207 protein-coding genes, 5 pseudogenes and 3 riboswitches (3 of these 215 only partly in view) are annotated in these 230,173 nt (G+C 71.3%); of the genes and pseudogenes, 107 read left to right on the forward strand and 105 right to left on the reverse strand.

All coding sequences use genetic code 11. The features are described from left to right. The 8 genes from OG417_RS36130 to OG417_RS36165 form a co-directional block, all read right to left on the reverse strand. Positions 1–28: the beginning of a hypothetical protein gene (locus OG417_RS36130; protein ID WP_329238612.1), read on the reverse strand. It extends 350 nt beyond the left edge of the window; only the first 28 of its 378 coding nucleotides appear in the window; the start codon lies at positions 26–28; its stop codon lies beyond the left edge, outside the window. 124 nt (positions 29–152) lie between these two features. Further along, positions 153–530, reverse strand: coding sequence for a 4-carboxymuconolactone decarboxylase (gene pcaC / locus OG417_RS36135; RefSeq protein WP_329238615.1), 378 nt, complete (start codon positions 528–530; stop codon positions 153–155). Beyond that, a complete protein-coding gene (gene pcaD / locus OG417_RS36140; protein ID WP_329238618.1) occupies positions 527–1,273 on the reverse strand; it encodes a 3-oxoadipate enol-lactonase in 747 nt (248 codons plus the stop codon). The genes pcaC and pcaD overlap by 4 nt, the downstream gene beginning before the upstream one ends. After that, positions 1,270–2,511 (reverse strand): 3-carboxy-cis,cis-muconate cycloisomerase, encoded by a 1,242-nt coding sequence (pcaB, locus tag OG417_RS36145; protein WP_329238619.1) that lies wholly within the window; start codon positions 2,509–2,511, stop codon positions 1,270–1,272. Before pcaB ends, pcaD begins: the two co-directional genes overlap by 4 nt. After that, positions 2,501–3,025 (reverse strand): protocatechuate 3,4-dioxygenase subunit alpha, encoded by a 525-nt coding sequence (gene pcaG, locus OG417_RS36150; RefSeq protein WP_329238620.1) that lies wholly within the window; start codon positions 3,023–3,025, stop codon positions 2,501–2,503. The genes pcaB and pcaG overlap by 11 nt, the downstream gene beginning before the upstream one ends. Then, positions 3,022–3,696, reverse strand: a complete 675-nt coding sequence (pcaH, locus tag OG417_RS36155) for a protocatechuate 3,4-dioxygenase subunit beta (protein ID WP_329238623.1) — start codon at positions 3,694–3,696, stop codon at positions 3,022–3,024. Before pcaH ends, pcaG begins: the two co-directional genes overlap by 4 nt. 53 nt (positions 3,697–3,749) lie before the next feature. Continuing rightward, entirely contained in the window at positions 3,750–4,397 is a 648-nt protein-coding gene (locus tag OG417_RS36160; RefSeq protein WP_329238626.1) for a CoA transferase subunit B, read from the reverse strand. 25 nt (positions 4,398–4,422) lie between these two features. Next, the gene (locus tag OG417_RS36165) at positions 4,423–5,193 is read right to left on the reverse strand and encodes a CoA transferase subunit A (RefSeq protein ID WP_329238629.1); all 771 of its coding nucleotides are present in this window, start codon (positions 5,191–5,193) and stop codon (positions 4,423–4,425) included. A 262-nt stretch (positions 5,194–5,455) separates the two neighbouring features. On the opposite strand from OG417_RS36165, the gene OG417_RS36170 reads away from it, so the two are divergent. Both OG417_RS36170 and hrpA read left to right on the forward strand, forming a co-directional pair. Beyond that, positions 5,456–6,421, forward strand: a complete 966-nt coding sequence (locus tag OG417_RS36170; protein ID WP_329238633.1) for a cation diffusion facilitator family transporter — start codon at positions 5,456–5,458, stop codon at positions 6,419–6,421. A gap of 82 nt (positions 6,422–6,503) precedes the next feature. Then, positions 6,504–10,370, forward strand: a complete 3,867-nt coding sequence (gene hrpA / locus OG417_RS36175) for an ATP-dependent RNA helicase HrpA (RefSeq protein ID WP_329238636.1) — start codon at positions 6,504–6,506, stop codon at positions 10,368–10,370. Positions 10,371–10,463: 93 nt separating this feature from the next. Here the strand turns inward: hrpA and OG417_RS36180 are convergent, their stop codons facing one another. Further along, a complete protein-coding gene (locus OG417_RS36180) occupies positions 10,464–11,912 on the reverse strand; it encodes a flavin-containing monooxygenase (protein ID WP_329238639.1) in 1,449 nt (482 codons plus the stop codon). A gap of 82 nt (positions 11,913–11,994) precedes the next feature. Between OG417_RS36180 and OG417_RS36185 the strand changes: the two genes are divergently transcribed. Then, on the forward strand, positions 11,995–12,588 hold the full coding sequence (locus OG417_RS36185) for a TetR/AcrR family transcriptional regulator (RefSeq protein ID WP_329238642.1): 594 nt from the start codon (positions 11,995–11,997) through the stop codon (positions 12,586–12,588). A gap of 164 nt (positions 12,589–12,752) precedes the next feature. Here OG417_RS36185 and OG417_RS54545 read toward each other — a convergent pair. Further along, positions 12,753–13,253: pseudogene (locus OG417_RS54545) on the reverse strand (outer membrane protein assembly factor BamB family protein); the annotation flags it as partial. A 386-nt stretch (positions 13,254–13,639) separates the two neighbouring features. On the opposite strand from OG417_RS54545, the gene OG417_RS36190 reads away from it, so the two are divergent. Next, on the forward strand, positions 13,640–15,556 hold the full coding sequence (locus OG417_RS36190) for an ABC transporter ATP-binding protein (RefSeq protein WP_329238646.1): 1,917 nt from the start codon (positions 13,640–13,642) through the stop codon (positions 15,554–15,556). 52 nt (positions 15,557–15,608) lie between these two features. On the opposite strand, the gene OG417_RS36195 is transcribed toward OG417_RS36190, so the two are convergent. The 3 genes from OG417_RS36195 to OG417_RS36205 form a co-directional block, all read right to left on the reverse strand. Then, a complete protein-coding gene (locus tag OG417_RS36195; RefSeq protein WP_329238649.1) occupies positions 15,609–16,070 on the reverse strand; it encodes a hypothetical protein in 462 nt (153 codons plus the stop codon). A gap of 253 nt (positions 16,071–16,323) precedes the next feature. Further along, on the reverse strand, positions 16,324–16,905 hold the full coding sequence (locus OG417_RS36200; RefSeq protein ID WP_442875594.1) for a TetR/AcrR family transcriptional regulator: 582 nt from the start codon (positions 16,903–16,905) through the stop codon (positions 16,324–16,326). After that, positions 16,868–18,415 (reverse strand): FAD-dependent monooxygenase, encoded by a 1,548-nt coding sequence (locus tag OG417_RS36205; protein WP_329238654.1) that lies wholly within the window; start codon positions 18,413–18,415, stop codon positions 16,868–16,870. Before OG417_RS36205 ends, OG417_RS36200 begins: the two co-directional genes overlap by 38 nt. An 87-nt stretch (positions 18,416–18,502) precedes the next feature. On the opposite strand from OG417_RS36205, the gene OG417_RS36210 reads away from it, so the two are divergent. After that, the gene (locus OG417_RS36210) at positions 18,503–19,147 is read left to right on the forward strand and encodes a TetR family transcriptional regulator (protein ID WP_329238657.1); all 645 of its coding nucleotides are present in this window, start codon (positions 18,503–18,505) and stop codon (positions 19,145–19,147) included. 71 nt (positions 19,148–19,218) lie between these two features. On the opposite strand, the gene OG417_RS36215 is transcribed toward OG417_RS36210, so the two are convergent. Together OG417_RS36215 and OG417_RS36220 are read right to left on the reverse strand one after the other, a co-directional pair. Beyond that, complete coding sequence (locus tag OG417_RS36215) at positions 19,219–19,830, reverse strand: TrmH family RNA methyltransferase (RefSeq protein WP_329238660.1); 612 nt, start codon at positions 19,828–19,830, stop codon at positions 19,219–19,221. 37 nt (positions 19,831–19,867) lie between these two features. Further along, on the reverse strand, positions 19,868–20,917 hold the full coding sequence (locus OG417_RS36220; RefSeq protein ID WP_329238663.1) for a hypothetical protein: 1,050 nt from the start codon (positions 20,915–20,917) through the stop codon (positions 19,868–19,870). 70 nt (positions 20,918–20,987) lie between these two features. On the opposite strand from OG417_RS36220, the gene OG417_RS36225 reads away from it, so the two are divergent. After that, on the forward strand, positions 20,988–21,581 hold the full coding sequence (locus tag OG417_RS36225) for a TetR/AcrR family transcriptional regulator (protein ID WP_329238666.1): 594 nt from the start codon (positions 20,988–20,990) through the stop codon (positions 21,579–21,581). A gap of 53 nt (positions 21,582–21,634) precedes the next feature. Here the strand turns inward: OG417_RS36225 and OG417_RS36230 are convergent, their stop codons facing one another. Continuing rightward, on the reverse strand, positions 21,635–22,633 hold the full coding sequence (locus tag OG417_RS36230; protein WP_329238670.1) for a cytochrome d ubiquinol oxidase subunit II: 999 nt from the start codon (positions 22,631–22,633) through the stop codon (positions 21,635–21,637). A 100-nt stretch (positions 22,634–22,733) separates the two neighbouring features. After that, positions 22,734–24,083, reverse strand: a complete 1,350-nt coding sequence (locus OG417_RS36235) for a cytochrome ubiquinol oxidase subunit I (protein WP_329238673.1) — start codon at positions 24,081–24,083, stop codon at positions 22,734–22,736. 64 nt (positions 24,084–24,147) lie between these two features. Here OG417_RS36235 and OG417_RS36240 point away from each other — a divergent pair, with 64 nt between their 5' ends. The 3 genes from OG417_RS36240 to OG417_RS36250 are packed head-to-tail and all read left to right on the forward strand — an operon-like array spanning position 24,148 to position 26,637. Further along, a complete protein-coding gene (locus OG417_RS36240; protein WP_329238676.1) occupies positions 24,148–25,317 on the forward strand; it encodes a winged helix DNA-binding domain-containing protein in 1,170 nt (389 codons plus the stop codon). 47 nt (positions 25,318–25,364) lie between these two features. Beyond that, on the forward strand, positions 25,365–25,604 hold the full coding sequence (locus tag OG417_RS36245) for a hypothetical protein (RefSeq protein ID WP_329238680.1): 240 nt from the start codon (positions 25,365–25,367) through the stop codon (positions 25,602–25,604). A 49-nt stretch (positions 25,605–25,653) separates the two neighbouring features. Beyond that, positions 25,654–26,637 carry a phosphotransferase family protein gene (locus OG417_RS36250; protein ID WP_329238683.1) on the forward strand — a complete coding sequence of 328 codons (984 nt, stop codon included), beginning with the start codon at positions 25,654–25,656 and terminating at the stop codon, positions 26,635–26,637. A gap of 12 nt (positions 26,638–26,649) precedes the next feature. Here OG417_RS36250 and OG417_RS36255 read toward each other — a convergent pair whose 3' ends face one another. Continuing rightward, positions 26,650–27,573 carry an NADP-dependent oxidoreductase gene (locus OG417_RS36255; RefSeq protein WP_329238686.1) on the reverse strand — a complete coding sequence of 308 codons (924 nt, stop codon included), beginning with the start codon at positions 27,571–27,573 and terminating at the stop codon, positions 26,650–26,652. Positions 27,574–27,730: 157 nt separating this feature from the next. On the opposite strand from OG417_RS36255, the gene OG417_RS36260 reads away from it, so the two are divergent. Continuing rightward, complete coding sequence (locus OG417_RS36260) at positions 27,731–28,594, forward strand: helix-turn-helix transcriptional regulator (RefSeq protein ID WP_329238688.1); 864 nt, start codon at positions 27,731–27,733, stop codon at positions 28,592–28,594. Positions 28,595–28,621: 27 nt separating this feature from the next. Here OG417_RS36260 and OG417_RS36265 read toward each other — a convergent pair whose 3' ends face one another. The 4 genes from OG417_RS36265 to OG417_RS36280 form a co-directional block, all read right to left on the reverse strand. Beyond that, on the reverse strand, positions 28,622–29,632 hold the full coding sequence (locus OG417_RS36265) for an ABC transporter permease (protein WP_329238691.1): 1,011 nt from the start codon (positions 29,630–29,632) through the stop codon (positions 28,622–28,624). Continuing rightward, positions 29,629–30,597: an ABC transporter permease gene (locus tag OG417_RS36270; protein ID WP_329238693.1), complete on the reverse strand. Its 969-nt coding sequence runs from the start codon at positions 30,595–30,597 to the stop codon at positions 29,629–29,631. Before OG417_RS36270 ends, OG417_RS36265 begins: the two co-directional genes overlap by 4 nt. A gap of 90 nt (positions 30,598–30,687) precedes the next feature. Beyond that, complete coding sequence (locus tag OG417_RS36275) at positions 30,688–32,226, reverse strand: sugar ABC transporter ATP-binding protein (RefSeq protein ID WP_329238696.1); 1,539 nt, start codon at positions 32,224–32,226, stop codon at positions 30,688–30,690. Positions 32,227–32,235: 9 nt separating this feature from the next. Beyond that, on the reverse strand, positions 32,236–33,300 hold the full coding sequence (locus OG417_RS36280) for an ABC transporter substrate-binding protein (RefSeq protein ID WP_329238699.1): 1,065 nt from the start codon (positions 33,298–33,300) through the stop codon (positions 32,236–32,238). A 189-nt stretch (positions 33,301–33,489) separates the two neighbouring features. Between OG417_RS36280 and OG417_RS36285 the strand changes: the two genes are divergently transcribed. Together OG417_RS36285 and OG417_RS36290 are read left to right on the forward strand one after the other, a co-directional pair. Further along, complete coding sequence (locus tag OG417_RS36285; RefSeq protein ID WP_329238702.1) at positions 33,490–36,012, forward strand: LamG-like jellyroll fold domain-containing protein; 2,523 nt, start codon at positions 33,490–33,492, stop codon at positions 36,010–36,012. A 51-nt stretch (positions 36,013–36,063) separates the two neighbouring features. Further along, the gene (locus tag OG417_RS36290; RefSeq protein ID WP_329238704.1) at positions 36,064–38,511 is read left to right on the forward strand and encodes a beta-L-arabinofuranosidase domain-containing protein; all 2,448 of its coding nucleotides are present in this window, start codon (positions 36,064–36,066) and stop codon (positions 38,509–38,511) included. A gap of 85 nt (positions 38,512–38,596) precedes the next feature. Here OG417_RS36290 and OG417_RS36295 read toward each other — a convergent pair whose 3' ends face one another. Together OG417_RS36295 and OG417_RS36300 are read right to left on the reverse strand one after the other, a co-directional pair. Next, positions 38,597–39,082 (reverse strand): carboxymuconolactone decarboxylase family protein, encoded by a 486-nt coding sequence (locus tag OG417_RS36295; protein WP_329238708.1) that lies wholly within the window; start codon positions 39,080–39,082, stop codon positions 38,597–38,599. A gap of 47 nt (positions 39,083–39,129) precedes the next feature. Beyond that, the gene (locus tag OG417_RS36300; RefSeq protein WP_329238711.1) at positions 39,130–39,612 is read right to left on the reverse strand and encodes a carboxymuconolactone decarboxylase family protein; all 483 of its coding nucleotides are present in this window, start codon (positions 39,610–39,612) and stop codon (positions 39,130–39,132) included. A 166-nt stretch (positions 39,613–39,778) separates the two neighbouring features. Here OG417_RS36300 and OG417_RS36305 point away from each other — a divergent pair, with 166 nt between their 5' ends. Next, positions 39,779–40,696, forward strand: a complete 918-nt coding sequence (locus tag OG417_RS36305) for an RNA polymerase sigma-70 factor (RefSeq protein WP_329238713.1) — start codon at positions 39,779–39,781, stop codon at positions 40,694–40,696. 12 nt (positions 40,697–40,708) lie between these two features. Here the strand turns inward: OG417_RS36305 and OG417_RS36310 are convergent, their stop codons facing one another. Beyond that, positions 40,709–41,725, reverse strand: coding sequence for an NAD(P)-dependent alcohol dehydrogenase (locus OG417_RS36310; protein WP_329238715.1), 1,017 nt, complete (start codon positions 41,723–41,725; stop codon positions 40,709–40,711). Positions 41,726–41,812: 87 nt separating this feature from the next. Between OG417_RS36310 and OG417_RS36315 the strand changes: the two genes are divergently transcribed. After that, positions 41,813–42,385, forward strand: coding sequence for a TetR family transcriptional regulator (locus OG417_RS36315; protein ID WP_329238718.1), 573 nt, complete (start codon positions 41,813–41,815; stop codon positions 42,383–42,385). 78 nt (positions 42,386–42,463) lie between these two features. On the opposite strand, the gene OG417_RS36320 is transcribed toward OG417_RS36315, so the two are convergent. Then, positions 42,464–43,987: a sugar ABC transporter ATP-binding protein gene (locus tag OG417_RS36320; RefSeq protein ID WP_329238720.1), complete on the reverse strand. Its 1,524-nt coding sequence runs from the start codon at positions 43,985–43,987 to the stop codon at positions 42,464–42,466. Positions 43,988–44,182: 195 nt separating this feature from the next. Between OG417_RS36320 and OG417_RS36325 the strand changes: the two genes are divergently transcribed. The 3 genes from OG417_RS36325 (at position 44,183) to OG417_RS36335 (ending at position 46,795) form a co-directional block, all read left to right on the forward strand. Further along, a complete protein-coding gene (locus OG417_RS36325; RefSeq protein ID WP_329238723.1) occupies positions 44,183–45,130 on the forward strand; it encodes a hypothetical protein in 948 nt (315 codons plus the stop codon). A 71-nt stretch (positions 45,131–45,201) separates the two neighbouring features. Beyond that, complete coding sequence (locus OG417_RS36330) at positions 45,202–45,840, forward strand: helix-turn-helix domain-containing protein (protein ID WP_329238724.1); 639 nt, start codon at positions 45,202–45,204, stop codon at positions 45,838–45,840. Positions 45,841–45,904: 64 nt separating this feature from the next. Further along, positions 45,905–46,795, forward strand: a complete 891-nt coding sequence (locus OG417_RS36335; protein ID WP_329238727.1) for a hypothetical protein — start codon at positions 45,905–45,907, stop codon at positions 46,793–46,795. Positions 46,796–46,842: 47 nt separating this feature from the next. Here the strand turns inward: OG417_RS36335 and OG417_RS36340 are convergent, their stop codons facing one another. Next, positions 46,843–47,727: an NmrA family NAD(P)-binding protein gene (locus OG417_RS36340; protein WP_329238730.1), complete on the reverse strand. Its 885-nt coding sequence runs from the start codon at positions 47,725–47,727 to the stop codon at positions 46,843–46,845. Between the two features lie 83 nt (positions 47,728–47,810). On the opposite strand from OG417_RS36340, the gene OG417_RS36345 reads away from it, so the two are divergent. Next, a complete protein-coding gene (locus OG417_RS36345; RefSeq protein WP_329238733.1) occupies positions 47,811–48,374 on the forward strand; it encodes a TetR/AcrR family transcriptional regulator in 564 nt (187 codons plus the stop codon). Positions 48,375–48,656: 282 nt separating this feature from the next. Here the strand turns inward: OG417_RS36345 and OG417_RS36350 are convergent, their stop codons facing one another. After that, positions 48,657–49,106, reverse strand: coding sequence for a MarR family winged helix-turn-helix transcriptional regulator (locus OG417_RS36350; RefSeq protein ID WP_329238736.1), 450 nt, complete (start codon positions 49,104–49,106; stop codon positions 48,657–48,659). A gap of 511 nt (positions 49,107–49,617) precedes the next feature. Between OG417_RS36350 and OG417_RS36355 the strand changes: the two genes are divergently transcribed. Next, positions 49,618–50,265, forward strand: coding sequence for a nitroreductase family protein (locus OG417_RS36355; protein ID WP_329238739.1), 648 nt, complete (start codon positions 49,618–49,620; stop codon positions 50,263–50,265). Between the two features lie 212 nt (positions 50,266–50,477). On the opposite strand, the gene OG417_RS36360 is transcribed toward OG417_RS36355, so the two are convergent. From OG417_RS36360 to OG417_RS36385, 6 genes are all read right to left on the reverse strand, one after another. Continuing rightward, positions 50,478–51,284: a DeoR/GlpR family DNA-binding transcription regulator gene (locus OG417_RS36360; protein ID WP_329238741.1), complete on the reverse strand. Its 807-nt coding sequence runs from the start codon at positions 51,282–51,284 to the stop codon at positions 50,478–50,480. Between the two features lie 73 nt (positions 51,285–51,357). Beyond that, on the reverse strand, positions 51,358–52,641 hold the full coding sequence (locus tag OG417_RS36365; protein WP_329238744.1) for an alkaline phosphatase family protein: 1,284 nt from the start codon (positions 52,639–52,641) through the stop codon (positions 51,358–51,360). 146 nt (positions 52,642–52,787) lie between these two features. Then, positions 52,788–53,564, reverse strand: a complete 777-nt coding sequence (locus OG417_RS36370) for an MBL fold metallo-hydrolase (RefSeq protein ID WP_329238747.1) — start codon at positions 53,562–53,564, stop codon at positions 52,788–52,790. Positions 53,565–53,675: 111 nt separating this feature from the next. Beyond that, positions 53,676–54,236 carry an ester cyclase gene (locus OG417_RS36375; protein WP_329238750.1) on the reverse strand — a complete coding sequence of 187 codons (561 nt, stop codon included), beginning with the start codon at positions 54,234–54,236 and terminating at the stop codon, positions 53,676–53,678. A gap of 101 nt (positions 54,237–54,337) precedes the next feature. Continuing rightward, complete coding sequence (locus tag OG417_RS36380; protein ID WP_329238752.1) at positions 54,338–55,000, reverse strand: HAD family hydrolase; 663 nt, start codon at positions 54,998–55,000, stop codon at positions 54,338–54,340. 69 nt (positions 55,001–55,069) lie between these two features. Beyond that, positions 55,070–55,582, reverse strand: coding sequence for a MarR family winged helix-turn-helix transcriptional regulator (locus OG417_RS36385; RefSeq protein WP_329238756.1), 513 nt, complete (start codon positions 55,580–55,582; stop codon positions 55,070–55,072). A gap of 85 nt (positions 55,583–55,667) precedes the next feature. Here OG417_RS36385 and OG417_RS36390 point away from each other — a divergent pair, with 85 nt between their 5' ends. From OG417_RS36390 to OG417_RS36405, 4 genes are all read left to right on the forward strand, one after another. After that, on the forward strand, positions 55,668–56,156 hold the full coding sequence (locus OG417_RS36390) for a cupin domain-containing protein (protein ID WP_329238759.1): 489 nt from the start codon (positions 55,668–55,670) through the stop codon (positions 56,154–56,156). After that, entirely contained in the window at positions 56,153–57,826 is a 1,674-nt protein-coding gene (locus OG417_RS36395) for an MFS transporter (protein ID WP_329238762.1), read from the forward strand. Before OG417_RS36390 ends, OG417_RS36395 begins: the two co-directional genes overlap by 4 nt. Positions 57,827–57,843: 17 nt before the next feature. Then, on the forward strand, positions 57,844–58,461 hold the full coding sequence (locus OG417_RS36400; RefSeq protein ID WP_329238765.1) for a hemerythrin domain-containing protein: 618 nt from the start codon (positions 57,844–57,846) through the stop codon (positions 58,459–58,461). A 139-nt stretch (positions 58,462–58,600) separates the two neighbouring features. Continuing rightward, entirely contained in the window at positions 58,601–59,689 is a 1,089-nt protein-coding gene (locus tag OG417_RS36405; RefSeq protein ID WP_329238768.1) for a baeRF2 domain-containing protein, read from the forward strand. A 67-nt stretch (positions 59,690–59,756) separates the two neighbouring features. Here the strand turns inward: OG417_RS36405 and OG417_RS36410 are convergent, their stop codons facing one another. The 5 genes from OG417_RS36410 to OG417_RS36430 form a co-directional block, all read right to left on the reverse strand. Then, positions 59,757–59,933, reverse strand: coding sequence for a DUF3099 domain-containing protein (locus OG417_RS36410; protein WP_329238770.1), 177 nt, complete (start codon positions 59,931–59,933; stop codon positions 59,757–59,759). After that, entirely contained in the window at positions 59,930–61,027 is a 1,098-nt protein-coding gene (locus OG417_RS36415) for a baeRF2 domain-containing protein (protein WP_329238774.1), read from the reverse strand. The genes OG417_RS36410 and OG417_RS36415 overlap by 4 nt, the downstream gene beginning before the upstream one ends. Before the next feature lie 33 nt (positions 61,028–61,060). Continuing rightward, a complete protein-coding gene (locus OG417_RS36420; protein WP_329238777.1) occupies positions 61,061–62,407 on the reverse strand; it encodes a vWA domain-containing protein in 1,347 nt (448 codons plus the stop codon). Then, on the reverse strand, positions 62,391–63,251 hold the full coding sequence (locus OG417_RS36425; protein WP_329238781.1) for an AAA family ATPase: 861 nt from the start codon (positions 63,249–63,251) through the stop codon (positions 62,391–62,393). The genes OG417_RS36420 and OG417_RS36425 overlap by 17 nt, the downstream gene beginning before the upstream one ends. An 81-nt stretch (positions 63,252–63,332) precedes the next feature. Next, a complete protein-coding gene (locus OG417_RS36430; protein WP_329238784.1) occupies positions 63,333–65,096 on the reverse strand; it encodes a serine/threonine-protein kinase in 1,764 nt (587 codons plus the stop codon). Between the two features lie 129 nt (positions 65,097–65,225). On the opposite strand from OG417_RS36430, the gene OG417_RS36435 reads away from it, so the two are divergent. Continuing rightward, positions 65,226–65,945 carry a Clp protease N-terminal domain-containing protein gene (locus OG417_RS36435; RefSeq protein WP_329238787.1) on the forward strand — a complete coding sequence of 240 codons (720 nt, stop codon included), beginning with the start codon at positions 65,226–65,228 and terminating at the stop codon, positions 65,943–65,945. A gap of 60 nt (positions 65,946–66,005) precedes the next feature. Beyond that, positions 66,006–67,127: a 5-methyltetrahydropteroyltriglutamate--homocysteine S-methyltransferase gene (locus tag OG417_RS36440; protein WP_329238790.1), complete on the forward strand. Its 1,122-nt coding sequence runs from the start codon at positions 66,006–66,008 to the stop codon at positions 67,125–67,127. 15 nt (positions 67,128–67,142) lie between these two features. Here OG417_RS36440 and OG417_RS36445 read toward each other — a convergent pair whose 3' ends face one another. Then, positions 67,143–67,727, reverse strand: coding sequence for a nucleosidase (locus OG417_RS36445; protein WP_329238793.1), 585 nt, complete (start codon positions 67,725–67,727; stop codon positions 67,143–67,145). Between the two features lie 430 nt (positions 67,728–68,157). Between OG417_RS36445 and OG417_RS36450 the strand changes: the two genes are divergently transcribed. After that, entirely contained in the window at positions 68,158–69,678 is a 1,521-nt protein-coding gene (locus OG417_RS36450) for a hypothetical protein (RefSeq protein ID WP_329238796.1), read from the forward strand. Between the two features lie 446 nt (positions 69,679–70,124). Then, positions 70,125–71,783 carry a protein kinase domain-containing protein gene (locus OG417_RS36455; RefSeq protein ID WP_329238798.1) on the forward strand — a complete coding sequence of 553 codons (1,659 nt, stop codon included), beginning with the start codon at positions 70,125–70,127 and terminating at the stop codon, positions 71,781–71,783. Between the two features lie 362 nt (positions 71,784–72,145). Here OG417_RS36455 and OG417_RS36460 read toward each other — a convergent pair whose 3' ends face one another. Next, positions 72,146–72,319: a hypothetical protein gene (locus OG417_RS36460; RefSeq protein WP_329238801.1), complete on the reverse strand. Its 174-nt coding sequence runs from the start codon at positions 72,317–72,319 to the stop codon at positions 72,146–72,148. A 73-nt stretch (positions 72,320–72,392) separates the two neighbouring features. Here OG417_RS36460 and OG417_RS36465 point away from each other — a divergent pair, with 73 nt between their 5' ends. From OG417_RS36465 to OG417_RS36480, 4 genes are all read left to right on the forward strand, one after another. Beyond that, a complete protein-coding gene (locus tag OG417_RS36465; RefSeq protein ID WP_329238803.1) occupies positions 72,393–72,851 on the forward strand; it encodes a MarR family winged helix-turn-helix transcriptional regulator in 459 nt (152 codons plus the stop codon). Beyond that, positions 72,848–74,269, forward strand: coding sequence for an MFS transporter (locus OG417_RS36470; RefSeq protein ID WP_329238807.1), 1,422 nt, complete (start codon positions 72,848–72,850; stop codon positions 74,267–74,269). The genes OG417_RS36465 and OG417_RS36470 overlap by 4 nt, the downstream gene beginning before the upstream one ends. 33 nt (positions 74,270–74,302) lie before the next feature. Beyond that, the gene (locus OG417_RS36475; RefSeq protein WP_227291938.1) at positions 74,303–74,596 is read left to right on the forward strand and encodes a DUF1330 domain-containing protein; all 294 of its coding nucleotides are present in this window, start codon (positions 74,303–74,305) and stop codon (positions 74,594–74,596) included. A 74-nt stretch (positions 74,597–74,670) separates the two neighbouring features. Continuing rightward, on the forward strand, positions 74,671–75,021 hold the full coding sequence (locus OG417_RS36480) for a hypothetical protein (protein WP_329263169.1): 351 nt from the start codon (positions 74,671–74,673) through the stop codon (positions 75,019–75,021). 126 nt (positions 75,022–75,147) lie between these two features. On the opposite strand, the gene OG417_RS36485 is transcribed toward OG417_RS36480, so the two are convergent. Together OG417_RS36485 and OG417_RS36490 are read right to left on the reverse strand one after the other, a co-directional pair. Then, on the reverse strand, positions 75,148–75,507 hold the full coding sequence (locus tag OG417_RS36485) for a MerR family DNA-binding transcriptional regulator (protein WP_329238810.1): 360 nt from the start codon (positions 75,505–75,507) through the stop codon (positions 75,148–75,150). 66 nt (positions 75,508–75,573) lie between these two features. After that, entirely contained in the window at positions 75,574–76,017 is a 444-nt protein-coding gene (locus tag OG417_RS36490) for an ATP-binding protein (RefSeq protein WP_329238811.1), read from the reverse strand. A gap of 232 nt (positions 76,018–76,249) precedes the next feature. On the opposite strand from OG417_RS36490, the gene OG417_RS36495 reads away from it, so the two are divergent. The 3 genes from OG417_RS36495 (at position 76,250) to OG417_RS36500 (ending at position 80,878) form a co-directional block, all read left to right on the forward strand. Beyond that, positions 76,250–77,140, forward strand: a complete 891-nt coding sequence (locus tag OG417_RS36495) for a helix-turn-helix domain-containing protein (RefSeq protein ID WP_329238814.1) — start codon at positions 76,250–76,252, stop codon at positions 77,138–77,140. Continuing rightward, a complete protein-coding gene (locus OG417_RS54550; protein ID WP_442875595.1) occupies positions 77,127–77,240 on the forward strand; it encodes a DUF397 domain-containing protein in 114 nt (37 codons plus the stop codon). Before OG417_RS36495 ends, OG417_RS54550 begins: the two co-directional genes overlap by 14 nt. Positions 77,241–77,341: 101 nt before the next feature. After that, positions 77,342–80,878, forward strand: coding sequence for a DEAD/DEAH box helicase (locus tag OG417_RS36500; protein WP_329238817.1), 3,537 nt, complete (start codon positions 77,342–77,344; stop codon positions 80,876–80,878). Positions 80,879–81,062: 184 nt separating this feature from the next. Here the strand turns inward: OG417_RS36500 and OG417_RS36505 are convergent, their stop codons facing one another. The 4 genes from OG417_RS36505 to OG417_RS36520 form a co-directional block, all read right to left on the reverse strand. Continuing rightward, positions 81,063–82,640 (reverse strand): HNH endonuclease signature motif containing protein, encoded by a 1,578-nt coding sequence (locus OG417_RS36505; RefSeq protein WP_329238819.1) that lies wholly within the window; start codon positions 82,638–82,640, stop codon positions 81,063–81,065. A gap of 234 nt (positions 82,641–82,874) precedes the next feature. Then, positions 82,875–84,926, reverse strand: coding sequence for a helicase-associated domain-containing protein (locus OG417_RS36510; RefSeq protein WP_329238824.1), 2,052 nt, complete (start codon positions 84,924–84,926; stop codon positions 82,875–82,877). Positions 84,927–85,010: 84 nt separating this feature from the next. Continuing rightward, positions 85,011–86,147, reverse strand: a complete 1,137-nt coding sequence (locus OG417_RS36515) for a helix-turn-helix domain-containing protein (RefSeq protein WP_329238827.1) — start codon at positions 86,145–86,147, stop codon at positions 85,011–85,013. 30 nt (positions 86,148–86,177) lie between these two features. Next, positions 86,178–86,900 carry a hypothetical protein gene (locus OG417_RS36520; RefSeq protein WP_329238830.1) on the reverse strand — a complete coding sequence of 241 codons (723 nt, stop codon included), beginning with the start codon at positions 86,898–86,900 and terminating at the stop codon, positions 86,178–86,180. Between the two features lie 130 nt (positions 86,901–87,030). Here OG417_RS36520 and OG417_RS36525 point away from each other — a divergent pair, with 130 nt between their 5' ends. After that, positions 87,031–87,429 carry a pyridoxamine 5'-phosphate oxidase family protein gene (locus OG417_RS36525; RefSeq protein WP_329238833.1) on the forward strand — a complete coding sequence of 133 codons (399 nt, stop codon included), beginning with the start codon at positions 87,031–87,033 and terminating at the stop codon, positions 87,427–87,429. 101 nt (positions 87,430–87,530) lie between these two features. Here OG417_RS36525 and OG417_RS36530 read toward each other — a convergent pair whose 3' ends face one another. Continuing rightward, positions 87,531–88,838 (reverse strand): hypothetical protein, encoded by a 1,308-nt coding sequence (locus OG417_RS36530; RefSeq protein ID WP_329238836.1) that lies wholly within the window; start codon positions 88,836–88,838, stop codon positions 87,531–87,533. Positions 88,839–89,050: 212 nt separating this feature from the next. On the opposite strand from OG417_RS36530, the gene OG417_RS36535 reads away from it, so the two are divergent. After that, positions 89,051–89,635: a GNAT family N-acetyltransferase gene (locus OG417_RS36535; RefSeq protein WP_329238839.1), complete on the forward strand. Its 585-nt coding sequence runs from the start codon at positions 89,051–89,053 to the stop codon at positions 89,633–89,635. Positions 89,636–89,651: 16 nt separating this feature from the next. Here OG417_RS36535 and OG417_RS36540 read toward each other — a convergent pair whose 3' ends face one another. The 7 genes from OG417_RS36540 to OG417_RS36570 form a co-directional block, all read right to left on the reverse strand. Further along, positions 89,652–91,082 (reverse strand): gamma-aminobutyraldehyde dehydrogenase, encoded by a 1,431-nt coding sequence (locus OG417_RS36540; protein WP_329238841.1) that lies wholly within the window; start codon positions 91,080–91,082, stop codon positions 89,652–89,654. Between the two features lie 39 nt (positions 91,083–91,121). Further along, on the reverse strand, positions 91,122–91,928 hold the full coding sequence (locus tag OG417_RS36545) for an ABC transporter permease (RefSeq protein ID WP_329238844.1): 807 nt from the start codon (positions 91,926–91,928) through the stop codon (positions 91,122–91,124). After that, positions 91,925–92,815, reverse strand: a complete 891-nt coding sequence (locus tag OG417_RS36550; RefSeq protein ID WP_329238847.1) for an ABC transporter permease — start codon at positions 92,813–92,815, stop codon at positions 91,925–91,927. The genes OG417_RS36545 and OG417_RS36550 overlap by 4 nt, the downstream gene beginning before the upstream one ends. A gap of 10 nt (positions 92,816–92,825) precedes the next feature. Continuing rightward, positions 92,826–94,028, reverse strand: a complete 1,203-nt coding sequence (locus OG417_RS36555) for an ABC transporter substrate-binding protein (protein ID WP_329238850.1) — start codon at positions 94,026–94,028, stop codon at positions 92,826–92,828. A gap of 103 nt (positions 94,029–94,131) precedes the next feature. After that, entirely contained in the window at positions 94,132–95,190 is a 1,059-nt protein-coding gene (locus tag OG417_RS36560) for an ABC transporter ATP-binding protein (RefSeq protein WP_329238853.1), read from the reverse strand. Positions 95,191–95,198: 8 nt separating this feature from the next. After that, positions 95,199–96,374: an ABC transporter substrate-binding protein gene (locus OG417_RS36565; protein ID WP_329238856.1), complete on the reverse strand. Its 1,176-nt coding sequence runs from the start codon at positions 96,372–96,374 to the stop codon at positions 95,199–95,201. A gap of 51 nt (positions 96,375–96,425) precedes the next feature. After that, a complete protein-coding gene (locus tag OG417_RS36570) occupies positions 96,426–97,256 on the reverse strand; it encodes a sirohydrochlorin chelatase (RefSeq protein WP_329238859.1) in 831 nt (276 codons plus the stop codon). Positions 97,257–97,668: 412 nt separating this feature from the next. Between OG417_RS36570 and OG417_RS36575 the strand changes: the two genes are divergently transcribed. The 15 genes from OG417_RS36575 (at position 97,669) to OG417_RS36645 (ending at position 117,815) form a co-directional block, all read left to right on the forward strand. After that, the gene (locus tag OG417_RS36575) at positions 97,669–100,452 is read left to right on the forward strand and encodes a sensor histidine kinase (RefSeq protein WP_329238862.1); all 2,784 of its coding nucleotides are present in this window, start codon (positions 97,669–97,671) and stop codon (positions 100,450–100,452) included. After that, the gene (locus OG417_RS36580) at positions 100,452–100,856 is read left to right on the forward strand and encodes a roadblock/LC7 domain-containing protein (RefSeq protein WP_285632749.1); all 405 of its coding nucleotides are present in this window, start codon (positions 100,452–100,454) and stop codon (positions 100,854–100,856) included. The genes OG417_RS36575 and OG417_RS36580 overlap by 1 nt, the downstream gene beginning before the upstream one ends. A 135-nt stretch (positions 100,857–100,991) precedes the next feature. After that, complete coding sequence (locus OG417_RS36585; RefSeq protein WP_329238865.1) at positions 100,992–101,354, forward strand: DUF742 domain-containing protein; 363 nt, start codon at positions 100,992–100,994, stop codon at positions 101,352–101,354. Then, entirely contained in the window at positions 101,335–101,949 is a 615-nt protein-coding gene (locus tag OG417_RS36590; protein WP_285632744.1) for a GTP-binding protein, read from the forward strand. The genes OG417_RS36585 and OG417_RS36590 overlap by 20 nt, the downstream gene beginning before the upstream one ends. Positions 101,950–102,217: 268 nt before the next feature. After that, positions 102,218–102,784 (forward strand): nucleotide exchange factor GrpE, encoded by a 567-nt coding sequence (locus OG417_RS36595; RefSeq protein ID WP_329238868.1) that lies wholly within the window; start codon positions 102,218–102,220, stop codon positions 102,782–102,784. A 1-nt stretch (position 102,785) separates the two neighbouring features. Beyond that, positions 102,786–104,369, forward strand: a complete 1,584-nt coding sequence (locus OG417_RS36600; protein WP_329238871.1) for an Hsp70 family protein — start codon at positions 102,786–102,788, stop codon at positions 104,367–104,369. 20 nt (positions 104,370–104,389) lie between these two features. Beyond that, on the forward strand, positions 104,390–107,119 hold the full coding sequence (locus OG417_RS36605) for a hypothetical protein (RefSeq protein WP_329238873.1): 2,730 nt from the start codon (positions 104,390–104,392) through the stop codon (positions 107,117–107,119). 67 nt (positions 107,120–107,186) lie between these two features. After that, positions 107,187–108,335 (forward strand): TRAFAC clade GTPase domain-containing protein, encoded by a 1,149-nt coding sequence (locus OG417_RS36610; RefSeq protein ID WP_329238876.1) that lies wholly within the window; start codon positions 107,187–107,189, stop codon positions 108,333–108,335. Next, the gene (locus OG417_RS36615) at positions 108,335–110,608 is read left to right on the forward strand and encodes a GAP1-N2 domain-containing protein (protein ID WP_329238879.1); all 2,274 of its coding nucleotides are present in this window, start codon (positions 108,335–108,337) and stop codon (positions 110,606–110,608) included. The genes OG417_RS36610 and OG417_RS36615 overlap by 1 nt, the downstream gene beginning before the upstream one ends. 4 nt (positions 110,609–110,612) lie before the next feature. Then, complete coding sequence (locus OG417_RS36620; protein ID WP_329238882.1) at positions 110,613–112,316, forward strand: TRAFAC clade GTPase domain-containing protein; 1,704 nt, start codon at positions 110,613–110,615, stop codon at positions 112,314–112,316. A 44-nt stretch (positions 112,317–112,360) separates the two neighbouring features. Further along, complete coding sequence (locus OG417_RS36625) at positions 112,361–113,290, forward strand: NADP-dependent oxidoreductase (RefSeq protein WP_329238885.1); 930 nt, start codon at positions 112,361–112,363, stop codon at positions 113,288–113,290. A 507-nt stretch (positions 113,291–113,797) separates the two neighbouring features. Further along, a riboswitch (cyclic di-AMP (ydaO/yuaA leader) is annotated at positions 113,798–113,946 on the forward strand. Next, positions 113,945–114,907, forward strand: coding sequence for a CHAP domain-containing protein (locus OG417_RS36630; protein ID WP_329238888.1), 963 nt, complete (start codon positions 113,945–113,947; stop codon positions 114,905–114,907). (Overlaps the previous riboswitch by 2 nt.) A gap of 340 nt (positions 114,908–115,247) precedes the next feature. Continuing rightward, positions 115,248–116,003 carry an SDR family NAD(P)-dependent oxidoreductase gene (locus tag OG417_RS36635; RefSeq protein ID WP_329238891.1) on the forward strand — a complete coding sequence of 252 codons (756 nt, stop codon included), beginning with the start codon at positions 115,248–115,250 and terminating at the stop codon, positions 116,001–116,003. A gap of 31 nt (positions 116,004–116,034) precedes the next feature. Beyond that, positions 116,035–116,403 (forward strand): MerR family transcriptional regulator, encoded by a 369-nt coding sequence (locus tag OG417_RS36640; protein ID WP_329238894.1) that lies wholly within the window; start codon positions 116,035–116,037, stop codon positions 116,401–116,403. A 243-nt stretch (positions 116,404–116,646) separates the two neighbouring features. Then, positions 116,647–116,802, forward strand: a riboswitch (cyclic di-AMP (ydaO/yuaA leader). 11 nt (positions 116,803–116,813) lie between these two features. Continuing rightward, complete coding sequence (locus OG417_RS36645) at positions 116,814–117,815, forward strand: C40 family peptidase (RefSeq protein ID WP_329238896.1); 1,002 nt, start codon at positions 116,814–116,816, stop codon at positions 117,813–117,815. Positions 117,816–117,907: 92 nt separating this feature from the next. Here OG417_RS36645 and OG417_RS36650 read toward each other — a convergent pair whose 3' ends face one another. After that, positions 117,908–119,239: a class II 3-deoxy-7-phosphoheptulonate synthase gene (locus OG417_RS36650; RefSeq protein WP_425550911.1), complete on the reverse strand. Its 1,332-nt coding sequence runs from the start codon at positions 119,237–119,239 to the stop codon at positions 117,908–117,910. Between the two features lie 168 nt (positions 119,240–119,407). Between OG417_RS36650 and OG417_RS36655 the strand changes: the two genes are divergently transcribed. The 3 genes from OG417_RS36655 to OG417_RS36665 all read left to right on the forward strand — a co-directional run bounded on the left by OG417_RS36655 (position 119,408) and on the right by OG417_RS36665 (position 123,457). Next, positions 119,408–120,094: a pyridoxine/pyridoxamine 5'-phosphate oxidase gene (locus OG417_RS36655; protein WP_329238902.1), complete on the forward strand. Its 687-nt coding sequence runs from the start codon at positions 119,408–119,410 to the stop codon at positions 120,092–120,094. 124 nt (positions 120,095–120,218) lie between these two features. Continuing rightward, on the forward strand, positions 120,219–121,547 hold the full coding sequence (locus tag OG417_RS36660; RefSeq protein ID WP_329238906.1) for a tetratricopeptide repeat protein: 1,329 nt from the start codon (positions 120,219–120,221) through the stop codon (positions 121,545–121,547). A 164-nt stretch (positions 121,548–121,711) separates the two neighbouring features. Further along, a complete protein-coding gene (locus OG417_RS36665) occupies positions 121,712–123,457 on the forward strand; it encodes a substrate-binding domain-containing protein (protein ID WP_329238909.1) in 1,746 nt (581 codons plus the stop codon). A 9-nt stretch (positions 123,458–123,466) separates the two neighbouring features. Here OG417_RS36665 and OG417_RS36670 read toward each other — a convergent pair whose 3' ends face one another. Further along, a complete protein-coding gene (locus OG417_RS36670; RefSeq protein WP_329238912.1) occupies positions 123,467–124,591 on the reverse strand; it encodes a DegT/DnrJ/EryC1/StrS family aminotransferase in 1,125 nt (374 codons plus the stop codon). A 100-nt stretch (positions 124,592–124,691) separates the two neighbouring features. On the opposite strand from OG417_RS36670, the gene OG417_RS36675 reads away from it, so the two are divergent. Continuing rightward, positions 124,692–125,429, forward strand: a complete 738-nt coding sequence (locus tag OG417_RS36675) for a M50 family metallopeptidase (RefSeq protein WP_329238915.1) — start codon at positions 124,692–124,694, stop codon at positions 125,427–125,429. Positions 125,430–125,432: 3 nt separating this feature from the next. Here OG417_RS36675 and OG417_RS36680 read toward each other — a convergent pair whose 3' ends face one another. From OG417_RS36680 to paaI, 4 genes are all read right to left on the reverse strand, one after another. Then, positions 125,433–126,053 (reverse strand): COG4315 family predicted lipoprotein, encoded by a 621-nt coding sequence (locus OG417_RS36680; protein ID WP_329238918.1) that lies wholly within the window; start codon positions 126,051–126,053, stop codon positions 125,433–125,435. A 121-nt stretch (positions 126,054–126,174) separates the two neighbouring features. Beyond that, positions 126,175–126,756: a COG4315 family predicted lipoprotein gene (locus tag OG417_RS36685; protein WP_329238920.1), complete on the reverse strand. Its 582-nt coding sequence runs from the start codon at positions 126,754–126,756 to the stop codon at positions 126,175–126,177. Positions 126,757–126,986: 230 nt separating this feature from the next. After that, on the reverse strand, positions 126,987–128,090 hold the full coding sequence (locus OG417_RS36690) for a hypothetical protein (protein WP_329238923.1): 1,104 nt from the start codon (positions 128,088–128,090) through the stop codon (positions 126,987–126,989). A 200-nt stretch (positions 128,091–128,290) separates the two neighbouring features. Continuing rightward, positions 128,291–128,671, reverse strand: a complete 381-nt coding sequence (gene paaI, locus OG417_RS36695; RefSeq protein WP_329262830.1) for a hydroxyphenylacetyl-CoA thioesterase PaaI — start codon at positions 128,669–128,671, stop codon at positions 128,291–128,293. A 114-nt stretch (positions 128,672–128,785) separates the two neighbouring features. Between paaI and OG417_RS54555 the strand changes: the two genes are divergently transcribed. The 5 genes from OG417_RS54555 to OG417_RS36715 all read left to right on the forward strand — a co-directional run bounded on the left by OG417_RS54555 (position 128,786) and on the right by OG417_RS36715 (position 134,383). Next, positions 128,786–128,869 carry a putative leader peptide gene (locus tag OG417_RS54555; protein WP_425550916.1) on the forward strand — a complete coding sequence of 28 codons (84 nt, stop codon included), beginning with the start codon at positions 128,786–128,788 and terminating at the stop codon, positions 128,867–128,869. Between the two features lie 146 nt (positions 128,870–129,015). Then, positions 129,016–130,719 (forward strand): ABC transporter substrate-binding protein, encoded by a 1,704-nt coding sequence (locus tag OG417_RS36700; RefSeq protein ID WP_329238926.1) that lies wholly within the window; start codon positions 129,016–129,018, stop codon positions 130,717–130,719. A 100-nt stretch (positions 130,720–130,819) separates the two neighbouring features. Next, positions 130,820–131,773: an ABC transporter permease gene (locus tag OG417_RS36705; protein ID WP_329238929.1), complete on the forward strand. Its 954-nt coding sequence runs from the start codon at positions 130,820–130,822 to the stop codon at positions 131,771–131,773. 7 nt (positions 131,774–131,780) lie between these two features. After that, positions 131,781–132,770 carry an ABC transporter permease gene (locus OG417_RS36710; protein ID WP_329238932.1) on the forward strand — a complete coding sequence of 330 codons (990 nt, stop codon included), beginning with the start codon at positions 131,781–131,783 and terminating at the stop codon, positions 132,768–132,770. After that, positions 132,767–134,383 carry an ABC transporter ATP-binding protein gene (locus tag OG417_RS36715; protein WP_329238935.1) on the forward strand — a complete coding sequence of 539 codons (1,617 nt, stop codon included), beginning with the start codon at positions 132,767–132,769 and terminating at the stop codon, positions 134,381–134,383. The genes OG417_RS36710 and OG417_RS36715 overlap by 4 nt, the downstream gene beginning before the upstream one ends. A 379-nt stretch (positions 134,384–134,762) precedes the next feature. Here OG417_RS36715 and OG417_RS36720 read toward each other — a convergent pair whose 3' ends face one another. Further along, the gene (locus tag OG417_RS36720) at positions 134,763–135,941 is read right to left on the reverse strand and encodes a homogentisate 1,2-dioxygenase (protein ID WP_329238937.1); all 1,179 of its coding nucleotides are present in this window, start codon (positions 135,939–135,941) and stop codon (positions 134,763–134,765) included. Positions 135,942–136,002: 61 nt separating this feature from the next. On the opposite strand from OG417_RS36720, the gene OG417_RS36725 reads away from it, so the two are divergent. From OG417_RS36725 to OG417_RS36735, 3 genes are read left to right on the forward strand one after another with little or no spacing between them, the layout of a single operon-like run. Continuing rightward, positions 136,003–136,518 carry a MarR family winged helix-turn-helix transcriptional regulator gene (locus tag OG417_RS36725; protein WP_442875596.1) on the forward strand — a complete coding sequence of 172 codons (516 nt, stop codon included), beginning with the start codon at positions 136,003–136,005 and terminating at the stop codon, positions 136,516–136,518. A gap of 10 nt (positions 136,519–136,528) precedes the next feature. After that, entirely contained in the window at positions 136,529–136,945 is a 417-nt protein-coding gene (locus OG417_RS36730; protein WP_329238939.1) for a hypothetical protein, read from the forward strand. A 58-nt stretch (positions 136,946–137,003) separates the two neighbouring features. Continuing rightward, the gene (locus OG417_RS36735; protein ID WP_329238942.1) at positions 137,004–138,443 is read left to right on the forward strand and encodes a flavin-containing monooxygenase; all 1,440 of its coding nucleotides are present in this window, start codon (positions 137,004–137,006) and stop codon (positions 138,441–138,443) included. 39 nt (positions 138,444–138,482) lie between these two features. Here the strand turns inward: OG417_RS36735 and OG417_RS36740 are convergent, their stop codons facing one another. After that, entirely contained in the window at positions 138,483–139,724 is a 1,242-nt protein-coding gene (locus tag OG417_RS36740; RefSeq protein WP_329238946.1) for a D-alanyl-D-alanine carboxypeptidase family protein, read from the reverse strand. Between the two features lie 125 nt (positions 139,725–139,849). Between OG417_RS36740 and OG417_RS36745 the strand changes: the two genes are divergently transcribed. The 8 genes from OG417_RS36745 to gap all read left to right on the forward strand — a co-directional run bounded on the left by OG417_RS36745 (position 139,850) and on the right by gap (position 150,543). After that, positions 139,850–140,584: an SDR family NAD(P)-dependent oxidoreductase gene (locus OG417_RS36745; protein ID WP_329238948.1), complete on the forward strand. Its 735-nt coding sequence runs from the start codon at positions 139,850–139,852 to the stop codon at positions 140,582–140,584. A gap of 132 nt (positions 140,585–140,716) precedes the next feature. Continuing rightward, entirely contained in the window at positions 140,717–141,502 is a 786-nt protein-coding gene (locus tag OG417_RS36750; RefSeq protein WP_329238951.1) for a serine protease, read from the forward strand. 63 nt (positions 141,503–141,565) lie between these two features. After that, entirely contained in the window at positions 141,566–142,129 is a 564-nt protein-coding gene (locus tag OG417_RS36755) for a TetR/AcrR family transcriptional regulator (protein ID WP_329238954.1), read from the forward strand. A 78-nt stretch (positions 142,130–142,207) separates the two neighbouring features. Next, positions 142,208–143,551: a carotenoid oxygenase family protein gene (locus tag OG417_RS36760; RefSeq protein ID WP_329238957.1), complete on the forward strand. Its 1,344-nt coding sequence runs from the start codon at positions 142,208–142,210 to the stop codon at positions 143,549–143,551. A gap of 98 nt (positions 143,552–143,649) precedes the next feature. After that, positions 143,650–145,068, forward strand: coding sequence for an MFS transporter (locus tag OG417_RS36765; RefSeq protein WP_329238960.1), 1,419 nt, complete (start codon positions 143,650–143,652; stop codon positions 145,066–145,068). A 55-nt stretch (positions 145,069–145,123) separates the two neighbouring features. Next, on the forward strand, positions 145,124–148,360 hold the full coding sequence (locus tag OG417_RS36770; protein ID WP_329238963.1) for a glucodextranase DOMON-like domain-containing protein: 3,237 nt from the start codon (positions 145,124–145,126) through the stop codon (positions 148,358–148,360). A gap of 36 nt (positions 148,361–148,396) precedes the next feature. After that, entirely contained in the window at positions 148,397–149,344 is a 948-nt protein-coding gene (locus tag OG417_RS36775; protein ID WP_329238966.1) for a GlxA family transcriptional regulator, read from the forward strand. A 191-nt stretch (positions 149,345–149,535) separates the two neighbouring features. Further along, the gene (gap, locus tag OG417_RS36780; RefSeq protein WP_329238969.1) at positions 149,536–150,543 is read left to right on the forward strand and encodes a type I glyceraldehyde-3-phosphate dehydrogenase; all 1,008 of its coding nucleotides are present in this window, start codon (positions 149,536–149,538) and stop codon (positions 150,541–150,543) included. Here gap and OG417_RS36785 read toward each other — a convergent pair. Next, positions 150,500–151,513, reverse strand: coding sequence for an Lrp/AsnC family transcriptional regulator (locus tag OG417_RS36785; protein WP_329238972.1), 1,014 nt, complete (start codon positions 151,511–151,513; stop codon positions 150,500–150,502). The two genes, gap and OG417_RS36785, sit on opposite strands and share 44 nt — an antisense overlap. A gap of 107 nt (positions 151,514–151,620) precedes the next feature. Between OG417_RS36785 and OG417_RS54560 the strand changes: the two are divergent. Together OG417_RS54560 and OG417_RS36790 are read left to right on the forward strand one after the other, a co-directional pair. Beyond that, a pseudogene (locus OG417_RS54560) lies at positions 151,621–152,169 on the forward strand (MFS transporter); the annotation flags it as partial. A gap of 127 nt (positions 152,170–152,296) precedes the next feature. Continuing rightward, positions 152,297–153,001: an MFS transporter gene (locus OG417_RS36790; RefSeq protein ID WP_329238974.1), complete on the forward strand. Its 705-nt coding sequence runs from the start codon at positions 152,297–152,299 to the stop codon at positions 152,999–153,001. Here the strand turns inward: OG417_RS36790 and OG417_RS36795 are convergent. From OG417_RS36795 to pdhA, 3 genes are all read right to left on the reverse strand, one after another. Next, positions 152,992–153,309 (reverse strand): GroES family chaperonin, encoded by a 318-nt coding sequence (locus OG417_RS36795; RefSeq protein WP_329238977.1) that lies wholly within the window; start codon positions 153,307–153,309, stop codon positions 152,992–152,994. The two genes, OG417_RS36790 and OG417_RS36795, sit on opposite strands and share 10 nt — an antisense overlap. Positions 153,310–153,372: 63 nt before the next feature. Next, positions 153,373–153,606: a hypothetical protein gene (locus OG417_RS36800; protein WP_329238980.1), complete on the reverse strand. Its 234-nt coding sequence runs from the start codon at positions 153,604–153,606 to the stop codon at positions 153,373–153,375. Positions 153,607–153,791: 185 nt separating this feature from the next. After that, entirely contained in the window at positions 153,792–154,850 is a 1,059-nt protein-coding gene (pdhA, locus tag OG417_RS36805) for a pyruvate dehydrogenase (acetyl-transferring) E1 component subunit alpha (RefSeq protein WP_329238984.1), read from the reverse strand. Between the two features lie 328 nt (positions 154,851–155,178). On the opposite strand from pdhA, the gene OG417_RS36810 reads away from it, so the two are divergent. Then, positions 155,179–156,576: a selenium-binding family protein gene (locus OG417_RS36810; protein ID WP_329238987.1), complete on the forward strand. Its 1,398-nt coding sequence runs from the start codon at positions 155,179–155,181 to the stop codon at positions 156,574–156,576. 13 nt (positions 156,577–156,589) lie between these two features. Further along, a complete protein-coding gene (locus tag OG417_RS36815; protein ID WP_329238990.1) occupies positions 156,590–157,231 on the forward strand; it encodes a hypothetical protein in 642 nt (213 codons plus the stop codon). Positions 157,232–157,277: 46 nt separating this feature from the next. On the opposite strand, the gene mgrA is transcribed toward OG417_RS36815, so the two are convergent. Then, positions 157,278–158,303 (reverse strand): L-glyceraldehyde 3-phosphate reductase, encoded by a 1,026-nt coding sequence (gene mgrA, locus OG417_RS36820; RefSeq protein ID WP_329238993.1) that lies wholly within the window; start codon positions 158,301–158,303, stop codon positions 157,278–157,280. Between the two features lie 47 nt (positions 158,304–158,350). Here mgrA and OG417_RS36825 point away from each other — a divergent pair, with 47 nt between their 5' ends. Then, positions 158,351–159,055, forward strand: a complete 705-nt coding sequence (locus OG417_RS36825) for a Uma2 family endonuclease (RefSeq protein ID WP_329238997.1) — start codon at positions 158,351–158,353, stop codon at positions 159,053–159,055. Between the two features lies 1 nt (position 159,056). On the opposite strand, the gene OG417_RS36830 is transcribed toward OG417_RS36825, so the two are convergent. Next, entirely contained in the window at positions 159,057–160,022 is a 966-nt protein-coding gene (locus OG417_RS36830) for a LacI family DNA-binding transcriptional regulator (protein WP_329239000.1), read from the reverse strand. A 77-nt stretch (positions 160,023–160,099) separates the two neighbouring features. On the opposite strand from OG417_RS36830, the gene OG417_RS36835 reads away from it, so the two are divergent. The 4 genes from OG417_RS36835 (at position 160,100) to OG417_RS36850 (ending at position 165,284) form a co-directional block, all read left to right on the forward strand. After that, on the forward strand, positions 160,100–161,299 hold the full coding sequence (locus OG417_RS36835; RefSeq protein ID WP_329239003.1) for an MFS transporter: 1,200 nt from the start codon (positions 160,100–160,102) through the stop codon (positions 161,297–161,299). Positions 161,300–161,444: 145 nt separating this feature from the next. Then, positions 161,445–163,208: a phosphomethylpyrimidine synthase ThiC gene (gene thiC / locus OG417_RS36840; protein WP_329262840.1), complete on the forward strand. Its 1,764-nt coding sequence runs from the start codon at positions 161,445–161,447 to the stop codon at positions 163,206–163,208. Positions 163,209–163,311: 103 nt separating this feature from the next. Beyond that, complete coding sequence (locus OG417_RS36845; RefSeq protein ID WP_329239006.1) at positions 163,312–163,749, forward strand: hypothetical protein; 438 nt, start codon at positions 163,312–163,314, stop codon at positions 163,747–163,749. A gap of 125 nt (positions 163,750–163,874) precedes the next feature. Beyond that, positions 163,875–165,284 carry a glycoside hydrolase family 47 protein gene (locus tag OG417_RS36850; RefSeq protein WP_329239009.1) on the forward strand — a complete coding sequence of 470 codons (1,410 nt, stop codon included), beginning with the start codon at positions 163,875–163,877 and terminating at the stop codon, positions 165,282–165,284. 264 nt (positions 165,285–165,548) lie between these two features. Here the strand turns inward: OG417_RS36850 and OG417_RS36855 are convergent, their stop codons facing one another. Next, positions 165,549–166,418 carry a hypothetical protein gene (locus OG417_RS36855; protein ID WP_329239012.1) on the reverse strand — a complete coding sequence of 290 codons (870 nt, stop codon included), beginning with the start codon at positions 166,416–166,418 and terminating at the stop codon, positions 165,549–165,551. A 513-nt stretch (positions 166,419–166,931) separates the two neighbouring features. On the opposite strand from OG417_RS36855, the gene OG417_RS36860 reads away from it, so the two are divergent. From OG417_RS36860 to OG417_RS36870, 3 genes and pseudogenes are all read left to right on the forward strand, one after another. Further along, the gene (locus tag OG417_RS36860; RefSeq protein WP_329239015.1) at positions 166,932–167,990 is read left to right on the forward strand and encodes a helix-turn-helix domain-containing protein; all 1,059 of its coding nucleotides are present in this window, start codon (positions 166,932–166,934) and stop codon (positions 167,988–167,990) included. An 80-nt stretch (positions 167,991–168,070) separates the two neighbouring features. Next, a pseudogene (locus OG417_RS36865) lies at positions 168,071–168,250 on the forward strand (glycoside hydrolase family 47 protein); the annotation flags it as partial. A gap of 13 nt (positions 168,251–168,263) precedes the next feature. Further along, positions 168,264–168,818 (forward strand): GNAT family N-acetyltransferase, encoded by a 555-nt coding sequence (locus OG417_RS36870; RefSeq protein ID WP_329239018.1) that lies wholly within the window; start codon positions 168,264–168,266, stop codon positions 168,816–168,818. Positions 168,819–169,014: 196 nt separating this feature from the next. On the opposite strand, the gene OG417_RS36875 is transcribed toward OG417_RS36870, so the two are convergent. Then, positions 169,015–169,488 carry an RrF2 family transcriptional regulator gene (locus tag OG417_RS36875; protein ID WP_329239021.1) on the reverse strand — a complete coding sequence of 158 codons (474 nt, stop codon included), beginning with the start codon at positions 169,486–169,488 and terminating at the stop codon, positions 169,015–169,017. Positions 169,489–169,571: 83 nt separating this feature from the next. On the opposite strand from OG417_RS36875, the gene OG417_RS36880 reads away from it, so the two are divergent. Beyond that, entirely contained in the window at positions 169,572–170,312 is a 741-nt protein-coding gene (locus OG417_RS36880) for an SDR family oxidoreductase (protein ID WP_329239025.1), read from the forward strand. A 370-nt stretch (positions 170,313–170,682) separates the two neighbouring features. Here OG417_RS36880 and OG417_RS36885 read toward each other — a convergent pair whose 3' ends face one another. Continuing rightward, entirely contained in the window at positions 170,683–171,225 is a 543-nt protein-coding gene (locus OG417_RS36885) for a DUF4352 domain-containing protein (RefSeq protein ID WP_329239028.1), read from the reverse strand. A gap of 483 nt (positions 171,226–171,708) precedes the next feature. Between OG417_RS36885 and OG417_RS36890 the strand changes: the two genes are divergently transcribed. Further along, positions 171,709–171,909: a hypothetical protein gene (locus tag OG417_RS36890; RefSeq protein ID WP_329239031.1), complete on the forward strand. Its 201-nt coding sequence runs from the start codon at positions 171,709–171,711 to the stop codon at positions 171,907–171,909. Between the two features lie 340 nt (positions 171,910–172,249). On the opposite strand, the gene OG417_RS36895 is transcribed toward OG417_RS36890, so the two are convergent. The 3 genes from OG417_RS36895 to OG417_RS36905 are packed head-to-tail and all read right to left on the reverse strand — an operon-like array spanning position 172,250 to position 177,630. Then, entirely contained in the window at positions 172,250–175,216 is a 2,967-nt protein-coding gene (locus OG417_RS36895) for an SMC family ATPase (RefSeq protein ID WP_329239034.1), read from the reverse strand. Then, on the reverse strand, positions 175,213–176,343 hold the full coding sequence (locus OG417_RS36900) for an exonuclease SbcCD subunit D (protein WP_329239037.1): 1,131 nt from the start codon (positions 176,341–176,343) through the stop codon (positions 175,213–175,215). The genes OG417_RS36895 and OG417_RS36900 overlap by 4 nt, the downstream gene beginning before the upstream one ends. Positions 176,344–176,382: 39 nt before the next feature. Beyond that, positions 176,383–177,630, reverse strand: a complete 1,248-nt coding sequence (locus OG417_RS36905; protein ID WP_329239040.1) for an MFS transporter — start codon at positions 177,628–177,630, stop codon at positions 176,383–176,385. A gap of 76 nt (positions 177,631–177,706) precedes the next feature. Here OG417_RS36905 and OG417_RS36910 point away from each other — a divergent pair, with 76 nt between their 5' ends. Then, a complete protein-coding gene (locus tag OG417_RS36910) occupies positions 177,707–178,297 on the forward strand; it encodes an ArsR/SmtB family transcription factor (protein ID WP_329239043.1) in 591 nt (196 codons plus the stop codon). Here the strand turns inward: OG417_RS36910 and murJ are convergent. Beyond that, on the reverse strand, positions 178,257–179,852 hold the full coding sequence (murJ, locus tag OG417_RS36915; protein WP_329239046.1) for a murein biosynthesis integral membrane protein MurJ: 1,596 nt from the start codon (positions 179,850–179,852) through the stop codon (positions 178,257–178,259). The genes OG417_RS36910 and murJ overlap by 41 nt on opposite strands. Positions 179,853–180,056: 204 nt before the next feature. On the opposite strand from murJ, the gene OG417_RS36920 reads away from it, so the two are divergent. Continuing rightward, positions 180,057–181,484 (forward strand): aldehyde dehydrogenase, encoded by a 1,428-nt coding sequence (locus OG417_RS36920; RefSeq protein ID WP_329239049.1) that lies wholly within the window; start codon positions 180,057–180,059, stop codon positions 181,482–181,484. 21 nt (positions 181,485–181,505) lie between these two features. Here the strand turns inward: OG417_RS36920 and OG417_RS36925 are convergent, their stop codons facing one another. Then, a complete protein-coding gene (locus OG417_RS36925; protein WP_329239052.1) occupies positions 181,506–182,387 on the reverse strand; it encodes a cation diffusion facilitator family transporter in 882 nt (293 codons plus the stop codon). Positions 182,388–182,636: 249 nt separating this feature from the next. Between OG417_RS36925 and OG417_RS36930 the strand changes: the two genes are divergently transcribed. Further along, positions 182,637–183,230 (forward strand): hypothetical protein, encoded by a 594-nt coding sequence (locus OG417_RS36930; RefSeq protein ID WP_329239055.1) that lies wholly within the window; start codon positions 182,637–182,639, stop codon positions 183,228–183,230. 192 nt (positions 183,231–183,422) lie between these two features. Here the strand turns inward: OG417_RS36930 and OG417_RS36935 are convergent, their stop codons facing one another. The 4 genes from OG417_RS36935 to OG417_RS36950 all read right to left on the reverse strand — a co-directional run bounded on the left by OG417_RS36935 (position 183,423) and on the right by OG417_RS36950 (position 186,039). Further along, positions 183,423–183,776: a hypothetical protein gene (locus OG417_RS36935; protein WP_329239058.1), complete on the reverse strand. Its 354-nt coding sequence runs from the start codon at positions 183,774–183,776 to the stop codon at positions 183,423–183,425. Between the two features lie 162 nt (positions 183,777–183,938). Continuing rightward, positions 183,939–185,351 (reverse strand): serine/threonine-protein kinase, encoded by a 1,413-nt coding sequence (locus OG417_RS36940; RefSeq protein WP_329239061.1) that lies wholly within the window; start codon positions 185,349–185,351, stop codon positions 183,939–183,941. A gap of 33 nt (positions 185,352–185,384) precedes the next feature. Next, complete coding sequence (locus tag OG417_RS36945; RefSeq protein WP_329239065.1) at positions 185,385–185,555, reverse strand: hypothetical protein; 171 nt, start codon at positions 185,553–185,555, stop codon at positions 185,385–185,387. A 214-nt stretch (positions 185,556–185,769) separates the two neighbouring features. After that, complete coding sequence (locus OG417_RS36950) at positions 185,770–186,039, reverse strand: hypothetical protein (RefSeq protein ID WP_329239069.1); 270 nt, start codon at positions 186,037–186,039, stop codon at positions 185,770–185,772. Positions 186,040–186,744: 705 nt separating this feature from the next. On the opposite strand from OG417_RS36950, the pseudogene OG417_RS36955 reads away from it, so the two are divergent. From OG417_RS36955 to OG417_RS36965, 3 genes and pseudogenes are all read left to right on the forward strand, one after another. Then, positions 186,745–186,936 (forward strand): annotated as a pseudogene (locus tag OG417_RS36955) (aldehyde dehydrogenase family protein); the annotation flags it as partial. 212 nt (positions 186,937–187,148) lie between these two features. Continuing rightward, positions 187,149–187,580 (forward strand): hypothetical protein, encoded by a 432-nt coding sequence (locus tag OG417_RS36960; protein WP_329239072.1) that lies wholly within the window; start codon positions 187,149–187,151, stop codon positions 187,578–187,580. 27 nt (positions 187,581–187,607) lie between these two features. Next, positions 187,608–188,750, forward strand: a complete 1,143-nt coding sequence (locus OG417_RS36965) for a hypothetical protein (RefSeq protein WP_329239075.1) — start codon at positions 187,608–187,610, stop codon at positions 188,748–188,750. Between the two features lie 102 nt (positions 188,751–188,852). Here the strand turns inward: OG417_RS36965 and OG417_RS36970 are convergent, their stop codons facing one another. Beyond that, positions 188,853–189,521, reverse strand: a complete 669-nt coding sequence (locus OG417_RS36970; protein ID WP_329239078.1) for a pentapeptide repeat-containing protein — start codon at positions 189,519–189,521, stop codon at positions 188,853–188,855. 9 nt (positions 189,522–189,530) lie between these two features. After that, positions 189,531–190,901 (reverse strand): HelD family protein, encoded by a 1,371-nt coding sequence (locus tag OG417_RS36975; protein WP_442875776.1) that lies wholly within the window; start codon positions 190,899–190,901, stop codon positions 189,531–189,533. A gap of 188 nt (positions 190,902–191,089) precedes the next feature. Between OG417_RS36975 and OG417_RS36980 the strand changes: the two genes are divergently transcribed. From OG417_RS36980 to OG417_RS36990, 3 genes are all read left to right on the forward strand, one after another. Further along, positions 191,090–191,263, forward strand: coding sequence for a hypothetical protein (locus OG417_RS36980; protein WP_329239085.1), 174 nt, complete (start codon positions 191,090–191,092; stop codon positions 191,261–191,263). 87 nt (positions 191,264–191,350) lie between these two features. Continuing rightward, a complete protein-coding gene (locus OG417_RS36985) occupies positions 191,351–192,004 on the forward strand; it encodes a TetR/AcrR family transcriptional regulator (RefSeq protein ID WP_329239088.1) in 654 nt (217 codons plus the stop codon). Positions 192,005–192,139: 135 nt separating this feature from the next. Further along, positions 192,140–192,955 carry an alpha/beta fold hydrolase gene (locus OG417_RS36990; protein WP_329239091.1) on the forward strand — a complete coding sequence of 272 codons (816 nt, stop codon included), beginning with the start codon at positions 192,140–192,142 and terminating at the stop codon, positions 192,953–192,955. Here OG417_RS36990 and OG417_RS36995 read toward each other — a convergent pair. Both OG417_RS36995 and OG417_RS37000 read right to left on the reverse strand, forming a co-directional pair. Continuing rightward, a complete protein-coding gene (locus tag OG417_RS36995) occupies positions 192,921–194,003 on the reverse strand; it encodes a DUF1648 domain-containing protein (RefSeq protein ID WP_329239094.1) in 1,083 nt (360 codons plus the stop codon). The genes OG417_RS36990 and OG417_RS36995 overlap by 35 nt on opposite strands. Continuing rightward, positions 194,000–194,407, reverse strand: a complete 408-nt coding sequence (locus OG417_RS37000) for a GntR family transcriptional regulator (RefSeq protein ID WP_329239097.1) — start codon at positions 194,405–194,407, stop codon at positions 194,000–194,002. Before OG417_RS37000 ends, OG417_RS36995 begins: the two co-directional genes overlap by 4 nt. A 151-nt stretch (positions 194,408–194,558) precedes the next feature. Between OG417_RS37000 and OG417_RS37005 the strand changes: the two genes are divergently transcribed. Then, entirely contained in the window at positions 194,559–195,524 is a 966-nt protein-coding gene (locus OG417_RS37005) for a Gfo/Idh/MocA family protein (protein ID WP_329239101.1), read from the forward strand. Here OG417_RS37005 and OG417_RS37010 read toward each other — a convergent pair. Together OG417_RS37010 and OG417_RS37015 are read right to left on the reverse strand one after the other, a co-directional pair. Then, the gene (locus OG417_RS37010) at positions 195,496–195,864 is read right to left on the reverse strand and encodes a hypothetical protein (protein ID WP_329239103.1); all 369 of its coding nucleotides are present in this window, start codon (positions 195,862–195,864) and stop codon (positions 195,496–195,498) included. The two genes, OG417_RS37005 and OG417_RS37010, sit on opposite strands and share 29 nt — an antisense overlap. A gap of 29 nt (positions 195,865–195,893) precedes the next feature. Continuing rightward, positions 195,894–196,472, reverse strand: a complete 579-nt coding sequence (locus OG417_RS37015) for an MFS transporter (protein WP_442875597.1) — start codon at positions 196,470–196,472, stop codon at positions 195,894–195,896. 14 nt (positions 196,473–196,486) lie between these two features. Between OG417_RS37015 and OG417_RS54565 the strand changes: the two genes are divergently transcribed. Further along, complete coding sequence (locus OG417_RS54565; RefSeq protein WP_442875777.1) at positions 196,487–196,918, forward strand: MarR family transcriptional regulator; 432 nt, start codon at positions 196,487–196,489, stop codon at positions 196,916–196,918. Here OG417_RS54565 and OG417_RS37020 read toward each other — a convergent pair. After that, positions 196,863–198,524, reverse strand: a complete 1,662-nt coding sequence (locus tag OG417_RS37020) for an APC family permease (protein ID WP_329239109.1) — start codon at positions 198,522–198,524, stop codon at positions 196,863–196,865. The two genes, OG417_RS54565 and OG417_RS37020, sit on opposite strands and share 56 nt — an antisense overlap. Before the next feature lie 259 nt (positions 198,525–198,783). Between OG417_RS37020 and OG417_RS37025 the strand changes: the two genes are divergently transcribed. The 3 genes from OG417_RS37025 to OG417_RS37035 are packed head-to-tail and all read left to right on the forward strand — an operon-like array spanning position 198,784 to position 200,769. After that, a complete protein-coding gene (locus OG417_RS37025; protein WP_329239111.1) occupies positions 198,784–199,386 on the forward strand; it encodes a GNAT family N-acetyltransferase in 603 nt (200 codons plus the stop codon). Positions 199,387–199,412: 26 nt separating this feature from the next. Then, positions 199,413–199,646, forward strand: a complete 234-nt coding sequence (locus OG417_RS37030) for an RNA polymerase sigma factor (protein WP_329239114.1) — start codon at positions 199,413–199,415, stop codon at positions 199,644–199,646. Beyond that, a complete protein-coding gene (locus tag OG417_RS37035) occupies positions 199,639–200,769 on the forward strand; it encodes a CU044_5270 family protein (protein WP_329239117.1) in 1,131 nt (376 codons plus the stop codon). Before OG417_RS37030 ends, OG417_RS37035 begins: the two co-directional genes overlap by 8 nt. A gap of 91 nt (positions 200,770–200,860) precedes the next feature. Here the strand turns inward: OG417_RS37035 and metH are convergent, their stop codons facing one another. Continuing rightward, positions 200,861–204,499 (reverse strand): methionine synthase, encoded by a 3,639-nt coding sequence (metH, locus tag OG417_RS37040; protein ID WP_329239120.1) that lies wholly within the window; start codon positions 204,497–204,499, stop codon positions 200,861–200,863. A gap of 17 nt (positions 204,500–204,516) precedes the next feature. Further along, positions 204,517–204,593, reverse strand: a riboswitch (S-adenosyl-L-homocysteine riboswitch). Positions 204,594–204,704: 111 nt separating this feature from the next. Here metH and OG417_RS37045 point away from each other — a divergent pair. Further along, on the forward strand, positions 204,705–206,402 hold the full coding sequence (locus tag OG417_RS37045; RefSeq protein ID WP_329239123.1) for an NAD-binding protein: 1,698 nt from the start codon (positions 204,705–204,707) through the stop codon (positions 206,400–206,402). A 26-nt stretch (positions 206,403–206,428) separates the two neighbouring features. Here OG417_RS37045 and OG417_RS37050 read toward each other — a convergent pair whose 3' ends face one another. Together OG417_RS37050 and pdxR are read right to left on the reverse strand one after the other, a co-directional pair. Further along, on the reverse strand, positions 206,429–207,877 hold the full coding sequence (locus OG417_RS37050) for a hypothetical protein (RefSeq protein WP_329239126.1): 1,449 nt from the start codon (positions 207,875–207,877) through the stop codon (positions 206,429–206,431). A gap of 152 nt (positions 207,878–208,029) precedes the next feature. Continuing rightward, positions 208,030–209,403, reverse strand: coding sequence for a MocR-like pyridoxine biosynthesis transcription factor PdxR (pdxR, locus tag OG417_RS37055; protein ID WP_329239128.1), 1,374 nt, complete (start codon positions 209,401–209,403; stop codon positions 208,030–208,032). A 47-nt stretch (positions 209,404–209,450) separates the two neighbouring features. Between pdxR and OG417_RS37060 the strand changes: the two genes are divergently transcribed. From OG417_RS37060 to OG417_RS37070, 3 genes are read left to right on the forward strand one after another with little or no spacing between them, the layout of a single operon-like run. Further along, positions 209,451–210,119 (forward strand): pyridoxamine 5'-phosphate oxidase family protein, encoded by a 669-nt coding sequence (locus OG417_RS37060; protein ID WP_329239130.1) that lies wholly within the window; start codon positions 209,451–209,453, stop codon positions 210,117–210,119. Next, a complete protein-coding gene (locus OG417_RS37065) occupies positions 210,116–210,757 on the forward strand; it encodes a DsbA family protein (protein ID WP_329239132.1) in 642 nt (213 codons plus the stop codon). The genes OG417_RS37060 and OG417_RS37065 overlap by 4 nt, the downstream gene beginning before the upstream one ends. A gap of 28 nt (positions 210,758–210,785) precedes the next feature. Then, positions 210,786–211,865 (forward strand): hypothetical protein, encoded by a 1,080-nt coding sequence (locus OG417_RS37070; RefSeq protein ID WP_329239135.1) that lies wholly within the window; start codon positions 210,786–210,788, stop codon positions 211,863–211,865. A 52-nt stretch (positions 211,866–211,917) separates the two neighbouring features. On the opposite strand, the gene OG417_RS37075 is transcribed toward OG417_RS37070, so the two are convergent. After that, positions 211,918–212,553 (reverse strand): TetR/AcrR family transcriptional regulator, encoded by a 636-nt coding sequence (locus tag OG417_RS37075; protein WP_329239138.1) that lies wholly within the window; start codon positions 212,551–212,553, stop codon positions 211,918–211,920. Positions 212,554–212,633: 80 nt separating this feature from the next. Here OG417_RS37075 and OG417_RS37080 point away from each other — a divergent pair, with 80 nt between their 5' ends. Continuing rightward, a complete protein-coding gene (locus OG417_RS37080) occupies positions 212,634–214,061 on the forward strand; it encodes an MFS transporter (RefSeq protein WP_329239141.1) in 1,428 nt (475 codons plus the stop codon). Then, positions 214,058–215,287 carry a flavin-containing monooxygenase gene (locus OG417_RS37085; RefSeq protein WP_329239144.1) on the forward strand — a complete coding sequence of 410 codons (1,230 nt, stop codon included), beginning with the start codon at positions 214,058–214,060 and terminating at the stop codon, positions 215,285–215,287. Before OG417_RS37080 ends, OG417_RS37085 begins: the two co-directional genes overlap by 4 nt. A gap of 5 nt (positions 215,288–215,292) precedes the next feature. On the opposite strand, the gene OG417_RS37090 is transcribed toward OG417_RS37085, so the two are convergent. Continuing rightward, positions 215,293–216,474, reverse strand: coding sequence for an IS110 family transposase (locus OG417_RS37090; RefSeq protein WP_329262846.1), 1,182 nt, complete (start codon positions 216,472–216,474; stop codon positions 215,293–215,295). Positions 216,475–216,573: 99 nt separating this feature from the next. On the opposite strand from OG417_RS37090, the gene OG417_RS37095 reads away from it, so the two are divergent. Beyond that, entirely contained in the window at positions 216,574–217,590 is a 1,017-nt protein-coding gene (locus tag OG417_RS37095) for a carboxymuconolactone decarboxylase family protein (protein ID WP_329239145.1), read from the forward strand. Positions 217,591–217,696: 106 nt separating this feature from the next. Here OG417_RS37095 and OG417_RS37100 read toward each other — a convergent pair whose 3' ends face one another. The 8 genes from OG417_RS37100 to OG417_RS37135 all read right to left on the reverse strand — a co-directional run bounded on the left by OG417_RS37100 (position 217,697) and on the right by OG417_RS37135 (position 225,458). Next, complete coding sequence (locus tag OG417_RS37100) at positions 217,697–218,542, reverse strand: alpha/beta fold hydrolase (protein ID WP_329239147.1); 846 nt, start codon at positions 218,540–218,542, stop codon at positions 217,697–217,699. 51 nt (positions 218,543–218,593) lie between these two features. Continuing rightward, entirely contained in the window at positions 218,594–219,379 is a 786-nt protein-coding gene (locus tag OG417_RS37105; protein WP_329239149.1) for an amino acid ABC transporter ATP-binding protein, read from the reverse strand. Positions 219,380–219,386: 7 nt separating this feature from the next. After that, on the reverse strand, positions 219,387–220,247 hold the full coding sequence (locus tag OG417_RS37110; RefSeq protein WP_329239151.1) for an amino acid ABC transporter permease: 861 nt from the start codon (positions 220,245–220,247) through the stop codon (positions 219,387–219,389). Position 220,248: 1 nt separating this feature from the next. After that, entirely contained in the window at positions 220,249–221,175 is a 927-nt protein-coding gene (locus OG417_RS37115) for an ABC transporter substrate-binding protein (RefSeq protein WP_329239153.1), read from the reverse strand. 16 nt (positions 221,176–221,191) lie between these two features. Further along, on the reverse strand, positions 221,192–222,367 hold the full coding sequence (locus OG417_RS37120) for an NAD(P)/FAD-dependent oxidoreductase (RefSeq protein WP_329239156.1): 1,176 nt from the start codon (positions 222,365–222,367) through the stop codon (positions 221,192–221,194). 8 nt (positions 222,368–222,375) lie between these two features. After that, complete coding sequence (solA, locus tag OG417_RS37125) at positions 222,376–223,518, reverse strand: N-methyl-L-tryptophan oxidase (protein WP_329239159.1); 1,143 nt, start codon at positions 223,516–223,518, stop codon at positions 222,376–222,378. Between the two features lie 71 nt (positions 223,519–223,589). After that, the gene (locus OG417_RS37130; RefSeq protein WP_329239162.1) at positions 223,590–224,321 is read right to left on the reverse strand and encodes a GntR family transcriptional regulator; all 732 of its coding nucleotides are present in this window, start codon (positions 224,319–224,321) and stop codon (positions 223,590–223,592) included. A 201-nt stretch (positions 224,322–224,522) separates the two neighbouring features. Continuing rightward, complete coding sequence (locus OG417_RS37135; RefSeq protein ID WP_329239164.1) at positions 224,523–225,458, reverse strand: DUF389 domain-containing protein; 936 nt, start codon at positions 225,456–225,458, stop codon at positions 224,523–224,525. A gap of 839 nt (positions 225,459–226,297) precedes the next feature. Between OG417_RS37135 and OG417_RS37140 the strand changes: the two are divergent. Further along, a pseudogene (locus OG417_RS37140) lies at positions 226,298–226,649 on the forward strand (transposase); the annotation flags it as partial. 54 nt (positions 226,650–226,703) lie between these two features. Here the strand turns inward: OG417_RS37140 and OG417_RS37145 are convergent. Beyond that, complete coding sequence (locus tag OG417_RS37145) at positions 226,704–227,267, reverse strand: DUF6817 domain-containing protein (RefSeq protein ID WP_329239167.1); 564 nt, start codon at positions 227,265–227,267, stop codon at positions 226,704–226,706. Positions 227,268–227,269: 2 nt separating this feature from the next. Further along, a complete protein-coding gene (locus OG417_RS37150) occupies positions 227,270–228,079 on the reverse strand; it encodes a hypothetical protein (protein ID WP_329239170.1) in 810 nt (269 codons plus the stop codon). Between the two features lie 147 nt (positions 228,080–228,226). Next, positions 228,227–230,173, reverse strand: partial view of an asparagine synthase (glutamine-hydrolyzing) gene (gene asnB / locus OG417_RS37155; protein WP_329239173.1) — the 3' portion only. 69 nt of this gene lie beyond the right edge of the window; only the last 1,947 of its 2,016 coding nucleotides appear in the window; its start codon lies beyond the right edge, outside the window; its stop codon occupies positions 228,227–228,229. Further along, a protein-coding gene (locus tag OG417_RS37160) for an SDR family oxidoreductase (protein WP_329239176.1) crosses the window boundary here: on the reverse strand, positions 230,139–230,173 show its 3' end. 778 nt of this gene lie beyond the right edge of the window; only the last 35 of its 813 coding nucleotides appear in the window; its start codon lies off the right edge, out of view; it ends in the stop codon at positions 230,139–230,141. Before OG417_RS37160 ends, asnB begins: the two co-directional genes overlap by 104 nt.

A 230,173-nucleotide genomic window follows, 5' to 3' on the forward strand; every position in this document is an offset into this window, starting at 1 on the left:
GCTGGATCTTGCGCTCGGCTTCGGCCATGAGCATGACCCTATCTCCCCTCTGTCGCGTCTCCCGGGGGGTTCCGGAGACTCGGTCAGACACCCCGGCGAGTACGGAGTGCGTCGGGGATATTACGGGGAGTAAAGGCGCGAAGGGAAATCGATCACTCACCTTCAGTGATCACGCCGTCCTCGATCAGGACGCGCTGGGCGACGGCGAAGGCGGCGTTGGCGGCGGGCACGCCGCAGTACACCGCGGTCTGCAGCAGCACCTCCTTGATCTCGTCGGCGCTGAGGCCGTTGCGCACCGCCGCGCGCACGTGCATCGCCAGCTCCTCCAGGTGGCCCCGCGCGACCAGGGCGGTCAGAGTGATGCAGCTGCGGGTGCGCCGGTCCAGCAGCGGCCGGGTCCAGATCTCCCCCCAGGCGTACCGGGTGATGAAGTCCTGGAAGTCGGCGGTGAACCCGGTCTTGCGCGCCTCGGCCCGGTCCACGTGAGCGTCGCCGAGCACCTCACGGCGCACCGTCATTCCGTCACTCATGGCGTCCTTTCGAGATGGCGGAGCATCGCGTGTGTCACCGGCTCCGGTCGTTCGAGGTTGGCGAGGTGGGCGGCGCCCGGGACGACGACGAGCCTCGCGCCGGGAATGCCCGTGGCGAGCGCCTCGGCGTGCGACAGCGGCGTGGCGACGTCCTCGGCCCCGGCGACGACCAGTGTCGGCGCGCTCACCTCACCGAGCCGGTCGCGCGCGTCGAAGGCGGCGAGCGCCTCACAGCAGGCCGCGTAGCCCTCCGCGTCGACGTGCGCGAGCATCGCCCGTGCGGCCGCGGTCCCGGCGTACGCCGGCGTGAACCACCGGCCGAGGAAGGTGTCCGCGAGCGGCTCCAGCCCGCCGGCGCGCACTTTCGCGGCCCGGTCGTGCCAGGCGGCGGGGTCGCCGAAGCGCGCCGACGTGCAGCACAGCACGAGGCTCGTGATCCGCTCGGGGTGCTCGACGCCCAGGGTGGTGCCGATCGCCCCGCCGAGCGAGACGCCGCCGTAGGCCACCTTCTCCAGGCCGAGCGCGTCGAGGAGGCCGGCCACCGCCGCGGCGAAGTCGCCGATCGTGCCGTGGATGACGCCGGAGCCGCCGTGGCCCGGCAGGTCGTAGCGGAGCACCCGCCAGGCTTCGGTCAGCGCGGCGAGCTGCGGCTCCCACAGGTCCATGGTCGTGCCGAGCGACGGTCCGAGAACGAGGACGGGCGCGTCGTCCGGCCCGTCGAACCGGTGCCGCAGCCGCGTCATGAGTCCGTCTCCCCGGTGTAGGCCGCGAGGGCGCGGTCGACGAGTTCGGCCGCCGGGCCGACGGCGCCGGCCGGGTCGATCCCGCCGGGGACCAGGTCGCGCAGCGGGCGGCCCTCGCGCAGGGCCGCGGCGACCGCGCGGTCGGCCTCGGCGCGGCCGACCGCGCGCGCCAGTGTCGCGGCGACGTGTTCGGACAGCAGCTCGTCGCGCAGGTTCGCCCGCATCCGGTCCGGGAAGACCTCCAGCCCGCCGGCGAGCTCGGCCGCGGTCTCGGCCGCGCCGCCGGTCAGCCGCAGGGCGTCGTTCAGCGGCAGCCATTCGGCGTGCCACTCCCCCGCGGGCCGCTCCAGCGCCGCCGCCTGCGAGGCGAACAGGACCTGCGCGTACGCCGGCACGCGCAGCGCGGCGGAGCGGATCATGGTGGCGAGCACCGGGTTGCGCTTGTGCGGCATGGCCGACGAGCCACCGCGGCCGGGCGCGGCCGGCTCGGCGACCTCGCCGATCTCGGTCTGGGCGAGCGTGACGACGTCGGTCGCGAGCTTGCCGAGCGCGCCCGCGACCAGGGCCAGCGCGGCGCCCAGCTCGGCGACCGGCGCGCGGAGCGTGTGCCAGGGCAGGACCGCCTCGGCCAGGCCGGTCTCCTCGGCGAACACCGGCAGCAGCTCGGTGGTGCCGTACGCCGCCATCGTCCCGGCGGCGCCGCCGAGCTGCGCGGGCAGGCGTACGCCCGCGAGCGCCTCGCGCGCCCGCGCGACCGCGGTCAGCCAGCCGGCCGCGCGCAGCCCGAAGGTCGTCGGCACGGCCTGCTGCCCGAACGTGCGGCCGGCCATCGGCGTCTCACGGTGCTCCCGGGCGAGCCCGGCCAGGGCGTCGGCGGTGCGCGCGAGGTCGGCCAGGATGATCCGCCGCGTACGGTCGGCGACCAGCATGGCGGCGGTGTCCATGATGTCCTGGCTCGTCGCTCCGCGGTGGACGTGTTCACCGGCGGACTCGCGCAGGTCGGCGACCAGCGGGACGACCGGGTTGCCGGCGCCGCGCGCCCGCACGGCCAGGTCGTCCAGGTCGACGTGCGCGGCGAGGATCGCCTCGGCGACACCCTCGGGGACCAGGCCGAGGCGCGCCTGGGCGCGGGCGAGGGCCGCCTCGGCGTCCAGCAGCGCGCGCAACCAGGCCTCGCCGGAGGTGGCCTTCTCCGCGGCGGTGCCGGCGGCGACCGGCGAGAGCAGGTCAGACGGCAAAGAAAACGGTCTCCTGTCCGCCCTGGAGATGGACGTCGAAACGGTAGGACCGCTCGTGCTCGCGAACGGCGACGAGCGTGTCGCGCCGCTCCGCCGGCACCCCGGCCAGGACCGGGTCGCCGGCGTTCCCCGGCTCACCGGGAAAGTAGATCCGGGTGATGACCGGCTTGAGCAGGCCGCGCGCGAACACGAGCAGGGCGATGTACGGGGTGGGCCCGCCCGGTTTCAGCGTGGAGAACCAGTAGTGCCCGGCGGCGTCGGTGCCGCAGCGGCCGAAGCCGGCGAAGTCGTGCCCGTCGCGGGCCAGCGCGCCGACCGCGCGCGGCACCTCGCCGTCGGGGCCGGCCTGCCAGATCTCCAGGAGGGCGTCGGGCAGCGGCTCGCCCGCGCCGTCGAAGACGGTGCCGTGGATCCGGATGGCGTCGGGGCGCCACTCGGGCACCACGCGCGGGCCGTCGCCGTACGGGAGGGCGTAGCCGAAGAACGGGCCGACGGTCTGCGAAGGCGTTGTCATGAGTCCTCCGTCGGGGTCGCGCCGAGGACGATGTCCCACTGGTAGCCCAGCGCCCACTCCGGGACGGTCGTGTCCATGTCGAGGCGGGAGATCAGGCGCTCCTTGGCCTTCTCGTCCGCGATCGAGCCGAAGATCGGGTCGAAGGCGAACAGCGGGTCGCCCGGGAAGTACATCTGGGTGACGAGCCGCTGGGTGAAGGCGGTGCCGAACACCGAGAAGTGGATGTGCGCGGGACGCCAGGCGTTGTGGTGGTTCCGCCAGGGGTAGGCGCCCGGCTTGATCGTGACGAACCGGTACCGCCCCTCGTCGTCGGTCAGGCAGCGGCCGGCGCCGGTGAAGTTGGGGTCGAGCGGCGCCGGGTGCTGGTCGCGCGCGTGGATGTAGCGGCCGGCGGCGTTGGCCTGCCAGACCTCCACCAGCGTGTTCGGCACCGGGCGCCCGGAGGAGTCGAGCACGCGGCCGGTGACGACGATGCGTTCGCCCAGCGGCTCACCGCGGTGCTGCCGGGTCAGGTCGTTGTCGAGGGTGCCGAGTTCGGCGTGGCCGAACACCGGGCTGGACAGCTCGATGGCGTCCGGCCCGTACGCGGGCATGACCAGCGGCTGCGACGGCGCCCGCAGCGCGGTGCTCTGGTACGCGGGGTGGAGGTAGGGAGGATGCGGATCGCTCACGGAGTCTCCTTCGTCGGTCCGGGGACGGGAAGCCGTCGGTTGTCGTGTCACCGTCACGACCCGCCGGCGCGGGCGGCGGCGAGCGGCGGATCGGTGCGTTCACGGATCTCCTGCTCGCTCACCCCCGGCGCGGTCTCGACGAGGACGAGCCCGTCCGGGGTGACGTCGATGACGCCCAGGTCCGTGATGATCCGCTGGACGCAGGCACGGCCGGTGAGCGGCAGGGTGCAGTCCTTGACGATCTTTGGGTTGCCGTCCCGGTCGGTGTGGCTCATGACGACGATCAGCCTGCGGGCGCCGTGGACGAGGTCCATCGCGCCGCCCATGCCCTTGATCATCTTTCCGGGGACCGCCCAGTTGGCGAGGTCGCCACGGGCCGAGACCTGCATCGCGCCGAGCACCGCGACGTCCACGTGTCCGCCGCGGATCATGCCGAACGACAGCGAGGAGTCGAAGTAGGACGCCCCGGGCCGTACGGTGACGGTCTCCTTGCCCGCGTTGATCAGGTCAGGGTCGACCTCGTCCTCGGCCGGGTACGGACCGACGCCCAGCACGCCGTTCTCCGAATGGATCACCACGTCGACCCCGGCCGGCAGGTACCCGGGGATCAGCGTCGGCAGCCCGATGCCCAGGTTGACGTACATCCCGTCCGCCAGTTCCTTCGCCGCACGCTCGGCGATCTGCTCCCTGGACCAGCTCACTGGTCGTTCACCCCCTCACTCCGGCTCACTGGTCGTTCGCCCCCCTCACCCGCGTCACCGTCCGCTTCTCGATGGGCTTGTCGGCGGCCTGCTCCGGGGTCAGGGCGACGACGCGCTGGACGAAGATGCCGGGCAGGTGGACCTCGTCCGGATCGAGGGCGTCGACGAGCTCCTCGACCTCGGCGACCGCGGTGCGCGCGGCCATCGCGCACAGGGGGTTGAAGTTACGCGTGGAGCGGTGGAAGACCAGGTTGCCGTGCCGGTCACCGCGAGCGGCGCGGACGAGCGCGAAGTCGGTGGTGATGCTCTCCTCCAGGACGTACTCCCGGCCGCCGAACTCGCGGACCTCCTTGGGCGGTGAGGCCACCGCGACCTCGCCGTCCGGGCCGTACCGCCAGGGCAGCCCGCCCTCGGCGACCATCGTGCCGACGCCGGCCGGGGTGTAGAAGGCGGGGATGCCGCAGCCGCCCGCGCGCAGCTTCTCCGACAGCGTTCCCTGCGGAATCAGCTCCAGCTCGATCTCCCCGCCGAGGTAACGGCGGGCGAGCTCCTTGTTCTCCCCGACGTACGACCCCCGCGCGCGGGTGATGCGGCCGGCGTCGAGGAGGCGTCCGAGGCCGAGGCCGATGGTCCCGCAGTTGTTCGAGACGATCGACAGCTCCGCGGCGCCCGTGGCGTACACCGCCTCGATCAGGGTGAGCGGCACGCCGCACAGCCCGAACCCGCCGACGGCGATCGACGCGCCGTCGCCGATGTCCGCGACCGCCTCCGCCGCCGAGGAGATCACCTTGTCCATGCCCACCACCCTGCCAAGCCGTCCGAGCCGCTCCTGCCCATTCTTCCGCTCAGCGGAAAAGACGTGATCGCGGCGGAGCGGTTCGCGAAGGACGTCCGTAACACGTCGCAGGTCCGGGCACCGACGCCCCCGGGATCGCGCCACCCCCTTGGTACCGTCGAATCGGTGGCGGGACTGAGGAGGACACACCCATGCAGCGGGCCGACGAGCCACGTGAGGCGACCGGCGGAAGCCGGCCCGCCGGGGACGCCCGGCCGACGCCGTGACCGGCGCACACGACCACGACGGCGGCGGCGGTCACGGGCACACCCACGGGGTGAGCGCCGACTCCGACAAGCGCCTGCTCACCGCCGCGCTCGCGCTGATCCTGGCGTTCATGGCCGGCGAGATCGTCGTCGGTGTCCTCGCCCGTTCGATCGCCCTGATCTCCGACGCGGCGCACATGCTCACCGACGCCGCCTCGATCGCCCTGGCGCTGGTGGCCATGCGCCTGGCGGCCCGGCCCCCGCGCGGCGGTTACACCTACGGCCTCACCCGCGCCGAGATCCTGTCCGCGCAGGCCAACGGGATCACCCTGCTGGTGCTGTCGGCGTGGCTGACCTACGAGGCGGTCCGGCGGCTGATCCACCCGCCGGAGGTGACCGGCGGGATGGTGCTCGGCACGGCCCTCGCCGGGGTGGTGATCAACCTGGGGGCGAGCTGGCTCATCGGCCGGGCCAACCGCGACAGCCTCAACGTCGAGGGCGTCTTCCAGCACATCGTGACCGACCTGTACGCCTTCATCGCCACCGCGGTCGCCGGGCTCGTCGTGATCCTGACCGGCTTCGGGCGGGCGGACGCGATCGCCTCGCTGATCGTCGTCGCCCTGATGGTCAAGGCCGGCGCCGGGCTCGTACGCGACTCGGGACGGATCTTCCTGGAGGCCGCGCCCGCCGGGCTCTCGCCGGAGCGGATCGGGCAGGCTTTGGCCCGCCGCCCTCACGTCGTCGAGGTGCACGACCTGCACATCTGGCAGATCACCTCGGGCATGCCCGCGGCCTCGGCCCACGTGCTCGTCGCCCTCGGCGAGGACTGCCATGCCGTACGCCACGACCTGGAGCACGTGCTGGAGCAGGACTACCAGATTCACCACACGACACTTCAGGTCGACCACGCGTCGGAGCAGCTCCTGACCATCGAGCGACGGCACTGCGACGACCCGCACGGCCCCGCCCACCGGAGAAATTGAGTGGCGGAGCGTCGCGCGATGGGGCACCGTGGAGGTCCCAGGTACCGGGCGGTCCGGACGCTTGCCTATTCTCTGCGGGTGTATGAGATCTTCGCTTTCTGACGTGCGGTCACGGCTGCCCGAGCTGATGCTCCGCGACCAGCATCGGCTGCGCCGCCGTCTCAACGACATCCGTGGCGAACGCGACGCGGCCGCGCGTGGGAACCTGCTCGACAGGGTCACCGCCGACCTCGAAGCCGCCGAGCTGCGGGTCGCGCTGCGCCGCGACGCGGTACCCGAGGTGACCTACCCCGAGGCCCTGCCGGTCAGCCGCCGCAAGGACGAGATTCGCGACGCGATCGAGAACAACCAGGTCGTGATCGTCGCCGGGGAGACCGGGTCGGGCAAGACGACGCAGCTCCCGAAGATCTGCCTCGAGCTCGGGCGGGGCGTCAAGGGGCAGATCGGGCACACCCAGCCACGCCGCCTGGCCGCGCGCACGGTCGCCGAGCGGATCGCCGAAGAACTGCACACCACGATCGGCGAGACCGTCGGCTACCAGGTGCGCTTCACCGACCATTCCAGCGACACGACGCTGGTCAAGGTCATGACCGACGGCATCCTGCTGAACGAACTGTCGCGCGACCGCATGCTCCGGCGCTACGACACGTTGATCATCGACGAGGCGCACGAACGCAGCCTCAACATCGACTTCATCCTCGGGTACATCAAGCGCCTGCTCCCCCGGCGGCCCGACCTCAAGGTGATCATCACGTCGGCCACCATCGACCCGGAGCGCTTCTCCCGGCACTTCGGGGACGCGCCGATCGTCGAGGTGTCGGGGCGCACGTACCCGGTGGAGGTGCGGTACCGGCCGGTCGAGGAGGACGACGACCCGACCCAGGCCATCCTCGACGCGGTGGACGAGCTCGCCCTCGAACCCCCGGGCGACGTACTGGTCTTCCTGTCCGGCGAGCGGGAGATCCGCGACACCGCCGACGCCCTGGACAAGCACGCCAGGGGAAAGAACGCCTGGGAGGTCCTGCCGCTGTACGCCCGGCTGTCGGCCGCCGAGCAGCACCGCGTTTTCCAACCGCACGCCGGGCGCCGGATCGTGCTGGCCACCAACGTCGCGGAGACGTCGCTGACGGTCCCGGGCATCAAGTACGTGATCGACCCGGGCACCGCGCGGATCTCCCGCTACAGCCACCGTACGAAGGTGCAGCGGCTGCCGATCGAACCCGTGTCGCAGGCCTCGGCCAACCAGCGCAAGGGCCGCTGCGGGCGCGTCTCGGAGGGCGTGTGCATCCGGCTCTACTCCGAGGAGGACTTCCTCGCGCGGCCGGAGTTCACCGACGCGGAGATCCTGCGGACCAACCTCGCCTCGGTCATCCTGCAGATGACCAGCCTGGGCATCGGCGACATCCTCGACTTCCCGTTCATCGACCCGCCCGACCGGCGCAACGTCAAGGACGGCGTCGCGCTGCTGGAGGAGCTCGGCGCCCTGTCGTCGGGGAAGCTGACGTCGCTGGGCCGCAAGCTCGCCCAGCTCCCGGTCGACCCGCGCCTGGCCCGGATGGTGCTGGAGGCCGACCGCAACGGCTGCGTACGCGAGGTCATGGTGATCGCCGCCGCGCTGTCCATCCAGGACCCGCGCGAACGGCCCGCCGACCGGCGGCAGGCGGCCGACGAGAAGCACGCGCGGTTCGCCGACAAGGAGTCGGACTTCCTCGCCTACCTCAACCTGTGGGAGTACCTCCGCGAGCGGCAGAAGGAGCTGTCGGGCAACCAGTTCCGCCGGCTGTGCAAGCAGGAGTTCCTGCACTACCTGCGCGTCCGTGAGTGGCAGGACATCTACGGCCAGCTCCGGCAGGTCGGCCGCGACCTCGGCGTCACCCTCAACACCGCGCCCGCGGACCCACGCCAGGTGCACGTCTCGCTGCTCGCCGGGCTGCTGTCGCACATCGGCCTGCTGGACGAGCCGAAGAAGGACGCCAGGAAGGACGGCCGGCGCGGCCCGCGCGAGTACGACGGCGCGCGCAGCGCCCGGTTCGCCCTCTTCCCGGCGTCCGCCCTGGCCAAGAAGCCGCCGCGCTGGGTGATGGCGGCCGAGCTGGTGGAGACCTCGCGGCTGTGGGCGCGCATCGCCGCCCGCATCGAGCCGGAGTGGGTCGAGCCGCTGGCCGGGCACCTGGTCAAGCGCACCTACAGCGAGCCGCACTGGGAGAAGAAACAGGGCGCCGTGATGGCCTACGAAAAGGTCACGCTGTACGGCGTGCCGATCGTGGCCGAGCGCAAGGTGAACTACGCGCGGATCGAGCCGGAGCTGTGCCGGGAGCTGTTCATCCGCAACGCGCTGGTCGAGGGCGACTGGGACTCCCACCACCGCTTCCTCCGCGACAACCGGCGGCTGCTGGAGGAGGCCGAGGAGCTCGAGCACCGGGCCCGGCGCCGCGACATCGTGGTGGACGACGAGACGCTGTTCGAGTTCTACGACGAACGCGTGCCCGCCTCGGTGGTGTCGGCACGGCACTTCGACTCGTGGTGGAAGAAGGCGCGGCGCGAGACGCCGGACCTGCTGCTGTTCTCCACGTCGATGCTGGTGAACGAGACCGCGGGCGCGGTCACCCGGGAGGACTACCCCGACTCCTGGCAGGCGGACGGGCATCGGCTGCCCCTCTCGTACCAGTTCGAGCCGGGTACGGAGGCCGACGGCGTGACGGTGCGGATCCCGCTGCCGGTGCTCAACCAGGTGGATGCCTCGGGCTTCGACTGGCAGATCCCCGGACTGCGCGAGGACCTGGTCACCGAGCTGATCCGTTCGCTGCCCAAGCGGCTGCGGGTCAACTTCGTCCCGGCGCCGGACGTGGCCCGCAAGGTGCTGGACCGCCTCGACCCGTCGTCGGGCCCGCTGCTGGAGTCGCTGTCGCGCGAGCTGCGCGCGATGACCGGCGTGGACGTCCCGGCCTCGGCGTGGGACCTGTCACGGGTGCCGGACCACCTGAAGATCACCTACCGGGTGGTGGACCGGCGCGACACGCTCGCCGAAGGCAAGGACCTGGACGAGCTGAAGCGCCGCCTCGCCCCGAAGGTGTCGGCCACGCTGGCGCGGGCGTCGGACGCGATCGAACGCCAGGGCCTGCGCACCTGGGACTTCGGCACGCTGCCCCGGGTGCACGAGCGCGGCCGGGTCAGGGCGTACCCGGCGCTGGCCGACGAGGGCGACAGCGTCGCGATCCGCACGTACGCGACCGAGGCGGAGCAGGCACGGTCGATGTGGCGCGGGACGCGGCGGCTGGTGCTGCTGAACTCCCCCTCGCCGGCGAAGGTGTTGCAGTCGAAACTGTCGAACCAGGCCAAACTGGTGCTGAGCACGACGCCGCACGGCAGCGTGGCCGCGCTGCTGGACGACTGCGCGGCCTGCGCCGCCGACAGACTGATCACCAGGGCCGGCGGTCCGGCGTGGGACGAGGCGGGTTTCACGCGCCTGAAAGACCACGTGCGCGCCGAGCTCTTCGACACGACGGCGATCGTGTTCAACCACGCCCAGCGCATCCTGGCCGAGTGGCAGGAGGTCGAGGCAAGGCTGAAGACCACGACGAGCCCGACGCTGGCCCCGTCGGTGAACGACATCCGCGCCCAGCTGGGCCGTCTGATCTTCCCCGGCTTCCTGACGGCGGCGGGCTTCCACCGCCTGCCGGACCTCCTGCGCTACCTGCGCGCGATCGTCCGCCGCCTGGACCGCCTGGCGGAGGACTTCCGCCGCGACGCCGAGAAGCTGCGCCAGATCCAGCAGCTGGAGGCACGGTACGTCCGCACCCGCGACGCCCACCCGGCCGAACCGAAGATCCGCGAGGTCCGCTGGATGCTGGAGGAGCTCCGGGTCAGCTTCTTCGCCCAACAGCTCGGCACCGCCTACCCGATCTCAGAGAAGCGCATCCTGAAAGCCCTGAACCAAGCGGCACCGTAAGTGGCGGGCGCAGGTACGCGTGTGTGAGGGTGCCCCTCATCACGCCAGGAGGAGTTGAGGGGCACCCTCGCACACGAGCCGGGGCTCCCGGCGTCAGCGGGACACCTCGTAGTCTCTCCGGCGGGCCTTCCGGGTGCGGGCCCAGTACTCGAAGGTGAAGCCCGGCCACAGTGTGCGGTTGACGCCCTTGTCGTCCAGGTACCAGCTCTTGCAGCCGCCCTCGTTCCACACCGCCTTGCGCAGGCGTCGCTGGAGGCCCCGGTTGAAGCGCCGCTGTGCCTCCGGGCGTACCTCGATGACGTCGGCCTTCTCCTCCGACAGCAGGCGCAGGCAGCTCAGCACGTGCTGGACCTGGGACTCGATCATGAAGACGACCGAGTTGTGGCCGAGCCCGGTGTTGGGGCCCAGGAGCATGAACAGGTTCGGGAAGCCGGCGATCGTGACGCCGTGGTGGGCCTCGATGCCGTCGGCCCAGGCCTCCTGGATCTTCACGCCGCCGCGGCCGACGATGCGCTGTTCGGCCAGGGCGTCGGTGACCCGGAAGCCGGTGCCGTAGATGATGACGTCCACGTCGTGCGCGGTGCCGTCGGCGGTGACCAGGCCGGTCTCGGTGATCTCGGTGATGTCGTCGGTGACGACGTCGACGTGCGGCCGGGACAGGGCCGGATAGTAGTCCGAGGACAGCAGGATGCGCTTGCAGCCGATCGTGTAGTCCGGGGTGACCTTGGCGCGCAGCTCGGGGTCGGGCACCTGGCGGGCGATGTGCACGCGGGCGACCTTCTCCTGCGGCGCCATGAGCTTGGGACTGATCGTGAAGCCGACCGCGCGGGCCTCCAGCACCCAGTAGATCGTGTCGCGGAAGGCCCGGGTCGCACCGGGAACGTGGCGGAACACCGCGCGGGCCCACGCCGGGAAGACGAAGTCGGGTTTCGGCTGGATCCACGGCGGGGTGCGCTGGAACACGCGCAGGCTCGCCGCGCGTTCGGCGACCTTCGGCACGAACTGGATGGCCGACGCGCCGGTGCCGATCACCGCGACCCGCTTGCCGGTCAGGTCGCAGCCGTGGTCCCACTGCGCGGAGTGGAACGCCGTGCCGGTGAAGCGCTCGGCCCCGGGAATGTCCGGCAGCGACGGGACGTGCAGCGCGCCGATGCCCGACACGACCGCCTTGGGGGTGAGCACGGAGCCGTCACCGAGGGCGACGCGCCAGTGGCGCGCCTCCTCGTCCCACTCCAGGGAGTCGACCGCCGCCCCGTACCGGATGTGCGGCGCCAGCCCGTACTTGTCGACACAGCGCCGCAGGTAGGCCCAGATCTCCTCCTGGGGAGCGAACATCCGCGACCAGCCGGGGTTCAGCTCGTACGAGAAGGAGTACATGTGGGAGGGCACGTCGCAGGCGCAGCCCGGGTAGCGGTTGTCGCGCCACGTGCCGCCGAGGTCGTCGTTCTTCTCCAGCACGACGAAGTCGTCGAATCCGGCCTTCTTCAGCTGGATCGCCATGCCGAGGCCGGCGAAGCCCGAGCCGATGATCGCGAGTTTCACGTGACCTCCCGTCCGTGTACCTACCGGCAGTAGGTTACCAACGGTAGGTTACCGGGGGTAGGTCCTGAGATACAGTTCACATGTGGAGACCAAACGTCGCCGCATGACGCGGGCCGAGCGGGAGCGGCAGATGCTCGACGTCGCCGAGGAGGTCTTCGCCACGCAGGGGTACGGCGCGGTGTCCATGGAGGAGATCGCGGTGCGCGTGGGGCTGTCCAAGCCGATGCTGTACGAGTACTTCGGCTCTAAGGAGGGCCTGCTGCTCGCCACCATCGCGCGGGCACGGCGCGAGCTGCGCGAGGCCACCGAGCGGGCGGCGACCGAGGGCGAGACCGCAGAGGACAAGCTCTACCACGGCTACCTCGCCTACTTCCGCTTCAACGAGGCGCACCGCCGCGCATGGCTGGTGCTGCTCCAGGAGCCGGTGCTGCTCGGCGGCGCGGCCGGAGAGATCGAGGCGACGCGCCGGCAGCAGACGGACCTGATCGTCGCGCAGATGGAGTGGCTCGTCCCGGACCGGCCGAGGCGCGACCTGGAGGCGTACGCGGAGATCATCGTCGGCGCCTGCGAACGCCTGGCCCTGTGGCGCATGCGCAACCCGGACGTCACCCCGGAAGAGGCGGCCCGCCAGATGATGGACGTGACCTGGAAGGGCCTGTCCGCGTACAGCGCCTGAGCCAGCCCATGGCCGAGGCGCCGTCCCGCGGCATGTTCGGGTGGTGAAGCACCGCCCGCGGGCTGCTGGCCCGCGTCGGGGTCGACGAGCAGCGTGCCGCCCGGCAGCGGAAGCTCGGCCGACAGTGGTCCGGGCACGTTGCCGGTGGTGAGTCCCGTCGCGGCGTCGATGGCCTGTAAACCGCCGCGGCCGGTCAGGCAGACGGTGTGCGCGGAACAGACGACGAGATTTCGGCCGGTCGCGGGGGCGCCGCGCACACGCGTCCTCCACACTGCCGCGCGGTCCAGATGCCTGAGGTCGTAGGCGGTCACGTGGTCGTCCTGGACCTCGAACAGCCGGCCGTCGAAGGCCGGCGCGGAGTCGGGGAACCGCGTCACCGGGCTCTGCGGCCCTCCGGTGAAGATGAGCCGGCCCGAGGTCATATCGATGCTGCTCACCTGAGCGTCGCCGTAGATGAGCAGCAGCCGGCCGGCCGTCCCCGACGGCAGGACCGGATCCGTGCCACCGCCGTAGACCAGACCGGGGTCGGTGGCCAGGTCGCCCGGAAGGATCTCGGGGACCGCGCCACGGGCCGACGCTCGCGTCCAGCGCTTCCGGCCCGTGCGCCGGTCGACGAGCCGGGTCGTGCCGGCCCGGTCGTCGGCGCACAGCACCGCATCCGACACCAGCCCCTTCGACGCGAAGATATGCCGGTCGCATGCGTCGTAGTTCCAGGCCCGCTAGGTCGCTTCTGCCTCTCTCCCACCGAAACGCCGAATATAGGCCCGACTGGTTCATAAATGGTTTACGTGCGGAGGGAAGCGACAAGACGCCCGCTCGCCGGCCGAGCCGGCCGAAAAGAGGCCCCCACGAAGTCCGATTACTCCTTGTTGCCCAATTATGGCGTTATGTCCGGATAGTGGCCGGGGAACAATCCAGCCATGATGATCGACGCGTTTGGCCTGGCCGACGTCACGTGACGATGCGCCGTCGGCGGCCGGTCAACCGGCCGCCCGGTCGTCCGCGACGCCCGCTGCATCTCCCGGACCAGGACGGCCCGGGACGTCCGCCGGTGGACGGGGCGACGCGGCGGCTCTTCCAGAAGCGCACCGGTCCGGAGGCGGCCGAGCACGGCGCCGAGATGAACCTGCCGCCCTGGCACACACACCTCGCCGCCCTGGCCTCCGCCGGACTCGGCGGGATGACCCGCCGCCTGCCCACGCTGATCGTCGCCGCCGCACGGCTCGCGTGGCGGGCCAGCCCGGCCGACGCGATCATCACCGTCACCCTGCACCTGCTGGCCGGCGTCTTCACCGCGTACGGCCTGCTCGCGACGACCGGGGTGCTCCGGGCGCTGTTCGCCGGCGGCGCGACGCCGGACCGCGTACGCGCGGCGCTGCCCTCGCTCATCCTGGTGGCGGGCGCGACCGCGCTGCGGGCCGCGCTGCAGGCGGGCGCGGGCTGGGCCCAGGCGCGCCTGAAGCCCCGGGTCGACCATCTCGTGGAGAAACGGTTGTTCGACCTGACCACGCGGGTCGACCTGCCGTCCTTCGACGACACCGAGTTCCACGACGCGATGCACCGGGCCCGCGACCGCGGGCTGATGGAGGCGGCGCCCGTGGTCGAGGCCACGATCGACGTCCTCAACGGGATCGTCGGCCTGGTCGCCGCCGCCGGAGCGCTCGGCGTGCTGCATCCGGTGCTGCTGCCCCTGCTGCTGATCACGGCGGTGCCCGACGGCTGGGCGGCGGCGCGCGCGGCTCGCATGCGCTACCTCGCGATCTTCGTGCTCTCGGCGGTACGCCGGCGCAAGTGGATCCTGGCCGACCTGATGGCCGACCGCGACTCGGCGGCGGAGATCCGCGCGTTCACCATGCGCCCGTTCCTCGCCCGCGAACACGACCGGCTCGCCATCCGCGAACGCGACATCCACGTCGAGCTGGCCCGGCGCCAGACCCTCGTACGGATCCTGGGCGACATGGCCGGCGGCGTCGCGACCGGGGCGGTGTACGTCGCGCTCGGCGTGCTGCTCGCCGTCGGCGCCGTGCCCCTCGCCGTGGCCGGCACCGCGGTGCTCGCGATCCGTACCGGGCAGAACTCCCTCGCCGCGCTGTTGTTCGCGGTGAACCGGTGCTACGAGTCCGGCCTGTACTTCTCGGACTACCTGGACTTCTGCGCCGACGCCGAGCGCCGGGTCCCGCCGGCCCGCGACCGGCCGGTGCCGGAGGGCTTCGAAGTGATCACCGCCGAGCACGTCGGCTTCACCTACCCGGGCGCGGACCGCCCCGCGCTGCGCGACGTGTCGGTACGGATCCGCGCGGGCGAGGTCGTGGCACTGGTCGGGGAGAACGGCTCCGGCAAGACCACGCTGGCCAAGATCCTCGCCGGGCTGTACAGCCCGGACGAGGGCGAGGTCCGCTGGGACGGCACTCCCCTGCGCGACGTCGACCTCGACCGGCTCCGGCAGAACGTCGCGATGATCCCGCAGCACTACACGCACTGGCCGATGACCGCGCGGCACAACATCGCCATGGGCCGGGAACCGCACGAGGACCCCATCGCCGACGCCGCCGCGGCCTCCGGCGCCGACGAGGTCATCGCCGCGCTGCCGTACGGGTACGACACGCTGCTGGACCGCCGGTTCAAGGACGGCCACGAGCTGTCCGGCGGCCAGTGGCAGCGCATCGCGGTCGCCCGTGGCTTCTACCGCGACGCTCCGCTGCTCATCTGCGACGAGCCCACCGCGGCCCTCGACGCCCGCGCCGAGCACGCGTTGTTCGAACGCATCCGCGCTCATGCCGACGGCCGTACGGTACTGCTCATCACGCACCGGCTCGCCAGCGTCCGCCACGCCGACCAGGTGTACGTCCTGGACCGCGGCCGCCTGGTCGAACAGGGCCCACCGGCCGAACTCCTCGCGGCAGGCGGCGTCTTCGGCGAGCTGTACGGCCTCCAGGCCCGCGCCTACCGCCTCGACCCGCGTGGTTAGGGCGCGTATCAAAGCCCCGCGGTCCTACCGCGCGGCGCGGTTGGGACGCGCCCTAGTAAGCGCCGCCCAGCGGATCGGCCGCCAGTTCGTAGAGCCTTCTAGCGATGGGGTGCCGCATGCCTGGATCGATGGCTCGGGCGAGCGCCACCAGCTGCCCGGGAGGGAGCAGGGCGCCCTTGCGGGCGGGCTCGCGCAGCCACAGCCTTACCGGCGTGCGGCCTGGCTGCTCGACGACGAGACGGGGGAAGGGATGGGACGACAGGCGCGGCGCGACGCTCTCCGCGCGAACGTGCGCGACGGACAGGTCGTAGTACTTGCGGCCGGTCACCGAGCGTCGGATGAGCACCCGTCCGTCGAGCCAGAACGCTCTGCCGTAGTGCCGGGCCAGGCTCACCACGAAGATCGAGTTGGCGACCACCAGGAACAGGAGGAACAGAACGCCGGGGACCCGCACCATGCCCTCTCCCCAGCTGATGAACATGAGGCTGATCATGGCCAGCATCAGATCGGCCAACACCAGGCATGGGAGCTGACAGCCGAGCAGAACGCCCCATCTCGATCGGGACAGTCCAGCGTCCAGTCGGATCACTCGCCCTCCCCCTTCGAGCGATGATCTTACGGCTCGGCCGACGAGCGGGCGTGCCGAACGGCCCGCTTCACGGGGTCACGCGGTGGGTTCGGCCTCACGGGCGTTGTGCACCGCGTGGCCGAGCGCGCCGAGTCGTTCGCCGTCGGCTCTCAGTGCGTCGACCCGGACGAACGGCAACTCACGCACCGCCCGCGGGCCGGCGGACGTGGGCGGTGAGCAGGCCGACGGCGCCGTCGACGGCCTGCTCGTACGCCTCCGGCGAACCGGCGGCGCGGGCCAGGACGTAACCGCCCTGGAGCACCGCGACCAGCGCGGAGGCCGTGGCCGCCGGGTCGAGCCGGAGGTCCAGTTCGCCGTCCTCGCGGCCCTCCGCCAGCAGCCCGGCCAGCCGGCCGGTGAGCCAGGCGAAGGTCTCCGCGACCGGCCCGCGCAGGTCCGGGTCGCCCATCACCTCCGGGTCCTGGGTGAGGCGGCCGACCGGGCAACCCTTCAGCACGTCGCGTTCGCGCCGCAGGTAGGCGGTGATCCGGTCGACCACGCCGCCGGGCCCGGAGAACTGGGCCTCCGCCCGCGCCCGGAGCTCTTCGGCGCTGCGGCTGATCGCGGCGAGCGCCAGGTCGGGCTTGCCGTGGAAATGGTGGTACATGCTGCCCTGGCCGGCGCCGGACCGCTGCTGGATCGCCTTAGGGCTCGTGCCTACGTACCCGCGCTCCCACAGCAGCTCACGCGCGCTCTCGATCAGTCGTTCCCTGGTGTCCACCCACGGCATCGTACATACCAGTAGGTACAGCCGCCAGGTGACGGTCGATCGCGGCCGGCAGGGTGGCATCGCACGTCGCGGCGTCGTCGGCGGCCCAGCAGACGTATCCGTCGGGACGGACGAGCAGTGCGGCGGCGCTGAGATCGGTGGCGGACTCGGCGCGGACGGTGTCGACGCCGGAGGGAGGCCGGAGGCCGGAGGGGACGATCCCGGCCAGGTCCAGCAGCACGGCGTGCCCGTCCCCGAACAGCGCGGACACCCGGGTGGGGCCGGCGTCGGTGAGGAGGTCGGCGTCCCTCATGCGGCATCCGGTGAGGGGGTGTTCACCCGGCAGGTCGTAACGCAGCGACAGGCCGGACATCAGGCCCGCGAGGTGGCGGTTGGCCTCCGGCAGCCGCAGCAGGTCGGTGAAGATGTCGCGCAGCGCGGCCACGTCCTCGTTCGGCCGCAGGTCGGCCAGTACCCGCTGCGCCGACGTGTGGTGCAGGACTCCGGCTCCCACCGGGTGCCGCTCGGCGTGGTAGGTGTCCAGGAGGCCGTCCGGGGCCCGGCCCTGGATGGTCGCGGCCAGCTTCCAGCCGAGGTTGAACGCGTCCTGCACGCCGGTGTTCAGGCCCTGCCCGCCGAGCGGCGTGTGGATGTGCGCGGCGTCCCCCGCGAACAGCACGTCGCCGACCCGGTACCGCTCCACCTGCCGGGTCGCGTCGGTGAACCGGGAGGCGTTGTCCACCCCGCTCAGCACGGTCTCCTCGCCGTACACGGCACGCAGCGCGGCGGCGATCTCCTCGTGGGTGACCGGGGTGTCCCGGGTGGTCTCCGCCTCGTCCTCCCGGCCGAACGTGAGCCGGTACCGGTCACCGCCGACCGGCACGAGCATGGCCCAGTAGCCGTTCACCTGCCGCGTCAGGTCGCTGATGTGCCCCAACCGCGTCGGTACCAGCGACGACGTCGCGGACAGCCGGACGTCGGCCAGCACGGCGAGACTGTTCCCGGGCCGGCCGGGAAACGGCACCCCGAGGAACTTGCGGACCGTACTCCGGCCGCCGTCGCAGGCCACGAGGTAACGCGCCCGTACGCGCAGACCGTCCGCCGACACGGTCACTCCGTCGCCGCTCCCGCCGACCTCGGTGACCGCGGCGCCGCGCCGGATCCGCGCGCCGCGAGCGGTCGCCCGCTCCTCCAGCACCTCCTCGACCTCCCACTGGGGAATCGAGATCGGATAGGGGTGCCTGGTCTGCCAGGGCGTGCAGTCCAGCGGCACCGGCAGCATCGCGAAGTGGCTCCCGACCCGCTCGCGCGGCAACGCGCGCCGGAGCATCGGCTCCAGGAGCCCGCGCAGCTCCAGCAGTTCGGCGGTGCGGGGCTGGATCGTGCCGCCCTTCACCTGTTCGACACGCCGCGGCAGCTTCTCCAGCACCAGGGTCTCGACCCCGGCCAGTGCCAGCTCGTACGCCAGCGTCAGGCCGGTCGGACCGGCTCCCGCGATGACGACCTCGGTCTCGACGTCCATCGACGCGACCCTCCTTGAGTAGACCTGGTGCAAATATATACCAGGTGCAATTATCGCCCGAGTGCGTACCGCTGCTACCGTGAGGCCGTGACCGAGCAGCCCGGCCTGCGAGAGCGCAAGAAGTTGCGGACCCACGCGGCGATCTCCGAAGCGGCGATCGCCCTGTTCCTCGAACACGGCTTCGACCAGGTCTCGGTGGCCCAGGTCGCCGAGGCCGCCGAGGTGTCCAAGCGCACGCTGTTCGCGTACTTTCCGGCCAAGGAAGACCTCGTGGTGCACCGCTTCGCCGACCACGAGACGGAGAGCGCCCGAGTCGTACGGGCCCGCCCGGCGCACATGACGCCGCTGACCGCCCTGCGTGAGCACTTCCTCGAGGGCCTTCGCGTGCGGGACCCGATCACCGGCATCAACGATCGTCCGGACATCCGCGCTCTCTTCCGGATGGTCCTCGACACGCCGTCCCTGGCCGCCCGGCTGGAGCGCTTCAGGAGTACGGGGGAGCGCACGCTCGCCGAGGCGTTGCGCGAGACGGCGGACACCCCGGACCTCACCGCACGCCTGGCGGCCACTCAGATCGTCGCGGTCCAGTGGACGCTGACCCGGGAGAACGCCGCGCGCCTGGCGTCCGGGGAGACCGCCGACGAGCGGTACGCGGGCGCGGTCGGCGACGCGGAACACGCGTTCGCGCTCCTGGAGAACGGGCTGCGCGAGTTGCCCCGGCGGGCCGGCTGAGAGAACGTCCTACGCCGGGCCGTACGACACGGGTCGTGCGGCCGGATCGGTGAGAGCCGGCCGGGCGTCGGTCAGGGTTCGGCGTGGCGGCGGATCCACTCGTACATGGCGACGCCGCTGGCCACGCCCGCGTTGATCGAGCGCGTGGAACCGTACTGGGGGATGTGCAGCACGATGTCGGCGGCGGCCCGCGCGTCCTCCGACAGGCCCGGCCCCTCCTGGCCGAACAGCATCAGGCAGGCGCGCGGGAGTTCGGCGGACTGGATGGGGCGCGACCCGGGCAGGTTGTCGATGCCGATGATCGGCAGGTCGCGGTCGCGGCACCACTTGACCAGGTCACCGGTCTCCGGGTGGTGACGGACGTGCTGGTAGCGGTCGGTGACCATGGCGCCGCGGCGGTTCCAGCGGCGGCGGCCCACGATGTGCACCTCGGCGGCGAGGAACGCGTTGGCGTTGCGGACGACGGCGCCGATGTTGAAGTCGTGCTGCCAGTTCTCGATGGCGACGTGAAACGGGTGCCGGCGCGTGTCGAGGTCGGCGACGATCGCCGCGTTGCTCCAGTAGCGGTACTGATCGACGACGTTGCGCCGATCCCCCTCGGCCAGCAACGCGGGGTCGAGGCGGGGGTCATCCGGCCACGGGCGTGGATGCGGGCCCACGCCCGGCAACTCCTCGGCGGTCATGCGCCGAAGGATATGCGCCCTCGGCCTGCGGCACCCCTCAGCCGCGTATCCCGAACACTTCCACCGTCATCGGCGTATCGATCAGTGTGTGCGGTGCGATCGCATGGTAGGCCCACACGTGCACCCACGCGTTGGCGGTTCGCACCGTGAGGAACGTCTTGAACATTCCCGGCCCGGTGTAGAACAGCAGGAGGTAGAGCACCGACAACAGCGTGTCGACCGGCGAGGCGAAGTTCGTCCAGCCGTCGAAGAAGTGCAGCAGCGCGTAGGTCAGCCCGCCGAGAATCACCGTCGCCGGCACGGACCCCGTCAGCTTCAGGTAACGCGGCGTCAAGATGCAATAGATGAAAACCATGGTCGGCAGGACCGTGCCGGCGAAGGAGAGGGCGAACGTAAGGGGCGCTCCGAGCAGGAGCTGGCGCGGCTTCAGGTCCAGGATCGCGCCGTTCGACAGCAGCTGGACGGTGGATTCCACGGCCAGGATCACCAGGATCACCAGCAGGTCGCCGCGGCGATCCCTCGAACGCAGGTTCAGCTGCTCGGCGGAATAGCGCCGGCGGAACACCAAGAAGGGCACCACGGCGTACACCACGAGGTTGTAAGCCGCCCAGGCCACCATCTCCTCCGGCATGACCCGCTGCCCGGTGCGGATCACCATTCCATCGAGGTGGAACCCGAACGCGTGCCAGCCGAAGGCGCGCCCCAGCATGAGGCCGCCGAGCATCGCGACGACCCCGTAGGCCAGGACGAGCAGGGTCTCCCGCCGCGCCTGGGGCCGAGCAGGGGCGCGTGCCGCCAGGTCCACTCCGGCGCGTCGGCGCGTGAGCAGGTAGGCGAGGGCCATGAGCCCGAATATCTCCAGGTACATGGCGTCGGCGCCGAGTACGGCGGCCGGCGTGGGCGGCTCGGCCAGCGAGGACGCGTGGAACGGCAGATGCCGCCCCCCGATGGATATCAGCAGCCCGTTGACGAGGACGAACCCGAGGGCCGCCAGCCCCACGCTGCGGTGGCGGAACGGTCGCGGGATCCGCCGGCCGTCACGGGCGGCCGGGGGACTCACCGTACGAAGAGGAGCCTGTCTGCTCATACAGGGCACCATACAGTCGTATGGCATACATTTGTATAGTCTCCGTATTGCCTCCTGTATGGTGGCGCGTATGACCGACCGCCGACAGCGGCTCCTGGACTCTCTCGTCGAGATCACCGCCGAACGGGGGCTGGATCACGTCAGCATCCGGGAGGTGGCCGCCGCCGCGGACGTCTCGATCGGGACGGTGCAGTACTACTGCCGCACCAAGGACGAGATGGTGCTGATGGCCTGGGAATCGCTCGCCGAGAAGATCATCCTCCGCGCGATGGGCGGCCTGGACCGGAGCGGCACCGTCGAAACCGTCAAAGAGTGCATCCGTCGCGTGGTACTCGAACTCCTGCCCCTGGACGAGCCTCGCAGCGTCGAATCGCGCGTATACCTCGCCTTCGCGGCCAGAGCCGTGATCTCGGCGCCTCTCGCCGAAGTTCAGCACTCGCTGCTGGGCAAGCTGCGCGGATACCTCGCCCGGGCCTTCGCCCACGCCAAGGACGAAGGGGAGGCCGCGGCGGGCCTCGAGCCCGATGCGGCGGCGGCGGCCACGGCCGCGCTCGTCGACGGACTGCTGCTGCACATGCTGACGGATCCGGGCGGCCTGCCCCCGGACTCGGCCGTGGCGGCCATGGACGCCCATCTGGACCGGCTCCTGCCCGGAAACCCTTGAAGACGCTCAGGTCCTGCGCGGCTCCGGCCGGGCTGTTCTCCCACGGAAGGCCATCACCGCTTCGGCACTCGCTGGAAGAGCGCGAACAGCCACAGCAGTGACGGCACCAGCAGGACCATGCCCACGACGACCGAGGCCAGGGTCGCGTGCAGGACGGCCGGATCGGCCGCGGCGCGGGTGACGGTGACGTCCGGCGGGAGCAGCAGCGGGTACTGCGCGGCCGCCCACGCCCACAGCACGGCCGCGACGGCGAGGGCGGCGGTGCCGCGGGCCGTGGCGTAGTGGCGCAGCAGGAGCAGGACCAGTGACACGATCCCCGCGAAGGCCGACAGGGCGACCACGGGGAGCGCGCGCCCGGTGAGGCCGGCGTACAGCCGCGGGGCGTCGTCGCGCAGGATGACGATGCCGCCGAGGACGATCGCGCCGGTGACCACGGCGGTGACCAGCGCGCGGAGTCGGAACGCCTCCGCCAGTGCGGTGTCGCCGCCGCGGCGTGCGTCGCCGGTGAGGTAGACGGCCGCCAGGTACGCCGTGCTGCCGACGGCGACCAGGCCCGCGAGCACCGACGTGGGGTTCCACCAGCTCGTCAGCAGGTCCCCTCGGGCCAGGCCCGACGGTACGCGCCCGGAGGCGACGCCGCCCGCGACCGTACCCAGGAAGAACGGCGTGAGGATCGACGACAGCGCGAACGCGCCGCCGAACAGCCGTAGCTGCCACAGCTCCGTGCTGGCCTTGCGGAACGCGAACGCCGCGCCCCGGGCGATGATGCCGAACGCGATGAGCGTCAGCGGGATGTACAGCGTGGAGGCCACGGAGGCGAACACGCGGGGAAAGCACGTCCAGAACATGACGAGGACGAAGATGAGCCAGACGTGGTTCGCCTCCCAGACCGGCCCGATCGAGTGTTCGATGAGCCGTCGCTGGGCGAACCCGCGCCGGGCGCCGCCCGCCAGCATGTCCCAGAAGCCCCCGCCGAAGTCGGCCCCGCCCAGCAGCGCGTACAGGGTCACCCCGGCCCAGGTGAGGACCAGCAGCCACTGCGCCGCGGTCATGAGCCCTCCTTCTTTTCCCGACCAACCCACCCCGACCGACCTCCCGGCGTCGGGGAGGGTGACCACAAGGGCGCGTCTTCGATTCCCTCGCTCCGCTCGGTCATGGCTCGTACTCCTCGGTCCAGCCCTCCTGCGGCGCGACCACCGGGCGGCTCCGCAGCCGGACCAGGACGTACACGGCGGCGACGGTGAGCACGGTGTAGACGACCAGCACCGCGACGAGGCCGACCCACAGGCCGGGCGCCGGGTTGACCGCGTCGGCGGTGCGCTGGTGGTGCCACACGATCCACGGCTGCCGGCCGACCTCCGTGGTGACCCAGCCCGCCTCCAGCGCGACCACGGAGGCGATCCCGGCGACCGCGCAGAACCGCAGGAACCACCGCGACCGCGGCAGGTCACGCCGCCGCCACCAGGACCACGCCTGCCAGGCGGACAGGACCAGCAGCCCGAACCCGATCGCCACCATCACCTGGAAGCCCAGGTGCACCGGGTTGACCGGGGGACGGTCGGCGGGCGGCACCGTGTCCAGGCCCTTCACCACCGTGCCCGGCCGGTAGCCGACGAGGAGCGACAGGCCGTCGGGGATCCGCAGGGCGTACCGGATCCGGCCGCCCAGGTACAGGCCGCCGAGCGAGATGGGCCGGTGGGAGCCGGTGTGGTTCAGGCCTTCGATCGCGGCGAGCTTGGCGGGCTGCTGGGTGGCCAGGAGCCGCGCCAGGGTGTCGCCGATGACGATCTGGGGCAGGGTGACGACGGCCGCGGCGACGAAGGGGAGCAGGAGGCCGATCCGGTGGTACCGGTCACGGCGACCCCGCAGCATCCCGGCGGCGTACACGCTCGCGATGCCGAACCCGGTGACCATGAAGGCGGCCAGGACCATGTGCACGACCTGCCAGGGCATCGCCGGGTTGAACAGCGCCCGCCACGGCCGTACGTGCGTGACGGAACCGTTCACCAGGTCGAAGCCGCGCGGCTGGTTCATCCAGGCGTTCGCGGCGACGACGAAGACGGCGGAGGCCACCCCGGCGACGCACACCGGCAGGCCGGTCAGCACGTGCCGGCGCGGCGACAGCCGGCCCCAGGCGTACAGGTAGATGCCCAGGAAGATCGCCTCGATGAAGAACGCGAACCCCTCCAGCGCGAACGGCAGGCCGATGACCTGTCCGTACGTCGCCATCAGGCCGGGCCAGAGCAGGCCCATCTCGAACGAAAGGATCGTGCCGGAGACCGCGCCGACGGCGAACAGGACGCCCATCGCCCTGGCCCACTGGTGCGCCAGCCGTACGTAGTCCTCATCACCCGTCCGCACGCCGCGCCACTCGGCGAAGACGGTGAGCGCGGGCATGCCGACGCCGAAGCACGCGAGGATGATGTGCCAGCCCAGGGACAGGGCCATCTGCTCCCGTGCGGCCAGCAGGTCGGCCGGTGACGCGGCCGCGAACACGTGCACGTCTCCCCCGATCGGCCGTCCCGCCCCTGTGAGCGTGGTACCCCGCTCCGGCGATAATCAGCGGATGGCGATCAGGCGGATCACGGTGGCGGAACGGCGGGCGCGCATCGGTGTACGGCACCGACTGGCGACGCCGGCCGGCAGCGCCGCCGAGGCGGCCCGTGCGCTGGTGGTGCTGCACGGCACCGACCCGGCGGCGGTCTACCTCGCGGCGGCGGCCCGGATGCACTCTCCCGACATCGCGGGCATCGAGCGGGAGCTGTACGAGGAGCGCCGGCTGGTGCGGATGCTCTGCATGCGGCGGACCGTCTTCGCCGTCCCCGCCGAGCTGGTGCCGGTCGTGCAGGCGGCCTGCGCCGACGACGTCGCGCGCCTCGAACGCCGCCGTACGCTGAAGTTGCTCCAGGAGGCGGGGCTCGGCGACGACGCGTGGCTGCGGGAGGTCGAGGACGAGACGCTCGCCGCGCTGCGCGCCCGCGGCGCGGCGTACGCGACCGAGCTGTCCGCCGACGTGCCGCGGCTGAAGGAGCGGATCGTGCTGGGGCGCGGCAGCCGCAACGAGGCCAGTCCGGCGATCGCGAGCCGGGTGCTGCTCGGCCTGGCCGTCCAGGGCCGGATCGTACGGGGCCGCCCGCGCGGTTCGTGGATCAGCAACCAGTTCCAGTGGTCGCCGATCGAGTCGTGGCTGCCGGACGGGATCCCGGCGGTACCCGCCGAGACCGCGCGAGCGGAGCTGGTCCGCCGCTGGCTCGCCGCGTTCGGGCCGGGCACGGCCGCCGACCTCAAGTGGTGGACCGGCCTGACCATGACCCAGGTCAAACAGGCGCTGGCGCAGGTGGAGACCGAGGAGGTCGACCTGGACGGCACGCCCGGCCTGGTCCTCGCCGGCGACGCGGAGCCGGTGGCGCCTCCCGAGCCGTGGGTGGCGCTGCTGCCGGGCCTGGACCCGACCGTGATGGGCTGGACCGGCCGGGACTGGTACCTGGGCGAACACGGCCCGGCCCTGTTCGACCGGTCGGGCAACGCGGGTCCGACGGTGTGGTGCGACGGCCGGGTCGTGGGCGGCTGGTCCCAGCGCGCCGACGGCTCGGTGGTCTACCGGCTGCTGGAGGACGTCGGTGCGGAGGCCGAGACCGCGGTGAAGGCGGAGGCCGCGCGCCTGAGCGAGTGGATCGGCCCGGTCCGGGTGATTCCGCGCTTCCGCACCCCGCTGGAGCGCGAGCTGTCCGCCTGAGCGGGTAGGAAGTGAAGGTGGCGACGCTGAGCTGGAGGTGAAGGGCCATGGCGAAGTCGGCGGTCAGGCGGACGCGCAAGGGCACGGTCGTGGAGGTGCCCGTGCTCGGCTCGGTGACGCTGCCCCCGCGCGACCGGCTGATCTTCTACGCCGGGCTCGGCGTGCTCGCCGCCCTGGAGGTGGTGGAGTGGCCGGTCGCGCTGATCGTCGGCGTCGGCCACATGCTCGCCGACCAGCGACACTGGGGCGCGGGCAAGGAGGTCGGCGAGGCGATGGAACAGGCCTGACCGACTCGCCCGAGCGTACGGGTGGCCCGGCTCGGAGTACGGTCTGCGGGTGCGTGGATTCGCGGAGGCCGAGGACCTGTCGGGAGTGGTGTCGGACGCGCTCGGGAAGAGGCACCGGATCGCCGGGGTGGACCGCCTGCGCGGAGGAACGAAGAAGGGCGTGTACCGGATCAGGCTCGACGGGGCCGGCCCGGCGAGCCTGATCGTCTACCGCTGGGCCGACGAGGAGAACTTCTGGCCCGGCGCCGCCGGTGAGGTGACGGACCCGTTCGCGCCCGTCTCCGGGCTCGTGCCGTTCCTGGCCGCGCGGCGCAGGCTGGACGAGGTCGGGGCGCGCGTCCCGCGCGTGCTGTGGGCGGACGACACCAGGCGGCGGCACGCGGCGGACGTCGCCGTGGTCGAGGACATCACCGGTGGCCCGCTGGAGGCTCTCTTCGACACCGACCCCGGCCGCGCGGACGCCGCCCTGAACGACCTGGCCCGCACTCTGGACCTGATGCACCGGCACCACGCTCCCCGCTACGGCAGGGTGGACCTGCTGGAGCGGGGCGGCATCGCCCTCGGCGACTCCTGCGAACAGCTGGTCCTCGACCGGGCCCTGCGCGACCTCGATGAGGCCGCGGGGCGCGACACCAGGATGGCGGCGGCGCGGGGCCGGCTCGACGAGCGCCTGCGGGAGCTGCGGGCGCTGGTGGTCCCGCGCACCGAGTACGGGCTGATCCACGGCGAGCTCGGCCCCGACCACGTCCTGGTGAGCGCCGAAGGGCATCCGGTCCTCATCGACGTCGAGGGCCTGATGTACTTCGACGTCGAATGGGAACACGTCTTCCTCCGCCTCCGGTTCGGCGAGCGTTACGCGGCCCTCTCCCGGCCCGGTCTCGACCCGCGGCGCCTCGGCCTCTACGCGCTTGCCACGCATCTCTCCCTGGTGGCCGGGCCCCTCCGCCTCCTCGACGGCGACTTTCCCGACCGGGAGTTCATGCACGCGATCGTCGAGCACAACCTGCACGAGGCGCTCGCCCTGCTCCCCTGAGCGCCCGCGGGCTCACGGTCGGAGGACGATCTTGCCCCGGGTGTGGCCGCGCTCCAGTTCACGGAAGGCGTCCCGGACCTCCTCCAGCGGGTACGTGGCGGCGATCGGGATCTCCAGGCGGCCGGCGCCGATCAGCGCGGCCAGCTCGGCGATCACCTGGGCGTTCCCCGCGGCGCTGTTCCCGTCGGTCTTGACGCCGTACTTCTCGGTGGCCCGGTGGTCGGTGATGGTGTCGATCCGCTCCGGCACCACTCCGAGATCCAATGCCATCTCGACGTAGTCGGCGCCGAAGGTGTCGATGAAGGCGTCGATCTTCCCGCCGTCGGCGGCGGCCCTGATGCGGTCGGCGACACCCTCGCCGTAGGTGACCGGGATCGCTCCGTGCGCGGCGAGCCACTCGTGGTTGGCCTCGCTCGCCAGGCCGATGACGGTCGCCCCGGTGTGGCGGGCGAGCTGCACCGCGATCGAACCCACTCCCCCGGCGGCGCCGGAGATCACGACCGTGTCGCCCGGTCCCGCCGCGACGGCCCGGACCGCCGCGTACGCCGTGGTTCCGGCCACGTACAGCGTTCCGGCCTGTTCCCACGGGACGTCCGCCGGCCGCGGGATGAGGTCGGCGGCCTCCACGACGACGAACTCGGCGTGACTCGCGCGGTTGTCCGTGAAGCCGATCACCTCGTCACCGATCGCGAACCCCTCGACGCCCGCACCGGTCTCCTCGACGATCCCGGCCAGGTCGCTTCCCTCACCAGAGGGGAACGTCGCGGGCCAGCGGTCGTGGAGCGCGCCGGTACGGATGTGCACCTCCCCGGGGTTGATCGCCGCCACGACGACCCGTACGAGGACCTGACCGGGTCCGGGGACCGGCCGGTCGACCTCGACGACCCGCAGCACCTCGATGCCGCCGTACTGCTGGAACCTCACTGCCTTCGGCATTCCGAACTCCCTGATGCTCCATGCCGGTCCGTCCGGCATGTCCGTCGACGATGCTGCCGGGGGTCCGGGGCGGATACGAGCGGACGGTCTTCCCTAGGATCGGCGGTCCTTGGCTGCCCGTGCCGGTGCGGCGCACGGGCTCGGCGATGATGGGGGGATGGACATGGACCGCGCTGAGCTCGCCGACTTCCTGCGCCGCCGCAGGGGGCGGCTGCGGCCCGAGGAGGTGGGTCTGCCGGGCGGCTCCCGGCGCCGTACGCCCGGACTGCGACGGGAGGAGGTCTCCCAGCTCGCCGGGATGTCCGCCGACTACTACATGCGCCTCGAACAGGCCAGGAGCCCCCAGCCCTCGGTCCAGATCCTCGCCTCGCTGGCCCGTGCGCTGCGGCTCACCGACGACGAGCGCGACCACCTCTACCTGCTGGCCGGGCACCGCCCGCCCGCGGGCCGCATGGCGGGCGACCATGTACGGCCCGGCCTGCTGTACCTGCTCGACGAGCTCAAGGAGACCCCGGCCCACATCACCAACGACCTCGGCGACCTGCTCGCGCACAACACCATGGCCGAAGCGCTCCTCGGCTGCATCTGCTCGGTCCGCGAACAGGACCGCAACTTCGTCTGGCGCTGGTTCACCGACCCCGCGATCCGCCGGATCTACTCACCCGACGAACGCCACGAGCACAGCCGCGCCTACGCCGCGGACCTGCGTGCCTCCATCGCCCGGCGCGGCGGCGACGCCGCCTCCACCCGGCTGGTCGCCGATCTCCAGGCCGCCAGTCCCGAGTTCGCCGCCCTGTGGGAACTGCACGAGGTCGCCGTGCGGCGCAACAGCCGTATCCGCGTCGACCACCCCACCGTGGGGCCGGTCGAACTCGAATGCGAGACGCTCCTCAGCCCGGCCGAGGACCAGATGCTCGTGATCTTCACGCCGCCGCCGGGCACACCCGCCCTCGACAAGCTGAGCCTGCTGCGCGGCCTGAACCACGACGAGTTCGCCGCCGCCGACCCGGCACGCCGCTGACGCGCGGACGGAGCACGAGCCCACCCGTCAGCGCAGGCGCTGGACCCTGCTCAGGTAGGTCTGGACGACGACCACCGCCGCGAGGAAGGCGCCGCTGACCACCTGCTGGTAGGACGAGGACAGGTCGCCGATCTGGTTGATGAGGTTCTGGATCACGCCCAGCAGCAGGACGCCGGCGACCGTACCGCTCACCGAGCCCGCGCCGCCGGTCAGCAGCGTGCCGCCGATGACGACCGCGGCGATCACGTCGAGTTCCATGCCGGTGCCCAGGATCGTCACGCCCGAGGACAGGCGAGCCGCGTTCAGGGTGCCCGCCAGGCCCGCGAGCAGGCCCGACATGACGTACACCGCGACCTTCGTCCGGGTCACCGGGACGCCCATCAGCTCGGCCGCGTCCTCGCTGCCGCCGATCGCGTACACGCACTGGCCGAACCTCGTCCGCTGGAGCAGCACCGCGCCGGCGACGAACAGGGCCAGCGTCAGATAGACCGGGTACCCGATGCCGAAGACGCTGCCCTGGCCGACCCGGGCGATCAGCGCGCCGTGCGGGATCAGGTACGTCGTCGAGCCCTCGCCCGAGATCGACAGCAGCAGGCCGCGCGCGCCCAGCAGGCCGGCCAGCGTGACGATGAACGGGGCCAGCCGCACCCGGGCGATCAGCAGGCCCTGGACCAGGCCGAACGCCCCGCACACCACGAGCGGCAGCAGCAGCGCGGCCAGCGACCCCCACCGCACCGCGTACGCGGCCAGCACCCCGCCGAGCGCGAACACCGAGCCGACCGACAGGTCGATGCCGCCGGTGATGATCACGAAGGTCATGCCGAGGGCGACCATCGCCAGGAACGAGGAAGTGATCGCGATGTTGCCGAGGTTCGCGCCGGTCGGGAAGCGGTCGAAGGTGAACGAGCCGATCGCCACCAGCAGGACCAGCACGGCGGCGGCGCCGTGCCGCTGGATCAGGCCGAAGGCGCGCTCGCGGCCGGTGGGCCCGGCGGCGGGCTCGGTGACGGCCGCGGTCGCGGTCATGGATTCGGTCATCGCCGGCCCGCCCCTCGCGCGGCGTACACGGCCGCAAGAATGATCACTGCCTGCACCATCTGCGCGACCGAGTCCGCGAGGTCGTGCTTGATGAGCGTCGCGCGGACGAGCTGGATCAGCAGCGCCCCGGCGACCGTGCCCAGCACGCGGACGCGGCCGCCGTTCAGCGGCGTGCCGCCGACCACGACCGCGGTGATCGCCGACAGCTCCATCAGCAGGCCCAGCGACGACGGGTCGCTCGCCTGCAACCGGGCCGTGGCGAGCGTGCCGGCCACGGCCGCGAGCAGGCCCGACACCACGTACACGAGCAGCAGGACGCGCCGTACGGGCAGTCCCGACAGCTCGCTCGCCGTACGGTTGCCGCCGATGGCCACCAACCGCCGGCCGAACGTCGTGCGGCGCACCACCGCCATGACCACGACGGTGAGGACGACGGCGACCACCACCGGCAGGGGAACGCCGAGCAGGCTGGAGGAGCCGAGGTCCAGCAGCGTCTGGTCGTGGATGTCCTTGAGCTGCCCGCCCGCGACGACGAGCGCGATGCCCCGCCCGCCGACGAACAGCGCGAGCGTCGCGACGATGGGCTGCACGCCGACGAACGCGACGAGCGAGCCGTTGACCAGCCCGACCGCGACACCACCGAGCAGCCCGGCCACGACGGCGGGCACGACGCCGTACCCGAGATAGAGCGGGATCAGGGCGGCGGTGAGCGCCATCACCGAGCCGACCGACAGATCGACGCCCTCGGTGCCGATCACCAGCGCCATGCCGAGCGAGACGATGACGACCGGCGCCACCTGGACGAGCTGGGTGCGCAGGTTCTCCAGCGACAGGAACCGCGGGGTGATCGCGATGTTGACGAGGACGAGCGCGGCGATCGCGGCGTACACGCCGTAGTCCTGCAGCCACGCGAGCAGGCGGCCACGGTCGAGCCGCGAGACGGGTACGGCGGCGGTATCGGTCATCGTCCCGGGCCTCCCCCGGCGATATCGGTCATCGTCGCGAGCCTCTCCCGGCGGTGTCGGTCATCGTCGCGGGCCTCCCGGCGGTTTCGGTCATCGGCTCACGCCTCCCCCGGCGTCGGCGATCGTCGTCATCACGCGTTCCTCGGTGAGGTCGCCGCCGCTGAGCTCGCCGACGACCGCGCCGTCCTTCAACACCACGACGCGGTCCGAGCCCTCGACCAGTTCCTCCAGGTCGGCGGAGATCAGCAGCACGCCCAGCCCGTCGCGGGCGAGCTCGTCGATCAGGGCCTGGACCTCGGCCTTGGCCCCGACGTCGATGCCGCGCGTCGGTTCGTCCAGCAGCAGGATCTTCGGCTCGGTGGCGAGCCAGCGCGCGAGCAGGACCTTCTGCTGGTTGCCGCCGGACAGCTCGGCGACGCGCTGGTGCGGTCCGGCGGCCTTGATGCGCAGCCGCCGCATGAAGGTCTCCACGATGCGGTCGATGCGCGCCTCGGAGACCAGGCCGGCGCGCGACAGCCGGGGCAGTGCCGCGAGCGCGATGTTCTCGCGCACCGACAGGGTGCCGATGACGCCCTCGGACTTGCGGTCCTCGGGCAGCAGGGCCACGCCCGCGCGGACCGCCGCGGCGGCCGAGCCCCGGCGCAGCGGCGCGCCGGCCACGGTCACCCGCCCGTCGTCGAGCGGCAGCGCGCCGGCGATCGCCTTGGCGGTCTCGGTACGGCCCGCGCCGAGCAGGCCGCCGAGGCCGACGACCTCGCCGGGCCGGATCGCGACCGACACGCCGTCCAGGACGTGCCGGCGGGTGAGGCCGGACGCCTCGACGACGGGGGTCTCACGCGCGGCGTCGTGGCCACCGGAGAACCGGGTGACGCCGCCCGCGCGGACGTCGGACACCGGACGCCCGAGCATCAGCGAGACGAGCCGCAGCCGTTCCAGGTCGGCGAGCGGGCCCTGGTGGACGACCCGGCCGTCACGCAGCACGGTGACACCGTCGCAGATCCGGTACAGCTCGTCCAGACGGTGGCTGACGTAGATCACCGAGACGGCCCGCTCGCGGAGCCGGCGGACGACGCCGAACAGCGTCTCCACCTCGCGGGGTTCCAGGGACGACGTCGGCTCGTCCATGACGACCACGCGGGCGTCGACGGAGACGGCGCGGGCGAGCGCGACCATCTGCTGTACGCCGACGCCCAGCGACCGCAGCGGGCGGCGGACGTCGACGTCGATGCCGTAGGAGGCCAGGATCCGCTCGGCCTCCCGGTGCATGCGCCCGACGTCGAGGGTGCCGAACCGGCGGCGCGGCTCCCGGCCGAGGAGCAGGTTCCGCGCCACGCTCAGCGCCGGGACCAGCCCGATCTCCTGGTGGACCGCCTGGATGCCCGCGCGCTGGGCCTCCAGGGGACCGGCGAAGTCGGCGGGCCGCCCCGCGAGGCGCATCGTGCCCTCGTCGGGGCGGTACACGCCCGTGATCACTTTGATCAGTGTGGACTTGCCCGCGCCGTTCTCGCCGACCAGCGCGTGCACCTCTCCGGGGGCCAGCTCCAGCGAGACCCGGTCGAGGGCGAGGACTCCGGTGAAGCGTTTGACGACGCCGCTCACCTCGAGCAGCGGACCCTCCTCATCCGGCACGGACACCCCTTAGTAGGCCGACGAGACGGACTGCTTCGCGTTGGACGCGTCGTACTCGCGGTCGGAAATGATCACCTTCTGCGGGATGGCCTCGCCGTTCAGGAACTTGGTCAGGGTCTGGAAGGCGAGCGGCCCGAACCTCGGGTTGGACTCGATGACCGCGGAGATCCAGCCGCCCGGGATCTGCGACACCGCGTTGCGGGTGCCGTCCACCGACACGATCTTGATCTGGCCGGCCTTCTTGCCGGCGCCCTTGAGCGCGGTGACCGCGCCGAGGGCCATCTCGTCGTTCTCGGCGTACAGGCCGTTCACGTCCGGGTTGCTCTGGATGAGCTGCTCGGTGACCTGCTGCCCCTTCTCGCGGGCGAAGTCGCCGGTCTGCTGGAAGGTGATCTGGATGCCGGGCGCCTTCTGCTTCAGCTCGTCCTTGAAGCCGTTGGTGCGGTCGGTCGTGACGTTGTTGCCGGAGGCGCCGAGCAGGATCGCGACCTTGCCCTTGCCGCCGAGCGCCTTGATCATTTGATCGGCGGCGCGCTTGCCCTGCGTGTAGAAGTCCGACCCGATGAAGGTCACGTAGTCCTTGCAGGCGGTGGCGTTGATCTGCCGGTCCACCGTGATGATCGGGATGTGCTTGGCGGCGGCCTGCTGGAGCACCGGCTCCCAGCCGTCGGAGTTGAGCGGGGCGATGACCAGCGCCTGCGCACCCTGGGCGATGAGCTGCTGCACGTCGCTGATCTGCTTGTTGAACTGCGACTGGCCGTTCGTCGTCTTGAGGTTCGCGATGCCGAGCTTCTTGGCCTCGCTCTTGATCGACTGAGTCTCCGCGATGCGGAACGGGTTGGCCTCCTTCTCCGACTGCGAGAAGCCGACCACCCCGCTCTTGAGGTCGAACTTGTGAGCGCCGAACTTGTCGATCGTGCACGTCGGCACGTTGCCGGCCGGAGTCTGCGCCACCTGCTGCTGGCCCGCGGTGTCCTGGGCGCCGGCCTGCTTGTCGTCCTCGGACTTGGCGCAGCCGGCCGCGGCGAGCGTGAGGAGGGCGACGAACGCTGCCGCGCGTACGCGATGGGTCATGGGGCTGTCCTTCCAGGGTGAGGACGAGATGCCGGTATTGAGCCATTCTCGATCTCGTTCTGTCAATACCGATCGCAAGTTGACCGCAAACCGATCTGAATATTGCATTTGTGATCGGAGGCGTTCATGCTGCATCTGGCCCCGCGTGCCTCTCGCCGGCGCTGACCACCGGCAGATTGGAGCCTCCTCTTGTACGCGCGCAGATCCTCCCATCACCGGACAGCGCGGACCCGTCCCCGGGGTCCGGCCTCCGTCATCGTCCTCGCTCTCGCGCTGGTCACCGCCCTCGCCGCACCCGCCGTGCCGGCCGGAGCCGCGGCGGACGCGCCGAAGGCGCAGACCCAGCTCACCACGCCCTGGACCCACGAAGTCTCGCCGACCAACGCGCTGCCCGACTACCCCCGGCCGCAGCTGACCCGCGCCCGCTGGCAGAACCTCAACGGCACCTGGCAGTTCGCCGAGGCCTCCGCCGCCGGCCAGGCGCCGCCGACGGGGCAGACCCTGCCGGAGAAGATCCTCGTGCCGTACCCGGTCGAGTCGATGCTGTCGGGGATCCAGAAGCACGTCGACCACATGTGGTACCGCCGGACGTTCACGGTGCCGCGCTCCTGGCACGGCGACCGGCTGCTGCTGCACTTCCAGGCCGTGGACTACCAGACGGCCGTCTACGTCAACGGCACCAAGGTCGCCACGCACACCGGCGGGTACGACTCCTTCTCCGCCGACGTCACCGGCGCGCTGAAGGGCAGCGGCCCGCAGGAGCTCCTCGTCGGCGTCGACGACACCACCGACATCGACGGCCAGCCGGTCGGCAAGCAGCGCCAGACCGGTGACGGCATCTTCTACACCCCGTCCTCGGGCATCTGGCAGACCGTGTGGATGGAGCCGGTCGCCTCCGCGCACGTCGACCGGGTCGACGCGACGCCCGACCTCGCGGCGAAGGCGCTGCGCGTGAGCGTCCAGGCCTCCGGCATCACCACGCAGACCGTCGAGGTCACCGCGTACGCCGGCCGCAAGAAGGTCGGCCGGGTCACCGGACGGGCCGGGACCGAGCTGAGGCTGCCCGTCCCGCACCCGCACCTGTGGACCCCCGACGACCCGTACCTGTACACGCTGAAGGTGCGGATCCTCGACCGTCACCGCCCCGTGGACGAGGCGGGCTCCTACTTCGGCATGCGCTCGATCGGCCTCGGCAAGGGCCCGGACGGCAAGGTCCGCATGCTGCTCAACGGGAAGTTCGTGATGCAGGTCGGCACCCTGGACCAGGGGTTCTGGCCGGACGGCATCTACACCGCGCCGACCGACGCCGCGCTGCGCTTCGACCTGGAGGCGCACAAGAAACTCGGCTTCAACATGGTCCGCAAGCACGTCAAGGTCGAACCCGACCGCTGGTACTACTGGGCGGACCGGCTCGGCCTGCTCGTCTGGCAGGACATGCCCTCGACGTTCGCCTCGCACACGCCGCCGGACACGGTGAAGGCGCAGTTCGAGAGCCAGCTGCACGCGGTCGTCGACCAGCACCGCAGCCACCCCTCGATCGTGACGTGGGTGCCCTTCAACGAGGGCTGGGGCGAGTACGAGCCCGGCCGCGTCGTGAGCGAGATCAAGTCCTGGGACCCCAGCCGGCTCGTGAACGCGGACAGCGGCGTCAACTGCTGCGACTCCCTGCCCGACAACGGTGAGGGCGACATCTACGACAACCACACCTACGTCGGGCCGGGCACTCCCGTCCAGCAGGGCGTCCGCGCGGCCGTGGACGGGGAGTACGGCGGCCTCGGGCTGAAGGTCGACGGCCACATGTTCGACCCGGCGAACGGCTTCGCGTACGAGATGGAGCCGGACCAGGCCACCCTCACCCGCCGCTACACCGAGCTGCAGGGCCAGCTGCTGAAGGTCGAGCAGCGGTGCGGCGTCTCCGCGTCGGTGTACACGCAGATCACCGACGTCGAGGACGAGCTGAACGGCATCTACACCTACGACCGCCGGGTGCTCAAACCCGGCGCCGACCAGGTACGCGCCGCGAACCTCGCGCTGATCAAGGCGTCCGGCTCGGTCGGCGCCGGCGACGGCACGACCTACCCGCCCGGCACGCCCGGACTCGACGGCGTGAGCTTCTACCCGCTCGACGAGGGCTCCGGCACGGTCACCGAGGACACCGTGGGCACGCACGACGCCTCCCTGGTGAACGGCCCCGCCTGGACGACGGGGCACGCGGGATCGGCGCTGCAGTTCAACGGCTCGAACCAGTACGCCGACACGGGCGCGGCGATCCTGGACACGACCGGGAACTACAGCGTCTCGGCCTGGGTGAAGCTGGACCGGCTCGGCTCCTTCGCCACGGCGGTGAGCCAGGACGGCGACACCAACAGCGCCTTCTACCTGCAGTACTCCGGGCAGGACAACCGGTTCGCCTTCAGCTTCGCCGGCGTCCGGGCCCTCGCACCGTCCGCGCCGCAGACCGGGCAGTGGTACCACCTGGTCGGCGTCCGCGACGCGGCGAGCGGCACACTCACCCTCTATGTCAACGGCCAGAAGGCCGGCACCGCGGCGGCCTGCCTCGGTGACGCCTCGACGGGCCACACCGTGATCGGCCGCGGCCGCTTCGGCGGCAACCCGGTCGACTTCTGGCCCGGCGCCATCGACCAGGTGCACATGTTCGACCGTGCCCTGTCGGCCGACGAGGTCGGACAGCTCTACCAGTCCGGCAAGTGAGCCACGGGAGGGGCCGCCCGGCGGCCCCTCCCGCCCCCGACGGGAGTCCACGTGGAACGACGAACCTTCCTGCGGCGCGGCCTCGCGGCCGGTGGCGGCGCCCTCATCGGACCGGCGGTGACGCGGCCGGCCGCCGCGGAACGCCGCGACGGCGTACGGATCGTGCGCACGGTCGAGGCGCCCTCGGCCGGCGGGCACTACACGCCGAACCGGGACCCGCTGCGCCCCGAACCCTTCCTGCGGCTGCCACCCGGCAGCGTACGGCCCGGCGGCTGGCTGCGACGCCAGCTCGATCTCCAGGTCGAGGGCCTGAACGGCCGCATGACCGAGGTGTCGGACTATCTGGTGTACGAGACGAACGGCTGGGTCGACCCGGCGAAGGAGGGCTGGGAGGAGCTGCCGTACTGGCTGCGCGGCTTCTCCGACCTCGGGCTGGTCACCGGCGACCGTCGCGTGCGCGACGAGGCCCGGCGCTGGATCGACGGCATCCTCGCCGCGCAGCAGCCGGACGGCTTCTTCGGCCCCGCCTCGCTGCGCACCTCGCTGGAGGGCGGTCCGGACTTCTGGCCGCACATGCCGGTGCTGGACGCGCTGCGCTCCTACGCCGACGCGACCGGAGACGACCGGATCGTCCCATTCCTGACTCGGTATTTCGCGTTCCAGCACGCCCAGCCGTCCGCGGTGTTCGGACGCGGCTGGGGCGCGTACCGGTGGGGCGACACGATCGACAGCGTCTACTGGACCTACAACCGCACCGGCGAGGCGTGGCTGCTCGACCTCGTCCGCACGATCCACGCCGGGTCGGCCGACTACGTGAACGGGATCCCGACCTGGCACAACGTCAACCTCGCCCAGGGCTTCCGCGAGCCGCTGCAGTACGGCGTGCTGGCGGGCGACCCGGCGCTGCGCGCGGCCACGTACCGCGACTACGCCACCGTGATGGGCACCTACGGGAGGTTCCCCGGAGGCGGGTTCGCCGGCGACGAGAACTGCCGGCCCTACTTCACCGATCCCCGGCAGGGCTTTGAGACCTGCGGGTTCGTGGAGTTCATGCACAGCTTCGAGCTGCTGACGCGGATCACCGGCGACCCGGTCTGGGCCGACCGCTGCGAGGAGATCGCGGTCAACTCGCTGCCCGCGGCCTTCGACCCCGCCCAGAAGGGCACGCACTACATCACCAGCGCCAACTCGATCGACCTGAACGACGTCGCCAAGACCCACGGCCAGTTCGACAACGACTTCGCCATGCAGGCCTACAAACCGGGCATCCACCAGTACCGCTGCTGCCCGCACAACTACGGCATGGGCTGGCCCTACTACGCCGAGGAGCTGTGGCTCGCGACGTACGACGCGGGCCTGGCCGCCTCGCTGTACGCGGCCTCGGAGGTGACGGCGAAGGTCGGCGCCGACGGCACGGCCGTGACCGTCACCGAGGAGACCGGCTACCCGTTCGAGGAGACCGTCACGCTGCGCCTGTCCACGCCGCGGCCGGTCTCCTTCCCGCTCTACCTGCGGATCCCGGGCTGGTGCGACCGGCCGGTCCTGCGGGTGAACGGCGAGACGCTCCCGCTGAAGGCGGCGCCGCCCTGCTACGCCGTCGTCTCGCGCCTGTGGCGATCCGGCGACCGTGTCGAGCTGCGCCTGCCGATGCGCGCCACCACCCGTACGTGGAACCGCGGGGCGACCTCGGTCTCGTACGGGCCGCTGACGTTCTCCCTGGCGATCGAGGAGAAGTGGCGGCGGTCCGGCGGCACCTCGTCGTGGCCCGAGTACGAGGTCGGTGCCGGGTCGCCGTGGAACTACGGCCTGGACGGCTCGTCGTTCGGCGTCCGGCGCCGGGCCGCGACCGGCGACCCGTTCACACGCCGCGGCGTGCCGATCGAGCTGCGCGCCAAGGCCCGCCGCATCCCGCAGTGGCGGGCCGACGACGAGAACGTCGTACGCCCGCTGCAGGACGGCCCGGCGCGGTCGGACGAGCCGCTGGAGACGATCACCCTGGTCCCGATGGGCGCGGCGCGCCTGCGGATCACGACGTTCCCGGTGATCGGCCACGGGCCGGACGCCCACACCTGGGTCGTGCCGCCGATCGCCACGGCCTCGCACCTGTGGTCCGGCGACACGACCGAGGCGCTGTACGACGGCGTCTCGCCGTCGAGCTCCGGCGACCAGTCGATCCCGCGGTTCACCTGGTGGGACCACACCGGGAGCCTGGAGTGGGTCCAGTACGACTACGACGAGCCGGTCACGGCCTCGGCCACCGAGGTGTACTGGTTCGACGACACCGGGCAGGGACAGTGCCGGGTGCCGGTGTCGTGGCGCCTGCTGTACCGCGACGGCGGCACGTGGCGGCCGGTCGAGGACCCCTCGCCGTACGGGACCGCGCGCGACACCTACAACCGCACCACGTTCACGCCCGTGCGTTCGACCGGGTTCCGGATCGAGGCGCAGCTCGGCGCCGGGGTCTCCGGCGGCATCCTGGAGTGGCGGATCACCCCCTGAGAGCACGGTGATCCGTACTGTCCGGCGTGGGGAACGGCGAGACCTGCCGCCGCCGGAAGAGCGGCTGACAGGTCCCGCCGGCCGGTCAGCCGGCCAGGTCGGCGAACTTTCCGGGCTCGTAGGAGCCGCCGGGGTTGCGGACGATCACGTTGAGCCGGTTGCTGGCATTGATCATGGCGATAAGCGAGACCAGTGCGGCGATCTGGTCGTCGTCGTAGTGCTCGCGGACCCGGGCCCAGGTCTCGTCCGACACGCCGGGGTGGGCGTCGGCGATCCGGGTGCCTTCCTCGGTGAGCGCCAGCGCCGCGCGCTCGGCCTCGGTGAACACCGTGGACTCGCGCCAGGCGGCGACGAGGTTGAGGCGGACCGCGGTCTCGCCGACGGCCGTGGCGTCCTTGGTGTGGTAGTCGACGCAGAAACCGCAGCCGTTGATCTGGCTGGCGCGCAGCATCACCAGATTCTGGGTGGTCTCGGGCAGCGGCGACTGGACGATGGCCAGGGCGACGTTGTAGATCCGCTTGGCGATTTTCGCGCCGAGCTGGTTGGCCATCAGGTCGAAACGGGATTCCATGACGTGCTCCTCGGTGTTCGATGAAGGGGATGCCGGCTGTGGATGAGTCATCCGAGGTGGCCGGGCCGGTAGTCGCCACCGCGCTGCCGGACGACGACGCTCATCCGATTGGTGGCGTTGATGAGGGCGATGAGCATCACCAGGTCGGACAGCTGGTCCTCGTCGTAGTGCTCGGCGGCGTTCGCCCAGGCCTCGTCGGTGACGCCACCGGCCGCATCGGCGATGCGAGTGCCCTGCTCGGTCAGCTCCAGGGCGGCGCGCTCGGCGTCGGTGAACACCGCGGACTCGCGCCACGCCGCGACCAGGTTGACGCGGGTGGCGGTCTCCCCGGCGTGCGTGGCGTTCTTGCTCCACACGTCGGTGGCGTAACCGTCGCCGTTGATCTGGCTCGCGCGCAGCAGCACGAGCTTCTGGGTCGCGGCGGGCAACGTCGACTCCGCCAGGATCGTCCTGCTCGCCAGGCCGAAGTGCCCGGCGGCCTTGGCAGCGGTCGCGGTGGGACTGCCGAAGAGATCAAGACGAGCAGTCATCGTGTGCTCCTTACTGTTGTGCCGGTCGAACAGGAGATGCCGGCGGCCCGGGCCCTGTGACACCCCACTCGCGTGACGCACGCCACAGACGCGGCTGTCACAGAATGGGGGCCGGCGGCATCTGATGCGTGTGGCAACGTCGAGAGTCGACAGGCAGGAGCCGGATATGACCGAGCACGCAGTGGACGACACCGGCCCGCCTGCGCACGGGGACCGCGGGGACACCGCCACTGAGGCGTTCGTCGCTCACCGCAACCTGCTGTTCACCGTCGCGTACGAGATGCTCGGTTCGGCCGCGGACGCCGAGGACGCTCTGCAGGAGACGTGGTTGCGGTGGGCGAGCGTCGATTTGGACGGAGTGCGCGATCAGCGGGCCTACCTGGTCCGGATCGTCACCCGGCAGGCGTTGATCCGGCTGCGTACGCTCCGCCGTCGCAAGGAGTCCTATGTCGGGCCCTGGTTGCCCGAGCCGCTGCTGACCGCGCCCGACGTGGCCGATGACGTCGAGTTGGCCGACAGCGTCTCGATGGCGATGCTGCTGGTTCTGGAGACTCTCGCGCCGATCGAACGGGCGGTGTTCGTGCTGCGCGAGGTGTTCGACCTGGACTACGACGAGATCGCCGAAGCCGTCGGCAAGCGCCCGGCCGCCGTTCGCCAGATCGCCCACCGGGCACGGGCGCACGTCGCCGCCCGCCGCCCGCGTGACGTCGTCTCCCCGGCCGAGACCCAGGCCGCGCTCCAGGCCTTCCAACGGTCCGTCGAAACCGGTGACCTGCGGGATCTGCTGGACATCCTCGCGCCGGACGTCGTCTTGCTGACCGACGGTGGCGGCGTCGTGCGGGCCGCGCTGGATCCCGTCGTGGGCGCCGGCCGCGTGGCCGCCGTACTGGCCAGGATCGCCGCCGCGGCGTCGCTGCGACCGGCCCGGGTCAACGGCCAGCCCGCGTTGACGATCCGGCTGGACGGCGAGATCGACACCGTCTTGGCGGTACGCGTCGACGACGGCCTCATCACCGGTCTGTACGCCGTACGCAACCCCGAAAAGCTGTCACGCGTGGAGCGGGAGACCACCCTGCGCCGCTGAGCCGGCGGCCGGTCAGAACTCCAGTACGGCGCGGTAGCGCGCGCGTCCGTGCCGTACGTGGTCGAGCGCCTCGTCCATGCGTGCGACGGGGAAGGTCTCCACGGCCGGCCGGATGCCGTGCCGGGCCACGAAGTCGAGCATGAGCCGGATCTGCGCCGGCGGGCCCGTGACACCGCCGACGACGGATCGCTCGCCGGGCAGCAGGCTCTGCGGGTGGACCTTCAGCGGCTCGTCGGGCATCCCGACGACGCAGAGTGTGCCGTGGGGGCGCAAGGTCCTCACGTAGTCGTCCCACGGCAGGTCCGCCGAGACGGTCGACAGGACGAAGTCGAACGTGTTCGCGACGCGCGACAGCCCGTCGCCCTCCCCCGGCACGACGAAGTCGTGCGCGCCGAACCGTCGGGCGTCGCTCTCCTTGCCGGGGGTGGAGGAGACGGCGGTGACGTGGCATCCCCACTTGGCGAGGAACTGGATCGCCAGGTGGCCGAGGCCGCCGACGCCCACGACCGCGACGTGGTCGGTCGGCCGCACACCGTGCCGCAGCAGCGGCGTGAACACCGTCGTCCCGGCGCACAGCAGCGGCCCCGCCTGCGCGGAGGGGATGACGTCGGGGATGGGATGGACGTATCGCCAGTCGCTCGCGCGGACGTGGCTGGCGAACCCGCCGCCGGCGCCGCGGACCGCCGTGTTGTCCTTGTCCGGGCACAGGTGCTGCCGGCCGTCGAGGCACCACTCGCACGCGAAGCACGCGCCCGCGGTCGCCCCGACGCCCACCCGCTGCCCGACGGTCAGGCGCGTACGGTCCACGGCGTCGCCGAGCGCCGTGATCACGCCGACCGCCTCGTGCCCCGCGACGACCGGGAACGCCGAGATGCCCCACTCGTCGTCGATCATGCCGACGTCGGTCTGGCAGACGCCGCAGTGCGTCACCGCGACCTCGACTTCCAGGGGCCCCAGGGGCGCCGGCTCGTATTCGAGCACCTGAACCGGCCCGCGCGCCCGTTCGACCGCGTACGCATGCGTCGTCAACGTCGTCCTCCATGGATCGCAACTAACTGTTTAGTTGGAAGCTACCGCTTCGCCGCGAAGTAAACAACTGGTTGGTAAGCTCCCCTCATGCACGTCCGCGACGCCGAGGCCACCCGCCGGCGGCTGCTCGCCGCGGCGACGGCCGACTTCGCCGCCCACGGCATCGCCGGCGCCAGAGTCGACCGCATCGCGAGCGCCGCCGGCGTGAACAAGGCGCAGATCTACGCCTACTTCGGCGACAAGCTCGGGCTCTTCCACGCCGTGTACCGCATGCACGCCGACGCCGTCGTGGACGCCACCCCCTTCACCCCGGACGACCTCCCCGGCTACGCGGCCGGCCTGTACGACGCGGCCGTCGCACGACCCGAGCTGTTCCGCCTGGTCACCTGGGCACGGCTCGAAGGCGTGGGAGCCGACGGACTCGCGGCCGGGGGCGGCGCGGGCGCCTGGAAGGTTCAGGCGATCGCGGAGGCGCAGCGGACCGGCGCCGTCACCGCCGACCTCGATCCGGCCGACGTGCTGGCGCTGGTGACCGCGATGGCCCTGGCCTGGTCCGCGGCCGGCTGGTCCGTGGTCGCCGGACCCGGCGATCCCGATAGAGACCACGAACGCCGCCGGCACGCCCTGCGCACCGCCGTGTCGGGCGCCCTCGGCGCCTAGCCTCACGGCGATTCCGCCCCCAGGATCCGTTGACGATGAACGACGGCAGGCGGGCGGGCTCCTGCCGGGACGGGCGAGCTAAGGATTCTTGACCGGCGTGCGTGCCGAGGCCATGGCGGCGATGATGCCCTCCTCGGTGACCTCCGGGCCGGTCAGTTCGGCCGCGACAGCTCCGTCGCGCAGCACGACGACGCGGTCGCAGCCGCTGACCAGCTCCTCCAGGTCGGAGGAGATCAGCAGGATGGCGAGGCCGCCCACGGCCAGCTCGTCCAGCAGGTCCTGGAGCTGGGCCTTGGCGCCGACGTCGATGCCGCGGGTCGGCTCGTCGAGCAGCAGCACCTTCGGCTGCATGGCGAGCCAGCGGGCCAGCAGCACCTTCTGCTGGTTGCCGCTGGACAGCTCGTCGACCCGCTGCTGCGGCGAGGCCGCCTTGATCTGCAGCCGCCGCATGAACGTCTCCACGATCCGGTCGATGCGCGCGGTGGAGACGACCCCGAACCGCGACAGCCGGGGCAGCGCGGCCAGGCTGATGTTGTCGCGGATCGACAGGCTGCCGATGATGCCCTCGGCCTTGCGGTTCTCCGGCAGCAGGCTGACGCCGGCGCGGATGGCGCCGGTGATGGACCGGTTGCGCAGCGGCGCGCCCGCGACCGTCACCTGCCCGGAGTCCAGCGTCAGCGCGCCCGCGATGGCCTTGGCCGTCTCCGTACGGCCGGCGCCGAGCAGCCCGCCGAGCCCGAGCACCTCGCCCTGGCGCAGCTCGATCGAGACGTCGGCGAGCGCGTGCCGCCGGGTCAGCCCGGTGGCGCGCAGGTACGGCGGGTCGTCCGGCCGCTCGTGCGCCTCGCCCGGGTGCGCCGCCGGGAGCCGTACGGGCGGCCGGCCGAGCATGAGCGAGACCAGGCCGGGCCGGGCGAGCGCGGTCAGCGGACCGGTGTGCACGACCTTGCCCTCGCGCAGCAGGGTGACCCGGTCGCAGATCTCGTACAGCTCTTCGAGCCGGTGGCTCACGTAGAGCACCGACCGGTTCCGCGCGCGCTGCTCCTCGATGACCCGGAAGAGCGTCTCGATCTCGGGCGGCTCCATCACGGCGGTGGGTTCGTCCAGCACGATGACCCGGGCGCCGGCCGCGACGGCACGGGCCAGGGCGACGAGCTTCTGCGCGCCCGCGCCGAGCGAGGCCAGGGGACGCCGCGGGTCGGCGCGCAGGCCGTACGCGGCGAGGATCTCGGCGGCCCGGTGGTGCATCCGCGCGGTGTCGATGAGGCCGAACCGCCCGCGCGGCTCCTCCCCGAGGAACAGGTTGCGGGCGATGCTCATCGAGGGGATGAGGCTGTCGTCCTGGTGGACGGCCCGGATGCCGGCGCGCCGCGCGCCGAGGGGACCGTCGAGGGCGAGTGGCTCGCCGTCTCGGCGCAGCCGCCCGCCGTCGGGCCGGTGCACGCCGGTGAGGATCTTCACGAGGGTCGACTTGCCCGCGCCGTTCTCCCCGGCGAGCGCGTGCACCTCGCCCGGGGCGACGGACAGCGAGACGTGATCGAGGGCGAGCACGCCGGAGAAGCCCTTGACGATCGCCGCGGCCTCGAGGGCTGGTCGTACCACGAGAGTCCTCCCGCGCTCGCCCGGACCGGTCGCCCCCTGACGATACGAATAGTTGCCCCTGCGGTCGCCTCCGGTCAACCGAGACGGCCGTCCGTCTCAGGATCACCCGGCCAGGGGAGGCGGATCCCCCGGCGTGGGGAGACGCTCGCGGCCGCACGCCGCCAACGTTGAGGGGTGCGAAGCGAACGATCGTGGGTGAGGCCGGCGGCACTGGCGTGGGCGTCGGTGTACGGCGGGTTCGGCGTGGTCTGCGCGTCGACCCGGACTCCCCTGTTCACCCGGGGCCCGCATCCCGGACCGGCCGGGCTGGACTGGGCCGTGGTGGCGGTGGCCGGGGCGGCGGCCGCGGCCGTCCTCTCCCGTGCGCGCGCCCTGCTGTGGGGAGCCTGCGGGCTTTCCGCCGTGTGCGCGTTCGGCCTGCTGATGGACGTGGTCACTCTGCTCTTCGGCGAGGGCATGGACGGTACGGCGGCGGCCAGCGGCCACGCGCTCGCCGCGACCGGCACGGTCCTGCTCGCCGTGTCCGCCCGCCGTCCCCGGCCGGCCGGGCCCGCGGCGACGGGTGAACCGCCCGCACCCGCCTCCCGGCGCGTACGGATGGTCGCCTGGGCCGGGGCGCTGGCGTTCGTCCCGTACGCGGCGATGAAGACGGTCTGGGCGACGGGTGGCACGTTCGCGGGCATGGACGGCGCGCGGATGCTCGCCGCGGCCCGGCGCAACGGCACCTCCGGCCTGTGGCTGACGCTGGAGTCGTGGGGCGTGGACGCCACCGCGCTGCTCGCCGCGCTCGGCATCTTCCTGATCTTCGGGCTGGTGTACCCGTGGGGGCTGCGTTTCCCGCGCTGGGCTCTCGGGCTGCGGGGGCGGCGGGTGCCCCGCTGGCTGCCGCTGGCGCCCGCCCTGCTCGGCGCCGCGACGCTCGCCCCGTACGGGATCGCCGGCGTGGGCTACGCCGCCCTCGGCACGGCCGGCGTCGTCACCGTGCCGCGCGGGGACTTCCCCACCTCGGCGGACGCCCTGGTGGTGAGCTGGATCGGTCTCGGCGCCTTCGGCCTCTACGGCGTCGCGCTGGCCGTCGCCGCCCGCTCGTACTGGCTCCGCACCCGGGGAGACCGGCCGGTCGCCTCCGTACCCGGCCGTTAGATTGTTCGGTCAGGAGGTGACGTGGGGTGTCGGGGTACGCGGAGTGGCCTGGGCGTTTCGCCGGAGCGACGATGTGGCGGAATGTCGCCGCCGGCGACGAACAGCGCGTCGTCCCCGACGGCGTCATGGACCTGATGTGGTACGAAGATCGTCTCGTGGTCGCCGGCCCGGACACGGCCACCGTGGCCGTCGCGACCCGTCCCGGCGCCGCGACGTGGGGCCTGCGCCTCCCGCCCGGCGTCGCGCACGCGCTGCTCGGTGTTCCCGCCTGTGAGCTGACCGACCACCGCGTCGACCTGGCCGACCTCGCTCCGGTGCCCGGCGAGGCACTCGCCTCGGCCGACGACGACGTCCCCGTGATGCTCGAACGCGTCCTCCTGGCGCTCTGGCGGCGGGCGGCCCCGGACCCGTCCGTCCTCCGCCTGGCCGCCTCGCTCGACCGCGCCGCACGAGGCCGCCGGTCCGTCCGGGAGATCGCCGCCGACCACGGCCTGTCGGACCGTACGCTGCGACGGACCGGCGACCGGTTGTTCGGCTACGGCCTGAAGACGCTGATGGGCATCCACCGATTCCAGTACGCCCTTCAGCTGGCCCGTACGGGCACCGCGTTGAGCGAGGCCGCCGCGACCGCGGGCTACTTCGACCAGGCACACCTCAGCCGGGAGGCCCGTCGCCTCGCCGGAGCCACCCCGGGTGCCCTGCTGAGGTGAGACGCATCGGCGGTGGCCGATTCGTCCAATCGAGGGGCGGCGGCGCCATGGCATCGTCTCGGTCATGAGCATCGACCTCAGCCGGGCGGCATCGTTCATGGCAGCGTACGGGCGCGTCCTCGACAGGCGCCGATTCGAACTGGCCCGCGGCAACGACACCGCGGACACCCGCGCGGCCGTCCTCGCCGCGATCGGCGGTTACCGGAATCCCGACGGCGGCTACGGGTGGGGGCTCGAGCCCGATCTTCGCGCGCGCGAAAGCCAGCCGGGCGGCGCCCTCCACGCGCTCGAGGCCATCGCCGACGCGGCTCCCGCGACCTCGCCGCACGCGGTCGCTCTTCTCGACTGGCTCCAGTCCGTCACCCTGCCCGACGGCGGGCTGCCCTTCGCGCTGCCCCTCGGCGACCCCACCGCCTGTGCGCCGTTCTGGGTGCAGGCGAACCCGCGGGAGTCCTCCCTGCAGATCACCGCCGCGGTCGCGGCCCAGGCGCATCGGGCCGCCCGGTCGGATGAGAACCTCAGGGACCATCCGTGGCTGGCCACGGCCACGCGATACTGCTTCGAGGCGATCCGCGCCATCGACGAGGCTCCCTTCGCCTACGTCCTGTCGTTCGCGCTCCAGTTCCTCGACGTCGCCGACTCCCACCCCGAGGCCCATGAGCTCCTCGAACACCTCGCCCCGTACGTGCCGCCGGACGGCGCGGTCCCGGTCGCCGGAGGAGCCGAGGGAGAGACGCTTCACCTGCTCGACTTCGCCCCCGAACCGGGCCGTCCCGTACGCGCCCTGCTCGATGACCGCGCCGTCGCCGACGACCTCGACCGGCTGGAGCGCGGACAGCGGCCCGACGGCGGATGGGCCGTGGACTTCACCAGCTACTCCCCGGCCGCGGAGCTGGAGTGGCGTGGCCACACCACCGTCCGCGCCGTCGCGGTCCTCAGAATGAACGGCCGCTGACCCGGCCCGCTCCCCGCGCCGACCGCGTCCCGTGAGCCTCAGAGGTGTCAGGAGGCCGGGGTGTCGACGGCCGGCTTGAGCACCTCCCTGCACCAGGTGCGGAAGTCCGTGGGGGTGGGCTCGGCGATCGCCCAGTCCGCGTCGTAGATGCCGTGGTCCTGTGCGGCGAAGGCCTCGGTCACGTCCTTGACCGTCCGGTCGCCGGCGCCCCGGGAGCGGAGCAGCGACGCGTAGTCGTCGACGCTCATGCGCCGGTAGGCGACCGGACGCCCGAGCTCCTCGCTGATCACCTCGGCCATACCGTCAGGGGTCAGCCGGTCGGGGCCGAACACGGGGAGGTTCTCCTGCCCGGTCCAGGACCGATCGGTGAGCAGGTCGGCGGCGGTGCCGGCGATGTCCCGCGTCGCGATCAGCGCCAGCGGCACGTCACCCGCACAGGTCAGGGAGAACGCCCCCCGCCCGCGGATCGCGTCGAGTTGCCGGAGGAGGTTCTCCATGTAGAACGGCATGGACAACGCCCGGTACGCCGCACCGGACGTGCCGAGTTCGGCGTCCATCGCGAAGGCCGCCGACAAGACGCCCGCCGGGGTCTGCCAGCCGTGCCCGGCGCTGGACGCTCCCACGACGTGGCCGACACCGTGGCGGGCGATGGCGGCGGCGCCCGCCCGGGCGAAACCGAGATAGTGCTCCTCGGCGCTCGGCGCTCGCGGGTTCGGCGGGACGAGCCAGAACAGCGCTTCGGCCCCCGGCAGCGCCTTGTCGAGCACGGCGGGATCGTCGTGGGAGCCCTCGACGGTCTCGACTCGCTCGCGGACCGTGTCATCCAGACGCGAGGCGTCACGGGCGATGACCCGGACCTCCTTGTCCTGGTCGAGTAGCCGGCGGACCAGCCGGCCGCCGATCTGCCCTGTCGGTGTGGTGACGACGATCATCGAATCTCCTCTAACATGAACATGAACTCCGGTTCCGAATATAGGAGCGGCCTCGGTGGGGCGTCAACTAGAGTGAGGTGACCATGACCGCTCCCGAACGCTCGCTGCGCGCCGACGCACGGCGCAACCGCGAGGCCGTCCTCGACACCGCCGGCGAGCTGTTCGCCCAGCGAGGCGACGCCGTGCAGATGGACGAGATCGCCGAGCGCGCCGGCCTGGGCGTCGGCACCCTCTACCGGCACTTCGCCGACAAGCAGGCGCTACTCGCGGCGATCATCGGCCGCCGGTTCGAGGCGATGACCGCCCTCGCCCGCACCGCCGACGAGGCCGAGGATCCCTGGGCGGCGTTCGAGACGCTGCTCTACGGCTACCTGGAGTCCGCACAGGCCGACGCCGCGTTCCGCTTCGCGCTCCTCGGCCCGGAAGAGCCGAGCTGGAGCGACATCGCCGCCGAGAAGACGGATTTCGCCGCGATCACCGAACGCATCGTGCGGCGCGCCGTCGACGCCGGCCGCCTCCGTGCGGACTTCCGCGCCGATGACTTCATCCTCATCACCCGTGGCGCCATGGCGAACATGACCGGCGCCGACGGCTGGCGCAGACACGTCACGCTCGTGCTCGACGGCATCCGCGGCCCCGGACGCTGACCCGATACCGAAAAAGGGAAAGGCCGGGCCCGCGCTGTGCGCAAGGGCGCGGGCAGGGGTTGGGGCACCAGCCGAGTAGTGCCGGTGACCTGTTCAGTGCCTGTTCTGACGCCGGTAGAGTGCCCGCGCCGCGCGAACCTGCCGACCGGTCCGGTGCGCCGACCTGGTCTGCGGCTCCGACGGGAGGTTCCGGAGCTGGGCGGCCCTGGCAGGGGCGAACCGCCGGAGCCGATGGAGCACGCGCCAGGGCCGACCAACGCGTAGTCCTCCCCTGCCCCGAGATCAGAGCTGCATGAGCTTGCCGACCAGGGCGGTGAGCTGGGCGCGTTCGCTGGTGGTGAGAGGGGCGAAGGTTTCTTCCAGGTAGGAGGAGACGGTGCCCTCGGCCCCGGCGAGGCGTTCGCGGCCCTCGTCGGTGATCGTGACGGCGTAGGAGCGGCGGTCGTCGGGGTTGCGTTCGCGGCGGACGAAGCCGGACTGCTCCAGGTCGTCGCACACACTCACCATGACGCTGCGGTCGATCCGCAGTTCCTCGCTGAGCACCTGCTGGGAACAGGGGCCAACGGTGTCGAGCATCTTGAGTACCAGGTGCTGACCGACGCCGAGGCCGTGCCGCGCGGCGTGGGCGTCGGCGGCGCGGGCCAGGTACGCCGAGGCTCGGCACATCGCAATGTCCGGGCGTTCGACCGCCAGCGTCGGGAAGTACGCCGGCCGGGCGGGCTTGGAAGGCATGGGTCTCCTGCACTGTCGGTCCCCCCGAGGCTACCAGAACAATCTGCCAGCCAATTGTTTGACAGCAGATCATTTGCGGTCATACGGTTCCGTCTTGTTGTAGATCGTCTACTCAAAGGTGGAGTGCTGATGTCCGGCCTCCGTGCTGCTCACCGAGGTGAGCTGGCGGCTGGTGTTCTTCCTGCCAGTGCCCGTCGCGCTGCTCGTGCTCGCCGTCGCCCTCAGGGTGATCCCGGCCGGACGCACCACCTGACCCGCGCACCGGATTCGACACGGCGGGCGCCGGCGCTGTCACCGGTGGCGTCCTGCTGCTGGTCTACGCACTCACCGGGACCAGCCGGCCCGCCGGTGTGGCGGCGCTCGTGCTGCTGGGCGCCTTCGTGGCGATCGAGGTACCGGCGGGACCCGCTGGTACCGCCGCCTACCTCGGTCTGCGGGCCCGAGCCGTACCCCCGGCCGGCGAACCGGCGACCACCGCACCGACCTTCACCCGAGCATGAGGAGCACCGCGATGACCCTCGACCTGACCCCCGACGAACTACTGTCCACCACCCGGGCCGTCCGCAAGCGGCTCGACCTCGACCGGCCCGTCCCGCGCCGGCTCATCGAGGAGTGCATCGACCTGGCCACCCAGGCGCCCACCGGACGCAACCGGCAACGCTGGCACTTCATCGTGGTCACCGAGCCGCGCCTGCGCCGCAAGGTGGGCGACATCTTCCGCCGCGCGCTCGCCGCCGCGGAGGGGCAACCACTGAACGAACACGACATCCGCCGCATGAACCATGCTCCACGCTCCACCCAGGGCGTGTTCGACGGGCTACGGCACCTGACCGGCAACATCCACCGCGTCCCGGCGTTCGTCATTCCCGCCATCGAAGGACGCACCGACCACGCCTCGCCGGCCGTCCAATCCGGCACATGGGGGTCCATCCTGCCCGCGACCTGGAGCTTCATGCTCGCCGCCCGCGCCCGCGGCCTCGGCACCACGTGGACCACCGCCCAAGGACCCCTGGAACACGAACTCGCCGCCGTACTGGGCGTCCCCTACGACGAGGTCATGCTCGCCGCGTTCATCCCGCTCGCCTACACGATCGGCACCGACTTCAAACCCGCGCCCCGCGTCCCACGCGACCAGGTCCTGCACTGGGAACGATGGTGAACGCCCGACCGCCAGGCCGAGCACCTGGCCCGAGCCGCAGAGGCCGTGGACCAGGACTGCCTGGACGCGAACGTCCGACGGGGGCAACGACGAGAACACGATCGTTCAGCACCTCGGTGGTCCCGGTCGGTTCACCTGATGGTCGATGAGGTGCCGGCGCAGACCGGCTCTCCCGGCGCCTCCGTGGTCCGTGTCCGGGACGCGGAGCGCCCCTAGAGACGGGCGACGTGGAGGCGGACGCCTCGGGCGCTCAGTTCGTACAGCTCCTCCTGGGGGGCGGCGTCGCCGGTGACCAGGTGGGCGATCTCGTCGGCGGGGACCGTCTGGACCATGGTGTTCACGCCGATCTTGGTGTGGTCGGCGAGCACGACGACCTCTTCGGCGGACGCGGCGAGGGCCCTGTCGGTGCTGGCGACCTGCATGTTGGGCGTGGACAGGCCGCGTTCGGCGGTGAGGCCGTTGCCGGAGATGAACGCGCGGCGCGTGCGCAGGCCCGCGAGCGAGCGTTCGGCGGCGCTGCCGACGAGGGCCTGGACGGGGCCGCGCAGCATGCCGCCGGTCATCACCACCTCGATGCGCGGCGACGCCGACAGGGCCTGCGCCACGAGGAGGGAGTTGGTCACCACCGTCAGGTCGGTGTGGCCGGTCAGCCGCTGGGCGAGCGCGTGCGTGGTGGTGCCGGGCCCGATCACCACGGCGTCGCCGTCCTCGACGAGCGCCACGGCCAGGTCGGCGATGGCCGCCTTCTCCGCCTTGGCCACCTGGGCCTTCTGCAGGTGGGTCGGCTCGCGGGACAGCTCCCCGGGCAGGGACGCGCCGCCGTGGTGGCGGTCGATCAGGCCGTCGGCCTCCAGCGCCCGTACGTCGCGACGGACGGTGACCTCCGAGGACTGCACGGCCTCGGCGAGCTGCCGCAGGGACAGGGTGCCGTTCGCGCGGAGCAGTTCGAGGATCCGCACGCGCCGCTCGGCGCCGAAGACCGGCTTGCGCCCGTCCGCCGCTCCCTGGAGGTCGCTCACGCTTCTCCCCATGCCCTGACCGAATGTGAACGGTTCCGATCGTAGTTCGGGACGGGGAGAGTTTCCCTACGGCCTACGATGTCGCGAAGCCGCGACTGCGCGCGAGCGCGGCGAGCTCCGGCCAGTCCTCGCCCGAGTGGGCGTGGTCGGGCACCAGGCAGCCGAGTGTGATCGGGAGCGGAATCCGGTAGCGCGACGCCGTGAGGTTCGGCGCATCGGTGAAGTCCAGGACCTCGGCGAGGTTGTTCGCGGCGGCGTCGCGTACGGTCAGCGGCTCCAGGCCGAACCTCCATTCGATCATCTTCAGCACCGAGGTGTGGTCGTACAGGCCGTGCGCCACGTGACCGCGCCGCGCCCGCGGGGAGATGACCACGCACGGCACGCGGAACCCGCGCAGCCCGGCGCCCAGGTCGGGGTTCGGGTCGGGGCCGACGGGCGGCGGGACGTGGTCGAAGAAGCCGCCCCACTCGTCATAGGTGATCACCAGGACGGTGCGCTCCCAGTTCGGGCTGGTCACGATCGCGTCGTGGACCTTGCCGAGGAAGTGCTGGCCGAGGCGGATGTCGGCGAGCGGGTGCTCGTCCTCGGACATCCCGGGGACCGCCTCGCCGAGGAAGCCCGGGTCCACGTACGACACCGGCGGCAGCGTGCCGGTCGCCGCGGCCAGGTAGAACTCGGTGATCTGGCGGCTGATGCCCAGGTACCTGGTGCCCCACAGGGCGGTGATCGGCACGTCGCTGTAGAAGTAGCGGCCGGTGACGCCCTTGTCGGCGAGCCGGTCCCAGATCGCCGGCATGGTCGCGATCTTCTCGACCGAGGTCGTCGTCCGGTCGGTCTGGGCGGAGTGCAGGAAGAACCGGTTCGGGAACGTCGGGGCCATCATGGCGGCGAAATAACGGTCGCACACGGTCCACTCGCGCGCCGCGCGCCCGTAGAAGGCCAGGTCGGCGCCCTCGAAGTAGCCGATGGACAGCTCGTCGTTGGACCCGGCCCGCAGCCAGCCGTCGCACGCGCCGTCGTTGAACTCCGTCCGGCCGCCTCCGTAGGAATGGTCCGGGTCGTTGAAGCCGCACCCGGCCGGAGTGGTCAGGTGGTGGGTGTCGTGCGCGACGCCGTTCGCGTCCGTGTAGGTCAGCCCGGCCTGCCGGCCGTCCGCGCCCGGCAGCCAGCCGAGGTAGTGGTCGAAGGAGCGGTTCTCCATCATGACGACGACGATGTGGTCGATGCCGGACTCGCCGGGGTCCGGAAGCGCCGCCGCGGTCGCCTCGGCGGCCCGGGCCCGCCGGGGAGCGGCCACGCCCGCCGCGACGGCTCCCGCGGTTCCCGCGATGAATCCGCGCCGGCTCACATCGTTCACGGTCGTCTCCTCACGTCCCGGGGGCTCGTCGCGCCCGAGCAGAGTACGACGGGAGGAGTTACCGACCGGTTAGGTCAAGCGGTCCACTTCCGGACAAGGCCGATCCGGGCCGCGCCGCCCCCGCACACCAGGCGGCCGTCGAGCCGCTATCCGGTGGGATCGGTCAGTTCCCGGGCCCGGTGCAGCAGGCTGGGGTCGTGTGCGTTCACCAGGAGCAACCGCGGATCGGCCGTTCGTGATAGCTCGGTGAGCCGGCGGTGGTTGGCCTGAACCCTTCTCCAGTCGTGCGCCATGAGGCGTTCCATCGCGGTGAGAGCGGTGGGCGCCTTGCCGGTCCCGTCGATCTGGGCGTGGTGGTAGAACGAGTCGCCGGCGTGGAGGACCCAGTGGTCGGTGGCGTCGATGGCGACTGCGGCGTGGCCTCGTGTGTGGCCGGGCAGGTTGATGAGTACGATGCCGGGCGCGATGTCGGCGAGTTCCTCGGCCCCGGCGAAGCCGCGCCACGCCTGGCCCTCGGCGGGGGTGTGCTCGACCAGGATCGGGCGGTGTCGCCGGTGGGAGGGCAGGTAGCGCCCGCGTTCGACGGCTCCCTTGGGGTGGAGGGCGGCGAAGTTCTCGGCGGCGGTGAGGTGCACCTGGGCCCAGGGGAAGTCCGCCAGCCCTCCGGTGTGGTCGGCGTCGAAGTGGGTCAGCACGATGTGGCGAACGTCCTGAGGGTCGAAGCCGAGGCGCGTCACGTGGGTGATCGCCGCCTCCGCCTCGTCGAAGACGGGCCGCACGTAGAACCGTGCTGGACCGAACCGGGATGCCGGGTCGTCGGCGTACTTCAGGCCGAGGCCGGTGTCGACCAGGACGAGGCAGGTAGGGGTCTCGACGAGCAGGACGTGGCAGACCAACCCTCCCGGAGTGCCCCAGGGGCGCATGGTGCCGCAGTTGAGGTGGTGGATCTTTATCGGGGTTCCTCAGGCACGGCCGCCGGTGCGGCGGGGGCGGCGGGCTTGCATCGTCATCGGTCGTCTCTCCTCGCCCCTGCGTCAGTCGTCGAGGTCGGCGACGACGGTGCGGGTCAGGCGCGGGTCCGGCTCTCCACCGGCCATCGTGAGCACTCCGGCGACAGCGCGACCGAGCTTGAGCAGGTCGGCGGGGTTCTTCTTGTCGAGCCCGCCGAGGAGCTGCTTGAGGATGGTGAGCTGGTCGAAATAGACGCGCTCGGTGATCAGGTTCTCATCCGCGTCGAAAATGAAGTACGCGGTCATCCGGGTACGGTGCTTGGAGCCGGTGGGTGGGATCTTGCCGAGCGGGCCCTTGTGGGTGCCCATCAGCCAGAACTCGACGATCACCGCGTCGTGCGCGTGGCGGAGGGCAATGATCTCGTGGTCCTGGTCGGGGAAGGCCGTGCGGGTGTCGTGGTAGTACCCGCCGACCTCGTCGGCGCCGTCGTGCACGGTCATCTGGGCGATGAGCTCGTAATGGGGGTGCGGGAACGTCGACAGGACGGCGTCCCAGTCCTGGAGGACCTCGTCGCGGAAGTGGTCCAGGACGAGTTTCTCGCGGGCGCGTAGAACTTCTTCGGGCGGCAGGGTGAAGCGGGACACCACGAGACTCCTTTTGTCCACGGCGCGGTTTTATTGCGGTAAACGCTATATCCACGCTGTGGATCCGAGTTCTTCCTCGGCGCCATTCGAAACCCGCCCGGTCAGGAGGCGACGAGGGGGCTCTGGTCGAGGTTTCGCAGGAGGTCGGCGGTGTCTTCGTAGACCTCCACCGCACCCGCCGCACGGAGGTCGTCGGCGCAGATGCCGCCGGTGCGGACGACGACGCAGGCGACGCCGGCCTTGCGGCACGCCTGGACGTCCCAGACCGTGTCGCCGACGAAGACCGCGCGTGCGGGGTCCACGTCCGCGCGTTCGAGAGCGATGGACACGATGTCGGGCGCCGGCTTGCTCTCCTCCGCCTCGCTGGACGACGTGGCGGCGCTGATCGCGTCGTCGGCGTCGAGCGCGGCGCGCAGCGCGGCCAGTTCACCGGCGGCCGCGGAGCTGGCCAGAACGACCTTCATCCCGCGCTCGGCGCAGGCGCGCAGCAGGTCGGCGGCGCCGTCGAAGGCGCGCAGGCGGGTCCAGTACGTGGCGTACAGCGACCGGTGGGCGGTTCTGATGTCATCGTCGGCGTCGCGGTCGCGGTCGGCGGGCAGCAGGTGGTCGAGAAGCTTGTCCGACCCCATGCCGATCGCACCGTGGACATCGCGCATGTCCACGCCGTGCCCGTGCTGCCGGAACGCCTCCCACCAGCACACCGCGTGCAGGTAGTTGGTGTCGACCAGCGTCCCGTCCACATCGAAGATCACCGCGTCCGCCATGCCAGTCGCCTACCCGGGCGACGCCCCGGTAACCGCCCCGGCACGGTGCGCCGGGGCGGCAAGGAATGATCAGTCGGCGAGGGTCCGCAGCAGGGTGCGCAGAGCGTTTTCGAGGGTGCGGCTCTCCTCGTCCGTCAGGCAGGCCGACAGCCGGGCGAGGTTCTCGGCGTGTTCGCCGAGGGCGGCGTCGACGGCCTGCAGCCCTTTGTCAGTGAGGGTGATGCGGAAGCTGCGCCGGTCGTTGGGGTCGAGGCTGCGCTCCACGAAACCGGCCGCCTCCAGCCGGTCCGCGCGGCTGGTCATGCCGGCTCGCGACATCATCAGATCGGCCGCGAGCTCCGATGGCATCAGCGCGTACGGCGGACCGGACCGGCGCAGCGCGGCGAGAACGTCGAACTCTCCCCCGCGCATGCCGTGCCGCGCGAACACGGCCTCGGTGACCGGACCCAGCATCGCGGCCACCTGGGCGAGCCGCCCGAAGACCGCCATCGCGGACAGGTCCAGGTCAGGCCGTTCCCGTCGCCACTGATCAATGATCACGTCGACCGCGTCCCCGCCGTCGCCGCCCGCCCCTTCCGTCATGCGCACAGTCTATTCGGTCGAGGATAGTTTGACTGCTTACTATTTTTCTCCTTACTATCGCCTTCCTGATTATACGGAGGTGAACATGTCGGTCGACATCGACGGCGGTAAGGCCCTTCTCGTGCGCGGCGCCGACGCGGAGACGGTCGGCGGCGCGCCCATCACGACGTGGCTGCTGGCCGAAGGCGATCCCACGGGCGGGTCGGTGAGCGCCATCCGATCGAAGATGGCCCGGAGCACCGGCGGGCCACCGCCGCACTACCACGTCGGCTCGGCGGAGATCTTCTTCGTCATCGAAGGCGGCCTGCGCGTACTCGCGGGCGAGGAGGTGATCACGGCCGGCGAGGGTGATCTCCTCCTCGTCCCGCCGGGCATGCCGCACGCCTTCCGCACCACCGAGGACAGCGGTGTGGACATGCTCGTCCTCAAGCCCACGGCGGAGCGGTTCGAGTACTTCCGGCTGGCGGATCGGATCCGGAGGGGCCAGGCAAGCCCCGCGGAGATCCTTGCCAAGCAGGACATCTTCGACAACCACTTCGTCGACAGCTCCGTCTGGGCGGAGGAGCTGCGATGAGCACGCCCTCCACGCAGGAGGAGACGGCGACCAGCGCCCCGGCGGACCCCCGGCGGTGGCTCACGCTGGCCGTCGTCCTGGTCGCCGGGTTCATGGACCTGCTGGACGTGACCATCGTCAACGTCGCCGCGCCGAGCATCCAGCGCGACCTCGACGCGGGCTACTCGGCCGTCGGCTGGGTCACCGCCGGCTACACGCTGGCCTTCGCCGCGATACTGATCAGCGGCGGACGGCTCGGCGACATCTACGGGCGCCGCCGCCTGCTCCAGATCGGCATCGCCGGCTTCACCGTCGCCTCTCTGCTGTGCGGCGTGGCGACCGGCCCCGGAATGCTCATCGGCGCCCGCGTCCTCCAGGGCGGCATGGCCGCGCTGATGATTCCGCAGGTGCTGTCGATCATCCATGTCACCTTCCCCCCCGAGGAGCGCGGCAAGGTCTTCGGCATGTACGGCGCGATCGGCGGCCTGGCGCTGATCGCGGGCCCGCTCCTCGGCGGCCTGTTCATCCGGGCCGACCTTTTCGGCTGGGACTGGCGGCCGATCTTCCTGGTGAACGTTCCGGTCGGTGTGCTCGGCGTCGTCGCGGCCTCGATCTTCGTGCGCGAGTCGCGGTCGCCCGACCCGCTCCGGGTGGACGCCGGCGGAGTGATCCTCGCGACGGCGAGCGTGCTGCTGCTGGTCTATCCGCTGGTGCAGGGCCGCGAGCTGGGCTGGCCCGTGTGGACGTTCGTGATGATGGCGGCCTCGGCCGTCGTGTTCGCGGCCTTCGTCTGGTACGAGCGGCGGGTGATCGCACGCGGCGGGTCGCCGCTGGTCGTCCTGAGCCTTTTCCGGTCGCGCGGCTTCGCCGGAGGCTTCAGCGTCAACCTGCTGTTCAACACCGCGTACGGGATCTTCTTTTTGATGTGGACCCTGTACATGCAGGTCGGCCTCGGCTGGTCGGCGATGCACGCCGGACTGACCGGCATCCCGTTCTTCATCGGCATGGCGCTCTCGGCCGGCATGGCGGTGCAGTACCTGACACCACGGTTCGGGCGGAACGTGCTGTTCGCCGGCGGATTCCTGCTGATCGCCGGGACGCTCGGTCTCGCCCTCGCCGCCGGGCGATACGACGCCGGCATTCACTCCTGGCAGATGGGCGTGCCGCTCTTCGTCATGGGGCTCGGCATGGGGTATGTGATCGCACCGGTGATCGATTTCGCGCTCACCGACGTACCGCGTGACGCCGCAGGCGCGGCCTCCGGGGCGTTCAACACGACGCAGCAGCTCGGTACCTCGGTCGGCATCGCACTGATGGGCGTCATCTTCCTCACCGGACTGCCCGGCCACGCCTCCCAGGGCGTCGACGCCGTGGCACCGCGAGTCCGCCAGGAGCTGTCGTCCGCCGGTATCCCCGCACGGACACAGGACCGCGCCCTGGCCGGCTACCGGACATGCGCGCGGGACCGCGCCCGGGAGAAGGACCCCGCCGCCGTCCCGCCGAGCTGCGCCGTCCCCCCGCCCGGCGGTACGGCGACCGCACGAATCCTCGCCGCGCACGCCCCGGAGACGCAGGGCGTGACCTTCTCCCGTGCCTTCCAGACCGGCATGTACGGCGTCGCGGGACTGATGGCGCTGGTCACGGTCCTGATGCTCAGCCTGCCCAGGTTCGCCCAGCCGCGCGAGCCGTGACACCACCGGAGACGACCGTGATCGACCTGACGCTGATGTACGCGACCCACGACGCCTTCCGGCGCGATCTGGGCCGGCTGGCCCTGGTCGCCGCGACCGGCGAGATCGGCTCCCGCGAGGCGCTCCGCGCCGGCTGGAACGACTTCCGCCGCTTCCTGACCGTGCACCACGTGGCCGAAGACGCCGTGCTCTGGCCCGCCCTGCGGGCGAAACTGTCCGAACGCCCAGCGGACCTGCGGTTGCTCGACGACATGGAAGCCGAACACGCCGAACTGGACCCGCTGCTCGAGGCGGTCGACATGGCCATCGCCGTCGGTGACCCGGTCGCGCTGGACGAGCACGGCGACGCTCTGGTCGGCGGCCTCGCCGCACACCTCGACCACGAGGAGACGGACGCGCTGCCGCTGATCTGCGAGACGCTGACCGACGCCGAGTGGGCCGCGTTCGGCCACGAGCAGCGCCGGCGGCTGGGCCTGTCCGGCGCGGCGGAGTACTTCCCCTGGCTCCTCGACGGAGTGCCGGAAGACCGAGCGCACGAGGTGCTGAGCATCCTGCCGCCCCCGCTGCGCCTCGTCTACCACGCTCTGTGGGCTCCCCGCCACAGACGACGTCCTCGCTGGAACGCCGTCACCTGATGTGAACCGCCGGGTCTCGGAGACCCGGCGCGCCGTGCCCGGAGCCGCCGGCCACCGGTGGTTCCGGGCCTTCCGGCCGGTACCACGCTGATCGCCGCGCCCAGGTTTGGCCAGCCCAGAGCGGGTAACGGCGAGCCACATGGACCTTTCCTTTCTCCGACCGCTGTACGAACGGCCTGGTCCGTACGTGTCGATCTACCTCGACATGACGCGGACGGCCGAGGACTCCTCCAAGCTCATCGAGCTGCGCTGGCGCGCGCTGCGGGAGAAGGCGGCCGCCGACGGCGCCCCGCGGGAGGCTCTGGCCGCCCTCGACGACCTGGTGCGCGAACACGACGAGCGCCGGACCTCGGGCGGGCTCGTGGCGTTCGCCACGGACGCGGAGGTGGTCCTGTCCGACGTACGGGACGAGCCGCCCGTCGCCGAGCAGGCGCACCACGGTCCGCTCCCCCACGTCATGCCGCTGCTCGCGGGCGGCCCTGAGCCGCTTCCCTACCTGGTCGTCGTCGCCGACCGGCAGGGCGCCGAGATCACCCGGGTGGGCCGCGACCGGACGCGCCGGACCACCGAGGTGCGGCCCGAGTCCGAGTTCCCGATCCGCAAGCCGCACGGCGGCGACCTCAACCAGTCACGGATGCAGCGCGCGGCCGAGGACACCTGGCGCGCCAACGCCAAGGCCGTCGCCCGTAAGGTCGACGAGCAGGCCACCGGCGAGAAGGCTGCCGTGATCGTCCTGGCCGGCGACCCGCAGGCGCGCAGCGCGGTGCTGGACGAACTCTCCAAACCGGTGCTCGCCCGCACGGTCGAGTCCCGCCACGCGGAAGGCGCCCCGCTGGCCGAAGAGGTCGAGCGCGCCGTCGAACTGGCCGAGACCGAGGACCTGACCGACCGGGTCGAACGCTTCCAGCGGGAGCAGGGCGAGGGCGGGCGCGCCGTCACCGGGCTGAAGGCGGTGACCGAGGCCCTGCGCCGCGCCCAGGTCGACACGCTGGTCATCGAGGATCATCCGGAGTCCACCGACCGCCTGTGGTTCGGCCCGGCCCCGACCGACGTGGCCACCTCCGCCGCCGACCTGCGTGCGGTGAACATCACTGAGCCGGAACAGGACCGGGCCGACGCCGTTCTCGCCCGCGCGCTGGCGCAGACCGGAGCGGAGATCGTCGTCCTGTCCGAGGAGGGGCCGCCGCTGGAACACGGCATCGGCGCCGTCCTGCGCTTCGCCGCCTGAACCGCTCCCACCGCCGGCCGGTACGTGCGGACCTCGGCCGACGTCCATGGCGTCGGCCGGGCGGTGGTCAGGTCGTGCCGTCGCGGTTGGCGATGATGACCGCGACGAGAGGGATGATCGACGCCACGCCCGTCAGCGCCACCGCCCACACCCGCGAGTACGGTGCGACGACCGTCCAGGAGATCAGGTAGAGCAGCGCGCAGATCCCCATCAGCGTCAGGTAGATCCGCCCGCGGCGCCTCACGGGACGGCGGCGCGGTCCCCGTACCGCAGGAGGGCGCCCAGCCCCTGGTGGGCGCGCCAGTCCTCCAACGTGATCAGCAACAGTTCGCCGTCCGTGCCGGCCAGGGCCCGGACCAGGGCGGCGTCCGCGCGGTCCGGCACGGGATCGGAGACACCCCGCTCGCGCAGCTCGTCCGGGGACGTCGCGAGGTCGGTGCACTGCGGGCCCGTCCACACCGGCGCGCGGGCGTCGGTGCGGCCGTCGAGGAGCAGGCTCGCGACCTGGGCGTTGCGGAGCGCGCCGACGACGGGCCGCAGGCCGTCCACGGCACGCCGTCCCTTCCGCAGCTGCTCGTTGAAGCGCTCCACGGCGGAGGTCATCCGGGCGGCCCGGGTCCGCCGTACGGTCTCGGCGACGTCGGCGTCCAGGTTCGGGCCGGCGGCGCGCGACTCGACGGTACGGGCGAGCACGGGCTCGGACAGGTGTTCCAGTACGGCGGCGCGTTCCCGTACGTCGCCCGCGATCACCACGAGCTCGAACCCGCAGGAGCCGACGGTCTGGTCGATCACGCGCGCGGTCTTCTTGGCGTTGGCGCGCCAGGCCTCCTCGGCGGCCTGCTGGACGTGCGGCTGGCGGAACATGTCACCGCCCTTGGGCTTGTGCACCGGGGCCTCCACCGACGGCGGCACCACGGCGCCCCATCGCGTGCCGTCCGCCGCGACGCAGGTGAGGTGGGCACCCAGCCGGTTGACCACGGCGACGAGACGGGATACCGGCTCCCCCCGCTGTTCGAGCAGCGGGACGACGTGCGGCAGCGGCGCGTACCGTGCCACTTCCTCGCGCGGCGGGCCGTCCAGCAGCGCCGCGTACGCGACCTCGCCGCCGCACGCGAACACCGCCAGGCAACCGGATTCCCGCCGCTCCTTCTCATCGCGAACGACGCGTTCGACCGCCGCGATCGTCTCCGGCGGGGCCCCCTGGTCGGCCAGCTCCTTGCACTGGACATGCCGGCGCACCTCGACGGCCCGCGGATCCTCCGTACGCCGCATGTCGAGATAGACCGATGCGAACGGCCCCGGGCGGTCATACAGCGCCCTGAGGAACGAAAGGTCCATATCGCATGCCATACCCCGTCCTCGGCGGCGGGATCAGGCCAGAGTCTCGACGAACTCCGCGAGCTGGGTGAGGTTCCGGCACTCGTGCATCGGCAGCACCTCGCCGTACATCGAGGCAGCCGAGTCACCGGAGTCCCAGTCCCGGGCCGGTTCGGGGTTGAGCCAGTACGCGTGCCGCGCCCGCCCGGCGAGCCGGCGGACCGTGTCCAGGCCCGGATCCTGATAGTTCGTCCGGGCGTCGCCGAGGATCAGCAGGGACGTCTTGGGCGTGATCGCGTCGCCGTACCGCTCCTCGAAGACCGCGAACGCGCGCCCGTAGTCGCTGTGCCCGCTCACCCAGACGATGTCGGCCTCGTTCGTCATCCGGGTGATCGCCTCGACCACGTCGGCGCCGGGGGCGAAGAACCGGGTGACCTCGTCCAGCCCGTCGATGAAGGCGAACGCCCGCACCTTGGCGAACTGCTCGCGCAGCGCGTACGTCAGCAACAGCGTGAAGTGGGCGAAGGAGGAGACCGAGTCGCTCGCGTCGCAGAGCACGACCAGCTCCGGCTTGTGCGGACGGCGCGGGCGGTGGTGCGTGGTCAGCGGCACGCCGCCGGTGGACAGCGAGGTCCGCACGGTACGGCGGAAGTCGAGGCGCCCGCGCCGGCCGTGGCGGTTGCGCACGGTGAGGCGCGTGGCGAGACGGCGCGCGAGCGGGTAGATCTCCCGGCGCAGGGCGGCCAGGTCGGCCCGGGTGGCCCGCAGGAAGTCGACCTGTTCGAGGGGCGGCCGTACGTTGGCGCGGGCGACCCGCTCCAGGCCGCCCTCCTCGGCGATCCGGCGGCGTACGTCCTGCCCGACGAGCTCCTCGAACCGGGCGATCCGCCGGGCGAACGTCCGCCGCGCGGTCTTCTCCTCCAGACCGCCGCGCTCGGTGAGCACGGCGTTCAGCAGTCCGGCCATGAGCGTGTCCGCCGACACGATCCGCAGCACCTGGTAGGAGAACCACTGGCCGGACCCGCCGCCGCCCCGCCCGTACGCGCCCACGACCCCGCGGGCGAAGGCGCGCAGTGCCTCCTCGTCGCCGCTCAGCAGGATGCCGCTCAGCTCGTCGCGGAGCCGCCCCAGCTCCGGGTCGCCGTACGCGGGCCGGTCGCGCGCCTCCTCGGGGCTGCCCATGACCGGCGGGAACCACAGGTCGAAGAGCAGGTCGAACGCCTCACGGTGCGCGGGTCGCTTGACGAGTGTCGCCGCGTACGCCGCGCGCAGCGAGGCGCGGTCACCGAGGTCGACGGCCTCCAGCGCGTGGGCGGCGTCGAGGCCCTCGGCGAGTGACACCGGCAGTCCCGCCTCGCGCAGCGCGGCGACGAACCCGATGTGCCTATCGAGAAGAGCCATCGAGTTCCTTGCGGGCGCGCTCCTGGTCGGAGTTGTGCTTGAGGACGACTCCCAGGGTGGCGTTGATCGCGTCCGTGTCGAGGTGGTCGAGGCCCAGCGCGAGGAGCGTACGGGCCCAGTCGATGGTCTCGGCGATCGAGGGCGCCTTCTTCAGCTCCAGCGCGCGCAGCGTGGCGACGACCTGCGCGAGGCGTTCGGCGAGGGCGTCCTCGATGCCGGGGACGCGGGCCTTGACGATGTCGCGCTCGCGTTCGGGGCTCGGGTAGTCGAGGTGGAGGTACAGGCAGCGCCGCTTGAGCGCCTCGGACAGCTCACGGGTGGCGTTGGAGGTCAGCACGACGAACGGGCGGCGTACGGCCGTGATCGTGCCCAGCTCGGGGATGGTCACCTGGAAGTCCGACAGCACCTCCAGGAGCAGTCCCTCGACCTCGACGTCGGCCTTGTCGGTCTCGTCGATCAGCAGCACGGTCGGGTCGGCGCGCCGGATGGCGGTCAGCAGCGGCCGTTCGAGCAGGAACTCCTCGGTGAAGATGTCGTCGTGCGTGGCGCTCCAGTCCTGGTCACCGGCGGCCTGGATGCGCAGGAGCTGCTTCTTGTAGTTCCACTCGTACAGGGCGCGCGGCTCGTCGAGGCCCTCGTAGCACTGGAGCCGTACGAGCCCGGACCGCGTGGTCTCGGCGACCGCCTTGGCCAGCTCGGTCTTGCCCACCCCGGCCGGGCCCTCGACCAGCAGCGGCTTGCCCAGCGCGGCGGCCAGGTAGACGGTCGTCGCGATGGCGTCATCGGGCAGATATCCCACGGACGCGAGCCGCTCACGTACGTCACCGGGGGATGTGAAGGTCATCGGCCCTCCCGTGGCACTGTTCCGAACCGCGTTCGAAACTACCCCACACCCACCGGGCCGAGGCGTGCCGTCTCCGCGTCGTCAATGACAGCGGTTGTCGTCCTGCGGCTTCTGACCGGACGGGCAGGTGTACGGGCGGATGGTGCCGATCACCTTCTTGATCTCCTCGTCGGAGACCTGCCCGGAGATGCCCCGGTCCGCGAAGACGGTGAAGAAGACCGGCCCGGTCGACGATCCGGGCACCGACGCCATGGCGACCGTCTCCACCATCGCGTGCGGCGGGGTGCAGGCGTCGCCGCCGGCGGCGGTCGTCACCGCGACGGTGGTGTACGCGGCGTCGACGCCGTTGAGCGTGATGCTTCCGCCCTGGCCGGTGCTGACCGTCGGCGGCCGGGGATGCGCGCCGGATCCACCGTAGGCGGCGTTCGCCCACTTGCGGGCCTCGTCGGCGGCCGCGTACTGCAGAGTGCCCAGCTGGGTCTTTGACGGCTTCTGCGTGGACAGCACGCCGCCCCGCACGCCGGCCACGACCGAGGTGCACTTGCCCCTGTCGACCTCGGCGACGCCCTTCTCCGCGGCGAGGATGTTGCTGTTCGCGTCCGGGAAGTAGACCACGTAGCCGGGAGTCTTCACCGTCCAGGTCGGCGGCGCGTCGTAGGCGATCCCGTACTGCGGGGCGACCGTCGTCTTCCAGCCGGCGATCAGCGGCCCCGTCTCCGCCCGCGGCGTCCGGCTCGCAGCGCTCCTGGTCGGGGTGGGACCGGGCTTGGGCGGCGGCTTGCCGTCCCACGTCAGGGCGACGGCCGTGCCCGCGGCGAGCGCCACCACCGCGGCACCGACCCCGACGACGAGGCCCACGCGGCGGCCCCGCTTCGGCCGGGAGTTTCCAACGGTCGCCGGCGGCGCGTCCTGGCGGGTCGTCGCGTCACTCGGGAAGCGGTGGTTCGGTGCCCAGTCGGCGGTCGTCGCCGGCGCGGCCGGTGACCGCGGGCCGGCGGCCTGGCCGCGCAGGGCCGCGACGACCGCCGGGGCGCTCTGTGGCCGCGCGGCGGGGTCCTTGGCGAGCAGGTCCAAGGTCAGCCGGTCGAGATGGTCCGGTACGTCGGGCCGCCGTGACCGGGGAGGAGCGGGCGTCTCGTTGAGATGCCGGTACATGATCGCGGCGGGGTTCTCCCCCGAGTCGAAGGGCGGTGAGCCGACGAGCAGCTCGTACAGCACGCAGCCGAGCGAGTACAGGTCGGATCGCGCGTCGAGCCGCTCCCCGCGGAACTGCTCGGGCGCCATGTACAACGGCGTGCCGATGTAACTGCCGGACGCGGTGAGCTGCGTCGAGTCGCTGAGCCGGGCGATGCCGAAGTCGCAGAGCTTCACCCGCCCGTCGTCGAGCAGGAACAGGTTGGCGGGCTTGATGTCGCGGTGGACGATGCCACGCGAGTGCGCCGCCGCCAGCGCGTCCGCCGCCTGCGCCGTCAGCGAGACCGCCAGCTCGATCGGCACCCCACGGGGTTCCCGCGCGAGGACGGTACCGAGATCACGGCCGGTGAGAAGCTCCATCACCAGGAAGATCAGCCGGTCCTGCCCGTCGCGGTGCTCGTCGATGTCGAACGTCACCGTGATACCGGGGTGCTGGAGCGCCGCGGTGGTCTCCGCCTCGCGGCGGAAGCGCTCGACCGCCGACTCGTCCGTCGCCAGTTCGGCCGGCAGGACCTTGATCGCTACCGGCCGCCGCAGCCGCAGGTCGACGCCGCGCCAGACGTCCCCCATGCCGCCCGCGCCGATCCGCTCTTCCACGCGATAGCGGCCGCCGAGCTCCAGCCCTGGTTCGATATTCGACCTTCTGCGCACGATTCGACATTCCACCAGAACATCGGCGCCACCGTCGTGCGTGTCGCCGAAAGTCGTTGATGGGGTTATATACAAGTAACCCCATTAGGGTTACGGTCAGGACACCTACGGATCCGAAGGGATGTCGTGATGCCGAAGATCAACGTTTACCTGCCCGACGACCTGGCCGAAGCCGTCAAGGACTCGGGGGTGCCCGTGTCCGCGATCTGCCAGCGCGCCCTGGACCAGGCGGTCCGCCGGGTCAACTCCATCCGCGCGGCGGTCCTCAGCGACACGGGCCCCGAGGACCTGGCCTCACGCCTGCCGAACTTCACCGAACGGGCGCGTACCACGCTCCGGCTCGCGGTACGGCAGGCCCGCGAGCAGGGCGCGCCCGAGGTCGGGACCGAGCACCTTCTCGGCGGGCTGCTGGGCGAGGGCGGCAACCTGGGCCTGCAGGTGCTGCGCGTGCTGGAGATCCAGCCGGACCAGCTGACCCGTGAGCTGGCGCGGGTCGCGCCGGCGGTCACCGCCGAGGAGGCGGGACGGCGCTTCAGCGCGCCGGCCGCGAACGCGCTGGAACTCACCGCCACCGAGGCGATCGGGATGCAGCACAACTACATCGGCTGCGAGCACCTGCTGGTGGCTCTGGCGCTGGAGCCCGACGGCACGGCCGGCCAGGTCCTGCGCTCGCTGGGCGCCGACGCGCGCGCGGTGCGCCGTACGGTCACCGCGGCGGTCGCCGGCTACGCCCACCTGCGCTCGCAGAAACCGGCCGTCGATCCGCAGGCGGCGCTGGCGGCGGCCGTACGCAAGGAGATCGAGCCACTGGTCCGCCGGATCGAACGCCTGGAGAGTGCGGCGAAGTGACTCGACGGTTCGGCGCGGGCGGAGCAGACTGATCAAACCGTCAACCATCTGGAGGCGACGATGCCGGCTCACGCGAAGCCCCCGTTCCGCGCCGACCATGTCGGGAGCCTGCTGCGGCCACCGGAGCTCCTGCGCGCCCGCGACGATGCCGCCGCCGGGCGGATCGGCGCCGAGGAGCTCCGGGCCGCGGAGGACGAGGCCATCCGCTCGGTCGTGGCGATGCAGGAGGAGGTCGGACTGCAGACGGCCACCGACGGCGAGTTCCGCCGTACGACGTGGCACATGGACTTCATCTACCAGCTCGGCGGGATCGACCCGGCCACCGGCGAGCAGATGCGGATCCACTTCCGCAACGAGGCCGGCGAGCTGAACTTCACCTCGGCCGCGCTCAGCGTGCACGAACGGGTCCGGCTCGACCACACGATCTTCGCCGACGACTTCCGCATGCTCCAGGGATGCGTCACGAAGAACACGCCGAAGCTGACCATCCCCTCCCCCAGCATGGTCCACTACCGCGGCGGCCCCGCGTCGATCGACCCGGCCGTGTACCCGGACGTGGAGGAGTTCTGGTCCGACCTGAGCGCGGCGTACGCCGAGCAGGTCCGCCGCATCGGCGAGCTCGGCTGCACGTACCTGCAGTTCGACGACACCAGCCTCGCGTACCTGAACGACCCGGCCCAGCGCGCCGAGATCGCGGCCCGGGGCGACGACGCCGAGCACATGCACCTGCGGTACATCAAGCAGATCAACGCGGCCCTGGCCGGCCGCCCCGAGGACATGACGGTCACCACGCACATGTGCCGGGGCAACTTCCGCTCCTCCTGGGTGGCCTCGGGCGGCTACGACTTCGTCGCCGAGGCGCTGTTCGGGGAGCTGAACGTGGACGGCTTCTTCCTGGAGTACGACGACGCTCGGTCGGGCGGGTTCGAGCCCCTGCGGTACGTGCCCCGCGACAAGAGGGTCGTGCTGGGCCTGGTGACGACGAAGCACGGCGAGCTGGAGTCGAAGGACACGCTGAAGCGGCGCATCGAGGAGGCGTCGAAGTACATCGACGTGGACCAGCTGTGCCTGTCCCCCCAGTGCGGCTTCTCCTCCACGGTGGAGGGCAACGTGCTGACGTACGAGCAGGAGGTCGCCAAACTCCGCCTCATCGTCGAGACGGCCGCCGAGGTCTGGGGCTGACGCGAAGGAAGCGGCTCAGGTGTAGGCGGGAATACTGCGGGCGGCCCATTGCGCGAGAGCACGGGCGCACTCGGCGACGGTTTCCCGCCAGGTCCTGGCGGCCCCTTCACCAGCGTCGTCGCTGACGTGTTTGACGATGCGAACGGGTACGCCGGCTCGGCGCGCGGCGGTCGCCAGGGCATAGGCCTCCATGTCGACCAGGGGTGCCTGCGCCGCCAGGCGGGCTCGGGCGGCCTCGTCGGCGATGAATGAGTCTCCGGTGGCCAGCGTCGGGCCGTCCGCGTCTTCGAGCGTCAGGGGTGCGCCGTAGGTTTCACCGGTCAGGCTGCGCAGGGTGTCGCTGTCCAGGTCATGCTGTATGACCGTGCCGATGACGTGGGTTCCGGTCCAGCCGGGGCGCAGGGCCCCGGCTGTGCCGAGGTTGACGACGCTCGACGGTAGTGGGCCGCGGGCGAGCGTTGTGGCCAGCGCGGTCGCGGCGTTGACCTTGCCCATGCCGGTCAGAAGGACGGGCAGAGACGTGTCGAGGTACTGAGCCTCTTCCTTGACCGCCAGCACGAGCAGCGGACGGTCATGGGTGATCTCTCCGGTGAGCTGCATGAGATCACGCTATCGAGGCCTGGTTACCCCGTACGGGGAGCTGAACGTGGACGGCTTCTTCCTGGAGTACGACGACACGCGGTCCGGCGCCCAGGGCCGACGCCTTTACATAGTAAAGTACACACTGCCGTCAGTGACCCCGGTCGCGTCTCGCCTGGGCCGCCACGTCGGGCGGCATCGCGCAGCTCATCGTCGCGGAGGCGGGCGATCCCGAAAGTCTCAGCGACCACGTCGGCCGCGTCGTGCGGAGAAGCGCATCGCCGGTCCCCGCCGCTGACCTCGCCGGCGATCACATGACAGATTGTCAGATCGTTGCCTTGACGGATTGTTCAACGATTTTTTACAGTGAAACCGTTTGCACACGGCGATCCATCCCTCCCCCCGCTCCCCGGCCGACCCCGCCCGGGGCATCCCTTTGTAGAGGAACAGGATGAAAATCCCCAGCATCCGGTGCGGAGCCGCCGTCGGCGTCCTCGCCGTGCTCGCCGCGACGGGCGTCTCCCTCGGGGCGGCCGGTCCGGCTTCGGCGCGGACCACCGCCGGACCATGTATCGGCTCGACCGCGCCGCTGTCGGTCGAGGAGGACCGGCTGTCCTGGGTACTGCCCGACAACGACGACCCGTCGGCTCCGCAGTCCACCTCGTTCGCCGCGCAGATGATCGAGGGCGGCGGCTTCCAGGCGTACGGTCCGGAGTTCACGCGGCGGCTCTGCGGTACGCCGAGTCTCAAGGCCGCGACGGAACTGGTGAAGAGCGAGGGCGAGGCGCTCTGGCGAGCGGCCGTGGCCCGCGCCCAGCGGAAGGGCCGCGTCACGGGCACCCTCCCGTACAGCGACGACCGCCCGCTCTACTGGACCCGTCTGCAGTCGACCGCCACCCTGCGCCGCTGGACCCCCGGCTTCCCCCTGTCCACCACGCAGCGGTCCGCGCTGATCACCACGTACGACCGGGCGTCCCGCGGCATGTTCGACATCCGGTTCCCCGCCGGAAAGGGCGTCCGGCGCGTCATCATGAGCGGCTTCGACCCGTACACGCTCGACGGCGGCACGACCGGCAGCGCTCCGGGAACGGTGGGCAACAACATCCGGCACGGCAACCCGTCCGGAGCCACCGCCCTCGCCCTCGACGGCACCACGTACAAGACGAAGGACGGCCGGACCGCCTACGTCCAGGCGTACACCCTGCCGGTCAACTACACCGAGTTCGGGCAGGGCTATCTGGAGGACACCGTCGGGCCGTTCATGCGCCCCGGTCCCCAGCGGGTCGACGCCTCGATCACGGTCAGCCAGGCCGGCGACTCGGTGTTCGACCTCGAACAGTGGAACGGCCGCTACCACGGCGTCTCGCCGGGCAACGACCACAGCCAGCCGTGCCCGACGGTGGGCGGCGTGCCGCAGCTCGCGGTCGACGACCACGGTTGCGACTCGACGGTCGTGGACCGCTGGGGCGGCCCGAAGACCTTCAGTCTCACCGACCCGCCGCAGTGGACCACGACCACACTCCCGATCGCCCAGATGATCCGCGCGAACACGGGCGCCTCGGTCGCCCGCCCGCCCGGCGACGAGTGGCCGGACCCGTCCGTGGCGTTCGGCGTCGTCTGGCACACGAACTACACCGAGTTCCCGGACTGCTCCTCGACCCAGCGGGTGACGCGCAACAGCCCGCCGCCGACGGAGTTCCCGCCCCCGACCGCGCCGACGCCCCCGGACCCGGGCTCCTGCTCGTACAGCGGCGGAGGCGGCAACTACCTGTCCAACGAGAGCGCCTACCGCAACACGCTGCTGCGCGACCGCATGGGCCTGCACATCCCGGCCGGCCACATCCACACGCCGGACATGCAGCACTTCGAGACGTCGTTCAAGGCGAGCGACGGCACCTTCGACGCCTGGCGACTGGCCATCGTCGCCCAGGCGAGCAACCTCATCCACGCCGTCGCGGACAACGCACGCTGAGATGTCGGGCGGCCCCGGGAGAAGGCCGGGGCCGCCCGATGAACACACCCCCCGGTCTCGCTTACACCGTGGTCGGTCCCGGCGTCCCGGTCCACCAACGGTCCTGGGGCACCGACAGACGGGGCGATCGCATCACGGCCCAGCCCCCGTTTCTGTGGGGTTCGGTCGCCGAACCGGTGACGGCCGCGGCCAAGGTCACCGACTGTTTCGGCTCCGGCCGCCCTCGACCGGTGGGGCGCCTCCGGCACCCGGTACGCCTACACCAGCGCCAACTACCTGATCCTCGCCGCCGGACGCTCGGCCCTGCTGCTCCGCCGACCAGCGGTCTCCTCCTTCCGGCGTCGCCGGATCACCCTGGCCACCGTCTGGAGCCTGGTGGGCGCACTGCCGTAGCCGCACCAGGCCACGGCCTTTACGCAGTAAGGTGCACGCCCACCGGGGCAGTGGTGTTGCGGCCCACTGATCGCTTCTGCGATCCGGTGTGCGCGGCTATCGTTCGTCGGGTGAGTGATCGGAGGCGTCTTGCGGATCGGTACGTACTGCGTGAATCACCGATCGGTGCCGGTGGCATGGGAACGGTCTGGCGAGCGTACGACGAGTTGCTCCATCGCGAGGTCGCGATCAAGGAGCTGCGGCTGCCCGAGAGCCTGAGCGCGGCGGAGCGCGAGGCGCTGCGGGAGCGGGCGATGACGGAGGCGCGCGCCGCCGCCGGTCTGCACCACCCGGGGATCGTGCCGGTCCACGACGTGCTCGAAGAGGACGACCGGCCGTGGATCGTGATGCACCTCGTGGAGGGGCGCGCGCTGGACGAGGAGGTGGCGGCCTCCGGACCGCTGGACCCGCGCCGTACGGCCGAGGTCGGCCTTCGGCTCCTCGACGCGCTGGCCGCCGCGCACGCGAAGGGCGTCCTGCACCGCGACGTCAAGCCGCAGAACGTCCTGCTCGACGCCGACGGGAACGCCGTGCTCACCGACTTCGGCATCGCCGCGGTCGTCGGGGCCACCCGGGGCCTGACCCAGGACGGCTCCCTGATCGGCACCCTCGGGTACGTCGCGCCGGAGCGGATGAGCGGCGGGAAGGCCGTACCGGCGTCGGACCTGTGGTCGCTCGGGGCAACGCTTTACCACGCGGTGGAGGGGCGGCCCGCGTACGGGGCGGAGGATCCCGCCACGGTCGTCGCCGCGGTGCTCACGCGCGGGCCTGACGCGCCGCGGCGAGCCGGACCGTTGTGGCCGGTCATCGAAGGTCTCCTCAACCGCGATCCGGACCTGCGCCTCGGTGCCGACGAGTCCCGGAAGCGGTTGCAGGCAGTGGCCTCAGGGCGGTCAGAGCCGTCTGCGGCCTCGGAGACTTCCACCGTTCGGCTTCCCGGGCCGACCCCGGACCCACCGACCAAGGTGGAGACCGCTCTCATGCCGCCGCCGAGCCTGCGGGCACGGCTTCGCCACCGGATGGCGCTGGTGACGACCGGAGCGGTCGCCGTGGTCGCCGTCATTGTCTTGGCGGCCTGGCTCGCGACGTCGAACGGCGGCTCCGCGACCGCGCAGGGCGATGGCTCCACCACCACGCCGGCAGCACAGCCCTCAGCCTCCCAGGCCAGCCCCTCGCCGACCCCACCGGCCGCCCGCTTCAGGCTGGCGCCGAACGTGTGCAAGGGCCGGTCCAAGAAGTCGACGCCGATCAGGCAGTTGGTCCCGCAGGCCGCCCCGAACTATGAGAAGTGGACCGAGGTGTCGGACGATGTCACCTGCAAATGGGAAAACCTGAAGAAGGGAGATAAAAGCTTCTCCTGGCCGGAATTGCAGATCTCCGCAAAGCGGTACGACGATGTCGACGAAGCCGCATCGGATTTCGCGACAGATCAATTTTACCATCGCGACGATGACGTCATCAAATCATTGAACGGCCTCGGCGATAACGCTTTCTTCGCGCACAAGGAACGCGGATTTCCTTATGGAGTAGAGGTGGGTGTCCGGATCTCCAACGTGTTCATCGCCGTGAGCTACGAATATGACTCGGACAAAACCCTCAAAAAATCCGATGAGGAGATGATAATGACACTTGCCCGGCAGCTGGTGGCGCAGACAGAAGCCTCGGCCGAATGAACCGAAACTCGACCGGCGAACGTACGCGACCAGCGACCCCTTAATACCGTGCGTGCCAGCAGAGTCTGGCGCATCCGTCCATAGCCGAACCCGAATTCTTCCGCCACGCGGCGAATCGGCCAGCCCTGTTCGCAAAGACGGACCGCATCTCGCATCATCTCCTCATGGGCGGCGTCCGGCTCAGGCGACCGGTACGTATCGCGGAACGCGAGAACGTCGCCACGGAAGTAACGACGTACTCCCAACATGGCGGCCACCTCTCGCGGTGTCATCAGGTCGTCATCGGCACAGGACATGGCGAATACCAATCATTGCGATGCTTCATGGAGTCCGGTTGAGGGGAAGACCCCGCGGCGTCGCCGTCAGGCGGACCGCGCCGCGGTGGCGAAGACGGCGGTGACCGTACGGCCGTGCTCGTTGCCGTGCCACCCCCAACTGCCGGTCAGAGCCGCGACCGTACGCAGGCCACGCCCCGACTCGGCGAGATCGTCCGCATCCGTGGCGACCGGCTCCGTGGGACCACCCTGATCGGTCACCGCGATGAGCACCCGGCCGGGCCGGCGCCGCTATTTCCATAAACTATGAATATAAAAACGCTATGCTTCGAGCATGAGACGTCAAGACACCGCTCCTGGCGCGTCCGCCGCCATCGGGGCAGCTCTCTACGGCCTGGCCACCAGGGCCGCGAGACGCCTGCCCCGAGACATGAGCCTGACGTCCGCCGCCACCCTGGCCACCCTGGACCGGACCGGCCCGCGGCGCATCACCGATCTGGCCGCGGTCGAGGGCGTCACCCAGCCCGCGATGACCGCCCTGGTCCGGGTGATGGAGGAGTCCGGCCTGGTCGAGCGGCGGGGCGACGCGTCCGACAAGCGGGTCACGCTGGTGTGCCTGACCGAGGCCGGCGCCTCCTATGTCCGGACGCGGCGCCAGGCGGGCGTCCACGCGTTCGAGCGGTTGATCGGCGAGCTCACCGGCGACGAGGTCGAGGCGCTGGTGGCGGCCCTTCCGGCGCTGAAGCATCTGGAAGAGCTCGAAAGCCAGGACCGCGAAGGGCCGAAGCAGTGACCGGGCAGCCGGTCGGCGGGGTCGCGGTGAAGACGTTCCCGGTGGCGCGGCTGCTGGTCCCCGCCCTGGTGTTCATCGCTCTGGTCGTGGCGGCGGTCGCCAGCCTCGGGACGCCGCTCATCACCAGCGTGGCGACCTCGTTCCACGTCTCGCTCGGCAGCGCGCAGTGGACGCTGACCGTCGCGCTGCTCAGCGGCGCCGTCGCCACGCCGGTCCTGGGCCGGCTCGGAGCCGGCCCGTACCGGCGGGCCACGATCCTCACCACGCTGACGGTCGTCGTCGCCGGCAGCGCGCTCACCGTGCTGCCGCTGCCGTTCGCGTGGCTGCTGGCCGGCAGGGCGGCCCAGGGCGTCGGGCTCGGGCTGACGGCGCTGATGATGGGCGTGGCCCGTGACCACCTCCCCGAGGAGCGCAGCGCGGCCGTGATCGCCCTGATCTCGGTGGTCTCGATCATCGGGGCCGGCGTCGGCTACCCGCTGGCCGCACTGCTCGCCGAGCTCGGCGGGGTACGGGCCGCCTACGGCCTCGGCCTGGTCGTCACCGCCGCCGCCCTCCTGACCGCGTGGCGCTCCATGCCCGAAGCCCCCGAAGGCCGCTCCGCCCACGTGGACGTGGCAGGCGCGGTCGTCCTGGCCGCTGCGCTACTCCTGGTGCTGTTCCTCGCCGGCGAACGGAATCTGTGGGACCGGCACCTCGCCATGGCGGCGGGCCTCGCCGTCGTCGCGTTGGTGCTGCTCTGCGTCTGGGCCGTCATCGAGCTGCGCAGCACGACGCCCCTGGTCGATGTGCGGGCGGTGCGGCACCCGGCGGTCGCCGGGGCGAACCTCGCCATGTTCGTCGGCGGGATCGGCATGTACCTCCTGCTCACGCTCATCACCCGGTACGCGCAGACGCCGCACGGCGCCGGCTACGGTTTCGGGCTGACGACCTTCGTCGCCGGGCTGGTCCTCATCCCGTTCTCGGTGCTGGGGTTCGTCGCCGGCAAGCTCACGCCGCGGGTCCGGACGCGGATCGCCGACCCCCTGCTCCTGGCCGGCAGCGCCGTCGTGGTCGGCGGCGGGTTCGCCCTGTTCGCGGCGGTCCGGTCGGACCTGGCCGAACTGTTCGCGGCGATGGGCGTGCTCGGCTTGGGCGTCGGCGGCTTCTCGGCCGCGATGCCCGGCGTCATCCTGGCCGTCACCCCCAAGAGCGAGACGTCGAGCGCCATGAGCTTCAACTACGTCGTCCGCAGCGTCGGGTACTCCCTGGGCAGCGCCATCGGCGGCCTGATCCTCGCCGCGGGCACCGGCCCCGGCCACCTCTTCCCCGACGACAGCGCCTACACCACCGCGGCGCTGGTCGGCATCGGCGCCATGGCGATCACGACGCTGACAAGCCTCGCTCTCGCCCGCCGACGCTCGTCCGAGACCAACCCGTAAGTCAGATGCACTCATCCCAACACTGGAGGTTCCATGCCCAAGGGCTACTGGGTCAGCGTCTACCGCACCATTTCAGACCCTGAGAAGCTGGCTGCTTACAACAAGCTGGCCGGTCCGGCCGTCAAGGCCGGGGGCGGTCGGGTCCTCGTCCGTGGCGGTCGGGTCGTGGCGCATGACGCCGGAATCGCCGAGCGCACCGTCCTGATCGAGTTCGACAGCTTCGAGCAGGCCGTCGCGGCGCACGAGAGTGCGGCCTACCAGGAGGCGCTGGTCGCCCTCTCCGACGGCGTCGAGCGCGACTTTCGCATCGTCGAAGGCATCGACTGACCGAGGTCCAGTCGGATCTTCACTGAAGGACTCTGCCGGGAATCTTGAGGACGGCGCAGTTAACGATCGTGACGTTGCGTCAGGCTCTCGCGCTCACCCGGATCCGGCGGGCCGGCTTGCTCAAGGGCCGCGGCACCCAGCGCACCGACTCCACCCACATCCTGTCCGCCGCACGGGAGCTGACCCGCCTGGAGCTGGTGACCGAGGCGGTCCGCGCCGTCTTGGAGGCCATGGCCCACCAGGCGCCGGAGGTGCTGGACGAGCTGCCGCCCGGGGTGTTCGCCCGCGAAGTGGGCCATGGTCGAGGTCGCGGGCCTGGAGGTGGGCGGTCCCGACGATGGCGAGGCACATGCCGACGGAGCGGGTTCGGAGCCTCGCTCTTGCCGCCCCTGCTGGGGTGGCAGAGCGCTTTGGCCCGGTCGTAGTTGCCGAACAAGAAGGCCTCCTTGTTCTCGAAGACGTTCAGCGTCGGATCGGCCAGCAGGCTGCGGGCCTGCCGGACGGAGGCGATGATCCCTCCGAAGTGGTGGTGTTCCTGAGCGGCTAGTGGATCAGGCGTCGGGCCGCCGGGCCAGAGATCCCCTTAATGCCGTGCGTGCCAGCAGAGCCCGGCGCATCCGTCCGTAGCCGAACCCGAATTCTTCCGCCACGCGGCGAATCGGCCAGCCCTGTTCGTAAAGACGGACCGCGTCTCGCATCATCTCCTCATGGGCGGCGTCCGGCTCAGGCGATCGGTACGTATCGCGGAACGCGAGAACGTCGCCACGGAAGTAACGACGATGGCCGCCCGGCGTGCGTACGGCGGGTTTGAGGGACCCCAGACGCGCCCACAGGGCGACCGTCGAGGCCCGTACTCCCAACATGGCGGCCACCTCTCGCGGTGTCATCAGGTCGTCATCGGCACAGGACATGGCGAATACCAATCATTGCGATGCTTCATGGAGTCCGGTTGAGGGGAAGACCCCGCGGCGTCGCCGTCAGGCGGGCCGCGGGTCGGTGGCGAAGACGGCGGTGACCGTACGACCGTGCTCGTTGCCGTGCCAGCCCCAGCTGTCGGCCAGGGCCGCGACCGTACGCAGGCCACGCCCCGACTCGGCGAGATCGTCTACATCCGTCGCGACCGGCTCGGTCGGACCGCCCTGATCGGTCACCGCGATGAGCACCTGGCCGGGCCGGCGCCGTACCTCGACGGTGAACCCACCTTCGCTGCGGCCCGACTTGGTGTGGCGCAGCGCGTTGACGACGAACTCGTCTGCGGCGAGAAGCAGGTCGTCGATGACCGGGCAGTCGGGCATCAGCGCGGCGATGAAGCCTCGCACGCGCGCCGCCTGGTCGGCGCTCCCGGGAAACGAACGATGCCACCGCAGGGCCGCGGCGGGGCGATCGGTGATGATGTCGGCGCAGCAGGCCGCGGTGGTCATCGGCACCTCACAAGCACGAGAGGACTGGAGTTCCTAACCGTTGGGACACGGGTTCGGCCGCGCACCATCGTCACACTTCTCTACTGATCACGTACGGGTTTTCTATACGTGATTCGTCATTCCGCTTGATTCGCACACCGGTTTGATGAACGTTCGTCCCGAACACGCAAGGTGACCATCTGAACACTCGATGACTGTGCAGGATCAGCACGGTGCAGAGGAGCCCCCCAGCATGACCAGTCCTTTCGTACGCCGCCGGCGACTCGCCACCGAGCTGCGCACCCTGCGGGAGCGGCAGGGCATGACCGCCGACCGCCTGGCCAAACTCATCCACCAGTCACGGATGAAGATCAGCCGACTGGAGAACGCGCACGGCCGCCCCGACCTCGCCGAGGTCATGAAGATCCTGGACCTGCTGGACGTCAGCGGCGACAAGTGGCAGGAGGTCGTCCGCATCGCCCGCGACGCCGCCGAACGCGGCTGGTGGGACTCCTACGGCGACGCCATGGGCGCCCGCCAACGCCTGTACGCCGACATCGAGTCCGGCGCGAAGACCATCCGCGAGTACCACCAGACCGCAATGCCGGGAGTCCTCCAGACTCCGGAGTTCACCTGGGCGCTGGTCGAACTGACCCAGGCGGAGGGTGCGATCGATTACGTCCCCGAACGCATGGCCGAGGCACGACTGCAACGGCAGCGGGCGATCCTACGTCCAGGCGGCCCGGAGTACGAGATCATCCTGGGCGAGATCGTGATCCGGCGGCTGGGAGTCGCTCCGGACGTGCTCGCCGCCCAGCTCCACCATCTCGCGGCCACCGCGCATACCGCCCCGAACATCACGGTGTTGGTGCTGCCGGTCGACGCGCGTCTTCCCGGTGCGCTGCTGCCGAAGTCGCCCTTCTTCCTCTACACGTTCCCCGACGTGGAAGACCCGCCCATGGCGGTCGTGGACACCGTCACGACCGATCTCGTACACACCGACCCCGGCGAGGTCTCGTGGTATACACAGCGGTATGACCACCTCCGGCAGGCGTGCCTCTCCCCCGAGGACAGCGCCACCCTGCTGACGGAGGCGGCGGACGCCCTCCTCTCACGACGGGATCTCAGCCATGCCCAGCCATGATCTTGACTGGCGCAAATCGCGCCGCAGCGAGCCGAACGGAGCCTGCGTCGAGGTGGCGGCGACAACCGCTGCTGACGGAGACGAGACGAACGCTCACTGAGCCTCCGGTTTCGGAAAGCGACCGAAGCGATCCCCTTCGTGATGGAAGAATGATCACTGGTCCACACGAAGGGGGCGAGCGTGCGGCGCGGACAGCCACGTATGACCGAGGTGATCGAATACTGGCGAGCCATAGAGCTGTTCGATCCGCCGAACATCCCGAGAGCCACCAAGCTCCGGGACCGCACGTCCGGGACAGAATGGGTGCAGCCGGTCATGTTGGACGGCGCGCGCTCGTTACCAACACTGCCGTGGCAGGCCGGTCACCGTTTGAGCGACGAGAGGCCGAAGGGCGGAAGATACGGTGCGTGCTGGCGGCACACCGTCTACGGCGGAGTGTTCTCGCTTGACGCGGTACGCGAAAAGCTGACCAAGCACTTCGGTTACCCGCAGGAAGAGGACTACGGCGGTGCGCGCAAGAGCACCGAGTCCGCCGTGTTCGGCTTCACCGTGGACGAGCACGGGCTCCTTGTCGAAGACACCTTGGTGTTCTCGTCCTGTGCCTGGGCCACCGGCCGGGTCCGCGATCCCGGCCCGCAGACTCCCGGCTGGCTCGATGGCTTCGGTGACCTGACCGAAGAGGCCGCGGCGGCCGTCGCCCTGCTCGCCCAACGGCGGATCCCCTACGGCCCGGGCGCAGAGGCGTCCGAGGGCTGGCGGAAGCCGATCGGCGAGATTTTGGGATCGGCTGCTGAGGGAGCGGTCACGGCGCTGATCGCAAGCCTGAGCGGAACACTGGGGGCGATCGGCGTCGGGGCGCTGTCCGGAGCTGCCAAACCCGTGCTGAGCAGGCTGAACAAGCGGCTAGCCGGGAACGACTCAGCCGAGCACCCCGAAGACGCGAAACCGCAGGAACAGGAAGAGGAGAGTGGGCCAGGCCGGCCTTTGGTTGCGCTGGACCTGGTCGCATTCGCCGCGTACGTCGCAGACCTGTGCGGGGTGTCGGATCTGGTGGATGACACACAGTTCCGGATCAGGAGCCAGCCTGTATCCAGAAAACGCGACGGTTCCCTGCCCGATGCCGAACCGCCCTTTCTGAACAGCCTGTTCCCCGAGGACTTGGAGCGTGTCGCGGGTGCCGCGGCCCAAGGTTACGGCCGCGCGCTGACCGCCTATCTCACCGCACCGGACGCGGTACGAGCCGAAGACCGAGTCGACGTACGCGAGAACTCGAGCACTGTGCTGGACGGAGTCGGTCCTGGGAAGTTCCCGCTCGGCCGTTGGCCTGCGGACACCGACAAGCCACTCGTGTTGAGCCAGCAGTTCGCGGTCAACACCATCAGCGCCGAACTGATGCACGGCGACGGGTTGTTCTCCGTGAACGGACCACCGGGCACCGGCAAGTCCACGCTGCTCCGTGACCTGATCGCCGCGATCGTCGTCGAACGTGCCACGGCGCTCGCACGTCTCCCATCACCCGCGAACGCGTTCACCGGCACCTCGACCTGGACGGTGGACGGCACGAAGCGTAGCGTGCGCGTACTCAGGCCCGAACTGACCGGCCACGAGATCGTTGTCGCGTCGTTCAACAATGGGGCGGTCGAGAACATCACGACCGAATTGCCCGCACGTCGCGCCATCGGCGACGATTGGCGAAGTGAAACGTCATACTTCCTCGATCAGGCGACCGCGCTCCTCGGCGGCCCGGCCTGGGGAGCGATCGCGGCTCCGTTGGGAAAGCAGGAGAAGCGACGGCAGTTCCTCGAACGCTTCTGGTGGGGCGAAGGCGCGACGGGCATGCAACGCCTGTTGCAGAACCTGGAAGACGATCCCGTACTTCACGACCCACCGGTTGAGGAGCGTTTCCCCAGTGATCGCGGCTGTCCGGCACCCGTCCCGTCCGAGACGCCGCCGACGCCGACCGGGTGGCATGCGGCCGTCGACCGTTTCCACACCGCCTTGCGCGAGGCAACGAGGCTGCGCGACGAGAGACTCGCGGCCGAGCAGGCTCTGCGGCACCGTACGTCGGCGGCGGCCGAGACGGCGGCGGTGATCAATATGTCCAGCGCCGATGTGGAGTGGATGGAGATCCGCGAACGGAGCGATCGTATGATCACGGCCGCTCGCGCCACGGAGCTCACGGTCCAGGCACTGCGGATCGAGCTTGAGCAGCACCGTGCCGCACGCCCGCGTGGTCTGGGCTCACTCATCGGAGTAGGAGAGACGTCCCGGCAGTGGCGGGAACGCGAAAAACTGCTGGAACAGCGACTCTCCGGCGCCTATGCCGAGCACGCCGACGCGCAAGGCCGTGCCCACGCTGCTGCCGAGCAGGAAAGGATCGCACGGGAGAAGGCCGGGTACGCCGCAGAGGCCGCCGAGAGGATCCGGACCGAACGAGCTGCGGAGGATCACCGCCTCAAGCGGGCGCGGGAGGCTTGGGGGAGTCATTTCCCGGAAGACTGGCAAGAACGCGATGACGAAGAGCGGGAGCTTTCGGCTCCTTGGTCAGATGAGGAATGGGTACAGGCCCGCACTCGGCTCTTTCTCGCTGCGCTCGATCTCAATCGGGCGTTCATCACCGGAGCCGCCGGAATCGTCCGCCGCAACCTTGTGCAGTTGACCAAGACGCTCGGTCGCGCGAGTGACGCTCCACCGCCGGACGCCCAGTTGGCCGCGTGGCAAACACTGTTCTTGCTGATACCTGTCGTTTCGACGACCTTCTCTTCGTGTGGCCGGTTGTTCGGGGCACTCGGCCGAGAATCGCTCGGCTGGCTGCTGATCGACGAAGCCGGGCAGGCCAGTCCACAGGCAGCGGTGGGGGCGCTGTGGCGTGCCCGCCGGGCAGTGCTGGTCGGAGATCCGCTTCAGCTCGAACCCGTGATCCAACTACCCATGGCCGTCCAGGAGCTACTGCGACAGTGCTACCGGGTCGAGCCCGAATGGCTGCCATCGCGTGTCTCTGCTCAGGGAGTCGCCGATCGGGTCAACCGCTGGGGGACCTCGGTGGTGCGGCACTCGAAGGACGGGGAGCCAGAGCGCGTGTGGGTGGGAGCTCCGCTACGCGTGCATCGCCGCTGCGAACAGCCCATGTTCGAGATCTGCAACGCCATCACATATGACGGGCTCATGGTGTTCGGGACCGCGAATGAGCCGTTCCCGGATCGGCAGCGGCGACCCTACTCTTCGAGCAGCTGGGTCGATGTGAGAAGCGCCGACACGGAGGGCAAGTGGGTGCCTGCCGAAGGCCTCGCGCTGAGCCAAATGTTGGAGAGATTGCATCGCAAGCACGGCGTCAGCCTGGATCGGATTCGCGTGCTGAGCCCGTTCCGCGACGTGGTCGCGAGGTGCAAGGACCTGGTGAAGGAGCTGGACTGGAAGTCCGCTCCGCTGCCGGGCGTCAAGGACTACGGGGAGCAGGTCTCGCGCTTCGTCAAGGAGCACATCGGCACGATTCACACGATGCAGGGCAAGGAGTCCGATGTCGTAATCCTCGTTCTCGGCACCCATCCCCGGCGAGGCCAGAAGGCGCGGGAATGGGCCTCGGAGACCTCGAACCTGTTGAACGTGGCGATCAGCCGCGCCAAGCGCCGGCTGTACGTCGTCGGCAACCACGCCGAGTGGAGTAAGAACCGCTACTTCGACAAGCTGGCCGCCGAACTACCCCGTTACTCGTGGCCTCCCGACAACGGGATACTCTGACCTGCGGGTGGGCTCCTGGGGGAGGCGCTTTTCCCGCATTATCAGATCCGGCATCCCGCGGGGCCTCGGATTCGAATTCGGGGTCGCTCTGGTGGCTGGCCCGCTAACAACGCTGCTCGACAGCCTCCGGTATGGACTCGAGGTCGGATTCGTGCTTCTGATCGCTAACCTCCGACCATAATGGCTATTCGCGGTCGGCGGGTGCGGTGATTTTCCAGTGACCGGTCGGGCCGATCCACAAGATGACACCTGGCCAGAGGTGTTCGATACGCCAATCAGCGGACTGCTTGACTCGATGATGCCGACGACAAAGCAGCGCGATATTACAAATACAGGTCGCACCGCCACGATGGAACGGGACGGTGTGGTCGGCGTCGCAGTGGCGGACGGGTCGCCGGCACCCTGGAAAGCAACATCGGCGATCGCGGTGTTCGATCAGATGCCGCATCGCGGCGGGTGGCCGGTACCGGGGAACCCCATGCGTGGAGGGGGCTTTCCCGCCGGGATCAGGAGGACGACCAGGACCGCCACCGGCCCCCGGATCGGCACCGGCAGCCGGACCGAAGGTCAGCCTTGGAACGGGGCCTGGGACGCACCAGCGGCTTCGCAGCTCGACCAAGCACCGGTTGATACGGGCTCCGGCCTGGGCGATGAGATCGCCGATGCCATGGTGCCGTTCGGGAAGATCGTCGGGGCGGCCGGGTACGAACCCCTCGACCAAGGACCGGTCGATGCGCGCACCGGCCGCGAAGATGAGACCGCCGATGTCGTCGGCCCGGGATCGGCTGGTGTGGGTTGCGGTCTGGGCGATGAGTTCACCGACGCCGGTGATGTCGCGGCGGATGCCTTGCCGTGGTGCACCGAGTGCGTGGGTGAGGGTGGTCAGTTCGGTACGGGCGGCGTCCGCGATGACCTCGGCGATGGCATCGTCGACGCTGGTCCAGCCAGGCTCGCCGGTCGCAGGTGTGCTCGTGGGCCGGTCGGTGGTGTCGGCGGGTGGCTCACTGGTGGTGAAGGTGCCGCGCAGCAACCCGAGGAACACGTCCGCACGTAGCTGGTCGATCTTGCGGTCGTCCCCGTCGCGTTTGAGGCCGGTCGCGATCGCGCTGATGCGACCGTAGGCGGCGCTGGCCGCGTCAGAGGGAAGGTCCACGCCGCTCAACTGCACGGTGCCGTCCTGAGTTTCGATCAGCTCGACACCACGGTGTTTCTCCGCTTCTTGGCGTCGCCGGTCGGCCGCTTCGGGGTCCAGTTGTTTGATCAGTCGGCGGATCTTCGCCCGGATCTGACCGGTGGTCTGCTCCGGCGCCTTGGCCAGCACCTTGGCCTCGATGATGCGCGCCGACTCCTCATCCACCTGGTCGATGGTGTGCCAGATCGTCCGTGCCTTGAGGTAGTCGATCTGTCCGGCGGCCAGCGCCGCGAACGTGGCGGGCAGTTGCCCGGTCAGCTCGGTGGCGAACCGGATCAACCCGCCGGCCGCGGTGGAGGTGAGCGTCAACGCCTCAGCCACCTCGTCGAACACGTACTCGGCCGGGGAGAGCACCTCCACCACAGGATCGCGGTCCTCGGCCTCGGCGAACCGCCGCCGGGCCAGCTCCGCGACCGCCGCCAGCTCCACCGCCTGCACCCGCGACGCCAACCGCCGCGCCTCCACCATCGCCTCGGCCAAATCATGATCGGACAACTCGCCGGCATCAAACCCGAATGAATCCTCCGGCGATATCTGCGGGAAGAGCGATATGCGCGTTACGGCACTCATCTGCCACCTCCTCGCGAATCCGAATCTCGACTCGAATATAATAGCGAATTTCCCGGGCGCACCCCAGCGACATTTCGGGCAATTAAAAAACGACTTTGTCGATCAGCAAATAATGCACGGGTGCTCAGGTGGAGCCTCTTGTCTCCGAGCGCTCCGAACTACCGAGCTGGGCTATCTGGAGCCGTCAGCCACGACGCCAAGACCCCCGGGCACGATAGGGGCTGGAGCGATTGACTACCGTCCCCGAGGTCTCGTCGTCGTGCGGCGAGTGGAGCGGGCGACGAAGGCGGTACCGTCCTGGGCTTCGGCGGAGGGCACGTAGCCGGCCTGGCGCAGCAGGTCCAATGTCGTCGCCGGGTCGAGGGCGCTGACGAGTACGCCCGGTGCGACGGCGCGCAGCCTCAGCTTCTCCAGTACACGGACGCGGACCAGTTCCTCCGCCAGCGCAGGATCGGACACCGTCAGGCAGCAGCCGGTCGCGACCACCCGTACCTCGCCGTGCCGCCTCGCGACGTCCTCGATGAGATGGCGCAGGACGTTCGGCAGGTCGCCGGTGTGGGAGACGTCCACGAGAGAGGAACAAAGCGTCTCCGCCGACAGGCCCCGGTCGAGACCGCGCCGTACGCTGTCCGGCGAGAAGCGCCAAATCGAGGCCGTACCGCGTGCCTCGCGGTCGGCGACGCCGTCGAGAAGCTCGCTCAGCGCGAGCGAGGGCAACCCGGCGACGATCGCGGTCAGGTCGTTCTGGAACACGGCGGCGGTCGTCTCGTCGGCGAACAGCTCTCCCACGGACTCCGCCGCGCGCCCGCTGGCCAGGCCGGCGGCGAGCGGGCTCGGGCCATAGTCCGCGATCACCCCAAGCGTCACCGCCTCATCCCAGATGGTGGCGGTGAGGAGTCCGGCGTCCTCCGGTTCTTCGAAGGACATCGGCAGGCGCCACAGCACTCCGTCGACGAGCGCGCCGGGGCCGCTGACGGCGCGTCCGGGCGGCACGGTCGCGGCGGTGCGGACGACGGCCTGCCGCAGCGGCGACGCGAAGAACACGCCCGCCTCCGGCTGGAGGCACGGCTCCGGCTTCTCCCCCTCCGGAACGAACAGCGGCAGCCGGTCCATCCGCCACCACGCCTCCAGGAGCACGCCGATCCGCTCGGGCGTGGAGGCGGAGAGCCAGGCGTCGAACTCTCCGGTGGGCAGCGCCACGCCGCGTTCCCAGGCGATCAGTCCTGCGCCGCCGACCACCTCCAGGAGCAGCCGCAGCGTCGGCACCAGGCAGCCGGTGCACTTCGCGAGCCGGTTCAGCTCGCGCGACCCGACCCCACCGGACTTGAGCGCGCTCAGGGGCCTCGCGGCGCACTCGTGCAGGATCGCCTCGGTCAGCTCGACCGCGCGTGTCGCCGCGTTGGCCGCCTCCCCCGGGCGCGCGTCGGCGGCGGTGGTCGTGAGGCGGGGAGGAACCGGCTCGAAGGGGGCACGGTAGTCCAGGCCGCGCAGCGCCAGGCGTACCTCTCGCGGCATCGCCAGCTGATAGGCGTCCAGGATGACGAGCCCGCGCGCGGCCGCCCACATGATCACGTCCAGGTCCAGGGCTTCGGACGCCGTGCCCGGGGTTCCGGGAAGGCCGAACGACGCCAGCCGGTCGAGGGCCTTACGGGTGGCGGCCGGTGCCTCGGCGGCGACGGAACGGACCAGGTCGGCGTCGCGGAGCGTACGAGCCAGCAGGGCGATGAGCGGGTCGCGTCGCTCCGCCCTGGCCAGGTTGAGCCCCAGGTTGAGCGCGATGTGACGCATCACGTCGGTCGGCAGGTCCGGCAGCAGCGCGTCGAGCGGGAGCCCGGCGCCGAGCGGTCCGCCGATGCGCGTCTCCAGCCACGCGGCCACCGTGCCGAGCCGGAGCCGGTCGCCGTCCGGCCAGACGAGAGCGAGCTTCGCGAGCTCGCCGAGCACCTCGTCGAGCCACTTCCCGGTGTCGGCGTCGGGCACGTCCAGCAGGTCGCGCAGCTCGGACCGCCGGCCTCCGTCGCCGAGGACCTGTACGGCCTCGAAGACCTGCATCTGTGGCGTCGTCAGCCTCACGACCGCATCGATGACCGAAGACTCTTCGAGTAGCGCCCCGGCGAGGTCCTCCTGAGCAGGGTCCGCGGGCACGGCGGCGCTCCGGCGGCGAAGCCCGCTCCGCGCCCGGGCGTGCCAGTTTCTTACGGCGTCCGCCCGGGCGGCCGGCAGCGCCCGGTATTCGGCCGGGGCGAGCGACTTCAGCCATACGATCAGGGTGTCCTGCTCGGACATCAAGCGTCCGCCGGTAAGGCGATCATGGAGCCCGCAACGTTAGTGGTTCCAAGCTGCCATCCGGCTCGTAGCCGGCGACGGCCGTCAGCCCGGGAGGTCCGGGACCAGGGTCAGGCGGGGGCGGTCGTCGGTGACGTGGCTCAGCAGTTCCCTCACCTCGCCGTACGGGAGGTTCAGGCGGGCGGCGAGGGACTGTTCGGTCAGGCCGCGTTCGGAGCCCAGCGCCACCGCCTCGGCGAGGACGGCCGGCCACTCCGTCGGGTAGTCGCCTCGTGGCTCGTCGCGGCGCCAGCCCAGCCGGGTCAGGGTCACCTGGGCCCGGCGGTACAGGTCGTCGCCGATGCGGTTCAGCTCCCGGCTGCGGCGCAGCAGCGCCTGCACCGACACGCCCCACGCCCGCTGGATCTCCAGCAGCCGGGCGAAGTCCAGGCGGGTCGGTAGCAGGTCGGCGATCTGCGGGGCCGGGGTGAGGAACTCCGCGGCGAAGCGGTTCGCCTCGTGCTCGTGCCGGCGGTCGCCCGGCTGGGCCTCGTCGTGGAGCAGCAGGTGGCCGAGTTCGTGGGCGGCGCTGAAGCGGCGGCGCAGCGGGTTGCCGCGGTCGCGGGACAGGCAGATCAACGGACGGTCCAGGCCCGACGGGCGGCAGGAGAACGCGTCGATCCGGTCTCCCGCGCCGAACCTCGCCATGCTCACCACCGCTCCGTTGGCCTCGAGCAGGCGCACCAGGTGGTGGACCGGGCCGGCGGGCAGTTCCCAGGCGGCCCGCAGCTCGCGGGCGGCGCTCTCCGGGTCACGGCCGAGACGCGGAAGCCGCGGCTCCGGGAGGCGTACGACCGTCTGGATCTCGCGCACCGCCTCGGCCAGGTGGCTCATGGTCGCGCGCGCCTGGCGGCGTTCGTACACCCGGGTCGTACGGAGGCTGCGGAAGTGGGCGGCCTCCTCGGCCACCGGGAGCACGGGACGGCCCGCGGCGAAGTATCCCACCGGCAGGCCCAGTTCGACGGCGAGCCGCTTCAGGGTCACCTCGGCGGGCCGTGCCTGACCGCGCTCGAAACGGGTGATCATCGCGGCCGTCACCCCGGCCCCGGCCGCCAGGTCGCGCTTGGTCAGGCCGCTCCGCTCGCGTGCCAGGACGAGCCGGTCCGGGTCGAACGCCTCGGCGACGTCGGGGGCCGGGACCGCGGACAGGTGCGGCCGGCCACCACCGCGTCGGGTGTCCACGTACGGCCTCCTCCATCTCCTTCCATGACCCTAGTCATCCGTCCCGGTCGACTCCGGGAAATCCACGCCGCCGTCGATGAGCCTGAGGTCGAACTCCGGTGGCGGCGGGACGTCCGGCTCCTCCACCGGGGACGCGCCGGACGGCAGACCGTACGGATGGCGGCCCGCCTCCACGTCGAGCTCGGTGAACCGGTCCTCGTGCCAGTAGACGAGGTCGCCGTGCAGGTGCGGCGTCGCGAGGAACGCCCGGACCAGGCCCTCGTGCCGGTTGCCGGCCCAGCCCAGCACGACGACGTTCGACAGCGGCACGGGCGGCAGGCCCTCGTAGTCGAGCATCTGCTGGCCGGGCGGCCCGCCGCCGACGATCCGCGACCGGATGCCGGTCTCGTCGGTGACCGCCAGGCCCTGGTGCCGGTCGTCGCGCGTGCGGCCGTACCGCCAAGGGTAGATCAGCCAGTTGCCGGACACGACGGTGAACGGCGTGCCGAGCCGGTCGGTGGGCAGGTGGACCTTGGCGCGGGGCAGCCGGTCCTTGACGATCCGGCCGAAGGTCTCGCAGAGACAGTGGTAGCGGTCGGTGCCGTACGTGGTGTCGTTGGTCCAGTCGGCCAGGCGGAACCGCCACAGCGCCTGCCAGTGCGCGTAGTGCAGGCACGGCACGGCGTACGTCGTGAGCACCCGCGCCGTACGCGGACCGAGGAGTGTGCCGAGCCAGTCGCCCGGAGCGGCCTCGGAGGTCGCAGGGATGGACACGCGCCGGCCTCCTTCACTTGATCGTCTCTTGGCAGGCACCAGGCTCCCACTTGATCTTCGGCGAGGCCACCAGCGCCCCCGGCGTTTCGCCACACCGCGTGCGCGGCCACTTCGGCGATAGCGTGGGCGGATGACCAACGAGGCGCTGAGCGCGGAGGCGACGGAGTTCCTGCGCGAGCGTCACCTCGCGACGCTCAGCTCCCTGCGTCCCGACGGTTCGCCGCACGTGGTGCCGGTCGGGTTCACGTGGGACGCCGAGCGACGGCTGGCCCGCGTGATCACCGATGGCGGAAGCGTCAAGGCGCGGCTCGCCGCGGGCGGCGGACGCGTGGCCCTGTGCCAGGTCGAGGGCCGGCGCTGGCTCACGCTGGAGGGCACGAGCACGGTCAGCGCAGACCCGGAGCGCGTGTCCGAGGCGGTGGCCCGGTACGCCGAGCGTTACCGCGCGCCGCGGGAGAACCCGACGCGTGTCGTCATCGAGATCGCCGTGGACCGCGTGCTCGGCTCGTCCGACCTGTTCCCCGCCTGACCCCCGGGCCTGAGCGGCGCCTGGACGGTCACACCACCGCCGTGGCGTCCGTCACCGTACGGGCGACGGCGAGCGCGGCACGACTCGCTCTTTTCTTGGCCTTACCAGGCCGCGCCCCAGCCGCCGAGCAACACGATGCGCTCGCGCAGGTGGTCCTCGGGCGACCGTGGGTTGAGTGCCGCCGTGATCGCGCGCCGTTCGCGGAGGGCCTCGACGGCGAGTACGAGGTCCTCCGTGAGGCTCGCGGGTTCCTCCGCCGCGGGCCCGGTCCACTGGTCGAGCACGTACAGCGCCTCGGTGGAGCCGGGCAGCCCGAGGACCTCTTTGAGGCGCTCGGCGTCCAGGAAGACCTCGTCCGGTTCGAGGCCGAGCATGACGACTTCGAGCGGCCCCAGAGCGTCGCCGAATTCGGGATGGGGTTCCACCGGCCGGCCCTCCACACTCCGGCTTTCCTCGATCTCGGAGGCGGCCTGCTCGTCGATGAGCTCGTGACAGGTCTCGGTGACCCAGCCGAACCGCTGCCCGAATCCGAAGCGGTGGAACTCGATCCGCGCGTTGGTCTCGCCGAGCCCGGTCACCAGCGACTGGAAGACCAGCCCGTCCGTGCCGCCGGGCGTGACGAAGCCGGTCATCCGCATTCCCGCGCAGAAGTAGTTGGCGTTGTCCCACATCGGGTGGTCCCAGTCCCCGAAGCACTCCTCCAGTTCGGTCAGCGCGAGCGGCAGGCTCGGTGCCATGCCCTCGACGCACGGCGCGGCGTCGAGATGCACCTGGACGGCGTCCGGGAGTGGGGGCGTGGTGAGCCCGAGCCGGTCGAGCACATCGCGCGCACGCCCCGCGCCCTCACGTTCCAGGCGGTGGGTCGTGCCGCGTGGGTCGATGCGGTGGAGTTCCCGGATGGCGTCCGCGACCCGGGCCTGCGCGGCGCCCTCGGCGAGCAGGCGGTATCCGGTGGAGGGATGCCGGATGACCCACTGGCAGAGGACCTGCGGATCGCGGACGGTCGCCGCGATGGCGAACGCGTCCTCGGACCCGGACGCGAGCAGGCAGGGCAGCACGCACCACGGCACGTCGCGCAGGGTGCCGTCCTCGTCCACGTGGGAGGCGATCCAGGGCAGGATGCCATCCCCGTACCGCTCGTACGGGGCGAGGTTGTTCATGCCGCGAACATTGGCCTGCCAGGACAGGCGCCGGGCGTGCGTCACGAACTCCGCGGCGTCGGCGAGGCTCAGCAGAGCGGCCCACACCCTGTCTGATTCCAGGACGAACCTGCCGTCGATCGTCCGTCCCTGCCCTCTCTGGAACACCGCCACCCCGGCCAGCAGGCCGCGGGCTTCGGCGAGCGGCATCAGTCCGCGTTCGTCGAGGACGGGTAGACGGGCGTCACGCATCGCGGCATCGAGACTCACGCCGCCAAGATAGGGCGTTCCGGAGTCCACCGGTCGCCGAACGGATCCATGGTCAGGGCGACCGAGCACGACCACCGCGCGAAGGAGGTCCGTCTCATGCCGGCCGGCCGAGCAGGCTTCGGTGAAAGAGCCAGCAGGCCGAATGATCTTGGCCGGATGCGGCGATCAAGGACGGGCCATCCACCGGCCGTCGCTGTCTAAGCTCAGCGGACATGAGTGATCAACTGCGGCTGCGGCCGGTGGCCGAGGAGGATCTCGCGGTGATCGAGCGGCTCACCGGCGATCCGGAGGCCGCAGGAGAACACGGCTGGCACGGGTGGCTCGCCCCGCGGGCGTACCGGCGGCGCTGGGAGGAGACGGGCCTGCTCACCGACGACGGCGGCACGCTGATGGTCGTCGGCCCGGCCGAGCCGCTCGGGTTCGTCCAGTGGCACCGGCAGCGGACGAACCGCGTCTCCCACTGCTGGAACATCAGCATCGGGATGCTGCCCGAGGTGCGCGGCCTCGGGTACGGCACGGAGGCGCAGCGGCTGCTCGTCGACTACCTGTTCGCCCACACGCAGGTCAACCGGGTCGAGGCGGTGACCGAGATCACCAACACGGCCGAGCAGTGGGCGCTCAGCAAGGCCGGCTTCACCCGTGAGGGCGTGCTGCGCGGCTACGGGTTCCGCGACGGCGGGTGGCATGACGCGGTGATGTACAGCGTCGTGCGCGAGGACCTCGGCAAGGAGCGCGGCGACATGGCGGTCCTGCGCCCGCCGCGCCGCGGCCAGAACGGCCCGCGGCGCGACGGATAGCGGATCTCCCGCGGGCTCAGGCCTCGATGTTGGACATCACGTGCTTGACGCGCGTGTAGTCCTCGAAGCCGTACATCGACAGGTCCTTGCCCTGGCCGGAGTGCTTGAAGCCGCCGTGCGGCATCTCGGCGACCAGCGGGATGTGCGTGTTGATCCAGACGCAGCCGAAGTCGAGCCGCTTGGCCATGCGCATCGCGCGGCCGTGGTCGCGGGTCCACACCGAGGAGGCGAGGCCGTAGCGCACGCCGTTGGCCCAGCGGACCGCCTCGTCCTCGTCGGAGAACCGCTGCACGGTGATGACCGGGCCGAAGATCTCGTCCTGGATCGCCTCGTCGTCCTGGCGCAGCCCGGACACGACCGTGGGCTCGTAGAAGAAGCCCTGCTCGCGGGCGCGCGAACCGCCGGCGCGGACGGTGGCGTGCGACGGGAGCCGGTCGACGATCCCCGAGACGCGGTCGAGCTGGTTCGCGTTGTTCAGCGGGCCGTACAGCACGTCCTCGTCGTCCGGCAGGCCGGTCCTGGTCTCGGCGGCGACCGCGGCGAGGGCGTCGGCGAAGTCGTCGTGCACGCCGGGACCGGCGAGCACGCGCGTCGCGGCGGTGCAGTCCTGGCCGGCGTTGAAGTACCCCGCCTCGGCGATGGCCGCGGCGGCGGCCTCCACGTCGGCGTCGTCGAACACCACGACCGGCGCCTTGCCGCCGAGCTCGAGGTGGACGTTCTTCAGGTCGTTCGCGGCCGAGCGCGCCACCTCCATGCCGGCGCGTACGGACCCGGTGATCGAGACCATCTGCGGCGTCGGGTGGTCGACGAGGAGGCGCCCGGTGTCACGGTCGCCGCAGACGACGTTGAACACGCCCGGCGGCAGGAACTCCGCCGCGATCTCGGCCATCAACGCCGTCGTGGCCGGAGTCGTGTCGGAGGGCTTGAGCACGACCGTGTTGCCCGCCGCGATCGCCGGCGCGAACTTCCACACCGCCATCATCATCGGGTAGTTCCACGGCGTGACCTGGGCGCACACGCCGATCGGCTCACGCCGGACGAACGAGGTGTGGCCGGCCATGTACTCCCCCGCCGACCGGCCCTCCAGGACGCGCGCCGCGCCGGCGAAGAACCGGATCTGGTCGACCATCGGCGGGATCTCTTCCGAGGCCGTCAGGCCGAGCGGCTTGCCGGTGTTCTCCGACTCCAGCGCCACGAGCTCGTCGGCGCGGGACTCGATGGCGTCGGCGATGCGCAGCAGCGCGAGCTGGCGCTCGGCGGGCGTCGTGTCCCGCCAGCCCTCGAACGCGGAGGCCGCGGCGGCGAAGGCGGCGTCGACGTCGGCCTGGCCGGAGACCGGGGCCGTGCCGAACGCCTCACCGGTGACCGGGCTGATCAGATCGGCGGTACGTCCGTCGGCGGCGTCGGAGTACGAGCCGTTGACGAAATTGCGGACGGTGCGCTTCATTGCGTCCTCCCTTGTGAACGTGGACGGCGCCGGGCCTCACTAGATGGCGCGGGTGTCCCCGGAGATGCGCTGGGCGATGTAGACGGGCACGACCGACAGCACGATGAGCGCGGCGGCCACCACGTTGACGATCGGTGCCTGGTTGGGCCGGAAGAGGTTGTTGAAGATCCAGATGGGCAGCGTCTCCACGCCGGCGCCCGCGGTGAAGGTGGTCACGATGATCTCGTCGAACGACAGCGCGAACGACAGCAGGCCACCGGCCAGCAGCGCGGACCGCAGCAGAGGGAACGTAACGTACCGGAAGGTCTGGAAGGTGTCCGCGCCAAGGTCGGCCGAGGCCTCCTCGACGTTCGTCCCCAGCCGCCGAAGCCGCGCCAGGACGTTGTTGTAGATGGTCACGATGCAGAACGTCGCGTGCCCGACGATCACCGTGAACAGGCCGAGTTGGATCCCCAGCGGCGACAGCACCGTGCGGAAGGCGTTGTTGAGCGCGATGCCGGTGACGATGCCGGGCAGCGCGATCGGGAGGATGACCAGCAGCGACACCGTCTCCCGGCCGAAGAACCGGTACCGCTGCACCGCGAACGCGGCCATCGTGCCCAGCACGCACGCGACCGCCGTGGCGCCCAGGCCGGCCTTGACCGAGGTCCACAGCGCCGACCGCACGCCGCCGTTCTGCCAGGCGCGCGACCACCACTCGCCGGTGACGTGGGTGGGCGGCCAGGCGAACGTCTTGTCGGCGTTGAACGAATTGATCAGCACGACGAACAGCGGCACGTAGATGATCGCGAGACCGACGATCATCGCCACGCGCAGCGCGATCCGCGTGCCCCGAGAGAGAGTCACAGGTTCTCCAGGGCTCCGGTACGGCGTACCGCGAGGAGGTAGATGACCATGATGGCCACGGGGATGGTCGCGACCGCGGCGGCGAACGGCAGGTTGTTCGCCGTGCCGACGTTGTCGTAGACCACGTTGCCGATCAGCTGGCTGCGCCCGCCGACGATGCGCACCGCGATGTAGTCGCCGAGCGACAGCGAGAACGTGAAGATCGAACCCGCGACGACGGCGGGGAAGACCGTCGGCCACACGACCGTGCGGAACGTGCGGAAGGAGCGCGCGCCCAGGTCTCCGGCCGCGTCGAGCAGGGAGTTCGGCAGCCGCTCCAGCCCCGCGTAGATGGGCAGGATCATGTACGGCAGCCACAGGTAGGCCAGGGTGACGGTGGTGGCGGGCAGGCCGTACCCCGGGCCGTGGCCGCCGACCGGGCTCAGGAACCAGTCGAGCACGCCCGAGCCGGAGAACATGATCCGCCAGGCGTACGCCTTGACCAGGTACCCGGCCCAGAGCGGTGTCAGCACGGCGATGACCAGCCAGCGCTGCGCGCGCGGCGAGGCGATCTTGGCCATGTAGAACGCCATCGGGAAGGCCACCAGGCTGTCGATGACGGTCACCGCGGCCGCCACTCCGACGCTGCGCAGCGTGATGGTCCGGTAGACGCTCTCGTTCACCAGGTCCTGGAAGTTGCCCAGGTCGAAGACCTTCACCACGTCGCCGGTGAACTCGTTCGTGGTCCAGAACGCCGTGACGAACAGCGCCGCGAGCGAGCCGAGGTAGGCGATCACGAGCCACAGCAGTGGCACGGACAACAGCCCGGCGAGCCGGATCGAGGGCCGCCGGTGGAGCAGCCCGGCGAACCGGCGAACCGGCCCGCCGGGCGAGGTGACGCTAATCATCGGGGGATCGTCAGCCCTTGATCTGCGTCCAGGCCTGCGTCCACTTGGCGTAGTCGACGCACTTGACGTTCTTGCGTCCGTCAAGGCACTGGGAGATCGGGGTGTTCCAGTAGTGCACCTTGTTCCAGTACGGCTCATCCGCCGCGTGGAAGGTGTCGCAGAACTTCTTGTCGCTGGTCTCCGCGCACGCCTTGCTGTTGGACGGTGCCTCACCGAACCACTCGGCGACCTGGGCGTTCGCCTTCGGGGAGACGATCCAGTCCATCCACTTGTAGGCGCAGTTGGGGTGCTGGGCCTTGGCCGCGACCATCCAGGTGTCCGACCAGCCGGTCGAGCCCTCCTTGGGCAGGGTCGTCTCGACCGGCACCTTGTCGGCGGTCAGGCCGTTCGCGATGACCTGCCACGTGGTGCCGAGGACGGTGTCGCCGCTCTTGAAGGACTGCTGGGACTTCAGGTAGTCCGACCAGTACTCGCCGACGTTGTTCTTCTGCTGCTTGAGCAGGTTGACCGCGGCGTCGAACTGCTTCTGGTCCAGCGCGTACGGGTCCTTGATGCCCAGGCTCGGCTGCGTCGCGGACAGGTACAGCGCGGCGTCGGCGATGTAGATCGGCGAGTCGTAGGCGGTGATGTGGCCCTTGTACGGGGAGTTAGCGTCGAAGACGACGCCCCACGAGTCCGGGGCGGGCTTGACCTTGTCCGTGCGCCACATGAGGAGGTTCGCGCCCCGGCCGTGCGGGATGCCGTACGCGACGCCGTTGACCGAGTTCCAGGGCTTCATCTTCAGGCCGCTGAAGATGTCCTTGTAGTTCGGCACCAGGTTGGTGTTGACGGGCGCGACCGAGCCGGCGGCGATGAGGCGCAGCGACGCGTCACCCGAGGCCGACACGGCGTCGTACTGGCCGGTCTTCATCAGGTTGACCATCTCGTCGGACGTGCCGGCGATCTTGGTGTTGACCTTGCAACCGGTGGCCTTCTCGAACGGGTGGACCCAGTCGACCGACTTGTCGTTCGAGCCGTCCTCGGCGTAGCCCGCCCAGGCCACGAGGTTGACTTGACCTTCGCCCGGACCGAGGGACTTCAGTGCCGGGATCTTCGGAGGCGTGAAGCCGGCGACGCTGTCGCCACCGCCCTTGGAGCTGTCGCTGTCGCCGCAACCGGCCGCCAGCAGCGAAACGGCAGCCATCGCGACGACCGCGAGGCGCGTGAACCGCATGGGGACTCCGATCAGGATGGGGGGTATCGGATGAGGGAATTCCGGTAGACGCCGCGATGGGGGCACCGCGACGCAGCGGTCGGCCGGACCCGCCGACCGCGTGTCACATCGGACCGGTGATGGAGAACTCGTGCTCCCGCCGCCATGCGAGCCTGACCCGGGCGTCGCGCAGCTTGAGCACATCCATCGATGAGGCCTGCAGATTCTGCTGCACGGCCACCAGCCGGCCGCCCGCGTCGAGGTCCACGACGAATCGGGTGGCCGCACCCGCGTAGACGACCTCCGCCACCGTGCCGATCGCGGAGTTCTCGCCTTCGCGCAGTTCCGCGTCGACCTGGGTGTCGACGCGAAGCTTCTCCGGGCGGACGCTGTAGACGCCCTCCCGGCCGAGGATGTCGAGGGCCGCCTGGCCCTCGATGAGGTTGGAGGTGCCGACGAAGCCCGCGACGAACGACGACGCCGGCCGTTCGTACACCTCCGCGGGCGTACCGACCTGCTCGATCCGACCCGCGTTGAACACCGCGATGCGGTCGCTCATCGTCAGGGCCTCCTCCTGGTCGTGCGTGACGAACAGGAACGTGATGCCGATCTCCCGCTGGATGGCCTTCAACTCGACCTGCATCTCCTCGCGGAGCTTGAGGTCGAGCGCGCCCAGCGGCTCGTCGAGCAGGAGGACCTTGGGCCGGTTGACGAGCGCGCGGGCCAGGGCGACGCGCTGGCGCTGGCCGCCGGAGAGCTGGCCGGGCTTGCGCTTGTCATAGCCCTCGAGGCGTACGGTCCGCAGGGCCTCCAGCGCGCGTTCGCGGCGCTCCTTGGCGGGCACCTTCTTGACCTTGAGGCCGTACTCCACGTTGGCCAGGACGTTCATGTGCGGGAAGAGCGCGTAGTCCTGGAAGACCGTGTTGACGTCGCGGTCGAAGGGCGCCAGCCCGGTCACGTCATGCCCGCCGAGGCTCACGCGGCCCTCGGTGGGCGTCTCGAAGCCGGCGATCATCCGCAGGACGGTCGTCTTGCCGGAGCCGGACGGGCCGAGCATCGCGAAGAACTCACCGTCGCGCACGTCGAGGTCGACCCCGTCGACCGCGGCGACCTCGCCGAAGACCTTCCGGACTCCACGCAGGCTCACCGCGGCCGCCACGTCGCCGCTCTCGTCAATCGTCATGTCTCTCGTCAACCCTTGATCTGCGACCAGAGCTCGGTCCATTTGGAGTAGTCGACACAGACCGCGCCGCGCGAGTCGCCACAGTCCGCGACGGGAGTCTTCCAGAAAGCCAAGCGACGGTAAAAATCGACGTCGTTGGCGTGGAATTGGGCGCAGAAACCTTTCGCGGCGTACGAGCATGCCTTAGGATTCGCCGGCGCCTCGCCGAACCACTGCGCGACGGCGGCCTGGATCTTGGGAGCGCTGATCCAGTTCATCCACTTGTACATGCAGTTCGGGTGCTCCGCCCGGGAGGCGATCATCCAGGTGTCCGACCAGCCGGTGGCGCCCTCCTGAGGGATCGTCGTGCCGATCGGCGCACCCTCGGACTTGGCGAGCTGCGCGGTCACCTGCCAGGCGGTCCCGGCCCAGTTGTCGCCCGCCTTGAACGACTGGATCTCGTCCAGGTAGTTCGACCAGTACTGGTTGACGTTGGGGCGCTGCTGCTTCAGGAGGGCGACCGCGGCGTCGAACTGCTCCTGCGTCAGCTCGTACACGTCGGTGATCTTCAGGTCCGGCCGGTGGGCCTTGAGGTAGAGCGCGGCGTCCGCGATGTAGGTCGGCGAGTCGTAGTCGACGACGTGGTCGGCGGCCGGCGACTTCGGGTCCCAGACGATGCTCCACGAGGTGGGCTTCTGGCTGATCTTGTCGGTGCGGTACGTGAGGTAGTTCGCGCCGTAGCCGTGCGGCACGCCGTACATCTGGCCCTTGACCGAGTTGTACGGCTGGTTGCGCAGGTAGGACGCGATGTCGCCGTAGTTGCGCAGCAGGTTGGTGTTCACCGGGGCGACCGTGCCGCTGTAGATGAGCCGCAGCGAGGCGTCGCCGGAGGCCGAGACGCCGTCGTACTGCCCGGTGTTCATCAGCGCGACCATCGAGTCGGACGTGTCGGCCACCTTGGCGTTGACCCGGCAGCCGGTCTTGCGCTCGAAGGGGGTGACCCAGTCGACCTTCTTGTCCGTCGAGCCGTTCTCGGCGTAACCCGCCCAGATGACCAGGTTCAGGCTGCCCTCGGACGCGCCGATCTCCTGCTGCATGGCGACCTTCGGCACCGCCGCCTGCTGCCCGGAGCCGGAGTCCGACCCGCACGCTCCGGCCGCGAGAACGAGCGCCACCGCGCAGGCGAGCCTTGTGAGTCGCATCATTTTCTGTTCAGGCCCCTCACTCGCTCACTCCTGTTCAGGCCCCTCACTCGCTCACTCCTGCACCTCACCGATGAACGGTTCCATCGCCACTTCGTAACGGAGGTTGACGAGGCGGACCACCGATCCGTGCGCACCGAGCGGCGCCCCGCATCCGAGGCCGGCCTCGGCCGCGAGCTTGGCGAGCTGCTCGTGGTCGAGTTCCGGGCCGATGACGTACGGCGCCACGGCGATCCGCTGGGCGCCCGCCTCGCGGAGGCGGGTCACCGCCTCGGCGACCGTCGGGGGGCCGTCGACCGCGGCGGCGACCACCGGGACCGCGAGCCGGGCGGCGAGCAGGACGGCCGTCATGTCGGCCTCACGCACGGCCTCGGCCCCGCCGGTCGCGGCCACGATCACGGCGTCCGTCGCGGCGCCGATGCTGAACTGCCGGATGCGGTCCGCCCGGGCCAGTCCGGCGTCCGCGAGCCGTACGTGCAGGGCCTCGGCGAGAAGGGGGTGCGGGCCGAGCGGGTCGGTGACGACCACGCGGTCCGTCTTCACCCCCGCCTCGTCGATGCCGGCCTGGATCTGGGCGTACGTGCGGGCGTGCGGGCCGGTGATCAGGGGCACCACCACGGCGGCGCGGTCCTCGGGCAGTCCGCGCACCACGTCGGTGAACGTGGAGCCGAGGAGTCCGACCCGGACGTCGAGTTCGGTCCGCGCGGTACGGGTGGCCGAGGCGATCTCCTCGGCGATGTCCGGGTCCTCACCGGGAACCGCCAGCACGAGGACGGGGGCGTCCGGCGGAAGGTCTGCGGACGCCGGCCGGCGGTGTCGCCCGCTGGGCAACGATGAGCGCCCGCGTACAGGGAGCGTCTCCGGGGGCTGGTCGTCATAGATCACGATGGCGGAGTCTAGAGGTTGTCAAAGCAGCTCGTGGGGCCCTTGTGACCGAACGTCCGATATTTATGTCTCGGCCGGACCGCAGCGCGCGAACCCGTCAGATGCCGTTCCACCAGGCATTATCTGAGCTGCTGACCCACTGTTTCGCCCCAGGTGGCAAGCGCTCGTTAGGGACATATTTACGGACATGGTCGGGCTTCAGACCCGTGCGTAGTAGAGTCCTGCGCGTTCGCTCGGGTGCCCCTCCGTCATCGGTGTCCCCTCCGTCTAACTGAAAGTCGAGCCTGTCGCGGTGCAATCTAAGGACCGTCGAGTGGGATCAGATGCCAGTCAGCGGCCGCCCCGGTTCCAGGCCGGCCGCGTTTTCCGTTCAGTCCGCTTCAAGATCATCTTGCTGTTGATCGTGCCTTTGGTGTCGTTGAGCACCCTGTGGGCGTTCGCGGCGAGCATCACGCTGGGCGACGGATTGAACCTGCGCCATGTGAACACCATCCAGGACCACCTCGGATATCCCTCCGGCGCGCTGGGGAGCGCCCTGGAGACGGAACGACGGCTGTCGATGGTCTATCTCGGCAGCAAGTCGGACGGCGACCGGGCGGCGATGGAGTCCGCGCGGCTCGTCACGGACCGGCAGGCGGAGCAGTTCCGCCGGCTGGCCGTCGACAAGAGCGCCCAGAATGTGATCAGCGCGCAGTCGCGTGAGTGGACCAAGGAGATCCTGGGATCCCTGGACGACCTGCCGGCCCGGCGCCGGCAGGTCGACACCCGCTCCACCAGCCGCGCGCAGGTCTTCACCCGCTACACCAGCGTCGTCTCCACCATCAACCAGCTGCAGGCCTCGCTCGCGACCCTGAGCGACCCGGGGGTGACCAAGGACTCCGGCACCGAGGTCGCGCTGGCCCGCGCCCGGGAGGTGCTGTCGCAGGAGGACGCGCTGCTGTCCGGCGCGCTCGCGGCGGGCCGGCTCACCTTCGCCGAGCACGTGCAGTTCACCAAGCTCGTCGGCACCCAGCACAACCTCTACAACGACCTGCTGCCCGACCTGCGCTCCGACGACCGCGCCCTCTACCAGCGGATCATCTCGACCCCCGAGTACGCCCGGCTCGAGTCGCTGGAGAACCGCTTCACCGACCACATGCCCACGTCCGCGCCGAAGACCATGGGCGGCATGCAGGGCATGAACAACACGCCGCCCAACCCGCAGATCACCGCCGAGACGCCGGTGCAGTGGAAGACGACCGTGTCGTCGGTCCTCACCCGGTTCCGCGGCCTGGAGCTGGTCGCGACCTCGGCCGCGAACGACCGCGCCAAGCCGATCGCGAACGGCATCATCCTGCGCGTCGCCCTCGCCGGGGCGCTCGGTCTCGTCGCGGTCATCGCCTCGCTGATCCTGTCGCTGTGGGTCGGCCGCTCGGTCATCCGCGAGCTGACCGGGCTGCGGCGCGCCGCCCTCGACCTCGCCAACGAGCGGCTGCCCGGCGTCATCCGCCGGCTGCGCCGCGGTGAAGACGTCGACGTGGCCGCCGAGGCGCCGCCGCTGTCGTTCAGCACCCGTGAGATCGACCAGGTGGGCCAGGCATTCAACGCCGCACGGCGCACCGCCATCCAGGGCGCGGTCGAGGAGGCCGCGCTGCGCCGCAGCATCAGCGACGTCTTCTTGAACCTGGCGCGCCGCAACCAGGCGCTCCTGCACCGCCAGCTCAGCCTGCTGGACACGATGGAACGCCGGGTCGCCGAGCCGGACGAGCTGGACGACCTGTTCCGCCTGGACCACCTCGCCACCCGCATGCGCCGTCACGCGGAAGGCCTGATCATCCTCTCCGGCCAGGCGCCCGGCCGAGGCTGGCGCAACCCGGTGCCGGCGGTCGACGTCGCCCGCGCCGCCGCGGCCGAGGTGGAGGACTACGCGCGCGTCACCGTCACGACGATGCCGCAGGTGTCCATCGCCGGAACGGCCGTCGCCGACCTCATCCACCTGCTCGCCGAGCTGATCGAGAACGCCACGCTCTACTCACCGCCCGACACGACCGTGCAGGTCACCGGGCAGATCGTCGCGCACGGCTTCGCGATCGAGGTGGAGGACCGAGGCCTGAGCATGGACCCGGCGGCGCTGGCGGAGGCCAACGAGAAGCTGGCCCGGCCGCCGGACTTCGACCTGTCCAACAGCGCGCAGCTCGGCCTGTTCGTCGTCGGCCGGCTCGCCCAGCGGCACTCGATCCAGGTCACGCTCCGCACGTCGCCGTACGGCGGGACGACCGCGATCGTGCTGCTGCCCGACGGCATCGTGGTGCGCAGCGGCGAGCAGGGCGAGCTGGAGTCCGGCAGCCCGCTCGCGGTGACCCGCCGCGGTGAGGACGCACTGGTGCCCATCGGCGCCATCGGCCCGCCGTCCTTCGGCGACCGGGGCAGCGGCCCGGAGACCGGTCCGATCCAGCTGACCGGCGGGGGCGAACGCCCTCCGCTGCCGCAGCGTCACAACGGCACGCCCGCCTCCTTCAGCGGGTCGAGCAACGGATCGCACCCGGCGCCGCAGGACACCGGATCGTTCGGCACCTCCTCGTTCGGCACGGCCGCGAACCACTTCGACACCGGGCCGGCGGACCCGTACGACACGGACCCGCGCGGGACCGGCCACGGCACGGCGCCGTACGAGACGAACGCCTTCGACTCCGGTCACCCGGACTCCTCCTCGTTCGGCGGTGGCTACGGGCCCGGTGACGGCGGTGGCCACGGATCCGCTGACAGCGGATACGGCGGCGGCTCCGACACCGGCCGGTGGAACGTCCCGTCGACGACCGAGGACACCGGCGGGCGGCCGCCGCTGCCGCGACGCCACAACGAGCCGGGCACTCCGGACCCCGCGGCCGGGCAGCGCCGTTCGCTGTTCGAGCCCGCGGACGAGCCACCGGCCGACCCGGCCGAGCCGTCGAGCCCGGCCCGGGACGAACCGCCAACGGCCGCCCCATCGGCCGACGCGCAGAGCGGTTCCGGCAAGCCCGCGCTGCCGCGGCGCGTGCGCCAGGCGAGCCTGGCGCCGCAGCTGCGGGAAGAGGTCGAACCGGTCAGTGAAGCCGCGAGCGAAGAACGTTCGCCCGAGGAGCTCCGCACCATGCTGAGCTCCATCCAGAAGGGCTGGCTGCGCGGTCGCTCGGACGCCGAAGACACCGCCACCGGCCACGAAGAGGAGGACATCTGATGTCAGCGGGTTCTGCGGGGGAACTCAACTGGCTGCTGGACAATCTCGTCAACCAGGTCGCCCAGGTGCACCAGGCGGTCGTCCTGTCCAGTGACGGTCTGCTCGTCGGAGCGTCGACGGGTCTGACGCGTGAGAACGCCGAGCATCTGTCGGCGGTCGCGGCCAGCTTCCAGAGTCTGGCGCGCAGCGCCGGACGGCAGTTCGGCGGTGGCGCCGTGCGCCAGACCATCGTCGAGATGGACCATGCCTTCCTGTTCGTCACCGCCGCCGGGTCCGGCGCGTGTCTCGCCGTACTCGCCGGCTCCGACGCGGACGTGGGCATGATCGCGTACGAGATGGCGATGCTCGTCAAGCGGGTGGGCCAGCACATGTCCACGCTCCCCCGCTCGGCCGTGGAATCGTGACGTCGGATGAGCGATCACATCGAAACGGCGGTAACGGCACGGCGACGCCGGGCCATCGATCCGAGAGGCAGACGCGGGCCCCGGGACGCGACCGGCCCGGTTCCCCCGCGCGCGGCCTGCGGGCGGGGCGGTTGAATGAGCGAATGGCTCGACGACGAGGCCGGGCCGGTCGTCCGGCCGTACGCACTGACGAGGGGCCGTACACGCTCGTCCCGAGAGGGCTTCGAGCTGATCGCCATCATCGCGACGGCCGCCACCTCGCAATTCGCACCCGCGGGAGCCGGGCCGGAGCACATCGCGATCCTCGAGATGTGCGTCCGGCCGCTTTCCGTGGCCGAGATATCGGCGAGGATGAAACTTCCCCTCGGCGTTGTCCGGGTGCTGCTCGGTGACCTACTGGACCACGGGCTGATCGCCGTCCGACGGCCCGAGCCGGACAATCGTCTCCCCAATGAACGGCTTTTGAAGGAAGTGCTGAATGGACTCCAAGCGCTCTGACCCCTCGCGGGGCGCTGCCATGCCGCTCGCCGTGAAGATCCTGGTGGCGGGCGGATTCGGTGTGGGCAAGACCAGCATGGTCGGCGCGGTCAGCGAGATCCGGCCGCTGCGGACCGAAGAGCAGCTGACCGACCGCAGCGTCGGCGTCGACGACGTCTCCGGCGTCGAGCGCAAGACCACGACGACCGTGGCGATGGACTTCGGCCGCATCACCATCCGCGACGGTCTGGTCCTGTACCTGTTCGGCACGCCCGGCCAGGACCGGTTCTGGTTCATGTGGGACGAGCTCGCCCTGGGCGCGCTCGGCGCGGTCGTGCTCGCCGACACCCGGCGTCTCGCCGACAGCTTCCCCTCGATCGACTACTTCGAGCGCCGCCGGCTCCCGTTCATCATCGGGGTCAACTGCTTCGACGGCGCCGTCCGGTACGACACCGAGGAGATCCGGGCGGCGCTGGACCTGGACCCCAAGATCCCGGTCATCCTGTGCGACGTGCGCAAGCGGGAGTCCGGCAAGCAGGTGCTGATCACGTTGGTGGAGCACGTGCTGGAGGTCATGGCCGAGCGCCAGCGCCAGCCGGGCGCCGCCCTGCGATAGGAGCTGTTTCACAGGCCCGCCGTACGCGCCTTTCCACCGGCCCGCCGTACGGGCGGGGCCTGTGAAACATCTCCCGGTGGATGCGCGCCCGATCAATACCCTTTTGTCATATTCGGGCGCGGTTTGGAAGTCAACACGGGGTCAAGGCTCGCCGACAAGGGTCTTCGCCAGAGCCAAGTGAAGTGCCGATAAGGCTGGTGTCCGCATCCGGGCATGGACACAATGGGACTGGCGAGTTCGCTCACTCAGAGTTATGGTGCGAGATCCAATGCCCGAAGACCCCTCTTCCCCCAAAGACGGGACCACGCCCCCGCCGGCCTCCGCCGACGGGGCGATCGCGGCATCTCTCGCGCAGATACACAGTGTGCTGGCCGACCTCGCGAAGGCGGCGGGCCGTGAGCACGACCGGGCCGCACACCGTGAGCGCGTCATCGACCGGCTGCACGAGGAGAACGGCCGGCTGCGGCACAACGAGCTGCAGGCCGCCTTCGAGCCGGTGCGCACATCGCTCTACCGCCTCTATGACCTGGTCCGGCGCGAGTCGGAGCGGGAGAGCGCGGACCCAGCACACACACCCAAGCTCCTGGCGGCGATCGCCGACGAGCTGGCCGAGATCATCGCGCGGACGGGGGTCGAGCGCATGCCCGTGCACGAGGGCGAGCCGTTCGATCCGGCACGGCACCGCCCTGCCGGCACGTGCGATGTGGGCGACGCCGAGCTGGACGGCACCGTCGCGACGGTCCAGCGCGCCGGCTTCGTCCGCGGTGAAAAGGTCGTACGACGGGCCGAGGTGATCGTCGCCCGAACGGCGGCCGACCCGGTCGGAGGGGATTGACATGGCTGTCTACGGAATCGATCTGGGCACGACCCATTCCTGCATCGCACGCATCGGCGACGTCGGCCGTCCCACCGTTCTGCGCAACATGGAGGGCACCGACACGACGCCGTCCGTCGTCTACTTCGAGTCCGCCGACAACGTCGTGGTCGGCGCTCCGGCGAAGGACACCGCCGTGCTCTCCCCCGATCTGGTGGTGAGCCTGATCAAGCGGGACATGGGCCACGACGTCACGCGCGAGCTGCACGGGCGCGACCACTCACCCGAGGAGATCTCGGCCTTCATCCTGCGCAAGCTGGTCGCCGACGCGAAGGCCACCACCGGCGAGGACGCCGACGACGTCGTCATCACCGTGCCCGCCTACTTCGGCGCGGCCGAGCGCGACGCGACCCGCAAGGCCGGCCACATCGCCGGGCTCAACGTCATCGACATCATCTCCGAGCCGGTCGCGGCCGCGATCACCTACGGCGTGCTCAACCCCGACCAGGACCGCACGATCCTGGTCTACGACCTCGGCGGCGGCACCTTCGACACCACGGTCATCACGTTGCGTGACGGCGACATCGGGGTCGTGTGCACCGACGGCGACCACGAGCTGGGCGGTGCCGACTGGGACGCGCGTGTCGTCGAGCACCTCGCCGAGCGCTTCGCCGAAGAGCACCCCGACGTGAGCGACCCGCTGGAGGACCCGCACACCGAGCAGCAGCTCCGGCACGACGCCGAGGAGGCGAAGAAGGCCCTGTCGCTGCGCACCCGGCACGTCGTGCGCGTCATGCACGAGGGCAGGGTCGCCACGGTGGAGCTGACGCGGGACAAGTTCGAGGAGATCACCAAGGACCTGCTCGACCGCACCATCGAGATCACCGGGCGCACGCTGGCGACCGCCGCCGAAAAGGGCGTCAAGGACTACGACGACCTGGTGCTCGTCGGCGGCTCCACCAAGATGCCCGCGGTGCCGCAGCGCCTGGCCAACGAGCTGTCGCTCAAGCCGAAGCTGCAGGACCCCGACCTCGCGGTGGCCAAGGGCGCGGCGCTGTACGCCTTCGAGGAGACCTACCGCCAGCTGCTGGCCAAGGGCGAGACCGAGAAGGCGCTCGACCTGGCCTCGCGCGCCGGCCTGTCCGAGGCCGAGCAGGAGCGCATGGCGTCCCGGCAGATCACGACGGTCGCCTCGCGCGCCTTCGGGGTGATCGCGCTGGACCCGGTGACCGCGCAGGAGCACGTCGTCCACCTCGTCCACGCCAACGACGCGCTGCCCCGCGGCAAGTCCCGTGAGTTCGGCACCGTCGACGAGGACCAGACGATCGTCAAGATCATCGTGGTGGAGCAGGCGGGCAGCGCCGAGTCGACCGAGGTCGCGCACAACAACCCGATCGCGGACGGCGAGCTGAAGATCCCGCCCGGAAAACCGGCGGGCTATCCGATCGAGGTGACGTTCGCCCTCGACACCTCCGGGCTGCTGCACGTCACCGCGGTCGAGAAGGAGACGGCCGAGGAGCTCACGCTCGACGTACGCGTCGGCGGAATGTCCGAAGACGAGGTACAGGAGTCCCGTACCGACCTGGCCCACGTACGCGTCGACTGAGAGACTGTGACCCGGCTCACATGGTCTTTGACGAGCAGCGCTATGTCCGAGAGGTGCTGGAGCCCGCCAGGGCGGCCGGCAACCAGCCGCCCGACGACCTGCGTGTCCGTTATGCCCTGGTCGAGCCGCTCAACTGCCGAGAGGTGGCCGAGAGCGTCAAGCGGGTGCGGATGTGCTGGCGCAAGTCACGCGGGCAGTTGCGCTTCCGCCGGCTCATCGACCGTCTCGAGGGCGACCATCTGAGGCTCGCGCCGCTGTTCGAGCGGGCCGCGCTCGGCGACCTGGCGCCCCTGCGCGCCGAGCTCACCACGACCGCCGACCGGGCCGGCCGGCGCCGTGCCGAGTTGCGCACGCGGCTGCTCGACGCCGCCGGGGAGATGAAGACGCTCGCCCCCGGCGACCTGCGCGAGATCGGCGGCGAGGCGGCCGAGCTGGCCCGCGAGGCCGGCATCGAGATCCGCGAGCCCGACGTGCTGCCCGCCGCGCCCCCGTACGCCGGCTATCCGCGCGCCCGCGACGCGCTCGACGCCCTCGGCATGCGCCACCTGCGCGAGTTCGTCACCGGTGAGGCGCGGGCCGGCCGGGTCCTCGGTCCGGTGCCGGACCTGCGGCCGGCCATCCGGCGCGTGAGCGAGCAGTGGAGCCGCCGCCCGCACGACGGCAACCGCACCAACGCCGACACCGTACTCGTGGCGCTCAAGCGGGCCGGAGCGGCGAGCCGACGAGCGAGCGGAGTGGGCGGTGAGGAACGAGCCGCCCGCGTAGCGAGTGAGGAGGCGAGCGCGACCAGCGAACACGCGGCGAGCCGACGAGCGAGCGGAGTGGGCGGTGAGGAACGAGCCGCCCGCGGAGCGAGTGAGGAGGCGAGCGCGACCAGCGAACACGCGGCGAGCGGGACTGACGAACACGACGCCGTCGCCGAGCTCGTCCTGTACGACGTGGTGGCGCGGCTGCGCGAGCGGCACCAGCAGCGCGCCTCCGAGGGCGCGCTGCTCCGGTTCGCCACCGACGGCCTGGGCGTGGACGTGGACGACGCGCGGCGGCTCGTGTTCTCGGTCATCCGGGAGGGCGGCGTGGCCGGCGGCCTGGCCGCGCGGCTGCGGGACCTCATCGACGCCGGGGAGATCCACGCCGCAGCCGAGCTGGCGTCGGTGGCCGGGCCGGCCGAGCTGACCGGCGACGCGGAGCTGCTGGCCGCCGAGGCGCGGCGCCGCATCTCCTCCGCGACGGCCCTGCGCCAGGAGGCCGCCGCCCTCGTCCTCACCGATCCGGACGAGGCGTGGCTGCGGCTCGCCGACGCGCTGCGGCTCGTCGGCGACCTGCCGGGCGCCGCCGACCTGCAGGCCGGGCTGCCGCCGCGCGCGCCCGGGCGGCTGGAGGCGGTGGTCGAGGGCGCCGAGGTCACGCTGTCGTGGCCGCCGAGCCCGTCGCGGGTCGGCGAGATCGGCTACGTCGTCACCCGCTGCCTCGGCCGTGTCCCCCGGCACCCCGGTGACGGCGAGACGCTGCCCTCCGGCGGCGGCTTCGCCCGCGACCCGGCGCCGCCGCTCAACGCACCTCTCTTCTATGCCGCGTTCGCGGTGCGCGGCACGGCGGCGTCGGCGCCCGCCGTGGCCGGTCCGCTGCACGTACGCCCCGAGCCCGCCGACGTGTTCGTCCGGGCCGCCGACGGCGTGGTCGCCGGGCGCTTCACCGCGCCGCCCGAGGCGGTCCGCGTGCTGGTCACCCGCGACGGCACGCCCGTCCCGGCCGAGCGGAACGGCTTCCGCGACGAGACGGTGATCAACGGCACCACCTACCACTACCGGGTCGCCGCCGCCTATCTCAGCGCCGACGGCCACGAGACCATCACCCCCGGCGTGCACGTCGCGGCGACGCCCGCCGCCCGGCCCGACCCGGTCGGCGACCTCAACGTCGAGCAGGACCCCGCCGGGCACCTCGTCGTCACCTATGACGAGCCGCGGCACGGTCAGGTGGAGATGGTCGCGATGCCCGGCCCGCCGCCGTGGCCGGCCGGCACGACGCTCGCCGTCGAGGAGGTGCACCGCGCCGGACGCGTCCTGCGCACCGCGCCGGTCCCGGGCGGCGTGGCGCTGCACACCGGCCCCGGCGTCCTCCTCGCCGTGTCGGTGAGCGGCGACGTCGCGACGATCGGCGCTCACCGCGAGCACGTGAACCTCACGCCGCCGCGCGAGCTGATCGCCGAACGCCGCGGCGAGATGATCATCTTGGGCTTCGACTGGCCGGCGGACGTCACCGAGGCCGAGGTCCGCTGGCGCTGCGGCGACGGCGAGGAGCGACGCCTGCCGGTCGGCCGCGCCGGGTACGACGCCCACGGCGGCGTCCGTCTCCCCTCGCCGGGCGGCGAGGCGGTGACCATCGAGGTCGCCGCCGCCGCGACGGCGTACGGCCGCCGCGTCACCGGCGTACCGGTCCGCACCGTGGTGCCCGGCCGCACGATCGTCGGGTACGACCTGCGGCGGTCCCATCTGCGCGGCCCGCTGGTCGTGACGCTCACCGCCGCGGCGCCGGCCCGGCTGCGGCGGCTGGTGCTGGTCGCCCGTTCGGGTCCGATGCCGCAGCGTCCGGCGGATGGGGAGACGGTGATGAGCTGGGACGACGTCGAGGTCCCGGCACGCCTGTCGGCCGGGCTGCCGCGGCTGAGCCGCCCGTACTGGCTCCGCTGCTTCGCCGAAGATCCCGCGGTCGAACTCCGCGACCCTCCGGTCCGCCGCCTGAAGGTGGGTTGATGCCGTCCCGTTCCCGCTCCGCTCCTCCGGCCGCGCCCGCACACCCGACACGGGTGGGGGTGCGCTGATGCCGTCGATCACGTGTCCGTACTGCTTCGCCCGGCTGGCGCGCGAACGGATCGGGTTCCGCTGCGCCGGCAGTCCCGGACGCGGTCCCGGCTGTGCGCCGCGGCTGGACGAGAAGCTCGCCGCCTACACCGGCTCGGCCGCGTCCGCCTCGCTGCCGCCGGTCTTCGACCCGCCGCCGGCGGCGCGGCGGCTCGGGCGCGGGCTGCCACGCCGGGCGGCCTGTCCCGAGTGCGGGCAGGACACCGCCCGCCGTGTCTGTCCCGAGTGCCACAACCCGCTGCCCGGGGCGTACTGCGAGACGCCCGGAAAGATCGTCGCGCTCGTCGGGGCGAAGAACTCCGGCAAGAGCACCTACATCGCCGTGCTGCTGCACGAGCTGTCGCACCGCATCGGGGCCGAGCTGGGCACCGCGCTCGTGGCCTGCGACGACCGCACCATCGAACGCTACAAGCGTGACTTCCACCGCCCGCTGTTCGGCGACCGGCGGCTGCTGCCCGCCACGGCGAGCGCGGTGACCACCCCGCGCGACCCGCTCGTCTACCTGCTCACCCGCACCCGCCGGCGGCGCCTGCGGCAGCAGGACATGTCGCTGACCCTGGTGCTGTTCGACACGGCCGGCGAGGACCTCCGCAGCCGCGACGTGGCCGACCTGCACCTGCGCTACCTCGCGGCGGCCGACGCGATCATCTTCCTGGTCGACCCGCTGGAGCTGAAGGCGGGCGGCGGCGACCCCGACGCCGAGCCGATCAACGTCATCGCCCGGGTCACCGAGCTGCTGCACACCGGGCGCGACCTCCCCCACGGCCGGCGCCTGCCCGTACCGGCCGCGGTCGCCCTCACCAAGATCGACGCACTGCCGCTCGACGGCGCGCTCCACCGGAACCGCACCGCGACGGCCGCGCTCGACCTGAACGACCGCGAGGCGGTGCACGAGCAGGTACGCGCGCTGCTGTACGACTGGCAGGCCGGTGCGCTGGACCGCTACCTGAGCCATGAGTACGCCGAGTACGGCCTGTTCGGCGTCTCGGCGCTCGGCGGCGTCCCCCGCGAGGGCGCGGTGGGCACGGGCGGCATCCGGCCCTACCGGGTCGAGGACCCGCTGCTCTGGCTGTTGCACCGGTTCGGGATGCTCGACGGGGCCCGCTGATGGCCTGGGACCTGCGGTACACCTCGGTGGAGTCCGGACCGACCGGCAGATCCGGTTTCCAGTTCGTCGCCACGACTCCGGGCACGCCGCCGGACGTCGTCCGCGCCGTCACGCCGTACATGAGCTACCGGCCGCCGCCGTCCGCGCCGTCCGCGCCCGCGCCGGAGGAGCTCGCCGCCCTCCCGGTCGCCTTCGCGTACGGGCGGGAGGGCGACCACGCGGTGCTGGCGCGGTGCCGCTACACCGGCCGCGACTACTCGGGCCGGTACGGCAACTTCTCCGGGCACGCCGTGGTGGCGGCACCGCACGAGCTGGAGGGGCTGCGGCCGATCGAGCTGTGGGAGTCGCCGGTGTGGGACGGCCCGCCCGAGGCGGCACCGGACCTGGTCCCCGGCACGGCCTTCGACCCCGACTCCCTCGTCGCCTGGCTGCGGCGTGAGGACGCCCACGACCGGCTGGCCGCCCTGCTCGACGCGGTGACGGCCGCCCTGGCCGGCGGGCACGGGCGGGTCGTGCTGGTCGCCGATGACGCGGGGCTCGTCGCGCGCTGGATCGCGCTGGTGTCCTACTCCCTGCCGGCGGCGCTGGCCGCCCACCTGTCGTTCATCACCTACACCGCCGACCCGGAGTCGGCGCCGCAGCTGGTCGTGGGCACGGTGCCGGAGGCGTGGCCGCGCGGGGGCTTCCGTCTCGGCGAGCCCGTGCCCGGCGACGGCGAACGCCCCGGCCGCTTCTCCCGGGTGATCGCGGACTGCTGGCGTACGGGCGACCTGGACGGCATCGACGCCGTCGGCGAGCTGCTGATGTCCGGTGCGGGGGAAGCGGACGACGTCGCCTCGCCGGGCGTGGACCTGACCGGACGGCTCCGAGCCGGGACCTCGCCGGCCGGCGAGCGGGCCGCCACCGCACCGGTGGGCGTGGTGGAGCCGCCGCGCGGCTTCCCGGCCGGTGGCCTCCCCGTGCTCGCGTCGGCCGACGGGGCGACGACGCTGCTCGCGCTCTGCCGCGGAGAGACGTCGGTGTCCGCCGCCGAAGAGTCGGCCGCCGCCGCGCTCGTCCGGTGCGGCGGGGCGCCGTCCTGGCTGTGGCCGGCGCTGGCGCCGGCCCTGCCGACTCTCGGGTTCGAGCTCGCCGCCGCGCTCGCACACGTGGCGCCGGAGATCGCCGAGCGTTGCGTGCTGCTGGCCCTGGCCGATCCGTCGCTGCGCGAACGCCTGCCCGTGCTCCGGCTCCGCGACGGCCTGCCCGCGCGCTTCCGCGCCGCGCTCGCCGAAGCGCCGGGGCTGGACGCGCTGGCCGACGTCGTCCGGCTCGCCGACCAGGTCGGCGGCCGGATCACCGGCGATGACGTGACCGCGACCGCCGCGGCGTGCGCGCGGCGCGGCGCGGGCGACATCGCCGCCGCCGTACGCGCGACGCCCGGCGTCTGGCGTGCCGCTCTGGTCGGCGGCGTCCTGTCGGGTCTCGAACGCGCCGAGTCCGGCACCCGCCGGGCGATGCTCACGCCGGACGCCCGCGCGGCCCTCGGCGAGCGCGACTGGACCCGCGCGCCTCGTACCGGCGGGCTGATCCTGTCCGCGCGCGCCGACCGGCACGAGGCCACCACCCGCCTGATCGAGCTGGAGCCGTACGGGCTGCCGGAGATCGAGGAGCTGCTCGGCGCGCTGTGGGACGCTCCGCCCTCGCCCGGCGAGTGCGAACGCCTCGTCGAGCGGCTCGGGCCGTCGATGGCCCGGTTCGCCGTGCTCCGGGACCTGCCACGGCGGGTCTTCGAATCCGCGCCGCTCGACGCGGCGGAGACCGTACGCCTCGCCGAGCTGATCCGCGACCGGCTGCCCGAGCTGGCCGGTCCGGCCCGGATCGTGCTGGCGCACCGCGAGGCGCTGCGGGCGGGGACCGAGCCGGAGATGGCCCGCGTCCTCGGCCGGATGGACGCCGGCGACCCCCTGACCGACCGGGTGTGCGCGAGCGTGGCCGGGGCGCTCACCGCGCGGCCGGCGCGGTCGCGCGCCGAGGTGCTGGCCGCGGCCACCGACGCCGTACGCCGGGAGCTCACCGGCCACTGGCTCGACGCCGGTCCCGACCGGGACGACCGGGTGGACCTCGCCGAGATCGAGGTGCGCCTGCACCGGGCGCGGACGCCGGTCCCCCGGCTCACGGCGTGGGGCGACGGGCTCGGGCGGTTCGCCCGGCGGCACGTCGAGTCGGCGCTCACCGACCGCGACCCGGCGCTCGCGTCGGCGTGGCGCGCGCTGCGGCGACGGGGAGCGTGACGCCGTGCCGGTCGTGTACGTGCTGGTCGTCATCGTGTGGCTCGGCCTGGTCGCGGCCGAGTGCGTGTTCGTCCTGCCGGTCGCGCTCGCGCTCGCCCTGCTCGCCGGGTTCGGCCTGGGGCTCGGCCGGTTCTTCACCGTCGCCTGGCGTGCCCTCACCGCCACCGACGTGGACGGCCCGTCGCCGGTCCGGCGCCCCGCGCCCGGGCCGCCCGACCCCGCCTACCCGCACTACCTGCTGGTCCAGGTGTGGCGCGACATCGCGGCCCTCGAACGCCGCACCCTGCCCTGGTGCGTCACTCAGGCCCGGTGGGCGGCCGCCACGCTGACCGAGACGCTTCTGAAGCCGCCCCAGGGGCTCGCGCTGTTCCCGCTGTGGTTCGGGCTGTGCGCCGGCATGGCGCTGTCCGTCGTGCCGCTCGCCGTCGCGGTGCTGGCGTTCGCCCTGGCCACGGCGGTGATGGCGGCGGCCGGGCTGGTCGTCTGGTCGGTGTGCGTGGCGGTGCTCGGCGCGGTCGAACGCGTCTGGATGGCCTACCGCCGGATCCTGCTGGCCTGCCCGCACGCGGGCTGCTACCAGCGGTTCGCGCTGCCGGAGTACTCCTGCCCCCGCTGCGACGAACGCCACTCCCGGCTCGTGCCGAACCGCCTCGGCGCGTTCCGGCACGTCTGCCGCTGCGGCGCGCGGCTGCCCACGACGATCCTGCTGGGGCGGTTCCGCCTCGGGGCGTACTGTCCGCACTGCCACCGGCGACTGCCCGGCCGGATCGGACGGGCGCGGGTCGAGCCGCTGCCGTTCGTCGGCGGTCCCGCGGCCGGCAAGACGACGCTGATGTTCCTCGCCGTACGCGCGCTGCGCGCGAGCGCCGCCGGCGCCGGGGGCCGCGCGGAGTTCGTCGAGGCGCGCGACGCGCGGGCGTACGCCGGGGCGGTGGCCGAACTCGACCGCGGCGGACGCCTCGCCAAGACCGGCCCCGAGCTGCCCGTGGCGACCATGCTCGACCTGACGCTGCCGGCCGCGCACCGGATCCTCTACCTGTTCGACCCGGCCGGCGAGCTGCACACGGGCGCGACGCGGGTCGAGCGGCTGCGCTACCTCGACCACGGCGAGGCGCTGCTGTTCGTCATCGACCCGTTCGCCCTGCCGGAGCTGCGGGCCGCGCTCACCACGGACGAACGCCGCCTCGTGGAGCAGACGACCGCGACCTCCGACGAGGACCCCTCCGACACCCTGCAGCGGCTGCTGGCCGAGCTGCGGTCGCGCGCCGACCAGGGCCGGCAGCGGCGCATCGCGGTGGTGGTCACCAAGGCCGACGTGCTGCGCCGCACGGCGGTCGGCGCGAGTCTCGGCGGCGACACGCGCGGCTGGCTGGAGGGGCTCGGCCTCGGCAACACGATCCGTACGCTCGAGCGCACCGCCGCGGAGGTCCGCTACTTCGCGTCCGGCCTGGACATCCCGCCCACCGCGCTGGCCGAGCTGTTCGGCTGGGCGGCCGGGCTGCCGCTGGGCGGCCGGGTCGACCCGGGGTTCGACGACCGGCCGGCAGCGGACGAGCTGCGCGAGCCCTGGCCGGTGGCGGGCCGCCCGCCCTCGCTGGTGCCGTACGGGCACCAGGCGGGGCGCAGCGCGCTGTTCGCCGCGCTGACCGTGCTGGGGCCGCTGATCATGATCGTTCTCGGCCTGTCCGTGTACACGCGGTTTCGCTGAGCCGCCGGTGGTGAATTCCCGCGTCGTGGGGTAACGGTGACGGTGTGAAAGCCATCGTGATGAACCAATACGGCGGTCCCGACGTGCTCAAGCTCGCCGAGGACGCGCCGGAGCCGAAGGTCGGGCCCGACTTCGTCCTCGTACGCGTCAAGGCGGCGGGGGTGAACCCGGTGGACTGGAAGATCCGCGAGGGCCGCCTCGACGGACTCTTCCCGACGGACTTCCCGGTCGTCCCGGGCTGGGACCTGGCGGGCGTGGTCGAACGCGTCGGGCCGGCCGTCAGCGAGTTCTCACCGGGCGACGAGGTCATCGGCTACGTGCGCGAGGACCACGTGGGCCGCGGCACGTACGCCGAGCTGGTGTCCGCACCGGTGCGCACGCTCGGCCGCAAGCCGGCGCGGCTGTCGTGGGCCGAGGCGGGCGGCCTGCCGCTCGCGGGCCTGACGGCGTACCAGGCGCTCGTCAAGGCGCTGGGGGTGAACGAGGACGACACGGTGCTCATCCACGCGGCGAGCGGCGGTGTCGGGTCGTTCGCCGTGCAGATCGCGCTGGCGCGGGGCGCCCGGGTCATCGGCACGGCCGGCCCGCGCAACCACGACCATCTGCGGTCGCTCGGCGCCGAGCCGGTGGCGTACGGGCCGGGGCTCGCCGATGAGGTGCGCCGGCTCGCCCCGGGCGGCGTCTCGGCGGCGCTCGACCTGGTGGGCGGCGAGGCCCTCGAGGTGACGCCGAAGCTGCTGACCGGCAAGGGCCGGTGGGCGTCGATCGTGGACCCGTCGGTGACCGAACGCGGCGGGCGATACGTATTCGTCCGCCCGGACCCGACGGATCTGGCGGCGCTGGCGCGGCTCGTCGACGACGGCCGCCTGACGGTCCCGGTGGCGAAGACGTTCCCGCTCGCGGAGGCCGCGGAGGCCCAGCGCCTGAGCGCGGAGGGACACACGCGCGGCAAGATCGTGCTGACCGTGGACTGAGGTGCCGGCGGCGTTTCGCGTCCGGCTCCGGTCCTCTCCTGGCGGGCCGGAGCCGGGCGCTTCCCCGCCGCTCGCCCACAGCCGGGTATGGCGATTGCTGACTTTCTGCTTCCTCTGTTGGAAGTTTTTTCACAACGACGCAACACATCCGATTCGTCGCATCTTGTGGCGTTCTGTCGCGCTTCATCCGGGCGCCTGCGGCCCGCCGGGATGAACTGCCGCATCTCCCGACAAAGCCGGTCGACTCGGTCCAGCGAGCACCACCCTGGCGTGGGTTCGGTCACTACGCTGCGCGCCGGGCCTCATTGGCGCCGCGATTGGCTACTCTTCCATTCCCGCAGATGAGAGCCACAATTCCGCCGTTGCGCGACGATCAACCCCAGGACTTGGTTACAGTGGGTAAGTAGTTCGCTCCATACTTTCCGCTCCGAACGCGTTGCCGTTGTCGCGACACTTCAGATACATTGCGCCGTAATCGGGCTGTGACTTACCTCCACCCGGGAGGTGACAGACCGACCGCCGAATCCGGCTGCACCCCCAGTGCAGCAGGAGCCGGGGACCCACGTAGTCCCTTGGGGTGAATCCGTCTCGCACGGTAGGGCTCCTCCTGGCCCGAACCCGTCAGCTAACCCGGTAGGCGGCGTTAGGGGAGACATGGATCCGATAGGTCACAAACTGCTGCAGGTCGCCAAGGGCCAGCTCGGCTATCACGAGAAGGCCAGCGGGTACACCAAGTACGGCGACTGGTACGGCAAGCACGTCGGCAAGGACCCCGTCTTCAAGGACGCGGCCTGGTGTGACATGTTCCTCGCCTGGGCGGCGGACAAGGCCGGAGTCAAGGACTGGACCGGCGAGTTCGCCTCCACGCCGGACCACGCGAAGTGGTTCAAGAAGCACCACGCGTGGGGTCACCACCCCGAGCCGGGCGCCATCGTCTTCTTCTCGTGGAACGGCGGGAAGAGCATCGGCGACATCGAGCACGTGGGCATCGTCGAGTCGGTCCACGGCCACACGCTGCACACCATCGAGGCCAACCACAACGACCAACTCGGCCGCGCCACCCGCGACGTCAGCCAGGTCGTCGGGTACGGCTACCCGTCGAAGGTGAAGGTCAAGGCGGCCCCGGCCGAGCAGAAGTACGTCCCTAAGCACTCGGCGCCGCCGCCGGCCGCCAAGGAGATCGGTCAGCAGCCGGCCACCCCCATGCACGAGACGCAGACGACGGCCCAGCACGACTCCGCGCCGCCGCTGCCCGACCAGCAGGCCGCCCTCACCGGGCTGCTGGCCGTCGTGGTGTTCGGCACGGTGACGCTGGCGCTGAGCAAGGCGAAGGTCCGCGTGCCGGTGCCGACCCCGAACGTCCGCGTCCGCAAGCGCGGCAAGCACCACCGCACGCCGGTCGAGATGCCCGCCGACATGAGCGTGGCCGACCTGGACGCCGCGGACGCCGGTACGGCGGTCATGCCCGTCCTGTCCGCGGAGGCCGCCGCGCTGGCCGAGGACAAGGAGTTCTGGGGCAAGATCACCGAGCTGGAGGAGGACGTCGAGCTGGCGTTCTGGAACACCCTCCACGCCGCGGTCTCCCAGCCCAGCTCCGAAGAGTCGCTCAACGTCTGAGAGCGGGCTCTGAAGCCCGAGCCGGCCCTCCCCGCCCGTGGGAGGGCCCTCGGTCATCGCCCGGGCCCTCTTCTCCGAGCCCCGGCACTGCCGCTTTCCCCGGTCCCGCACCGAGCCGGACGTCCGATCTCAACGGTCGGCTCGGCACGTGGACCCGTTGCAGGCCGACCCTGCCCCTGGAGCGCGATCTCGCGCTCGGTCGGCCTGCGCCGGCGGCCTCCCCGTCTCCGCCTGTTCTCCCTCGCGCGCTTGACCCTGACGCCGGGGTCAACGTTTAGCGTCGTCGCGACACCGCCCGGCACGGCCGAGCGGACCCAGAGACGACAAGGACGGGCAGGATATGACGAAGACGTCACTCCACGGTCAGAGCGTGATCGTGACCGGTGGCGGCACCGGGATCGGCCGGGCAACGGCGCATCAGTTCGCACGTGAGGGTGCCCAGGTGCTCGTCGTGGGCCGAAACGCGGAGAACCTCGACCGGACCGCCGAAGGACGACCCGGCATCCGTACGTTCGCCGCCGACGTCGCGGCACCCGAGGCGCCCGCCCGGATCGTGACCGCTGCGGTCGAGGCGTTCGGGCGGCTTGACGTCCTGGTGAACAACGCCGCCATCACCCGGCCGGCGCCGCTCGGCACGATCGACCGGGACGTCGCGCGGCAGCAGCTCGACACGAACCTCATCGGCCCGCTGATGCTCACTCAGGCCGCCCTGCCCCGGCTGGAGGACGGAGGCGGCACGATCGTCAACATCACCGCCAACGGCCCAGGGCGCGCCTTCCCGGGCAACTCCGTCTACGGGTCCACGAAAGTGGCCCTGGACTTCCTGACCCACACCTGGGCCGTCGAGCTGTCTCCTCGGAACATCCGGGTCGTCTCGGTCGCTCCTGGGATCACGCAGACACCCGTGCTGACGCACGCCGGGTTCACCCCTGAGGAGATCGCCGCGAGCCGCGACGAGATGCTCGCCCGCGTCCCGCTCGGGCGCCCCGCACGGCCCGAGGAGATCGCCTGGTGGATCGTGAACGTCGCGCGCCCCGAGGCCGGCTACCTGACCGGTTCGGTGATCCGCGTCGACGGCGGGATCAACATCGCATGAGGGGCGTTCACCCGAAAGGTAATCTCCGACCGTGTTGATCGGCGAACTGGCCCGGGAGGCGGGAACCACCGTCCGTGCCCTGCGCTACTACGAACAACAGGGCCTGCTACACCCCCGGCGTACGGCGAACCGGTACCGGGACTACGGTGAGAACTCCATCCTGCGGGTCCGCAACATCCGGCTGCTGCTCTCGCTCGGCTTCACCGCCGAGGACCTCCACGCGTTCCTGCCCTGCCTCGACCAGGACATCGAGGCGAACCGGTGCCCGGGGAGCGCTTCGGTCATCGCGGGCAAGCTCGCCGAGCTCGAGGAGAAGATCACCGCGCTGGCCGAGATACGGGACCGTCTGAGCGTGTTCCTCGACCGCGTCAACGGCGGTTGCGACAGGGACGGGCTCTGACTGTACGCCGCCCGCACGGGCCGCCGGGGCGTTCGCCGAGAGATCGGTGTACATCCCGCCTTTCGCGGCCGGGCTTCGCTTTGCACTAGGCGGAAAGGGCCAGAGCGGCATCACCCACAGTGACCATCCTTGAAGACGCCAGGCCATCTCCGCATGTTCCGGTTGGCCATCACGTCACGGTCCGTTAATGTCCCACGGTGTCACCGGCCGGTTCCCGGCCGGACCGCCGAGTCGCCTCGCGCGCAAGCCAGCGCGCCGGGCGAGCCGGGGACCCACTCACGGAGCGCCTCACGGGACTCTCTCCCATCGCGCTCGGTCCCGGGGTGAATCCGTAACCGGTAGGGCTTCTCCTTGGCCCGAACCCGTCAGCTAACCCGGTAGGCGGCCCAGGAGAAATGAGGAGCACCTGAATGGAGCCTTCGCGAACCGCGAAAGCGCATCATAGGCCGCACCGCAGCCGCAACACCGTGGTCGCCGGCATTCTTCTCACCGGCGGACTGATCCTGCCGTCGCCGTCGGCCGAGGCGAAACCGGCACCCCGGATCGACGCGCTCCGGCAGCAGGCCGACCAGCTGAACACCCAGCTCGAACAGCTCACCGAGCAGTACGACGGGCTGCGCGTCCGGCTTCGGCAGGCCCAGCGCGCCAGCACGATCGCCAAGGCGACCTCGCAGCGCGAGACCAAGGCCCTCAAGGCCATCCAGCAGCGTGTGGGCCGGCTGGCCGCGCTGCGCTACATGCACAGCGCGCCCGACGAGGCGCCGGCGCTGTTCTCCGCCAAAGACCCGCAGGCGCTGCTGGACCAGGCCGCGACCCTGCACTTCTTCACCCAGCAGGACGACACCCAGGTCCGCCAGCTCACCCAGGCGATCCAGAACGCCGAGCGTGCCTGGCAGAACGCCCGTGACCGGGCTTCACGGTCGGCGCTGCTCAAGACGCAGCTCGCGCAGAAGAAGGCGACGATCGGCAAGACGCTCGACAAGCTGCGCAGGCCGCTGCTCAAGGACGCCGTCGAGCGTGCCGAGCGCGGCGAGAGCGTGCCGGAGATCCCGGGCGGGTCCACCAAGGCCATCGGCGCCGTACGCGCGGCGCTCACGCAGCTGGGCGTCCCGTACGTCTGGGGCGGCGCCACGCCCGGGAAGGGGTTCGACTGCTCCGGCCTGACCATGTGGGCGTACAAGCAGGTCGGGGTGAACCTCCCGCACTACGGCGGCGACCAGTGGAACGCCGGCGTCCACGTCTCACGGAGCCAGCTCCAGCCCGGCGACCTGGTGTTCTTCTACTCCGACATCCACCACATGGGGATGTACCTGGGAGACGGGAAGTTCATCCACGCGCCCCACACCGGCGATCACGTACGGGTCGCCGACCTGGCCACCCGCCCGTTCGCCGGAGCCGTGCGCATCGTCTGATCGACGTAAGCGCCGTCTTGAGAGACGTACGCATCGCCTGACCGGCGCACGCGCCGTATGAGTCGAGGGGCCCCGGGCGCGGGGCCCCTCGCTCACTTCGTCGTGCGGTACATCTCCGCGACCATGAACGCCAGGTCGAGCGCCTGGCTGCGGTTGAGGCGCGGGTCGCAGGCGGTCTCGTACCGCTGGTGAAGGTCGTCTTCGACGATCTCGTGGCCGCCACCCACGCACTCGGTGACGTCGTCGCCGGTGAACTCCAGGTGGACGCCGCCCGGGTGGGTGCCCAGCGACCGGTGGACGTCGAAGAAGCCCTCCACCTCGGCCACGACGTCGTCGAACCGGCGGGTCTTGTAGCCGCTCTCCGCCTCGAACGTGTTGCCGTGCATCGGGTCGCAGATCCACGCGACCTGCGCCCCGCTCGCGGTGACCTTCTCCACCAGCGGCGGCAGCGCCTCGCGTACGCGGCCGGCGCCCATGCGGATCACGAACGTCAGGCGGCCCGGCTCGCGCTCGGGGTCGAGCTTGTCGATGAGCGCCAGGGCGTCCTCGGCGCTGGTCGTCGGGCCGAGCTTGACCCCGATCGGGTTGCGGATGCGCCGCATGAACTCCACGTGCGCGCCGTCGAGCTGCCGGGTGCGCTCGCCGATCCACAGGAAGTGCCCGGACACGTCGTACGGCAGGCCGGAGCGCGAGTCGATGCGGGTCAGCGCCCGCTCGTAGTCGAGGATCAGCGCCTCGTGGCTGGAGTAGAGCTGGACGCGGTGGAACTCCTCCGGGTCGGCGCCGGCCGCGTGCATGAACGCCAGCGCCCGGTCGATCTCGCCCGCGAGCCGCTCGTAGCGGCGCCCGGCCGGGCTGTTCGCCACGAAGTCCTGGTTCCACGCGTGGACCTGGCGCAGGTCGGCGTACCCGCCCTGGGTGAAGGCGCGGCAGAGGTTCAACGTCACCGCGGCGGCGTGGTAGGCCCGCAGCAGGCGTCCCGGGTCCGGCGTGCGGTCCTCGGCGGTGAAGCCGAAGCCGTTGACCATGTCGCCGCGGTACGCGGGAAGCTCGACGCCGTCCCGGACCTCGACCGGCTTCGACCGCGGCTTGGCGAACTGGCCCGCCATCCGGCCGATCTTCACGACCGGCACGCTCGCGGCGTACGTCAGGACCACCGACATCTGGAGCAGGGTCTTGAGCTTGTTGCGCACGTCGTCGGCGGTGGCGCCGGAGAACGTCTCCGCGCAGTCGCCGCCCTGCAGCACGAACGCCTCGCCCCGCGCCACGGCGGCGAGCTGCGCGCGGAGCTGGTCGCACTCGCCCGCGAACACGAGCGGCGGAAGCTTGGCGAGCTGGTCGGCGACGACGCGCACCTGAGCGGGGTCGGGCCAGTCGGGCTGCTGGGCCGCGGGAAGATCGCGCCAGGAGTCAAGGAGGTCCACGGGCACCTAGGGTATCGACCATTACGCCATGCCCGGGCAGCCGGCCGCCCACGACGCGGCGCCCTTGCCCGGTCTTGGGGAGACCCATACGTTCCAGGCCGCCGTCCCGGCCCCTCGGTAGGGTCGAGGGCGACTTACAGCCGGGGACAGCGACGGTCAGGGGGCACGATGGGCGCAAGTGACGATCTCGGGCAAGCCGGGAGTGTGCGTGAGTGGCTGCGGGGTCTGGAGGTGTTCGCCGGCCCGCTGGCGGACTTCGATCCCGCCGGCGCCCCGGCCGAGCCGGTCGAGCTGTTCCTCGGCTGGCTGACAGAGGCGGTCGAGGCCGGTGTGCCCGATGCGCACGCCATGACGCTGTCGACCGTCGGCGAGGACGGCGGCCCCGACGCCCGGGTTCTCATCCTCAAGAACGTGGACGCCGACGGCTGGCAGTTCGCGGTGCACGCCGGCAGTCCCAAGGGCCGTCAGCTGGCGGATCTGCCCCGCGCGGCGCTCACCTTCTACTGGCCCCCGCAAGGCCGCCAGGTACGGGTGCGGGGCACCGTGGAGCCCGCGTCTCCCGAGCAGAGTGCCGCCGATCTGCTGGCCCGTGCGCCCTCCGCCCGCGCCGAGGCGCTGCTGGGCCGGCAGAGCAGCCATCTGGAGAGCGCCGGAGAGCGCGACCGCGCCTTCCGCGCGGCGCTGGCCCGGATCGAGTCGGACCCCGCCCTGATCAGCACGGAGTGGACGCTCTACACCCTCGTTCCGATCGCGATCGAGTTCTGGCAGGCCGACAAGGACCGCGTTCACACCCGGCTGCGTTACGAACGCCCCGATCGTCACAGCCCATGGGAACGCCACATGTTGTGGCCGTAGTTTCCTTCCCGCCGGTCCGGTTTCGGGCCGGATCGCAGTTGATCGCCTTCATCACGGGCGCGGCCCGCGTCTGCGATGATGGGCCGACTCCCCGCAGACAGCCGACGACGCATGAGGTTCTGACATGAGCACCACCAGCCGCGCCTACGACATCTGGCTCCGTAAGCCGGAAGAGGCCCAGCAGCTCCTGGAGTCGAAGCGGGCCGATCTCGAAGGCGACGGGCTGTCGCTGCTGTCGTGGCTCGTCCTCACCAACGAGCGCGACGACCGGAAGACCGAGCAGATCGCCAACGCGGCCATCGCGGCGGGCGGCGACACCCGTTTCGCGACCGCCGCGCTCGCCGAGGTGTACAAGTGGCGGGGCGACTACAACCGCGCCGCGGACATCGTCCGCGCGGCGCGCGAGAAGTACCCCACCATCCCCTGGTACGCCCTGACGCTGGCCGACATCCTCAAGGACGGCGGCCGCATCGACGAGGCCGAGGCGCTCCTCGAGTCGGTCGTGAACGACTCCCAGCTGCGCCGCCACGCGCTCAAGCGCCTGTCGAAGTGGGCGGTGGACCGGGGCGACAAGCCCCGCGCCCTGAAGTACCAGACCGACCTGATCGCACTGGCGCCCGACTACCTGGTCTACGCGTCGGACTACACCCTGCTGGCCCACCTGCGGCTCGAGGCGGGCGACCCCGCGGGCGCGCGGGACGTCCTCCAGCGCGGGGCGTCCATCTACGCGGGCAACATGCAGATCAGGGAGATGCTGCACCAGCACTTCGGCGAGACCGCCCCGGCCAAGCCGCCGACGGTGGCGCCGGTCGACGAGCGGACCGTCGGCGCCCGCCGCATCCCCATCAAGACCAGGATGATCACACTGCGCTCCGGCATCCTCCCGGTGATCCAGGAGGCCACCGCCGGGCAGCTGCGTCCCGACGACATCCTCGCGCTCTCCGAGAGCCCCGCCTCGGCGGGCCAGGGCCGGATGATCCCGCTGGAGATGATCACGCCGGAGGGCATGGCCAAGCAGCTCAGCAAGTTCGTCGGCAAGATCGGGCCGCTGCACAGCCCGGCCGGCATGCAGGGCGCGATCATGGAGGCCGGGCGCGCGAAGGTCCTGCTCGGCGCCGCCGCGGGCGCGGCCGGCAAGCTCGTCGGCAAGCGCGGCTGGTTCTACCGCGTCGCCGGGCCGGGCGCCGCGATGATCGACGACGTGGCCGCCGCCCTGCCGCCGCACGACCACCACCTCCTCTTCGGCCCCGGCCGTCCGGACAAGCTGTCGGAGGATCTCGCCGCGGCCCTCGGCTGCCACGTCTGCGTCGTCGACGCCAACAACCTGACCGGCGCGTGGGTCGTCGGCGCGTCGGCGGGCGTCGACCGCAAGTGGGTGGAGAAGGTCCTGTCGGACAACCCCGCCGGCAACGAGGACGAGCAGACCCCCATCGTGGTGATCCGCAAGATCTGAACGCGCGTCGGCGGGCCCGGGAACGCCCAGGCCCGCCGACCGCCGGAGTGCACGCACATTCCGGGCGCGTGAAGGGCCGGTGAACTCTCCGTGCCACCCCGCCGGATCGGGCCGGCGCGAGCCTACGATCTCCTGATCGCGGGGCGGGCGGGGAGGCGGGATTCATGGGCGGCGTGCTCACGATGGCTCAGGCGATCGCCGAGCTCATCGCCCAGCGCCAGGAGAACCTCTTCATCGGCGTCCTCATCATCGTGCTGGTGACCACGCCCATCGCCGACCGCTACTTCATCCGGCGCCGGCGGATCGACTACCGGGTGCTCTACAACTCCAAGATCGGCTTGAACCCGGTCGCGCTGCGCGACGACGCCTCCGGCCCGTCCGACCCGGACGACCCGAGGGACCCACGCCGGCGCCTGAGCCTGTACGCCGACCTGCTCGACCGGATGAGCATCGTGATCGTCCGGGTGCGTAACACCGGCGGGTACGACATCGAGCCCGGCGACTTCGGCACGGCGATGTCGTTCACGTTCGGCAAGCGCGTCATCTGGGACGCGCGGATCTCCGACGCCTCGAGCGACGAGCTGCGCAGGAACATCCGGGACGGGATGGAGTTCTTCTCCCAGGCGCCGGGAGACGGTGTGCAGGCCGCCGACGACGACAAGGGCATCAGGGCGGTCCGCCGGCTGCTCGGGGACCGGCTCCGGCCCATCCTGCTCGGTCCCGCGCCGTCCGGCCCGGACAAGGCCGCCGCCCCGGAGTGGCACGGCGTGCGGCTGCCCGAGCTCGCGCTGCGCCGGCGGGAGAAGTTCAAGCTCGTCGTGGTCCTGCACGAGCCGGGGGCCCCGGCGGACCGGGCGGGCCAGAGAAAGATCACCAAGGACTTCGCCGTCCGCGGGGCCATTCACAGCGGCGTGGTCAAGAACGAGAAGGACCGCCGCCGGATCAGCTGGCCGCGCGCCGCGTTCGCGCTCGGCGCCCTTCTCGCGGTCGTCCTGGTCTTCAACGTCGTGGGCGCCTCACTCGGGTCCTCCCCCGGACCGGCGGTGCGGTGCGCGAGCGGTCACCTGCGGCTGGAGGGGTCCAGCGCCTTCTCCGAGCCGCTCGGCTTCATCGCCGGCGAGTACACGAAGGCCTGTCACTCGGCCGCGATCGACCTGCGGCTCACCGGCAGCCGGGCCGGCATGCACGACCTGATCGACGGAGGCGCACCGGCGCCGGACGGGCTCGCCGTGCTCAACGACGGCCCGAACACCACCGGGCCGGCCGCCGACCTGCGGACGCACCCGGTCGCCGTGATCGTCTACGGCGTCATCGTGTCGGACTCGACCGGCGTCACCGATCTGCGCGCCGACCAGATCAGGGACATCTTCAGCGGTCGTTTCCACTGGTGGGACCAGCTTGGCGGCCGACATGTGCCGATTCGCATCGTCGGCCGCGACGGTGAGTCCGGCACCCGCCAGATCCTCCAGGACAAGCTGCTGCTCGGGCGTTCGGAGGGCGCGGCGTCCTCGACCGAGTGCGCCGAGCAGAGCCCACCCCCGCACGCCGCGACCATCCGGTGCGAGTTGCGCACGACGGGCGAAGTGATCGACAAGGTCGCCACCACGCCCGGCGCGATCGGCTACGCGGACGCGCCGACGGCCAAGACCGAGGCCGCGCGGCGGCAGACCTTCCACGTCGTGACCCTCGGCGGCAGGCTGCCGGAGGCCACGAGCATCGCGCAGGGCTATCCGTTCTGGACCGTGGAGTACCTCTACACCGCGGGCGATCCGGCACCGGGCTCGCTGCTGCGCCGCTTCATCGACTACCTGGGCGGCGCCGGTGCCCGGGCCGAGCTGAGCGTCCGCGGCTACCCGCCGTGCGTCGACCGGAACGGCGACCGCAATCCCCTGTGCGCGATCCCGCCCTGAGCCCGCCGGTCAGCGGTGGGCGGCGATGACGGCCTCGCGCGCCGCGCGGGCCACCTGTTCGACGTGCCACTCGCTCAGGCCCTGGTGGACCGGGAGCGCGAGCATCTGGTGACGCAGCGGCTCGAGCTCGGCGAAGCGCGCACGGTCGAGCAGCGGATGGGCCACCGGCCAGATCTCGATCGAGCGTACGCCGCGTTTTTGCAGCTCGGCGATGGTGCGGTCGCGCTCGGGCACGCGTACGGGGAAGTAGAGCGGCGCGACGCCGTCGGGCAGCCCGCGGAACCGGTCGAGGCAGATGTCGGGCAGGGCGTTCAGCAGGATCTGGTAGTTGCGGCGGCGCAGCTCGCGGATGCGCTGGCCGTCGGCGCCGTGCACCGCCCACTCGGTCATGCGGGAGGGCTTGGACGCGGCGTTCTCCATGTCGGCGACCTCGAGGTCCCACTCGCCGATGACGACCTCGGTGAGCGTGCCCGCCTGGACCGCCTGCTCGGTCTTGCTGACCTTGCGGAAGACCTTGGTGGCGGGGGCGCGCAGCACGCCGGCGCGCGACTGGGCCGCCCAGCCCATGCCCTGAGAGGCGATCGAGCGCGCCATGCCCTTCCACGGCGGCCGGCCGGTCGCCTCGATGGACCCGCCCCGGATGAGCACCGCGCCGCCGTCGGGCACGCCCAGCGACTTGCGCGGGCAGAAGATGGCCGCGTCGCCGCGTGAGCCGATCGCCCCGCCGCCGTCGTAGGAGAACAGCGCGTGCGCGGCGTCCTCGATGACCCGGGTGCCGGGCGGCAGCGACGGCATCGGGAAGCCGTAGTAGGAGATGAGGTAGGTGGCATGGCACTGCCGGGCCACCCGCATCAGGTCCTCCTCGTCGACCTGCAGCGTCGGGAAGACCCGGTAGAAGAGGACCTCACAGCCGGCGAGCCGGGCCGCCTCGACCTCCGAGCCGCAGTGGTAGGCGGGCATCGCGATGCGGGTGCCGGCACCCAGGCCGAGCGCCTTCAGCGCCAGCCAGATGGCGCCGCGCCCCAGGTGAGTGAGGGTGAGCCCGTCTCTGTCGAACGGGAAGAGCCGAGACCGCCGCGTCACCAGGGAGGCCGGCTCGAGTGGCGGATAAACGCTCATCAACGGGTCGCTCATAGTGGCAACACCTTACTGGCCGACTTGAGCCAAGATATGGGTTCGCCCGCCGGAGAAACTTCACGGCGGCCCGGCACGTCGTACCGGTCAGAGGTGATGCATGGACCTGTCCACACTCGGCGACGTCTGGCACGACGTCATGGGCACACAGCCGCACCCCCCGTGGTGGCTGGTCACGCTGACGGGCGTGGCCGCGCTCGGGGCGGTGTCGGTCCGTTCGGTGTGGCACGTGCTGCGCAACGTCGTGACCATCGCGCACGAAGGCGGGCACGCGCTCGCCGCGCTCGTCACCGGCCGGCAGCTGCACAGCATCCGGCTCCACTCCGACACCTCGGGCGTGACCGTCTCCAGCGGCAAGCCGTACGGCGCCGGCATGATCGTCACGGCGTTCGCCGGCTACGTCACGCCGCCGCTGCTCGGCCTCGGCGCGGCCGGGCTGCTCGCGACCGGGCACATCACGGCCATGCTCTGGGCCGGCATCGTCCTGCTGGCCGCGATCCTCCTGCTGATCCGCAACGTGTACGGGGTGGTGTCCGTCGTCACGACCGGCGCGGTGATCTTCGCGGTGTCCTGGTTCGCGTCGCCGACCGTGCAGGCGGCGTTCGCGTACGCGTTCACCTGGTTCCTGCTGCTCGCGGGCGCGCGCCCGGTGGTGGAGCTGCAGACCAAGCGCGCGCGGGGCCGCGCGCCCGACTCCGACGCCGACCAGCTGGCCCGGCTCACCGGCATGCCGGGCCTGATGTGGGTGTTCGGCTTCGGGATCGTCGCCGTCATCGCGCTGGTGGCGGGCGGCGCCTGGCTGCTGCCGGACTCCCTGCCGCAGCTGCCGAACTGGTAGCCGTCACTTCACCGGCCGGCCCCGTTCGGCGTCGACGATGTACCAGGTCGTGCCGTACGCGCTGATGCCCTGGCCGTTGATGTCGCCGGGCCCGACGTCGCGCGCCGAGTAGTACAGCGGCCAGCCGTTGTACTCCACCTGGGTCGGGCCGTCGGTCCGGCCGATCGTGCCGAGCCAGGCCGAGTTCACCCCGGGCCCGGCGTTGACCTGGCCGTTGGTGAACAGCGGCGGCCAGTCCTTCGTGCAGGCGCCGGTGCAGTGGGACTCGAAGTCGGCGTTGTCCTTGGCGGCCACGTAGATCGTCTTGCCGCGACCGTCCTCGAGGATCCTGCCGTACCGCGTCTGCCTCGACCGGATCTCCAGCGGACCGGCGCCGGGCGGCGCGGACGAGACCGGCGGGGCGGACGAGACGGGCGGCGGCGTCTCGCCGGACGGCGCCGGCCGAGGCTCCGGCGACTCGGCCGGCGGGGACGCCGACTCCGGCGCCGGCGACTCCGGAGCGGCCGACGACGGCCCGCCGTACCCGCCCGAGACGGGTACGGCCCGGTGTCCCCCGCCGCAGCCCGATGCGAGCAGGCCGAGTCCGACGGCCAGCGCCCAGGCGGCCCTGACTGCCTTGCGCATGAAAGTCCGTTCCTCGACGTGAACGTGGACAGTGGGCGGTGAGCGCGGGGCCGACGGTCGCCGTGGCGGCGCCGCCCACGGGCGTGGCCGCCACCGGCGAGACGCGCGGCCCGCGCCGCGGCTACTTCTTCTCGATCTTTTCGCCCTTGGTCGCGTCCACGACGTACCACTTGGCGCCGAAGGCCTCGACACCCTGGCCGTTCATGTCACCGGGCTTGGTGTCCTTGGCGAAGCGGTAGAGCGGATGGTTGTTGTAGGTGACCTGCTTGGTGCCGTCGGTCCGGTCCGTCGTGCCGAGCTTGGTCGCGTCGACGCCCTGGCCCGCCGTGGCCTTCTCGGTGGTGAGGACCGGCGGCCACTGCGTCGCGCACTCGCCGGTGCAGGACGACTTGCCGTCCTTGTCCTTCTCGAACAGGTAGAGCGTCATGCCCTTGTCGTCCACCAGGATCTTGCCGAGGCTGGTGTCCTTGGCGTTGATCGTCACCGGCCCGGGCGCGGGTGACGTCGTCGCCCCGGGCGACTCGGTCGAGGTCGGCGGAGAGGACTCGGGTGACTCCGTCGCCGGTGGGGACTCCATTCCGGGCGAGGTGGGCTGGGCGAGGCCGCCGGACGACGGCACGGCCTTGTGTTTGTCGCCGCACCCCGCCGTCAGCAAGCCGAGGCTGGTGGCCAGCACGCAGGCGGCCATGACTCCCTTGCGCATTACTGTCGCTCCTTTCACACGGTGACGTGGAAGGCACCAGCAGGCGTCCGGCGTGGTGCGCCGTCACGCCCCGCGTTCGCCGTAGCCGGGAACGTCTGGCCTGCTCGTCGAGGCCGTCCCCCCGTGTGCCCCCGCACGGAGGTCCCTGCCCGTCCGTTGTTAAACGGGAACCGATCCGATTCTTAACTGAGCTTGGGAAAGCGCGGCGCGCCATTCCCGGCGCGCGGGGATCAGGAGTTCAACTCGGCCAGGGCTTGCCGGAAAAAGGCGAGCGCGGTCTCCCGCTGGTCGTCGGCGGACAGCAGCGTGGCGTAGGTCAGCGACGCGCCGCCGAACGCGGTGTCGTTCCAGAAGCGGCCCGCGCGCCGGTGCCACGGGGCGACATAGAGGTACGGCTCGGGGTGGGCGTCGTCGCCCGGGGAGGCGCCGAAGGTGGCGCGCCGTCCGGCGGCGTCGTCACCGAGCTCCACGGCGGCGTCGAAGTGCTCGGGCCACAGCTGCACGCGGCCGGGCGCACAAGGGCGAGCCGAGGAGCGAGTGTGGGACGGACCGGCCGCAGAGGGAGTGGCGAGGGGAGCCCGGGGGTCCGCGCAAGGGCGAGCCGAGGAGCGAGTGGAGTGGCCGGTGAGGGACGGACCGGCCGCGGAAGGAGTGACGAGGGGAGCCCGGGGGTACGACTTGCGGCCCTCGAAGCGGAGCTGTTCGAGCACCGACCAGGCGAAGCCGAACCAGGCGCCCAGCGCCTCGGCGGCGGCCGGGTTGACCGGCAGATGCGTGTCCGGGGCGGCCGGCGTGGCCGGAAGGTAGACCTCCGGCGGCATGCCGAGCCGTACGCCGGCGAGCGAGGCGGCCTCCCCGAGCGTCGCGGGCGTGTGGACGGCACCGCCCACGACCAGCCGGCCGGCCTCGACACGGACCTGTTCGTCGTCGCCGAAGTACGGGGTGCCGAAGCCGCCACGGGTGAACCGCAGCCCGATCTCGCCGTTGGCGGCGTGCCGGGCGGGCGCGACGACGTGCTCGGCGAGCGCGTGCAGCGACCGCCGGGTCGCGACGAACGCACGCGGGAGCGGCGCGAGCCGGCGCCACGCCCCGAGCCAGCGGTCGGCGCAGAAGGAGGCCAGGTCCGGCCGCTCGGCCGCGAGGTCGTCCCAGCTGCGGCCCAGCCCGGACACGGGCGTCACCAGCCGGACGCCGTACGGCCCGGCGAGGGGGTCGTCGGCGTACCAGGGCGGCTCGGTGACGGCGGGCGGCGACGGCTCGAGCACCCGGACGTCGTACTCGCCGCCGAGCAGTTCCCACGCCTCACGCCGCGGGCTCGTCGTTCCCCTGGTCATGAATCCTCCTTCGTCGGAGGATGTGACCCCAGGGGCGCGCCTTCGATCCCCTCGCTCCGCCCGGTCATGGGCCCTCCTTCGTCGGAGGGCGTGACCCCAGGGGCGCGCCTTCGATCCCCTCATTCCGCCCGGTCATGGGCCCTCCTTCGTCGGAGGGCGTGACCCCAGGGGCGCGCCTTCGATCCCCTCGCTCCGCCCGGTCATGGGGTCTCCGGGCGCAGGGCGCGGCTGTTGCCGCGGAACTCGGCGATGACCTCGCCGCCGGCCCGGCGGACGGTCACGTCGTACACCCCGGAGCGGCCGAAACGGACGCGTTCGACGGCCTCGGCGACCAGCACGTCGCCCGCCCGCGCCGGGGCGACGAAGACCACGTCGGCGGCGGCCGCGACGGTGACGATCTCGTAGGTGTTGCAGGCGAAGGCGAAGGCCGTGTCGGCCAGCAGGAACACGTAACCGCCGTGCGCGATGCCGTGGCCGTTGACCATCGTGTCCGCGACGGTCATGGTCGCGCGGGCGCGGCCCGCCGCGACGTCGCTGATCTCGATGCCGAGGTGCCGTGACGAGCGGTCGGCGGCGTACATCTTCTCGGCGCAGCGCCGCGCCACCTCATCGGCCTCCGTCACGCCCCCAGTGGACCACGCTTCGTTGATCAGGGGAACACCTCTGAGCCCATGATCCCCGCATGAGATATCTTCATGATTGTGTATCGGAGCGAGCCCCTCGTCGCACGCCTGCACGTCGACCTCCGGCGGCAGGCCAGCGCGCTGTGTGCGGCCTGATCTGAAGTCTCTGAGCCTCCCGCCCCTGATCAACGGACGTCTCGCGTTCCGGTCTTGATCTCCCCCTTTTCCGGCCAACTCACGGCTGTCATCCTCTGTTGCAGTCGTGTCATGCCGCCGCCATCGCCCTGAATGGGAAACCTGTGATGCGAAGAACCGCAGCCCTGCTCACCACCGCCGCCCTGCTGGCCGCCGCCGCGGCCTGCTCGTCGGACAACGGCTCCTCCTCGTCGGGGGGTGGGGCGTTCGACGCCAAGAACTGCCAGGGTGGAACGCTCTACATCCTCAACCAGAGCGACCCCACCGCCCACCACCTCGACCCCGCCCGGATCTACACCTCCGGCGGCGGCGCGGTCCCCTCTCTGATCTTCCGCACGCTCACCACCCGGCACCGGGTGCCCGGGGAGGCGGGCGACCAGGTCGTGCCCGACCTGGCCACCGACACCGGCAAGCCGAGCGACGACGCCAAAACCTGGACCTATCACCTGAAGGACGGGCTGAAGTTCGACGACGGCACGCCCATCACCGCCAAGGACATCAAGTGGGGTGTCGAGCGTTCGTTCGCACCCGAGCTGCCCGGCGGCATCCCGTACCTGCGCGACTGGCTGGTCGGCGGCGAGGACTACAAGGGCCCGTACAAGGGCAAGGAGCTGGACTCGATCCAGACCCCGGACGACAAGACGATCGTCTTCAAGCTGCGCAAGCCCGAGGGCGACTTCCCGTACGTGGCGACGGCGACGCAGTTCGCCCCGGTGCCCAAGGCCAAGGACGACGGCACCGGGTACGAGAAGCACCCGGTGGCCAGCGGGCCGTACAAGGTGCAGTCGCACGAGCAGGACAAGAGCATGGTCCTGGTCCGCAACCCGTACTGGTCGCGCGCGGTCGACGACCAGCGGCTGGCCTGCCCCGACCGGATCGAGGGCACCTACGGGCTGAACGCGGCCGTGATCAACCAGCGGCTCAGCTCCAGCGCCGGCAAGGACGCGAACGCCATCACCACCGACACCGACCTGTCCCCCGCCGAGCTGGCCCGGATCACTAACGACCCGAACCTGAAGAAGCGCGCGGTCAAGGGTGAGTTCGGCGAGACCGACTACATCGCCTTCAACCCCAAGGTGAAGCCGTTCGACGACATCCGGGTGCGCGAGGCGGTCGCGTACGCGGTCAGCCGCCAGTCGGTGGTCAACGCGGCGGGCGGCAGCTCGCTCGCCAAGGCCGCGACGACCTTCCTGCCCGACCAGGCCGCGTTCGGCTACCAGCCCTACGACTACTTCCCGGCCGGGCCGGGCGGGAACGCGGCCAAGGCGAAGGAGCTCCTCGCCCAGGCCGGGCACCCGAACGGGCTGACCGTCACGCTCGCGCACCGCAACGCCGACTACAACCACGACGGCCCGGCCGTCGCCACCGCCGTGCAGGCCGCGCTCAAGCAGGCCGGCATCAACGTGAACCTCAAGGCCTACGACGACGCCTCGTACGGCGACACCATCCAGAAGCCCTCGACCGAGCCGGGCATGTTCGTCACCACGTGGGGCGCGGACTGGCCGACCGGCGGGCCGTTCCTCGGGCCGATCTTCGACGGGCGCCAGATCCTCAAGGACGGCGGCAACTTCAACGCCTCCCAGCTGAACGACCCGAAGATCAACGCCGAGTTCGACGCCATCAACAAGATCACCGACCCGGCCCAGGCCCGGCCGCGCTGGGGCGCCCTGGACGCCGAGATCGGCAAGCAGGCGCTCACCGTTCCGCTGATCCACCCGATCTACATCCGGCTGACCGGCAAGAACGTCAAGAACGCCTACCTCGACCAGTGGCGCGGCTCCTACGACCCGGCGATGGTCTCGGTTAAATGACCGCGAGTGGGCCCGACGCGGCGAGCGGCGTGGGCGGCGTCCTCCCCCGGAGGACGCCGCCCACGCCGCCCGCGGAGCGAGTGAGGAGGGCGAGCGGGCGATGACGGCTGAGCTGGTCACCGAGGTCGGCGCCGCTCCGGAGGCGCCGACCCGGGGCCGTCAGGTGCGCCGCCGGTTGTTCGCCGACCGGATGGCCATGACGGGCCTCGTGGTGGCGGTCGTGATGATCGTCGCCGCGATCACGGCGCCGCTGCTGATCCACCTCGAGGGTCAGGACGCCACCACCTACCACCCCGAGCTGCTGGACTCCGCGCGCGGCGGCGTGCCGCGCGGGGCGTTCGGCGGCGCGAGCGGCGCGCACTGGCTCGGTGTGGAACCCACGACCGGCCGTGACCTGTTCGCCCGCGCGCTGGGCGGCGCGCAGATCTCGTTCGTGGTCGCGATCGGCACGCTGGTCGTGCAGCTCCTCCTCGGCATCGGCATCGGGCTGGCCGCCGGGCTGGGCGGCAAGATCGCCGACTCGTTCCTCGGCCGGCTGATCGACCTGTCCATCTCCTTTCCGCAGCTCATCTTCGCGATCGCGCTCCTGGCGATCGTGCCGGGCGACTTCCCCCGGCCGCTGCTGCTGATGATGGTCATCGGCCTGTTCGGCTGGGGCGGCACGGCGCGGCTGGTCCGCGGGCAGGTGCTGTCGCTGAGGACCCGCGACTACGTGGCCGCCGCGCGCCTGTCCGGAGCCGGCCGGGCACGCATCGCGCTGCGGGAGATCCTGCCCGGTGTCTCCGCGCCGGTCCTGACCTACGCCGCGCTGCTGCTGCCCACCAACATGATCTCCGAAGCGGGCCTGTCCTTCCTCGGTGTGGGCGTGCGCCCGCCCGCGTCCTCCTGGGGTCAGATGCTGTCCACCGCCACGACCTGGTTCCAGGCCGACCCGACGTACGTCCTGGTGCCCGGCCTGCTGCTGCTCGTCAACGTGCTGGCGTTCACGCTGCTCGCCGACGGGTTGCGCACCGCCCTGGACCCCAGGGCCGGTCTGCGCGCGGGACGGCGGTGAGCCGGCGATGACGCGCTACCTGCTGCGGCGGTTCGTCAGCACCGTGGTGCTGCTGCTGGTGATGGTCGCCTTCGTGTACGTGATCTTCTACGCGCTGCCCTCGGACCCCGCGGTGCTCGTGTGCGGGAAGGGCTGCGGCGGTGGCCAGCTCGCCGCGATCGACCACAAGCTGGGGCTGGACCAGCCGGAGTACGTGCAGTTCTGGCACTTCCTGGAGGGGATCTTCGTCGGCCGCGACTACAGCTCCGGCCCGGACGTCTCCCACTGCGCGGCGCCCTGCCTCGGGTTCTCGTTCCAGAACGACCAGCCCGTGCTGTCGCTCATCGGGCAGCGGCTGCCGGTCTCGCTGTCGCTGACCGCCGGCGGGGCGGTGCTGTGGCTGCTGATAGGCGTCGGGGCGGGTGTGCTGTCCGCGCTGCGCGTCGGGCGCTTCACCGACCGCGCCGTGACGGCGGCCTCGATCCTCGCGTTCGGCGCCCCGATCTTCGTCAGCGGCATGCTGCTGCTGATCCTGTTCTGCGGTGTCCTGCACTGGATGGACTTCCCCGTGTACGTGCCGCTGAGCGACGACCCGGCCGCGTGGGCGAAGAACCTGCTGCTGCCGTGGTTCACGCTCGCCATCGCCCAGGCGGCCGTCTATGCGCGGCTGACCCGCACCGGGATGCTCGAGACGCTCTCGGAGGACCACATCCGCACGTTCCGCGCGTACGGGCTGCGGGAGCGCCGGATCGTCGGCCGGCACGCGATCCGCGGCGCGCTGACGCCGGTCATCACCATGAGCGCGCACGACTTCGGGTACGTCCTCGTCGGCGCGATGCTCACCGAGACGCTGTTCGGGCTGCCTGGTCTGGGACAGCTCATCGTGCAGTCATCCAACAACGTCGACCTGCCGGTCGTCGCCGGGCTCACCCTCGTGGCCGGCGCGGCGATCGTGGTCGCCAACACCGTCGCGGACCTGCTGTACGCGGTGGTCGACCGAAGGGTCGTGTTGTCGTGAGCGAGACATCGGTGCCCAGTGCCGTGCTGTCGGTCCAGGACCTGTGCGTGGAGTTTCCCACCGGCGACGGCGTGCTGCGGGCGGTCGACGGGGTCTCCTTCGACCTGGCCGCCGGCGGCGCGCTGGGCATCGTCGGGGAGTCCGGGTCGGGCAAGAGCACGACCGCGCTCGCGCTGCTCGGCCTGCACCGGGGCTCCGGCGCCCGGGTCTCGGGCGGGGTCCGGCTCGGCGAGGACGACGTCAACGCGCTGGACGACGAGTCCGTACGCCGGCTGCGCGGGCGGCGCATCGCGATGATCTTCCAGGATCCGCTGTCGGCGCTGGACCCGTACTTCCGGATCGGCGACCAGATCGCGGAGGTGTACCGCACGCACACCGGCGCCGGCCGCCGGCAGGCGTGGGCGCGCGCGGTGGAGGTGCTCGACCGGGTGGGCATCCCCGACGCGGCGCGGCGGGCCCGGTCCCGGCCGCACGAGTTCTCCGGCGGCATGCGGCAGCGGGCGCTGATCGCCATGGCGCTGGCGTGCGAGCCGGAGATCCTCGTCGCCGACGAACCGACCAGCGCGCTCGACGTGACCGTGCAGGCGCAGATCCTCGACCTGCTCGACGAGCTGCGCGCCGATACCGGCATGGCGCTGCTGCTCGTGACGCACGACCTCGGCGTCGTGTCCCGGTCGGTGGACCGGGTGCTGGTCATGCAGAACGGGCGGGCGGTCGAGGAGGGGCCGGTGGCCGAGGTGCTGACCTCACCGACCGCGCCGTACACCAGGGCGCTGCTGGAGGCGGTTCCCCGCCTCGACGCGCCGCGCCCGGAGCGACCGGCCGAAGAACCCGGCGAACCGCTGCTCACCGTGAGCGGGCTCAGCCGGGAGTTCCGGCGGCCGGGCGGGGGGCTGCGGCGTGACGTGCTGCGGGCGGTCGACGACGTGTCGCTGGAGATCCTCGGCGGTGAGACGCTCGGCGTGGTCGGCGAGAGCGGCAGCGGCAAGACCACGCTCGCCCGGATGATCGTACGGCTGCTGGAGCCGACCTCGGGCACGATCACCTTCGGCGGGCGCGACATCACGCGGCTGCCGGAGCGCACGCTCCGGCCGGTACGCCGTGACCTGCAGATGGTCTTCCAGGACCCGGTCTCCTCGCTCAACCCCCGGCGCACGGTCGGCGACAGCATCGCCGACCCGCTGCGCGTGCAGGGCACCGACGGCCGCGAGGCGCTCCGGACCGCGCGGGAGCTGATGGAACGCGTCGGCCTGGACCCGTCGCGGCACGACCGGTACCCGCACGAGTTCTCCGGCGGCCAGCGGCAGCGCATGGGCATCGCCCGCGCCCTGTCACTGCGGCCGAAGCTGCTGGTCTGCGACGAGCCGGTGTCGGCGCTGGACGTCTCGACGCAGGCGCAGATCCTCGATCTGCTGCGCGACCTGCAGGAGGAGTACGAGCTGACGATCGTGTTCGTCTCGCACGACCTGGCGGTCGTGCGGCAGGTGAGCGATCGGGTGGCGGTCATGCGGAACGGCGCGCTGGTCGAGCTGGCGGACGCGGAGGAGCTGTACACGTCGCCGCGGCACGAGTACACCCGTACGCTGCTCGCCGCCGTTCCGGTCTTGGCGTAGGGACCCGGGGCGCGGGGGACGCCGACGCCGGCCGTCCCGGCGTCCCGGGAGGGCCGGCGTCGCTGTTCGTGAGAGAGGTGCTCCGCGGCCCGCTCGCGCCGGCGAACCGCAGGGAGACCGATGTGTCCGCGCCCTAGAACGCGCAGATGGCGTGCACGCTCAAGCCGGGCGTGCACAGTTCGTGCATGCGTTATCTCCGTTCCGGGTAGAAGACGGCCGTGCGTTGAAGAATCGGATGACCCGGCGGAAACAGCGAACAGCCGAGCATCCGGATCCGGTGCGACTTCTACCCGGACCGGCTTTGGTCACACGCCGTGACCGCGCATTTTCATTTCTCCGGGGAATACCCTCCGGGATCTGCGGAAAATGCGCGGGACGTCTAGCGCGCCCACGTCCAGGCGTAGTCTCCCACCTCGACCGATGACGCCTGGTGGCCGATGTTCAGCGGCCGGAAGGTGTCCACCATGACGGCCATCTCGGTCGTTTCCGTGTGCCCGTTGCGGACCGCCTCGATCACGCCCTCGACCGCACCCGGCGCCGGGCCGTGCGTGAATCCGGACGGATGCAGGCTGATCGAACCGACATCGATGCCGGATCCCTTACGCGCCGAATAGTCGCCGCCGACATAGAACATCATCTCGTCGGAATCGACGTTGTGGTGGTTGTACGGAATGGGAATGGCTTCGGGGTGGAAGTCCAGTGGCCGCGGACAGAACGAGCAGATCACGAAATTGGGACCCTCGAACGTCTGGTGGACCGGCGGCGGCGCGTGCGTGCGCTTCACCACCGGCTCGAAGTCGTTGATGTTGAACGCGAACGGGTAGAGGAAGCCGTCCCAGCCCACGACGTCGAGCGGATGGTTCTTGTACGTCAGGCGTGACAGCCCGCCGCGGTGGCGGACGAGCACCGGCACGTCCTCGCCCTCCAGCACGAGCGGCTCGGCCGGCGCACGCAGGTCGCGCTCGCTGTACGGCGCGTGCTCGAGGAACTGGCCGTACTGCGACAGATAGCGCTTCGGCGGCCGGATGTGCCCGGAGGCCTCGAACACCATCAGCCGCAGCAGGTCCTCTCCCGTGCGGACGAAGCGGTGGATCGTGCCGGTCGGGATGACCACGTAGTCGCCCGGTCCGACCTCCAGCGCGCCGTAGGTCGACTCCAGCCGGGCCCTGCCGCTCTCGACGTACACGCACTCGTCACCGACGGAGTTGCGGTAGAGGTCGCCGTCGGCGTCCGCGGCCACGTAGGAGATGCGCACGTCGTCGTTGGCCATGAGCAGGCGGCGGCCGAGCACCGGGTCGCCGCCCGCGGTCAGGTCGTGCGGCTTGAAGTGGCGCGGCATCAGCGGGTGGTTCGGGCTCGCACCCGCGGCGTGCGCGGGCAGGTCCACGCCCTCGCTCTTGACGATCGCGGTGGGCAGGTGCACGTGGTACAGCAGCGAGGAGTCGGAGGAGAAGCCCTCCTCCCCCATGAGCTCCTCGGCGTACAGGCCGCCGTCGGGCCGGCGGAACTGGATGTGACGCTTGCGGGGAACCTCCCCGGTGACGCGGTAGTAGGGCATTTCGCCTCCCGCGGTTAATCAAAGCTTTGATTACTACTCATCCGACTCTAAGCTGTGGTCCGTGACCGCACAAGACCTCGACTTCTGGTCATTCGTCGACGCCGCGGTCGAGCGCACGCGGGAGCGGCTCCCGGCGATCGACCCGGAGGCCATGCGCCTCATCCTCACCCTCTACCGGGTGACCAACATGGTGGTGTACGACATGGAGTCGGTGGTGCACCGCCCCCGCGGCTGGAGCTACCCGGGGTTCCGGCTCCTGTTCACGCTCTGGGTCGCCGGCCCGATGGAGGCCAAGCGCGCCGCCGAGCTGTCCGGGATGAGCCGGCAGGCGGTCTCCGCGCTCGTCGGCACGCTCAGCCGGGACGGCCTGGTGAGCAAGGTGCCCGACGTGAAGGACCGCCGGGCCGTACGCCTCAGCCTCACCATTGAGGGCGAAGAGGCCATCAGCGCGGCGTTCAGCACGCACAACGACCGCGAGCAGCTGTGGGCCGGCACGCTGTCCGCCGAAGAGCGCGACACCCTCGTACGCCTGCTGGCCAAGCTCGGTGCCCGCGAAGGGGTACGCCGGCGCCGATAGGGTTTGCCTCGTGTTCCAACGAGTGATGCGCGGAGGCGTACGGCTGCCGGCCATGATCGTCGCGATCGGGATGCTGGCGGGGTGCAGCGACCCGGCGGACGCGGTGCGGCGCGAGCGCGCGGCCGCGCGGAAGGCCTCTCCGAGCCCCTCGGCGTCGGCCGGCGCCGGGCACCGTACGGCCACGTGGTGGCAGGCCCCGGGCGGCCTGAAGACCGTGAACGGTCTCCGCGTGCACACGGGCGCGCTGCGCGCCGGGCGGATGCGCGTCGCGATCACCGACGTCGCCGGCCGGACCCACCGGACGATCACCGCGACGACCGTCCCGCACGGCGCGACGATCGGGAACTTCACCCTCACGGAGATCAAGGTCGCCAAGTCCCCCAAGGCCGGGACGTACGGCGTGACCTTCCACTACCGGAAGCGCTGACCCGGCCGGGGTTTCCAGCCGAATCCCGCTCTGGTTTCATGCGGGTGGGAGGCTACTCATGTCCGAACCGCTCAGCGTCGTCATCGTCGGGGCCGGCTTCGGGGGCATCGGCATGGCCATCCGGCTCGAACGCGCGGGCGTGCGCGACGTCACGGTGCTGGAGAAGGCCGGCGACCTGGGCGGCACGTGGCGCGACAACGTCTACCCGGGCGCGTCCTGCGACATCCCCTCCCACCTGTACTCCTTCTCCTTCGAACGCCGGCGCGACTGGTCACGCCGCTACCCGCCGCAGGAGGAGATCCTCGACTACCTGCGCGCCTGCGCCGCCAAGTACGGGATCGAGCCGCGGTTCGGCACCGAGGTCGAGGAGGCGGCCTTCGACGAGGAGCGCGGCCTCTGGCGGATCCGTACGACCGCCGGGGAGGAGCTCACCGCGCGGGCCCTCGTCGCCGCGTGCGGGCAGCTCAACCGGCCCGCCTACCCCGACCAGCCGAACGCCTTCGCCGGCACGGCCTTCCACTCCTCCCGCTGGAACCACGACTACGACCTGACCGGCAAACGGGTCGCGGTGATCGGCACGGGCGCGAGCGCGATCCAGTTCGTGCCGCGCGTGGCGGAGCGGGCCGCCGAGGTGCACGTCTTCCAGCGGACGCCGCCGTACGTCATCGAGAAGGCCGACCGGCCGTACGCGCCGTGGGAGCGGCGCCTGCTGCGGTGGCTGCCGGCGCTGCGGACGCTCAGCCGGGCGAACCTGTACACGCGGCTCGAGGCGCGCGGCCTGGCGTTCGTCACCGCGCCGCGCCTGATGCGCCTCGTCGAGCGGGCCTTCCTCCGGCGGCTCGCCGAGCAGGTCCCCGACCCGGACCTGCGCGCCGCGCTGACACCGGCGTACGTCATGGGCTGCAAGCGCATCCTGCTGTCCGACGACTACTACGCGGCCCTGCGCCGCCCGAACGTCGAGCTGGTCACCACGCCGATCGAGCGCCTCTCCGAGCGCGGGGTCGTCACCGCGGACGGCCGGGAGTACCCGGCCGACGCGGTCATCTACGGCACCGGGTTCCGCACGCAGGCGTTCGTCGCGCCGATGACCGTACGGGGGCTGGGCGGGCGCACGCTCGAGGAGGCCTGGCGCGGAGGCGCCGAGGCGTACCTCGGCATCGCGGTGAACGGCTTTCCCAACCTGTTCCTGCTCTACGGGCCGAACACCAACCTCGGCCACAACTCGATCATCTACATGCTGGAGTCGCAGTTCAACTACATCGTCGGCTGCGTCCGCGCGCTGTCCCGCGCCACGTACATCGACGTGCGGGCCGACGTGCAGAACGCCTTCAACGAGGAGTTGCAGCAGCGGTTCCGCCGCACGGTGTGGACCAGCGGCTGCCGGAGCTGGTACATGACGGCCGAGGGGAAGATGGTCAACAACTGGCCCGGCCACACGTTCGCCTACCGCCGCGCCACCCGCCGCCCCGACCCCCGCGACTTCCGCGTGAAGGCCTGACCGGCCGGTACGGCCGCTCCGCCGGACCCGGAGCCCGGTTCAGCCCAGGCGGGTGAGGCGGTCGAGCAGGCCCGGGGCGTGCAGGGGGCGGGTCAGGCGCAGCGGGGTGCGGTCGGGGCCCGCCGTGACCGACGCGACCGTCCGGCCCGCCGGGGCGTGGCGCGGCACCTTGCCCACGACGCGGAGCCTCACCGTGAGGCCCGGCCAGCCCGTCGTCGTGACCGGTGCCGTCGCGGCCAGGGGGATCCGGTGGCCGAAGCCGTCGTCGACGCGGGCGAGCACGGCGCCGCTCCGTGCCAGCGTCACGCGGGTCAAGGCGTTCTCCGCCGCCACGAGCAGCGGTTGGGCGGCGGAGATGGCGACGGCCGAGCTCGTGGCCTGCGGCTGGGCCATCACCGCGCCGACGAGCAGCCGGCCGCCCGAGCGCGCCGCGAAGACGTAGTTGCCTCCGGCCTTGCTCGTGTAGCCGGTCTTGCCGCCGATGACGCCGTACGAGCCGAGCAGTGTGTCGCTTCCCGCGCGGGTCTCGCCGCCGGTGCGCGGCGTGAAGCTCGGCCTGCTCACCACCTCGGCGAAGGCCGGGACGCGCATCGCCGCGCGGAACAGGCGCACCTGGTCGGCGGCGGTGCTGACGGTGGTCGGGTCGAAGCCGCTCGGGTCGGTGTAGCGGGTGGCGGTCATGCCGAGCCGGCGCGCCGTGGCGTTCATCTTGGCCGCGAACGGCGCGTCGCCGCCGGCGTCCCAGCGGGCCAGCTCGTGCGCGATGTTGTTGGCCGAGACGACCATCAGCGCCTCGAGGGCCTCGCGCTCGGTGAAGGGCTGGTTCGCCACCACGTCGACGTGGCTCTCGTCGCGTGCGATGCGCCAGGGCAGGCGGGCGGCCTCCTCCGGGGAGATCCGGTAAGTCGGGCCCTCCTCGCCGGTGCGGAGCGGGTGGTCCTGGAGGAAGACGTAGGCGGTCATCACCTTGGCGACGCTGGCGGTCGGCGTCGGCGTCCCGGTGCCGGAGGCGCCCATCCGGCCGACGCCGTCGACCTCGATCACCGCCTGGCCGGCGGCGGGCCAGGGCAGGTGCAGCGCTCCGGGGACCGTGCGGCTCGCGGGCGTGACCAGGCGCAGCCTGGCCGACGGCAGCGGCCGTACCATCTGGAAGACGACGAGCGCGAGCAGCAGCAGGCCCATCGCCCCGCAGACGATCGCCAGTATGCGGCCGGTGTGCCGCCTCGGGCCGCCGGCCTGTTCGGCGGGTGGCAGCAGCATGCGTTCCGCGATCCCCGTCACCGCAACCCCCGTCGTTCTTCAGAGCGGCGCAGAAATGCTCCGTGACCAGATTAGATGCACGCCGTGCCGTTTCGGTTCGGACCGGGACGGTGAGTCGGGGAGAACCGCGCAGTAACGTACGCGGCATGCCCACCGCACTCATCACCGGCGCGACGGCCGGCATCGGCGCGGCGTTCGCCCGCCGCCTGTCCGCCGACGGCTTCGGCCTGATCCTGCTCGCCCGCGACGCCGAACGCCTGGCCGGCGCCGCCGAGGAGTACGGGAACTCCGAGGTGGTGGTCGCCGACCTGGCCACCGAGGAGGGGATCGCCAAGGGCGAGGAGGCGGCGCGCCGCGCCGACCTGGTGGTGAACAACGCCGGGTTCGGGCAGAAGGGCCGGTTTCTCGACGTCCCGCTGCACGACGAGCTGAGCATGCTCCGGGTGCACTGCGAGGCCGTGCTGCGGCTGACGTACGCGGCACTGCCCGCGATGCGCGAGCGGGGCCGCGGCGGCGTCATCAACGTCGCGTCGGTGGGGGCGTTCTTCCCCCGCGGCACGTACGGCGCCTCGAAGGCGTGGGTGGTGAGCTTCAGCCAGGCGGTCGCGCAGGACTTTCCGGACGTACCGGTCATGGCGCTGTGCCCGGGATTCGTGCACACCGAGTTCCACGAGCGGGCGCGGATCGACATGTCCCGGTTGCCCTCGGCGCTGTGGCTGGACGCCGACGACGTGGTCGCCGCCGGGCTGCGCGACTTCCGCCGCGGCCTCACCGTCAGCGTGCCGAGCCTGCAGTACAAGGCCCTCGTCGGCGCCGGCCGGCTCATCCCGCGCGGCCTCGCCGCGCGGTTCTCGAGCCGGACCGGGCGCACGTACCGCTGAAGCACCGCGTGGCGGCCCCGGCCCAGAGCGCGCCACGAGCCGGGCCCCGGCGCGGACGGCACGGTCCCGTCATCGGGTCGCGCACGGTGTCCGGTACCGCTAGGTTTGCCCCATCCGGACGGAGGTTCCCCCATGCCCCTGTTCACCCGTCGTCTCGCCGCCCTCGTCTCGGCGGCGCTGCTGGCCGCGGGTCTGCTCGCCGGCCCGTTCACCGCGCCCGCCGCGAACGCGGTCGTGGGCGGCGACGCCGCCGCCCCGCCGCCCTGGCTCGCGGCCGTGGGCACCCCGGCGTTCCTCATCCGGCCGTCCGGGCAGTTCTGCGGCGGCACGCTGGTGTCGGCGGACAAGGTGGTGACGGCCGCGCACTGCGTCGACTTCCTGCGCTCGGTGCCGAACCTGATGAGCGTCACGTTCGGCCGCGCCGACCTGACCAAGAAGGACGGCGAGAGCGTGCAGGTGAAGTCGGTCTGGGTGCAGCCGAACTTCAAGGAGACGGAGTTCAAGGGCGAGACGGTCGAACACCATGACGTGGCCGTGCTGACGCTGAACCGCCCGGTGCTGGACCGCCAGCCGCTGCCGGTGATCGACCGGGCGGGCCTGTACCCGCCGGGCGCGCCCGCCCAGGTGCTCGGCTGGGGCACGACCTCCGAACTCGACCTGCTCAACGCGCGCCTGCGCCAGGCCACGATCCCCCTGGTGTCCGACGCGCGCTGCGCGGCCGCGTACGGCTCGTCCTTCGACCACCGCGACATGGTCTGCGCGGGCTCGCCGAAGGCCGACACGTGCCAGTTCGACAGCGGCGGCCCGCTCGTGGTGAACGGCCGGCTCGCGGGCATCACGTCGTGGGCGTACGGCTGCGCCCGCGAGGGCTACCCCGGCGTCTACACCCGCCTGGCCCCCTTCACCCTCCCCCTCTGACCGGAGGAGAGCGGCACCGACCGGCGGTTGACGGCCGGAAAGTGTGAGTGGTTTATTACTCATATGACGACGACAGCACGCCGGCTCTCCACCGCGGACCAGCGGCGCGAGGTGGTGCTCCGCACCGCGATCAGCGCCTTCGCGGGTCGCGGCTACTACGGGACCACGACGACCGAGGTCGCGCAGCGGGCGGGGATCTCGCAGGCGTACGTCTACCGGCTCTTCCCCGACAAGGAGGCGCTGTTCACGGCGGTGGTGGAGCACTGCTTCGCCCGGATCCGGGACAGCCTGACCGACGGGGCGGCGGCCGCCGGGGGGAGTTCTCCCGAGGCGGTCCTGGACGCCATGGGCGACGCCTACGCGAAGCTGATCGCCGACCGGGAGCTGCTAATGGTGCAGCTGCACGCGCAGTGCGCGGCCGTCTCGGAGCCGGCGATCCGCGAGACCGTCCAGACGGCGTACGCCCGCCTGGTGGAGTACGTCCGCGGGGTGTCGGGCGCGGCGGACGGGGAGATTCAGAGGTTCTTCGCCACCGGGGCACTGTGCCAGCTCGTCGTCACCGTCGGCGTCGAACAGGTGGACGCACCCTGGGCGCGCACGCTGACGGAGGGCATCCGGCACTACTGAACCGGCCGGTGCGACGGCACCGGCCATTTCTTTGAGCCAGGAGTGAGTGGTCAACCACTCACACCGGGAGGAACGACAATGAGCACGCCGTACCTGACGGGTCACTACACCCCACACGTCGACGAGATCACCGTGCGGGACCTGGCCGTGGACGGACACCTTCCGCCGGAGCTGACGGGCCGGCTGGTCCGCAACGGCCACAACCCCAAACCCGGCGTCACCCCGGCGCACTGGTTCAAGGGCAGCGGGATGGTGCACGGCATCCGGCTGCGGGACGGCCGTGCCGAGTGGTACCGGAACCGGTGGGTGCGCACGCCCGCGCTGGACGGCGCCCCGTACATGGCCGACGGCGGTCCCGACCTCACCGCGAGCACGGCCGGCACCCACGTCATCGAGCACGCCGGCCGGCTGCTGGCGCTGTGCGAGGCCAACCTCCCCTTCGAGCTGACGGCCGAGCTGGACACCGTCGGGGCGTACGACTTCGGCGGGAAGCTGACCACCGCGATGACCGCCCACCCCAAGAGCGATCCGGTCACCGGCGAACTGCACTTCTTCGGGTCCTCTCCGTTCCCGCCCTTCCTCACCTACCACGTCGCGACCGCGGACGGTGAGATCCGCTTCAGCCAGGAGGTCCCGGGGGCGACGGCGTCGCTCAAGCACGACTTCGCGGTCACCGAGCGGTACGTCGTGTTCGTCGAGGGGTCGGTCACCTTCGACCCCGCCGAGACCTCCGGCATCCCGTACGGGTGGAGCGATGCCCAGGCCTCGCGCATCGGCGTCATGCCGCGCGGCCGCGGAGGAGCCGAGAAGATCCGCTGGTTCGCCATCGAACCCGGCAACATGCTGCACGCGGCGAACGCTTATGAGGACCGTGACGGACGCGTGGTCGTCGAAGGCCCGGTCGTCGACCGCGAGGGGTTCCGGCTCTCGTGGAACTGGTGGACGGGGCGGCCGGGCCGTGGCACCGAGCCGGTCTCACGGTCGCTCACCCGCCGCTGGACCGTCGACCTGGCGGCGGGCCGGGTCGGCGAGTCGGTCATCGACGACCTGACCGTGGAGTTCCCCACCATCAACGACGAGCGGCTGGGCCGGGAGCACCGCTACCAGTACGCCGTCTCCTTCCCCGACGAGCGTGGCGTCGGCGGCTACGGCGTGGTCAAGTACGACCGCGTCACCGGTGGCCGGCAGCTCCGGCCGGTCGGCGACGGCCGCCTGCCCGGCGAGGCCGTCTTCGTTCCCGCCGCCGGCGCGACCGCCGAAGACCACGGATACCTGCTGACCGTGGTCGGCGACCTGAAGGAAGACGCCTCCCGGCTGCTGGTCCTGGATGCCACCGATCTGGCGAAGGCCCCGGTCGCCACCGTTCACCTGCCGCGCCGGGTCGTCGCAGGCATCCACGGCTCGTGGATCGCCGACGCCTGAGCCACCGTCCCGGCGACACCGGAAGGAGACACCGACATGGACATCGACACCTCCGCGCCGCGGACGGCCGCCGAGCGGCTGGAAGCCGGTGGCGGGCGATGACGGCGCGAGTCCTCGCCGGGGAGGCGGCCGCCGCCCCGCCCGCCGGCGGCCCGGCCCGTCAGGGGTGGGCGCTGGCGGGTCTGGCCACCGCGCAGTTCATGGTGATCCTGGACTCCTCGATCGTGAACGTGGCGCTGCCCTCCATCCGGCGCGGCCTGGACCTCGGCCCCGCCGGGCTGTCCTGGGTCGTCGACGGCTACCTGGTCGCCTTCGCCGGTCTGCTCCTGCTGGGCGGCCGGCTGGCCGACGTCTTCCGCCGCCGCGCGGTCCTCCTCGGCGGCCTGGCGCTGTTCACCGCGGCGTCGGCGGTCTGCGCGCTGGCACCGGACGGGCCGGTGCTGGTCGGCGGCCGGGTCGTCCAGGGCGCCGGCGGGGCGGTGATGGCACCGGCCGCACTGTCGATCGTGATGACGCTGTTCCCCGACGGTCACGCGCGGTCCCGCGCGCTCGGAGTGTGGGGCGGAGTGTCCGGCGCGGGCGGCATCGCGGGCGTCCTGCTGGGCGGGGTGCTCAGCCAGACGCTCGGCTGGCCGTGGATCTTCGTGATCAACGTCCCGGTCGGCCTGGCGGTCGGCGCGGTCGTGCTCACGGCGGTGCGCCCCTCCCCCGCCGCGGGCGGTGGCTTCGACCTCGCCGGCGCGGTCACCGTCACGCTGGCGATGGCGGCGCTCGCGTACGGGCTGGTGTCCGGTTCCGGCGCCGGCTGGTGCGCCCCGGTCACGCTCACCGCCCTGACGGCCGGCGTCCTCGCGCTGGCCGCCTTCGTGGCCGTCGAGCGCCGGGCCTCGCGGCCTCTCGTCCCGCTGACCGTCTTCACGCGGCCCCGCCTGGTCATCGCCAACGCGATCATGTTGATGACCGGCGCGGTGACCGTGGGGCTGTTCTACTTCCTGCCCCAGTACCAGCAGACGCTGCTGGGGATGACACCGCTGGAGACCAGCCTCACGCAGCTGCCGATCGCGCTGACCATCACCGCCGGCGGTCTGCTGGCCCCCCGCGTCGCCGCGACCGCCGGGCCCCGGGCCGCCCTGGCCGCGGGGCCGGCCGTGCTGACCGTGGGGCTGGCGTGGCTCGCGCCGGCCGACCCGCACGCCGGTCTCCTCCGGCTGCTCGGCCCGTTCCTTCTCGTGGGCGCCGGCGTCGGCACCGCGTTCGTCCACATCACCTCCCTGGCCGTGGCCGGAGCGGCCACTGAGGAAACCGGCCTGGTCAGCGGCCTGGTCAACACGACACGGCAGATGGGCGGCGCGCTCGGCCTGGCCACCCTGGTCGCCGTCTCCACCCGCCCCGGCCGCCTGCCCGACCTCAGCGTCGCATTCCTCGGCGCGGGGGTGTTCGCGGCGACCGGCCTGCTGCTGTCCCTGCTCCCCGCCCTCCAGCAGGATCCGGACGTCACGGCCGGATCCGGACGTTGACAGAAGATCAGCGGCGGGCCTTTGCTGGGCGGCACAACAAATGCCGGAGGCTCCCATGCGTCGTCCGCATATCGGTGTGCTCGCCGTCGCCCTCACCGTGCCGCTCGCCGCGGTGCCCGCCGGCGCCGCGCACGCGGCGGACGGGCCGGGTGCCGAGTCCCACTTCGACCTCGCGCGCAAGGACTGCGTCGGGACCGCGCACGGCGGGTCGAAGATCTGGTTCACCGTGGCGGGCGGTGTGCTGTCCGACGTGTACGAGCCGACGGCCGACAACACGAACGTCGAGTCGATGCGGTTCGCGGTCACCGACGGGCGGACGTTCACCGAGTTGCAGGGCCGGGACACGACCTACAGCGTCGCGACCGATCCGACCGGGATGGCCTGCACGGTCACCACCGCGAGCAAGGCCGGGCGGTACCGCCTCGTCACGACGTACGTGACCGATCCGCGCCGCGACGCCGTGGTGGTGCGCACCCGCCTGGAGGCGAAGACCCCGCTGCGGCTGTACGTCCGGCTGGACACGAGCATCAACGGCAACGGCGGCGGTGGGGACGCGAACGCGGGCGGCGACACCGCGACGGTCCGGCACGGCGTGCCCGTCGTCGGCGACGAGAACACCCTCACCAGCGCCACGAACCGCGACTACGCCGTCCCGACCTACGTCGCCCTGCGCGCCGGGCGGGCGCTGCCGGAGGCGAGCGTCGGGTACGCCGGCACCGCGAGCGACGGCGCGGCCATGCTGGACGCACGTCACGCGCTCGGCCCGAACGACTCCGCGCCCGACGGCAACGTCGTCGCGACCGCACGCCTGCCGCTGAGCCACGGCGAGACGACCTTCGCGCTCGGCTTCGGCCGTACCGCGGACCAGGCCGCCGGTACGGCCGGGGCCTCCGTGTCACGGCCGTTCGCCGCGACGGAGAACGACTACCTCGGCGGCTGGCGGGCCTATGACCGCGGTCTGCGCCGGCCTCCCGCCGCGTACGCGAACGCGTACTACCTGTCGGCCAACGTCATCAAGGCGAGCGAGGACAAGACCTTCCCCGGCGCGGTCGTGGCGTCCCTGGCCAGTCCGTGGGGGCAGGCGATCGGCGCGGCGGGCCGCTCCGGCGGGCGGCCGTTCTACTTCGGCTCCTACCGCGAGGTGTTCTCCCGCGACCTGTACGAGGCCTTCACCGGGTTCCTCACCGACGGGGACCTGGCGACGGCGCGGGCGACCGCGCGGTTCCTGCTGGAGCGCCAGCAGCTGCCCGACGGGCGGCTGCCGCGCAACTCGCTGCTGAACGGGCAGGTCGCCCCGGACACCGGCGGCGACCAGCTGGACGAGACCGCCTACCCGATCCTCATGGCCTACCAGGCGGGGCTGGGCGGGGACACCGCCCTGTGGCGCGACCACGTGCGGAAGGCCGCGGACTTCCTGGTCGCGCACGGCCCGTCGTTCGGCGTGGAGCGCTGGGAGGAGCAGTCCGGGTACTCCCCCTCGACCATCGCGGCCGAGATCGCCGGGCTGGTCGCGGGCGGGGAGATCGCGGCCCGGCACGGCGACGACGCGCGGGCCCGGCTCTACCGCGCGACCGCCGACCACTTCGCCCGTTCGGTCAAGGGTTGGACGGTGACCACGACCGGGCCCTACGGCAAGCGGTACTTCCTGCGGCTGTCCAAGAACGGCGACCCGGACGCCGCGACGTCGTACGGGCTGGGCAACGGCGGACCTGCCGAGGATCAGCGGCGGGTGGTCGACGCGGGGTTCCTGGAGCTGCCCCGCCTGGGCGTGCTCGCCCCGGACGATCCGGACGTGACCGCCTCCCTGCCGGTCGTGGACAAGGTCATCGGGCACGCCACGCGGACCGGCCCGGCCTGGTACCGCTACGGCTCCGACACCGGAGGCTCCGAGGACGGGTACGGCGACTGTCACGTGGCCGACCCGACCGCCTGCGACCCGGAAGGCCGGCCGTGGCCGACCGGGAACACCGGATCCGGGCACGTGTGGCCGGTGCTGTCCGGCGAGCGGGCCGAACACGACCTCCAAATCCACGACACCCGGTCGGCCTCGGCGCTGCTCACCTCGATGAGCCGCTACTCCCCCACCGGCCTGGTGCCCGAACAGGCCTGGGAGAACCCGGACCTGCCCGCGAGCCCGTACGGCGCGGACCCGGCCACCGCGTCGATCGGCTTCGCGAACGGGCGGGCGGCCGGCTCGGCCTCGCCGCTCACCTGGGCGCAGGCGCAGGTCGTACGGCTGGCGCTCGACCTCGGCGCCGGGCGCGTGCTCGAACGGCCCGCCGTCGTCCGTGACCGGTACGCCCACGCCCCCGCGGCGCTGCCCCTGACCGTCACCGGCCCCGCGGACGGCACCTCGGTCTCCGGGACGACGGCCGAGGTCACCGGCACGACGGAGCCCGGAGCGCGGGTCGAGGTCGCCTCGGCCGGCACGGACGTCGGCGCCGGCACCCGGGTCGCCTCGGCGCGGGCCGGCGCGGACGGGACGTTCACGGTCGACGTGCCGGTGAGCTTCGGCACGACCGTGCTCACCGTGGCGGCGACCGGCAACGGGCGCACGGCGTACGCGCAGCGCACGGTCGTGGGCGAGCTGACCGGCGGCACCACCGCACTGGACGTGACGGACCCGGACGGCGACGACCACGGGCCGGGCACCTTCGCCTACCCGACCGCGGCCGACTTCCACGCCGGCGCGTACGACCTGGAGCGGTTCCAGGTGATCAGCGACGCGACGACGGTGTACCTGCAGGCGCGGCTGCGCGACCTGACGCCGACGTTCGGCAGCCCGATCGGCGCGCAGCTCCTCGACGTCTACGTGCGGCAGCCCGGTGTCTCGCCCGCCTCCGACCAGGCCGCGTCGCCCGCGCGAAACTACACGCTCGGCGACTCCTGGACCCAGCGCGTGGAGGTCCAGGGCTTCGCCGCGCCGGTCTGGGTGGACGCGGCGGGCGGCGCGAGGAGCGGCGCGGCCGTACGGTCGTCGCAGGCCGCACGGACCATCACGATCGCGCTGCCGAAGGCGACGTTCGGCACGCCGGGCCCCGGCTGGAGCTTCGCGGTCGTGCTGCACGGCCAGGACGGCTACAGCGCCGACCAGGCGCGCGGCTTCGCCGCGACGCCACAGCCGTACGCGTTCGGAGTCTGCGGGCCGGACGCCTCGGGCCCGATCTGCGCGGCCGACCCGGCGACCGTGCCGCGGGCGATGGACGTGATCACCCCGCCGGGCGTCTCCCAGTCCGACGAGCTGGACCCGGCCAAGGGTGCCGTGAACGTACGGTCGGTCCCGATCCCCTGAGCCTCGCCTCCCCGTGCCGGGCGAGATGATGGCGGGATGAGCCGGGAGAACCACCGCATCGCCGTACTCGTGCTGGAGGGGGCGAAGCCGCTCGACGTCGGCATCCCCGCGCAGGTGTTCTCCAGTCGGCCGGGCATGCCGTACGAGGTGCGGGTGTGCGGTGCCGCGCCCGGGCCGGTGACCGGCGGCGACGGCCTGTCGTACCACGTGGCCGACGGCCTGGAGACACTGGAGCGCGCCGACACGGTCTTCATCCCCGGCTATCGGGAGCCGGCGACCACCGATCCGCCGGCGGCGGTCGTCGGCGCGCTCCTGGCCGCCCATGAGCGCGGCACCCGGCTCGCGGCCATCTCGACCGGGGCGTTCGCGCTGGCGGCGACGGGCCTGCTCGACGGCAAGCGGGCGACGACCCACTGGCACTACACGAAGATCCTGGCCGAACGGCATCCGCTCGTGCGAGTGGACGAGAACGTGCTGTTCGTCGACGAGGGCGGCGTGCTCACCTCGGCGGGCGCGGCCTCCGGCATCGACCTGTGCCTGCACCTGGTGCGGCGCGACCACGGCGTCGCGCTCTCCAACCGCGTGGCGAGACGGCTGGTGGCGGCGCCCTACCGCAGCGGCGGCCAGGCGCAGTACGTCCCCCGGAGCGTGCCCGAACCGCTCGGCGACGTGTTCGCGAGCACACGCGAGTGGGCGCTGAAGCACCTCGACGAACCCCTGACCCTGGAGGCGCTCGCCCGCAACGCGCGGGTGTCGGCGCGCACCTTCTCCCGGCGGTTCGTGGAGGACACCGGCTACACGCCGATGCAGTGGGTGCTCCGGGCGCGGGTGGACCTGGCGCGCGAGCTGCTCGAACGCACCGATCTGGCCGTGGGGCAGATCGCCGACCGGGTCGGGCTCGGCACCGCCGCGAACCTGCGCCTGCACTTCCAGCGCATTCTCGGCACCTCGCCGACGGAGTACCGGCACACCTTTTCGGCCTGAGGTCCGTTGACGCGCCCGTTGACACGTCCGTTGACGCATCCGTTGATGCGTGCGTTGACGCGTCCGTTGGCGCGATCCTTGCGATCAGTGGCGAAAGTACTGGCGAGATCCTTGCGCACATTGTCTCCCAAGCCACTGTCCGCCCGCCGCCGCGATGTCGAGCATGGAGAGGCGTAACGAAAGGAGTCTCCATGACCCGCATCGCCGTCAACGGATTCGGCCGCATCGGACGCAACACGCTCCGGGCCCTGCTGGAGCGCGACAGCAAACTCGACGTGGTCGCCATCAACGACCTCACCGCCCCCGAGACGCTCGCGCACCTGCTCAAGTACGACAGCGCGCTCGGCCGCCTCGGCCGCTCCGTGGAGGTCGACGGATCCCAGCTCGTGGTCGACGGCCGCCGCATCACGGTGCTCGCCGAACGCGACCCCGCCGACCTGCCGTGGGCCGACCTGGGCATCGACATCGTGCTGGAGTCGACCGGCCGCTTCACCTCGGCGGACGCCGCCCGCGCGCACATCCGCGCCGGCGCCGGACGCGTGCTGGTGAGCGCCCCCTCCGCCGGCGCCGACGTCACGCTCGCCTACGGCGTGAACACCGACGCGTACGACCCCGCCGAGCACGTGATCGTCTCGAACGCCTCGTGCACCACGAACGCGCTGGCTCCCCTGGCGTCCGTGCTGGACGACCTGGCCGGCATCGAGCACGGCTTCATGACCACGGTGCACGCCTACACCCAGGAGCAGAACCTCCAGGACGGCCCCCACCGCGACCTGCGCCGCGCCCGCGCCGCCGGGGTGAACATCGTGCCCACCACCACCGGGGCCGCCAAGGCCATCGGCCTGGTGCTGCCGAACCTCGACGGCAAGCTGTCGGGCGACTCGATCCGCGTGCCGGTGCCGGTCGGCTCGATCGTGGAGCTGAACACCACGGTCTCCCGCGAGGTCACCCGCGACGAGGTGCTCGCGGCCTACCGCACCGCCGCCGACGGCCGGCTCGAGGGCGTCCTCGACTACGCCGACGAGCCGCTGGTCTCCAGCGACATCACCGGCCACCCGGCGTCGGCGATCTTCGACGCCGCCCTCACCCGCGTCGACGGCAGGCACGTCAAGGTGGCGGCCTGGTACGACAACGAGTGGGGCTTCTCCAACCGCCTCATCGACACGCTGGAGCTGCTCGCGTCGGGCCTGGATTCCTGACGTCGAGCGGGAGCAGGGCTCCGGCCCGCTTCACCGTACGGATGATCGGGGCCGTCTCGACCGCGCGGATGTCGTCCAGTGAGGCGACGCTCTCGGTCAGGTAGCGGGCCAGGTCCATCGAGTCCCGGCAGTTCACCGCCGCGAGCAGGTTCGTCGGGCCGGTGGTCAGGGCCACGAGGGAGACCTCCGGGTGCTCGGCCATCGCCGCCGCCACGGCGGTGAGCCGGGACGGGCGCACCGACATCCACAGGCGGGCCTCCGCGCGGAAGCCCAGCGCCGACGGGGGGATGTCGACGAGGAAGGTGAGCGCCCCGGACCGGCGCAGGGCGGCCATACGGCGCCGTACGGTCGCCTCCGACCAGCCCGTCGCCTCGGCGAGTTCCGCGTAGCTCGCGCGGCCGTCGCGGGACAGCAGGTCGAACAGCGGGCGGTCGGCCGGCCCGAGGGTCACCTCGCCGTCCTCGGCCGGCGGCGGGGCCAGCAGCGCCGTCTGGTCGGGGCTGAGCCGGGCGGGCCCGGCCCAGGTGCTGGGCAGCGCGTGGTGGCCGAGGAGCAGGTGGGCCGAGACGGACGTGACGCGGCTGGTCCTGGGGAGCCGGTGCAGGAGCAGGGCCTCGCTCTCGTCGGGGCCGGGCGTCTGCGCGCTACAGGAGATCTCGGTGCCGCCGGAGAGCAGGTGGACGTAGGAGGTGTCGGGGCGGGCGGCGATCGCCCGGGCGATGGCGTTCGCGGCGTCCGGCGTGCACTGCAGCCGGATGGTCCAGTTGCTGTAGCCGAGCCGGCCTCCGTTGAGGGTGCCGACGACGCGGAGGACCCCGGCGGCGCGCAGCCGGCGGTAGCGGCGGGCGACGGTGTTCTCCGAGACGCCGAGGACCTCCCCGACGGCGCGGAACGGAGCACGGCCGTCGATCTGCAGCGCGTGCACGAGGCTCTGGTCGACCGCGTCCAGCGAGACGGTATCGGTCTTCATTCACGAGAGTATGCCGGTATCCGTCGCGAATCGGGACCACGCTGGCGGCATCGGCCTGCCGATCGCGAACGTAAGGGACGTCCCGCCTCTCCCGGCAAAGGAGTCTCATGCGTTCGTGGTGGCCTCTGCTGGCCGTCTGTCTCGGCACCTTCATGTTCCTGCTCGACACCACCGTGCTGTCCGTCGCGCTGCCCGCGATCGGCACGGGCCTGTCGGCGTCGCTGTCCACGCTCTCGTGGGTGGCCGACGTCTACACCCTGGTGCTCGCCGTCCTGATGCTCACGATGGGGTCGCTGGCGGACCGGCTCGGCGCGCGCCGCGTGTACCTCGCCGGGCTGGCGGTCTTCGGTGCCGCCTCGCTGGCCTGCGGCCTGGCGTGGAGCCCGGCGGTCCTGGTCGGCGCCCGCGGGGTGCAGGGCGTCGGCGGGGCGGCGATGGCGGTGACCGCCTTCGCGCTGATCGGATCCGTCTACCGGGGGCCGGACCTGGGCCGGGCGATGGGGGTCTTCGGCGCGGTGACCGGCCTTTCGGCCGCGATCGGGCCGATGCTCGGCGGCGTCCTCACCGAGTACCTGAGCTGGCGGGCGATCTTCTTCCTCAACGTGCCTCTCGCCGTCGCCACGATCGCGCTGTCATCTCGGGTGCTGGAGAAGGGACGGCGGCACGCCGAGGCGCGTTTCGACCTGGCCGGAGTGATCACCTTCGCCCTGGCCGCCGGCGCGCTCACGTACGGCCTGACGGCCGGCCGGCCGGCAGGGCCGGGCCGCGGCCCTCGTCGTCGCGGTGCTCGCGCTGGCCGTCTTCGCGTACGCCGAGCTGCGCAGCCGCACGCCGCTGCTGGACGTCCGGCTGTTCGCCCGCGCGTCGTTCTCCGCCGTGATGGCCTGCGTGCTCGCCTCGACGGCGGCCTTCGCCGCGCTCGTCTACACGTCGATCCGGCTGCAGTCGGGGCTCGGGCTGGGGCCGGTGCGCGCCGGGCTCGCGCTGATGCCGCTCGCGCTGGCGTCCTTGGTGACCTCGCTGGCCGGCGGGCGGCGGTTGCGCGGCCGGTCACCCCGGGCGCTCCTCGCCTGGGGCCTGCTGCTGAGCGGGATCGGCTGCGCACTCCAGGCGGTGCCGGGCGCGAACGCGTCCGCCGGCACGCTCGCGGCAGGCCTGGCCGTCACCGGTGTCGGCGTCGGCCTGGGCGGGCCGGCGATGGGGGCGGCGGTGTTCGCGGCGCTGCCGCCGGAGCGGAGCGGCATGGCCGCGGGCGCGATGACGACGTTCCGGCAGCTGGGCCAGACCCTCGGCGTGGCCGTCTTCGGGGGGCTGTTCCAGCGGCACGGCGCCGGGACGTCCGGCGGCCTGAACCGGGTGATGATCGCCGCGGCGGTGATCGGGGTCGTCGGGTCCGTACTCGCGCGCGCCTTCGTGCCGAGGCCCGCGGTGGAGCGGGCCGCGGCACCGCCGGCGCGGGACCTGACCGGCCCCGGCGCTCAGAGGTAGAGGCCGGTGCCGTACTCCGGGCGCTCGCTGGCCACCGCGTGCAGGTCGCGCTCGCGCATCACCAGGTAGATCGCGCCCTGCACCTCGACCTCGAACTGGTCCTCGTCCTTGAACAGGACCTTGTCGCCGACCTTGACCGAACGAACGTGATGGCCGACGCCGCACACCTCGCCCCAGACGAGGCGGTTGGCCATCTCGGCCGTCGCGGGGATGACGATGCCGCCGGTGCTGCGGCGCTCGCCCTCCTTGTCGGGGCGCACCATCACCCGATCGCCCAGCATCTGGATCTCGAACTTCGCCTCGGACACGGTGCGGAGTCTACTTTGTGCCGAAGGGTTCGGAGCAGTCGAGGCGGCTCACGGCCGGCCGCGTCACTGTTCGGCGAGGGCGAGGCGCTCGAGGAACTCGATCGCGGGCCGGCGCACCTCGACGGGCTGGATGCCCCCGAGGACGTCGATCGCCTCTTCGTAGGTGCGGGTCGTGGCGCAGGTGATGGCGACCGATCCGGCGACGGCCTTCTCGAGTGATCCGGCCGGTGCCTGGTCGGCCATCTCCCGTGCGGTCGTGGCCAGGTCGAGGTTGTCGGGCGTTCTCGGAGTGCTCAACGTTCCTCCTCCGGTGACGATGGCCCGGTGGCCCCGACGGCCGGGCCGCCGCGAATGTCGAGGGAAGCACATCCTAAGCAAGAACCCACAGCGTGCGTACACCGAGGTCACCGAAAGGGTACCGAAGACGTCTCCCAGGGACCGCCCGGGGGCCCTCGCGCGTCGCGGAGGGGCCGGGCGGCCGCTCAGCCGGCGAAGCCGTCGAGGTACGCGGTGAACGCCGCGCACTCCTCGGCGAGCTGCTCGTGCACGCCCGCGTACACGTGCTCGAAGATCGCCTGCGGCTCCGGGTCGGGCAGCGCGCGGCAGTCGGCGCGCACCTGGCGGCCCAGCGCGTCGGCGTCGGCGTCGACGGACTCGAAGAAGTCGTCGCCGGCCAGCCGGTTCTTGGTGAGGTACGCCCGGACGCGCTCGATCGGATCCTTCAGCCGCCAGGCCTCCAGCTCGGCGCCGGTACGGTAGCGGGTCGGGTCGTCGGAGCTGGTGTGGGCGCTCATCCGGTACGTGAAGGCCTCGATCAACGTCGGCCCCTCGCCGTCGCGCGCCCGCTCCAGCGCGGCGCGCGTCACCGCCAGGCAGGCGAACACGTCGTTGCCGTCGACGCGCACGCCGGGAAAGCCGAACCCGAAGCCGCGCCGGTAGAGCGGCACGCGCGTCTGGGTCTCCAGCCGGGCGGAGATCGCCCACTGGTTGTTCTGGCAGAAGAAGACGACCGGGGCGTTCTGCGCGCCCGCCCACACGAACGCCTCGTTGACGTCGCCCTGGCTGCTCGCGCCGTCACCGAAGCAGGCGAGCACGGCCTCGTCGGCGCCGTCGCGCTGCACGCCCATGGCGTACCCGACCGCGTGGAGCGTCTGCGCGCCGATCACGATCGCGTAGAGGGCCATGCGGACCTTCTCGGCGTCCCACCCGCCGTGGTCGGTGCCGCGCCAGTTCTTCAGCAGCTCGCCGACCGTGACACCGCGCGCCATGGCGATGGCGTGCTCGCGGTAGCTGGGGAAGACGTAGTCGGTGGACGCCAGCGCGCGGGCGGCGCCGACCTGCGCGGCCTCCTGGCCGAGCAGCGGCGCCCAGAGCCCCAGCTCGCCCTGCCGTTGCAGGGCCATCGCCTCCGTGTCGAGCCGCCGCGCCAGCGACATGTCCCGGAAAAGCTCCTGGACCTGACCGGCGGTCAGATCCAGGGGGTAGTCGGGGTGGTCGAGTCGCTCGCCCTCCGGGGTGAGCAGCTGCACGAGCTCGGTCACGGGGCCTCCTTCGCCGGCCTCGCGGCCACGGTGCGGCGCCGTCCGGTCGCCTCGCTTCACCCGGTCGCGGGACGTCCTTCCGCGACCACGGTGCGGTGCCCTCTGGCTCTCTCGCTGCTCGATCACGTAGCCCGATTTTGCCAGCCCTCCGGTAGGCCCGGCATGTGTCCGGGTACAAACCGGAGGAACCATGACCTGTCCAGAACCGACAGATGCTCGGACCCCCTAGCATATTCCCTATTGATCAGATAGGGAATATGCATCAGGATGGCATTTGCCCTGGTCACCTCGCGGTATTCGAGATGCCGCCGTGCGAAGGAGTTGTGGCGTGGCCCTCTGGAAGCCCGACCCGACCTTCTACCCCTCCCCCCGCGACGCGGTCGCCGCGCCGCCGGAGTCCCTCGCGTACGTGGCCGCCTTCGACCGCGCGGCCGAGAAGCCCGACGCGATCGCGGTGATCGACGTCGACCCCGGATCCACGTCGTACGGCTCGGTGGTCGGCTGGACCGACCTGCCCTACACCGGGGACGAACTGCACCACTTCGGCTGGAACGCCTGCAGCAGCGCGCTGTGCCCGTACGCTCCGCACCCGCACATCGAACGTCGCTACCTGGTGGTCCCGGGGCTGCGCTCCTCGCGCGTGTACATCATCGACGTCAAGGACGACCCGACCAAGCCGGCGATCACCAAGATCCTCGAACCGGACGAGCTGGCCAAGCGGGCGGGCTACTCACGCCCGCACACGGTGCACTGCGGGCCGGAAGGTCTCTACCTGTCCGCGCTGGGCGGGGCCAACGGAGATGATGGACCGGGCGGCATCGCGCTGCTGGATCACACGTCCTTCGACGTGCTCGGGCGGTGGGAGGTCGACCGGGGCCCGCAGTACCTGGCGTACGACTTCTGGTGGCACATCGCGCACGACGTCGCGGTGACCTCCGAGTGGGGCACGCCGTCGATGATCGAGGACGGCGTCAACGCCGACCTGCTGCTCGGCCGCAAGTACGGGCACGCCCTGCACTTCTGGGACCTGCGTAAACGGCGTCACGTCCAGCGCGTCGACCTCGGCGACGAGCACCAGATGGTGCTGGAGCTGCGCCCGGCGCACGACCCGACCAAGACGTACGGCTTCGTCGGCGTCGTGGTCAGCGTGGAGGACCTGTCCGCCTCGGTCTGGGTCTGGTACCGCGAGGACGGGGAGTTCAAGGTCCGCAAGGTCATCACTATCCCCGCCGAAGCCGCTACGGCGGAGGACCTGCCGCCGGTGATCGCGCCGTTCGGGGCGGTGCCGCCGCTGGTCACCGACATCGACCTGTCCGTGGACGACCGCTACCTGTACGTCTCCTGCTGGGGCACGGGCGAGCTGAAGCGCTACGACGTGAGCGACCCGTTCCACCCGGTCGAGGCCGGGTCGGTACGGATCGGCGGCATCGTGAACCGCACGCCGCACCCGTCGGCACCGGACCGGCCGCTCGCCGGAGGCCCGCAGATGGTCGAGGTCAGCCGCGACGGCAAGCGGGTGTACGTCACCAACTCGCTGTACGGGGCATGGGACGACCAGTTCTACCCGGACGGCGTCGGAGCGTGGATGGCCAAGGTCGACTCGGGCGAGGACTTCGCCTTCGACCAGCGTTTCTTCCCCAACGGTGACGACTTCCGCGGCCTGCGGCCGCACCAGACCCGGCTCCAGGGTGGGGACGCGTCCTCGGACTCTTACTGCTACCCGTGAGCCGGGAGGGCCGATGAAGGACGGCTCGCTGATCGCGCTCGTGGCGCTGGGGGCCTTCCACGGCCTCAATCCGGGGATGGGGTGGCTGTTCGCGGTCGCCCGCGGGCTGCAGGAACGGTCGCGGGCACTCGTGCTCCAGTCGCTGCCGGCGATCGCCGCCGGGCACGCCGCGTCGGTGTTCGTCGTCGCCGCGGTCGTGACGCTGACCGGGTCGGTGCTGACCTCGCGCGTGGTCTCGATCGGCGGAGGGGTGGTGCTCGTCGGGTTCGGCCTGTGGCGGCTGCTGTCGAGCCGGCACTTCCGCTGGGTGGGCATGCGGCTGTCGCTGTGGCAGCTCGCCGGCTGGTCGTTCCTGATGTCGTCGGCGCACGGGGCGGGCCTGATGCTGCTGCCGGTGCTGACCCATGGTTCGGTGTCGGTCCCCCACGCCCACTCCCACGGGATGACCGGGGGCGCCGGCGACGCGGTGTCCGCGGCGATCTTCGTGACGATCGTGCACACGCTCGCGATGCTCGCCGTCGCGGGGACCATCGCCGTTCTCGTCTACGAGGTGGTGGGCCTGACCATCCTGCGGCGCGCCTGGTTCAACCTCGACCGGCTGTGGGCCGCCGCGCTGATCGCGGCGGGCGCGACCACGCTCCTCCTCGCGGCGTGAGGGGTGCCCGCCCCCGGCCGGATACGCCGGGGGCGGGCCGTTCGTTTCAGTGGCGGCTGGAGGCGGCCCAGAGGTTGATGCCCGCCTCGACCGCGTCGGCGTCGATGGCGGCGAGCTCCTCGTCGGCGAAGTCGAGGTTGTCCAGGGCGCCGAGGCTGTCCTCGAGCTGGGCGACGCTGCTGGCGCCGATCAGCGCCGAGGTGACCCGCGGGTCGCGCAGCGTCCAGGCGAGCGCCATCTGCGCGAGCGACTGGCCGCGCTCGCCGGCCATCGCGTTGAGCTTCCGGACGTGCGCGAGGGTCTCGTCGGTGAGCAGGTCGGGCGACAGCGACTTGCCCTGGCTGGCCCGCGACCCCTCGGGGACGCCGTTCAGGTACTTGTCGGTCAGCATGCCCTGGGCCAGCGGCGAGAAGGCGATGCAGCCCGCGCCCACCTGCTCCAGCGTGTCGAGCAGGCCGCCCTCGATCCAGCGGTTGAGCATGGAGTACGAGGGCTGGTGGATCAGCAGCGGGGTGCCCATGTCCTTGAGGATCGCCGCGGCCTCCTCCGTACGCTCCGGGGAGTAGGAGGAGATGCCGGCGTACAGCGCCTTGCCCGACCGTACGGCGTGGTCCAGGGCGCCCATCGTCTCCTCGAGGGGCGTTTCGGGGTCGAAACGGTGGCTGTAGAAGATGTCGACGTACTCGACGCCCATCCGCTTGAGCGACTGGTCGAGGCTCGCCAGGAGGTACTTGCGGGACCCCCACTCGCCGTACGGGCCGGGCCACATGTCGTAGCCCGCCTTCGTGGAGATGATCAGCTCATCCCGGTACGGGCGGAAGTCCTGGGCGAAGATCTGCCCGAAGTTCGTCTCGGCCGAGCCGTACGGCGGCCCGTAGTTGTTGGCGAGGTCGAAGTGGGTGACCCCGAGGTCGAACGCCCGGCGCAGGATGGCCCGCTGCGTCTCGATCGGCTTGTCGTCCCCGAAGTTGTGCCACAGCCCGAGGGAGATGGCGGGCAGCTTGAGCCCGCTCCGCCCGGTGCGGCGGTAGGAGATCTGGTCGTACCTGTTGTCGGCGGCCTCATAACTCATAACCCGCAGTCTGCCGTGCGGCCTGACCCACCAGAACGGCGAGGTCGGTGTACGACGCGGGAACGATGCCGCAAGATGGAAGGAGACAGAGAATCGTCACGGGAATAATCCGAATGAGCACGCATAGTGACGGAGACGTATCCAATATGCACGACGTGACCAGCGCACTGGAGTACTGGCCGTCTCCGCCACCTTGGGGATGGACCGCCGACGACATGGATCGTCTGCCCTTCGACGGGCCGAACGGCGAGCCAGGCTTCTTCGAACACGTCGAGCTCATCAGTGGAGCCCTCGTCTTCATGTCCCCCCAGAAACGTTTCCACGAGCGCGTCATCCATGGGCTGAGGGTCAGACTCAACGAACTGCTTCCCTCCCGGCTGTTCGCTCTCAGTCAGATGGACGTCAAGCTCAGCCACCGCACGCGCCCGTGCCCCGACGTCCTAGTGATCGACGCGTCCGCGGCAGAGGACGACGATCGGACCTTCTACACGCCGGAGGAGGTTCATCTGGTCGTCGAGGTGGTCTCACCCGAGTCGGAAGAGCGCGATCGGATGGACAAGCCGCCTAAATATGCAGCGGCGGGCATCGCGAATTTCTGGCGAGTCGAGGAGAACGACGGCAGGCCGGTCGTCTACGTGTACGAACTCGACCCGGCCACCAAGGCGTACACGCTCACCGGAATTCACCACGGCAAGCTGAGCGTCGCGGCGCCGGTCGAGATGACCGTCGACCTGGACGCGTTGCCGCGGTAGGTCAACGCGGTGGTGGGGCGGTGGAGCCGCGGACGATGAGTTCGCCGGGCAGGGAGACGTCCGGCGGTGCGTGGCCGTCGAGGCGTTCGAGGAGGGCGGCCATCGCCCGGGCGCCGAGGCGTTCGGCCGGGAGGCGGATGGTGGTCAGTTCCGGTTCGAGGGCGCCGGCGACGAGGATGTCGTCGAAGCCGGTGACCGACACGTCGCGCGGGACGTCCAGGCCGAGGTGGCGGGCGGCCTTGTAGGCACCGGCGGCGATCAGGTCGTCGTCGCAGACCACGGCCGTGGGCCGGTCCGGGCGGTCGAGCAGTGCCAGCGCGGCCTCGCGGGCGGCGGCCACGTCGATCGCGCAGTGTTCGCGGCCGGTCAGCGCGCCCGTCTCGGTGAGGACCTCGGCCCGCACGTGGAAGGTCCAGGTGTCGACGGCGGCGGCGAGGTGCCCGAGACGGCGGTGCCCGAGCCCGGCGAGGTGCCGGGTGATCGCCCGCATGCCGCCGGCCACGTCGAAGTTGACCGAGGGCGCCGGGTCGGCCGGGTCGTTGTCCAGGACGACGATCGGCACGTCGCCGAAGCCCGCGACGCCCCCGCCGAGCGAGGAGGCGAGCACGCCGTCGATGGCCTCGATGTCGACCGGGCTGCGCGCCGGGGTCGCGTCGTCGTCCCACGGGTGGACGACGATGCCGAAACCGCGGTCCCTGGCGACCCGGGCGGCGCCCGTGTAGACGGCGCCGAAGATCGGGCTGACCAGCGTGGGGACGACGAACAGCACCGTACGCGTGCGGCCGAGCCGCAAATTGCGCGCGGCGAGGTTGGGCCGGTAGCCCAGTCGGCGCGCCGCCTCGCGCACCGCCTGCCCGGTCTCCGGTTTGACCCGGCCCTCGGCCTTGCCGGCGAGCACGAGTGACACGGTCGACTGCGACACGCCCGCGACACGTGCCACGTCACGGCTGGTCGGTCTCTTGGACACCTGTCAACAGTAGAGCCACGCCGCCCGCCGTGATACGTATGACGTCAACGCATCCGTAATACGTATGACGGGAACCCATGCGCGCCTATCTCGACTTCCTGCGGCGGCCGTACGCCGCCCGCCTGCTCGGCGGCACGCTCCTCGGCCGGCTGCCCAACGGCATGGGCGCGCTGGCGATCGTGCTGTTCGCCCGCGCGCACGGCGGCGGCTACACGCTCGCGGGCGCCCTGTCGGCGCTGTACGGGCTGGCGATGGCGGCGGGCCAGCCGGTGATCGGCCGGGCGATGGACCGGTTCGGCCAGCCGCGCATCCTGACGGCGAGCGCGGTGGCGGCCGCCGCCGGGTTCGCGTCGCTCGCCGTGGCCGGACTGCGCCCGCTGCCGGTCGCGATCGCCGGGGTGCTGGTGGCCGGGTTCTTCACGCCACCGCTGGAGGCCGGGCTGCGGGCGCTGTGGCCGTCGGTGCTGCCCGGTGAGGCGGAGGTCCAGGCGGCGTACGCGCTGGACGCCGCCTCGCAGGAACTGCTGTTCACCTGCGGGCCGCTCATCGTCATCGCCGCCGCCACGCTCTCCGAGGAGGCGGCGGTGCTGCTCACCGGCCTGCTGGGCGTGGCCGGCACGCTCGTCGTGACCTCCTCCCGGCCCTCCCGCGCCTGGCGCGGCGAGGGCGGCGGCGGGCACTGGGCGGGGCCGCTGCGCTCTCCCGGCATCCGGGTGCTCATCGCCGCGCTGACCTTCGTCGGCGTCGCCCTCGGCGTGATCAGCGTCGCCGTCGTGACGTACGCGGACGCGCGCCACGTCTCGTACGCCTCGGGACTGCTGCTCGCGCTGATGGCGGGCGGCGCGTTCGCCGGCGGGGTGACGTACGGGGTGCGGCCCCGGCCCGGCCCGGCGTACCGGCGGCTCATCCTGCTGATGACGGGCCTGGCCGCGGGCTATCTGCCGCTGATGTGGGCGCCGCCGCTGCCGGTCATGGTGGTGCTGACCCCGCTCAGCGGCCTCTTCCTCGCCCCCGTGCTGGCGTGCACGTTCACGCTGGTGGACGGGCTCGCGCCGCGCGGGACGGTGACCGAGGCGTTCGCGTGGCTGGTGACGGCGTTCGGGGTGGGCAGCGCGGCGGGCTCGGCTCTCGCGGGCCTGGCGGGCGACGCGGCGGGGGTGCACGGGGCGTTCGCGGTCGCGGGCGCGGGCGGCGTCCTGGGTCTGCTGACCCTGATCACCGGTGGCCCGATCCGTCCGGACCCGTACCCGGCCGGCTCGACGGAATCCGCCTCCTGACGCGCCGGCGGATCCGGGTTATGTTGGACGGCGACAGCGGGAGCCCGGGCGGACCGGGCTGAGAGTGCGGCTTTCGCCCCGCGGGCGACGCGCCGCAGACCGAAGAACCTGACCCGGGTAATGCCGGCGTAGGGAGTGGTCCTTCATCGTGGACGGTTCTGTTTCGCACGCCCGCAAGACGTACCTGACCTCGGACAGCGGGCTCAAGGTGCCGATGCGGGCGATCTCATTGACCAATGGCGGATCGGTGCGGCTGTACGACACCTCCGGTCCGTACACCGACCCCTCGTACGAGGTCGACGTCGAGCGCGGGCTGCCCGCGTTGCGTTCCGCCTGGATCGCCCGGCGCGGCGACACGGCGGCCTACGAGGGACGGGCCGTACGCCCCGAGGACGACGGCCGCGCCGCCGGCCCGGCCCGTATGCCGTCCCGTGCTCCGGCACGGTCACCACGGCGGGCCACCGGCGGTGCGGTCACCCAGCGGGCGTACGCGCGACGCGGGGAGATCACCGCCGAGATGGAGTTCGTCGCGCTGCGCGAGGGGGTGGAGGCGTCCTTCGTCCGGGACGAGATCGCCGCCGGGCGGGCCGTGCTGCCCGCCAACGTCAACCACCCCGAGACGGAGCCGATGATCATCGGCCGGAACTTCCTGGTCAAGGTCAACGCCAACATCGGCAACTCCGCCGTCGGCTCTTCTTCCCGACCGGCCGGCCCCGACCGGCCCGACCTCCCCGCCTCCATCGCCGATGAGGTCGAGAAGATGACCTGGGCGACCCGGTGGGGCGCGGACACGATCATGGACCTGTCGACCGGGCCGGACATCCACGCCACCCGGGAGTGGATCCTGCGCAACTCCCCCGTCCCGGTCGGTACCGTCCCGATCTACCAGGCGTTGGAGAAGGTCGGGGGCGACCCGGCCGAGCTCACCTACGAGCTGTTCCGCGACACGGTCATCGAGCAGGCCGAACAGGGCGTCGACTACATGACGGTCCACGCGGCGGTGCTGCTGTCGTACGTGCCGCTGACCACACGGCGCAGGACCGGAATCGTCTCCCGTGGCGGCTCCATCATGGCCGCGTGGTGTCTGGCCCACCATCGGGAGAACTTCCTCTACACCAACGTCCGCGAGCTCTGCGAGATCTTCGCCGCGTACGACATCACCTGGTCGCTCGGCGACGGGTTGCGGCCGGGCTCGATCGCCGACGCCAATGACGAAGCCCAGTTCGCCGAGCTCAGGACCCAGGGAGAGCTCACGAAGATCGCCGCCTCGTACGACAACCAGGTGATGAACGAGGGGCCGGGGCATGTGCCGATGCACAAGATCAAGGCGAACGTCGACCTGCAACGGGAGCTCTGCGACGACGCGCCCTTCTACACTCTGGGCCCCCTGACCACCGACATCGCCCCCGGCTACGACCACATCACCTCGGCCGTCGGCGCGGCGATGATCGGTTGGTACGGCACGGCGATGCTCTGCTACGTCACGCCCAAGGAGCACCTCGGCCTGCCGGACCGGGACGACGTCAAGGCCGGGCTGATCGCCTACAAGATCGCCGCGCACGCGGCCGACCTGGCCAAGGGACACCCGGGCGCCCAGGCGTGGGACGACGCCCTGTCCGACGCGCGCTTCGAGTTCCGCTGGGAGGACCAGTTCAACCTGGCTCTGGACCCGGACACGGCGCGGGCGTTCCACGACGAGACCCTTCCCGCGGCTCCCGCCAAGACCGCCCACTTCTGCTCGATGTGCGGCCCCAAGTTCTGCGCCATGAAGATCAGCCAGGACGTGCGGCGCTACGCCGAGGAGCGCGGGCTCACCCAGGACGAGGCTCTGACCGCGGGGATGAGGGAGAAGTCGGACGAGTTCCACGCCGCCGGAGGCCGCATCTACCTCCCCATCCATCCCGACTAGACCGCTTCGGGAGGGGGCCCCGGGGTCGGGGTTTACGGTGCCTGCCACGGCGCGGCCGTACGACCGGGCCGCGCCGCCCCACCCGGCCCGAGGAGGCGCCCCGGTGAGCGAGACCGCTCGGATCCCTGACGGCAGGCCGCGGCGCATGCCCGCGAAGGTCAAGTTGGCGGCTGCGGGCCTGTGGTTCGAAACGGCCCTCTTCGTGGTCGCGGTGGCCGGCATGTTCATGGCCGCCCATGACCGGAGTTCCCACGGCCAGAGCGGCGCCGGGCAGATGGTCCTGGCCGGGCTGTTCCTCGTGCCGATCGCCGGGTTCTGGGGCGGGTGTGCCCTCGCCTCGGTGCTCCGCGCGTACTGGGTGCGGGTGGTGACGGTCTGCCTTCAGGCCTGCTTCGTGTTCGGCGGGCTCGTCGTGCTGGCCGTCGCCCTCGCGGTTCAGGACGCCGCCGGGGTCGTGGTCGCGGTCGTCTTCCTCGCCGTACCGGCCGCCATCATCGGACTGTCGTTCACATCGGACGCACGGGAGTGGTTCCGCCGCTGACACCGGCCGCTACGTCAACGGGGTGGTTCGATCTCGGCCGGGACCGGTCAGCCTCATCGCCAGGAGATCAACCGGGATGGTAGGACGACAACGTTGTCATGATCTCCTGACTCCGGCGGTGAGCGATGAGAGCCTCCATCCCCTTCACACGCAGAGCGTTCCTCGGCACCCTGACGGCGGCCGGTGGCCTGGCGGTCGCGGGCCTCCCGGCCGGTCCGGCGAGGGCGGCCGGGCACCACGACTGGCACAAGGTCGCCGACGACGTACGGGCCGAGCTGCGGCACGCCTGGGCCTCCTACCGGCGGTACGCGTGGGGGCACGACCAGTTGCTTCCGGTGAGCGGCGGGCACAGCGAGTTCTTCGACGCCGGGCATCCGGTCGGGCTGAGCATCGTCGAGGCGCTCGGCACGCTCTACTTCATGGGCCTGGACGACGAGCTCGCCGACGGGGTGCGGTGGGTGGGCGACCACCTGGACTTCGCCGGGGTCAACGCCGACGTCCAGGTCTTCGAGACCAACATCCGCATGGTCGGCGGGCTGCTGTCGGGCTACCTGTGCACGGGAGAGCGGGTCCTGCTCGAGCAGGCGCGGACGATCGCCGACATCCTCCTGCCCTGTTTCACCGAGTCGCCCACCGGCCTGCCGTACCGCCGGGTCAACCCGTCCACGGGGCACATCACCGGGAACGTCAACGTGCTCGCCGAGGTGGGCACGATCATCGCCGAGTTCGGCACGCTGTCGCGGCTGGTGCACGACTCCCGCTACTTCGACGCGGCGAAGAAGGCGCTGCGCGCGGTGTACGACCGGCGCTCCCCGCTCGACCTGGTCGGCACGGAGATCAACATCGAGACGGGCGCGTGGACGGACTCCAGCGCCCGCGTCGACCCGCCGGTGGACTCGTTCTTCGAGTATCTCTGGGACGGCTGGGACCTGTTCCGCGATCGCGAGATCAAGCACTGGTACGACACGCTGACCAGGGCCGTACTGCGGCACGAGGAGGAGCGCCTCGGCGGTGAGCTGTGGTTCCACCGAGCCGACATGACGACCGGCGCGGCCCTCGGGCGCGAGACGTCGGAGCTGACGAGCTTCTACGCCGGTCTGCTGGGCCAGAGCGGCCACCTGCGCGAGGGCGAGGCGTACCACTCGGCGTGGGCGTCGGTGCTGTCGTCGTACACGCTGCTGCCGGAGGGGTACGACTACGGCACGGGCAAGGCGACCGATCCGGGCAACCAGCTCCGGCCGGAGTACGTCGACGCGGCGTTCAACCTGTGGCTGCTGACCGGCAAGGAGCTCTACCGCGAGCGGGCGCATGACTACTACCTGCGGCAGAAGCGAGCCTCGCGGGTGGCGAACGGCTGGACGATCGCCACGGACGTCACCGCCTCACCGGTCAAGCTCGGCGACCTGACACCCGGGTACTGGTGGGCGGAGCAGATGAAGTACTGGTACCTGATGTTCGCCGACTGCCCGCGCTTCGATTACCGGCACAACTACCTGTCCACGGAGGGCGCGGTACTGCGTGGCATCAGGCGGTGAACGCCGAGAACCGTACCTGAGATGTCCGCGCGGGACGTCGCGGCACTGCCCCACGTCCGGCGCCGAGCCCGTTCGCGATAGCGCGGCGGGCTCTGGCCCGGCACCAGCCCGTTTCCGCGTACCGGCCGCCGGTGCCCGGCGAAGGTCACCGTTCCGTCGACCGCCGGACACGACAGACCAGAGACTCCCGTCCCGATGCCCACGGGACGGGGGTCTCTTTGCGTTCCGGCCGGGGGGACCAGCCGGAATCCCTCGCCTGCGGCATCACGGGCTGATCCCGGCATGGTCGGCGTCTTCGGTGCGATTCTGCTCCCGTTCACCGCTCTGTGCCGACGCCTCCCTGACGAAGGCCACAAGCACTCCAGGCACGAGGATCGCCGAGATGATGGTGATGGCCCACTTGTACGGCATCCGGCCCAACAGCCCCAAGGAACCGATCGCCGACTTGTCCTCCTTGTTCGTGCTGTGCGTAACGGCCACTGCGGTCGTGCCGATCGCATGCGCCCGGACGGTGATGCCCGGACCGGTCGTGTCACTCCAGTTCACCTTGAGGTCACCGGTCACGGTGCGAGCGCCGACCTTCCACGTGGAGCCTGGGCAGTCGGGGTTGCCCTCGATCTTTCCGTTCTGAGTCTTCCAGTAGCGGCACTTGTCGGACATGGTGACTATGACCGGCGTTCCATACCGAGACGTGTACCCGTCGGTTGTGGTGACGATCAAGCCGGTAGCGGCGGCGACCAGGGCCGGCGCCGCCAGGCCGATCACCAGCATGCACGCGGCGCGAACCGCCAAGCGGCACTCGTCCCATTCCGTCAAACAGCCGCCGGGAACGAGGATCGCCAGCCCCCCGAGAAGGACGGAGAACGGCAGCAGGTCCGCCCGGTCGGCGAAGACCGTCCCGAGCAACCCGGCCACGACCAGCACGCAACCGGCGATGAGCAGCACCATGGCCACGCCTTCGCCCGTGGAGCCACGCGGATATGTCCGCCAGTAAAGACTCACCGCGACGCCGTAGGAGACCACGGCGAACACCAGACCGATCACCTGCGCGGCGGCGCCGATGTGATGCGTCGCCATGAGGACGCCGATCACCGCCACGGCGCACAACATATTCCTTTTGGTTTCGTACTCCATCACTTAACTCCTGCAATTGACTTTTCGAACCGGACGACGAGCCGCGCACCTGGCCGTGGTCGTCGCCGGGTGCTACGCCGTGCCGAAATCCCCGCCGGAGAAGTGCCAGACCGTATAGACCTGATAGCCGTCCGACCTGGCGTCGCAGGTCCAGCCATGGTTCGAGGAGTACGTCATGTGGCCTCGGTCAAGGCCGTGGTAGTTCGGCGCCGGCCTTCGCACGGTGTCGCTCGCGTCGGCCCGCGGTGCCGATGAGTCCAGCGGTTCCGAGGGCCGCGACCGCGGCTGTTGCTGCGAGGCGACGAATGGACCTGATGTGTTCCCCTCCCCGGCGGCCCGGGCCTTCCGGACCGCGATTGCGGAATCCCGTCGATAACCGAGTGTGGCCGCAGGAGCCGACCGGGTCTTTGCCCACACGTGCAGACGGGTTGACGGTGCGTGCGCGCCGCGTCATGGTGGGCTGGGCAGCGAGATTCGACGCGGTGGATGCGCCGTCGGGGGTCCTTTATGGCGATGGTCGTACGCACGGCGGACGTACCCACCTCCGACCGGTTGGATTTGTGGCACGACAGGGTGTGTCACACGCTGGTGCCGCTGAAAATGACCGCGGAGGCCACCAACGGCTACAGCGGGGAACTCGTACATCACGACCTGGGCGTTGCGCAGTTGTTGGACAAGACCGCGTGGCCGTTGCTGGTCGAACGCACGCCGCGGCTGATTCGCGCCTCGGACCCCGGGCTGTACAAGATCGAGTTGCAGCTTCGTGGTGCGAGTGTGCTCAGTCAGGGTGAGCGCGAGGCCCTGCTCGGGCCCGGACAGGCCGCCGTGGTCGACACCGGCCGGCCGTATCGAATGGCCGCCGGCTACCCGGAACCGGCGGTGGCCGGAGATGCCGCGCCCGTGAGCGCATTGCCGCGGCTGATGACCTTGATCCTGCCGCAAGCACTGCTGCCGCGGCCGGTCGACGAAATGCTGGCCGTGACCGCGACCGACATAGCACGGCAGCTTCCAACGGGCGAACTCATCGCTGCGACCCTGGCCCAACTGGCCCGCAGCGCCGCCACCGGAGACGAGGCCACCGCGGCCCGCTTGGTGCCTGTCGTAGTGGACCTGTTCGCGGTCGGCCTGGCCGGGCTCCGTGACCGCGCGGCGACACTGAGCGTGGAGTCCCGTCAGCGGGCACTGATGGCGCGTATCGAGGCGTTCATTGAGACTCACCTGCCCGATCCGGGCCTCTCACCGGACACGATCGCCGTTGCCCACCACATCTCGCTACGTTCGCTGCACCACCTGTTCGCCACCCACGCCGCCACCACGGTGGCCGCCCACATCCGCGACCGTCGGCTAGAGCGCTGCCGCCGCAGCCTGATAGACCCCCTCCACAAGCACCGACCGGTCGCCGCGATCGCCACCGATTGGGGATTCACCAGCCTCGCCCACTTCACACGCATCTTCCACGCCGCCTACGGCCTACCCCCGGCCGCCTACCGACGACACCAAGAAAACGGGGCTGTACCGCTTTCCGGCGTAACTCCTGATCAAGCAGGTGCTGGAGTCGGCGGTGGAAGGTGAGATCACGATCACCTCGGCTGTGACAAGCACGGCCCGGCCGGCAAGGACAGAGCCGACTCCCGCAACGGACGAACGGCTGGACGATCGCCAAGGACGTCACCACCTCACCGGTCGAGCCCGGCGACCTGACTCCCGGGTGCTGGTGGGCGGAGCAGATGAAGTACTGGTACCTGATGTGCGCCGACAGCCGGCGGTTCGACTACGAGGACAACTACCTGTCGACGGAGGGCGCGGTGCTACGCGGCGTCATCCGGCACTGAACGGCCGGAGACCGTGACCGAACCGCTCGAGTCACCAAGGCTGGTCCGGCCGACGACGGCCGTACGCGAGTCGTTCCTGGCCGGTGAACGCGCCGACTGCCTGCTGGAAGGAAGATCCACCGAGTGGCTCGACGCGGCCGGCGAGGACTTCCACGCCTTCGTGGCGGAGCGGCGCGGAGTCCAGGTCCGCTGGGACGTACCGTGCACGACCTTCTGGTACGTCTCAGGAGAGCAGTACCTCGGCACGCTCATCGTCCGACATCGCCTGACGCCGGAACTTGCCGAGGTAGGCGGCCACGTCGGCTATCACGTCGTCGCCCCGTGGCGGCGACGAGGTCACGCGACGAGGATGCTCGCGGCCGGGCTGGTGGAGTGTGCGCGCCTCGGCATCAGCCGGGCCCTCCTCACCTGTGCCCGTCACAACGAGGCGTCACGCCGGGTGATCCTCGCCAACGGCGGGGTGCCCGACCGTCCGGCCCGCGGCGAGGATCGCTTCTGGATCGCCCTCGACGGCCGTCCTGGCGCCGGTGAAGCGGAAGACGGGCGGGACGGCGCGCCCGAACGATGATCGGAACAGGCTTCCACCGAACCCGGGCCGTACCGCGACGCGGATGGTGGAGCGTGCACGGCTCACGGTCCTGATCTCGCGGCAGGGCCGTGGGCCGGGTACGGCCCGAGCGTCCGACAGCGCCCTCGGCTGCCGGGAGGTCGCTCCCGGCGGAAGCCCGGGCCGATTCCTCGCACTGCCGCGTGGGTACCTCGGGTCATGTTGTGCCCGCCATGCGCCGGCGGGTGCGGGCGGGTACGGAGGAGGGTAGTGCGGCGAGGATGTCGGCGAGCGAGGTCGCGGCGAGGCTGCGCCGCCAGGCTTCGTGGGCCTCGCCCATCTTCTCGGCGAGGATGCAGGTGTTCCGGCAGTCCTCGGGGGGCAGCGCCCCTCGCCCCTGCTGGCGGATCTCGCGACACTCGTAGGGCGAGGACGCGCCGTCGACCGCCTCGACGATCTGCAGGAGCGTGATCTCGGCGGCAGGACGGGCCAGCCGGAACCCGCCCCGGGGGCCCGTCGTCGCCGTCAGCACGCCGCTCCTGACGAGCGCCTGGAGTTGCTTGGCCAGGTAGGCCGCCGGCAGGTCGAAGTACTGCGCGAGCTGGGCCGCCGACGCGGTGGCGCCCGGGTCGAGCTGTGCCAGCGTCGTGGCGCAGTGCAGGAGCCATTCGGTGCTCACGGGCAGCTTCATGATCCCGATCCTATCGCAGATATTGCGGATCCTTTTAGTCCGAGATAGCGTCGGACCTCCTACGAGAGACGAGGAGAATCATCATGCGGATCGCCGTCGCCGGCGCGACCGGGAACATCGGAACCCTCACCATCGCCGCCCTCCAGCGGGACGGCCACGATGTCGTACGCATCAGCCGCTCGCTCGGCATCGACCTGGTGACCGGCGACGGCCTCGACGCGGCCCTGGCCGGCGTCGAGGCCGTCATCGACGTCACGAGCTCCAACGCGACCGACCCCGCCGAGACGGTGGCCTTCTTCGGCGGCGCCACGCGGAACCTGCTCGCCGCCGAGGAGCGCGCCGGGGTGGGTCACCACGTCCTGCTGTCGATCGCCGGGCTCCATCGCGTCAAGGGAAACGCGCACTACTTCGGCAAGCGGGAGCAGGAGCGCCTGGTCGCCGCGGGGCCGGTGCCGTGGACGATCGTTCCGGCCACGCAGTTCCACGACTTCGCCGCGATGGTGGCGAGCTGGACCGAGCAGGACGGCGTGACCACGATCCCGCCGCTGCTCCTCCAGCCGATCGCGCCCGCGGACGTCGCCGACATCCTCGCCGAGGTCGCCACGGGCACTCCGCAGGGGAGTTATCGCGACATCGCCGGGCCCGAGCCCCAGGACCTGGTGGACATGGCCCGGCGCACCTACCAGGCGCGCGGCCGCACGGTGAAGGTCGTGCCGACCTGGTCCGGGATGTTCGGCCAGGACATGGCGGGCGACACCCTCCTGCCCGGAGAGGGCGCCCGCATCGCGCCGACCACCTTCGACGAGTGGCTCGCGACACTCTGACCAGGGCAGGTGCCGGTGGTACGACCGCAGGCCGTAGCGCATGGCGCACCTGCGTCCTCGCTCCTGGTGACTCCGCGATGCGTCCCGGTTCGGCCAGAACGTGTCGCTCGCCATGACGTGCGGACATGCTCACGGAGTGCGCTCGCGAGCCGCGTTGCACGGCATCACCGAAATGGCGATCGCATCGCCGGCGCCGGGCGGACTTGGACCAACGCGGATTCGCCAGTCGTTCACGTGCTCGGTGCAGCGGAACCATGGCCGGTGGCGGCTGGTGGCGTTGACCGGTCTGAACAACTGACGGAACTACGGCGTCGGCCTCGGCCGGCGGAACGCGGGCTGGGCCCACTCGATCGCCGCAGCGAGCCGGTGGTCAGCCGAACGCGGGCAGGGTCACACGCGCTCCGCCCGACGACGCGGTGGCGTGGACCTCGATGGCCGCCGACGTCGCGCGTTTCGGTACGTCGAACACCAGGATGAGCGACCCGGCGGCACCCGGCCTCCCCGGCAGGGAGAGCGCCGCCGTGTCACCGGCGTTGACGGTGGCGTCGTGGTCGACCGCGTACCTCTTGCCACCGGCGCGGAGGAACTGATCGGCCGGGTCCACGTGCTGTGGGCGGCCGACGCGGTTGGTGACGCTCACGCGAACGTTCACGAACTTGCCGGTCGGGGCCCTCTCCCCCGCCACGCCCTGGGAGATGGCGGTGGTGTCGACGTAGGCCACGCGGAACGCCAGGTCGCCGTCGGTCACGGTCGTCCCGGCCGGCCGGGTCGGCGGGGTCGCGGTCCACCGGTGGATCACCGTCCAGCCGACGCCGACGAGGACGGCGACCAGGGCCAGCCCCAGCAGAATGAGGAACCCGACCAACAGCGGATTCGCCCGCCGCGTCGGCGTGTCGAATGCCTGGGAAATCATGGGCGTCTCCAGAGTGGGGCGGGCGCCCCAGGGGACGACCCGACGCGCGGCCATGCGAGCGCCAGCATAGAAGGTGACAGGTGGCCGCAGACGTAATTCCGCCTCACCGACGAAACGGCAACCGGGAATGTGACGACGGGGCTCGATGCGGCGGGCCGGGTAAGCCGCCCCGAGCCGGTCACCACCTCACATTCAGTCGACCGGATTTGGTATCGACGGCCGAGGCCGAGCCGCTACGGCCTTTCGGCGAGGCAAAACCGAACCTGGCGACGGAGAGGGTGCGGTGCTGCACGGCGTCATCAGGCGGTGACCAGGGCACGCGAACGCTGGAGTTCCGGGAGAAGTCCTGCGCTGATCTCGGGCATCCGCGCTTCGAAGAAGGCCACCGGCCGGCATGTGACACGGCTCATTGAAGAGTCTCGTCAGGTGCACACCCAGGCGTCGAGCGATTCGTAGGCCGGCGCGGCATTCCGGGAATTCGGCATGTCTCTCGGGCCGCAGCAAGTCCTGGAGGCCGACAACGTCGTCGTCATCGTCAGCGGTAGCAGGAAGCGGGCGCTCGCCGACGAGCTCCTCTCCTACAAAGCCGTCACGCCCGAATTTCCGCTCTCGATCATCCATGAGCCGTCCGTGCGTCAGCGGGTGCGGATCTTCGCCACTCCGGATACCGGAATTCGACTCTGACCTGCGTGTGAAAGGCGCGCGAGCCTGTAGCACGCGCGGGCGTGCCGCCGGCCGCGAATACGCGGCCAGACACCGACGAGCGACGAGCGACGAGCGACGGTAGCACCCTCGCCGCCGACCGGATCCGGCCGGTACGAGCGGAGCCGGGCTGCGGCCGGCCGCGCGTCGGAGGTGGCGCGCTGCCGACTCGCTGATCCCCCGGCGGTGCGATACCGCGCGACGTCATCCGACACTGGCCTCCCGGGTCTGCTTGCCCGCGGAACGCCACCGCGCGACGTCATCCGACACTGGCCTCCCGGGTCTGCTTGCCCGCGGAACGTCGGTTGAGGCCGTGGCCCGGTCAGGTCGTGACGGTCAGGGTGGAGCCGGTGCGGGTCTTGGCGACGCGGAGCTGGGCCGGGATGCGGGTGCGGAGTTCGGCGACGTGGCTGACGATGCCGACCGCGCGGCCGCCGTCGCGGAGGCCGTCGAGGACCGCCATGACCTCGTCCAGGGTGTCCTCGTCCAGGGTGCCGAAGCCCTCGTCGACGAACAGGGTGCCGATCTCGGTGCCGCCCGCCTCGGCGGTGACCACGTCCGCCAGGCCCAGGGCCAGGGACAGGGACGTGATGAACGTCTCGCCGCCCGACAGGGTGCCCGGCTCGCGGTGGCGGCCGGTCCAGCCGTCGATGACGCGCAGGCCCAGGCCGCCGGTGCCGTGGCCCCGGGAGCCGGCCGCCTTGTCGACCGTGTGCTCCAGGGCGTAGCGCGCGCCCGACATGCGGGCGAGGCGTTCGTTCGCGGCGGCGACGACCTGTTCGAGCCTGGCGGCCAGGACGTAGGCCGACAGTCGCATGCGGGTGCGGTTCGCGGTCGGGTCGCCGGATGTCAGGGCGGCGACGCGTGCGGCCAGGGAGTGGTGTTCGGCGGCCGGGCGCCATTCGGCGGCGCGAGCGTGCAGCTCGCCGGCCAGCGTCACCAGCCGGGACCGGCGGTCCGCGAAACGGTCGCGGGCCGAGGCTACGGACTGGTGGTGCTCCTCCGCCGTGCGGAGCGCGGACTCCAGGGCGGCCAGGTCGGGCGGTGGCTCCGCCGCGGCGGCGCGCAGCGACGGGTCGTCGAGCAGCGCGGCGACCCGCGCCTCCTCGTCGTCGTAGGCCTTCACTCGACGTGCCAGCTCCTGGCGGGCGGTGTCGTCCAGGGCGGCGGCGCGGGCGGCCTCGGCGGAGTCGAAGCCCTCGGCCGCCGCGGCCGCCGACGCCTCGTCGGACGCCGTCTCGGCCTCCTCGGCGGCGGCGCGCAGCTGTTCGGTGGCCGCGGCCGTGTCACGCAGCAGGGCGGCCTCGTGATCAAGCCGCCGGATGCGCGCCTCCAGCGTCGGGTCGTCGCCGCGCGCGGCGTCGATGCGGGCACGCAGGCGGCCGGCCTCCGCGGTGAGCGTGGTGCGCTGCGTCTGGAGTGCGGCCAGCGCGGTCTGGACCTCGCCGTGCCGGTCGCGGGCCTCTTCGAACTCGGCGTCGACGTGCCGCAGCTCGTCCTCGATGCGGGCGATGTCGGCCTCGGCGCCCGCCAGCCCGGTCAGGTCGTCCTCGGCCGCCGCCAGCGCGCTCGCCAGCTCCGGCTCGGGCGAGGAGCCGGCCCTGTCGCGGGCGGCGTCCAGCTCGGCGGCCAGCCGTGTCACCGTGTTGCCGGTCTCCTCGCGCCGGGCCAGCGCCGCGTCGTACGCGGCGGCGGCCTCCGCCTCGGCCTCCTCGCCGGGCCCGTCGGCCTCGGCGTGGGCCGGTGACGGGTGCGACGCGGATCCGCAGACCCGGCACGGCTCGCCCTCCGCCAGCTCCTTGGCCAGGGACGCCGCCATGCCCTCCAGCCGGGCCTGCCGGATCTCCTGGACGACGTCGCGGGCGGCCTGGGCCTCGTCGACGGCCGCGCGGTGGGCGGCCTCGGCCTCGGCGAGCGAGGCCGCGAGGGCGTCGCGCCGCCGCGCGGCCTCCAGCCGCGCGGTGGCCTCGGCGACCGCCGCGTCGGCCGCGGGCAGGGCGGCGGCACGGGTGCGGGCCTGGTCGAGCTGGGCGCGCAGGAGGTCGCGGTGGACCGGCGAGTCGGTCAGGAAGAGCGCCAGCTCCGCCTCGCGGGTCTCCAGGTCGTCGGCCTCGTCGGCGAGCGTGCGCAGCTCGGCGCCGATCGCGGTCAGCCGGGTCTCGTCCTCCCGCCGCTGGGCCAGCTCGACCAGCTCGTCGCGGCGGGCGCGTTCTTCCTTGCGCATGAGGTCGGCGTCGGCGTCGTCGGGCAGCAGTCCGCCGAGCTCGGCGCGGCGGCGCGTGACGACGGCCGCCACCTCGTCGCGCCGGGCGGCGCGCGCGGCGGCGGTCTGGAGCCGCGGCAGCACCCGTCCGGCGCGCTCGGCCGCCCGCAGGCGGCCGGTCAGCCCGGTGCGCTCGTCCGCCCGCGCGGCCAGCTCGGCCGAACGCCGGAGCGCGTCGGCGTGCCGCTCCTGCCGGTCGGCGACGGCGCGGGCGTCGTCCAGGAGCGTACGGGCGGCGTCGCGCGCGGCACCGGCCCCGGCGGCACCGGCCGCCGTCACCGCGGCGAAGTCGGCGGCGTGGCCCGACAGCTCGATCGCCCAGGCCGCCAGGGCGGGCGGCGTCAGCTCGGGGCGTGCGGCACCGGCCGCCTCGGCGGCCCGGTCGGCGACCGACTCGGCCGCCAGGCGCAGCTCGTCGGCCGCGCGCCCGCTCTCGCGGCGGCGCTCGGCCAGCCACGCCTCGACCTGGGCGAACACCTCGGTGGCGAACAGCTTTTCCAGCACGGCCCGGCGGTCTTCGGCCCCGGCGCGAAGGAAGGCCGCGAAGTCGCCCTGCGGCAGCAGCACCACCTGGCAGAACTGCTCCGCCGACATGCCCAGCAGGTCGGTGACGAGCTGGCCGGCCTCGTCGAACCGGGTCGACCAGGTCTCCCAGGCGCCGCCACGCCACTCCTGGAGCAGGACCTTGGCCTTCTCCTCGGTGGTGCCCTGGCCGCGGCGTTTCGGGCGTTCCCACTTGGGCGACCGGGTGACCTTGAAGCGCCGCCCGCGGATGGTCACGTCGAGGACGACCTCGGGCGCCCGGTCGGGCGGGGCGTGCTGGCTGCGCAGGTCCTTGGCGTCGTTGCGGACGCTCGGCACCCGGCCGTACAGGGCGAAGCAGACCGCGTCGAGCACGCTCGTCTTGCCCGCGCCGGTCGGGCCGTTGATCAGGAACAGCCCGGCGTCCGACAGCGCCTCGAAGTCGACCGTCTCGGTGCCCGCGTACGGGCCGAAGGCGGTGATGGTCAGCGCGTGCAGTCTCATCGCGCCGCCTCCGCCCGCCGGCAGCACTCGAACGCCTCGCCGAGCAGGTCGCGCTCGGCGTCGTCGGCGGGCGCGCCGCGCACCTCGCGGACGAAGTCATAGGCGATGTCGAGGTCGGAACGGTCGCGGATGCGCTCGGCCCACGGGCGGCCGTCGTCGGCCGGGCCGCCCTCGGGCTCGAAGGCCAGCGCCAGCGTGTGCGGGAACCGCCGCCGCAGCCGCTCCATCGCCCCGGCGGGCCGCCCGGGGTCGGTCAGGGTGATCTGGAGCCAGTGGTCCTCATACGGCGCCCAGCGCTCGCCCGACAGCAGGTCGTCGATCCGCCCGCTGATGCGCGCGGCCCGGCGCGGCACGGGCGCCTCCACGAACTCGGCGGTCACCGTGGAGCCGAGATCGACCAGCCAGGCGCCCTTGACGTGGTGCTCCTCGGAGAAGGAGTAGGCCAGCGGCGAGCCGGAGTAGCGCACGGTGTCGGACATGCGCTGGCGTCCGTGCAGGTGGCCGAGGGCGACGTAGTCGACGCCCTCGAACACGCTCAGCGGCACGCTCGCGACGCCGCCGACGGAGATGTCGCGCTCGCTGTCGCTGGCCTCTCCCCCGGTGACGAACGCGTGCGCGAGCACCACGGAGCGGCCGTCGCGTGTCGCGAGGTCGGCGCGGACGCGCCGCATCGCCTCGGTCAGCGCGGCGGTGTGGCCGCGCTCGGGCAGGTCCCACGCGCTGCGGACGACCTCGGGCTCGAGGTAGGGGATGCCGTAGACGGCCGTGCCGTCGGCGAGCAGCACCGGCTCGCCGACCCGCCGCGGATCGGCGAGCACGTGGACGCCGGAGGCGGACATCAGCCCGGCGCCGAACCCGAGCCGCTGGGCGGAGTCGTGGTTGCCGCTGATGACGATGACCCGCACCTTTTCGGCCGCCAGCCGCTTCAGCGCCTCGTCGCACAGGGCGACGGCGTCGACGGGCGGCAGCGCGCGGTCGTACAGGTCGCCCGACATCAGGACGGCGTCGACGCCCTCCGCGCGCACGGTCTCGACCAGGTGGTCGACGAACCGTGCCTGGGCGCCCAGCATGTCCTCCCGGTGGAAGGACCGGCCCAGGTGCCAGTCGGAGGTGTGCAGCAACCGCATGAGGCCGGAAGCTAACAGGCCCCACCGACAACATCGCTCTCACACGCCGCCTGATACCGCTTTGACATCTTTCGCGGTCGCCGAGGGCGCCGCCTTCGCGCGGCGCGCCCTACGGCCTGTCGTCACGAGGGCGACGGCCACGGCCAGCGCGAGCGTGCCGGACACGGCGATCTGCACCCGGTAGTCGAGGACGGCCACCATCGCCGTGCCCAGGAGGAGCGCGAGGCCGGTCGGCGCGTACATCAGCGTGTTCGCACCGGCCGCGACCCGGCCGAGCAGCGCGCCCGGCACCTCCCGCTGCACCGCGGTCAGCGCCGCGATCAGCGGGCAGGGCAGGCCCAGGCCGATCAGCAGGCTGCCGCCGAGCACGACCGGAAGGTACGGAACCACGCGGGCGAGCACGCCGGCCGCGAAGAGCGCGAGCCCCGCCGCCGCGAAGGCGTGCTCGGAGGAGCGGCGCATCAGCGCCCCGGCCGACAGCCCGCCGATGACCGAACCCGCCCCCTGCACCGAGGTGAGCACGCCCGCGACGGCCGGGGGGCGGTGGAGCCCCACGTCGAGCAGTGCGTACGTGGCCGTGCTGCTCAACCCCGACAGCACGAGGGCGGCACCGCCCGCGAGCGGCAGCGCGCGCAGGATCGGATGCCGCCACAGGTGACGGACGCCCTCCACGGTCTCGGCGACCCACGACCCTCGCGGGGCGGGCGCGCTCTCGCGCACCCGGAGCAGCCGGAACGCCAGGGCGGCCAGCACGAAGGTGACCGCGTCGACCAGCGCCACCACGGGCCCGCCGAACGCGGCGAACAGGCCCGCCCCGGCCAGCGGCGCGACCAGCTTCATGCTCTCGATCGCCGTCCTCACCAGGCCGTTGAAGTCGCCGCGCAACTCGGCCGGCAGCGCCGCCGCCACCAGCGCCGTCTCGGCCGCGTCGATGAGCACGGCGCCCACGCCGACCACGGTCAGCACGGCGAACAGCAGCCAGATCCGCCCGGCCGAACGCACGGCGAGCGGCGCGGTCATGACGACGGCCAGGGTCAGGTTCACGGCGACCAGCAGCGTGCGGCGGCGCACCCGGTCCGCCAGCGTGCCGATCGCGGGTCCGGCGAAGGCGGGCAGCCACATGCAGAACCCGACGAGCGCGGCGAGTGCGTTCGAGCCGGTGAGTGTCCTGACCCAGATGCCGGCGGCCAGCGACATGGCCGAGTCGCCGAACCCCGAGACGATCACGCCGCCCAGGTACAGGCCCGCGTTGCGGTCCCGCAGCACCCGTGCCGTGCCCCAGCCCATGCCTCTCCCCTGTGTCCGCCCGACAACCTACCCCCAATCATTCGATTGGCGGTAGTGTCACGCTTTACTGGCAGGTGTGACCGAAGTCGATCCGGTACTCCGCGCGCTCGCCCACCCGCTGCGGCTGCGGATGCTGTCGCTGATGTGGCCCGGGCCGATGTCCGCCGCCGAACTCGCCCGGGAGCTGGACGTCTCCCACGCTCTCGCCAGCCAGCACCTGCGCCGCCTCGACGCGGCCGGCCTGGTCGAACTGGCCGAGGAGCGCATGCGTCGCGGCGGCCGGGAGCGCCGCTACCGTACGGTCCGCGGCGCGCCGCTGTCCGAGCACGGCCCGCTGCTCGCCGAGACGCTGGCGCACACGTTGCGCGAACGCATCGGCCGCCGGGCCGACGACGGCGAGAAGGTGATCGTCGACGCCGAGCTGTGGGTCGACCCGCGTACGTGGCAGGACTTCCTCGCGCGGCTCGCGGAGCTCACGGCCGGGCTGCACGACGCCGCCCGGACGCCGCACTCGCCGGGCACGACGCCGGTCGGCGTCAGCGTGATGGCCTTCGCCCTGCAGGAGACGGCGCCGGACCGTACGGACGACGAGGACCGATCCCGGCCGGGGGCCGGGGCCGGCGGCGCTACATCGGGTGGAGCCGCAGCGCCGCGGTCAGCGTCCTGAGCTCGGTGATGCGCAGTGCGCGGGCGATGAGGGCGTAGAGCCCGCCGCCGGCGGCGGCCGCGGCGACGACGGTGAGGAGTGAGGCCGTCCAGGCGGTACCGGTCGCCGAGCCGATGGCCCATGCCGTACCGGCGGCGACGGGAGCGGCGAGGGCCGCGGCGACGAGCATCCGGACGTGGGCGTTCAGCAGGCGGTGCCCGTCGAGGCGGCCGATCCTGCGGCGGAGCAGGTACGCGGTGAGGAGCAGCCCGGCCGTGTAGGCGACCGCGGAGCACGCCGCGAGCGCGACGACCAGGTGCGGACCGTGGTCGAGCCGGGCGGCGGCCAGGCAGGTGCCGGCCGTGACGGCGGAGACCACCACGCTGAGCAGGGCCGGGGTCCGCGTGTCGCCGAGGGCGTAGAAGACGCGCAGCATGATCTGGTACGCGGCGAAGGGAACCAGCGCGAGCCCGTACGCGGCCAGGACCAGGCCGGTGAGGTGGGCCGCGGCGGGCGACGCGTTGCCGTGCGCGAACAGCACGGTGGTCAGGCGCGGGCCGAGCGTGATGAGGGCGGCCGCGACGGGCACCAGGACGACGCCGGTCAGCCGCAGGCTCTGGGACAGATCGGCGATGACGCGGCCGAGGTCGCGGTCGGCGGCGGCCCGGCTGAGCCGGGGCAGCACGCCGGTGATGACGGTGACCGCGATGACGGCGTAGGGCAGCTGGAACAGGGTGCCCGCGTTCGAGTAGACGGCGACCGCGCCCTGCCCGGCGTGGGAGGCGAGCCCGGTGATCACGATGAACACCGCCTGCGCGGCGGTCACCGACGCGATCGTCCAGCCGGACATGGCGGCGATCCTGCGGACTCCGATGCCGCGGGGGTCGGCGTGCAGCCTCGGCCGGAAACCGGCCCGGCGGCCGGACAGCAGGAGCACGGCCATCTGGGCGGCCACCCCGGCGCTCGTACCGATCGACAGCAGCAGCGTCTGGCCCTGGGTGAGGGACTCCAGCCTCCCGGTGCCGCCGATCAGCAGGAACGCCACGGCGGTGCTGATCACGACGACGTTGTTGGCCACCGGCGCCCACATCGGCGCGGCGAAACGGCCCCGCGCGTTGAGCACCGCGGACAGGGTGGCGCTCACCCCGGAGAAGAGGATCTGGGGCATGAAGTATCGGGTGAACACCACGGCGAGATGGCGCTGCGCGGGCGAGAACCCGGGCACGTAGAGGCCCACGATGAACGGCGCCGCCACGATCGTCACGATCACCACGATCGAGAGGCCGTAGACCACCAGGGACAGCAGCCGCTGGGCGAACAGGTCGCCGTCGACGCTCTCGTCGGCGGCCGTACGGACCAGGAGCGGCACCAGCACGCTGGCCAGGGCCCCGCCCATCACCAGCTCATAGATCGTGTTGGGGGTGACGTTCGCCGCCGTGTAGGCGTCCAGCAGCCGGGTGCCCAGGCCCAGCGCGGCCACCAGCGCCAAGGTGCGCAGGAACCCGGTGAGTCGCGAGACGGCGGTGGCCACGGCCATCGCCCGGCCGGCCTGTACCAGCCGCGGTTGCTCTGGCACGCGCTTCCTCTCCTTCAACCGGGAAGGGCCCTTTTCAGGGACGTGCAGCCCAGCGTACGAGCCGAGCGGACCGGACCCGGCTGTTTCGGCGAGGCACGCCCGGTCGCACGACCCGGTTCCGGCGGACGGTGGACAAGACACGGGACGGCGGCGAAGATGCCAAGCAAGCACTCGGTTACATTCCTCCCGCCTCCGGAGGTACGTATGCGGCAGCACGATCGGCTCTACATCGGCGGCGAGTGGGTCGCTCCCGCCGGCACCGGCACCATCGACGTCGTCTCGCCGCACACCGAGGAGGTCATCGGGCGCGTCCCCGAGGCGACACCCGCCGACGTCGACCGGGCGGTGGCCGCCGCGCGGGAGGCGTTCGACAACGGACCGTGGCCGCGCATGGAGCCGGCCGAGCGCCGCGCCGTCGTCGGGCGGCTGGCCGCGCTGTTCGGTGAGCGGCTCCAGGACATGGCCGAGCTGATCACCGAGGAGATGGGCTCGCCGATCTCGTTCTCCCAGCTCGGCCAGACCGGGCAGGCGCTCGCCGTGTACGGCTACTTCGGCGAGCTGGACGTGCCCTGGGAGGAGGAGCGCGCGGGCATGCTCGGGCCGGTCACCGTACGCCGCGAGCCGGTCGGCGTCGTGGCCGCGATCGTGCCGTGGAACGTCCCGCAGTTCATCATCGCGCTCAAGCTCGCCCCGGCCCTGGTCGCCGGCTGCACCATCGTGATCAAGCCGGCGCCGGAGACGCCCCTCGACGCGTACCCGCTCGCGGAGATGCTCACCGAGGCGGGCGTGCCCAAGGGCGTGGTCAGCATCGTCGCGGCCGGCCGCGAGACCGGCGAGTACCTCGTACGGCACCCGGGCGTGGACAAGGTGGCGTTCACCGGCTCGACGGCGGCGGGCCGCCGGATCGGCGCCATCTGCGGCGAACAGCTCAAGCGCTGCACCCTCGAGCTCGGCGGCAAGTCGGCGGCGATCATCTGCGACGACGCCGACCTGGACGCGACGATGGGCTGGCTCAAGCTCGCGTCGCTGATGAACAACGGGCAGGCCTGCATCGCGCAGACCCGCATCCTGGCCTCGCGCGGCCGGTACGACGAGGTCGTGGGCGCGCTGACCGAGACCGTACGCGGCATGCGGGTGGGCGACCCGGCCGACCCGGCGACCGAGATCGGCCCGCTCGTGGCCGCCCGCCAGCGCGAACGCGTGGAGAACTACATCCGCATCGGTCAGGACGAGGGAGCGAAGGTCGCGCTCGGCGGGGCGGGGCGCCCCTTCGACCGCGGCTGGTACGTGACGCCGACCGTGTTCGCGGGCGTCTCGAACGACATGCGGATCGCCCGCGAGGAGATCTTCGGCCCGGTGCTCGCGGTCATCCCGTACGAGGACGAGGACGACGCCGTACGCATCGCCAACGACAGCGACTACGGCCTGGCCGGCACCGTCTGGACCGTTGACGCCGAGCACGGCCTCGACATCGCCCGCCGCGTACGGACCGGGACGTACGGCGTCAACACGTACATGATCGAGTCCTCGTCGCCGTTCGGCGGCTACAAGTCCAGCGGCGTCGGCCGCGAACTCGGCCCCGAGGGTCTTTCCGCCTACCTGGAGTACAAGTCCATCGCCCGGCTCTCCTGAGCACTCCTCCGGCGGCCAGGTTCATCCGCGGGCGTCCTCGACGGTGACGGCGACCTCGGTGACGGCCGGCATGTGCAGCAACTCGTCGCGGAGCCGGTCGACCTGGCCGACCAGCTCGTGTGCCGGTGCGGCGCTCGCCGCGGGCACCGGTGCGACGCGCACGATGACCAAGAGTTGTCCCGGCCCCACGAAGATGACGTCCAGGGCCGGCACATGGGCGATCCAGCCGTGCCGGGCGATGGCCTCCCGGATCGGCCGCACCACGTCCTCGGGCGCCGCTTCGTCGATGAGCAAGGACTTCGACCGGCGCGCGAGCCGGAGTGCCACCGTGATCAACAGCAGCCCGATGCAGACGCTCGCCAGGCCGTCCGACGCTCGCCAGCCGGTGAGCAGTTGCAGGACCAGCGCGGCGAGCGCGAGCGCGATGCCGACGAGCGCGGCGGAGTCCTCCAGATAGACCGTGGACGTGGCGGGGTCGGACCCCCTGGCCAGATGCTCGAGGATCGTCCGGTCCAGTTCGCGCGCACGGGTGAGCACCTGTCTGCGCGCCACGCGCCACGAATATCCCTCGAAGCACGCCGCCGCGACGAGGACGACGACGCCGATCCACGGCGAGACGAGCGGCTCCGGCCGCATGAGGCTACGGACTCCCTCGCCGATCGACAGCACCCCACCGAGCACGAATATCCCCAGCGCGGCCAGGAGCGCCCAGAAATAGCGCTCTTGACCGTAGCCGAACGGATGCCGGGGATCCTCTTTCCTCTTCGACCTGTGCACGCCGATGAAGAGCAGGACCTCGTTGCCGGTGTCGGCGATCGAGTGCAGCGTCTCCGCCCACAGGGCGGCGGATCCGGTGATGAGCGCGGCCACGCCCTTGGCCAGCGCGACGAGAAGGTTGGCCACGACGGCCGTCAAACCGTACGGAGCGTCGCGCCGGTCTGATCGTCGTGCCCGTTCTGCGGCTGCCTCATGAGCTTTCCCCGACCCGCCGGTGATCGGTGGGGCGGCGCTCTCGTCGCCCTTCCCGGGCCTCTCCGGCTGTGAACTCGGCGCCGGACCGGGCCTGCCCGCCGACGCCCGGCGGCACATGGTTTCGATCACAGAGGGTAGCTGCAAGGTGGAGCGAGCGTATCCGGCCGACAGGGAGATCAGATGCCTTGGTCCGAGCACAGCGGATCCCTGCCTCGCTTCGGCGCGGACCTGCTACGGACGGCGCTGGCGGGCATCGTGGTGGCGGCGGTCTCGTCCTGCGGGCAGGGAGGTGCCGGAAAATGGTTCCCCAACCGCGCGGCGAACGGACACGTCGGAAAGATGTTGCTGCGCAACGTCTTCATCCTCGTGCCCTCCGCGAGCCCGACGCCCCGCACGACGGGTGGTGCCAGTGCCGCCGGCTCGGCACCGCTGTACTTCAGCCTGGTCAACGAGGCGCGGAGCGCCGATCGACTGGTCTCGGTGAGTGCCTCCGGGGTCGCGACGTCCGTCCGGATCGTCGGCGGGCCGATCGTGGTACCCCCGAGAAAAGCGGTCTACGGCTCCCAGTTCCCGCAGGCGACGCTCGAGGGCCTCAGCTCGCCACTCCGGCCACCGCACCGGGTCCAGGTCCGGTTCGTCTTCGAACACGCCGGCACGGCGACGATGAACGTGCCGATCAAACTGCACGCCAACGCTCCCTGGTCCACCTTCTCGCTGACCCCGTCCCCGGCGCCGCCTGGCCGCCCGACCCCTTCCGTCACTTCACCGCGCTGATCGGGATGCCGGTCGGCACCGCCCGCACGATTTTGCCCAGCGCCGAAACCGCTTGCCAGTAGCAGGTCAGCGCCCGGCTGCCCTTGCGGGTGCCGCGGCGTCGCCGCTCGGTGCGCAGCAGCCGGTGGCAGTAGCAGCACTGACGCCTCCGGAGGGGACTGCGCGAAGGACGCCGATTAACGGGCCGGAGGACTACAAATCCCCAACCTCCGTCATGCCTGCGGCACCCGTGAACCACTCGAGGTGCCCGCAGTAGGCCTGCGATTCCACACCTCGGACCGCGTCCGTCCCGCTTACCTCGTTGCCCTTCGCGTAATAGGTGAAGCCTCGGCCGTCCGAGCACTCGATCGTGATCCAGTAGGCACTGTGGGTACTGGTCTCCCGGCAGCTTCCCCCCGCTCCCGTGCCGCCGCTGAACTCGTGCCAAGAACAGGGCGCAGCGCTCGCCGGGGCGGCCAAAGCCACGATGCCCGCCATGCCGGCGGTGGCGGCAAGAGCCGCGGCCGTGGTGCGCTTGATCATCGATTTGCGCATGTACTTGTGCATCCGAGCTTCACTCGCTTTCTGAGGTCGATACGGACGTGCGCGGACGTGACCACGGCATCTCCCGCTCCACCGCCTACCGCTATCTCGATGAGGCGAAGGCGGTCGCAGCCGGAGAACACCACGCTGCCGTGCGTTCTTCGCCCTTCGACCGCCGATGGTCGGTCAGCTGTGGCAGTACCAGGTGTAGGGATTGTCGGCATCGGTGAATGACGCCGACACGTTCGGGTCGTGGTACTGGTACCGGCACACGGCGTTCGTGTCGATATCGGTGTCTTCGCCGTTCGACGTGTGGCAGTGCCAGCTGTAGACGTTATCGGCGGTGAGCACGAGATCACCCTGGCCTACGTGCCGGCACCAGGCCGTAAGGTCCAAGCCCCCGAGGCGGCTGGAGGATGGACGCGGAGACGACAGGCTCGACGACGCCGTGCTCGACGACGCCGTGCTCGGGGCCACGGACGTGCCCGATGCGTTGGCCGCGCGATTTCCGTCGCCGCTGTTGTAGACGATCAGGATGAACGCCAGCAGCACGCCCACGAGCACGACCGCTCCGACCCCGATCGCGATCGCGATCGGGGCACTGGACGGCCGCCCGGCGGACCGATCAGGCGCCTTGTCCTCCGTGACGGCGACAGCCGAGCGGCCCCCGTCGGGCGAGAGGAAGACGAGTGTGGACCGGGCGTTCGGATCCTTGACGAAGCGGGCGACCTCGGCGCGCTGAGCCGAGATCATCTGCTGAATCGGCTCGGGCCACGGCTGAAGGGACGGGGCGATACGGCCGACCGGCTCCCGCAGCCGGGCGGCCGTCGGCCGGTCGGCCGGGTCCTTGGCAAGGCAGGGCTCGATGATCGCCCGTAGCCGGTCGGAGATCGACGCCAGGTCGGCCTGGGAGTGGACGATCTTGTAGAGCGTCTGCGCCGCCGTCGGCGCGGCGAACGGGCTGGTGCCGGTGCATGCCATGACCAGCACACAGCCGAGAGAGAAGATGTCTCCGGCCGGCGTGAGCCGCCGGCTCTCGGCCTGCTCCGGAGCCATGTATGAGGGTGTGCCGACCAGCCACCCGGTATGAGTGAGCTGGGAGCCGCCGGTGTCGTCGGCCGCCCGCGCGATGCCGAAGTCGATCACTCTGACGCCGTCGCCGGTGAGCAGGACGTTGGAGGGCTTGAGATCCCGGTGCAGGAGACCGGCTCGGTGAACGTCGGCCAGGGCGGCCGCCAGGCCCGCGGCCAGACGCAGCGCCGATGCCTCGGGAAGCGGGCCGACCGCCTCGATCGCCTCGAGCAGTGAGGGCCCCACCACGAACTCCGAGGCCAGCCACGGAACCTGTGCGTCCGGGTCCGCGTCGATCACCGCCGCCGTGTACGCGCCGGAGACCTTGCGCGAGGCGTCGACCTCCCGCCGGAACCTGGCGCGGAATCCGTCATCTTCGGTGAGCCGGGCGTGTACCTGCTTCACGGCGACCAGCCGGCCGTCCGGCGAACTGCCGAGGAACACCCGCCCCATACCGCCCCGGCCCAGTTCGGCGAGGATCCGATACGACCCGATCGATGCCGGATCGGACGTCTCCAAGGGCCTCACGGTGACTCCTCAACGGCGGTGTCCGCGGTGACGTCAGACCAGCGCGGAAGCAGATATCAGCGTCCTTATATTAACGACGCGTACGCGGGCGAAGATCAACAGTCCGAATGTTGCACGCTCGCCGTTGATGTGATCGCGCGGTTTCCGGCGTCGCCCGAAGAAGTGGTGCACCACGCGATTGAACAGGTCCACCGAAATCGCCATTCCGGCTCACGAAGCCCAGGGGCGGTTGTGCGGACGAACCGCGAGCGGGCGCTGTCGGAGCTCACAACGTCGCGTGGGCGTGAGCGCACGGTCTGGTGGTTCGAAGACGAGGAGATCTGGGGCGCCGACGGCGACGATGTCGCATCCCTGCCATCGGATGACACGGTAGGCGATCGGCCGGTGTTGCACCGAGGCTGGTACGTCAGACCGACCGTCAGGTGTCACGAACGACATGCGGATCGCCCGCGTCGGCGGCGTGGAGGAGGACGCGCGCGCCATGAAGCGAAATATTAGTGGAGTAGTACGCGACAGCCTCGTCGCCCAGTCCGGCCACCGTCTTCGGCTGAGCATCGCGCGGATCCGAAACCAGGTCCGAAGGCCGCTCCTGCGAGGAGAAGCCGGTCAGCGCGTCTGTGGGCTCCTTGCCCACCTGGAATTCGACCCGGATCACCCGCTCACGGTCGCCCGGCTTACGACGGCACATCCGGGGCAGGGTGGATCTCTGGAGTACCACAGACAGGTCGCAGCCCGGCCGGCGGCCACCGGCGTCGGGGTCCCCAGGGTGAGCCTGTGCACCGTGTCAGCCGACACGCCGCAATCATTCGGGGCCTTCGTGATGACCGGCCCGGCGGGCATCGGATCGGGCCTGCCGGGTAGGTGCCGGCAGCTTCGGCTCGTCAGAACCTCCCGGCCAGGCGAGCAAGACGACGCCGAGCAGCAGCACGGCCACGACGGCGACCGCTCCTGTGGTCGGCCACCTGGACCACCGCCGTCGTCGGGTGGTCTCGCCGACGGCGGGAGCGGGTGGCGGGGAGGAGAGCTCCGCCGCGATCAACGAATGGCTCCACTCGCTTGCGGCAGGGCCTGGTGTGTGTTGGGGCGATTCTTGTGACATGGGAAATCTTCAATGTCATAAGAATGCCTTGAACGGACACCCCCTCCCTCGGGAGGGGCATACGTCCGGTTCGGTCGCGTTCTTGGCATTGCCGCGCGTCACGATCCACACCGCACACACCCCGGACGCGGTCTTCACAGTGCAGATGCAGGACCACCAGGACACCAGGCCACCGCGCAGCACGACAGCGAGAGGCCATGAGCACTCCACAAGGGGTCCGGCGCCTGGACGCCGGCCCAGGCCGATTCGCCATTATCGAGGTGCTCTCGCCGGGCTCGTGCCGCCGGCACCGTCTGGACCGCCGACCCCGAACACGGCCTCGGCATCGCCCGACGCGCACGGACCGAAACGTACGGCGTCAACACCTGCATGATCGAATCCTCCTCACCGTTCGACGGCTGCAAATCCAGCGGTGTCAGCCGCGAACTCGGCCCCGCAGGACTGTCCGCCTACCTGGAGTACAAGTCCATCGCCCGGCCCGGCTAAGCCCTAAATTACGGTCTAAACCCCGATCGCAGCCACCGCTTACAGCACCACTTTGTCTTCGCCCCACCAGGCGCACGGGAACGCCCCCTCGCCCACGAGCGGCTGTGCACGCTTTTTGGCAAGTGCCGGTGCACGCTTTGGCGACACAGGACCCGACCTGCTACTTAAACTGGCGTCCACTATCACCCGGCGAGATCACGGGGAGACTCTGCATGGGGATGTCGAACGATCTTCCAGCACAGCACGGTCTACAGAGTAATAACCTGTACGACCGCTGGCCCGGGGCGCAGCCGCCCATGGAATCCGAACACAAGGTAAGCCTCAGCATCACCCACAACGAGGTGCTGGATCTAGCACGCGATCTCGCCAAGTACCTCGAGTATTTCGCATCCGACAAGGGCGAGGCGCACCAACAGATCAAACGGACGTCGAGCATCAGCGCCGACGAGGTCGGCGGTTGGGAGGGCGGCCAGGACTTCTATGACACCATGACACAGGCCAACTCCTCGATCACCAAGGCCCACGCGAGATTCATCGAGACCTACAAGGCCGTGCTCGAAAGGCTGCTCCACTCAACGACCACCTACGCGGACGCCGAGGAGAGCGCGAAACAGAGCGTACTCAACATCCTGAAGAAGATCTGAGACGACTCACCGCTCTGGAGAAGCAGGATGAGCGATTACCTGACCTTCGATCTCAAGACGAAAAAACAGCCTACCAACGACTCGAAAGTCTGGGATTCGATTGCTATCTACCACTTTGTCAGCCGGGCTCGGCCGGACAAGGTAGAAAATATCGGCCAGGAGTATCAGAAGGCCGCCGCCAGTTACGACAGGATAGCCTCCTTCATCCGCCGGGTCGCCGGCAAGATCCACGACAAGTGGAATGACGGCTCGGGATCCGTCTCCGCACAGCGTCAGCTGGCGCAGCTCTACCAGGCCGCACAGGAGGTAAGTCATGCATGCAACACAGTCGGCAAACCGATCGAACATCACGGCAAGGTATCTTTGGCGGATTTTAGACAGCAAATCACGCACGGGCCGCTTGCCGAGCGCTACAGGACCGGAATAGTCAATTATGTCGATCCAAACTCTGTCGGCTATGAAATCTCATCATATTCCCCGTTTGATCCGACCGATGATACAGAGTTTGGTGCCCGACATCTTTTGAGCGAGCACATAAAGAAGACGCAGAGCACGTACGCCGCCATCCCCAACCAGTTCTTCGTCGACCTGCCGCTGGCCGCCAAGAAGAGGAGCCCGCCACGCAAGACGGCGAACCCGCCTCCCCACGGTGACGACGACGGCACCGGCACCTCTTTTGCCGGAACCGGCGCCACGCCCGGTTCCACCACCGCCGGTCTGCCGGTCGGCTACGACCCGGGCGGCCCGGCGTATCCCAGCACCGCAGCCGGCTCCGGCCAGGGGACCGACCTGTCCGGACTGGGCCGGCCCCCGAGCCTCGTCCCCTCCCCCACGAGCGGCACCGGCCTGGCAAGCACCAACCCGTACACGAACCGGCCGCCCGTTTCGCCGCCGCACGCGGGCGCCGTCAGCGGTTCTCCCACCGGAACGAGCCCGTTGGTCGTACGCAGCGGCCGGTCCGACGGACTTCCCAGCGCCGCGCAGAACGCGCAGAACGCGGCAACCGCCGCACAGGAAGCCGCCGCCCGAGGGCCGTCGACCGTTCCCTTCATGCCCGTCGGCGGGAAGGATGCGGAGAAGAAGGAGCGCGAGCGCACGATCTGGGTGTACGAGGAAGACAAGATCTGGGGCGCGGACGACGACGATGTCGCACCCCCGCTCATCGAGTGACACGGTGCGCGATCGGCTGGTGTGCGCGACGGACGGCCGCGGGCGCGCGGCCGGACCGGCATCCCGCCGGGCCGGTCCGAGGGCGCCGGCCGACGGCCGCCGTCAGTCCTCGATCGTGATGCCCAGGGCCGCCGCCAGAGTGTGCACGAGACCTTGTGCGTCGGCGGCCCGTACGGTCGCGCCGCGCAGGCTTTCGACGCCGCTGAGTCCCCACAGGTCGCAGCCGGAGAACACCGCGCCGCCCGTCATCACGGCCTGGCTGAACCGCACGCCTTCCATCCGGCAGTTCTCGAACCGGCAGGCGGTGAACTCCGCGCTCTGGAAGTCGACCTCGGTGAGGTTGCAGTCGCGGAAGACGACATGACGGAACCGGCTCATCCGGAACCGCGCCAGGTCGGCCCGGCACCCCTCGAACACCACGTCGCGGAACGAGCAGCCGCCCCAGCTCGCCCCGGTCAGGCGGCAGCGTTCTAGGCGCGCGGTGACGACGACGCCGTTGGAGACGTCGAGGTTCGCCAGGTCGCAGCCGGCGAACTCCACGTCGGACAGGCTCGCGCGGGGCAGGACCGCGCCGGCGAGCCCCGCGGCGTCGAACCGGCAGCCTTCGACGTCGAGGCCGTCCGCCCGGCTCCCCGGCGGAACGCTCCCGCCGAACTCGGCGGACAGGCAGACCCCGTCATCGGCGAGGAACATCTCCGCGAGCCGGGTGGAGGTGAGCTGGGCGGGAAGCTTCGGTGGCGCGGGATGGCGCAGCGTACGTCGGGTGGGCACCGGTCGAACCTACCGGCCTCCGAGCGCCCGGTCAGCGACGCGACGGTACGGCGTCCCCGAGCGGCTCACCAGGACGGCCGAGCGGAGCCCGGCGTCGGTGACCGCGCGGTGCAGCGCGGGGAGGTCGGCGTCGGCGGCGATGAGCCCGACGGACCCCTCCCCCGCCAGCGCCTCCCGGCACGCCGGAACGGTCGAGTCCGCGAGCCGGCCGGGGGCGCCCTCGGTGACGCGCAGCGCACCGGTGGAGCGGCGGGCGGACGTGGGAACGCGAACACCCGGGGCGATCCGCGGGAGCAGGCGGGCCGCGTAGTCGATGATCTGGGCGGGCACCCGGTAGCCCCGGCCCAGCTCCACGATCCGGCCGCCGGGCCTGCCGAGGTGGGCGAGGAGGGCCGGCCAGTCGCCGACCGCCGCCGGGCTGGTGGCCTGGGCGAGGTCGCCCAGGACCGTACAGGAGCCGCCGGCCCGGCGTGCGACGGCGCGGCACTGCATCGGGCTGAGATTCTGCGCCTCGTCGACGACCACGTGGGCCAGGCCGCGCCGCCGTTCGACCAGGTGGGCGGCCTCGTCGATGAGGGCGAGGTCGGCCACCGACCACCGGGCCGACTTCGGGCCGCGCGGCCGGCCCGGCAGGAGCACGGCCGACTGTTCCTCCGCGTCGAGCAGGCCGTCGGCGGCACGGGCGAGTCGCCGCGGGTCGGTGAGCAGGCCCAGGACGAGCCGGACCGGGTCGGCCTTGGGCCACATCGCGGCGACCGCCGCCCTGACCTCCCGGCACCGCCGCACCTGGGCGTGCGTACGGCCCTCGCAGATCTTGCCGCCGGCCTCCATCCGGCACAGGACGGCGCTCGCGATGTGGTGGGGCAGCAGCTCGCGGCCGGCGCCGTACGACACGGTGCCTCCCCGGAGGTCGTCGAGGATCTCCGCGAGCTCGTCCCCGGCCACACGCCGGCGCCGCCCGTTCTGCTGGACGACGAGATCCTCGGCCGGTGACCGGAGCAAGGACCACAGGTCGTCGCGTTCGGTGTAGAGCAGGTAGGCGAGGCGGTGCAGGCCGACCGCCGTCTTTCCGGTGCCGGGCGCGCCCTGGACGCACAGGGTGTGCTCCAGCGGGGCGCGTACCAGCTCGTCCTGCTCGGGCTGGATGGTGGCGACGATGTCGTGCATCGGCCCGGAGCGGGGCCGTTCGAGCTCGTCCGCGAGGAGGGTGCCGCCCCGGGTGTCCGTGGTCCACGCGGCGTCCAGGGCCTCGTCCTCGTACGCCGTGATCTCGCCGTCGCGGTCGAAGCCGTGGCGGCGACGCCTGCGTACGCCCATCGGCTCCTCCGGGCCGGGCCGGTAGAAGGCGGACGCGATCGGAGCGCGCCGGTCGACGACCATCGGCACGCCCGCGGCGTCGCGGACGCCGCGCCGCCCGATGTTGAGGACGTCGCCGTCACGTCCGTGGGCGCCGGAGTCGTCGTGAACGCTGCCGGGAGGGTAGTCCAGCCGGCCGAAGAACAGGGGGACGGCGGGCAGGTCGGCCAGTCGCTCGGCACGTCTCGCGCGGGGCACGGCGGAGGACCTCGTTGTTGTACTTGTCCCGTCATGTCGCCCAGCGGCGTCTCCGTGGCGAGAACGTCCTCGCGCATGCGCCGCAGCGCCTCGCGGCACGCGCGCAGGTGGGCGCGCTCGGCGCGGAGTTCAGGGTCGGCGGCGCCTGCGGCCGGGTCGTGCATCGTGACCACCTCTTCGTGCCCTGAGCTTGGCAGCGCATGATATCTAACCGAGTTAGAACATTAACCGAGACAAAATCCTTCCTCGGTTGGCGCTTCTGCTACGCTCGGCGCATGGCGGAGCCGGGGCTGAGAGAGCGCAAGAAGCAACGCACGCGTGAGGCGATCTCGAACGCCGCGTTCGCCCTGTTCGAGGAGTCGGGGTTCGACGGCGTGTCCGTCGCCGACATCGCGGCCGCCGCCGAGGTGTCCAAGCCGACCCTCTTCGCCTACTTCCCGACCAAGGAGGACCTGGTGCTGCACCGGTTCTCCGACCGGGAGGGCGGGCCGGCCGAGGTCGTACGCGGCCGGGCACCCGGGGCGTCACCGCTCGCCGCGCTGCGCCGCCGCTTCCTCGACGGGCTGGACCGGCGCGAGATCCTCACCGGCCTGAACGACACACCGCAGGCCCTCGTGTTCCACAACCTGCTCTACTCGACGCCGTCACTGGCCGCCCGCCTGACCGCCCACATGCTCCGCGCCGAGGCCGCTCTCGCCGAAACGCTCGCCGAAGCCGACGCCGACGCCGACGATGACGGCGTTTCGGCGCGGGTCGCGGCCGCGCAGATCTTCGGCACCCAGCGGGTCCTGGCCGACCGCAACGCCGACGACATGCGTGCCGGACGCAGCGCCGACGACGTCCACCCCGAGGCGGTCGCACGCGCCGAGACCGCGTTCGACCTGCTGGAGCACGGCCTCGCCGCCCGGTTCGGCAAGGCCGTCCGCTGATGGCCGGCGCGACGGTACGGGCGAGCACGACCGCGAGACGGCACAGGTCGCGCGACCGCGAGATCCCTTCGTCCCCGACCCGCACCGGCCCGGCGCAACGACCCGACACGCCCCGATCAGGAGAGCATCCGGCAAATGCCTAAGCTGCCGACATATCACTTCTCCGGCCGTGACGGCCTGGAGCTGGCCTACCACGAGATCGGCGAAGGGCGCCCTCTCGTGCTGCTCCACGGGTTCGCCGCCAACGCGTCGCAGTGGGTCGACCACGGCTCCGCGGCCCTCATCGCCGAGCAGGGCCACCGCGTCATCCTGCCGGATCTGCGCGGCCACGGTGACAGCGCGCGGCCGCACGACCCGGCGTCCTATCCGCCCGACGTCCTGGCCGACGACGGGCTCGCGCTGATCGACCGGCTCGGGCTGGACGACTACGACCTCGGCGGCTACTCGCTGGGCGGGCGGACCGTCCTGCGGATGCTGGTCCGCGGCGCCCGGCCGGCCCAGGCGATCGTGGCGGGTCAAGGACTCGCCGCGATCAGCCGTACCACCGGCCGCGACGGCCTGTACCGCCGCGTCCTGACCGCCCTCGCCGACCGGGACCCCGTCGAGCCCGGATCGGCGGAGGAGGAGTCGGCCCGCTGGATCACCCTTGCCGGCGGTGACCCGCAGGCACTCCTCCATGTCCTCGACACGCTCGTCGCGACGCCCCACGCCGCCCTGCGCCGGATCGCGACTCCCACGCTCGTGGCCGTCGGCGAACAGGACCACGACCACGCCTCCGCCGACGCGCTGGCCGCCGCACTGCCCAACGCGCGGTTCGCCCGGGTGCCGGGGCACCACTTCACCGCGCTCACCAGCCCGGAACTCACCGGCGCGATCCTGGCCTTCCTCGGCGACCGGCCCCACGAGCCGGGCGGGACTACCGGCCTCCGAGGGCGCCGATCAGCACCATGACGAGGAGGAGCCCGCAGATCAGCCAGGTGACGGGCCGGGCCAGGTTGAGCGTCCAGCCGAACCCGAAGCGCTTGGGCACGAACACGGCCGGGTCGTCGGGGTTGTAGTAGAAGATCCCCAGCCGGTAGAGACGGTCGTCGTCGCGGTTGACCGTACCCGCGCGGCCGGCCGCCGGGCCGCCGAGCCGCAGGCGGCTGCCACCCTGCCCGACGCGGATCACGACGACGAGGATCGCGGCGGCGCCGAGGACCGCCGGGACGACGTTCAGCGCGGCGATGACGGGGCCTGGCGGGCTGATCAGGTGCCAGTTCGCCAGCGAGCCGAAGAGGAACGTCACGCTCGTGCAGCCCGCGAGTACGAGCAGCGCCCGCGCGGACGCCGCGACGAAGCGACGGTGCCGCGTGGCCGCCTGCGGGTCCTCCGCGTCGAGTTGGGCGCGGCTCCGCAGCGCGACGCCCGCGATCGCCAGGAGCAGGATCGTCGAGGCGACCTGCGCGAGCACCGGCCCGAACGCCGAGGCGAACGACTTGGCGGCGTAGTGGTCCGGCCGCCCGGCCGGGCCGAAGTGGATCGCCAGGCGCGCGGGCATGCCCGGGTACGCGACGGCGCCGATGATCACCGTGGCGAGCGTGAGCACGGCCGCGGGCGCGGCCCAGAGCCAGGGGTAGCGCTCCGGATCGGTGCGCAGCGAGGTGTCGGCGACCGCGACCTGCCGCCGCCCGCCGAACCAGTCCTCCGCCACCTTGACCTCGGTGATCCGGCGACGGGCGTGCAGGTAGCAGGCCACGCCGGCGAGCAGCTCGACGCCGACGGCGGCCGGGGCGGCCCACGGACGGCCCACGTACAGGGCGCCCACCACGACGACGACCGCCACGACGCCGGTCACCGCGCGGTAGCGGCGCCGCTGCGCGGCCACGACCGGCGCGCCTGCGCGGTCGCGCGGCACGCGGACGCCGAACGGGGTGGTCGGCGGCACGAGAGACGGCATCAGCCAGTGCATGACGCCGACGAGCAGGACGGGTACGGCGGTGACCACGGCAACAGTCATGATCGGCTCCCCACATCCGATCCGGTACGGAAACCATCGAGGATCGCCCGGCAGCGGCGCTCGATCTCGGCCCCGGGCAGCCCCTGGGCGACGGCCTCGGCGAGCAGCGTGCGCGCCCGCGTCTCCCACTCGGTGGCGACGCCGTCGCCGGGCGGCCCGGAGGCCGGGTCACGGACGACGACCGCCCCCGTACGCCGGGCGAGCCGGAGGAGCCCTTCGCGGCGCAGCTGGTCGTAGGCCTTGTTGACCGTGTGCATGTTGATCCCGAGGTCGGCGGCGAGCTGCCGGGTCGGAGGCAGCGAGTCGCCGGCGCGCAGTTCGCCGCCGGCGATCGCCTCGACGACGCGGTCGCGGAGCTGCTGGTACAGCGGTACGTCGCTGTCAGCCTCGACGAGCAGGATCATGCCCTCACCCTTCGATGTGTTGCTCTATAACAACTAGAACATTAGATCACGCGGGGAGGTCGGAGGGGAACACCTTCCTCCGACGCCGACTCGTCCCGGCATTCACCGCGAATCGCCTATGTGGGGACGATTCCCCGTACGATGTCCGATCGTGACGATTCGATGGGGGATCCTGGGCACCGGCGGGATCGCGCGCACGTTCACCGAGGACCTGCTCCACGTGGGGCACGAAGTGGTGGCGGTCGGTTCACGCGCCGCGCACACGGCCGAGGCGTTCGCGGACCGGTACGGCATCGCGCGGGCGTACGGGTCGTACGCCGAGCTGGCCGCCGACGACAAGGTCGACGTCGTCTACGTCGCGACCACGCACAACGTGCATCACTCCGCCGCCCGTACGTGCCTGGAGGCGGGCCGCGCGGTGCTCGTGGAGAAGCCGTTCACCACGACGGCGGCCGACGCGCAGGACCTCGTCGCCCTCGCGCGCGAGCGGAACCTGTTCGCGATGGAGGCGATGTGGACGCGGTTCAACCCGCTGATCGCCCGGGTGCGCGCGCTGGTCGCCGACGGCGCGATCGGCGACGTGAAGGCGGTGTACGCCGACTTCTCCGAGAACTTCCCCTTCGACGCCGCCCATCGGCTGTGGGCGCCGGACCTGGCGGGCGGGGCCCTGCTCGACCTGGGCGTGTACCCGGTGTCGTTCGCGTGGATGCTGCTCGGCGAACCGGCCACCGTACAGACGGTGACGACGCCCGCGCCGACCGGCGTGGACTCCAACACCGGCATCCTGTTCGGCTACGAGTCGGGCGCGGTGGCGCTGCTGCACTGCGGGTTCCTGGCCAAGTCGCCGCAGACCGCGACGGTCACCGGCACGGCGGGCTGGATCGAGGTGGCCGGGCCGTTCTGGCACCCGTCCGCGATGACGCTGCACCGCGACGGCGCTGAACCGGAGACGTTCCGCCTGGACGTCAACGGCCACGGCTACACCTACCAGGCCGAGGAGGTCGCCCGCTGCCTCGACGCCGGCCTCACCGAGTCGCCGGTGATGCCGCTCGACGAGACCGTCGCCATCCTCCGCACCCTGGACACGATCACCGCGCGGCTGACCGCCGAGTCCTGAGGCCGGGTGCGGGCGCCGTGCGCGCCCGGTCCCTGCGCAGGATGTAGACCGCGACGGCGAGACCTGCCGATGTGAGGACGGCGCCCACGAGGGAGATCGATCGCAGTCCCGGGCCGTCGATGATCGTTCCGCCCAGCCAGCCGGCGAGCGCGGCGGCCAGCTGGAAGCCGGAGGCGTTGACCGCCACGGCCAGTGTGGGAGCCGCCCCGGCCGTGGTCAGGACGCGCGTCTGCATGCCCGGGACGATGGCGAACGCGAGCACGCCGAGGACGAAGGTGACGACCGCCGCGAGCGGCCGGACACCGCCGAGCAGCCAGAACAGCGCCAGGGCCACGGTCAACGCACCGAGTAGGCCGGTCAGGGACGGCATCAGCGCCCGGTCCGCCAGCCGGCCGCCGAGGAGGTTCCCGGCGACCGCGCCGGCGCCGTAGACCAGCAGCAGGGGGACACTGCCGGCGGAGAACCCGCCGACGTCGGTGAGCCGTGCTGGCCGATGAAGGTGCCGATGGGCGTGCCGAGGACGATGCCCAGGTTCATCCCCACGGCCACCTTCGCAACGGTCGAGGCCTGCCGGCCCGCCGGCGCCATCCCGACCGCGGTGGCGATGGCGACGGCGAAGAAGGTCGCCACCACCGAGCCGGCGAGGAACCGCGCCGGCAGGAGAATGGCGTAGTTCGGGGCGAGCGCCGACCCCAGGTTCCCGACGACGGACACGGTGACGAGGGCGGCGATGAGCGGCTTGCGGGCCAGCCGCGCGGTCAGCACAGTGACCACCGGCCCCCCGACGATCATGCCGAGTGCGTAGGCGGTCACCAACAGCCCGGCCGCGGGAATCGACACCCCCAGGCCGGCGGCCACGTCCGGCTGGATGCCGGAGATGACGAATTCGCCGGTCGTAGGCTGAAGACCACCAGCATGAGCGCGAAGACGGGAAGCGGCACCGGACATTCCAATCGCTGGGGATCACCGCGACCCAGGTCGTCGCTCTGCGCGAGCTGTCCGACCCGATCACCGCGCGCGAGCCGGCCACCAGGATGGTCTGCGAGCCTTCGAACGTGACGTACGTCCTCGACCGGCTCGAAGGGCAGGGCATGATCGAGCGCAGGCCCCATCCCACGGACCGCCGCGCCAAACAGCTCGTGCTGACACCGGTCGGCCGGCGTTACCGGGCCGACGTGCTCGCGCGCCTGAAACGCCCACTCCCCGCTCGCCCCGCTCAGCCCCGCCCAGCAGGAGTCCCTGCGCGAGCTGCTCCAGGCGCTCATCGCGTAACGCGCCGAGAACCGGCACGAGCCCCGCTCTCACCGGAGAACGGGGCTCGTGCCGAGAGCGGGGGGCTCAGTCGGCGAGTGCGGGTTCGGCGTCCACCTCGTCGTGGGGCAGTTCGGCGATGATCTCGCGTACGCGCCGGCCGGGCAGGCGTACCTTGACCGCGATGACGTAGATCACCACGCTCCAGACGGCGTTCACGACGAAGCCCATCACGAGGCCCTTGATGACGCCACGGCCACCGTCGTAGTCGCCCAGATAGCTGATCAGCGCGATGCCGGCCAGCCACGGGATGACCCACGACGCGCCGGCCTTCCATTCCATCTTGGGCGTGAGCTGGCCGGTCGCCGCGAAGATCGCCATCAGGACGTACCCGAGGAGGACGATGACGAAGAACTTCCAGTTGGTGTTCCAACCGGTCCAGTAGATGATCAGGTTCGCCGAGAAGAAGGCCAGCAGCGGGATCGTGTCGCCGCCCCAGAGCCGGAACGGACGATGCTGGTCGGGCAGCTGACGGCGCAGCGCCGCGTGCGCCAGCGGTCCGGAGCCGAAGGACATGACCGTCGCGGAGGTGACCAGGCCGACGAGCTGCTGCCAACTCGGGAACGGCAGCAGCATGATCGCCGAGACGACGAACGTGATGATCAATGACACCCACGGCACGCCGCGTCTGCTCAGCTTGCCGATGCCCGCGGGCGCACCGCCGTTGCGCGCCATCGTGTAGCCCAGCCGGGACGTGACGGCGGAGTAGACAAGGCCCGTGTCGCCCGGGGAGACCACGGCGTCGATGTACAGGACGGTGGCCAGCCAGCCCAGGCCGATCGCCGTGGAGACCGCGGCGAGCGGGCCGAAGTCGTTCGTGAACGACAGCTTGGACCAGCCGTGCGCCAGGTCACCTCCGGACAGCGCGCCGATGAAGGCGATCTGCAGGAGCACGTAGATGGCCATACAGAGGATGACCGAGCCGATCACCGCGAATGGAACGTTCCGCCGGGGGTTGTCGCTCTCCCCGGCCAGCTCGATGGCCTGACGGAAACCCAGATACGAGAACGTGATGCCCGACGTGGAGATCGCGGTCAGCATGGCCTTGCCGCCGGCCGGGGCGAACCCGTGGTCGGAGAAGTTGGCGGCGTGGAACGCGGTGACCAGGAACGCCACCACGACCACCATGATCACGACGAGCTTCCACCAGACCAGCACGTTGTTGATCTGGGCGAAGAACCGCACCCCGATCGCGTTGATCACGCAGAAGGCCGCGAGCAGCAGGAGAGCCACCACGATGCCGACCGGCGTCAGCGTGTGCACCGGCTCGCCGTCGACCAGGTGCTTGTCGGTGAAGTGGTACCACTTGGTGGCGTACTGCAGCACGCCGGTCGTCTCGATCGCCGGTACGACCGCCGCGGCGACCCAGGTTATCCATCCCATCGAATAGCTGGCGAAGCCGCCGAAGGCGTACATCGGGAAGCGGATGACGCCCCCGGTGACCGGGAACATGGTGCCGAGTTCGGAGAACGACAGGCCGATGAACACGATCATCACGCCGGCGATGGCCCAGGAGAAGATCGCGGCGGGGCCGGCGATGATGCTGGCGTTCATCGCCCCGAACAGCCAGCCCGATCCGATGATCGAGCCGACCCCGGTGAAGAGCAGGCCGATACGCCCGATGTCGCGGCGGAGATGCCTGCTCTCCTCGCCTCCGGGTGCTCGTGAAGTATCTGTGGCCGCTGTCATGCAGCTCCTCTCTTGCCAGACCGCGGCTCCGAGGCAGGCCCGTAGCGTTACGGCCTCGCGTGAAAACCCTTGTGCTGCCCAGAGGGAAATGGGCAGCACATTTACCACGTTGCGGCACGTTACTCCCCATAACCGTCGGAGTTAAGCGCGTGATCGCATTCTCGAGCGCTCTCGAAGCGTCCGCGGCCGCCCCGAGCCGTCGGCCGGTTCGCCGGTCTTCCACCGCGTCGCGGCCGAGCGCGAGCGGCATGATGGGCGCATGCCAGAGCTTGTGGAGCCCGCGGTGCCGGCCGGGCGGATGGGCGGGCGGCCGCAACCGTGCCTGTCCGTGGACGAACTCACGATCCGTCCCTGGACGCCGCCGGACGTGCCGGTCCTCGTCGCGGCGTACGCGAACGAGGACATCCGCAGGTGGCACGCCCGCTCCCTGACCGAGGACGAGGCCGGGGAATGGGTGTCCGAGCGGACGGACCGCTGGAGGCGCGAGGCCGGCGCCGACTGGGCGGTCGCCGAGGGCGACACCGTGCTCGGGCGCGTCGGGATCCGCCGGCTCTCCCTGGCCGAAGGGCTCGGCGAGGCGGCGTACTGGGTGCTACCGGCGGCGCGCGGTCGCGCCGTCGCCGCCCGCGCGCTGACGGCGGTGACCGACTGGATGTTCGCCCTCGGCCTGAACCGCATGGAACTCGCGCACTCCACCCTCAACCGCGCCTCGTGCCGGACCGCGGAGAAGGCCGGCTACGCGTACGAGGGGACGATGCGCGGGCACAGCCGGCACACCGACGGCTACCACGACATGCACCTGCACGCCCGCCTGGGGGCGGACAAGCCGGGCGCGAAGGGAGCGGCGGTTCGTCGCGCGTGAAAGCGGGCGGGCGCATCGGGTGAGACATGGGTGACCGCCTGCGAGGCCGGCTCTCGAGCGCGCTCGCCGAACTGCCCGCCAGGGACCGGGACGTGGTGCTGCTCGTCGCGCTCGCCGGGCTGAGCCACGAGCAGGTGGCCACGGCGCTGGACATCCCGTACGGCACGGTCGGATCGCGGCTGAACCGGGCCAGGCGAAAACTACGCGAGGCGCTGGGCGGGACCAATCCACTTCTCGGTCTGGAGGACAACGATGGATGAGCTCCGGATGGTCCGCGACCTGTACGTACCGCCTGAGCCGGCTCCGCCGCAGGAGGTCGCGGCGGCCCGCGCCCGCCTCGACGCGGTGATGCGGACCCGGCGCTCGCGACCGCGCTGGGCTCTGCGCGGGGCCGCTCTCGGCGCCACCGCGGCGGGGGTCGCGCTCGCCGTGACGATCTCCGTGACGTCGCCGCGCCCCCAGATGACCAGGCCGGCGGGTCCGTCGGCCCGCACGGTCCTGCTCGACGCCGCGCTGAGCGCCGACCGGCAGCCGGTGACGAAAGGCAGGTACTGGTATGTGGACTCGCGTATCCGCTGGCTGCAGAAGGTCAAGGCCGGCGGCTACCTGATCCGCAGCACGGCCCAGAGTGAGAACTGGCGGCCGGCCGGCTCGTCGAGCGCCGTGGGCACCATGCACTTCCTCGGAGCGCGTCCGGCGACACCCGCCGACGAGGTCGCCTGGCGGAAGGCCGGTTCGCCCCGCACCTTCCTGACCGTCGAGGGGAAACGGGTCAGCGGCAAGGCCGGGAGCGTGACGGTCGACATGAGGGGTTCGGACCTCGACATGAGCAGCTTCGCGGCGCAGGCGGACCTGGACGAACTCCGCGGGGTCCCGCAAACCCCGGACCGGCTCCGGGCCTGGCTGCTCGCGCTGCCGCAGAGCCCGGCCGGGCCACACCCCGGTCCGACGACGTTTCCCAAACCGGGTGCGCCGAGTCCCTCGCCTCCCGGGCCTCTGACACAGGCCGGGCTCAACTACTGGCTGTTCGTCCAGGGCGTGAGTTTTCTCCTCTACTCGCCGATCACGCCGAAGGCCCGTGCCGCGGCCTTCCAGATGCTGGCCGAGCTGCCCGGGGTGAAGCTCATCGGCACGGTGCGCGATGCGGACGGACGTCAGGGCACCGCGGTCGCGATGGACCAGCTCGATCCGGGCGATCGGCCGCTGCGGATCCAGCACCGTCTGGTCGTCGACGCAGAAAAGGGACGAGCGCTCGCCGACGAAGAGGTGGTCCTCGGGCCGAACACCATCTACCCGGGGCTGTCTCCCGGAGCCGTCGCGAGCACGACGACCGTCCGGTCGGCCGACTGGACGGACAAGGCCGGCTGGAAGAGCGGCCACTGATCGCGGCTTGACCGCACGGTCCTGGGACCGGTCCCAGGACCGTGTGCGGATGTCCGTCCACGCACGGCGGCCACAGAGCCGCCGCGAGCGGTCAGGACTCGTCGGGGTCGTAGGCCAGATTGGGGCGCAGCCAGCGTTCGACCTCGGCGATGTCCAGGCCGCGACGGCGGGCGTAGTCCTCGATCTGGTCGCGGCCGAGTCGGCCCACGGTGAAGTACCGCGACGACGGGTGGGCGAAGATCAGGCCGCTGACGGCCGCCGCCGGGGTCATCGCGTACGACTCCGTGAGGTCCAGGCCGGCCTTGGTGGCCTCCAGGAGCTCGAACAGGTCGCGCTTCTCGCTGTGGTCCGGGCTCGCCGGGTAGCCGAGGGCCGGGCGGATGCCGCGGAAACGCTCGGCGTGCAGGTCCTCCAGCGACGGCTCGGCGTCCGGCTCGAACCACTCGCGGCGCGCCTTCAGGTGGACCCATTCGGCGAACGCCTCGGCGAGACGGTCGGCGAGCGCCTTGACCATGATCGACCGGTAGTCGTCCTGTTCGGCCTCGTACTCGGCGGCGAGGTCGTCGGCGCCGTGCACGGCCACCGCGAAGCCGCCGAGGTGGTCCCCGGACGGGGCCACGTAGTCGGCCAGGGAACGGTTCGGCCGGCCCTCCGGCTTGGCGGTCTGCTGGCGCAGCATCGGCAGGCGCACCGTGTCGCCGGCGCCGGTCTCGATCACGATGTCGTCGTCGTCGGAGTGTGCGGGCCAGAACCCGTACACGCCCTCCGCGCGCAGCGAACCGGCCGCGATGATCTCATCGAGCAGGGCGTTCCCGTCGTCGTACAGCTCCCGCGCCACCGGCTGGTCCAGGATCGCCGGGTACTTGCCCTTCAGCTCCCAGGCCAGGAAGAAGAACTGCCAGTCGATCATCTCGCGCAGCTCGGCCAGGTCCGGGCGTACGGTGCGCAGGCCGGTGAAGGCGGGGGTCGGCAGGTCGTCGAAGGAGACCTTCTCGCGGTTGGCGCGGGCCTCCTCCACGGTGAGCAGCGGACGCTGCTTGCGGCCGGCGTGCTGCTCGCGCAGGCGTTCCTGCTCTTCGCGGTTGGCGACGGCGAGTGCCTCGGAGCGCTCCGGGTCGAGCAGGTCCGACAGCACGCCGACGACGCGCGAGGCGTCCAGCACGTGCACGGTGGTGGCCTCGTACGCCGGGGCGATCCGCACCGCGGTGTGCTGCCGCGAGGTCGTCGCGCCGCCGATCATCAGCGGCAGCTTCAGGCCGCGGCGCTGCATCTCGTTCGCGACGCCGACCATCTCGTCCAGCGACGGGGTGATCAGCCCGGACAGGCCCACCGCGTCGGCGCCCTCGGCGACCGCCGTGTCGAGGATCTTGGCGGCCGGGACCATGACGCCCAGGTCGACGACCTCGTAGTTGTTGCAGCCGAGGACGACGCCGACGATGTTCTTGCCGATGTCGTGCACGTCGCCCTTGACCGTGGCCAGGACGACCTTGCCGTTGCCGCGGCTGGTGTCGAGACGGCCCTCCCGGCGGGCCTGTTCCTTCTCCTCCTCCATGAACGGCTCGAGGTAGGCGACCGACCGCTTCATCACGCGGGCGCTCTTGACCACCTGCGGCAGGAACATCTTCCCCGAGCCGAACAGGTCGCCGACGACCTTCATGCCGTCCATGAGCGGGCCCTCGATCACGTCGAGGGGACGCGCGGCCTTCTGCCGGGCCTCCTCGGTGTCCTCCACGATGTAGTCGACGATGCCGTGCACGAGCGCGTGCTCCAGCCGCTGCTCGACCGGGCCCTCGCGCCAGGACAGGTCGACGGTGCGCTGCGTGCCCTTGCCACTGACCGTCCCGGCGAAGGTGACCAGCCGGTCGGTCGCGTCCTCACGCCGGTTGAAGATCACGTCCTCGACGAGTTCGAGCAGGTCGGCCGGGATGTCCTGGTAGACCGCGAGCTGCCCGGCGTTGACGATGCCCATGTCCAGCCCGGCGCGTACGGCGTGGAACAGGAAGGCCGAGTGCATCGCCTCGCGCACCACGTCGTTGCCGCGGAAGGAGAACGACAGGTTGGAGATGCCGCCGCTGGTGCGGACGCCGGGGCAGCGCTCCTTGATCAGCGGCAGCGCGTCGATGAACGCCTTGGCGTACCCGTTGTGCTCGGCGATGCCGGTGGCGACGGCGAGGACGTTCGGGTCGAAGATGATGTCCTCGGGCGCGAAGCCCGCCTGCTGCGTGAGCAGGTCGTACGCGCGGCCGCAGATCTCCACCTTGCGCTCGGTGGTGTCGGCCTGCCCCTGCTCGTCGAAGGCCATGACGACGACGCCGGCGCCGTAGTCGCGGATGCGGCGCGCCTGCTGCAGGAAGGCCTCCTCGCCCTCCTTGAGGCTGATGGAGTTGACCACGCCCTTGCCCTGCACACAGCGCAGCCCGGCCTCCAGCACGCTCCAGCGCGAGCTGTCGATCATGATCGGGATGCGGGCGACCTCGGGTTCGGTCGCGATCAGGTTGAGGAACGTGGTCATGGCCTGCTCGCTCTCGAGCAGGTCGGCGTCCATGTTCACGTCGAGGAGGTTCGCGCCGCCGCGCACCTGCTCCAGCGCCACGTCGACGGCGGCCTGGTAGTCGTCGGCCTCGATCAGCCGCCGGAAGCGGGCCGAGCCGGTGACGTTGGTGCGCTCGCCGATCATGACGAAGCCGGTGTCCGGACCGATCGCGAACGGCTCCAGGCCGCTGAACCGCGTACCCGGCGTGACCTGCGGAACCCGGCGGGGCTCCACGCCCTTCACCGCGTCGGAGATCAGCCCGATGTGCGCCGGGCTCGTGCCGCAGCAGCCGCCGACGATGTTGACCTGACCGGCGGAGGCGAACTCGCCGACCAGCCGCGCGGTCTCCTCCGGGGTCTGGTCGTACTCGCCGAAGGCGTTGGGCAGGCCGGCGTTCGGGTGGCAGGCGGTGTAGGTACCGGCCAGCTGGGACAGCTCCGCGACGTACGGGCGCATCTCCGCGGCGCCCAGGGAGCAGTTCACGCCGACGACGAGCGGCTCGGCGTGCTCGATCGAGCTCCAGAACGCCTCGACGGTCTGGCCGGACAGCGTGCGCCCGCTCTGGTCGACGATCGTCACCGAGATCCACAGCGGCAGGTCCGGCGCGACCTCGCGGGCGGCGGTGATCGCCGCCTTCGCGTTGAGCGTGTCGAAGATCGTCTCGATGAGGAGCAGGTCGACGCCACCCTCGGCGAGCGCCGCGATCTGCTCGGCGTACGCGGCGCGGACGTCCTCGAAGGAGACCGCACGGTACGCCGGGTCGTCGACGCGGGGCGACAGCGACAGGGTGACGTTCAGCGGGCCGACCGAGCCGGCCACGAAGCGCCCACCGGCCTCGTCGGCGGCCCGGCGGGCGAGGTGGGCGGCCGCGAGGTTCATCTCGCGGACGTACTCCTGGAGGCCGTAGTCGGCCTGGCCGATGCTCGTGGCGGTGAAGGTGTTGGTCGTCGTGATGTCCGCGCCGGCGTCGAGGTACTGCCGGTGGACGTCGAGGACGACGTCCGGACGGGTGAGGTTGAGCAGGTCGGGGTCGCCGGTGACGTCGCGCGGATGATCGGTGAAACGATCTCCGCGGTAGTCCTCCGGCGTCAGCTTGGCGCCCTGGAGCATAGTGCCCCACGCACCGTCGAGCACCACGACGCGCTCGGTGAGCAACTCCCTCAGCGCACTCGTGGTCTGGCGTTCGTTCTTGTCCACTGGTCCACCCCCCGTTGCGTTGGGAGGCGCCCTTGCGGATCTTCTGCAGGCCGAGCGTGGCGGGCCTTTGCCCGTTGCAGCGCCTCTCGGTCTGATCTCCAACGGTACCCAAGACACGCACGGAGTCCAACGCGACCAACGGAGAGTGGCGCCTGCGCCCATCGGTACAAGGGTTTTGGCCCGATCGGAGAATAAGATCACGGGCGTGCCGACAGTCCCCCGACGACGCAGCGCCATGCGCGGTCACCTCGTCGTCTGCGGCGACACGCCGCTGGCCTTCCGGCTCGCCGACGAGCTGACCAAGCGTTACCTGCAGGATGTGGCCGTCATCCTGCCGTCGAAGAAACGCAACCACGGACCGCAGATCGCCCGGCTCCCCCGCGTGAAGGTGCACGAGGCGCTCGAACTGAACGACGAGGCGTTCCGCGACGTCAACGCCGAGGCGGCGCGGGCGGTCGCGCTCGTCGGCAACAGCGAGGTCGGCAACATCCACGCGGCGTTGCGCGTGCAGGAGCTCAACCCCGGGGCCCGCCTCGTCATCCGGATGTCGAACACCTCGCTGGGCGCGCGGATCCGCACGCTGTTCAACGACTGCGCGGTGCTCTCGGACGGCGCGATGGCGGCGCCGTCGTTCGTGGCCGCCGCGCTCGGCGACCCGGCGCCCAGCCACGTACGCGTCGCCGGCCGCACGCTCTACGTCGCCCGCCGCAGCGACCGGCCGAAGACCATCATCTGCGGGCTGGCCGACACGCGCCGGTCCGAGGGCAATCCGCGCCTGCTGCCGGACCCGCACGAGACCGCCAACCTCGTGCTCGCGGTCGCCGACAAGACCCCGCGCGACCCGCTCAGCGCGCACCGGCCGCGCCACCGGCCGTTCGCCTTCCTGGCGCGTAACCTGCGGCTCGTCCTCAACCGCCGGCTGATGCAGGTCGTGCTGGTGCTGCTGGCCGTCATCGTGATCGGCACGGTGGCGCTGAGCCTGTCCGGCGAGTCCGGCTTCAGCGAGTCGCTCTATCTCGTCCTGCTCGACCTGGCCGGGGCCGCGAACCCCGACCCGTCACTCGGCGGGGCGGCCAAGACGACCCAGGTGATCGTCACGCTCGCGAGCCTGGCCCTGGTACCCGCGATCACGGCCGCGGTCGTCGACGCGGTCGTACGCGCCCGGCTCGCCGGGCCGCTCGCGCTGAGCGAGCCGATCAGCGGTCACATCGTGGTCGTCGGGCTGGGCGCCGTCGGCGTACGCGTCGTCGCACAGCTCAACGACCTCGGCGTGCCGGTCGTCTGCGTGGAGATGAACGAGGACGCCGTCGGGGTGCCGCTGGCACGCCGCGAGGGGCTGCCGATCGTGTTCGGCGACGCGACGCGCAAGGAGACGCTGCGCAGCGCGTGGGTCAGCACGTGCCGCGCGGTCGTGACGGTCACCAGCGACGACATCACCAACCTGGAGGCGGGCCTGAACTCGCGCGACCTGAAGGACAACGTACGGGTCGTGCTGCGGTTGTTCGACGACGACCTGGCCGCGCGGGTCCACCGCAACTTCCACATCCCGGTGTCGCGCAGCGTGTCCTTCCTGGCCGCGCCCGCCTTCGCGGCGGCCATGATGGAACGCCAGATCATCGGCACGATCCCGGTCGGGCGCGGCGTGATGCTCATCGCCGACGTGCCGATCGCCCAGGGCTCCGAGCTGGAGGGCCGTCCGCTGAGCGACGCCAACCAGCGCGGGGAGTCACGGGTGCTCGCGGTCGGGCGCCGCGGCGGGCAGCACTTCGACTGGGAGCCCCAGGACGGGTACCTGCTCGTCCGCGGGGACCGGCTGATCGTCCTGGCGACGCGGGCGGGCATCGGGCACGTACGCGCGCGGAGCATCGCGCCCGCGCCGGAGGCGCCTTGGCAGCCGAGATAGCCTCCCGACCGTCCCGCCCCGGCGGGTCACTGGACGATGAGGCCCTCGCGGCCGTTCAGCTTCTGCGCCTTCACGTGGAACGTGCCGGTCAGCGGCCCGGTGTCGAGCTTCAGGCGGTTGTCCGACAGCTTCGACGTCTTGTGCTCCGGGTCGAGCGGGACGATCACATACTGGTGGCCCTCGATCGCGCCCGTCAGCACGGACGCGTCCTTGGCCGTCAGCTGCCCGGAGGTGAACCGGAACGTCCCGTTCAGCCGGGCGAGCATCGCGTACGGCACGTTCTTGGTCGTGTAGTAGCCGCCCGTCTCCAGGTCGCCGGTGGCGGTCTCCAGCGGCACGAGCAGCAGGGCGTCGCTGCTGTTCTTGTACGCCCTGACCAGCGGGTTGAAGCGCGGAATCAGGTCGCTGTTCTGCTTGGCGAGCTCATCTTGAATCGCCTGGCGCAGGTCGTCCGACGGCTGCTCGGCGACGGGCGTGACACCGTACAGCAGCAGTGCCAGCGGCGTCTGGCCGTTCTGGGTGACCTGCTTCTGCCAGGTCACCGGGTGCGCCTTCTTGTCCTTGTCCTTGTCCTTCTTGCTCTTGTCGGCCTCGTCCAGGAGCAGGCCGGCCAGGGCGCCCAGCGGCGCGGCCTCGCCGTCGACGGTCAGGCGCCGGGGATCCAGGTTCTGGCCGAGCGGCTCGAAAGCGACGCGGTCGCGTATCTCGTCCGGTTTCGTGCGGTCGGCGCCGTCGGCCACGGCGGAGGCGACGGCGTCGAAGTAGCCCGCCGCGCCTTCGGAGGCATCGGTCGCGGCGGCGTGCTTCGCCTCGTCGGCGTACTCCTTCTGCCACTTCTGGTACCAGTACGCGGCGTTCGCGAGCCGCTGCCGCCGCTGCTTCGGCTCGTGATAGGCGGCGACCACGTCGTTGTACAGCATCGCGCGGTAGAGCCGTGGCGTGACCGCGAGCGGGTACTCGGTGCCGCGCATCGCCCGCTGGTCCGAGGCTTTGCCGCGCTGCTGCCACGAGTGGAACAGCTCGTCGGTCGCCGCGCCGAACAGGATCGCCGACAGGCTGACGTGTTCCTCCTTGGCCTCGTCGGTGTAGGAGGAGTCGGCGCTGTTGATGACGACGGTCGGATGCCCGTCCCAGGTGGTGTAGAGCGAGCCGGTCGACGGGATCTCGACCTTGTGCTTGGCGAGGTCGGAGGCGCTGAGGTTCTTGACGTCGTCGACGCTGATGAGCCGCGCCGTGTGACCGTCGCCGATGACGATCCGCCGGTCCTTCAGCACGACACCGGGCCAGATGTCCCCGGCGTGCGGCCAGACCTTCGCGGCGTAGGCCCGCATCTCGGTGGCGACGGGCGCCACGGCCGTCGCCTTGGACACCGTGGCGGTCTTGTGAGTGTGCTCCGCGCATCCGGCGGCGGCGAGCACCGCGGCCAGCCCACCGACCATCGCCGCCGCACCGCGGCGTCCGGTCCCGATCAACACTGCCTACCCCCCGCTACCGACGACCTGGGCTTCGGGGGGTGCTGCCCAACGCTTGCCCCGGCGATCATTCCCCGTGCTCGCTCGCCATAACGCCACGGACCGCGAACCCTTCACCGCCGCGAAAGATGGAGGCCTCCGTCGGCGGCGCGGACTCAACGACGAATCGCCGTGACCAGCGCGGCGACCGCCGCCTCGAGGTCACGTTCGGGAATCCGGCCGTAACCGAGCACCAGGCCACCGCGCGCGTTCCCCGTATGACTGAACCGGCTCAGCGGTGCCACCCGTACACCGCGGCGGAGGGCACGCGCCGCAACGGTGGCGTCGTCGAGGCCGGCCGGCAGCCGCATCAGGAGGTGCATGCCGGCGGCGATCCCCTCGATCCGCAGGTCAGGGAGGCGATCGGCGAGGGCGGCGATCAACTGCTCGCGTCGTCGCCGGTACTCCTTGCGGGCCCGGCGTACGTGCCGATCGTAGTCACCACGTTCGATCATCATGGCGAGGGCTCGCTGCTCGACCGAGGGGGGACATACGTCCAGCAGGTTGCGGATGCGTTGCGCTCGAGGCATGTGCTCAGCGGGCAGGACGAGCCAGCCCAGGCGCAGTGCGGGCGCGAGGGTCTTGGACGTCGTTCCCAGATAGGCGACGTGCCCGGGGTCCAGGCCCTGCAGCGCGCGCACCGGTTGTCTGTCGTAGCGGAACTCGGCGTCGTAGTCGTCTTCGAGCACCAGGCCGCCGGCTCGCCGGGCCCAGTTGAGAAGTGTCCGCCGGCGTTCTCCGGCAAGAACGACGCCCGTGGGGAACTGGTGCGCCGGCGTGACGAGCACGGCGTCGACATCCGGATCGTCGATGAGGATCCCGGCCGCGTCGACCGGCATCGGGCGTGCGGCGAGCCCGTGAGCGGTGATGCGCTCGAACTGGCTCGGCAGGGAGGGATCCTCCACTCCGACGCACCGCGCGCCTCCGGTCACCAGTGTTCGCATCAGCAGGTCGATGCCCTGTGCCGTCCCGTGGACGACCAGAATCTGTTCCGGGTCGGCGACGACGCCACGCGTCCGGCCGAGATGGCCGGCGAGCACCTCACGGAGCTTCCGGGTCCCGCGAGGATCGCCGTAGTCGTACTCGCTCACCGGCATCGAACGCGCGGCGGCCGCGAGGCAGGCCGCCCACTGGCGAACCGGGAACTGCGAGACGTCAGGCGTAGTCGGGGTGAAGTCGAAACGTACGCGACCGAGCTCCTCGCGCCGCGGCGCCGGCCGGAGCATCGAACGTGGGGTATCCCCGACCACCGGAGCCGCCTTGACCCGGCTGACGAGATAGCCCTGTGCGGCCAGCTGTTCGTAGGCCTCAGTGATCACACCGCGCGAGACGCCCAGTTGTGCCGCGAGCCTCCGGGACGAGGGAAGCCGCACGCCCGGGCGCAGGGCCCCGCCTCTGATGGCTTCGCGGATCATACGTTCGGCCGCGTCCGCCAGCCGCTCACCCGGTGAACGCTGCAACGACAGCCATCTGGCCTCGTCCGAAACCATGAATCTGGACCTTAACAACGGGCCAGCCTGGTCACCACACTTCTCGTGTGACAGCAGAACGCGTACGCGTGCGGAGGGCTCCCGAGCGAGGGCGCTACGCGCGCTCCGACATCCACGAGGTGCTGGACGCCGCGATGGTCGTGCACATCGCCTTCGTCGAGGACGGGCAGCCGTACTGCATTCCGTTCTTGCACGCCCGCGTGCGCAACGCCCTGTACATCCACGGTTCGACCGGCAGCCGGACGCTCCGGCTACTCGGTGACGGCGCTCCAGCCTGCGCGACGATCACGATCCTCGACGGGTTGGTCCTGGCCAGATCCGTGTTCGAGCACTCCGCGAACTACCGTTCCGTCACCTTGCTCGGCCGGTTCACCCGGGTACCGGCCGGCGAGCGCGGCGCGGCGCTGGAGGCGTTCACAGACCGTCTTGTGCCAGGCCGCTGGAGCGAGGTGCGCGCGCCATCGCCCAAGGAACTCGCCAAGACCAGCGTCCTCGCCATGGCGATCGACGAAGCATCCGTCAAGATGCGAACCGGACCACCGAGCGACGGCGACTCACCCGACGCCACCGACGACGTTTGGGCCGGAATCCTGCCCATGACGATCCGGCTGGGGACGCCCGAACCTGCCCCCGAACTCCCCCATGGCCTCCCGCTGCCGCAAAGCGTACGAAACCTGTGCGCGGCGACCAGCGACCACCATGGAGGCGAACGATGAGCGCGCAGGCCGAGCGGCGCAAAGAGAATTCCGGGCAGAATCCCGTCGAAGTCGTCCTCTACTTCGATCCATGCTGCCCGTTCGCCTGGATCGCCTCCCGGTGGATGCTCGAGGTCGAGTCGCGGATTTCGGTCGACCTGCGCTTCCGGGTCATGAGCCTCGCGCTGCTCAACGGCAACCCTCCGCCCGCCCCGGAGCCACGCGATCCGAGCGGCCGGCTGTGGGTGCTCGCGCGAGCCTGCGCGGCCGCTGACCGCCTCCACGGCCAAGAAGCGCTCCGGGCGCTGTACGCGGGGTTGGGCCGGCGCCTCCACGAGGAGAACACGAAGAACATGTCGGTGTTGGCGCCGGCACTCGCCGACGCGGGCCTGCCGAACGAGCTGGGCGAGTCCGCGTGGACGACGGAGCACGATGACTTCCTGCGCTCCAGCCATGCGGACGGCCTGACCCCGCTCGGCGATTCGGCCGGGGCGCCCGCGTTGCACATCGACGGACAGGCCCTGTTCGGCCCGGTCCTCACCGCCATTCCCCGGGGTCCCCGGGCCGTCGCGGTCTTCGACGCGGTGAGGACACTGGCCGCCTGCCCGGACTGGGCGGAGATGAAGCGAGATCGCACGGAGGAGTTGAGTTTCACATGACCACCACGTCCGGCAGCCGAGGAGAGCCATGACGAACACCGATGCCTCTCTCGACGAGGCCTACCTGCGACTGCACCACACCGGCCCGGAGTTCGGCGGTGACCAGAAGGGTGACCACGGGCTCGCCAACCACGGGCCGATGGCCGCGGAGGTCCTCGTCCGCCGCGGTCACGGCGAACAGGTGTCCTCCTGGCTCGACCGGTACGTCGCGCGGTTGATCGAGATGCCCACGCCGCGGGAACCCATCACCGAGCGGAACATGCGCGACGCGCTGGGCGGGGGGCGGGCCCGGCTCGGCGACTGGACAGAGTACTTCACCCGTCAGATGGCCGAGCGTCCCTGGCGAGAGGTTCTCGCCGAGTGGTGGCCGGTGCTCCTCCCCGGGATCACGGCCGGCGCCACGCATGGAGCGATCCGCGTGGGCCACGCGGTCCGCAGCCTCACCGGCGGCGCGGGGGAACTCGCCCGATTCGAGCTGGCGCACGGTCTCGCCTTCTGGGCGGCACGCAACCGGCCCATCCCCGGCGCCACCGTCCCATCCGGACTTCTGAGTCCGGGACAGGCGCTGGCCGCCGTCCCCCACCTCACCGACCAGTCCGGACTCATCGCCCATCGGCTCGCCCGGCTCGCCGATCTGCCGGGCTGGCCGGCCGCCCAGGCGGCCCTGCGGGCCCCAGCCGAGGCCGACGACGTACCCGTCCTCCTCGAAGAGCTGGTACAGGCGGCCACGGTTCGCTACCTCCACCGCGCCCACGGCAGCCCCATCCTGCTCGTCCACACGGCCACGGCGCCCAACGCCGTCAAGCACACTCTCCCCGTCCTGCCCAAGGAGATGTGGGCGCCGAGCCTGGCCGCGGTGTGGTCGGCCACCGCCGCGATCGTGTCCGCCTACGAACCCGGCCACACCGTCCCGCGGACGGAGCTACCCGAGGCTCCGCGTGCGGACGATCCAGTCGCCGACCTGCTGGAACGCGCGGTGGCCAACGGCGACGAACACGTCATCAAGTTCACCGACACCGCGGTGGAGGTCTACCAGGCCAGTGGCGACCCCGACGCGCTGGCGGCCGCCGTACGGGCACGGGACCTCATCGCACCCGAGGCGTCATGACCTGGCCCTGGAGGCGCCGGGACCCTCGCAGGAGGATGACTAGATTCCTACTCTAGTTAAATTCCCTCGGTAGAAGAGCGTCAGCCAGAGTCTTCGCGGCCCACTCGACCCAATCCTCGCGGCTCCAGCCACGGTCACAGGTGAGGAGTTGGTAGGTCTCGGGCGCGAGGGTGGCGAGCGCGATGTCGGCGGCGCGGATGGCGTTGAGCCCGGACCGCAGCCCGCCCTTGGCGGCGAGCGCCCCGGTGAAGACGGCGAGAACGGTGTGGCGCTGAGCGATGTTGGTGCGCCACAGCTCGGCGATGTCGGGGTCCGTCGCACCGGCCGACCGGACCACCTCCAGCACCGGCGCGACCCGTGCGTGGATCGCGGCGGTCGCCGCGACCAGCTGACGCAGCATGTCTTCAGGCGGCGCGGCCAGAGCCTGCGCGACCCAGGGACGGTCGAGGGTGGCGACCGGCGCGGTGTCGCCGGCCACCTCGATGTCGAGCAGTTCCTTGAGGATCGCCCGCTTGGTCTCGAACGTGAAGTAGAGCGTCTGTACGGCCACTCCGGCCCGGGTCGCGATGGCCTGCATGGTCGTCGCGGTGTAACCGCGTTCGACGAACAGCTCGCGGGCGGCGGCGAGCATGCGGGCGCGGGTCTGAGCCGCCTTGGCCGCGCGTGCGCCGGACTTGGGACGTGCCACCACGTGACCTCCAGCACCTTGACTAGAGCACCACTCTAGCGACACTCTTACTGGAGTGTCGCTCTAGCGAAGGGGGAGAGATGAGCGAGCGGAGCGCCCGGCGTCAGACGGCGGCGCTGGTGCTGATCACCGCGGTGGAACTGGTGGTCTTCCTGGACACCAGCGTGGTCAACATCGCGTTGCCGAGGATCGGCGCCGGCCTGGGCCTGGACGAAGCCGGGCTGGCCTGGGTCACCAACGCCTACCTGCTGGCGTTCGGCGGCTGCATGCTGGTCGGCGGCCGCGCGGCGGACCGGCTGGGGGCGCGACGCGTGTTCGCCTTCGGCCTGGCGTTGTTCACCGTCGCGTCGGCCATGGCCGGGCTGACGAACACCGCGTGGTTGCTCCTCGCGGCCCGCGCCGTGCAGGGCGTGGGCGCCGCCGTGACCGTGCCCGCGCAGCTAGCGCTGCTGACCCGCACGTTCAGCGAGCCGGCTGAACGGCGCCGGGCGTTCGGAGTCTGGGGGGCGATGGGAGCGGCCGGCGCGGCGATCGGCACGGCTACCGGCGGCCTGCTCACGCAGAGCCTGGGCTGGCGGTCGATCTTCTTGATCAACCTGCCCGTGGGTGTGGCGGCGCTGTCGTCGGCCGGAGGGCTCCTGCCCCCCGACCCGGCACGCCGGCGGGCCGATGCCGGGCGGCGCCTCGACCTGCCGGGCGCCGTCCTGGGCACGACCGGTCTTCTGCTGCTCGGATACGCGGTGGGCGCGCTCGCCGACCCGGAGAGCCGAGCGTCGGCCACGGTCCTGACGGTGGTCGCGGCGGTGCTGCTGGCCGGCTTCGTCGCCACCGAGGCCCGCGCCACCGAACCGCTCATGCCGCTGCGGCTGTTCCGGGTCCGCCAGGTCACCGGCTCGACGGTCGTCAACGCGCTGGTCGGCGCGGCCCACGTCCCCGCGTTCGCGCTGCTCGCCCTCTACCTGCAGAACACCCAGCACTACGGTCCCACCCGATCGGGCCTGGCGGTGCTGCCCGTGGCGGTGGCGGCGCTGATCGCCTCCCGCACCGCGATCCCCGCCGCCGTCGAACGCTTCGGCGCCCGTGCCCTGCTCGCGGTGGGCCTCGGCCTGCAGGCGGTCGCGTTGGCCTGGTTCACCGCGCTTCCCGCCACCGTGAGCTACCTCACGGACGTGCTCCCCGCGGCGCTGATCCTCGGCGTCGGCCTGCCCGCCTCGTTCGTCGGCGTCACCGCGCCCGCCGTCACCGCGGTCGCCCAGGATGACGCCGGTGTGACCGCCGGCATCGTCAACACCGCCCAGCGCGTCGGATCAGGCCTCGGCGTCACCGCCATCCTCCTCCTCTCCTCCGCGGTGACCGGTACGGCCGACTATCTGTCCGGGCTGCGAGCCGGATTCGCCGCGGCGGCCGGGCTGGCCCTGCTCGGCTGCCTTCTCACGCTGACGCTGTTGCGCCCGGCTCCCTCCTCGCCGGCTCCCACGCCGAGCCCGGCCATGAGGTCCCACCGGTGAATCGCCTCGAATCGACGGCCACCACCACCGGCGGCCGTCCCGCCGCGGGACACGCCCCGGTCGTCATCATCGGGGCCGGTTCGGCGGGACTGGCGGCCGCGGCCGCCCTGCGGCGCCGCCGGATCCACTCGGTCATCCTGGAGCAGGGCGAGGCCGTCGGCACGTCGTGGCGGCACCGCCATGATGAGCTGCGGCTGAACACCATCCGGTGGTTGTCCGATCTGCCCGGCCTACGCATACCCGAAAGCGCGGGCCGGTGGGTCGGCCGGGACGACTACATCGCCTATCTCGAACACTTCGCGCGGTCCGAGCGCCTCGACGTACGGTTCGGTGTCCAGGCCCGGCGGCTGGATCCCACCGCGGACGGCTGGCAGGTCACGACGGACCACGGCGCCTACCGCGGCGGGCACGTGATCGTCGCCACCGGACACGATCGCGTGCCCGCGGTTCCGGACTGGCCCGGGCGCGCGGGCTTTCCCCGGCCGATCCGGCACGTCGCCACCCTGCGCAGCGCCGCCGAGCTGGCCGACGCCCGGGTACTCCTCGTCGGGGCGGGCAACTCCGGCATCGAGATCGCCGGCCACCTCGTCGACGCCGGCGTCCGGGATCTGTGGGTGTCGGTGCGCAACCCGCCGACCATCGTGCCCCGCGAACGCCACGGCGTCCCCTTGCACCCGCTCACCGTCGCACTCCAGGTTCTGCCCGAACGGGTCCGCGACCGCCTCGCCCGGACGGTCACCCGCCGCGCGTTCGGCGACCTCACCTCCTTCGGGCTGCCCGCCCCGCGGCAGGGCCCGTTCGAGCGCATGCGCACGACCGGCGTCACGGTCGCGGTCGACCAGGGCTTCGTCGCCCATCTCAAGGCCGGCCGGCTGCGCATCGTCAGCGCGATCGACCACTTCGACGGTCCCGAGGTCGTCCTGCGAGACGGCGACCGCCTCGGGCCCGACGTGATCCTCACCGCGACCGGCTACCGGCCCGGACTGGAGAACCTGGCCGGGCACCTCGGCGTCCTCGACCACGCCGGACGACCGGGCACCGGCGCCGGACCGCATCAGCCCGCCACCGGGCTGTGGTTCATCGGCTACCACCCGACGATCGAAGGCAACCTCCGCCGGCATCCCATCGAAGCGCGACGGATCGCCCGGGCGATCGCCGCGCAGTCGAGAAGACCTGATCGAACTCGTGTCGTTCCACCGCGGCACGCGCACCACGACTCTCAATGACGTTGTCAAGCCGCAGCGGCGAGTGGGGGCGTGAGTTGGTAGACGCGTCCATCGCGCAGCAGGGTGTTGACGCGGCGTCTGGCGAGGGCGAGTACGGCCTGGGTGTGGCGTTTACCCTTGGCGCGTTCGCGGTCGTAGAAGCGCCGGGAGTCCGGGCAACAGCGGACGCTGATCAGCGCGGAGGTGTAGAACACCCGTTGCAGCGCGCGGTTGTAGCGCTGGGGCCGGTGCAGGTTGCCGCTGACGCGGCCGGAGTCGCGGGGCACGGGTGTGACGCCGGCGAAGCCGGCCAGCTTGTCGGCCGAGCCGAACCGGTCCATGTCACCGCCGGTGGCGGCCAGGAACTCGGCACCGAGCAGGACACCGATGCCCGGCAGGCTGGTGATCACCTCGGCGGAGGGGTGGCGGTGAAACCGGTCCTCGATGAGCTGGTCGATGTCTTTGATCTGCTCGGTGAGGGTGATCACCCCCTCGGCGAGCTGGGCCACCAGACGTGCGGCCATCTGCTCGCCAGGAAGCGCCCTCATCTGGGACTCCGCGGCGGTGACCGCTTTGACGGCCAGTGCGGCGGCGCCGCGGATTCTGCGGGCACGCAGCCATTCGGTCAGACCGGCAACACCGATCTCGCGCAGCGAGGCGGGTGTCTGGAAACCGGTCGGCAGCACCAGCGGACCGCGGTTGGTCAGGTCCACGGCACGCTGCAATGCCGGGCAGATGGCCGGCACCTGGTCGTGCAGCCGGTTGACCGCGCGGGTGCGGTCGGCGGCCAGGTCCCGGCGGCGGGCCACCAGCAGCCGCAGCTCGACAATGAGTTCGTCATCGGCGTCCAGCACCGTCAGGTCGCGGCGCATCCGGGCCCGGTCAGCGATGATCAGCGCGTCCTTGGCATCGGTCTTACCCGCTCCCCGATACCCCTCAGCGGCCCGGTTGACGGTCATCCCAGGCACGTAGACAACGTTCCGCCCCTGATCGAGCAACAGCGCCAGCAGCAACGCCGACTCGCCGCCATGCGGATCGATCGCCCAGGTCACCCGCCCAGCCAGACCCAGGACCTGCCCGATCACCTCCACCAGCGCGGCCTCATCATTGGCGATCCGTCGCGACAGCAACCGTTCACCATCGATGTCGACCACAGCGACGTGATGGTGCTCCCGGCCGATGTCGACGCCGGCCCACACGCCTTCCAACCATGCCTCCCACGGTGGTGTGGTTCCGATCCTGCCCGCAGACGACCTCGCCGTCAGGTCCCTACACAGCGATGCGCTCGCGACCACTGAGGAGTTCCCATGGCGATCCGCCACGTCACGCCCGTGCCCAGAAGAACGGCCACCGGCCGAGTCGCCGATGTCTACGAGCAGTCCGCCGCCGACTTCGGGCAACCCGCGTTCATGATGCTGTCGCCCGCGCCCGACCTTCACGCCGCGGCCTGGGCCCTCCTCCGGGAAGCAGAACTGGCGGGCTCCGCACCCCGCCTCGGCAAGGAGGTCGTCGCCGTCGCCGTGTCGCAGGCCAACCGGTGCCGCTTCTGCGTCGACGCCCACAGCATCCTGGTCCATGCCCTCGGCGAACATCGGCTCGCCGAGGATCTGTTCCACGACCGGACCCCGGCCGAGTCCGAATACGCGAGGATCGTCACCTGGGCGAAGGCCACCCGTGCCCCCGACGCGACATCGTTGCCCGCACCGCCGTTCCCGGCCGAGCACGCCGCGGAGTACCTCGGAACGGTGCTGTCCACTCACTTCATCAACCGCATGTTCTCCGCGCTGACCGACGAACGGCTCCTCCCCGGCAACGTGCAACGCGCCAAGTCGGTACGCCGCATCGGTGCCAAGGCGTACGCCCGCACCGTCCACCGCGAGCTCCCCCGCGGCGCCGGCCTGCCCCTGCTGGCCGGCGTACCGATGGGGCAGCCGCCCGCCTGGGCCGCCGGCACACCGATCGCGACCGCCCTCGCCGCGCTGCGCGGCACCGCGGCCATCGGCGGCGCACTGCTGAGCGCACCGGGCCGTGACCTCCTGCGTAGGACCGTCGCCGAGTGGGACGGCACCCGCCCGTCCTCCCCCGGCACCTGGCTCTCCGGACGGCTGGCGAGCCTTCCCGAGGCGGACCGGCCCGCCACCGGGCTCGCCCTCCTCGCCGCCCTCTCCCCCCACGACATCACCGACGCGGAGGTCACCGCCTGGCGCACCGCGGCCGACATGACCGACGCGGACCTGGTGCGCCTGCTCGCCTACGGCGCCATCACCGTCGTGGACCGGATCGACGAAGCGGTCACCGGCCGGACCCCCGCACGGTCGAGGTGAGGTCCGTCCCATGGCGACAGCGACATCCGGCGCCGTGCTCGTCCTCGGAGGCCACGGCGCGGCGGCGGCGCGCAGTTCCAAGCCGAGCGGCCGTGGGAGTAGCGGGTCAGAGCCGATGGTCGTGAAGGAACGCGCGGACGAGTTGGTCGTAGCGAGAAGGATCCTCCAGGAACGCCGCGTGGCCCCGGCCCTCCAGGACCGTAGGGGCGCCGCGCCACAGTGCGGCGTACGGGAGGGACGCCACGTAGTCGTGGTTGATGAACGGATCGTCGCGCCCGTCGATGATCGCGAGCGGGACCGGTGACCGCGCGACGAGCGCCTTCTGGTCGGAGTCCTGGCCGCCGCTGAAGGAGGCGAACATGATGCGCCGCGCCCGCCCGTCCGTTCGCCGCACGTCCTCCACCACCCATCCCGGGGGCGGGGAGACCGTGATCTGCTCGGCGAACTCCGCCGCCTGGCCGGCCGCGATGTCCTCGGCACCCGCGTACCCGACGGTCGGCTGGAAGCCCTCCATCAGCGTGTCCTTGTTGACCGGTGGCGTACCCGTCACGACGAGCCCCGCCAGGCCGGGGAACCGCGGAATGAGTTCCAGGCCGATGTGCCCGCCGAGCGACCAGCCGACGACGACGGCCCGCTCGACGCCCAGCAGGCCGAGGAACTCGGCGATCGTCGCCGCGTACCCGCGTTGGGTGTAGGCGCGTCCGGGATCCGTGGCGTCGTCGGATTCGCCGTGGCCCAGCAGATCCAGGGCCAGCAGCCGCCTCGGCCCGAAGTCATCGGCGAGCTGCGCGTGGAAGACCTTGCGCGACGCCGAGTTTCCGTGCACGAACAGCAGCGGCGGCACGGAGAGTGAACCGCCCGGATCGGTGTCCGTATAGGCGACCCGGCCGTATCTGGTTTCGGCGTATCGAGTGGGACCCGGCAGCGGCGATGATTCGAGACCATTTCCCATGGTCGGCATGGTAGGCATTTTTCCAGCCCATTCTCACGACGCCCCGGGGTCTCAGTGGCTGAGTACGCGGCCGAGGAAGGATCGGGTCCGTTCGTGCTTCGGGTCGTCGAACACCTCGGCCGTGGTGCCCTCTTCAATGATCTCGCCGTCGGCCATGAAGACCACGCGGTCGGCGACTTCGCGGGCGAAGCCGAGTTCGTGCGTGACGACCACCATCGTCATCCCGCTGAGCGCCAGGTCCTTCATGACCGCCAGGACCTCGCCGACGAGTTCGGGGTCCAGCGCCGACGTCGGCTCGTCGAACAGCACCAGCTTGGGGTCCATCGCCAGCGTACGGGCGATGGCGACGCGTTGCTGCTGGCCGCCGGACAGTTTCGACGGGTACCGGTCGCCGTAGCCGCCCAGGCCGACGCGGTCCAGCAACTCGTCGGCACGGGCGGTGGCGGTGGCCCGGTCCGCCCTCCGGACGCGGATCGGGCCGACCGTGATGTTCTCCCGTACGGTCATGTGCGGAAAGAGGTGGAAGTGCTGGAACACCATCCCGATGTCGCGACGCTGCCGCGCGATGTCCCGGTCCGGCAGCTCGTAGAGCTTCCCGCCCTTGTCCTCGTATCCCATGAGCCGGCCATCGACCCAGATCAGCCCCGAGTCGACGCGTTCCAGGTGGTTGACGCACTGGATGAGGGTCGACTTCCCGGCGCCGGACGGGCCGATGACGCACGTGACCGAACCGGCCTCGACGTCGAGGCTGACCGAACGCAGCACCGTGTGCTCGGCGAAGGACTTCGTGATGTTCTCGATGCGCAGCATCGGCATTCCGGCCGCTGTCGCTGTCATGCCTTCCTCACCGCCGTCCGAACTTCTTCTCCAACCGGCTCTGCAGAACGGTCAGCAGGGTGACCACGACGAGGTACCAGATCGTCGCGACGATCAGCAGCGGGATCGTCTGGTAGTTGCGGGAGTAGATGAGCTGCGCGCTGTACAGCAGGTCCGACAGCGCGAGGACGCTGACCATCGCGGTGTTCTTCACCATGCTGATCACCTCGTTGCCCAGTGCCGGGATGATGATGCGCAGCGCCTGGGGGAACACGACGACGCGGAACACCTGCCACCGGGTCATCCCGATCGCGAGGGCGGCACGGGTCTGACCGGGCTCCACACCGTGGATGCCGGCCCGGATGATCTCCCCGGTGTACGCGCCCTGGCTGAGCATCAGGCCGAAGACCGCGGCGCTGAACGGCGACACCAGGCTGTTGGTGTCGAAGGAGAGCAGCTCCGGGCCGAACGGCACGCCGAGCGCGACGTGCTTGTACAGGGCGCCGAAGTTGAACCAGAACAGCAGCTGCACGAGCACCGGCACGGTCCGGAAGAACCACGTGTAGGCCAGCGACGCGCCCGACAGCAGGCGGCTGTCCGCGTCGCGCATCACCGCGAGGACCGTGCCGATCAGCAGCCCGCCGGCCATCGCGATGACCGTCAGCAGCAGCGTCATCCCGAGACCGGCCATGATGGGCCGGGTGAACAGGTAGAGGAAGACGGTGCGCCAGCCGAACGCCTGGTTGGTGATCAGTCCGTGCAGTGCCATGGCGGCGACGAGCAGCACGAACGCCACGCCGACCCACCGCCACGGCCGCCGCCTGGGCACCACGACCTTGCCGGAGGGATCCTGTGCCGCGTGCGAGGCCCGGGTCGTCATCTCGGCCATGTCACATGCTCTTCGTCTTGTTGATCTCGGCGGTACGGATCATGAGCGCCGACTGCCCCCACTTGTCCATGATCTTCGCGTACGTGCCGTCGTCGATCAGCTTCTGCACGGCCTGCCGCCACACGCCGATCAGCGTCGATCCCTTCGGGAAGGCGGTGCCCCAGGGGATCTCGGCCGCCGTGTTGTGCCCGGCGACCTTCGCCGCGCCGTGGCTGTTCTGCGCGAAGTAGTTGCCGGCCGTGGCGCCGATCCAGTAGACGTCCACCCGCCCGCTCGTCAGCGCCAGCCCCGCCTGGCTCGACTGGTCGAACGTGCGCAGCTCGATCGGCTTCTTGCCGGCCTTGCGGCATTGGGGATTCTGCGCGTTGGCCAGGTCGACCTCGATGGCACCGCGTACGGTCGAGACCGTCTTGCCGCACAGGTCCGCGACGGTGCGGTAGGCACCGCCGTCCGTGCTCCTCGACACGAAGCTCTGCCCGCCGTTGATGGTCTGCAGCATGTCGATGACCTGCACCCGCGCCGGGGTGATGCCCATCTGGCCGATGGCGAGGTCGTACCGCTTGGCCTGCAGGCCCGGGATCAGCGCGTCGAACGACGTCGCGTGGTAGTCCGGCCGCAGGTCGAGCACCTGGGCGGCGGCGTTCACCAGGTCGACCTCCCAGCCGACCAGCTTGCCGTTCGAGTCACGGAACTCGTCCGGCGCCGACCCTTCGTTCGCGCCCACCCGGACGGCCGACCCCTTCGGGTACTGGGCGGGCAGCTTGGCGATCAGCGCGGCGTCGGGCTTCTCGCTGATCGTCTGGGCCTTCTGTCCGCCCTGCTGCGGTTTGGCGCCGCCGGCCGAGTCGTCCGGTACGGCGCACGCCGCCATCATCGTTCCCGTGCACAGCGCCGCGAGCAGGACGCGGGCCGCTCTACCTCCGTACATAACCCCTCGCTTGCTCTTATTGCTGGCCCGCGTACTGGGCGCGGGGCAGATCCGGGAACGCGTCGGTGGTGGTGTCGAGTAGCCGGTCGGGTTCGAAGCCGGACAGCAGGGGGGAACGCCGGTCCCGCAGGACCTCTTCGGCGACGATCCGGCCGAGCAGTACGGACAGGGTGATGCCGCTGTGCGTGCACACCGCGTACGTGCGGTCGTCGAGGAAGCCCGCGGCGGTACGGCCGTCGGCCGGCATCGCGCGCTGTCCCACCGCGATGTGGCTGAGCGCCGCGCCGTCGGTGCCCGCCAGGACCCGGTGCAGCCGGTGCAGCATCTCCTGGCCGACGGGACCGGAACGTTCCACCCCGTGGAACGGGTCCGCCCGGTGGTCGAGGTCGAGCGTCTGCAGCACCAGCCGGCCGCCGCCGTCCGGGCGTACGTTGATGCGCGGCGTGGTGAGCACGGCGTTCAGCCGCGTCGGGACCGGTTCGGTGTAGCCGAGGAAGCCGCAGACGACGTCGCCCGGCTCGTTCGGGTCCCGGACCGCCATCGGCCGGCCGGCGAGGCCGGTGAGCTCGCCGGTCCAGCGCCCGCCCGCCAGGACGACCCGGTCGCCGGTCCAGGTCTCGCCGGCCGCCGTGCGTACGGTGGCGGTGTTCCCGGCCGTGTCGATGCCGGCCACCTCGTCCGGACAGCGCAGCCGGGCGCCGTGGTCTCGCGCCTCGCCCCACAGCCGGGCGAGCAGCAGTCCGGGCAGCACGTACCCCTCTTCGGGGTAGCAGACGACCTCGTCGATCCCCGGCGGCACGAGGAGGTCCGGCAGCCGCCGTCGTGCCTGGTCGGCGGTCAGCCGGGTGACCGCGTACCCGCGCTCGGACAGTTCCCTCGTCGAGGCGGCGAGCCGCTCGCGGCCCGCGTCGTCGTCGGCCCACTCGTGGTTCCCCGTCGGGAAGAACCAGCGAGCGCCGCCGTCGGGGACCGCCAGCTCGCGGTGGGCGGCCATCCCGGCGACGTTCAGGTCGTGGTAGGGACGTGGATTCTTGTGGTGGGAGTTGACCCAGGCGAACGTACGGCCGCTGGTACCCGTACCGATCCCGGTCCGGTCGAAGACGGTCACGTCGGCGCCGGCCATGGCGAGGCCGCGGGCGATCGACACCCCGACCACCCCGGCCCCCACGACCGCGACGGTTGCGTTGGACACTGCCCCTCCTATCGCGCGGCCGCGGCGGTCGCCGCCCGGGACGCGGGAAACCGCGACGGATCCAGATACGAGATGTCGAAGCGGGGGTTCGCACCGTCCAGCACCAGCTCGGCGGCGAGCTCTCCGAAGACCGGCGCGAGCTTGTACCCGTGCCCGGAGAACCCGGTGAGCACGAGCGCGTCGTCCTGGCCGGGAATCGGCCCGAGCGCGGCGTTGTGGTCGGGCGTGAAGCCGTCGCTGTAGGTGCCGATCCGGATCGGGTGCGGCACCAGCGCGGGCAGCAGCCGGCGGACCGCTTCCGCCGCCGCCCGGGTGAACTCGGCGTCGCGCGAGCGCGGCAACGCGTCCGGTGTGTCGACCACAGGGCGTGCCAGATGGTGCGGGATCACCTTCACCGAGACCCCGTCCACGCAGGGGAAGAAGGAGAACCCGGCCTCGACGTGACGCCGGATCCCCACCGGGAACGCCCGCGGCGCCACCGTCTCCGGCTCGCGCGCCGCGAACCAGCAGGCGGTGATGAGCTCGGCGTGTACCGGGATGTCGGCGAGCAGCGGGGTACGGGCCGCCCAGGGGCCGGGCGCGAGCACCAGCCAGTCGGCGTCGAACCACCGCTCGCCCGCGTGCACCCGCCAGCCGCCGCGGTGGCGCTCGATCTCCCGCACCCGGTGGTACGGCAGGATCTCCGCACCGGCCTCGGCCGCCCGCGCCAGGGCCACCTGCACGCCGACCTCCGGCCGCAGGACCCCGCCCTGCGGGTCGAGCACGCCGATCTCGTCGTCGTCCACCGCGTGCTGCGGGTAGCGGTCGCGCATCTCTCGCGCGTCGAAAGTCTGGTGCGGCAGCTGGTACTCGGCGGCGCAGTCCAGCACGGCGCGGACATCGGGGTCGTCGGGGCGGCCGACGGTCAGGCAGCCGGTGCCGGTCAGGACACGCCGGCCCGAGGTGCGTTCCAGCTCGTCCCACAGCTCACGGGCCCGCCGCAGCAGCGGAACGTACTGGCCGCCCTCCTTGTAGATGGTACGGAAGATGCGGGTCTCGCCGGCGGAGGCGCCGCGGTCGTGGCCCGGTGCGTACGTGTCGAAGGCCAGGACGCGGGCGCCGCGCAGGGCCAGCCGCCAGGCGGTCATCGCTCCGATGACGCCGGTTCCCACCACCGCGACCGTGGGTGCTTTCGCCGCCGCGGGTGCTTTCGCTGTCGGATCGGACACTGGGCTTGCTCACCTCATCCGGTGTCGTGGCCTCCTCCGAGACCTTCGACGGTCTGCTCGATGTAGAACTCGTGCAGTCCGGGCTTCATGACGTGCCACATGGCTTCGGCGACCGTGCCGTCGGCGAGCCGCGTCACCCGGCTCAGCCGGAGCACGGCCGCGCCGCGCTCCGCCTCCAGCAGGTCGGCGTCGGCGGCGGTCAGATTCACCGCGGAGATGTACATCCGGGACGTCGCGAGCGGGACGCCGCGTCCGCCCAGGTAGTCGAGGACGGTCGTGTGAACGAGATCCTTCTCCAGCAGGTCCGGGGCGTACCGCAGCGGTACGGCACTCTGCTCGATCGCGATGACCGTGTCGGTCAGATCGAACTTCAGTCTCCGCAGCTCCACCACCGGCTCGTCCTCCGGTACGTCCGGCAGGTCCACGCCGCATTCGCGTGCCGTGCTGACGCGTGCCCGCTCGACCTCGTGCCGGCCCGGGATCTCCGGTCCCTTGATCTGGGGGTCGACGAGCCGCAGCAGATTGTCGTGTGTCGGCCCGGCCACGAAGCTTCCGATACGTCGATGTCTCACCACCAATCCGACTTGCGCCAGTTCCCGCAGCGCTCGCTGGGCGGTGGCCCTGGACACGCCGTACGCGGCCTGCAGCTCGGCTTCGGTCGGGACCTTGTCGCCCGGCCGGAGGTCACCGCCGCGGATCTGCGCAGCGAGGTGGTTCCGGATACGTATGTACGGTGCGTCCGCCACTAGAGGGAAACCTCCCACTCAATCAATTGGCTAGTCAATAGCTGTGATCATGTTTTTCACCCCGGCGGTGACGAGGGGTCACGACCTGGGGGAGCTGCGGCCCGCCGGCGTACACGATGGGCCGGCCCGGTGTACGGGGAGGTCGACCAGGCGGCGTTCACAGGGGACGGCGCCGAACCCGGGTACGGCCGCGCGGTGCGGCTAGGCGGTGCGTCTCTTGCGGACCAGCGCCCAGGCGGCCCGCTGGACCAGCAGCGTCGCCGTGCCGGCGACGACCATCCCGGCCAGGTTGACGCCGAGCTGAACGACCGAGCCCCAGATCTCGCCGTGGTGGGAGAGTGCGAGGGCGACCGCGACGTTGCCCGCGGCGGGCACCGTGGTCACCGAGATGAAGACGCCGACCAGCGCCGAGGATTTTCCGGCCGTCAGCGACAGCACCCCGGCCGCGCCCGCGAGCACCGCCACGATGAACGACCACCGATCGGGCCGGTAGACGAACCCGGTCTGCGGCCGGTGGGCCGGTAGCCGGTCCACCGCGATGACGCCCGTCCACCGGCCGACCAGCGCGCAGACGAACGTCACCACGATCGCGACCGCGAACCCGGCGGCCAGGACGCCCAGGGCACGCCCGATCCGTCGCCGGTCACCGCGGATCAGGCCGTAGGAGATGGCCGCCACCGCGCCGAACTCCGGCCCGAGCACCATGGCACCGACGATGAGGATCGAGCTGTCGATGATCGCAGCGATCCCGGCGAGCATCGTCGCCAGCACCAGGAACGCGGCGAACGACCACGTGAACCGGGCCTCCTCCTCCGTCCGCTGGTCGATCTCCTCCCACACGACCGCGTCGTCCCCGTGTCCCGGGGCGTTCTCCTCGGCCGCCTCGGCGACATGGGAGATCGACACGTCGACCCGCTCCAGCGCGATCGACCCCTCATCCTCCAGCCCGAGGCGCCGCAGCCCATCGATGACCTCGTTGACCGCCTCGCGGGCGACGTCGCACATGACCAGGTCGCCGGCCGGCTGCCGGGCCGCTTCGGGCAGCACCACGACGTTCGTCACGCCCAGGCTCTCGCCGAGCAGCCCGCACACGTCGTCCGTCCGGTCCTTGGGCGAGATCGCCCGCAGATGCAACATCGCCGCCCCCGACCGTCTCGCCCGCAACCTGACGGAGAACATCGTGCCGCATCACGGCCGACGATCCGCCCGGTCCCGCCGGTGCACAGGAACGCCGGGCCGTCAGGTTCCCAGACTGGACGAGAGCGGACGGCGCCACGAGCGACGCGGCACCGCCCAGATCGTCCCGAAGACTCAGTGGCGCAGGGCGCTGATCAGGGACCTCAAAACACGACTGGACGCTCCTGACAGCGTCGATGATTCCCCGCTCAGCCCTGATGCGCTGCCAGGCACTTGAACTCCGAACCCGCGGATTAAGAGTCCGCTACTGAGGTATCGAATGGGTGCTCTCAGTGCCGGTCAGCGATGCTTCGTCCGTGACCCCATCGGTTCCCGTGCCGTATCGTGCCGCCCTATGCCGGGGCGCACCACGGCATACGAGCACCCACCGAGCGACCGAGATCGCCGATGACCGCTCACGGCTGGTCGCAGGCCGAGGGTTCCACATGCCGGCCGGCACGTCCGAAACCGTCTGGCATCCCATTGCTCCGCTGGGGTAGTTCCGCATCCAGGTGCTGGCATCGGCCGCGTACTCGGCCTGGGTGCGCCGGCATCGCCCTGGTAGTCGTAGTTGGTGACCATGTCGGGAGCGTGGCCGGTCCGGTCGGTCTGGATGACCTGGGTGACGACACATTTGTGAAAACAGTCAATCTTCCGGTCTTTGGCCCCGTCTGGGAGTGTCCAGTAGGTCGGGAAGCGGCGTTTGGTGTCGGTCTCAGGAGTGGGGAGCGCATCGGTTGTGCATTCGGGCTCGGACCAGTTGACGTCGATCTGTCCGCCGGACTCGTCGTAGATCGAAGGCGCCGCAGGCCGAGGTCGACGCCTACATCGCGGCGTTCGCCCGCCAGCGCGACGAGCACGGCCGCCGCCTGGTCGTTCGCAACGGTTACCACCAGCCCCGGGAGGTGCTGACCAGCGGCCGGCACGGTCGAGGTGAAGGCACCGCGCATCAACGACAAGCGCATCGACCCCGACACCGGCGAGCGCAAGCGGTTCTCCTCGGTGATCCTGCCGCCGTGGTGCCGCAAGACCCCGAAGCTGACCGAGATGCTGGCCCTGCTCTACCTGCATGGCTGGTCCAGCGGGGACTTCGTGCCCGCCCTCGGGCCGTTCCCCGGCTCAACCGCCGGCCTGTCACCAAAATCCTCAACTGGCTCCAAGCCCACGACTAAGGACCTCGCCCCTCCTGGGGGTCGATTGCCGTGACTACCGACCCGTGGGTGGGATGGGTGCCATGTGACCGAGTGTGGCGGTTGCGGTGTCCATGGCGGAGTCACTCACGAGATGGGACGTCATTGCGAACAAGAGACGGACCGAATCCCAATCGGCGTCGGTCTGTCCCGCTGCCGCCTCGAGCGCGTTCGCCCATGTCAGTTCCATGAATTGACGTAGATCTTCACCGTCCACCGTCCACTCCTCGGCGGTGAAACGGTCCCGCCACCGTACGCTCTCCGCGCCGGACAGTTGTGGATAAACGAACCGACGGTCGCAGCATCCGTAGACATACACGATCTTCTCAGCCGTATCTCCCACCAGGTCGCGAACTATCTGACGTTCGTCGACGGCGACCAGGGGACTGGCCAACCCATCGGTGCCGTAAGCGGCATGTATCAGTCCCGCGGCTACCAACGGTTTGGGGGCGTTCCATCGGCGGAGGATATTTTCGGTGCCTGTCAAGTGGGTGAGCAGTGTGCGGTGGTGAAGATAAATCTTGTCTGCTCCGCCGCGCTTGAGAAACTCGACGACAGCTGCTCGGCGATCGGCTGACATGCTCATATTGCGCGAAGGATCATCTCGTCACCGAGGGCCAAACAGGCCTTCGTGAGCGCCCGACTGTCGATACCGGCCGATTGGTCGATAGCGACGCAGGCACGAAACTTTTCCACCACGACATCATCTGGATGGAACGAGCGCTGAATCTTCTTCCATCGCCACTTGTCGACGCGCGTGTTGGTCTCACCGATCGTCGCCAAGTACATGTCGAAAGCGGCTTCCATGCGGTCACGCGCGACCAAGGCAGCCGAGACCGTATCCCCTTCGTCGAGCAGACCTTGCACATCCTCGAACAGGCTATCCGCACGGTTCTGGTAGAAACGCTTGAGATAGCCGCGGAATTTCTCCGGATCGACCAGCGATTGGAACTCCTCGAACGGAGAGTCCGCGACCAAAGAAAGTCCAATCGTAAGCCGGTGGACGAACTCACGAAGATTGTCACTCCACGCGGTTGGGTAATCGTTGTCGGTGTCCAACCCGTCGAGAAAGCTACCGACCTTGCGAAGTAGATCGAGAGGAACCACCGTGAGATCAAGGCGTGTCGGTCCCGGGACCACCGTCATTTCCATAGGTGGCATCCCCGGACCGGTTACCTCCGGCACTCCACCGGAGGAACGGAAGCTCGGCGTCACCAGATACAGATCGATGTCCGATCGTGAGTTGGCGAATCCATCGAGCCAGGATCCGCTCCAAAACAGTGCCTCGTCCGGATTCGGATCGATATCACCCACCACGTCCACGAGGCTACGGTCGAGCCGGTCACGCAAGAGCTGGTCGAGGTCTACGAGCGTGACAAGTTTCTTTTCCATCGACAAAACTCCTAAGATTGATACTCGGTCCCCAGCGAGACTCTTATGGCTGTCCATTCATGCCAGTTCCTCAGCAGTCGGAGGCAACACCAAGACGCAATACATGACCGTGCAGGCTTCCCATCTGCGGCGGCAAACAGACGAACCTCAAGATGCGTTTGCACTGCGGACCTGACGGATGTGATCAAAGAGGGATCGGTACCACGCAAGCAATACCACGATCCCCCACACGGTCCTGGTGTTTGCCCGCGGGTCACGGTGGAAGCCGGCGGCAAGCCGTGCGAGCCCGTTGACATCCAAACCGAGTTCCTCCGCGCCGACACCGTCTCGAAGAAGGTCGAGAGTCATGTCGCGCATCGGCCCGGCGAGCCACGCCGAAGCCGGAGCGGAGAACTTCTGCTTAGGACGATCGACGACACTCGAGGGGACCAGCCCCCGCGCGACGAAGCGGAGCGCCTCCTTAGGCCGGCCCACCATCAGCGCTCGAGCAGGCTGCGACATGGCCCAATCCACCACGCTGTCGCGGAGAAATGGGACGCGCACTTCAAGTCCATGAGCCATGGACAGTCTGTCAACGCGCGACAGGTGGTACTCCGGCAACTTGGATGTGACCTCGAACCAGCGGACCGCCTCTGCCGCATCGACCCCACTTGCGGCGAGTTCGGCGAATCCGAATCGCTCCTGCGAGACCTCCGGGGCGCATCGCTTGAGCATGTCGTCGTCCAGGACCCTTCGGCGATCGTCGGCTGACCACCACCCGAGTGCGCTCCAGTACTCGTCTCGCCAGGGCTTGCCTCGAAGTGATGCCTGATGCGCCTTGTGCATGTGCTCGTAGCCCAGGAGCAGCTCGTCGGAGCCGTCCCCTGCCAGCACTGTCTTGTGTGTGCGTGCCGCCATCTCGCTAACGGCGTAGGTGCTCAGACACACGGGGGTATAGATCGGTTCGTCCAGAGATCGGAGCGTCGCCAAGAAGGCTTCCGAGACACTTGTTTCGACGAGGTGCGTGATATCGTGCCGAGCGCCGATATGCCGCGCGACATCGATGGCGTATGGGGTCTCGTCTTGCCAAACATCTTCGGCATACCCGACGCTGAATGCATCAATCCGGCCCATCTGCTGCGCGGCCAATGCGGAAACGGTCGCTGAATCGAGCCCGCCGCTGAGGAACGTCGCGGGCGGCATGTCCGGAGCAAGCGTTGTCGATACCGATTCCTGCAACGCTTCCTCCAAGGATCTCCGATCCCTCTCCTCTCCGGAGAAAGTGGGAAACGCAAGTCGGTGAGATGCACGAACAACACCGAACGGATGCCGCTGGTCGAAGGCGACAGTTGTCCCCGGCTCGATCTTACGCACCTGGCTAAATGGGCTACACGTGGGTGGAGAGAACCTGACGGTAAAATAGTCCGCGATGGCGTCACGACTAACGTCGGCGGGCACGTGCCGATCCGTCATCAGCGACCGCAGCTCCGACGAGAAAACCAGTCGATCTTGCCCAGCGTACACATAGAGGGGCTTGATGCCCATCCGGTCGCGACCGATGATCAAACTTTCACGGCGTGCATCCCAGATGGCAAAGGCGAACATTCCGTCCAGTTGCTCAGTGAACCGTTCGGCATCGTGCAGGTACGACGCCAGGATCACCTCCCCGTCGCCATTGGTCAAGAACCGGTGGCCGGCACTCTCAAGATTTCTCCGCAGTTGTGCATAGTTGTAGATTTCGCCATTGAAGACCACGTGAATGTCTTCGTCTCTATAAGAGATCGGCTGGTTCGACCCGGCGACATCGACAATCGATAGACGAACGGAACCGATAGTCCCGACTCCGCGTGAAATTATCCCTTGCGCGTCAGGGCCCCGATGTTCAAGGGCGGTCAACAAGCACTCGACCGTGCGGAGCTCAGATGAGTCCCAGCCCCAGGTGACGACACCCGCGATTCCGCACATGGTTACCTCCGAAAACCTTTGTGGGTGTACGTCGCCGGATGCTCGTCGTCGTGAGCCGTAGCGCCTCCCGCGCTTACCGGAGAGCGTGACCTCGTCGTCGGCCGCATGCCGATCGCTACCTCGCGAAGCTGACGGACAGTCCGCCGTCGA

The sequence above is a fragment of the Actinoallomurus sp. NBC_01490 genome (genome assembly GCF_036227085.1).
GTDB lineage: Bacteria > Actinomycetota > Actinomycetes > Streptosporangiales > Streptosporangiaceae > Actinoallomurus > Actinoallomurus oryzae.

Bases quoted from the DNA above. Each gene is read 5' to 3' on its own strand.
- pcaC (WP_329238615.1), bottom strand. From the start codon at position 530: ATGAGTGACGGAATGACGGTGCGCCGTGAGGTGCTCGGCGACGCTCAC.
- pcaD (WP_329238618.1), bottom strand. From the start codon at position 1,273: ATGACGCGGCTGCGGCACCGGTTCGACGGGCCGGACGACGCGCCCGTC.
- pcaG (WP_329238620.1), bottom strand. From the start codon at position 3,025: ATGACAACGCCTTCGCAGACCGTCGGCCCGTTCTTCGGCTACGCCCTC.
- OG417_RS36165 (WP_329238629.1), bottom strand. From the start codon at position 5,193: ATGGACAAGGTGATCTCCTCGGCGGCGGAGGCGGTCGCGGACATCGGC.
- hrpA (WP_329238636.1), top strand. From the start codon at position 6,504: ATGAGATCTTCGCTTTCTGACGTGCGGTCACGGCTGCCCGAGCTGATG.
- OG417_RS36205 (WP_329238654.1), bottom strand. From the start codon at position 18,415: ATGGACGTCGAGACCGAGGTCGTCATCGCGGGAGCCGGTCCGACCGGC.
- OG417_RS36215 (WP_329238660.1), bottom strand. From the start codon at position 19,830: ATGACCGCCGAGGAGTTGCCGGGCGTGGGCCCGCATCCACGCCCGTGG.
- OG417_RS36220 (WP_329238663.1), bottom strand. From the start codon at position 20,917: ATGAGCAGACAGGCTCCTCTTCGTACGGTGAGTCCCCCGGCCGCCCGT.
- OG417_RS36225 (WP_329238666.1), top strand. From the start codon at position 20,988: ATGACCGACCGCCGACAGCGGCTCCTGGACTCTCTCGTCGAGATCACC.
- OG417_RS36230 (WP_329238670.1), bottom strand. From the start codon at position 22,633: ATGACCGCGGCGCAGTGGCTGCTGGTCCTCACCTGGGCCGGGGTGACC.
- OG417_RS36240 (WP_329238676.1), top strand. From the start codon at position 24,148: ATGGCGATCAGGCGGATCACGGTGGCGGAACGGCGGGCGCGCATCGGT.
- OG417_RS36245 (WP_329238680.1), top strand. From the start codon at position 25,365: ATGGCGAAGTCGGCGGTCAGGCGGACGCGCAAGGGCACGGTCGTGGAG.
- OG417_RS36255 (WP_329238686.1), bottom strand. From the start codon at position 27,573: ATGCCGAAGGCAGTGAGGTTCCAGCAGTACGGCGGCATCGAGGTGCTG.
- OG417_RS36260 (WP_329238688.1), top strand. From the start codon at position 27,731: ATGGACATGGACCGCGCTGAGCTCGCCGACTTCCTGCGCCGCCGCAGG.
- OG417_RS36265 (WP_329238691.1), bottom strand. From the start codon at position 29,632: ATGACCGAATCCATGACCGCGACCGCGGCCGTCACCGAGCCCGCCGCC.
- OG417_RS36270 (WP_329238693.1), bottom strand. From the start codon at position 30,597: ATGACCGATACCGCCGCCGTACCCGTCTCGCGGCTCGACCGTGGCCGC.
- OG417_RS36280 (WP_329238699.1), bottom strand. From the start codon at position 33,300: ATGACCCATCGCGTACGCGCGGCAGCGTTCGTCGCCCTCCTCACGCTC.
- OG417_RS36295 (WP_329238708.1), bottom strand. From the start codon at position 39,082: ATGGAATCCCGTTTCGACCTGATGGCCAACCAGCTCGGCGCGAAAATC.
- OG417_RS36300 (WP_329238711.1), bottom strand. From the start codon at position 39,612: ATGACTGCTCGTCTTGATCTCTTCGGCAGTCCCACCGCGACCGCTGCC.
- OG417_RS36305 (WP_329238713.1), top strand. From the start codon at position 39,779: ATGACCGAGCACGCAGTGGACGACACCGGCCCGCCTGCGCACGGGGAC.
- OG417_RS36315 (WP_329238718.1), top strand. From the start codon at position 41,813: ATGCACGTCCGCGACGCCGAGGCCACCCGCCGGCGGCTGCTCGCCGCG.
- OG417_RS36330 (WP_329238724.1), top strand. From the start codon at position 45,202: ATGTGGCGGAATGTCGCCGCCGGCGACGAACAGCGCGTCGTCCCCGAC.
- OG417_RS36335 (WP_329238727.1), top strand. From the start codon at position 45,905: ATGAGCATCGACCTCAGCCGGGCGGCATCGTTCATGGCAGCGTACGGG.
- OG417_RS36340 (WP_329238730.1), bottom strand. From the start codon at position 47,727: ATGATCGTCGTCACCACACCGACAGGGCAGATCGGCGGCCGGCTGGTC.
- OG417_RS36345 (WP_329238733.1), top strand. From the start codon at position 47,811: ATGACCGCTCCCGAACGCTCGCTGCGCGCCGACGCACGGCGCAACCGC.
- OG417_RS36350 (WP_329238736.1), bottom strand. From the start codon at position 49,106: ATGCCTTCCAAGCCCGCCCGGCCGGCGTACTTCCCGACGCTGGCGGTC.
- OG417_RS36355 (WP_329238739.1), top strand. From the start codon at position 49,618: ATGACCCTCGACCTGACCCCCGACGAACTACTGTCCACCACCCGGGCC.
- OG417_RS36370 (WP_329238747.1), bottom strand. From the start codon at position 53,564: ATGCGCCCCTGGGGCACTCCGGGAGGGTTGGTCTGCCACGTCCTGCTC.
- OG417_RS36380 (WP_329238752.1), bottom strand. From the start codon at position 55,000: ATGGCGGACGCGGTGATCTTCGATGTGGACGGGACGCTGGTCGACACC.
- OG417_RS36385 (WP_329238756.1), bottom strand. From the start codon at position 55,582: ATGACGGAAGGGGCGGGCGGCGACGGCGGGGACGCGGTCGACGTGATC.
- OG417_RS36390 (WP_329238759.1), top strand. From the start codon at position 55,668: ATGTCGGTCGACATCGACGGCGGTAAGGCCCTTCTCGTGCGCGGCGCC.
- OG417_RS36395 (WP_329238762.1), top strand. From the start codon at position 56,153: ATGAGCACGCCCTCCACGCAGGAGGAGACGGCGACCAGCGCCCCGGCG.
- OG417_RS36405 (WP_329238768.1), top strand. From the start codon at position 58,601: ATGGACCTTTCCTTTCTCCGACCGCTGTACGAACGGCCTGGTCCGTAC.
- OG417_RS36415 (WP_329238774.1), bottom strand. From the start codon at position 61,027: ATGGACCTTTCGTTCCTCAGGGCGCTGTATGACCGCCCGGGGCCGTTC.
- OG417_RS36420 (WP_329238777.1), bottom strand. From the start codon at position 62,407: ATGGCTCTTCTCGATAGGCACATCGGGTTCGTCGCCGCGCTGCGCGAG.
- OG417_RS36425 (WP_329238781.1), bottom strand. From the start codon at position 63,251: ATGACCTTCACATCCCCCGGTGACGTACGTGAGCGGCTCGCGTCCGTG.
- OG417_RS36435 (WP_329238787.1), top strand. From the start codon at position 65,226: ATGCCGAAGATCAACGTTTACCTGCCCGACGACCTGGCCGAAGCCGTC.
- OG417_RS36440 (WP_329238790.1), top strand. From the start codon at position 66,006: ATGCCGGCTCACGCGAAGCCCCCGTTCCGCGCCGACCATGTCGGGAGC.
- OG417_RS36445 (WP_329238793.1), bottom strand. From the start codon at position 67,727: ATGCAGCTCACCGGAGAGATCACCCATGACCGTCCGCTGCTCGTGCTG.
- OG417_RS36450 (WP_329238796.1), top strand. From the start codon at position 68,158: ATGAAAATCCCCAGCATCCGGTGCGGAGCCGCCGTCGGCGTCCTCGCC.
- OG417_RS36465 (WP_329238803.1), top strand. From the start codon at position 72,393: ATGAGACGTCAAGACACCGCTCCTGGCGCGTCCGCCGCCATCGGGGCA.
- OG417_RS36475 (WP_227291938.1), top strand. From the start codon at position 74,303: ATGCCCAAGGGCTACTGGGTCAGCGTCTACCGCACCATTTCAGACCCT.
- OG417_RS36485 (WP_329238810.1), bottom strand. From the start codon at position 75,507: ATGTCCTGTGCCGATGACGACCTGATGACACCGCGAGAGGTGGCCGCC.
- OG417_RS36490 (WP_329238811.1), bottom strand. From the start codon at position 76,017: ATGACCACCGCGGCCTGCTGCGCCGACATCATCACCGATCGCCCCGCC.
- OG417_RS36495 (WP_329238814.1), top strand. From the start codon at position 76,250: ATGACCAGTCCTTTCGTACGCCGCCGGCGACTCGCCACCGAGCTGCGC.
- OG417_RS54550 (WP_442875595.1), top strand. From the start codon at position 77,127: ATGCCCAGCCATGATCTTGACTGGCGCAAATCGCGCCGCAGCGAGCCG.
- OG417_RS36500 (WP_329238817.1), top strand. From the start codon at position 77,342: ATGACCGAGGTGATCGAATACTGGCGAGCCATAGAGCTGTTCGATCCG.
- OG417_RS36505 (WP_329238819.1), bottom strand. From the start codon at position 82,640: ATGAGTGCCGTAACGCGCATATCGCTCTTCCCGCAGATATCGCCGGAG.
- OG417_RS36510 (WP_329238824.1), bottom strand. From the start codon at position 84,926: ATGTCCGAGCAGGACACCCTGATCGTATGGCTGAAGTCGCTCGCCCCG.
- OG417_RS36525 (WP_329238833.1), top strand. From the start codon at position 87,031: ATGACCAACGAGGCGCTGAGCGCGGAGGCGACGGAGTTCCTGCGCGAG.
- OG417_RS36535 (WP_329238839.1), top strand. From the start codon at position 89,051: ATGAGTGATCAACTGCGGCTGCGGCCGGTGGCCGAGGAGGATCTCGCG.
- OG417_RS36540 (WP_329238841.1), bottom strand. From the start codon at position 91,082: ATGAAGCGCACCGTCCGCAATTTCGTCAACGGCTCGTACTCCGACGCC.
- OG417_RS36550 (WP_329238847.1), bottom strand. From the start codon at position 92,815: ATGATTAGCGTCACCTCGCCCGGCGGGCCGGTTCGCCGGTTCGCCGGG.
- OG417_RS36555 (WP_329238850.1), bottom strand. From the start codon at position 94,028: ATGCGGTTCACGCGCCTCGCGGTCGTCGCGATGGCTGCCGTTTCGCTG.
- OG417_RS36560 (WP_329238853.1), bottom strand. From the start codon at position 95,190: ATGACGATTGACGAGAGCGGCGACGTGGCGGCCGCGGTGAGCCTGCGT.
- OG417_RS36565 (WP_329238856.1), bottom strand. From the start codon at position 96,374: ATGATGCGACTCACAAGGCTCGCCTGCGCGGTGGCGCTCGTTCTCGCG.
- OG417_RS36580 (WP_285632749.1), top strand. From the start codon at position 100,452: ATGTCAGCGGGTTCTGCGGGGGAACTCAACTGGCTGCTGGACAATCTC.
- OG417_RS36585 (WP_329238865.1), top strand. From the start codon at position 100,992: ATGAGCGAATGGCTCGACGACGAGGCCGGGCCGGTCGTCCGGCCGTAC.
- OG417_RS36590 (WP_285632744.1), top strand. From the start codon at position 101,335: ATGGACTCCAAGCGCTCTGACCCCTCGCGGGGCGCTGCCATGCCGCTC.
- OG417_RS36595 (WP_329238868.1), top strand. From the start codon at position 102,218: ATGCCCGAAGACCCCTCTTCCCCCAAAGACGGGACCACGCCCCCGCCG.
- OG417_RS36600 (WP_329238871.1), top strand. From the start codon at position 102,786: ATGGCTGTCTACGGAATCGATCTGGGCACGACCCATTCCTGCATCGCA.
- OG417_RS36605 (WP_329238873.1), top strand. From the start codon at position 104,390: ATGGTCTTTGACGAGCAGCGCTATGTCCGAGAGGTGCTGGAGCCCGCC.
- OG417_RS36610 (WP_329238876.1), top strand. From the start codon at position 107,187: ATGCCGTCGATCACGTGTCCGTACTGCTTCGCCCGGCTGGCGCGCGAA.
- OG417_RS36615 (WP_329238879.1), top strand. From the start codon at position 108,335: ATGGCCTGGGACCTGCGGTACACCTCGGTGGAGTCCGGACCGACCGGC.
- OG417_RS36630 (WP_329238888.1), top strand. From the start codon at position 113,945: ATGGATCCGATAGGTCACAAACTGCTGCAGGTCGCCAAGGGCCAGCTC.
- OG417_RS36635 (WP_329238891.1), top strand. From the start codon at position 115,248: ATGACGAAGACGTCACTCCACGGTCAGAGCGTGATCGTGACCGGTGGC.
- OG417_RS36645 (WP_329238896.1), top strand. From the start codon at position 116,814: ATGGAGCCTTCGCGAACCGCGAAAGCGCATCATAGGCCGCACCGCAGC.
- OG417_RS36655 (WP_329238902.1), top strand. From the start codon at position 119,408: ATGGGCGCAAGTGACGATCTCGGGCAAGCCGGGAGTGTGCGTGAGTGG.
- OG417_RS36660 (WP_329238906.1), top strand. From the start codon at position 120,219: ATGAGCACCACCAGCCGCGCCTACGACATCTGGCTCCGTAAGCCGGAA.
- OG417_RS36665 (WP_329238909.1), top strand. From the start codon at position 121,712: ATGGGCGGCGTGCTCACGATGGCTCAGGCGATCGCCGAGCTCATCGCC.
- OG417_RS36670 (WP_329238912.1), bottom strand. From the start codon at position 124,591: ATGAGCGACCCGTTGATGAGCGTTTATCCGCCACTCGAGCCGGCCTCC.
- OG417_RS36675 (WP_329238915.1), top strand. From the start codon at position 124,692: ATGGACCTGTCCACACTCGGCGACGTCTGGCACGACGTCATGGGCACA.
- OG417_RS36680 (WP_329238918.1), bottom strand. From the start codon at position 126,053: ATGCGCAAGGCAGTCAGGGCCGCCTGGGCGCTGGCCGTCGGACTCGGC.
- OG417_RS36685 (WP_329238920.1), bottom strand. From the start codon at position 126,756: ATGCGCAAGGGAGTCATGGCCGCCTGCGTGCTGGCCACCAGCCTCGGC.
- OG417_RS36690 (WP_329238923.1), bottom strand. From the start codon at position 128,090: ATGACCAGGGGAACGACGAGCCCGCGGCGTGAGGCGTGGGAACTGCTC.
- paaI (WP_329262830.1), bottom strand. From the start codon at position 128,671: ATGTACGCCGCCGACCGCTCGTCACGGCACCTCGGCATCGAGATCAGC.
- OG417_RS54555 (WP_425550916.1), top strand. From the start codon at position 128,786: ATGATTGTGTATCGGAGCGAGCCCCTCGTCGCACGCCTGCACGTCGAC.
- OG417_RS36700 (WP_329238926.1), top strand. From the start codon at position 129,016: ATGCGAAGAACCGCAGCCCTGCTCACCACCGCCGCCCTGCTGGCCGCC.
- OG417_RS36705 (WP_329238929.1), top strand. From the start codon at position 130,820: ATGACGGCTGAGCTGGTCACCGAGGTCGGCGCCGCTCCGGAGGCGCCG.
- OG417_RS36710 (WP_329238932.1), top strand. From the start codon at position 131,781: ATGACGCGCTACCTGCTGCGGCGGTTCGTCAGCACCGTGGTGCTGCTG.
- OG417_RS36720 (WP_329238937.1), bottom strand. From the start codon at position 135,941: ATGCCCTACTACCGCGTCACCGGGGAGGTTCCCCGCAAGCGTCACATC.
- OG417_RS36735 (WP_329238942.1), top strand. From the start codon at position 137,004: ATGTCCGAACCGCTCAGCGTCGTCATCGTCGGGGCCGGCTTCGGGGGC.
- OG417_RS36745 (WP_329238948.1), top strand. From the start codon at position 139,850: ATGCCCACCGCACTCATCACCGGCGCGACGGCCGGCATCGGCGCGGCG.
- OG417_RS36750 (WP_329238951.1), top strand. From the start codon at position 140,717: ATGCCCCTGTTCACCCGTCGTCTCGCCGCCCTCGTCTCGGCGGCGCTG.
- OG417_RS36755 (WP_329238954.1), top strand. From the start codon at position 141,566: ATGACGACGACAGCACGCCGGCTCTCCACCGCGGACCAGCGGCGCGAG.
- OG417_RS36760 (WP_329238957.1), top strand. From the start codon at position 142,208: ATGAGCACGCCGTACCTGACGGGTCACTACACCCCACACGTCGACGAG.
- OG417_RS36765 (WP_329238960.1), top strand. From the start codon at position 143,650: ATGACGGCGCGAGTCCTCGCCGGGGAGGCGGCCGCCGCCCCGCCCGCC.
- OG417_RS36770 (WP_329238963.1), top strand. From the start codon at position 145,124: ATGCGTCGTCCGCATATCGGTGTGCTCGCCGTCGCCCTCACCGTGCCG.
- OG417_RS36775 (WP_329238966.1), top strand. From the start codon at position 148,397: ATGAGCCGGGAGAACCACCGCATCGCCGTACTCGTGCTGGAGGGGGCG.
- gap (WP_329238969.1), top strand. From the start codon at position 149,536: ATGACCCGCATCGCCGTCAACGGATTCGGCCGCATCGGACGCAACACG.
- OG417_RS36785 (WP_329238972.1), bottom strand. From the start codon at position 151,513: ATGAAGACCGATACCGTCTCGCTGGACGCGGTCGACCAGAGCCTCGTG.
- OG417_RS36815 (WP_329238990.1), top strand. From the start codon at position 156,590: ATGAAGGACGGCTCGCTGATCGCGCTCGTGGCGCTGGGGGCCTTCCAC.
- mgrA (WP_329238993.1), bottom strand. From the start codon at position 158,303: ATGAGTTATGAGGCCGCCGACAACAGGTACGACCAGATCTCCTACCGC.
- OG417_RS36835 (WP_329239003.1), top strand. From the start codon at position 160,100: ATGCGCGCCTATCTCGACTTCCTGCGGCGGCCGTACGCCGCCCGCCTG.
- OG417_RS36850 (WP_329239009.1), top strand. From the start codon at position 163,875: ATGAGAGCCTCCATCCCCTTCACACGCAGAGCGTTCCTCGGCACCCTG.
- OG417_RS36855 (WP_329239012.1), bottom strand. From the start codon at position 166,418: ATGGAGTACGAAACCAAAAGGAATATGTTGTGCGCCGTGGCGGTGATC.
- OG417_RS36860 (WP_329239015.1), top strand. From the start codon at position 166,932: ATGGTCGTACGCACGGCGGACGTACCCACCTCCGACCGGTTGGATTTG.
- OG417_RS36875 (WP_329239021.1), bottom strand. From the start codon at position 169,488: ATGAAGCTGCCCGTGAGCACCGAATGGCTCCTGCACTGCGCCACGACG.
- OG417_RS36880 (WP_329239025.1), top strand. From the start codon at position 169,572: ATGCGGATCGCCGTCGCCGGCGCGACCGGGAACATCGGAACCCTCACC.
- OG417_RS36885 (WP_329239028.1), bottom strand. From the start codon at position 171,225: ATGATTTCCCAGGCATTCGACACGCCGACGCGGCGGGCGAATCCGCTG.
- OG417_RS36890 (WP_329239031.1), top strand. From the start codon at position 171,709: ATGTCTCTCGGGCCGCAGCAAGTCCTGGAGGCCGACAACGTCGTCGTC.
- OG417_RS36895 (WP_329239034.1), bottom strand. From the start codon at position 175,216: ATGAGACTGCACGCGCTGACCATCACCGCCTTCGGCCCGTACGCGGGC.
- OG417_RS36900 (WP_329239037.1), bottom strand. From the start codon at position 176,343: ATGCGGTTGCTGCACACCTCCGACTGGCACCTGGGCCGGTCCTTCCAC.
- OG417_RS36905 (WP_329239040.1), bottom strand. From the start codon at position 177,630: ATGGGCTGGGGCACGGCACGGGTGCTGCGGGACCGCAACGCGGGCCTG.
- OG417_RS36920 (WP_329239049.1), top strand. From the start codon at position 180,057: ATGCGGCAGCACGATCGGCTCTACATCGGCGGCGAGTGGGTCGCTCCC.
- OG417_RS36930 (WP_329239055.1), top strand. From the start codon at position 182,637: ATGCCTTGGTCCGAGCACAGCGGATCCCTGCCTCGCTTCGGCGCGGAC.
- OG417_RS36935 (WP_329239058.1), bottom strand. From the start codon at position 183,776: ATGCACAAGTACATGCGCAAATCGATGATCAAGCGCACCACGGCCGCG.
- OG417_RS36945 (WP_329239065.1), bottom strand. From the start codon at position 185,555: ATGGCGATTTCGGTGGACCTGTTCAATCGCGTGGTGCACCACTTCTTC.
- OG417_RS36950 (WP_329239069.1), bottom strand. From the start codon at position 186,039: ATGTGCCGTCGTAAGCCGGGCGACCGTGAGCGGGTGATCCGGGTCGAA.
- OG417_RS36960 (WP_329239072.1), top strand. From the start codon at position 187,149: ATGGGGATGTCGAACGATCTTCCAGCACAGCACGGTCTACAGAGTAAT.
- OG417_RS36965 (WP_329239075.1), top strand. From the start codon at position 187,608: ATGAGCGATTACCTGACCTTCGATCTCAAGACGAAAAAACAGCCTACC.
- OG417_RS36975 (WP_442875776.1), bottom strand. From the start codon at position 190,901: ATGGTCGTCGACCGGCGCGCTCCGATCGCGTCCGCCTTCTACCGGCCC.
- OG417_RS36985 (WP_329239088.1), top strand. From the start codon at position 191,351: ATGGCGGAGCCGGGGCTGAGAGAGCGCAAGAAGCAACGCACGCGTGAG.
- OG417_RS36990 (WP_329239091.1), top strand. From the start codon at position 192,140: ATGCCTAAGCTGCCGACATATCACTTCTCCGGCCGTGACGGCCTGGAG.
- OG417_RS36995 (WP_329239094.1), bottom strand. From the start codon at position 194,003: ATGACTGTTGCCGTGGTCACCGCCGTACCCGTCCTGCTCGTCGGCGTC.
- OG417_RS37000 (WP_329239097.1), bottom strand. From the start codon at position 194,407: ATGATCCTGCTCGTCGAGGCTGACAGCGACGTACCGCTGTACCAGCAG.
- OG417_RS37015 (WP_442875597.1), bottom strand. From the start codon at position 196,472: ATGTCCGGTGCCGCTTCCCGTCTTCGCGCTCATGCTGGTGGTCTTCAG.
- OG417_RS37020 (WP_329239109.1), bottom strand. From the start codon at position 198,524: ATGACAGCGGCCACAGATACTTCACGAGCACCCGGAGGCGAGGAGAGC.
- OG417_RS37025 (WP_329239111.1), top strand. From the start codon at position 198,784: ATGCCAGAGCTTGTGGAGCCCGCGGTGCCGGCCGGGCGGATGGGCGGG.
- OG417_RS37030 (WP_329239114.1), top strand. From the start codon at position 199,413: ATGGGTGACCGCCTGCGAGGCCGGCTCTCGAGCGCGCTCGCCGAACTG.
- OG417_RS37035 (WP_329239117.1), top strand. From the start codon at position 199,639: ATGGATGAGCTCCGGATGGTCCGCGACCTGTACGTACCGCCTGAGCCG.
- pdxR (WP_329239128.1), bottom strand. From the start codon at position 209,403: ATGGTTTCGGACGAGGCCAGATGGCTGTCGTTGCAGCGTTCACCGGGT.
- OG417_RS37065 (WP_329239132.1), top strand. From the start codon at position 210,116: ATGAGCGCGCAGGCCGAGCGGCGCAAAGAGAATTCCGGGCAGAATCCC.
- OG417_RS37070 (WP_329239135.1), top strand. From the start codon at position 210,786: ATGACGAACACCGATGCCTCTCTCGACGAGGCCTACCTGCGACTGCAC.
- OG417_RS37080 (WP_329239141.1), top strand. From the start codon at position 212,634: ATGAGCGAGCGGAGCGCCCGGCGTCAGACGGCGGCGCTGGTGCTGATC.
- OG417_RS37095 (WP_329239145.1), top strand. From the start codon at position 216,574: ATGGCGATCCGCCACGTCACGCCCGTGCCCAGAAGAACGGCCACCGGC.
- OG417_RS37100 (WP_329239147.1), bottom strand. From the start codon at position 218,542: ATGGGAAATGGTCTCGAATCATCGCCGCTGCCGGGTCCCACTCGATAC.
- OG417_RS37105 (WP_329239149.1), bottom strand. From the start codon at position 219,379: ATGACAGCGACAGCGGCCGGAATGCCGATGCTGCGCATCGAGAACATC.
- OG417_RS37110 (WP_329239151.1), bottom strand. From the start codon at position 220,247: ATGGCCGAGATGACGACCCGGGCCTCGCACGCGGCACAGGATCCCTCC.
- OG417_RS37115 (WP_329239153.1), bottom strand. From the start codon at position 221,175: ATGTACGGAGGTAGAGCGGCCCGCGTCCTGCTCGCGGCGCTGTGCACG.
- OG417_RS37135 (WP_329239164.1), bottom strand. From the start codon at position 225,458: ATGTTGCATCTGCGGGCGATCTCGCCCAAGGACCGGACGGACGACGTG.
- OG417_RS37145 (WP_329239167.1), bottom strand. From the start codon at position 227,267: ATGTCAGCCGATCGCCGAGCAGCTGTCGTCGAGTTTCTCAAGCGCGGC.
- OG417_RS37150 (WP_329239170.1), bottom strand. From the start codon at position 228,079: ATGGAAAAGAAACTTGTCACGCTCGTAGACCTCGACCAGCTCTTGCGT.